A 175,938-nucleotide genomic window follows, 5' to 3' on the forward strand; every position below is an offset into this window, starting at 1 on the left:
CAAAGTGGATGAATGTGTTTGTGCCAGTGATCTGGATCAACTTCAGGAAGTGTATCTTGGCTTGCTGAAAAACCTGCTCACCTAAACGCCTCACCGAAGCTTTTCGCAATCACTTCCCGCTCGGATACATTGGTCAGTGGTGAATGGGGCTAATAAAACCTCATTCACCACTGACCGGTATTCTTCGACCGCGCATCACAAGGTTTTAAGAATTTTCTGGCTGTAACATAGCAGTCACATTCCCCACCTATATTAGCCAGCATCGAGATTGAGACAGGAAAAGAACGATGTCTGAGCAAGAGGCCAAACCGCCAAATGCCAAAGTGATTCCCTTCCCCCGTCGCAATTTCCACGGAGCCGCCATCATTGATGAAGATGGTACGGAAACGCCAATCACTGAGGCCATGGTTGATGAAGCGATTGATCGCCTTATTAATTATTTACCCAACTGGTTGCACCCGTTATCGGCGCCGGCAAATACTTGAACTTAATTAGGAATGTACGTCCTCTTTAAGTGCAGGCAGTACCAGTTTTAAACTCTCCTCATACTTATTGGGAAAATCCCAAGGCGACTAGACTGTGTTCTAGTCGCTGCTTTTCTTTTTCTGACGATAATTCCACGCCCTCCAACCGGAAGTGAAAAAATTCTCGACGTTTAGGATAGTGCTTGCGCAGGCGATCAAACTCTGAGGCAAATTCATTGGGATGATGCTCCATAGACCGGCGCAACCGCTGATCGTCCGAGCGAATGTCGTAACAATGAGGAATCAGTTGTTGTATGGCAGAGAAAGCTGTGGTTGCCTCTGAGCCTGAAACACCTTGCACGTGCTCACCCACACTTTGTTCCGCTTGTAAGGTTTTCCCCAAGCAATCCGCGAGACGCTTGGCGATCATCTGTGTACCCAGGACTTTTCCATCATAACTGTAGCCCGCAATATGAGGCGTCGCGATATCGACAAGAGGCAGCAATTCAGAATGAATGTGGGGTTCATCCTGCCACACGTCCAATACCGTCTTAAGGTCCGCTTGGTTTTTCAGGCGCCGGTACAACGCCCGGTTATCCAAGCAATCGCCGCGCCCGCAATTTAACAAGACCGTTCCCGGCCGCAGTTTGGCGATTTCCGGCTCCCCAATCATTTGATAGGTTGGCGCCAGGCCCTCGTGGCTTAAGGGCGCATGCATGGACACAATATCGCAGCTCAATACTTCATCCAGACTCGCTAATACCGGATAGCGATCTTGCTCAATCAATGGATCATAGCCAAGACAATCTATCCCCAATTGAGATGCTCGTCGATACAAAGCCGAGCCCACATTACCCATGCCGATAATTCCCAGGCGCTTCCCCTGCCAATCGCAGGCCAGATGAGCCAAGGCTGCAAACACGTATTCCACTACAGAGTTGGCGTTGCAGGCTGGCGCATTGGCATAGGCAATGCCGCGCGTGTCCAAATAATTGGTATCAATGTGATCCATGCCAATGGTGCAGCTTCCAACAAAGCGTACTGGGCTGTCTTTCAGTAAAGCCTCATTCACCTTGCTGACGGATCGCACAACAAGCGCATCCACATCGGCCACATCTTCGGCACAAATTTCCCGACCAGCTTTAAAACGCAATTCACCTTTTCCTGTCTCTGCCAGCCCGGCATTCGCAAACTCGGAAAAATAGTGTTCGGCCATCGGGATGTTTTCATCGAGCAAAATAATCACGCATCGTCTCCAAAGACTTTCCTCACTCGGCTGGCCAAGCGGGCAAAACCCTGATCGGCACAAAACTGTTCCAGTGCATCAACATCGGCTGATCGCCACTGCAACTCCTGCAACGAATCCACAAGCGGGATATCACACACAATCGTCGCCAGGGTTTTGGCCATCGCCACTTGTTCCAAATGCTCTTCCAGTTTATCCGCCAGGCCCTTTGCCCCACGAATCTTCATGTGCTGAAGTTCATCCAGCTTGGCATATACGCCTTTCACACTGCCATGGGTCTGCAACAAGGCCGCCGCCGTTTTAGCGCCAATACCGGGAACGCCAGGAATGTCATCAATGGAATCCCCCACCAAGGCCAGATAATCCGCCATCGCTTCAGGAGGTACTCCCCATTTCTCTTCGATATCCGAATCGTAGTGCGCAATATCCTTCGCAAAATCCCAGAGATAGTCCTGCTTTCTGCGTATCAACTGTCCCAGGTCTTTGTCACGGCTTAAGATTGCAATCGGTTGGGAACTGCGCCGGGCGATTCGGCTCAGGCTGCCAATCAAATCGTCCGCCTCATAACGCGTTGAACCGAAACAGGGAATGCCCATTAACTCCGCAACTTCCCGACAGGTCTCCAGTTGGTAAGCCAGTGCCTCATCAGGCAACGCACGGCTCGATTTATAATCCGGGTACAACTCTTCGCGAAACCCCTGCCCCAGACTTTCATCAAAACACAACCCCAGGCGTTTGGGGTCGTATTGTTCCTTAAGCTTTAACAAGAAGGTGGCAAAGCCATAGACCGCTTCGGTGGAGTATCCATTACGAGCCGTCCAGTTAGGGGGCAGAGAAAAGTAATACTGAAAAATGTAGATCGAGGCATCGATCAGACAGGTGGCCGCCAAAGGCTTCATCGTATATCTTCCTGGCAATAACGGGCGGCCTCACAGGCTTTGTGAGCACTGCTCCCATAAAAGTCAGCAAGCGCAGCGATCAAGGTTAAGCTGCGTTCGTTCAATCGACCGTTACAGTATTCTCGCAGCTCACTATAAATACGCTGGCAGAATTCCGTACTGGGCATCAAACCCGCCTCGGCATTGTCAGCACTGACGCGAAACGGGAAACCGGCGGCGCGCGCAAGAATACACTCCAGAGCCTGGGGTTTGGCCTCAACCTGCTCAAACGCCAGCTGTTGCTCCGGATTGCGCCCATCCGGCGCATACCAATAGCCATAATCTTCCTGTTGGCGACGCATCTCGCCGGCGACCAGCCAATGCGCTATTTCGTGCAAGCCACTGGCGTAATAATCTCGCGTAAAATAAATTCGGTGGTGGGTATTGTCCGGATCGGCGATTTGATACAACGGCTCGTCAGCACCGCCTATCAAGACAGTATTGTGGCTGTCCTGAAAGCAGCGATTAAACACCGCGATTAGATCCTCACAACGATGGGGGGTGTCAGCTAAGGATTCGAGACAACTCATTCAGCCACGCACTCCACTTGGCACAAACGTTGAAAATACGCCTCACTGAGAAACTCTTGCCCGGCTAACAAATGCTCCAGATACCAGCGAGCGGGCTTGAGATCTTCCTGAATCATGGCCTTGTTGGCGACATACACCCAGGCATTGATCGGCCCATCACTGCTGTGAACGGTAAAAATATCCCGACTGTACAAACGCGGAGCCCCTTCAAAAGGGTCCATTTTAACAATCTGGTGTTCATCCAGCAGGCGGTAGGCCACTCCTTCAACCACACTGCCCTGACGGAATCCGATATTGGCATAGGAGCGGTGAGGCGCATCGGCGGCACGTTTGTTAAAAAGCAGCTCAGCCTGCGCCAGGGTGGCGGGTACCGCCAAGTCGAACGCCAGGCCCCGTGTGCGCATGCGCTCGGGGTTCATATTGGAGCCATACGCAAAATAGTAACTGTTCAAAATACGCCCTGATGTATCAAAATAAAAACACTATATATAGTGAAGGTAGACCGTTTAAAAAATATTTTGTCAAAATGTTGTACTTATGCCAATCTAGCTATACTTTATATAGTAAGGATTTTAATGGCACACCGTACATTGACCCGTTTTAAACACCAATGGGAATTTTACGCGATTTTCAGTGCCATATAATAATAAGCCTGTTCCGAATTCGGAGTAGGCACCCAAAGCTGCCAAAACCCACAAGGGAGGTAGTCGCATGAAGACCACGGAAAACCGCTCTAAAACCAAGGGCAACGTCATCGATTTGTTCACGGGCCAGAATTACGCGCCTGAGGACAGCACCCGCTTTATTCGCCTTGCACCGGAACTGGATGGACTGGAGATGCTGTATAGCAACGACGCCAGCCCTGACAAGCTGTTCAGCTTAAAAGTCCTGTGTTGGGGCCTGAGGGCGAATGGCGATGTTGTTGGCCTGGTCCCCTGGCTCAATGACATTGTTGCCTGTATCGACATCAAAGACCCCCTCAACGGTCAATGGGAGGGTTACTACGATCCCGGCGTGGACGAGGTGTTTTACGATGCCCCGATTCACAAAATCGTCGAACTGGAGACCGCCGCCGAGTATTACGACTACGAGGCCGCCGAACTCAATGGCGAGTTCAGTATCCAGGAGATCCCAGACACCATAGGCACCCACGCCGTATTGGCAGACAAGACCTATGAAAACATCACGCTGACCGAGGTCATCAGCTGGCGTCTATACGGCGATGGCAAGATATCCGGCATGGTCGCCGACGAGTCCGAAGTGGTCAGCACACCGGTTCTGCCGGGTGACGAGTGTTTATATCAGGTGCAAAGCCGGGAAGAGTTTCGCTACTTCTTCCAGCACCAGATCGCCAATCGCATCAAGGCGGAAGACCCGGAAGCGTTGGCTGCGATATCCATTCTGGTCGAAGAACAATAACGACCAGTGACACAATACTTGCTCAGGCAAGCTCTCCGGCAGGCGCCCCGCCTGCCGTCCATCCCCTTTCCCTTTTCATTGTGTTCCGCTTAGCTCGCCCCTTTGCAGATCCAATAATGGTACTCATCGGCCTTTTCACCCTGACCGTCCATCTGCTTAATCAATTCATGCCCCAGAAAGGTACAGAATTTAGGAATATCACGCGTGGTTGAAGGATCGGTCGCAAGTACCTGTAATACCTGACCTTCCTGACACTCTCGCACCTGCTTATGGAGCATCATGACCGGCTCAGGGCATAGCAAGCCCCTTGCATCCAGTGTCGAGTCAACCCGTATTGATTCATTGTTCGTCGCCGTCATAGTGCTGATTCTGTACCTTCTTGTTGCTTCGTCATCCGATATACGGCAGCTATTTTAACAGCGAAAACAGCCTTGTGGACTACACTGTTATTGAGATTTGTCGCTGAGCTGTCAGCGAAGAGTGAGGATGTATTTTGTCTCTACTGAAAGATTTAACCATAAACCGCCCCGATATTTTCAGCCGTCACAGCCTGGAATTAAGCTTCAAATTGCTGCGCCATCGAGAACCATCACTGGCTCTTGAAGTGCAAAATATTATGGCCGGAAAGACCAACGATGCGCCTTCCGCTCGCACTCTGCCGCCTCATTTGAGCCGCAGCTGCGAGTTCTTTATGGTGGCCATCGATCCAGTGGTCGTCGGGCAGATTATTTCTTCACTGACCCTGATTGGGCGCAACATCATCGAACAGAATAATGTACGCCCCAGCCGCAAGGCCATCATCCTCTCTTTGCTGGAAGAATGGATGGGCCTGGTCGAGTGGCTGATCAATGAATCCGAACAACAATTACCGGCGGCCAACGCTACCCATTCCGCGTGAGATTGCGTACCATCTTGATTTTAAGCAGTCTGGACGCCCACCATGATCCATGTATTAATCGAGCGCCATATCGGCACTGACCTGGAATCCACCTACGAAGCTATGGCGCGAACCACCTTACAAGGTGCCTACCAAGCTCCAGGGTTTATTAACGGTGAAACCTTTTACGACATGAACAACCATCGCCACCATTATGTACTCAGTAAATGGCGAACTCTGAGTGACTGGCAGCGTTGGTTTCACAGTGATCAACGCCGCGACATGATGGGGCAATTGAGTCCGGTTCTGGATGGCCCGGAAAAAATCACACTGCTGGAAAACTAAACACCCAAACGAGAATTCCGAGAGACACAAGAAGCTACAGGTTCATGTCCCGCGCCTGTTGTGGCGTGAGAAGGTTGATTGACTCCGAAGGCTCATCGAAACACAGGAACAGCTCTCCGCTTTTTAACTGCCGACGTAGCTGCTCAAGTTTCCTTTCCAAACTGATTTCCTGTTCACCGTAATCGGTGCCCTCGCGCAGAGCGAAAGACTCTAATACCGCGTTTAGAGTCTCCGTCGCCAATTGCTGGTAAGGGATAATCACTTCGCAGCTTTAACAAACTTCAGCGTCATGCGATCACTCTCGCCGATGGCCAGATAATGATCGCGCTGCTCGTCACCCAAACGCAAACTCGGTGCTAATGTCCACACTCCCTTAGGGTGGTCCGCGCTGTCTTTCGGGTTAGCATTAATTTCACTGGCCGCCACCAATTTAAAACCGGCTTTTTCAGCAAACTCAATTACCTTTGACTCGGTGACATAACCCGACTTGATCATGGTTTCCATGTCCGTACCGGGTTTGGCTCGGTGTTCAACCACACCTAGAATGCCACCCGGTTTTAGCATGGCGTAAAACTCATTGAAGGCTTCTTGCGCAAAACCGGATTTCATCCAGTTGTGGACATTCCGGAACGTCAACACGCGATCGGCACTGCCTTTGATCGTGTTAACTTTATTGGGTGGGTAAAACGCGGTCAGCTTTGCGTTGCCATAAACCTCAGGGTTGGCCTGCATTTTTTCAGCGAATTTTTTCTGGTAACGGGTGTAAAAATCAACCCCGGCATTGGGATCGAAATGAGCCGCATAATACGTGCCTTTGTCCATCAGGTAAGGCGCCAGAATTTCAGCATACCAGCCACCACCTGGCCAAATTTCGACCACAGCCTGATCTTCATCCAGCTCAAAAAACTCGAGCGTTTGTACGGGGTTGCGATATTGATCGCGGGCTGAGTTTTTAGCGCTGCGGTGCTCGGCAGCCGCGGCTTTTTCAATACTGTGATCGGCATGGCTGATACCCTGGGCACTGAAAGCCACACTTAAGGCCAGCACTGCGGTGCTGATAATCGGTTTAGCTGCAAACATATTTCGGTTCCATACTTGACCTAAAAGACGGCTAAAGCCTACCCTATATCAGTAGATGTTTAAACGGATAAATGCTATGGATACCTGTTTAGTTTTAACCATTATCAGCGACGATCGTCCCGGTGTTGTTGAGCAAATTGCCGCCTGTGTCGATCAGCACAAAGGCAGCTGGCAAGAAAGTCGCATGGCCCACCTTGATGGCAAGTTTGCCGGCATTTTGCGAGTGAGTTGCGCTACCGAGGATGTTACGGCGCTAAGCCAGGCGTTACACGCGTTGGAGAGCTCAGGCATTCAAGTGTTACTCAGTGAAGGCCAACGTGATCAAAACGGATCCCAGCAGAGTCTGCACATCAGTGCGATTGGCCCGGATCGCCCGGGCATTGTTCTGGAACTCTCACGCGCCTTTGCCCAAGGTGGCTTTAATGTCGCCCAACTGGACACGGATTGCAGCAGCATGCCCTGGTCCGGCGACCCTCAGTTTGAAGCCAAATATCAACTGCAGGTTCAAGGCGCCTGCGATACCGATGAGCTGCAGGAACGTTTGGACGCCATTGCCGACGAGTTAGCTCTGGATATCAAAATCGAAGAGGCTTCTTGAGTCCAGAAATCCTATTGATGGGCGCGCAATTGGCTATCGAGCGAGTTCGCGCCAGTATACGATACGATCATGGCCACGATTGGCTCCGAATCGGAACTGTGCCCTGGGAAGCCGGATGTCGTTGTGCTCACCATCTTGATCCCAGTCAAACTGCAACCAGGGATACGCAGAAACATCGACATCCACGTCAATGGTGCCACGATGTCCCAGACCTGGCGCACTGAAGAATTGTCCGGCATCCCCATCAAGGAATTGAATTGAATCTGACCCCAGGGATTCAAAAAAACCTGTGCTGTTTCCCGTTCCCACATCAACCGTACGATTGCTATCGTCCGATAGATCTCCGGTTTGCACATATTGAATATCCCTGCGCGCCAACTGGCTGCAGGAATCAGCCTGATTACGTTGGAAGCTGTGCCCATGCCAGGATTCAATATGCAAATTGCTCAGTAAGTCCTGGGTCTCAGGGCCATGGGCATTCGGCAAGTTTATACGTGAAAAATAAAAGTCGCTGATCCCCAACAAAACATGATCCGGATCGCTGCCGTTGACCCCATCTAAATCGAGATTCAAACTGGATACCGCGATGCCAACATCATCCTCGTCCAGTAAGCTCAGCCCTATGGGCACATCTCGCCAAGGGCCATCGGGTTCCGAATTTCGCAACAACTGCAAAGACGCTCGATACCTGGCTTGCCCCTGATTGAACAGCAGAGTTTCAGCACTCGTAAACAAACGTCCGGACAAACCTGAAGCCTGAAAAACTCGATTCCCCTGAAGCTCACCGTCGAGCTTAACGAAGTCTTCATGGTACCCATCTGCAATCACACCTTCCGCATTGACCGCACTGACGGTCGCCGCTGCAAAAAAATCCTGTGCCATATGTGAAAAGCCTCCTGGTAAACAGGCTGGCTCTATATCGGCATCCGCCAGGGTGAAATGATCAGGTATGAATCGACCGACAAGTCCCGAACGTCCTTGAATTCGTTGGCCGATTGCTATGCCGGAACCCAGATAGGCATTGCCATCGATCCTCGCTTCGATTTCCATGATTCCCACATTCGAATATTGAAGTTGAGTTTCCGACCTTTGCCCATTGGTAAATTGACTCAACACCACATTACCTGTGAGTTCACTGTGGGACACGTTCTCAGGAAGGACCGGGCGAGCCGTGAGCCGAACAGATGCGGGCGTACCTTCCCGTGAAAAGCTCGGCAGCCGAGGGTTATCACTCAGATCCACTCGATTGGCAGCATCTGAGTCACTATGCCCATCGGCGACTCCGTCACCATCTTGGTCATCATCAGATTGCCATCCTACCGCCGCCGCATTCAGAGAAAAATCTTCACCCGCGCGCCGGAAAACGTCTCCATTGTGATCAAGCGCCGCCGTATTTCCTGGCAAATCCAGCCATATTCCAAAAGGCCGCGAGAGTAGCTCACCGCTGTCTCCTAAAATGCTGTCGGAAGAAAAACTACCGGAACTGTCTCTCAAGGAAATCGTAAATCGTCCCACATCACGAGTGAATATTTGAAATTGTGCAAGCCCGGATTCAAATGCCAAAGGAAGGGCTTCAAACGTTGCACTTGCAGTGAAGGTGTCATCATCGATCATCAGCAGCGGGGCGACGGCCATCGTATCTCCTGACGATGACGTCAGCCGAATATCGGCATGGTCTACCTCATATTGACTGGCCACACCACAGTCACCATGGGTACGGTCACGCCTGACCATACTGACCGAAACGGCGTGTGCCCGATAGGCGATCACGTCGCGCTCCGCAGCCGGAGGAAAATCAAGAACAAAGGCATTTTCCGCATAGCGGATTGATTGTGACACCGTATTGGTCGACGTATCTCGCTCTGCCACCCGCACCGTCAATGATTCCGCGTGTTCATTGCTTAATAATAAACGCACGCTCCCCTGATCAGACGCCTCAAAGCGATAACTCGCTACCCCACTGTCAGAATCTCCGACCTCCAAACGACCGTTGGGAACCACCATCGACCAATCACCGTGAGAAGTACTTGTTGAGATATCCACTACTCCCTCAAAATCACTGATCACACTTCCATCAGAATCCAGGGCCGAAATCACAACCTCATTCGGAACACAGACGCTGGCGTTGTCTTGCGCCGGTTCAATCGAAAAATGAGCCGCTCCGAGTGTCGCTGTGATCGACAAATTATCAACATAATAACGCCCGGCTTCATCAATGGTAAAAATCGACAATCGTCCGTTTGGACTTCGAAACTGTCCGGCGGGAATGTTCACCAGTGGCCGCAAAATATCACCCGCCCCTTCCGAACCTGCATGCAGTATATGCACGACGGACTCGTCCGAAGGGTTCACCCATGAAAGCGCGACGAAAGCGTCGTCTACCGGGGCCTGACTGAAACTGCTGGCCCCAATTCGCAACCAAAATTGAACGGCTAGATTGCGAGTTCCAGAAGGAATATTAAAATCCAAACTCATACTCGACGCTCGCGCAATTCGCACAGCTCGAACACTTTCCCTGCGATTGGGCCCTGTGCGAAACCGAATATTGCCTTCAAAGACCCATTCACTGCGCACCGCATCACGATCATCAAAGGTAGTGCTGTAAATGACTTCTGTTGTCGCCAACACCGGCACTGGAATAAACATAAGAAAAAACACAAGCGCACGGACAAGCCATCGCCTACCATCGGAGAGGCAAAAAGGAGCTTTCATATTTCTTCACCCTAAGTCTTACTTAGATGCCTAAGCAATTTTTGACCTGATATATTTTTTATGGAGACAGGTCTCTATATTCAGTAATAGGGAAGAAATAGCGATTTCGCCACTTTTTGTGGATGATTGGAAAGAAAATATTTTAGGGAGAACGCTTTTTAAAGCAGCTTGACCGAGACAGGCACGACACTTTACACCAATAACGATTACACCGTTTTCAATGAAGCACGTAATAAACCTTTGGTTTTATCGAGATTTTTCTCGCCAGTACACCAGCAAGTCATGGCCTCTTACTGTACCAAAACGCGCGACAGCATTGGGCAAGCTGACATCATCATCGGTGTTGTTTTGATTCCAATCGTAGGACAGCCAAGGCAAGCTTGAATAGTCCACTATCATTTCCACTTCACCACGCTGCCCAAGCCCCGGAGCAGAGAACACCAACCCTGCACTGCCTTGCTCAAAACGGATATGATTGCTTTGCAAATCGTTAAAGCTCGCCAATGTTGACGAGGCCGCGATGGGCGGACGAAGATTAGCATCCACGTCCAGGCTGCCGGTGCTGTTGAAACGCACATTCCTGCGTTCAATGATGCTGCAGCTGTCCGCCTCATTTCGAGCGAAACTGTGCCCCGCCCAAGATTGAATTTCAAAAGGTAGAGGCAGATTATTGCTTTCCGGGCCATGTCGGCTTTCGCTGAATAAACGCGAGAAGTAAAAATCGGAGCTGCCCAACACACTGTATTCAGAATGTCCGCTGCCCGCGAGATCGAGGTTCAGAGAGCTTCCTGAAATTTCAACACCATCACTATCCGACAATTTTAAACCAAGCTGCACTTCACGAAGCGGCGTTTCAGGGAGCGACGTTTTCATAATACGCAGCGACGCATGTAAACGTGCTTGCCCACGATTAAACAGCAGAGTTTCAGAAAGAGCCTCAACCCGGCCACTCAAGAGGCTTCCACTGACTGGCTTAGCATCGTAGTCCCGCTGCCCCAAGGAATCACTCAATTTGGCGAAATCACCATGGTAGGCATCCAAAGTTCGCCCGTCTACGCCCACCGCCGTAATGTCTGCACTCACATCAAAGGGTTGGTTCAGATGAGTTAAGCTGCTGGCCGTGCAAAAAGGGTCCAGATTGGTATTTTGAACCACGAAATGATCCGGTATAAAACGCCCAATGGGAGAAGAACGTCCAAGCAAACGGTTCGCGGCCGCCACACTCCCACCCAAATAACGGTTTTGCTCCAGTTCGAGATCCATCTCCATAATGCCTGCATTTGAGTAGGCGACCTCGGCCGTAGCGACTCCGTTAACGAACGACAAGACTCGTGTCTCGCCACTCAGGTCTTGATGATTAAGGCCGGATGGCAGGAGCGACCGAGAGGATAGCAACACACTGTTGCCCGGTGTTTCCGCGCCAAAACTGCTCACAATTGGATTATTACTGAGATCCGCATTGTTTAATGGGTCAGTGTCGTTATGACCGTCTGCAATACCATCATTGTTCACATCATCACTGGGTTGCCAGCCCACCGCGGTGACGGATACCTGAAAACGCTCACCGGCTTCTTTGAATACTGGGGCATTGGCTGACAAACTGTTTGAGCGGCCTGCTGCCGAACTGGCAAAGGCAAATGGCCTTACTGACAGCTCCGAGCTTTGGCCCGCAATTGTGGAATCACTGAAACCATTGCTGCGATCTTCAAACTCCAGACGGTATCGGCCAACGTCGCGAGGTGACAATTGCACATTGGCAACCCCCTGAACGAAGGTTATGGGAAGTTGAGTAAAGCTGTTGCTCAGTGTGGTGCTATTGGCTCCATACACCAGCTGCGGAGCGATTCCGCCGGGGTCACCCGTTAATGGGGCCTGTCGAACATACACACCACTGCGATTGTAATGTTGTGCCGCGCCGCATTCACCATTACTGTCGCGCTTCATCATGGTAATTCGTAAACCATGACTGCGGTACGCAATGATGTCATCATTCAAACTGTCGTTGTATTCCGTAACAAACGCGTTTTCAGAAAACGTTACACTGGTGCTGTTACTGCTCACGGTCCCAGCAGGGTCGCGCACATTGATGGTTAAAGTTTCGGCGTGTTCATTGCTTAAGCGCAATCGCAGCTGACCATTGTCGCTGGCCGCAAACCGGTAATTCGCTCGTCCAGTATCACTGCCAATTGCGCTGAAGCGGCTATTGGCTGCCGACATTGACCAATCGCCGTTTCCTGTACTCGTGCTGATTTCCACATCACCCTCAAAGTCCGTCAGGGTTTGATTCGCGGAATCCTTCGCCTCGATAAGCACCTCATGAGGCGCGCACACGCTGGCATTACTCGAGGTGTTACTGATCGTGAAATGATCGAGACGTTGACCCAGGGTTCCTGACACCACCACATTGTCGATATGGTAATAACCTCGGGTTCCTTGATTGTAAAACAGCAGGTAGTTTTGCTCAGCGATGCGTTCACGGGGAATGTCGATGGTCAGGGTTTGTATCGTGCCTCGCCCCGACGCGCCACGATGCAGCTCGACGATGTACCAACTGCTGTAAGCATCACCGACACCATCCCAATAGAGATGAAAGCTGGACTGCCCCCTGGGTGGGCTGCTGAAGCTGTTATGACCTATTCGCAGCCAGAAGGTAACCTGAACACTGTCCGTATTACTGGGGACGTCGAGTATGGTGTACACATAAGTGGTGGGGCCAATCCCAACTGAAAAGCCCGACTCAGCGGCTTGCCCGCTGTAGTAGTACGCATTCCCGCCACTGGCATCCCAATGGAAGTTGGTATAACTCTGGCTATTGAAATTGTCACTGAAAATAACTTGCGCGCGACTCTGTCCAGTGAACAAAAGAACACCGATAAACACACATACAAGCGACAATCGCGACAGCAAAACATTCATTCCCGTACCGCAAAGCATTAGCCACTACCCGAACCATAAAGAGTAGACCATAGTTGCTATATCGGCTGTTTACTCGACAACTAAAGACTCAAAACCGGACGATCGGCCGTCGATACTGAGAGCGAGGCAAGCATGGTTTGCAGAGGCTAACCAACGGCGGCGACGTGTTCGCACACGATTAAGGCTCCCCGGGAATGTAAGCACTCACAGAAACCGTACGAGACGCATCCAGAGGCGCTGTCCCGCAACTCCCCTGGCTTTCAATGGTGTAATAGCTGGCATCATTCAGCGCGCCGCTCTGCACGCTGCAGCTTATGGCGGCTTGGCACGCTTCCAATCCATTGACACTGAAGTTGATCGTCACAGAGGCGAGTTCAGTGCAGGCACTGTCTCCATCACTACGATTCAAATCCGGTCGTAACAATAGATGACTTAATCCGTAGTTGGCGCCGCTTTCGGCGGCATAAAACGCACGTTGACTGAAGACTTCCTGTAACGCGACAAACGGCACAGTGGACACTGAACGACTTAAACCCACCGCCAAAGCCGCAATGGCAATCACCAGAAACAGGGCCAAGGGCAACATAAAACCCTGGCTTCTATGCGGAGCGATGACCGACAGATTTTGTGCTCGGAACGTTAATGTATGAGGCATCGGTTTAGGGAACATTGCGAATGTAAATCCTGTCGTTGCTGGGAAACTGAGCTTCACCCTGGCCAAACACCAAGTCCACATTCAGCTGAGCGCCATTATTCTGGGCGCCTGACTGCACCGCGAAACCGCCTGAACGGATATCGTGATCCACCAGAACTCCCGCGCTGCTGGGAACAAAACCGCTGGCCGAAATTGAGGAGGATGAATATTCGTAAAGTGCCCCCTGATACACACAAAAAGCTTTACTGCCACTGACAAAATACACCCGCCGGCTACTGGCAGACTGAGCAAAAACCGTCGACGAAGCAAGATTGATGGCACCCCCGCCTTGACCAGGGCCCAAAGGAGAAGCCAGTGCCGCCATAGCTGAACCGCTGAACACATCCGCGGAATTCACTCCGCCGGCAACCACGAAATTTGCCGAACCACGATCGATACTATAAGCCAACAGATCCAACGCAGAAGTTCCCGCAGCACCATTCGCACTGGTGGCGGTTTCATCTTCCAACAGACCGCCACCGACTACCGGAATAAATTCAACACACTGTCCGCTCGCTGTTGATCGCACGCTGCTGGGCAGCGCATTTTCAAGTTCCCGCGCCATCAAATTTACGGCTAAACGGCTTCGACTGAACAACTCGATGCGTTCTTGTATGGCTTTCTGCGATTGTAAAAACTGTAAGAAATAGGAACTGCCCAGACTGCCAATCACCGCCACGATTACCACAACCGCAATCAATTCTACCAAGGTGAACCCTGATGGACGCTTGCTGTGAACCGAGCGATTCATCAGTAGTTACCTTTGTAACTGCTGAGAACAACTTCGCTGTTACCCACCGTCGCCCGCACTTCGATGCGACGTAGCTGAGCGCCCGGAGAGGCCAGCCCGCTAACGGACAAACCTCCGCTACCCTCTGTAACACTCACACTGATCGAGCAGGCTTGAAAACTGGTATCCGTCTCTCCATCGAAATCACCAATATCATCTTTCACTGAAGAGCCCACAATTGCACCACAGGGCTGCGCGTCATCCTGGCCACTGCCACATGCAGGCAAACCACCAACCGGTGTACTTGACGAGAAACGCAATAAGGCGATGGTTTCTAACTTGGCTTTTGCGCACTGCAATGCGCGATGCTGTTCAATCGGATCGATACTGTCACGGTTAAACTGAGTAAAACTGAGAGAAAAGGCACCTGCCACAATCGCCAGCAATACGATGAACACAATCAGTTCAACCAGGGTGAATCCCCTTTGCACGGGCGTCTTCATCGCGCCGCACCATTCGCTGAAATACTGACCGTCACACTCACATCAGCGGTACTGATGGAAATGCTACTGGCAGGACTTCTGCCCATCTTATCGAACGACACCGTAGCATCAGTAATTTGAATGCCTTGCCCGAGCGTATACGGATAACTCACACCCCCCAAGGTAATGCTGCTGCCATCATCACGTAGATCAATGCTGTCATCGGCTGCATTGGCAACGAACTGAATACGTCGACTGCTGGACGCCTTAGCCATCGCCAAATGCCGGGCGCTGCGTAAGGCAAGCAAGACCTGATCACGGCTTGCCTGCACACGCTGAAGATCGCCACTGTTTCCGACACCGATTACGGTAATCGAAATAATGCCGAGTATGACAATAATGGAAACCAGCTCAACGAGCGTGAATCCCTGCGCCCTGGCCATGATTGAATAACAATCAGTTAGTCACAACATACGCAGTGAAATTGGCGTTGATGTCCGCGGCGGTGAAACTGCCATCGCCATTGGAATCATACGCAACAACGCAAGTTGCCGACGTGCCTTCGGCGGTAGAGATGGCGGTATCGGTTACTTGATATTTGGTATTCGGCAATGCGCCACCTTCCAGCAAGCCCACCACATCCGCACAACTGTTGACATCGGTTACTGTTGCGGTGCTCAATCCCGCGTCCTTCGCCAAATTGTTAGCGTGATTGAGCGCGGCGGCACTGCTCAATGCACCTGCAACGCCCTGCAATGCAGACTGCTCAGCGGAATCGGAAAGATCCACAAAGCGCGGCAAAGCGGTCGCCGACAGAATTCCCAAAATAACAATAACTGCCACCAGCTCAATCAAGGTAAAACCGGCTTGAGCTTTTGCACTGTGTATTGCGTTCATCTTCATAACATCCTCCAAGCCCGAAGGCTTTCCTATCAAAAGTTCACTTAACGTGTTTGAATCGACAACATATCCCACATAGGCAGGAAAATTCCGAGCGCCAGCACCATCACGAACGCGGCCATTACCACAATCATGATGGGTTCGATTTTCGCGCTGAGTCGTTTGAGATCGTAATCGACCTCTTCCTCATAAAATAAAGCCACTTCATCCAGCAGTTCCTCAACGCGACCGCTTTCCTCCCCGACGGCAATCATCTGTAAAACCAGGGGAGTAAAAATGCCGACACCACCATGGGCTTGAAGCAGGCTGTCACCGCGTTCAACAGAACGTCGAATCTGCAGAACCTGTTCACTGAGATACAGGTTGTCCATGGCAGCGGCGACCAGACCAAGGGATTGATTGATGGGCACACCAGAGCGCAGCATCAGCGCCAACCCCCGGGCGTAACGTGCCATCGATGCCTGTTTGATAATGGAACCGATGATAGGCAATCGCAGTTTCAACCTGCCCCACTGCCGTTGCCCTACGTCGGTTTTCAGGTGTTGCCGAAGCAATAAAATAGCGCCCACAATAACCGCGAGCATATGCGGCCAGTAATGCACAAAAACATCGGACATCCCGATCAAAAGCTTAGTTGACCAAGGCAGCTGCGCATTGAATTTCTGATACATTTGAGCGAAAGCCGGAATCACTTTGATATTCACGACGGCGATCGCAATACTCAGTGCAATAACAACAAAGCTTGGGTAGCGAAGCGCAGCGGAAACCCGTTTTCGATTGTCGATGTCTTGTTGAATATATTCGGCAATCTGTTTGAAGGTTTGCTCCAATTGGCCACTGTTTTCACCCGCATCCACCATCGACACAAACATATTGTCGAAGACGCTGGGATGGCGCCGGAGCGCATTGGCCAAGCTGGAGCCGGATTCCAACTGTTCAACGATGGACAACAATATTTTTTCGAGCGCTCGCTGCTTGGTTGTCGAAGCCAGCCCTCGAATCGCCTTAATCAGCGGAATACCAGAACGGCTGATGGTGTACATCTGCCGAGCGAACATGATCAATTCCTGCTTTTCAACGCGTTCCAAACCCAGGGCTTCATTAAGACTATCAATAAAGCTCTGCTTTTCTTCCTCAGGGTGAATCTCCAGAGGAATAATACCGCGCTCAGCCAAGCGACTCGCGACCGACTCCGCATTAGCCGCCTCGTAACTCCCGGTGAGCTTTTGCCCATCCGATGAACGACCGATATAAGAGAAACTGGCCATGGCTTAGGTCTCCGCCGTGAACTGGTTTTCATCATCGAGCATCGCACAGATGCGCATGACTTCTTCCAGCGACGTTAAGCCCTGCAAGGCATAAGCCAGAGCACTGCGCCCAAGGGGAATAAAGTTTTTCTGTTCAATGGCGGCCTGGTTGAAACCATCCACATCACGTGCGCGCAGAGCTTTGGCCATCGATTCGTTCACATCGAGTATTTCAAAAATACCGATTCGTCCGCGATACCCAGTGTGATTGCAGCTGGCGCAGCCTTGGCCTTGCTTCATTCGGCTGGTGTCCTGCTGCTTGGCGCCCAGCAAACTTTCGATGTACCTCAGCTCGGCTGCATTGGGTTCATAGGATGAGGAACACGCACGACACACTCGACGAATCAAGCGTTGGGCGATAATGGTTTTCAAAGAAGCGGCGACCAGATAAGGGTCAACACCCATGTCCACCAGTCGCAACGCGGAACTCAGCGCATCATTGGTGTGTAAGGTGGACAAAACCAAGTGACCGGTCATAGCGGCCCGCATGGCGATCTCTGCCGAATCCGCATCTCGAATCTCACCGACCAACAAGATATCCGGATCTTGACGCAAGGTCGCGCGAAGTACGGTGGAAAAGTCCAAACCGATTTTTTCATTAATTTGCACTTGATTAACCCGGGGCAAACGATATTCAACCGGATCTTCAACCGTAATGATTTTTTTATCGGCGCTGTTCAGTTCATTCACCGCGCCATAGAGGGTTGTGGTTTTACCTGAACCCGTTGGCCCAGTAACCAAAATCAAACCATGGGGGCGGTGGATAGCGCTGCGAAAGCGCTCAGTATGCACTTTGGTCATACCAACTTTATCCAAAGGCAAAATACCTTCGGTCTGATCCAAAATACGAAGCACCACCGATTCACCATACTGAACCGGCATCGTGGACAAGCGCACATCCACTTTGTGATCACGAATAACCAAATGAAACCGGCCATCTTGGGGTAAGCGCTTCTCTGAGATATCCAAACTGGCCATCAACTTCAAACGCACCACCAAAGCACCGGCGATGCTGCTTTCGTTTACAATCTGTTCGTACAGAACGCCGTCAATACGACGACGAATCCGCAATACCGTTTCATCCGGTTCGATGTGAATATCAGAAGCTTTATTTTGCACCGCTTCTTCAAACAACTTTTCAAGCAGACGAACAACCGGAGCATCGCTTTCTTCTACTTCGCCCAATAAACCTGTCACCGAAACCGCATTTTCTGCGAGTTCATCTTCCAGCTCACCTGCCAGGTTGGCAATTTCATCGGTTTGCTGATAGGCCTTATCGAGTACATCCATGATTTGCCCCTCTCGGGCAATCACGGAACTGACGGGACCGCCGAAATGCTTGCGCACCTCATCCAAACCAAAAATATCACTGGGGTCTGCCATGGCAACTTGCATGGCGCCATTTTTTTCACCCAGACACAAAATACGATATCGACGCGCGAGGGTTTCGGGCAGTTTTTGCACATCGGCAACAGCGAGCTGTAGCTTGTCCAAATCCTGGTACGGGATCCCCAGCTGTTCCGAGAGAATACGCAGAAGCTGATCTTCCTGAACCAACTCCATTTCTACCAAGGTGCGGCCCAGCTTACGTCCCGTTTTCTTTTGCTCAGCCAAAGCGCTCATCAGTTGTTCTTCGGAAATGGCACCCTGCTCGATTAGAATGTCACCGATTCGAATTTTAGGGGCTTGCACGCTCATATAGCACTCGCCCCTTCACGACTGGCCAAGGCTTCGGCCTTCGATGCTTGACTCAACGCTTTAATTCTAAGATTGATGTATTTTAATGCCGCACGATGCTCCGCATTGAATTGGCGAGCTCTCCAATAACTGTTAACGGCTTTACTATTGCCCATAGCGTCCTGTGCACTGGCCAAGCCTAACCAATACGCCCCATTGTCGTTGTCGATTAACAGTAACCGCTTATAAATTTTCTCAGCCTCAGAAAAATTTTCCATTCGTTGTGCCAAGGTCGCCAAGGTCTGGTGGTACTCAGGCATTTCATCAATGGGCGGAACGCCGTTCCGAAGTGCTATCAAAGCCTCATTCAACTCGCCTTTTGCCTGCAGCAGCTGAGCTTTTGCCAACCGTTTTCGATTGGGTTTTTGAATTTTATTGACCAGGACTTCACCATCCTGCCAGCGTCGCTCCTTTAACAAAATATGCAGCAGTGCTTTGTTCACTGTCCATTCCTGACGGTGGGCCGATAACAACAGCTGCAATTGTGCAATGGCCTGTTCTGTTTTTCCCCGAACGTAAAGTGCCCTCGCCTTAGCGATTTGCTGAGACAATTTGGCGGCATTATTGAATTGGATATTGAACTGACCGCTCTCAGGTTCAGCACGACGTATTGAAAGTGCTGATTCCTCAAAAGCCGCCGCTTCTCGATCTACAGAGGCTGACGAAGACGCCGGTGGAGAAACCGGCAATGGGGTAGAAGAAACCACAGTATTCCTCTGGGGGCCTATCTTCCCCAGCACCTTCGGGCGGGGTAGGATTTTACCCTCGGCCAACGCCAAACTGGGATACTCCACTTGATTGCTTGCAGGCAGAACGAGCTGCGGATCGCCACTGATCTGATAATGTTGATTATGCGTATGAACTTGATCGAGCAGCTCATCTTGTTCCGTTTGCATTGCCGCTGTTGCCGGCAAAGCCTGGATTCCATTGATCAAGGCCTGTTCAGACTCAAAAGAGGAAGCTGATGCTGACATCTTTAACACCTCGGAGCGAAACTCCTGAGGCTCTTCATTGATATAGGTTTTGATATTTTTGGATATCTGATAGCTGCCCACACACAATAACGCGAAGAGAGCACCCACCCAAAGGTATTTGAGTAGTGTTCCAATTGACACGGCTGACACTGTGTTTCCAGGGGGGTTAGCAAAGTACTGTTTCGCCGTTTCCTGCTCGGCATTCGCTCTCAGCTGATTTAAGTCCACAAGCCCACTCCTCCTGGAATAATCAAGGCGGCTGCCACACAGGCGGCTACCGCCCAACGCGGAAACAAAGGACTTTCTTCGGGCATAACAGCTTTGCTGTCCGCTACCGCCGACATAACTGACTTTTTTGTAACCTGGGGTTCACCTTCAGAAAACGCACACATTAACGCTTTGTCCGCCAGAATATTCAGCACTCTGGGATTCCCTTTACTGTAACGGCACAGCAACTCTTTTGACTTCGGCGTCAGCAGCTTTTCATGACCACCCGCAAATTGAATGCGCGTAGCCAGGTAACTCATCGAGTCTGCCGAATCCATTGGCCGGAGTTCAGCCTGATACGCGATACGCTGATTCAGTTGACGCATGTCGTTGCGGGCCAGGACATCATCCAATTCGGGCTGTCCCAGCAAAATGATTTGGATAAGTTTTCGCTTCCCGGTTTCCAAGTTGCTGATCAAACGTAATGCTTCGAGAGTATCTCTTGGCATTGCTTGAGCTTCATCGATAATCAAAACCACTTTTTTGTTTTTCCTGGCAAGCGTCACCAGTTGCTTTTGGATATGCAGCAAAATTCGATAGCTGGGCACATTGTGATTCAACTCGATGCCCAGCTCATGGGCCAATAACAATTTGAACTCACAAGGATTCACAAAGGAGTTATTGATGTGTGCCACATGGTAGTTGTCACCCAACATCGCCATCAGCTTGCGGCACAAGGTTGTCTTCCCTGTACCGACTTCACCGCTGATCTTGATGAAGCCTTCCCCTTGCTGCAAAGCAATGGCCAAAGTATTCAGAGCCTTTTGCTGGGCATCACCCAGATAAAACATGTCAGCGTCTGGGGTCAGATTGAATGGTTTCTGTTTTAACTGAAAATGATTCAAGTACATGACTCACACCCTATAGAGATCGAACTTCGTCACTTAACGCCTGCACACTCAACTGACTACGCTGGATTTCTTCGGCCCAGGTTTTGTCGTCTACCACGATGGGTTTCATGAGTATGACCAGCTCGGCTTTTACCCGATTGTAGTTTTTGGTCTTGAATAAGGTGTCAACGATCGGTACGTCCCCCAGTACGGGGCGCTTACCACGGCTGTCAACGAGATCTTCTTTCATCAAACCGCCCAGTACGACAACTTGTCCGTGTTTGGCCCGGACAATACTGTCGGATTCACGAACTTCACGCAGAGCCAACGGCAGGCTGAATTGCTGATCACCCACCGTGATATTTTTGGTCTGATCCGTGACGCTGCTGACAACAGGGTGAACATGCAGGATCACATCACCGTCCTCTGCAATTTGAGGAGTGACGTCGAGGGCAATACCGCTGAAGAATGATGACAATTCCAGATTGGGTGTATTGATCGTAGACGCTGCATTTGAGGTGGTGGAATTACTCACACCGGTGACAAAAAATTCGTCGGAACCCACACGGATAACGGCCTTCTGATTGTTCACCGTGGAAACTCTGGGGCTGGAAAGAACTTGAACAGAGCCCTGGGTTTGCAATAAATCCAGTAACTTTGAAATATCACTGATGCCCACAACCGAAGAAAATACCTCTCCAACACCTTCACTGTATTCTTCGATAGAGAAGTTGCTGCCAATCGTGCTGACATTATTCGCCAGCAGCAATTGCCCATTAATCGCATTCCAGTTAATTCCCGCGCTGTAACTGTCATTCAACTGTACTTCAAGTATTTTGGTTTCAAGAATGACCTGACGCTTAACACTCAACTGCGACCGCTCCAGGAATTCTCTGACCAACGCCAATTCCGTGGGCAGTGCCTTAACCACCACCATGCCGCCTTGTGGATTCACCATCACCGAGCGACCACTGTCTTCCCCTCCAGGCCCCACAGAACCGGCACCAACAATCGAACGAATAGAATGTTCCAATGATTGCCAGAAATCGTTATGGGTTTTGGTTTTCACCCGCGCGCCAGAGACTTCCTCTTGACCGGAGTTATTGTTGCCGCCGTTATTGACGGTATTATTTTGAGACTGTGATTTAATTTTTGAGACAATGACACTGGTGTCAGAAACACCACGACGATCGACGTCCAAATAATCAACCGTGAAGACCTGGGTTTGTAGGCTTGCTGGAAAAATAGTGTAAATACTCTGATTTTTTCGATACTCATAGCCGTAGATATCCCGCACAACGTCCAACACTTCGCTGACACTGACATTGTTCAGGTTAAGAGAAATTCGACCGCTGACTTTCGGGTGAACCACAATATTGGTCCCAGTGCCAGAGACCAGGCTGGAAAAGAACGCTTTTGCGTCAGCACCTTCTACCGAGAGATCGAAACGTTCTTCCTCTTCGGTGGTGGCATTCTGATCTTTCAACATCAGCCGCTCTGTGAGTTCCGCAGCGAGTTCAGCATCGTAACTCTTGGCTTCGTCAAACGCCTTCTGCAGGTGGTCTTCTACAGCGAGCTGCTCAGGCACCTTGGCGCAGGCGTTGAGTAATATACTGCTCGCCGCCAATAACCAGAGTTTTTTGTTAAGCCTATTCATCCTGATTCCTCACATGCCGGATTAATGCGGTTTGATCTTGGTATTGGCCGATAACTTTCTGGCTTTCAATACCACTTCACGATCCCCCGCCCGCAACGTAACGCCATCGCTGTTCAATTCAATCAGCTCATAAATTCCGAGCTTTTCCCCCAAACGCAGCAAATGACCATTGATCTGAGCCAGTTGTCGGTTGGGCGAAATTAACAACGATTGCAACACCAGAGCCTCCTGCTGATGCTGACGAATGTCACCCCCAATCGGATGACTCGGATTCTTATTGATTGCTGGCAACTCTTCGGCAAACACCGAGTTCGAGAACGCCGCTACACTCACTAAAACTGCCAATTTCCTGATCATTCTGTGCACCTCAGTTATCAACGCTCAGCGCCGCAATACTGGCGTCTGTTCTTAGGGGTGCCACATTTCGCTCTGGCGCCAGGGTATACAAATTCAAACTCATGGATGCTCTTGGATACGCCGTCAACTGGTATTCCAAAGAAGACCAAAAGATCGGCCATTCACTTTGCTCCAACTTGGCCAGAAAAGTGGCAAGCGAAAGATAGTCACCTTCCAACTCTAAACGCAGACGATGCTTGTCCAGAACGCGACTGCGCTTCTCTTTGCCTTGGCCCTGCTCAGCTTCTTCACTTTCTTTCGGCAGTTCACGTAAACTGGCCAGACGAATGTCCTGCGCGTTTTCGGCCAGTCCTCGCAATAAATCCATAAATTGTCGGCGACTCAACACTTGTTGACGCAATGGCCCTAACTCTCGCTCAAGGCGATTGTTTTTTTCCTGCAGGTGGCGAATCAACACCTCCTGCTCCTGATTGCTGCGCGACAACTCACTGCTTGCGAATATGGCCAGTTCCGCTTCGGTTTCGATTTGAGCCTGACGCAGCATTTGCAGATCTGCTTTTGCCTTTTTACTTTTGGCGTCCAACCAGGCACCGAGTGTGGCTTCGATCAGCAAGTAGCTCAGTGCCAACACGGCGGCGACAATAAGCAGGCGTTCGCGCTTATTTCGGCTTTCAAATGACTTTTTCAATGACGCCAGCGAGCTTTGATGGGTGCCCGTCATTACTCACCCCCCTCAACCAAACTGCCCATTGCGAAAAGCACCTGATTGTTTTCATGGTTCATTTGCAGTTCGGTGAATACGGTGTGCTGCAAAGCGACATCGCCCTGAAGACTGCGTAGGTATTCAGGTATGTACTCGGCTTTTTTCGCCTGACCGGCCAAGCTGAGCTGGCGCTCTTTGCCTTCCAGCAAAATACGTTCAATGCTCACACCAGGTATGGATTTGTTTGCAATTGCAGCCAGCGTTCGGTAAAAGCCACGGCGTTCTTCACCAACGTTGTGCAAATACAATTGCTGGCTTTCGCGCAATAACGCCAAACGTTCTTTTTCCTGTTGCAGACGCTGTTCAAGCCGCTGTTTTTCTCCGGCGGGAATGCTGGCTTTCAGTGTTGTCAGATTGTTGTCCAGCTCCTGCTGGCTTAAGCGGGCAAGTGATTGTTCGTGATATTGCCGCTGTAAAGTGCCCCACTGCCACAGATAAAGCAGCGTCATTACCGCGAACAGCAGTAACAAATAAAGCTGCATATGCCCCCAATCCAAGGGATCTTTCTTGGGACGAAGACGCGCGGGATATAAATTAATCAGCTGCAGTTGATCACTCATCATGCCGCTCCTTTTTCATGGAGGGCTTGCGGTAATTGCAAAGCACCGCTGGCCAACAAGCCTCGAAGCGCTCCGCCCGTCGCCAGTAAGGCACTGAACTCGCCTTCGGCCTCGTCCTGATAGGCGAGCCAGGGCGCTTCAAGACGCAGTAATTCAATCGGTGTATTCAAAGCTTGTTTGAATGTCTCATCCAATTTGGATTCGTGCAGATGCTTTCCGGCAATTCGAATTTTGGCCGGGGGTAATTGACCAAGCTGTCGCTCGTAGTAGTCCAGAGTTCGCTGCAGTTCCAACAGCAGCTGATCACTGGGGAGGGGGTCGTCAATCCCAGCCTGATAGGCGAGGTCAAATTTTCGCGACATAGCCAGCTGCCCCTGGGAGAACATCAACAACTCTCCGCGCCCCGCATGCAGAATGGCCAAGGCTTCACCACGGGGGTGTGCGCCGCTCATTCGCATTACACTGCCCAAGGCCAATTCGGATATATCCACGCTCTCGAGACGCAGGCCAACTTCCTTCAGTTCCGCGGCAATATCCAGTACCTGCTGCTGGGGGGTAGCCACGACATTGATCATTGCTTTCCCGGCTTTGGCACTGGATTGGGGTACTTGAAACACATCGACCACAGCGTCCTGTACCGGATAAGGCAACAAATCCTTGATCTGCCAGCCCATGGCCTGGACCAACTCCTCACCCTTCAGGCCTGGTGATTCCATCGGAAACAATTGGTAATCTTCGTCAGCAAGAACATAGTGGCAGGGCAAACCTTTCAGCCCCATGGATTTCACCATCAGCTGCAAAGACTTGCGATCATCATTGAGGGAACCACTGCTGACCAGCCAACGATAGGAATCGAGCTTCCATCCTTGCTGCTCACACAGGCTCACTTTCGCAATCGCCCAACCTTCAGCATGTTTTACCAAACCTACGGCTGAGGCGCGATTTTGATTTGCGCGCTTCCACCATGTAGCCATACGTTGTCCCAAATATTCCTAGTTATTAGGATGTACATTCATTGCTTATAACATCGGACTTTTGGAGATGATCTTTAGCCGGTATACCTAAATATTAGGTGAGAGATTGCAATTTCGCCGGAATAAAGGGGTAGAATGTCGCCTTGATTAACCTATAGCGTCTGAATATGTTTGAAATCGTACTCTTTGAACCCGAGATTCCGCCGAATACCGGGAACATTATTCGGCTGGCGGCCAACACAGGTTGCCAGATCCACTTAATTGAGCCACTGGGTTTTGCAATCGATGACAAGCGATTGCGGCGCGCCGGGCTGGATTACGGGGAATACAAGGACATGAAAGTCCACTCGAATTGGGAGGCTTTTCTAGAAAGCTCTTGTCCTCAGAGACTGTTTGCGATGACCACCAAAGCCAACAAGGCCCCCAGTGAATGTCAGTTTGCCGAAGGTGATTTTTTTATTTTCGGACCGGAAACTCGAGGGCTTCCGGACGAAATTCGTTACCATGACGCCATCACAGAGCGTCTACGTCTGCCCATGTGCGCGGGCAGTCGCAGCATGAACCTTTCCAATGCCGCGTCAGTACTCGTATACGAAGCCTGGCGTCAATTGGAATTCGCAGGTGCTGTCAGCTGGAACGGTGAACAAGGATCAACATGAGTATTGAAATCGCATTATTTTATGGCAGCTCAACCTGCTATACCGAAATTGCTGCCGAAAAAATTCAAAAGGAATTAGAAGACAAGCACCAAGCCACCGTGAACCTGTTTAATATTGCCGATGAGGACATAGGCCAGGCACAGCACTACGACTTGTTATTGTTTGGCATTCCCACCTGGGACTACGGCGAGTTACAAGAAGACTGGGAAGACAGCTGGGATGCAATAGACGACATTCACTTTGCTGGAAAAAAAGTCGCGATTTTCGGGCTGGGCGATCAAGTGGGTTATCCCGAATGGTTTTTGGATGCCATGGGCTATCTGCACGACAAGGTTGCAGCACTCGGCGCCAAAATGTGCGGCTACTGGCCAAACCAGGGCTATCAGTTTGAAGCGTCTACCGCCTTGAATGACGATAAAACTTTGTTCAATGGTTTGGCGCTGGATGAAGAAAACGAATTCGACTTGAGCGAAGAACGCATTGCCAAGTGGTGCCAGCAAATCATGAGAGAATTTCAAGCGGCATGAATCAGGAACCTTCTTCCGAATCTGAACAACAGGTGGCGGATATCCAATGGACGGAAGATCAGCTGCCTATTTGTCAGCGATTCGATGATGTCTATTTTTCAAGTGACGATGGTCTGGAAGAAACCCTATATAATTTCATCCGCCCCAATCGACTTGCCGAGCGCTTTAGCGCTCTGGACGAACGTGCGATATTTCGAGTGGCGGAAACTGGCTTTGGAACCGGCTTGAGTTTTCTCGCGTGCTGGAAAACCTGGAAAGAGAGTAACACTGACGCTTATCTTGAATTTTACAGCGTTGAAAAATTCCCACTCAATCGCGATCAACTGCAAAAAGCACTGGCACCCTGGGCGGAAGTATCCGAACTGGCCAAGGCATTATGGGAGCAATACCCCAGTCTTCCAGCAGCCGGCTGGCACTGTCTTGAATTTGGCCACTGCCGATTGCATTTATATATCGGTGACGTACTTGATGGCCTCATGGCATTGAGACGCACAGCTTATCCTCGATTCCTTGAGCACAACCGCCAAATCGACGCCTGGTTTTTAGACGGATTTGCGCCGGTTAAAAATCCCGATATGTGGCGTGAAGACGTTCTACACTGTGTCGCCCAACTGACAAAACAGCACGCTACATTAGCGACCTTTACCGCAGCTTCATTTGTGCGTCGAAACCTACAGGCATTAGGTTTTGAGATACAAAAAGCTTCAGGCTATGGCCTTAAACGTGAGCGAATGGAAGGTCGATTTATCGGATTACCCCAGGAAGAAAAAAGCTGGCCAAGCTCGGTCTTTAACAGTAGCGATGGGGCACCTTGGGACTTCCATATTCCTTCCACTCAGGCACAACACTCGGTTGGTATTATCGGTGGTGGTATCGCCGCCAGCTGTCTGGCGCGCACACTGGCCGAATCGGGTTTTCACGTTACCCTATTGGAACGCCATAAGGCATTGGCACAGGAAGGCTCTGGGAACCCGCAGGGGGTCCTGTACGCAAAACTGTCGCACCGCCCAGAGACACTCAGCCAATTCAACCTCCACAGTTTACTTTACGCCCAGCGTTTCTACCGAACATTACTGGCGAATAATACGGAGGCAACAAAAACTAACGATATCCAATTCGACGCGGAACTGTGCGGTGTTGTACAACTGGCGCACAGCGAAAAACAGTCTGCCCAGCAAGGCCAACTGCTTGAGTATTTGGCACAGTTCGGCCCCACTGAACCGTTTGTTCAGCGATTGTCGGCTGAAGCGCTCACTCAACGCTGCGGCGTTGAGATAGATAAACCCGGTTTGTATTTTCCGGATGCGGGTTGGTTGAATCCCGCCAGCGCCTGCGAAGTGCTTTGTCGTCACAGCAATATCGATGTTCGCTATGAACAGGATGTAGATCGCCTCGAGCGAGACGGCCATCAATGGCAATGCCTGGATAGCGCAGGAAGATTGCTGCACTGCAGCGATATTTTGGTGATCGCCAACGCCAATGAGGCCAGACGCTTTGAACAAAGTGCCGAACTTCCCTTAAAACCCGTAAGAGGTCAGGTCAGTTACCTCGATGCAAACAACGCCAGTAAACAACTGCAAGCCGTGATTTGTGGTCAAGGTTATATTGCCCCCGCCAGAGACGGTCAACATTGTCTCGGTGCCAGCTTTACTCTTCACGACTCTTCGCTGGAACTCAAGATTGATGAACAGCAATCCAATTTTCAGCATCTTGAGAGCGACTGTCCCAGCCTGCATAGCGCATTGAACGCCGGAGCGGAACAAGACCTGCGCGGACGTGTAGCCTTGCGCTGCACCAGCCCCGACTATATGCCGTTGCTGGGGCCTGTCCCCGACATTCCCGCAATGCAGGAACGTTTCAGCCTGCTCGCGCGCAATGCCAAAGCGACGATTCCTCTTCCCGGTTGTTATCACGATGGCCTGTATATCAGTGTCGCCTATGGTTCTCGTGGTCTTTGCTACGCGCCGCTGGCCGCAGCTGAGCTGTTGAGTCAAATCCAGCAGGGCCCAAGCCCCCTTGGGGCCTGCCTGCGTAAAGCCCTGAACCCGGCTCGTTTCACTATCCGTGATATGATTCGGCGTAAAAGTCACAAAGCGATGGTCAAAGCCTGAGTTATTAACAGAGATTTTCATTTTGCGAATGCCCAATACCGCCTCTCGAATCCTGCTCAGCTTCATTGCCGTGCTGCTCTGCTGCAGCTCGCCTCTATTTGCCGACACGAACTTGCCAAGTCCCACCACTCTGAGCTACGACATACTCAAAGAAGAAACGCACGATAGCCGAAGCTTTACCCAGGGCTGGGAAATTGCCGAGGGTTTTATTTATGAAAGCAGCGGCGGTTATGGGCGATCTTTTATTCGTAAAAGCAGCTACCCTGAACACACCACTCAACTGGAAAAGCGCCTCCCCCCCAACTGGTTTGCTGAGGGCCTCACTGTCATCGATGATCGTCTTTATTTGCTCAGTTGGCGTCAACAAAAAGGATTGTTACTCGACACCAAGGAACTCAAACCTCTGGCGCAGTTTCACTATGCGGGCGAAGGTTGGGGTATCTGTCATATGGACGACAAAATCTATATGAGCAATGGCAGTGGCAATTTACAAATATTCAACACTCGTTTTCAAAAACAAGGCGAGCTGACTTTACCTGCGAACAACCAGGGACGCCCCTGGAACAGGCTCAACGAACTTGAGTGTGCCAAAGGATTGATTTGGGCTAACATCTGGCAGGAAAAGCGAGTGATTGCAATTGATCCACACAGCGCTGACGTTAAATATCAGCTGGACCTGAGTGCACTGGGCTCAGCAATGAGCAGTTCCGATGCCGTGCTCAATGGCATTGCCTTCGATGATCAGGCGGACGCTTTCTGGTTTACCGGGAAGCTTTGGCCGACACGTTATCTGCTGCGCCTGAATCTGCCTCGGGAAACGACTCCGTCAGCTCAAACAGCTGATCAATGACTTGGTTTCGACCGCCGCGCTTTGCTTCGTACATCACTTCGTCGGCGGCGGCCAGCAGGCCATGGCCCACCAATTGCAGGTCACACCGCCCTTCCTGAGTCGGGCACCAAGTAGCCAAGCCGATCGATACGGTCGGCTGGACTTTTTGCGCACCGCAGACATCAATCGCCATTTTTTCCACAGCCGAACGTATGCGCTCAGCCAGACTGACCGCATTGCTTTGCGGACAACGTGGCGCCAGAACAACAAATTCCTCACCACCATAGCGGGCCAGGAAGTCGGTTTTACGCAGCTGTAGAGAAACTTCATAGGCGAGATGTTTAAGCACCAGGTCTCCCGCCTGGTGGCCGTATTGGTCGTTGATCTGTTTAAAGTGATCCACATCCACAAACATACAGCTGAGAGGTTCCTGATTACGCTGAGCTCGCTCCAACTCTCGCTCCAACTCGCCTTCGAAGCTGCGGCGGTTATTCACCTGGGTGAGCATATCCACCTTGCCCTGGCGACTCAGATGCTCGCGACCGATGCAGTTTTCCAAACAGACCGACACAATGGACGCCAGGCGAGACAAAAAATCCGTGGCCATGTCTGGCTGAAACCGCTCATTGGAATCACTGGCAAAATGCAGGCTACCCACCAACTTGTCCTGTCGGAGCAAAGGCATACACGCGGTAGACACCACTTGCCCCGCGCCAGGGAAAATGCGCCCGGCGGTCAACACGTCCATTTCACCCAGACTGACCTCGGGGGTTTGTGGATACAGAGTATTCAGAAAGTCAGCGCCATTGCGCATTTGCAAAGAGGAACCGTAATCATTTAAGTCCAGCAGTTCCATCAGCTCGCGTACCGAATAATCGGAATCGATAATCACCACACTGACGGCCGACAACGAGAAATGACGCTGGGCTTCGATTAACAACAGGTTGAGAAGATCGCGCAGGCACTGACAGCCCAACAGCTTAAATTCAAAAGCATGAAAGTGCTGTTGAATGCTGTGGTTTTGTTCAATGCGTCGCAATAACAATTTTACGGTGCTCTGCAGACGCTTGTTTTCCTGCTCTATATCCATAGCCGCTACCGAGAGTAAACCGGGGTCGCCATATGCCCCGGTAGGCAAGCTCTTGACCCTGAGCGGGTCACCCGCATTGTGCTTATCGACAGTACAGAACAATTCTTCAAACAAATCCTCCGAGCCGAAGGACAAACCGATCAAAGGTCGATTTACCGCGAGCCCCCACACATTAGGCGCCAGAAATAAAGTTAGCCATTACTAACTCAAAGAGCTGAATTCGCGTCAATCTGAGTGATGAAAATCTAGCCAGCTTGCCGTACAATGCGCGCCCGAATTAACCCATACAGATATAAGGCTTTATGAATACCCCGTTTACCCCAGAGCTTCTCTCTCCGGCTGGCACGCTGAAATCCATGCGCTATGCCTTTGCCTATGGCGCCGACGCTGTTTACGCAGGCCAACCACGCTATAGCCTGCGAGTTCGCAACAATGAATTCAACAAGCTGGATAATCTCGCAGCGGCGGTTGAAGAAGCTCACGGTATGGGCAAACAGTTTTATCTGGCCTCTAACCTGTCCCCACATAATGACAAGGTACGCTCGTACATTCGGGATCTCGAGCCGGTTATTGATATGGGCCCTGATGCCCTGATCATGTCCGATCCCGGCCTGATCATGATGGTGAAAGATCGTTGGCCTGAACAGGAAGTACACCTGTCGGTCCAAGCCAATGCTGTGAACTGGGCATCCGTTAAATTCTGGGAACGCCAGGGCATCAGTCGAGTGATTCTCTCCCGTGAATTATCCCTGGACGAAATTGAAGAAATTCGCCAGCAATGCCCAGACATGGAATTGGAGGTGTTTGTTCACGGCGCACTGTGTATCGCCTATTCCGGTCGCTGCCTGTTGTCGGGTTACATGACCCATCGCGATTCCAATCAGGGCGCCTGCACCAACTCTTGCCGCTGGGAGTACAACGCTCACAACGCAAAAGAAAATGAAACCGGTGATTTAATCGCGGTTGATCAGCCGCAAGGGATTCGCAGCAGTGACGATCCTGTGAACACCGACGAGTTAGCAGCGGTCTACACTCCCGAAAATTATGACCCAAGTGGGGTCAATGAAGTGGAGCCCGTCTTACTGCAGGAAAAAAATCGCCCCGGTGAACTCATGCCCGCTTATGAAGACGAGCATGGGACCTATATTATGAATTCCAAAGACTTGCGCGCAGTTCAACACGTGGAGCGATTGGTGAATATGGGCATCCATTCCCTTAAGATCGAAGGCCGAACCAAAAGCCATTACTACGTGGCGCGAACTGCACAGGTTTATCGCCGCGCCATTGACAATGCCGTGGCTGGCAAGCCCTTCGATTTCAACTTGATGGCCGAACTGGAACATCTTGCCAATCGTGGTTACACCGAAGGTTTCTATCGTCGCCATGTTCCCAGTGAATACCAGAATTACGAAAAAGGGGTGTCCAGCAATCCGAATCAGCAGTTCGTTGCTGAGGTTCACGGCAGTGACGGCAACCGTTTGCACCTGGAAGTGAAAAACCGATTCAGTGTTGGGGACAAACTGGAGTTGATCAGTCCCCAGGGCAATCACAGTTTTACCTTAGAGCACATGCTGGACAAACACGGCCACGATGCGAACATCGCGCCGGGTTCAGGCCACCAGGTTTCCGTCGATTTGCCCGAGCACATTCAACTGCGGGACGGTGATGCCGATTACACCTTGCTGATGCGCTACACCGCTTAAGCGTTCCCTGGCAGATCAGTCACGCCAACGGAAGCAAGAGTACATTGAGCGCTTGGGATTCCGGTACGTCCGGAAAAAAGGTCAAGCGCTCAAGCAGTAATGGAGCATCTGCCAGCTCTTCCCCACTGTTCGGCAACCAGTTTTCGTATAAATACTCTATCGCTCGCGATAAGCTTTCATCACTGCCCTGATGATTGAGTTTTGCGTATCGCCCAGCCGGGACATTTACCTGGCTTAGCGGCAAACACTCATCATTCAGCATTGTCTCGCTTGACGTCCATGGTCGATTGCCCGGCCACTCACAGGCCAAATCGAAGCGAAAATCCGTCCCCGCTTCGCGAGGATCCTCGTACAGACGATTAAAGGTCCGCGACATGCTCGGGGCTAAACTTCGGGATTTTCGCCAGGCAATAAATTGCCCGATGCTGACGCCCAGATCAGCCACTGGCCCTTGATGGTGATAAACCGCCAAGGCCAATTCATCGAGTTCGACAATCTCTGTGGAATAATGCTTGTTCATGGTTTGTTGCTCCCTGATCACTTCCAGTGTTTGTAGCTTTTGCGTGAGAGCCACCCAGTGCGCCCCGGCTCGAAAATCCCGAGGGCTTTGCTCTGAATAGCGTTTAAAGGCCCGAGTAAATGCCTCGGCACTGTCATAACCGGCTTGCAGGGCGATGTCCAAAATGCTGAACTCTGAACGAAAAGCCAGGCAATATGCCGCGCGCTTAATACGCAACAATCGAACACATTCCCCAAAGCTTACTCCCCAGAACGCTTTAAACTGACGTTGAAAATGAAACTCAGAAATGTGCAACTGCCGGCTAATGGATCGGATGTCTACATCACCATCTAAGTGCTCTTCAACCAGATGCAAAGCTTCCGCCATGCGTTGATAACTGCGAGTCTTCAGTGTCTTATCCATTTTCCTGAGCCATGACAAATAAAAACAATAGCGCGTATCATAGAGAGCCTGAACGATTGCTACTTGATCAAAACTGCGCAATACCGTAATCAGAAAACACTCATCAACCCCGAACACAAGGCCGATCGAATGCATCAAAGAGATTGTCGCAACATTGTTATTTTAACTGGCGCAGGCGTCTCTGCCGAATCGGGTCTCGACACCTTCCGCGACAACGGCGGTTTATGGGAGCAGCATCGAGTGGAAGACGTGGCGACACCTGAAGCTTTTGAGCGCGATCCACATTTAGTGCAGCGCTTTTACAATCTGCGCCGCAAAGCCCTGCTCGAAAACGCCGAACCGAATGAGGCACACATTGCGCTAGCCGAGTTTGAACGGCATTACCGAAAAGCAGGATACGGCGAGTTCACATTGATCACCCAAAATGTAGACGATTTACATGAGCGTGCCGGCAGTCAGCAATTGCTGCACATGCACGGCGAACTTCTCAAAATTCGCTGCCAGCAGAGCTCGAAAGTGTACACTTGCCGGGACGATGTCGCAGTGGATCAGCCTTGCCCTTGCTGTGAACGCCCAGGGCAACTGCGCCCGGATATTGTATGGTTTGGGGAAATGCCCATGTTTATGGATGACATTGAGCAGGCCCTGTCACGTTGCGATGTGTTTGTCGCCATAGGTACATCCGGCCAGGTGTACCCCGCAGCTGGCTTTGTTCAAATGGCCAGTGCATATGGCGCACATACGGTTGAACTCAATCTCGAAGCCTCGGGCGGCCACTTCCACGAGGGGCATTACGGCCCGGCCACTGAAGTGGTGCCTCAGTTTCTTAACACTTTGCGGTCAGATTCATAGACAGAAGGACGCCACTTGAACATGAACGTCAAGGTGCCACAAAGCAAACTGATAAGCTTTGGCTTGGTGATTAAAAGCCAACTCGTTCTGGCACTGCTGGGCTTTGTACTGGCCGGCGGGATTCGCGGCAACTGGCAAATCACTGACCTGCATTTTGCCTTGTATGGTGCCCTCCTGGCGGCGGGCAGTTTTGCGTTGCTTTACGTGGCTTATAACGTGTTTCCTCGAATGGTCCAAAGCTTGAACACGGACCTCGAGACATACGGCTCGATGATCGGCCATTTCAGCTATCCGCAGCTCGCTCTGATTGGCGTCCTCGCGGGACTCTCAGAAGAATGGTTGTTCCGAGCATTTTTGCAAGATTTTGTTCTCGGTTTTTCCGGTAACAGCCCCCTGGGCTCCGCATCCGCCATCATTGTAGCCTCATTGGGATTTGCCGCGCTGCATGGCCTGTCCAGGCGGTACTTCCTGTTTACCTTTGCCATGGGGCTGGCGCTTGGCTATGCCTACCAGTACAGCGGTAGCCTGTTGATGGTAATCCTCTGGCACAGCCTTTACGACGTCATCGCCCTGTGCTGGTTAAAGCGTAAACGTTGGCGTTTGTAGGCACAATACCGCGAAAGCCTCTCTTTTTTAGCGTTTTTACAGCCCCATTTAGGCACCTATCAAGACCTCTTTATGGTTGAACATACCTAACCTTTAAATAGATAAACAGTGATTTACCGACGCATTAAACTTGCCTATGCTGGCAAGGTTTACTGATGATTTTCCCTGACAGCATACAAAGAACGCTGCAGGATTTTAGAGTGAGGAATCCTATGAGTACCATCAATACCGAGCACTATTGGCTACCTTTTACCCCTAACCGGGCCTTTAAAAAGAACCCCAAGATCTACACCAAAGCCCAGGGCATGACCATGACTCTGGCGGATGGCCGAGAGATTCTCGACGCCACTGCGGGTTTGTGGTGTACCAATGCTGGCCACAGTCGCCCGGAAATTGCCGAAGCCGTTCACCAACAGCTTCTGGAAATGGATTATGCCAACCCCTTTGGTTTCGCCCACGAAAAAGCCTTTGAGCTTGCCACCCGTCTGGCCGAAGAAGTCGCTCCAGCCGGTGTAAACCGTGTCTTTTTCACCAACTCCGGTTCTGAATCCGTCGACACGGCTTTGAAAATTGCCCGAGCCTATTGGCGCAAACGTGGTCAAGGTGGAAAAACCCGTTTTATCGCCCGCCAAAAAGCCTATCACGGCGTAAACATGGGCGGCGTTTCAGTTGCGGGGCTGACACCAAACCGAGCTGTTTTCGGCCAAGGCTTGGAAGTCTCTCACCTGAGCCACACCCGTCTCGAGGAGAATGCCTTCAGTCGCGGCCAGGGCGAACATGGTGCCGACAAGCTTGCCTACGAGCTCGAACAACAGATTGCCATGTACGATGCCAGCAACATTGCGGCCGTTATTATTGAGCCAATGGCCGGTGCCGGTGGCGTCATTATTCCACCCAAAGGCTATTTGGAAAAAGTCCGCCAAATCTGTAACGACAACGATATTTTGTTGATCTTTGATGAGGTGATTACCGCTTATGGGCGCCTCGGTGACGGCACCGCCGCCAGAGTTACTGGGGTTACTCCGGACATCATCACTACCGCCAAGGGTTTAACCAATGGCGCTGTGCCTATGGGTGCGGTTCTGGTAAGCCAGGATGTGCATGATGCCTTTATGCAGGGACCTGAGAACGCACCTGAATTTTTCCATGGGTATACCTATTCTGCCCACCCGGTGGCCTGTGCCGCAGCACTGGCCACTTTGGATATCTACAAAAACGAAAACCTGTATCAACGCGCGTCCGACATGGCGAAACCTTGGGAAGATGGCATTCACCGCTTGGACGACAGCGAGTTCACGACCGATGTGCGGAACTGGGGTTTGGTTGGCGCAATTGACTTCAAGAGTGGTCCAGCGGCGAATGGCATTGAGGGTTTGACTCGCGCTCAAAGTATTGCCGCCAAGGCGCTGGAAAAAGGCATTACCGTTCGTGCCGCGGGTGACACTATTATGATGTCGCCCCCACTGATTATCGAACAATCACACATTGATACTATTTTTGATGCGCTGCAAGAGGCTATTCAAGAAATTCAATAAGCCCATAAAAAAATGCGCCAATAACGTTTAACGTTATTGGCGCATTCATTTCTGTATCACGGCAATTATTCAGGGTCGTTTGCGTTATTTTTTCGCGAGACCGGATTTCTCTTTATTCAAACTACTCATAATGCCTTCAAGCAAACCCTCGGGAGCAATTTCCTCGCGATAGACTCGTACCGAGTCAGGTGCGCTGACGCCAACCGCTACCTGGCGACCTGAAATTGACACAATTTCTATACAAATCTCATCGCCTATGATCAATTTTTGACCGGCCTTTCGTGTCAAAGTAAGCATGATTATATTCCACTGATTGCTACGGTTATTACCCAGCCAAATGGCTCATCCTTGAGGCTTCTTTTAGCTACCCTCTTCCGACTTTTCGAGTACAAATTGCAGCAGGTAATCGCCCTTTCTTACAACTCCATGCTGTGCACAACTTTGGGGTTCAGTGCTGACCTTGGGGCAAATTGCTCATTGCGCAGTCGACTTTACAGCGCCGGAAGGTTAACTCTGTCACAAAAAGCGACCTTTTTGACTCATGCAGAAGCATGGAAAGGCTTGAATGGTGAAGAAATCCCGAAAATTCACACAGAGGTTTGAGTAATAGTCAACCGTCGGGAAGGGCATAGTATGGCGGATTTGTTGATCAAGTCATCGAAATGAAACATTGATCTGGCAAAAATCCTTCTTGTATAGGCAGAATGAGTTCCACACGAGGAAATTATATGTCAGAATCCGTGCATCAAAGTAGTCGTTGTGCCACTGAGGTCCTCTCTGATCGCAGCAGCCAAAACCACAATAATAAGGTGCGAGTACACAAAATGATGGAAGCGATCTGCATATAATCCATTCGCCTGTCGTTTTCACCAAGAATCCAGCCAATTCAGGTTGGTAAATGCCTCAATGACTGAGGCCCTGGATCCGCAGTAGCGGAGCAACACGAAGAAAGAGAGAGATATGTCCAGTCCAGTTGAAGGAACCGTTAAGTGGTTCAACGATGAAAAAGGCTTCGGCTTTATTGAGCAAGAAAGCGGGAAAGATGTGTTCGTTCATTACAGTGCCATTGAAGGTACAGGGCGTCGCACCTTGCAAGACGGCCAGCGCGTGAGCATGGTTGTTACCCAGGGCGAAAAAGGCCCGCAAGCAGAAAACGTTGTTCCGCTTTAATTCAGCTGGATACACATCGTTTAAAAACGATTGGCGCCCTGTCTATGACATGGCGCCTTTGTTTATATAGCCAACCGGACGACTAACGGCTGAAGACAACCGTCTTATTGCCATTCGCCAGTATTCTTTGTTGAGCAAACCAACGCACCGCTCGACCCAATACCCTTGACTCTATATCTCGGCCAATCTCAACCAATTCTTCCGGCTCATTAATGTGGCTGACCCTTTCAACATCTTGTTCGATAATTGGACCTTCATCCAAATCCTCTGTGACAAAATGCGCAGTCGCACCAATCAGTTTGACACCACGTGCATACGCTTGGTGGTATGGCTTAGCGCCTTTAAAACCCGGTAAAAATGAGTGGTGAATGTTAATTGCGCGCCCTTGTAATGCGTCCGTCATATTAGGCGACAGTATTTGCATATAACGCGCCAGCACCAACAAATCCACACTCTGCTCGTCGATCAAATCTAAAATGTGAGCTTCCTGTTCAGCCTTATTTTCAGCACTCACCGGCATGTAGTGATACGGGACATCGTACCACTCCACTAACTCACGCATATCTTCATGATTGGAAACGACGGCAACAATATCCACGGGCAAACTGCCGCGCTTCCAGCTATTGAGCAGATTATTCAAACAATGCCCCCACTTGGACACGGCGATAACAATGCGCGCACGACGATGCACATCGCACAAGGACCACTGCATATCATAACGTTCGGCAACGGCTTTGAAGGCAGACTTAATGTCGCCCAGAGGTTTGGCACCCTCACTGGCTTCAAACACTGTGCGCATGAAAAAGCGTTTGCTGTGAACATCTTCAAATTGCGAAGATTCACGAATATTAAAGCCCTGCAGAGCGAAAAGGTTGGCAACAGCCGCCACAATGCCAGGCTTGTCATTGCAGCTTAAGGTTAATACGATCTCTGATACGTGATTGGATTGTTGAGTCATTGTTACATTCTTAATTTACCAGCAGCGGCAATACTGTCTCATTTTCTAAAGTACAGGGCCGCTTTGATTTGCTATAGTGCTAGGGCGCCCGAGATACTTGTCCGGACGCCGCAAACAATCGGATTCTTACAACAAGAAGAGTACCCATTACCTCAGCGGAATACCCATGAAGCGTACCAGTGAGGAGTATCTATGACTTGTCTCATGCCAAGCAAAACAGGCCGTTTATATCACTTGCTCTTATGCAGCCTACTGTGCTCGGTCGCTAGCCTAGCATATTCTGACACTGAATTTGCCGATGAACCGGCAATTAAAGACAAGCCAAGCTCGGCCGAAGGTGAACCGGTACAAAAACCCTTGCCCACTGGAGCCGAATTACCCCTGCCGGCTGAAGCCAAACTCGAGTTGGACAAACTCGAACAGCGCCTGATAAAACTGCAGGAAGAATCCGGAAACTTTTCAGTCGCCAGCAGCGAAGTACTGCTGGAAATGGCCAAGGTGTACCAGAGCGCTCGGCAATATGAAGAAGCCGGAAAGCGGCTTCGCCAAGCCATGCAGGTTCAGAGAGTCAACCATGGGCTTTACAGCGAACACCAAATGCCTGCGGCAAAACTGTTGGTGGAAAATCTGGTGGCCGCAGGCCAATGGAAGGAAGCACGAGAGAAGCAGGAATTTCGACACTGGCTCGCCAACCGTTACCTCACCAAAAAACCCGATGAACATTTACGCATGCTGCTGAATCTCGCCCAATGGCAACTGCACGCCTATGTGTTTACTGGGCGCATCGATGACGCCCATGTCGTAGCAGCACAGCGTCTCTACCAAGAATATTTCAGAGTTTACAAACAGAGTTCGACGCATCGCCACGATCAGGAAGATCTTGCCAAGGTATTGCAGGGTTTTATCGCCAGTAATTATTTTTTGCTTAAAAATAGAGAAAAGGAAGGCAGCAGTGGTTTTTCCGTTGTCGCTGGAAATAACGATCCATTACAGCAGCAGCAACAGGAACTGGAAGCATTGCGCAGCAGCGTTTTTGTCAGCGGAAAAAAAATCCTGAAGAGCATGTTGTCTGAATCCAGCGGGAATAAAGAAAAAATCAAACAATTGACGCTCAGCGGCGATTGGTTTTTATTGTTCGGGAAATCAAATACGGCCCGCAAGTTGTACCACGAAGCACAAGCACTGGCGAACGAGGAAGCAATGGGAGTCCTGTTTCAAACGCCAGTGGTGATTCCAGAACTTCCTCGATGGCAGGAAACCTTCACCCCGGATCATGAACGTGCGCATATTGTTGCCACCTTCGACATCGGCCGGGATGGCAGCGCACGAAATATTCGAGTAGAAGAAAGCCACACAAAACTCAGGGGCAAAGTGAAGCGGCAACTGCGCAAGACCCATTTCCGACCGGCGCTCAGTGAAGAAGGCCACTTTGTAACCAGCCGTGATGTTCAGCAAAGCTTTAGCTTTCCATAATAGTATAGGCATTACGGGTTCATTTATTGCCTCACATTAGGAGGTAAGCCGGGGAACTTGCCAAGTCATACTGACTCAAATTCCCATGGTCTAATTGCTGCCAGACGAGTTCGATTATGAAATTAACAATACCGAGAACCTTTCCTCGCAGAGCTGGGTCCGCCCTGTTGGCGATCACCTTGAGCCTGTCGTTGGCGGCCTGTAAAACCCAATCCACCAGCAGTCAGAGCCCCAGTGGCATACCGGCCAGTAAACCACCATCGAGCAGCTCACCCTCTACGCCACCCCCCAGCGGCAGCTCAGGCTCACAAAGCCCAAGTTCGAGCCAGAGCTCCAGCAAAGGAGCTCCCCAAAACTCCAGTCAAAACTCTGGCGGCGATGCCGGTGAACCCTCCTCTGAGAAAGACCGCGGTGGCAGCCCTGGCGCTCCCCCACCTGGGGGTCAGCAACCCACTGGAGGTGCAAGCGATGCCGCTGGCGAACCTGGCAGTGAAAATGAAGGTGAATCCATCGACGTGCTCGACAGTCCCTACTACGATCAATATGACCCGGCCAGCGATACCGGTGCCGACGTGGCTGAAGAAGGCACCTCACCTGCGGGGCGATCCCAGCAGGATGACGTCAGTTTTGAGGAAGCCCAAGGCGGTGGTGGTGCTTCTGGACAATCCAGCGCCGAGCGTCAGGCCAGTCTGGAAGCTGAGTTGGAAGGCTCATTCGGGCGCTACGACGGCATGATTTTGCGTGAGCGGGACAAAGTTCTTGCCGAGGGTGCCGACCGGGGTGCCGAAGACCAATTGGAACAGGAAGCTCCGGGCTTTGATGGCGAGGGAGGTTCTGGAGGTGGCGGTGGCAATCCTTACGGTGACCCCAACACTCAGGCCGGAGGTCAACCATCCACCGATGGTAATGGCCAGGCGCCGAATGAGTCCCCTGAACAAGGTGGCGCCCCAGGTGCACCGTCAGGGAATAATTTGCCAACAGTGCCCGATGATATTCCCGATGGCAGCGATGACGATATCGTTGCCCGCCAGATTCGCGAAGCCGCCATGGCCGAGAAAGATCCCAAGCTGCGCGAAAAACTGTGGGAAGAATACCGTAAATACAAACAACGATAAGTCCAACACGGGATACGAATATGCTGTCGTCAAGCAAGCCACGGACTCTGGTGATACTCCTGCTGTCTAGCCTGTTCCTGAGCGCCTGTGCGTCTCACACGGTGAAAACAACCCGTTATGTACAACTGCAACAGGAAACCGCTGAAATTCCGGAAGATCAGTTGCTGGATGTCGGTGTCGAATTGCTCGACCCCAACTTAGAACAAATCGAAGAAGATGACAGCCTGGTGTTTGCCGAGGTTCGAAAAGCAGAGTCTCACTATATGGCCGGGCATATTCGCGACGCCCTACAAGCCAGCTCGGCTTGGGGTGCCGTACGTTTGATTCCAACCCAAGGCACTTTGGTCGACGTCCAATTAAGTGGTCGCATTCTGCACTCCGATGGCGAAACTCTCTCCATGGCCATCAGTGTACAAGACATCACTGGGCGAAAATGGTACGACAAAGACTACAAAGCGGTGGCAAGCCGCTATGCCTATCGCCGCGAAACGGCCAGCAAAGCCGACCCATTTCAAACTATTTATCACCAGATCGCCAATGATCTATTGCAGTATCGCAAGCAGCTCGACCCTGACTATCTCCGCCGGGCTCGACTGATTGGCGAACTGCGATTTGCAGAAAGCTTTGCGCCACAATCTTTTGCCGGTCAACTGCAGCAGGACAAAAAAGGCATTTACCATATTGAACGATTACCCGCCGAAAATGACCCAATGCTGGAGCGCGTTCGCACCATACGTGAACGCGACCATTTATACATCGATACCCTGCAGGACTTTTACGGCAGCTTTATTCAGCAGATCGACGGGCCCTATCGCGATTGGCGCAAGCAAACCTATTCGGAAGTGATCAACTTGCGAGAAGTGAAAGAATCGGCCCGCAATCAAACCATTGCTGGTATCGTTTCCGTATTGGCTGGTATCGCCGCCGCAACCAGCAATAATCGAGCAGTACGTACCGCAGGTGGTGTGGCTATCGGCGGCGGCGGTTATTTGATTAAGGAAGGCTTTGGCAAGCGCGCAGAAGCCGACATGCACAGCGAAACCATTCGCGAGCTGGGCGACTCACTCGAAGCGGCCATTCAACCCCAGGTAATTGAACTAGAAGACCGCACCATCACTCTAAGCGGCTCGGTTCAACAGCAGTACGAACAATGGCGTCAGATCCTGAGGGAACTCTACAACGTGGAAAATGGCGAGCTGGCCATGTAAAGTCAGGACATTTTCACCGGTCGGAATTCGACACAAACAACTCACCGACCCTCAGTCTGGTCTTCAATAGAACATTAAGAAATTCATGCAAAAACAAGACACGCCACAATTTGCCAGCTTGCAAAAGGAACGGGGTCAAGGCCTCTTTGCGAAAAGACGTTTTATCATCCTAACCCTGTCTATTCTCGCCGTGATTCTCCTTGTGGTCGTCTTTTGGTTACCGACCAACATCGACAAGCAGGACGTTGTTAGCAACGAACATCTCACAGAAGCACCCGAACCCCAAAAACAGATTCTCAAGCAATCTCCCTGGCAAGACGCCCAACTCGGCAAGCAACGTCGAGCCGCGCAGGACATTCTCGCCAAACTGCTAAAAAACCAGGAAAGCCTGGAAGCCCAAGGCATCGAAAAATGGGGAGAAGAGCGCTATCAAAATTCCGTTGAACTCGCGAAAGCAGGCGACCAATACTACCGCCAACAGGAATTCGAGCTGGCGATGAGCCAGTATGAAAAAGCGCTGCAGGAAATGGAGCTGTTGCTGGATCAGGTCGACCAGGTTTTCGCCCAACACATGGAATCCGCACAACTCGCACTGGATGCACAAAATATCGACCAGGCCAAAAACGATGCCTTGATCGCCAGCCAGCTGGAAACAAGTTTGGCCAGCAATAAAACCGATGCCGAAAATCTCTTGCGACGCATTGATGTGGCTGACGATGTCTATGATTTGATTCGCAAGGGTCGACGCTTCGAACGCCAGCAAGATTGGCCCAATGCGCAAACGCTGTATCAACAAGCCCAGCAACTCGACCCAGACAACAAAACCAGCCAGGAAGCCGTGCAGCGCATTGCCAACTCAATTCTGGAACAAAACTACACCCAGGCGATGAGCCAGGGTTACCAGGCACTTGAGCGCCAAGATCACGCCGGCGCCGAACGTTGGTTCAAAAAAGCCAGACAAATCAAACAAGGTGACGGTTCGGCAGCCTCTGCGCTCAGTGAAGCTAAAACCGCTCGCCTGCAAGCAAGCATCAAACGCAAATTGGCATCAGCCAGCAAAGCCGCAAAAACAGAAAACTGGCAAGAAGCTGTTGATCTCTACAAACAGGTCCAAAAACTCGCACCCGCCGAAGTCTCGGCGAAGATCGGTTTGATTGAAGCCCAGACCAGACTGCAACTCGATCAGCAACTCGCTGCATTTTTGCAAAAACCTGACACTTTGCAGGATACGGCGGTACAAGGGCGAGCCCAAAAAGCACTGAACGACGCGGCCAGTTTAAACAGCTCCGATGAACGTCTGAATGAACAACTTGCTGAACTCAAGGTGGCTTTGATCAAAGCGAAAACGCCCGTCGCAGTAACGTTTCGTTCGGATGGACAAACTGAAGTTCGATTGCTGCGTCATGAGCATCTGGGTCTGTTTTCTCAAATTCAACGAGATCTGCCACCCGGACGTTACACTTTGCTTGGGCAGCGAAAAGGGTATCGGGACGTGCGAGTGAACTTTGAAGTTCAGCTCAACAAAGACAACCCACCAATTGACGTGGTTTGTCAGGAAATCATTTAACTTATTCTGGATTGATGGCCGATGCCTGAGTACCGGTGTTGACACTCTGCTTGCAGACTCAACCCCAAAAACGTTTGCGCATCACGCGACAACACAGTATTTGTGCTAGGAAACTGACTTGAACGATAACAAGCCGACGCAAAACTCCGCCAGGGAGCTCTTCAAACCCATTCAACATCAACCGCGCTTTAGTCGTGGTCGAAAAGTACTGATTGCCGTTTTTCTCATCCTCAGTGCATTGCTCGGCTGGTTTTTGAGTTCCGCCAGTGCCCTGCTACTGCGCCCCGAACCCGCTTACGCGAGCACCAAGATTGCGCACTGGTTAAAACTCCCGTTCGGCAAGGATGTTTTGATGTTACCGGGACGGTATCAAGTCGAGGCCGAGGCTCCTGGATATTATCCTTACCGCGAAGAATTTGATCTCGGTGAGGACAATCTGGAACTTAACATTGTCATGACCAAACTGCCTGGCGATCTGCAATTGCACCTCAGCGACGCTTGGCAGAAGCAAGTACTCAATGAATCCGTTAGTGCCATTCTTAAAAACGACACAGAAAGACAAGAGGCGGTTTTTGAAAACGGTTATTGGTTTTTTGATGAAGTGCCCGCCGGCAACTACGTGCTTCACATCGAACACCCCCTGTACATCGCCCAGGAACAGAGCGTTGAAATCAGAGGCATGCAGGAAACCCAGGAACTCACCATCGAGTTGGAAGCCAACTATGGCCTCCTGCGGGTTGAACACCAAAATGACGGCTCACAGCTTCGACTCAATGACGAACACCTGAGTGCCATCCCCCAGACAATGCCTTTGGCCGTCGGTGATTACGATGTCTGTTTGGAACTGGAAGGCTTCAAAAGTCAATGTGAGTGGGCAGAACTGACCGCACAACAGGAAATCATTCTGCAGTTCGCCCCGCTCTCCCCGGCCGACGCCAGCCTGGCACTGAGCTCTAGCCCAAGCGGAGCCAATGTCATGGTGAATGGCCAGTTTCGCGGCCGAACGCCCTTGAACCTCGCACTGGCACCGGGAGAGGTGCAGCAAATTAAATTGTTCAAGGATGGTTACCAGCGCTTCAGCCAAAACGTCACCCTGCAGGAACAAGAAACCCAAAATCTGCACGCGCAACTCAACGCCCAATTGGGCCAACTGAGCTTTCGTTTGCAACCTCGTAACACCAACGTCTTTGCCGGCAACAAGCGTTTAACGTTGGATAAACAGGGCCGAGTTCAGCTTCCCAGCCATCCGGTGACTCTGCGCTTTGAGGCCCCAGGATTTGCCAGCCAAAGCCGTAACGTCACACCAAGTCAAAGTCGCCCCCTGAAATTGGACATCAAGCTCCTGACATTGGAAGAACAGAAATTTGCCAATCTGAAAAACGAATATCGCAGTAAGAACGGTCAACTGCTCAAGCTCTTTAAACCCAAAGCTCAGTTTACAATGGGGGCATCGCGTCGGGAGCAGGGGCGGCGAGCCAATGAAATTCAACGACAGATCAAACTCGACAAGGCGTTCTATTTGGCTACCCACGAGATCAGCAATAAGCAATTTCGTGAGTTCAAGCAGGATCACAACTCCAATCACAGCAAGGGCGTCAGTTTGAATAACGATCGCTACCCGGTCGCCAATATCAGTTGGCAGGACGCAGCCCTTTACTGCAATTGGTTGTCGAAGAAGGAAAAGTTAAAGAATTTTTATAAAGTCGATCAGGGCAAAGTGATAGGGTTTAACCCAGAAGCGGAAGGCTATCGTCTGCCAACCGAGGCTGAGTGGGCATGGGCCGCGCGCTATGAAGACGGTAAGATGAAAAAATACGCCTGGGGAGACCGCCTCCAACACTCGGCGAGCAAAGCCAATTACAACGGCAATTACGCAGATCGCGCAGGCGCCGCCCAAGTTGGCAACATCATCAATAATTATGATGACGGCTACGCTGCCAGTGCCCCAAGTGGCAAGTTCCGCCCCAACCCTAAAGGTCTGTACGATATGGGGGGTAATATGGCGGAGTGGGTCAATGATGTGTACGGCATCAAAACCGGCCTGAGTCAGCAGATTGAACACAACCCGATGGGCGAGCAAAACGGCAACTACCGGGTTATTCGAGGGCCAAGCTGGGCCAGTGGCACCATGAGTGATCTGCGCCTGGCATTCCGTGATTATGGCGATAAGGGCAAACGCCACGTTGGTTTTCGTATTGCCCGCAGCGCACTTTAAACCATGACTGGAGCCTAATAATGTTAACGGTCAACAAATCACTACGCCGGGGGCTCATCGTAAGCTTCTTGAGTCTTCTGTTTACCATGGGCGTAGCTTATGCCCAGCAAGAGTCACCCAAAGCCGACGAGAAAGACGATAAAGCCAACGCCGCGGAACAAAAAACACGCGACGCAGCCAAAGCTCAAAGCAAAGGCAAGGCCAGTACCAAGAAGAACAATGAACGCTTTGTTCCCACCGAAGAAATTTCGGAAGACTTACCGGTGGCCTTCCCGGTCGACATATAAACTGGAACCGTTCCAACAAAAACACAGCCTGCTGTTTTGCTGGAGCCACACAACTACAGGACATTCACTATGCGCAGAAACGGTTCTGAATTTTTATTTCAACTTTTCGCCCTGATTATTGCCAGCATTATTGTGCATGCGATATTTGTTACCGTTATTCGCCCCAATGCCGATGCGATTTTGCAAGCTCAAGCAGCCATGCAGGCCAGCGGCCAAACCGTGGTCGTAGAACGCTCAATCTATGTGGTCTTGCGTGATTACGAGCAGGAAGCCTGTTTTATTCTGATGTTTTGGGCCTTATCAATCATGGCACTCAAAGCTTGGCAAGGCCGTAAAGAGCGACAGTTTCTGCAATTGGATTTGCTGGGCATCAGTGAGAACGCCGCCATTCGTGTTGAAGATTGCGACCGCTTAATTGATCCCTTGCAACGGCTACCCAATGAACAACAACGTTTCTTGTTGCCAAGAGCCTTGCTGCAAGCACTCAGGCGATTCGGCTCGAGCCACACCATGGGGGACGCTGCTACGGCGGTCAAAGAAGCCTGTCAAACGGAATCTGACCGTCTGGATGCCGAGCTGGCCATGGTGCGATACATTGCCTGGGCCATCCCTTCCATTGGTTTTATCGGTACCGTACGCGGTATTGGTGAAGCGTTGAGTCAAGCCCATAAAGCGGTTGAAGGCGATATCGTCGGGGTGACGGTGAGCCTGGGCGTTGCATTCAACTCGACGTTTATTGCACTGGTGATCAGCATCATCATTATGTTTTTCACCCATCAATTGCAATTGATGCAGGAGCGCCTGGTTCTCGATACCCAGGACTATTGCGATACCCACCTGTTGCGTAATTTGCAGCTGGGCCAACGTGCGCCGTCGCAATCCTAAACAGAAACTATTGTAGCCATGGCTCGTAAGCGTAAGTTCACCACCTTCAGCTTATCCTTTTTGGATATCATGTCCTGCGGCTTTGGCGCCGTCGCCTTGATCTTTTTGATCATCAAACATGACATTGATCGCCAGCAATTGGAGAATCCCACTGAGCTGAGTGCCGAAGTGAATATGCTCAATGAAGATATTCAAGCGGCCAAAGATTTGCGTGTGCGCGCTCGCAACATCCTTTCGGATATCGACCAACAATTACTACAGGCCCAAGGCCTCGCCCGACAAATCAATGAAGATATTCGAGCGACCCGCACTCGCCTGGCCGATCTCGGTACTGCCGATGAAAACACTCTGGATCAACTCAAAAAAGAAATCCAAAGCCTCCAGCAACGCAAACAAGAGCTCGAAGAAGAAAATGAGAAAGGCAATGATTTGCGGGAAATCACTGGCCAGGGCAATCGCCAGTATTTAACAGGTTTGAAGCTGGGTGGCCAACGCATTGTTATTTTGCTCGACGCCTCAGCCAGCATGCTGGACGAGACCTTAGTCAACATCATACGACGTCGTAACATGAGTCCAGAACAACAGCGCGCCGCCGCAAAATGGCAAAGAGCGGTCGCCACCGTAGAATGGCTGGTGGCCAAGTTTCCGGTCAACAGTCAGTACCAGATCTACACGTTCAACACCGACGTGAACGCCCTGCTGCCCAACACAAAAAATCAGTGGCTGGCCGTCAGCAATCGTCGGCAACTGCAAGAAGCACTGGATTCTCTCGGCAACGTCACCCCCAGCAAAGGCACCAGTTTAATCAAAGCCTTCAGCAGTCTGGGGGAGTTTCCTCAACTTCCTGACAATGTCTTTCTGATTACCGACGGTCTGCCCACCCAAGGAAAAAGCGCACCACGAAGCAAAACCATCGATGGCAATGGCCGGATGCGTCTCTACAATCAGGCCGTTGGCGCCCTGCCCCGCGGCATTCCAATTAACGTCATTCTGGCTCCTATGGAAGGTGATACCCTGGCGGCGGCAGCTTACTGGCAGCTCGCCCAACGCAGCAAGGGCTCGTTTATGAGCCCCTCGAAGGACTGGCCATGAGTAGCTCCAGACGACGTAATCGGCAAGGTGAAGACTTTAATGTTTCGTTTCTGGACGTTATATGCTGTGGCTTTGGCGCCATCGTTCTTCTGTTGATGATCACAAAAACCTCGTTACCCGGCGCACTGGAAATCAGCGAAGTGCAGCAACAGGGACAACTGAAGAGACTGCAAGAGGAACTGTTTGAAATCCGCGGTGAAACCCGTGTATTAAATCGTGAACTGAATGCCAAAACAGAACAACTGGACGAAGAAACCTTGCGCCTGGCCATTTTAAAATCCCGGCGGCAAAAGCTGGAAAGCGAGTTAGTTGAACTGGCTAAGGCATCCGCTGCAGACGATAAAATTCGCGCTCGCCTGGAATTGGCCCGACAGGATCTCAATGAAGAAATGGAACGTCTACTGGGACGCGACCATCAATCCAAAAACAGTTTAGTCGGCGGTATCCCCGTCGACAGTGAATACATTATTTTCATCATCGACACCTCAGGCAGTATGTATAACTACGCGTGGCCTCGCGTAATGGATGAGCTGATTGCCACCTTGAATGTGTATCCCGAGGTAAAAGGCATTCAGGTCATGAACGATATGGGCAACTATATGTTCAGCAGTTATCGGGGGCAGTGGATTCCCGATTCCCCTTCGCGCCGTAAAGCCATCATTAAACGACTGCGCAGTTGGAATCCGTTCAGTAACTCCAGCCCGGTGGAGGGCATTCAGAACGCCATTCGTCGCTATTATGCCCAAGACAAAAAAATCAGCCTGTATGTTTTTGGCGATGATTTTTCCGGAGGTTCAATTCGTCGGGTACTGAAAACCGTTGAACGACTGAACGCGGGTGACAGTAAAGGCGAACGACGTGTGCGTATTCACGCGGTAGGCTTCCCGGTCCTGTTCAGCCTGGCCCCCGGCGAACAAGCCAGTGCCTATCGCTTCGCCGCTCTGATGCGCGCGCTCAGCTATGAAAATGGCGGCACCTTTGTGGGCCTCAACGACTACCGATAGGGCTTGTAACAAAATCGAAACAAGATTCAAAATAACAAGAACAAAGCCGGACAAGAAAAATGAATTGTGCTATTAATAGGGGAAAGGAAGGGTATCTCTATCTGGTGGAGCAGAGTGATTCATGAAGTCCAATAGTGCCGTACCCATACTGTGCCTTCTTAGCCTTGCGCTAACGGCCTGTAACAGCCAATTGACCGTCAAGGGGCAGTTCCCTAGCCCCCTGTCTAGTCCTATGCCTCTGCATGCTGCAGCTCATTACAGCCCGGAGTTGCTAGCGCACAACTATACGGAAAGCAGTGACGATCGTGACAAGTGGAGCATTCAAACCGGCTCCGCGCAGCAGGCCTTCTTTGACACCCTGTTACCCGCCCTCTTTCAGCAATGGGCAGGACAAAGCCCGGACCCCGAATCGGAATCCTTCCAGCTTCCCGGTGTCGATATTGTTATCAAACCGAATCTAAGTGATTTTCAATACAGCCTGCCAAGAGAATCCCGCAGCAAAATTTTTGAAGTTTGGATGAAATACAATATGCAGCTGTATCAAGGTGACGGCCAGCTGCTTGCCGATTGGTTTGTTACTGCCTATGGCAAAACTCCTTCCGGATTCATGCAATCCGACGAGGATGCCATGAACGAAGCCATTGTGGTCGCTCTGCGCGATCTGGGCGCCAATCTCACCCTGAATTTTGCGCGCGTTCCCGAATTACGGGATTGGATGGAAAGACGCAATGGTCAAGATGGCCACTCCGCTCCACAAGCCGCGGAGGAAGACCGACTCAAAACAAAGGAGGCAAATCATGAAGACTCCTGAATACCTGATCGCTCTCTTGTCGCTAGCGTCTTTGGGCGCCTGCACTTCCGTTACGATAGATGAATACCAGAATGCCAGCACCGAACTCGGCAGTAATGATCGCATCGTCGTTCTGGGCAGGCGTCATTCCGCAGAGTACGAAACCGAACCAGATTTGATCAGTTGCGTTGCCAAAACGATCTCCTCGAATAGCAGCGGCGTGTCGGTTATTCCGGAAAAACAATTCGTTGATGAACTCTATCCTTGGTTTGAACCCCGCATGGCTCCCATGCAACCTAAACGCCTGGCTGCATTAATTAAAGAGCCCAAACTCAAACAAAAAATCGATGAATTTAATCTTCGCTATCTGGTGTGGATTGATGGCAATACCCAGACCACCAATTCTGCCGGCTCCGTCGGTTGTGCCATTGGCCCCGGTGGTGGTGGGTGCTTTGGTTTTGGCAGTTGGGACGAGAAGTCCGACTACGAGGCATCGGTTTGGGACTATCAAAAACAGAGTTTGGTTGCCAAAGTTAGCGCCGATGCCAAAGGGACCAGTTACATGCCAGCACTCGTCGTACCGATTCCTTTGTTGGCTCGTGTCCAAAGCAACGCCTGCAAAGGTTTGGGTTCACAACTGCGAGATATTTTTGTGTCAGATCCATCCGGCGGCGCACAGGAGTAAAACCGATGCCTAACACCACTTACCAAACCCTCGGTCTTGCCCTGACCATTAGCTGTGGACTCATGCTCCTTTCATCCTGCTCGGTTAACCCGGCCACAGGCTCAGCCGATGTCGTGTTCAGTTCGGAAGCCGGTGAAATTAAAAAAGGCCGCGAGGCACACGAAAAAATTCTCGAATCTACGCCTCTGTATCAAGACGAAAAACTCAATGCCTATGTCAAGCGCATCGGCCAGAAAGTCGCTGCTGTCAGTGATCGTCCGGATCTTGACTACCAGTTCTTTATTGTCGACAGCCCCCAGGTAAACGCCTTTGCATTGCCCGGGGGGTATATTTACATCAACCGTGGACTGATCGCCTTTTTGGAAAACGAAGCGCAACTTGCAGCGATTCTCGGCCACGAAATCGCCCATGTCACAGCGCGCCACGCGGTACGGCAGGAAAGCGCTAAGGCGGGCGCGAAAACCCTGTCTATTGTATCGGCCATTCTCACGGGCAGCGCCGAAGTCGGGGAAGCTACCGGCCTTTATGCAACCGCCGCCGTCAGTGGGTATGGTCGGGATATGGAACTCGAAGCCGATGGTTTTGGGGCCAAATACCTCCGCGCCGCCGGTTACCCGCCCAAGGCCATGTTTGAAGTCATTGGCATTCTGAAAGACCACGAGGTCTACCAAAAGCGACAGGCTCGAGCTTCGGGACGTAAAGCGGTGTCTTATCACGGAGTTTTCTCAACGCACCCGCGCAGCGACAAACGATTACAGAAACTGATCAATACGGCGGATGCCAATGACGGAGAACGCCACACCAAAGCATTCCGCACAGCCATCAACGGTATGGTCTTCGGAAACAATGCCGAAGCGACCGCAGGCAGTACTCCTCACACCGGTGGAGAACAGGAAGGCAACAAACAGGAACAGCGTTATCGTCACAACAGCCTGGGCTTTAGCTTTGCCTATCCCGATGGCTGGTCAGTGCAGCAACAAAGCAGGCAAATCGACGTTAAAGACGCCAATGGCGTAAGCCAAGTCAGCATCGGCCTGCAACGCAATAAAGGGCAGGACATCGAACCCTGGCTGCGTCAGCACTTCAACGTCAAGTTACTGCGTCAATCCGAACCCCTGTATTTAAAAGGCCTGTCTGGCCATAGTGGCATTATCGATGAGAGTTCAAAAGGACAACAGCGCATCGCTGCCATTGGACGGGGCAATCTGGTCTACACTCTCAGCAGCCGCTGGCACGCCCCCAAACTGAGCCCAGAGCAAGACAAAGCGGTTATGGACATCATCACCAGCTTTCGCCCAGAACGCCGCCAGAGAGCCAGTCAACCTAATAAAACACTGCATTTTGTTAAGGCCAACAGTCGAACCCGCTTTGACGACCTGGCTCGTCAAGCTCGCCTGGGGCGCAACGGTGCTGACCTCCTGAGGATTATCAATGGCTACTACCCCGCCGGCGAACCTCGCCCGGGTGAGGTTATAAAAATTATTCAGTAACGGCATACCACGCGCCGTAAACACTGCCTGTGGAAAAGGGCGCAAATTGTAAAACTTTTGCGCCTCATCACGCTGGCATCAAACAAGCGTTTGAATTTATACTGGACGCCACACTCCCCAAGGCCAGACTAACGTGCGAGACTCGCCCTGACCTGGGACCAACAAGCCTTGCGAACACAATAAAATGGAGCACCCCATGCAAAGCACGATGATGAATATGCCCCTGAACATTACCTCGGTGATGAACTTTGCGGATAAGGTTTATCCCAATGTTGAGGTCGTGTCAGTAACGGCAGATAACCCCCGCCACCGCTACACCTACAAAGACGCTTTTGCACGGGTGCGAAAGCTGGCCAATGCCCTGGCCAAACTCGGCGCCAAAGAAGGCGATGTGATTGGCACTCTGGCCTGGAACGATTACCGTCACCTGGAGCTGTACTACGCCATTTCCTGCTCAGGCATGGTGTGTCATACCGTTAACCCTCGTTTGTTTGATGAACAGATCGACTACATCATCAACCACGCCGAGGACCAGTGGGTCTTTATCGATGTCGCCTTTGTCGGGACTATGGAACGCCTTCAAGATCAGCTGCCCCAAGTCAAGGGCTACGTCATCCTGACCGACGACGCTCATATGCCGGAAACCAGCCTTAACAATGTTCACTGCTACGAAACATTGCTGGACGGCGAATCAGAGCAGTTCGATTGGCCCGAACTTGATGAAAACTCAGCGTCTGCAATTTGCTATACCTCAGGCACAACCGGCAATCCCAAAGGGGTGGTTTACAGCCATCGCTCTACCATTCTGCATTGCTACGCCAGCTCACTGCCCGACGCCTTTGGCTTATCACGCAATGACATCACCATGCCCATCGTGCCAATGTTCCATGTGAACGGCTGGGGTCTGGTTTATTCCGCGCCAATGAGCGGCGTAAAACTTGTTATGCCAGGCCCCAAAATGGGTGACGGTGAAACACTCTGCGAGCTGATCAATTCTGAGAAAATCACTTGTTCAGCAGGCGTCCCCACAGTTTGGCTGGCGCTGCTGCAGTATCTGGAAAAGAGCGGCAAAACTGTTGATACCCTGAATCGTGTCACCGTCGGCGGTTCAGCCTGTCCACTGTCCATTTTTGATGCCTTCCGCGACCACTACAATGTCACCGTACAACACGCTTGGGGCATGACCGAAATGAGTCCATTGGGTACGTACAATCGCGTGGCCGATGATGCCCATGACACCATGAGCAAAGAGGAGTTTGATACCCATCGCCTGCGTCAGGGGCGTCCAATCTGTGGCGTTGATCTGCGTATCGTCGATGCAGATGGTAAGGAACTGCCCTGGGATGGAGAATCCTCAGGTGCCGTACAGGTACGTGGCCCGTTTATTACCGAGCGCTATCACAAGCTGGATACCGGCGGTGCGGAAGACGGTTGGTTTGAAACCGGCGATGTGGCCTTCATGGATCAGGATTCCTTAATGCAAATCACCGACCGTACCAAGGACGTCATCAAGTCGGGGGGTGAATGGATCTCCTCAATTGAATTGGAAAACTGTGCCGTCGACCACCCGAAAATCGCGGAAGCTGCGGTCATTGGTGTTTCTCACCCCAAGTGGACCGAGCGTCCTTTGCTGATCGCGATTGTGAAAGAAGGCGAAGAGATCAGCAAGGAAGAAATGCTGGATTGGTTCGAAGGCAAGGTCGCCAAGTGGTGGATTCCAGCCGATTGTGTATTTGTCGATGACTTGCCTCACACCGCAACCGGCAAGCTTAGCAAAAAAGATTTGCGCGACGACTACCAGGACTTCCAATGGAGTGATCTCTAAACACCCAAACCCCACGATAAAAACGGGCCCACGTGGCCCGTTTTTTATTGCGGCTCTATGTGCATGTCAAAGAGAAATGTGCACACAGATTGAAAAAAATATCAGTTCGTTTACATTGGCTAAAAGCTGAACAGATGCGAGGCAGGCCTTTGGCCCAGACGGAGATACAGTGGCATAAGTTTCGAGTGATCGGAGTGATTGAGCAAGGCCAGAGCCTGCCCAATGCCAGACACATACGGCAGAGCGACTCACGTTGGTACGCTCTGTATTCTCTCGACCTCGAACCCAACATTCAGCTAAAAGTACCCGCCCAGCTGATCGAAACCAGCGCGCGTCGCGAAGGCGCCATAGTCGAAGCCGCCTACGATAAAGGTCAACTACGCGGACGCTTTATGTTGCCGGTGGGAAATTAAGCCCAATTCCCGGCAACGTCGACCTGATTCGGTTCCATAAACCAGGGATAGTAGTCTCGCGGGTCATCAAAGCCATTCACAAATCGTTGCGCAAGCACACTATCCTCGCCACACGCGGCCAGAACTTGAACCATTTTTTCCGTCGGCGGTAACAGCAAGGCGTTGGTCCACGACACCACCCACTGGGCGTAGCTCCAATATTTGTCGAAGGTTTTCAACATCCACTGTTCATCAAAGGCTTGCTCACCTTGGGCGAGTATACTGGCGAGATGAATGGCAGCGCATTTGCTGGCATTGTTGGAACCCTGCCCGGTGATTGGATCGTTCAGACACACCGTATCCGCAATGCCATAGGCGATACCCCCGGAAGGCAAACGGCCTATCGGGTGTCGAATGGTTGGCGGAAAACGTCCAGCAAGAATACCGTTATCGTCTGTCAGTTCGATGTCTCTGATGCGATCCATATCCTGGGGTACAAATTCCGCAATGATTGCTTTACTGACCTGCAGATGTTGATCCGGGGAATCCACTCCCTGCCAACAATCCATAGGCCCTCCAGGCACGCCCTCAAAGACCATAATGTCGCAGGGCCCGGAGGTGCTTAGAGCGGGGAAAGAAAAGTACTCGCCGACACCGGGAATTAAATTGAAGTCCACCGCCGAAAAGTCTTCACGAGGCTTCATGCCTTTCACATAGGTCAAACCCAGTGCTCGCATTGGCTTGTCGAAACTCGAACGAAGGGCATCGCGTTCGAACATTTTTCCAATATCGCCTTTGCCGGACGCGACCAACAGCAGATCGCATTCTTTTGATAAGCGGTCGAGATCAGACACATCAACATCTTGAATGAGCAAGTCGCCACCTTGCTCCACAAAGGCGTTCATCCAAACGGGCATCTTAACGCGCTGATCCACAGATTGCGCCGGCTTATCCAGACGATGCTGCCAGGCGATCGGAGTATCTTTGATTTTGAAACCGATGCCTTCAACCCAAGGGCAATCCTCATCAAAGTAGTTTAAGTGCAAATCCCGTTCGTTCTGCAACGCCATATCAAACATACATTGACTGGATAAAATCCGCCCCTGAGCAACTTCTTCAGCGGTTTTATTGGTAACTAGCTTAACTTCGTAACCTTTTTGCAAAAGACCTATTCCCAACTGCAAACCGCTTTGCCCGGCGCCAATGATCGTTATTTTTCTCATCACTATTTCCTCGCTTATTCAACGCTGAGCAATATTCAAAAGCCCAGTGGCCATTCATGTTTTTATTTAACGTGGCCCAAGTTCGGAAAACTATGCGCCCCGCGCAGGGCTTGTACATACCGCGCATAAATCCCGAAGCCAGAGCAAATAGCGGTTCTGGATTCCTTCATCGACAGGTATGTTAGAAGCTTCAAAATAACCACAGCGAGTGAGGAAATGTTCTATGCACAGCAGTGATTACATCATCATTGGCAGCGGCATGAATTCATTAGTCTGCGCCGCATTGTTGGCCAAAGCCGGGCATGCAGTCACCGTCCTTGAGCGCAATGAGCATCTGGGCGGCTGTATCAAAACGGAAGAGATCAGCTTACCCGGTTTCAAACACGAGGTTTTTTCCGCTGTTCACCCTTTGGTCGTTTCCTCCCCAGCCTATGCAGAACTTGCAGACGATCTCCACCGCCTGGGACTCGAGTATTGCAACAATGACAGCCCTACGGGTGTGGTGCTTCCCGATGGAAGCAGTTTGGTCTTGCAACGAAATCGCGCGAAGAATATCGCCGCCATGAACGCTTTGTGTCCGGGTGATGGCGATCGTTACCAGGCGGCAATGCAAGCACTGGAAGAAAAATCTGAACTGGTTTTCGGCCTCCTCGGCTCCTCGCTATGGAGTTTTTCGACACTCAGGCTACTGTTAAAATACAGTTGGAAATTGGGCTTGCAAGGCATGCTTAATTTCATCGCGGATGCCATGGCCAATACCCGCAGTTGGCTCGAAAGGGATTTTAACTCGCCATTGTCACGAGCCATGTTAGCGCCCTGGGTTTTGCACGCTGGCCTTGGGCCGGAGTCGTCGTTTTCAGGTTTAATGAATCAGGTCATGGCATTCAGTATTGAGCAAACCGGCAACCCAATTGTGAAAGGTGGAAATCAGGGCATCGTCGAGGCCTACAAAGCGTTGATTGAGGAACACGGTGGCCAGCTCATCTGCCAGCAGGAAGTCTGTCACATTGAATTGAAAAATGCTCGAGCTAACAGTGTGCGGTGTAAGAATGGCGACCGGTTCTGGGCTGAAAAAGGCGTCATCGCTAACGTTACACCAACGGCGCTTTATCAACAATTACTGCCTGAAAGTTGCCTCCCCCGCGAAGTGATTGAACAGGCCGCCGCGTATCGATATGGGCGCGGTATGATGATGATCCATATTGCTATGGATGCACCCGCCCAATGGCAGGACCCTGCCATGCAAGACGTGGTTATGCTGCACGTCACACCGGGATTGGATGCGGTGTCCAAAGCCATTACCGAAGCCGATTGTGGTCTGCTGCCCGATACCGCCACCATCGTGGTTTGCCAACCTGTCGCTCTGGACCCAAGCCGCGCTCCTGATGGTAAGTGGATATTGTGGATTCAATTACAGGAAATCCCTCAAACCATTAAAGGCGATGTACGCAAGTGTATCCCCTGCCCTGACGACGGCCGCTGGAACGACACGGTTCGCGAAGCCTACGCTGATCGTATTATCGAACAACTCAGTGCCAACATATTGAACCTGAAATCCGCCCTGCTTGAACGTGTCGTGTATTCCCCGAAAGACCTGGAACGAGCCAATATTAACCTGCTGCACGGTGATGCCTATTCCGGCGTCTGCCATCTGGATCAGTTTTTGTTCTGGCGCCCATTGAAAGCCTTAAAAAACCATCAAACACCCGTGAGTAATGTGTATCACATTGGCGCATCAACACACCCGGGGCCGGGGCTGGGAGGTGGATCGGGTTATCTGCTGGCCAAGTCCCTGATAGGCTGAATAGGGAATTGGCCACACATTGACATACCCGGGCCTTTAAGCCAACAAACAAGAAAAGGGGCACATTTGCCCCTTTTCTTGTTCTAGATTGCTCGTCTCGTTTCAGGAACGATGCGCGCCGCTTTTAGATTGAACGAACGTCACCGCTACCATTATCTCGAACCGATACTTTCGGTGAACCCTTATAGCGAATGTCGCCACTGCCAGACACGCCAGCGCTCAACTCTTCGGAAACATTCAGCACAATATCACCCGAACCATTTACACGAGCTTGAGCACGCTTGGCCTCAATGTTCAGGGCGTCAATGTCACCACTGCCGTTCACCTTGATACGCAGCTCCTTCGCGCTGCCATCTGCCACGATATCACCACTGCCATTCACCTCCAGTTCCAGATCACCCACATCAATTTCATCCAAACTGATGTCACCAGAACCGTAAACACGGGCAGCAAAACCTGACATGGGCTCATCACCGCGGACATCAATATCGCCAGAGCCGTACACTTTGACAGCTTCCAGATCGGGCACCTCAATATCGATTTTGGTTCCAATACGAGTGCTGTAACTCTTGTCACTGCCAATCACCAGGGTATCGCCCTTTATGGTGAAACTCACATTGTTCAATAAATTGTCGTCTGTCGTCAGGGTAATTTGTTGTGATTTTCCAAGGCGAACGACAACATCCGCCGAGGAATTCAAACGTAATTTATCGAAGCTACCAATATCAATACTCTGGGTCGATTTGTTTCCAGAACCTTTAATACGGCCAGATTCGTAGGACCAACCTTCACCTTCCAGATCCAAATGAACATGGCAGGCTGACAGGGAAACAGCGGCCAAGGCGATTGCGGCAAGTTTTGTATAACGACGTAGTTTCATAAGCTTGTCTCTAGCTCTTCTAGTGATTTTCTATTACTGGCTTAGACGAGCCCAACAAACAAAAGGGTTACACTGACAGAAATAAATATTTACCTTACATGTAATTCAAAGATATAAAAGCACAGCAGCTAATAACCTTTAGTAACAACGGGAGAAAAAGGCTATTCAAAAAACGCAGCGATTATTCAAAAAACTCCAGATTCCACGATTTCAGCGTCAGGAGATCTGGCCAGCGCCGGGTCGGATGGGTATATTGCGAGAAAGGCAAAAAGCCTTAGACAATAATAAGACGGCCGCCGAGATGATCATTCTACCGAAACACCAGCTGTTCCATTCCAACAACCTCGATTATGTGCGAGCCGAAGTGGCTAAGGTTTACTGTGATCACAAGCTTGGCATGGCCCGAGGCAGCCAACTAAACGCTCGCCACCATCATGCCAAAATGAACAAAATCTCACTTAACTATATGCGCTATGGCAATGAAGTAGAGATTGAGCCCGGCGAGCTGGATCGCTTTTTTCTGATCCAGCTTCCCTTAAGTGGGTGGGCCGAAATCAACTCGGGCAAACAAAGCGTAATCTCCACCGAACACTGTGCGTCGATCCCTTCCCCCAACAAACACTTGTCTATGCGTTGGAGTGACGGTTGCGAACAATTGATGGTGCAGATTTCCCGTCAGGCCATCGAGCAACAACTCTCCGCCATGATCGCCCGCCCTTTGAACCAGCCACTAGAGTTTGATTTGCTGATGAAAGGCGAGCAACCTAAAGTTCGTGCCTGGTGGCGCCTGATCGACTATATGCTGACCGAGTTTGAATCCAGCTGCCCCATCAGCAACAGCCCGGCAGCTGAACACATGGAAAAGCTGATCATTACGCAACTGCTCCATGCCCAGCAACATAATTACAGTGATGCCCTGCAAGCAAAAGGGCCATCAATCGCGCCCGTCCACGTAAAGAAAGCCGAAGACTATATACGCAATCATATTACTCAGGCGATTACCATCGACGACCTGGTCCGGGAAACTGGTGTCAGCCCGCGCTCTTTGCACGAAGGCTTCCGGAAATTTCGGGGTCAGAGTCCGCTCAGTTATCTGCGAGCCTTACGCCTTGAACATGCCCGTAAGGATTTGCTGGCCGCCAATGGCGACAGCGTAACATCCATTGCTACCCGTTGGGGCTTTACTCAACTCGGGCGTTTCTCGGTGACTTACAAAGAAGTATATGGCGAATCGCCATCTGAAACCTTCAAGAAAGCAATTTACTGAACTCAATATTCACTCATAAAAAAACCCACACAAGGTGGGTTTGACAACGGTAGGTCACAATAAGCACAAGACTTAACTGGACTTGGATTCTTCCACCGCATGCATCATGGCTGTCATACAGGACTCTGTCGCTTCTGGTCCCAGTGCCGAATACCCGCCATCTACCGGCAATTCCGCACCGGTGATAAAAGAAGCGTGATCGGAACATAGAAATAACACCGCGTCGGCCACTTCTTCCGCTTCCACGACACGCCCCAGGGGTTGGTAATTCGCGCACACCTGATCCGCAATATCGCGATTATTTTCGGTCAAACCCGCTACGGGCACACTCCAGGTAATACCCGCCATTACGGTATTAACTCGAATGTTGTCCTTGGCCATATCCAACGCCATATTGCGGGTTAACTGATGAATGGCAGCTTTGGAAACGGGATAAGTCCAACGCTCAGCTTGAGCAATATTGGAAGAGATACTGCCGAAATTCACGACGGCGGCTCCCTCACTCTTGCATAAATGAGGGTAGGCTTCCCGAACCAAAATAGCATGACCGGTAATATTCGTCTCGAAGGTGTCACGCCATTGCTGGCGACTGGAATTGATTCCTTCATCCGCATAGAGCGCCGCTACATTGATGACAAAATCCAATTGACCAAAGGTTTCCAATGTCGCTTCGACCAAGCGTTTGATATCTTCATCCTGTTGTAAATCGGTCGCGGTAAACGCCGCCAGTTCACCCAATTCAGAGGCCAGAGATTCCCCGACATTAACACTGCGTGCCGCAATCATGACCCTTACGCCCGCTTCGACCAAAGCACGACTCACCGCTTCACCAATACTGGCAGCTCCGCCAGTTACTATCGCAACTTTACCTTGTAATCCACGCATGGTTTTCCTCGCTGTTCTGATTAAAAATTTGTTATCTTGAAAGCAATTCGTTTACGCCGTCCAGGCAATTAATTTGTTCAGTGAAGCTTTCAATTGATGGGCTTCTTCAGCGGTGAACACACCCAAAGCATCCGCTTCATTGGTTTTAGCGGCTTTCAACATGGGTTCTAACCGTTGCTCACCCGCCTCACTTAAATGAATTCGAGTTTCCTGGTTTTTATATTCTCTCTTTAACAACCCCAATGTTTCTAAATGTCGCAGATGCTCATTCACTTCATCTTCTGGCAAGATCGCGTGCTGAACCAGTTCCGTCAATGTGCATCCAGACGCGCCCCCTAGAGAAGCCAAGACCCGAAATTCATGCTCGTCTAACCCCTGTTCCCGTAGAACCGATTTCAGTTTTTTCATAATGTGCTCGAAACTCTTACCCACTAAGTAATGCAGATAATCGTCGACAAAGGCGGGGCTCTGGCTGGCGCTTTCACAAGCGTCCTGATTACAAGGGTGGAAGCTCGACACCACATAGCGTCCGGAGTGGAACATCAAACCTTTTCGGCCACTGGTATCGAAATCCAACACCTCACCAACAATGATCAGATGATCTCCCCCCTCATAAACATGACAGGTACGACACTGAAAACGTGCGGCGCAGCCTTTTAATAAGGGGGCGCCACCCATACCGGATTCAAAATCAATACCCGCAAATTTATCGTCCTGTTGGCGGGCAAAATGATTCGACAGGGAAACCTGGTCCGCCGCCAGGACATTGACCGCAAAGTATTCAGCGTTTTCATAAACCGGCAAACTGCGAGCGCGCTTATCGATACTCCACAACACCAGCGGTGGGTCCAGAGACACCGAATTAAAGCTGCTGGCCGTCGTTCCAACATAACGATTTTTTGATTCATCCAAATCACTTTTCGCCGTAATAACGGTCACTCCTGTGGCAAAACTGCCAAGAGCCTGACGAAACGCCATGGGATCTATCGTAAAAGTTTTCTGTGCGGTACTGGGCATAGTTTTGATCTCTTTGTCATTGCACCAATTCGGTCTGACGGCATCTCGGCCAGACATCTCGTCGACCCTATGCCTCAATGCTAGAGGGAGCAGACATTCCTTCGATATGCGAAAAAGGACTCGGTTATGCAGTGCAAGCGGATTCTTGATTCGATCGGTAGAGAGACAAACAGCGGCTGGAAGCGAGGAAATCGCCTAGCACTTTTTGCATACCCGCTGCAAAAAGCGAATAGTTAATTACATGTGAAGTATTCAAACTCAGGCTCAAGAAAATAAACAATAATGAAATGCCCGAGGATAAAATTATGAGCCCACGGCCAAACACGCTCACCAGCGCCATTCAACATGCGTTTTCGAAAACTTTACCTGCAACATCAACCGCCCTCACGATCAGTCTGCTTAGTGGCGGTACTCTATTGAGCACAGCAATGTCCTCATTCGCACAGGACGGAAAAAACTGGCAAATAGAAGAAGTGACCGTTACCGCACGTAAGCGAGAAGAAAGCCTTCAAGACACACCAATCGCCGTAACTGCCTTTAGCGGGGAAGGTATGGAAAAACGCGGAATGACTCAGCTGAATGGTATCGCCGCTTACAGCCCGAACATGAGTTTCCAGAGTAACCCGAGCTTTGGCGGGGCATCGAATGCAGCATCTATTTACATTCGTGGCGTCGGGCAAAAAGAATTTCTGCCAACCACCGAACCCGGCGTGGGCCTTTACGTGGATGGCGTGTATATTGCGCGCAGTGTCGGAGCCATTCTGGATCTGGTCGATATTGCCCAGGTAGAAGTCTTGCGCGGCCCGCAGGGCACGCTGTTTGGCCGCAACACCATCGGAGGCGCGATCAGTATTCGCAGCCAGAAACCGTCGGAAGAACTGTCCGGAAAACTCAGCGCGACCGTCGGCACAGACAGTAAGCGTGTGATCAAAGCGAGCGTTGATATCCCCTTGAGTGACAATATACTGAGCCGCCTTTCCTTCGCCGACATGCAACAGGATGGTTATGTCCAACGCCGCGACGGCCTGGATCTCGGTGATGACAACACCCAGACCGGGCGACTGAACCTGCTGTGGACACCCAGTGATCACAGCGAAGTGAACTTTTCCCTGGAGTTCTCAAAGGACCGGGAAAACGGTCCGGCCATGAGTTTGATCGGTATTAATCTCGGCAATCCCATCGATCCGGAAACACCCCCCATGGCGGTGATTCATAATGTGGGCGCCAACGCCGCGGCGGGCGCAACGAACGGCGCTCCCTGTGCCACACCCGATATGCCGATTAATCTGACGGTACCGGCTTGTTATGATCTGCGCTATCAGGTGGGCACGGATACCAATCTCGGCACCGCGCCGGCTTTTTCCAACAGCGACTTTATGGCCAGCAATTTAAATGTTGGCCTGGATATCAACGATCAACTGACGTTCAAGTCAATCACCGCATGGCGTGATCTCGATGCCAGTTTTGCCCGCGATGGCGATCATTCCCCTCACAGGGTTTCCCAGTTTCACGACACCTTGGAACAACGCCAGTTCACACAGGAATTTCAGCTGCTTGGAAATCATTTCGATGACTCGCTAAACTGGATCTTCGGATTGTATTATTTCAAAGAGGATGGCAATAACGTTAATACCCTGGACTTTGTCATGGCCAACTTTACCAGCGGCGGCCGCTTTGAAAACACGTCCAAAGCGGCGTTTGGTCAAGCTACCTGGAACGCCAATGACTGGTTCAGTCTAACCATGGGTTTGCGCTATACCGAAGAAGATAAGTCCTTTTCACCCGATCAGGTGATTTTGAATAATTATTTTGCGGGCTCCGGGCATCCATTGCTGGACGCGCCCTTTATGCAGGTTGGCACCCGAGTATTACCGCTAGCAACGGACAGCCAGTCAATATCGGAACTCACCCCCATGATTAACGCCAGCTTCCATATCAATGAGGAGCTGATGATCTACAGCAGTTATTCTGAAGGGTTTAAATCCGGAGGCTTCACCCAACGTGTTTTCCCACCTCAGGTAGCAGGTTTCACCGCCCCCGCCGGTGCCAGTGATCAGGATTTGATTCCTGACTTTGCCCCTGAGTTTGTAGAAGTGTACGAAATCGGCGCCAAGTACTCCGGGCTCGATGGCCGTCTGCGCTTGAATGGCGCCGTTTTTCACACCAATTACGACGATCTACAGGTCCAGGTTTTCACCAGTGTCGCTCCGGTAACCAAAAACGCTGCTTCCGCAAAAATTACCGGTTGGGAATTGGAGCTGCAATGGTTGCCCGCCGAGAGCTGGTTAATCGAAGCGAGCTATGGTTACCTCAACGCCCGCTACGATGACATTGCCTTTGATGAAACGTTTATTCGCGCTGATAACGAGTTCGAACGTGTTCCAGAAAAAACGGCCAGCCTGGCGGTCAACCACGATTGGGATCTGGGCGACGCAGGTACGCTAAGCGCTCGGATCGATTGGTCATATCGATCAAAAGAATACATGGATTCCTTTAACACCGAGCTGATTGCCCAACCCAGCTATGATTTGATCAATGCCAATGTAAACTGGAGCAGTGCAGATGAGCAATGGGACCTTATGCTCGCATTGAAAAACCTCAGTGACGAGCGGTATTTGATGACTGGAATCATCGGCGATGCTTTTCAAACTTACGAAGGCATTTATAACCGTGGTCGGGAGTTCAGTCTGACAGCCCAGTATCATTTTTAACTGTGCAAACACAAAGAAGCCCAGTAAATACTGGGCTTCTTTGTGTCAAACCATTCGAAACATCTATAAACGCAGATCACTCACTTCCTGCGGTAAAACATATTTCAAATCATAAATCAGTCCATCGCCTGTGCATAACTCACGAATTTTCTCGCCACCCATTTCTGAAAATTGCTCATGGGCCACAGCCAATACCACGGCGCTGTAATGACCATTCTTCAAATGTTCAATGGGGCGCAAACCGTATTCGGCTTCCACCTCATCGTGATCCACCCAAGGGTCGTAAACATCCACATTAAAATGAAAATCTTCCAGGCCTTTAACAACATCATAAACCCGAGAGTTACGCACATCCGGGCAATTCTCCTTAAAAGTAAAGCCCATCACCAGGACATTGCTCTGGGCCACTGCAGCGCCTTTGCGTAGCATTTCTTTTACCAGTGTGTCGGCTACATAGCCGCCCATGCCGTCGTTAATACGTCGACTGGCAATAATAATATCGGGGATATAACCCGCTGCTTGCGCTTTGTGAGACAGATAGTACGGGTCAATGCCAATACAATGCCCGCCGACCAAGCCTGGGCGAAAAGGCAAAAAGTTCCACTTGCTGCCAGCCGCTAGCAGTACTTCCTCGGTATCAATATCCAAGGCGTTGAAAATCAATGCCAGCTCGTTCACTAAAGCAATGTTCACATCGCGCTGGGTGTTCTCGATCACCTTGGCGGCCTCAGCCACCTTGATGGAGCTGGCTTGATAAGTGCCAGCGAGAATAATTTTTCCGTACATGGCATCAATCAATTCGGCCACTTCGGGTGTCGAGCCGGAGGTAATCTTGCGGATATTGGGCAGTCGGTTCACCTTATCGCCAGGATTGATTCGCTCAGGGCTGTAAGCGGCGAAAAAATCTTGATTGAAACTCAAACCCGAATCTCGCTCCAGCACTGGCACACACACTTCTTCTGTTGCACCTGGGTAAACGGTGGATTCGTAAACCACGACATCGCCTTTCGACAAGACCTTTGCAACGGTTTCGCTGGCTTTACGCAAAGGGTTTAAGTCGGGGTTTTTATGACCATCAATAGGCGTCGGCACGGTGACAATATAAATATTGCAATCCGCCATGGCGTTCACATCGGTACTGAAACTCAGTTGGCCAGCGGCAGCCATTTCCTCATCAGACACTTCCAATGTGGCATCATGACCGCCATTGAGTTGCTCTACCCGTTGGGCATTGATATCGAAGCCCATAGTATTAAAGTGCTTCGAGAGTTCTACGGCCAGAGGCAGACCCACGTAGCCCAGTCCGATAACAGCAATATTTAATTGCTCAAGTTGCATAATTTACGTCCACTTATACATAGCGATTGCAACGCATGATGGCGCGTTGTCCGACTATTATCTTAGCTTTTCCAGAGCTTGCCAAACCTGTTCCGGGCTTACCTTGGCCATGCACTGTTCAGCGGGTAGTTCATTAAAGCAGGCCATTGGCGCTTGCAACGCGACAACTTTGTCACCGATCGGACGAACCTTATTGGCATCGGTCGGGCCACAAATCACCGCCATGGGAACATCCGCTGCGGCAGCCAGGTGAGCAGTACCCGTGTCATTGGAAACCATAAAAGCGGCCTCTCGAGCGATAACCGGAATCTGCAGCAGCTCGGTTTGACCGCATAAATTCACGACACCATCGCCAATACGCTCAGCCAACTCAGAGCAGAGTTCCACTTCATCTGGCCCTCCGAGGATGACGCAGTGCTGATAGCCTTTTTCCGCAAACAATTTTGCCATAGCGGCATAATTTTCACTGCCCCAACGTTTAAGCGCACCACTGAGGCTGCTGCCCGGCACTAAAATGACAAAGCGTCCTGATTCCAGGCGATGGTGCGCCAACAGGGCTTGGGTGCTTTGTTCCGTGTCGGAGTCCCAGTGAATCATCGGTTTGTTCATCAAACACTCGATACCAAGACCTTTTGCCGCGGCGCGAGTGATATCAATAGCATGAGACCCCTTGGCATACTGAGGCGGGCTCAAACGATAAGGAAACGCCGGTTTGGTTGCAATACTGAGTTTCGGTGCCGCGCACACCAAACGGGCAAAACTCAACAGTAGGCGGCTGCGATCATTGCATTGCAGATCAATAATCAGATCGTATTGTTCCTGGCGTAACATTTTTATCCAGGCAACCGCTGAAGACACCCGCGGTGCCTTGCGAATTTTCATGACCTGGAGTTTGCTGAACCTTGGGTCATGCTTAAACAATTTATGCCAGGGCGGTTCAACATTGAGATGTATCTCCGCGTTTTGAAAGTGGCGGCAAATATCTTCCATCACCGCCGAACAGACGACCAGATCGCCCATGCTGCCCCATCTCACGATGAGTATTTTTTTGATTTTTTGAGCGTCTTCGCTAGCCGCAAACACCTTAGGCTCCATTTATCTTTGCTTGGTCTGCATACGCATCTGGCTGTTGCTCGCGCCGCGTGTTCGCATCGGGGTAAGCTCGGGAGATCATCCTCAGGAGCATGACGGCGACGACAATTGCGGCGATCATCCATGCCTGCCATAAACCATAACTGAAAGAATACGCACAAAGCCCTATAAGAAACACACTGAAATAGGACAGGCTCAAACTCTCTCTTTTTCCTAGGCTGGCCAGGAGAGACTGGATAAAGAAGCCCGCGAGGAGCACACCAATCAAACCCAGTTCCAACCACAATTGCAGAGCAAAGTTATGCGGATGTGAGATTTGACTCTCCTGCATAAATTTGCCCTTTGAATCAAAGTCTTTAATTTCTCGTGCGGCGTCTAAACCATGCCCCAGAATGGGTTTATTCATAGAATAACGGGCCACAAAATCATAAATTTCCAAACGTTGAGCTCCGTGGGCACCCGTGGCACCGAAGAGGCTGCTCTGATCAATATCCTTAGCCACATATTGATAAGCCGGTGGCGCCGCAAAGGGCGCTGCCAACATGCCGATCACAATACAAATCCCGCAAAAACGCAGAAACAGTGGCCCTAACACGCGCAGCAACAACGTACTCACCGCAATAACCACTACGGCCACCTTGGCGGTTTCCGAGGCGCTTTGCTGGATAAGCAGCAACAGGCTCAAGATGAAAATCGCTTGCAAGGCCTTAGCGTTCACCCCATCGAACACTGCACGAATGATCAACAAACTTGGAACCGCCATCAACATCAATACGCTGACCGAGCGATTGACCAGATAAGCGCCAATGCTGTCATGGCTGTCCAGATTGAGGGCGTATAACGGATACCCTAAGAAGGATTCAACAATATTGAAGAGGATTCCCAGAAAAACCGCGAGTGGTACCCAGGGCAAAAAGGCGCGTGAAACGGAAACATCAAAGCGAGTTACCAGCATCAAGCTGATAACGGAGAGCACAAAGATGATCAGCAACCCAACGGTGCGTTTTACCGCAGCCTCGGGAAAATGGGTAAAAACATTGCTCAATCCCATGTACAGCAGGAATAGCACAACCGAGAAGCCCAACAATCGAAAACGCCCGCCGAACAGGCGTGAGACGTCCTTCCAACCGCCATCCTTAAAATAGATCCACAAGCCGGTCAGGCCAAATACAGCCGGCACGGCACCAATGGTTTTGGGCATATAGGCACTTAGCAGCAATACCAGCAACCAAAGGCCGGGCAATAATTTACTGCTCAGTGTGTGTTGTTGTACCAGAGCGGCTTTCAACTCTGGTTCTTTCAATGAATTCACCCGTACCCTACTTTCGTTCAATTCTTCTATTGTTCATCTTATCGCGAATGCCACCGCTTTCGCTCACATCTTAGCCTGGGCTGTGATCGATTCTAAAAAAGCAACCGTTTCCCGGGTCATATAAGCGACGTTCAACTGGCGCCTGGCCCGCTCAAAGAGTGCACTCAGATCGTCTTCATAGGCCTCGGGAGCGTTTAGAAAATGGGCCACTTTTTCCGCCAGTCCCCGGGCATCGCCCAGCGGAACCCTAAGGCTCGCTGGCAACATTTCCTTCGCAGCTGCCACCTCAGTGGAAAGAACAGGAACTCCGGCGCACAAAGCCTCAACCATCGAATAGGGGAAGCCCTCACGATCAGAGCTGATGACCATAAAGTCCGCACCAGGCAATAGCATCGCAGCGTCTTTCACAAAGCCACAAAAATGGACATTACCGCTCTCAATCAATGGAGCCGCTTGCGCCTTCAGCGATGCCATCAAGGGGCCATCACCCAAAATCAACAAATCGGCCGGTATTCCTTCCCAGGCTTGCAGCAGCAAATCAACCCGCTTAACGTCAACCAAACGCACCAGCGCGACAGCAATCGGCCGTTCACCACTGGCGCCACTCAGGGTCAACAGCGTATCGCGAGCGCTGTCTCGGCTGAGTTGCGCATCCAGCGCGACGCCATTGTACACGCAATGGGTGTTGGTATTGTTGACAACCGAACAGGCCCCTTGACTGACGCCGATGACGCCATCTAAGGATGAGAACATCGCCGATTTGGATTTTTGATTGTGAATGGTGCCCACACAAGGCCGCGTCAAAAACCCCTTAATACGCGCCACCAGGCTGGCCGCTTTGTTCGCCTGAGCATGAACGACATCGGGATTGATGTCGGAAATCAACCGATACAACTGCCACAAGAGCACAGGATTATTGCGACTGCGCCCCATATTCAAACTGTGTACCTGAACTGCAGGTTCAAAACGGTCGGCGAAGTAAGGATCAACGATCACATGCACGTCGTGCCCGAGGCTGGCCATGGTATTGCACAAATCCAACATGTGCTTCTCGAGGCCGCCTTCACCGGTACTCGCCAGTATTTCACAAATTCTCATAGTTAACTCTGCGCTGTGCTCGCCAGTTCTTGGTAAATCGTCAGGGTTTGGGCCAGCATTTTACTCTTCAGGTAGCAATCGTTCTTTTTCGGTTTTTCCGGCTGATGCAGCAAAGCGTCGACTTTGCTGAGTAAAACGCTCTCGTCGAAACAGGGTACCCTCCCCATAGGGAAAAGGCTTTGCAACTGCTCTCCGACACCGCCATGGTCAAAGCCGACTACCGGCACCCCCATACTCAGGGCCTCGGTGGTCGTACGACCAAAGGATTCAGGTTTACTCGATAAAGACAACACCATAGCCGATTGGCTGTAGATGTTTTTCATATCACCACGGCCGCCTGTAAAGGTCAGCTGATCCTGCAGTCCCATTGCTTTGACCTGCTCAACCAATTCCTTCGCATACCCCTGGCGCTTCGGGTCCTCAGAACCCACCACAATGCCATGCACATCATCGAAACGCTGCGACAGGGCCGCCATCAAGTTTAAAAAGTAACGATGCCCTTTCAAGCGTGTCAGCCGTCCGGGCAAGCAAATCAGGCGCTTGCCGGCAAACTGAGGAAACTCGTTCCGCCACTGGCTCAACCATTGCTCATCAGGACAGTAATCCCAGGGGTATTCCTCATCGCTGACACCACGATTCACAAGCCTCACCCGAGACATATCCGTACGTGGATAGTTCTTGGCAATATACTCTTCCACCGTTTTTGACACGGCGATCACTCGCTCACCTCGACACATGATTTCGCTGTATGCCGATACGGAATGCAAACCGTGCATAGTCGTCATAAATCGCGGCCGCTCATTCTCAGGCATCCCCCTCCAGGCCAGATACACAATCCAGGCCGGCATACGTGAGCGTACATGGACAACATCGGCCCGCTGCTCACGCAGCCAACGCCTCAAGGCCCAGATATGCCGGAAGCTCAAGGGGGATTTTTTACCGAGATCCCAACGTATGTGTGTTGAGCCATCAGCTTCCAGAGACTCGACCATTGGGCCTCCGGCGGAAACCACCAACGACTCGTGTCCAGCCTGAACCAACGCCTTAGCGACCTCCAAAGTGCCGATTTCAACACCCCCACCACGCAGGCTTGGTAAAAATTGAATGACTTTCAATGTCACCGGGAAGCCACCTGATCAAAAATGGCGTATTGGTCGAGCAATATTCTGGCGACTTGATCCGCTTGGTTAAAAGGCTCTCTCTCGGCATCCGTGTTCCCCTGCGATTCAGCACTGGAAGCCGAACGGCTCCCCGCAGAAAGTTCACGTACTCTGCCCGCCTCAATCAATGTGCGCAGGCCTTTTGCCACTCGGCTGGTGGGCGGGCATTCAGCCAGAGAAAAAATCGACACCTGCGCTTCCGCAGTCAGGGCTTCATATACCATGGAAACGCTGTCCGGACTCACCCAACACTCTTTCGCCGAGGGAAGCTGTGTCGCCAACCACCCAGCGTCAACGTCATCAGGCTTGAGTAATGTGACGGGTAAATTCAATGCATCCAATCGCTCATAAAAAGATTCCGGAGTGCGGCGTGAACTGATCAACAACCACTCTCTTTCGGCATCTTTGGCGCTCTGTTTGGCCAAGGCCTCTCCAATTTGCTGAAGAACCTGCTCGTCATTCCAATGGAAATGTTTGGACGGCCCACCAATCAACATCATGTTCAGGGTTTTGTTTTCTCCCCGGTAAACCACCGGATTCAGGGCACCTTCGGTCACAATCACCTTGTCAGTTACGGCCAGCTCGTCGTGAGCAGGAGCAATACAGACATCGAAACACCGAAGTGGAAAGCTGGGCTTCATCAACACCAGGGACTTGGCTTGATAGTGTTTCTTGGCAACGATCAAACTGCTGTGGCACGCGTGGCCGGCTGCCAATAGAACATCACAGTGCTCAGGCCAATGGCGGGGTGCGTTCGAGAAACCCAACCACAGCATCAGCGCCTGAACATGACTCAAAGGCTCAACAATATCGTGGTGAATTTGGGCATCTTGAAACTGTGGTAAATCAGCAATAGCCCTTCGCAAGGCATAGACCAAGCCCAAGCTTTGGTTTAAATGCCCCGGTTTTCCATCGCTGAAGATCAGTAGCTTGATGTCCACTATTTATTTGGTGCCTATAGAGTCTGCCCCAAGGCTCCAAAGAGCACACAAGCTGGGAATACAACAGGTTTTGACAAAACCGCAAGAGTACCAAATTCAAGCCCAACTGACTAATTGCACTGTGTAACAGTTTGTTGAATTTCCAAACAGATATCCCCCAGCAAAACCGTAAGAGCAGTCGATTTTGCCTATAGAAAAACTTATACTGCGGCTTTTGTTAAGCTTTGCGCCTATATGACAGACAATAAGAAGCTCGAGCTGCTGGCCATTGGGGATTGCAACACCGCCGGAGCCATCGAATACGGCACCCACTTTAACGCCCCCAAGCAGCTCTGCGAGAAGCTACAACGCCAGGATATTCCCTGCCAATTGCACAACTACGGCACTACCATGAGTACCTGCCGCGAAGGCCTGTGCATGTCCGATGACCACAAGCAAGCGGCCGATTGGATGTTGCTCAATTTTGGTTTGGTCGACGCCTGGATGACCAGTATTCCCCAGGTGTACATCAGCTATTATCCGGACAACCGACTCAAAAAATTCGCTCGAAAATTACTGAAGTCCCTCAAGAAGCGTTTGCGTGGCGCAGCGCAAAAAGGCTGGGTGACGTCCGGCTTTGTCATTGAGCCTGATGAATACAAATCGAGCATGCGAGCCATTATCGATCAACAACGCCAGCAAAACCCGAATCTGAAAGTGCTGCTGTGGGGAAGTGCCCCTACCGACGATGAGGAGCGCAATGGCTGGCTGGCTCGCTACGATGGCTATCTGAGGGAGTTGGCGGGCGATGGCGATTTCTTTCTCGACACCGCCAACTTGATTAAAACGGCCATCGCTGATGGAGCGGAACGCGATGAACTCTACGATGACAGCGTGCACCTTTCAGCCCAAGGCGCCAGCTTGGTAGCCAATGCGATGCTGGATATCATTGTGAACAGCGAGCGCAGCAACTGATTCAATGCCTCGCGACCATAAAAAAAGCCCGCAATTGCGGGCTTTTTTTATGGTCGACCTTATATCAAGCGTGCTTGAATTCGTCGGTTCGATCCGTTGCATGACGCTTGGGCTTGGCCTTGCGTTGCAGTTCCAGCTGCTGTTCACGCGCCTTACCCTGCACTGAGTAGGCCTGGGCTTGACCGCTGAGATATTGCTTCTCCCACCCCTGGTCGACTTCGACACCGTAGCGGGCGGCTTCGTGACGCGTGAAGTATGGATTCCACAGATGAGGGCGGCCAATCGCCACAAGGTCCGCGCGTCGCGTATGCAAAATGGTGTTCACCTGACCACCATCGGTAATATTGCCCACCGCCATGGTGGCCAAGCCCGTCACATTGCGAATGGCTTCAGAGAATTGCACTTGGAACATACGACCATATGTGGGCTTCTGATCGGCAACCGTCTGGCCCGCCGACACATCGATCAAGTCACAACCAACCGCACTGAACGCTTTCGCAATAGCAACCGTATCTTCTTCCGTGATACCACCCTCAACCCAATCACATGCCGAGATACGCACAGACATCGGCTTATTGGCCGGCCATACATCGCGAATGGCCGAGAACACTTCCAGCGGGAAACGCATACGGTTTTCAACGCTGCCGCCGTATTCATCACGGCGCTGATTGGTCAGCGGTGACAGGAAAGAAGCCAACAGATAACCGTGGGCACAGTGTAATTCCAGCATATCAAAACCCGCACGATCGGCGCGGGCGGCTGCCTGAACAAAATCAGTCACAATGCGATCCATTCCTGCGCGATCCAGCTCGGCAGGCACCTGGGAAACACCATCAAAATAAGGCAGTGAAGAAGCCGACACCAAAGGCCAATTCGCGTCGTTGTCAGCGATCGGCATATCCATTTTTTCCCAACCCAATTGAGTGGAGCCTTTGCGGCCAGCATGCCCGAGCTGCATACAAATTTTGGTGTCGGTATTGCCGTGTACAAAATCCACAATGCGTTTCCACTGAGCCTCATGCTCATCGGTCCACATCCCCGGACACCCTTCCGTAATGCGTGCATCGGACGATGGACAGGTCATTTCGGTGTACATCAATCCCATGCCACCGGTTGCACGACTGCTGTAGTGGATATAGTGCCACTCAGTGAGATTGCCGTCTTTATCGGCAGAGTACTGAGCCATTGGCGACATAACGACGCGATTACGCAGCTCCAATTCACGTAACTTGTACGGCGTAAACATCGGTGTTGGGCGACTATCACGTACATCGACACCGGTTTCTTCGTAGTAGCGCTGATACCATTCCGTATCGGCGGCGTTCACAAAACGTTCGTCACGTAAAATCAAATTGTCATAGGTCACCGACTTGGCGCGACACATCACCACCATGGCAAACTGCATCGGGTCCATGTCCCAGGAACGATCCATATGTTCGAACCAGGCCAGAGAAACGTCCGCATTGTGCTGGACAATCTGTGCCGGTGTACGACGTAATTCGTCGTAACGTTTAAAACAGGCCTCGACACCTTCTTGATGTTTTTCCATTACTGCATCGTGCAGACCAATCGCACACTCCATGGCTAACTTGGTCCCGGAACCGATGGAATAATGCGCCGACGCTTTAGCATCGCCCAAAATGGTAATGTTCTTGTGGTACCAGTTATTACAGAAAATGCGTGGGAACTGGCGCCACCAACTGCGGTTAAGAATCAAGCCATGACCTTCCAGTTCTTCAGCGAAAATCGCTTCCAACTTGGCTCGGCTGTCTTCTTCATTCTGCTCTTCAAACTCGAACCCGTTCCAACACTCATCAGACATTTCGAAAATCCAGGTCGACATGCCAGGTTCGTATTGATAGGTATGCGCACAAATTAATCCGTGCTCGGTCTCTTTGAAGAAGTAGGTGAAATCTTTCAGCGGACGGGCGGACCCCATCCACACAAAACGGTTGGATTTAATTTCCGTTGTTGGGTTAAAGCCTTCTTTAAAGTATTCGCGGGTTGCCGAGGCAATCCCATCCGAGGCCAGAATCAAATCGGAATCAGCAAAGCGGGTTTCGTATTCAGAAGGGTCGATTCGGGCTTCAAAGTGCATTTTGATGCCCAATTCCTGACAACGGCCTTGCAAGAGATTCAGCAAGCTGACACGAGAGGTGCCGCAGAAGCCATTACCGGAGCAACGGATCTTTTCACCTTTATAGCTGATTACGATATCGTCCCAATAGGCAAAGTCATCACGAATGCGCTCATAGGACTCAGGATCGCGAGACAGGAATTCATCCAGAGTATCGTCTGAGAACACCACACCGAAACCAAAGGTGTCGTCACATTTATTCTGCTCGTAAATCTCAATATCCCAATCTGGCTGCGCTTTCTTGGTAAGCAGCGCAAAGTACATTCCGCCAGGTCCACCGCCGATCACTGTAATTTTCATGGCCATAACCCCTTCTTTTGCAAGCATTGATCTGATGTTGAGGCCCTGCGCTGAGCCGTTGTTGGCGCCCATCCCAAGACCTAATATCACTGAATATGGATGCAATATATATTACACGTAATATATAAACAAGTCATATTTTGCCCTGGAGAATAATTACCCTTAAAATACTGCCCCAGGCGCCTACAAAAACAACAGCAATGGCGAAACAGGAAGTACGACTTGATGTCCAGTGATAAATACCTACGCGTATGGCTTCAGCTAGCCAAAAGCTCCAAATCCATCGAGCAAGAGATGGAAACCCGCTTTCACCAACGTTTTAAACAGAGCATGTCTCGATTTGATGTGTTGTCTCAGCTCTACCGTTACTCTCCGGAAGGCCTGCCCATGGGCAAGGTCGCCGAGCAACTTCTCGCCAGCCGCGGAAACATCACCCGGCTGGTGGATAGGATGGTCAATGAGCACCTAATTGAGCGCAGCGCCAGCCCGTTGGATCGCCGCGTCATTCAGATTCGAATTACAGACAAAGGCCTGCAGTTGTTTGAAGACATGGCCCAGGCCCACGCAGATTGGAGCCATGAATTGCTGGGAGACCTGACGCCGTTGGAAATCGATCAGCTATTGCATCTATTGAAACGAGCCAACAGCGCCTTTAAAGTCGCTACCGAACCCGAGTAAACCCGCAGGACAGGCCAGCAACTGTGCGCTTTTGGACCGAACCCGATAACAGCCCCTTACTTCACAACAGTCGCCATTTGCGCTGGGGGCTTTTCTTCGCCCTGCTCGCAATCGCCTTGTTTTTTAATTTAAGCCCCAGCCCCGGAACAGGCTTCAGTCTGATTTGGGATAAAGCTTTGCATTTTATTTGCTGGGGAAGTGTTGCCGGGGCCTTTGGCCTCGCCACCTACCCTAAGCCACCCCGAACCCGAGGCTTTGCCACACTGCTGCTGATTGCCAGCGCAGCGGAAACCGGGCAGCTGTGGGTGCCCGGCCGAATCTTTGACTGGGGAGACACCTTGGCTAACAGTTTGGGACTGATAGCCGCCTTTCTGTTCTGGCACGCGCTGTTCGCATTACGCGGTCGACAGACCTCGGGCCTCCAAGGGCCCTAATCGCTCACCTCGTCCTCCGTACGTTCTTTCCCTCTGCCTTCTTTCACGCTTGCTAGCAAAGCCTGCACTTTTGACTATCCTCAATGTAAGCCGAGATAAAGAGACAAAAGCAAAATAAGAGGTGTTGGGTGTTTGAAGACGACCGCAAATGGCAGCAGGGTGACATGCTGTCCCATGAGGATATAGCCGGACAACTGCAACAACGCGCGCGCAAAGGCCAAGCCATGCGTGACTTCAAATTGAAGTCCAGCCAATTGGAGAACATCAATTTAGTCAATCATAACGCCAAGCAGGGTTATCGCTTGATTGACAGTGATTTGTACCGCGCAAATCTGCGCGGTGCCCATTGTTTTATGCTCGATCTCAGTGGCAGTTCTCTGATGAAAGCCGACTTCACCGGTGCGAATCTGCATTGTGCCAACCTGAGCAATTGCAATCTTTTGGGCACAAAATTTCACGACGCCAAACTCGAACATGTGCGCTGGGGCGATAGAGTTATCCAGGAATGCAAAGCCGACGAAAGTGGCAGCCGGGAAGAGCAGCTAGACTTGTACGAGCAAGCCGAAGAAATTTATCGCCACCTGAGAAAAGTGTTTGAGAACCAGGGGTTGTTTGAAAACGCAGGTTATTTTTTTGAACGTGAAATGGTGGTACGCCGCAAACAAATGCCGAAATATTCTTCGCGACGTTTGATTTCAAAAATTGTTGATCTGTTTTGCGGTTATGGCGAACAACCCATTCGAGTCGTAGCGTTCAGCAGTTTAACCATTTTAGGGTTTGCGACATTGTATTTCTTTTCGGGCATTAGTTTCGCTGGCGAACATGTCGCCTTTGATACCTCTGCTGGCCTGAAATATAACCTCCTGGCTTACCTCGAAAGCATTTATTTCAGCATCGTTACGTTCACCACACTTGGCTATGGCGACATCACCCCCACCGGTTTATCACGAGTATTCGCGTCTATAGAAGCGTTGATGGGCAGTTTTACCCTGGCATTATTTGTGGTCGTTTTTGTGAAGAAAATGACGCGTTAATAGAAACAGATTCAAAACTGAAAGCCGCCGATTGTTTCTTCAACGGCTATGTTAAACTCCAATAAAAAACCAAACGCTGAACACAAAAAAAGCGCGACCCCATAAAGGTTGCGCTTTTCTCTTGCCCAAGGCTTAGCAGCGATTAACGCGGCTGCATACGAATACCGCCATCCAAGCGAATGGTTTCTGCATTCAAATAAGCATTTTGCGCGATGGTGACAACCAGATCCCCAAACTCTGATGGCAAACCCAAGCGCTTGGGAAACTGCACATTCGCGATCAGTGAATCTTTCACATTGTCCGGCAGAGACGCCAACAGAGGTGTGCCCATGATACCCGGCGCAATCGTGTTCACACGAACACCAACACTCGCAAGATCACGCGCCATTGGCAAAGTCATGCCCACAATACCGCCTTTACTCGCTGAGTACGCAGCCTGCCCCATCTGACCATCAAAAGCCGCTACGGATGCAGTGTTCACAATCACCCCACGCTCCAAAGCTTCACCCATCGGTTCATTCTTGGCCATTTGTTCCGCAGCCAAACGCGCCACATTGAAAGAACCAATCAGATTTACATTGATCACTTTGTTGAAATCACCGAGATTCAGTGCCTGACCTTCACGGTTCAACACCTTGCCCGCGGTTGCAATACCGGCGCAGTTAACCAGAATGTGGATAGCACCAAATGCGTTCATGGCATCGGCAATGCCTGCGGCAACAGACGCTTCATCACTGACGTTCACCACACTGAAACAGGCACGATCACTTCCCAGATCGGCCACCGCCTGTTGGCCAGCCTCTTCATTCATATCGAAAATAGCAACCTTGACGCCAGCAGCAACCAATTGATCGCAAGTTGCACGCCCCAAACCCGAGGCTCCACCCGTGACAATGGCGACTTTATTATTGAGTTCCATAACTACTCCACATTGATAAGTGCAAATTAATTTCCGCCCGGAAACCGGCCGAAGATTACAAAATAGGTCAGCTGTTATACCACAATCCGCGCGCTCAACTCCTGCCCGTTTCTTACAATTGGCTTGATCAACCTGTCTGGCGCCTAAATCACCCACCTCTCTTAACGAATACGCTCGTCTAAATTGTCAGAATATTTTCGTCCATTTAGTGACAGATCCGAATATCTGACTAGACTTAGGACATTAACCTACAAGTTAGAGAGAAATTAGGATGTCAGATACTTTTGCCCTGGATGAATTTGATCGCAAGATTCTGCGCGCCCTGCAGGAGAATGCCGATTATTCTATGGCTGAGTTGGGAGAAGCTGTGGGCCTGTCTCACACTCCCTGCTGGCGGCGTATCAAGCGCTTGGAGAAAGAAGGGATCATTCAAGGACGCGTCACATTGCTGAATCCCGACTCACTTTCACTTGGCGTCTCAGTCCACGCCTATATCACCATGACCAAACACGATGAAGCTTCCCTCACCGCATTTGAAGATGCCGTGCAGGAGATGCCCGAAGTGGTTGAATGTTATTCAACCAGTGGCGAAAAAGATTATCTTTTGAAGGTTGTGGTCGGTAGCGTGGATCACTATGAAACGGTACTAAAAACCCGGCTGGTACACCTTCCCTACGTCGCCTCAGTCAATTCCACCTTTGCCTTGAAACAGGTGAAATTCACCACTCAGCTGCCAATCTGAGCGGGCGTACCGGTATTTTCGCCCGCCCATAAAAAAACCCGCCTCAAGGGCGGGTAAGTATTCAATATAGGAGGAGAGCAATGTAACTTGCTGTCTTCTTAGTCTCTACAGCCCTTAATTAGTTCCAGATCTTCTGTGGTTTAACCAAACTTCACTCATATCTACCTGCCAAAGGTGCCATTAAAACCTCAGCTTGGTCACTTTTACCCCTATTAACTTACCTACTAGTAGGTTAATTTACACAACACTTAATCGACGAACCGATTCTATGACTCCCGATATCAGCCAAGCCAAGCAGGTGCGCAAAAAGAACCGCAAACAGGAAATCGTCCAGATCAGTCTGGAATTGCTGCAAACCCAAGGCTATGAAAACTTCAGTTACCAGGATATCTCCAGTGCTTTGGGCATCACCAAAGCGAGTATTCACTACCACTTCCCAAAGAAGGAAGATCTCGGCCAGGCCCTTTGCGAGGCCATAAAACATTGGCACGAGGACCTGTATCAGCGTTCACGCAACAGCGAACACAGCGCCACAGAAAAACTGCATATCTTTGTAGAGGCCTTGTTGAACTATGCCGAAGGCCCACACAAGGTCTGCCCGCTGAGTTCCTTGCAGGCCGATGTCGCCAAGCTTCCCGGCACCCTGCTGCCCGCCTTGCAGGACCTGGATCGGCATGAACTGGATTTCATCAGCGAAGTGCTGGAAGAAGGCCGCCAAAATGGTGAATTTCATTTTCCGGGCGACGCCCAAGCCCAGGCCAGTATTTTTGTATTAAGCCTAAAGGGGGCATTGCAATACTCCCGCATTCACGGTGGAGAGTGGATCTCTCCCGTCTTACACCAACTTGATCTGCTGCTGCAGCCCAGTGGCACCTAAACATCGCTAACGCAAGAGAACCTTATGAGTAATTCTGAAACCCTGTTCCGTCCGGCCAAACTTGGCCAACTTGAGCTGCCAAACCGAATCGTGATGGCCCCCATGACGCGCACAGCCTCACCAGGTAATGTGCCAAACGATATGGTCGTTGAATACTACCGTCGTCGCGCCGCTGGCGGGACGGGCTTAATCATCACCGAAGGCACCTGCATCAATCACAAAGCGGCCAATGGTTATGAAAATGTCCCCTTCTTCTATGGCGAAGAAGCACTGGCTGGCTGGAAAAAAGTCGTGGATGCCGTACACGCTGAAGGCGGTAAAATTGCTCCTCAGTTGTGGCATGTTGGTGCTATCCGTCGTCAGGGTACCGAACCCGATAAAGACGTACCCGGCTACAGCCCTAGTGGTATGGTTAAGGCAGGCAAAGTCACCGGTCACGCCATGACCAAAGAAGATATCGCCGATGTGGTTGCCGCCTTTGCACAGGGCGCCAAAGATGCCAAGGCCATCGGTATGGACGCCATTGAAATTCACGGCGCTCACGGTTATCTGGTGGATCAGTTCTTCTGGGAAGGCAGCAACCAGCGTGACGACGAATACGGTGGCAGCCTGGAAAACCGCTCACGCTTTGCCATTGAAATTATCAAAGCCTGTCGCGAAGCGGTGGGGCCGGATTTCCCAATTATCCTGCGCTGGTCCCAGTGGAAACAACAGGACTACCCTGCTCGTCTGGTTAACACGCCGGAAGAACTGGAAACCTTCATCAAGCCACTGTCGGAGGCCGGCGTGGATATTTTCCATTGTTCCACTCGCCGCTTCTGGGAACCAGAGTTTGAAGGCAGCGATCTGAACCTGGCGGGCTGGGTGAAGAAAATCAGTGGCAAGCCTACCATTACGGTCGGCAGTGTCAGTTTGAATGCCGACTTCCTGCCGGTCGATGGCACCGCCGTGTTCCGCGAAGCGGAGCCAGCCAGCCTGGACAATTTGATCCAACGTATGGAAGCTGATGAGTTCGATCTGGTCGCCGTTGGCCGCGCCCTGATTGCCAACCCCGACTGGCCCAAAATGGTTCAGGAAGGTCGCATGAGTGAGATGGCTGCCTACGAAAAAGACATGTTGTTTAAGCTGGTCTGACCCTCAAGAGGCCGGTATCACTCCGGCCTCTTCTCCCCCCTTCACGATAGATCGCTCGATTTCCTCTCTCAATTCAGTGTGGAGGTTTAGTTCCGAATCCCGCTAGTCAATCCGATGGCAAACAGTACAATACAGAAAACGCCAATGGATCATGCCATGACCGCCAACTTCAACAATGAGCAATTTCACCAGGCCCGCCTAAGCCGGGATCCGCGCTTTGATGGCTTATTCTATGTAGCGGTGAAAACCACGGGCATCTACTGTCGACCTATTTGCCCGGCACCTGCCGCCAAAGAGAAAAACGTCGACTACTATGAACACGCTTGGCAGGCACAGGCCAATGGCTTTCGCCCCTGCTTTCGCTGCCGCCCGGATGCCAGTCCAGGCTCAGCCGCCTGGCGAGGTACGCACAGCAGCGTCAGCCGTGCCATGTCCTTAATCGATGATGGCGTACTTGATGAACAGGCCATGCCTCAGTTAGCGGAGCGCTTGGGCATGAGCGATCGCTATTTGCGTAAACTGTTCCAGCAACATATCGGTTTATCGCCCCAGCATTACGCACAACTAAAGCGTTGCGACTTTGCCAAGCAGTTGGTGCAAAACAGTCAGCTGAGCATTACCGATATCGCCCTCGCCAGCGGCTTCGGCAGCGTACGACAATTCAACGAACAATTTAAAAAGTACGCTGGGCAAACACCGTCCTCATTGCGAAAACAAGCGAAGCAAAAACACGCTGAAAACCTCATTGAACTGCCGCTCTACTACCGTCCACCTTACAACTGGGAACAATTTCATCGCTTTCTGAGCAAACGTTATTTGAACAAATTGGAATGGCTTGACGATCAAAGTTATGGGCGAAGCTTCCATTGGCAGGGTGGCGAGCACAGCAGCCACGGAAAATTTACCGTCTACCACCAACCTGAAAAAAACGGCTTTCTGTTAAAACTCGAAATTGATCAACTCGCCGATCTGCGCGCGGTAATCGCCAATATACGACGCCTGCTGGATTTGGATGCCAACAGCCAACTGATTGAACAGCAACTCCAAAAAGCCTGCCCACAACTCACGCTGTGTGAAGGTTTGAGACTACCGGGTACCTGGGACGCTTATGAAGCCGGTATTCGCGCCATTCTCGGACAACAGATTTCCGTGCAAGCCGCCAAACAACACATGGAAAACCTATTGGCACATTACGGTGAATACAAAAATGAACAGCTGTATTTTCCAAAGCCAAAAACCCTGGCCGCAAGCGATTTTGATGTCTTTAAGATGCCCGGCGCTCGTAAGCAATGTCTGAAAAACTTTGCCCACTACTATAGCCAGCATTTACCATCGCATTTTAATACGGAAGAATGGCTGGCACTGAAAGGCATTGGTCCCTGGACCGTGAATTACGCCGCGATGCGCGGTCAGAGCCAACCCGATATTCTACTGGATGGTGACCTGGGCGTTAAAAAAGGGCTGTCCCAACACGGAATTCATATTGACTGCGATGCCGCTAAACCCTGGCGCAGTTATCTAACATTACAACTTTGGGAGCAACTGCAATGAGTACAAGCCGCTACCCCTTCCTAGAATTTATTGACACACCCGTAGGCTGCTTGCAAATTTGCGCCGATGACGATGGCGTTTGCGCACTGCTTTATGCACCTGAACACGGTGCGCAAGAAAAAAGCAATGCCCACACTCAGCAGGCCAAACAACAATTGGACGAGTACTTTCAAGGCAAACGCCAGAGCTTCCATTTGACCATCAGTGTTAAAGGTACCGAATTTCAGCAATCCGTCTGGCAGCAACTCAAAGCCATTCCGTTTGGGGAATGTCGAAGTTACGCCGATATCGCCAACTTACTGGATAAACCCAAAGCAGTCCGAGCCGTAGGCGCCGCCAACGGCCGTAACCCACTTCCCATTATTGTGCCCTGCCATCGCGTGATCGGCAGCAACGGCGCTCTGACGGGCTTTGCTGGGGGGCTCGATATGAAAGAATGGTTGCTTCGCCACGAAGGCTACTTAATGATTTAGTCGCCTATTGGCCCGCCACCGGCCATTTTTATCAAGAAACGTTAACATCTGCCCCTGAATCTAGGACAATGACGTCTAAAGTAGTAAGACAAACTAATGAGGGAAAGCAATGTTACGTTTAGTGTTGAATATTCTATGGTTACTGTTGGGTGGCGGTATTGTCGCCGGCCTGGTATGGATGTTTATCAGCCTGCTCTGCTTTATTTCCATCGTCGGCATCCCCTGGGGCCGAGCCTGTTTTAACATTGCTCTGTTCAGTTTCTGGCCGTTTGGCAGTGACGCCATCGACCGCGAAGAATTAAATGGACGCGAAGACATAGGCACCAGTCCGTTCGGCACCCTGGGTAATATTATCTGGTTCTTCCTGGCGGGCATCTGGTTGGCCATTGCTCATGTGTGTGTCGCTGTCTGCTATGCACTGACCATTATCGGTATCCCATTCGCCATCCAGCACATTAAGTTTGCCGGCATCTCTTTAGCCCCGATTGGAAAGTCAGTCGTTAGCTATGAAGTGGCTGCGGCCGCGAAAGCCAAGAACGCCGCAGCGAAAGTGGATGCATTACGGTCGTAGTCATTCTTCAACTCTGCCGATCAAACAAACGCTCCTTTTGGGGCGTTTGTTGTTTTCAGAGGACTGAAACAGGTAATCGACACACTCCGCCAAGAATGTAAAAGTGCACTGATCACTGTTCCGGTTGACAGAGCAATACAGTGCCGACGGTTCATTCGAAACTGTACCTGTCACCTTATTTCTCACTGACATAGTATTCTTCAAGACACATCAAACGTTCGAACAACAGGGGGAGAAGACCGTGCCAACATCCATTCGCGATCAAATGTTTCAGGAGATGAAAAACAAGCGCATATTTGAGCAAGCACGTCAGTACGCTTACGAATATTCAGACACCATCCGAAACCGAGAAGTTTATCCAACAGAAGATGCCTTGAATCGCCTTGAAAAACTGAATAGCGAATTGCCGGAAACACCAACAGACGCGGAATTACTGCTCGAAGATCTTCACCATATTGGTTCGCCTAACACGGTAGCGCAAATCGGCGGGCGTTACTTTGGTCTGGTCAACGGCGGCGTAGTGCCCGCGGCATTGGCCGCACGATGGCTATCGGATTTCTGGGATCAAAACACCCCCCTGTACGTGACGTCGCCTATTGTTTCTCACCTTGAGCAGATCACCGAACAATGGCTAAGACAGTTGCTTGGCTTACCTGACAATATTGTAGCGGGCTTTGTAAGTGGCAGTTCAATGGCGATTTTATGTGGTCTTGCCGCAGGAAGATACCGACTGTTCAAGAACTTGAACTGGGATATCAATACACAGGGATTTTACGGTGCCCCGGAAATTCGCATTGTTGCCGGACGTCATGCGCACGGTACCGTCGTTAAAGCGGCGGCTCTACTCGGTTTTGGTATCGACAATATCCAATGGGTAGATTGTGATGAACAAGGCCGAATAAAAACCGAGGAAATACCAGTCCTTGATGATCGCACCCTATTGATTCTTCAGGCTGGAAATGTCAATTCAGGTGCGTTTGACGATTTTTCGACGATTTGCAAAAAAGCCAAAGACGCAGGCAGTTGGGTACACATTGATGGCGCCTTCGGCTTGTGGGCCGCCGCAACCGAGAAGCTGAATCATCTCACTCAGGGTATGGAAGATGCGAACTCCTTCTCTGTCGATGGCCATAAAACTCTGAATACGCCCTACGATAATGGCGTCATTCTATGCGGTGATCAGGAAGCATTAGTGAAAGCCTTGCAAGCGTCCGGAGCTTACATTCTCTACAACGAAAAACGTGACGGTATGATGTATACCCCTGAAATGTCACGTCGTGCTCGTGTCGTTGAACTCTGGGCTACCCTGAAATACCTGGGTAAATCAGGTGTTGATGAACTGGTTTACGGATTACATCAACGAGCGACACAATTTGCAGAGGAACTTAAAGCCGAAGGTTTTACCGTACTCAATGACGTTGTTTTCAACCAGATACTCGTAGGATTCGATGACGAAACCCTTACCGCCCAAGTCATTGAAAACATACAAGCATCCCGAGAATGCTGGGTGGGTGGAGGATCGTGGCATGGGAAACCGGTTATTCGCATCAGTGTTTGTTCATGGGCAACAACCAAAGAAGATATCTCGCGCTGTGTCGACGCATTTGTTTCTGCAAGGGATCTCTCCATGGAACCACAAATGAGCATGCCTGTCTTATCGGAATAACCCTCGACAACGAGCACATAGGGAACTTTACAAATTGACTCAGGCCGGTATGGATTCCTGGCAGGCCTTGGCTTCAGCAACAACGGAAGCCAGTAAATTTTTAGGCCTAGATTACGGGTTCACCAAAGGTTCAAAGGCCAGCTTTGTGGTACTGGATGCATCACCTATCGACAACATTTTAAACACACAGAAAATCCATCAAGTCATTCACCAAGGACGTGTAGTTGACCGAGAGAAATTATTGAAAGCGTCTTTCAAATGATCGTCACTTGAAGATTATTTGGCGGGGTAGGCATTGCCACCTACCTTATCGACTCAAACTCAAGATCTCGGCGAGGGTCATTTTGTCGTCTCCTCCCATATAACTCATTTGAGCCAGAAACAGCTCCGCCGTTGCCAAGGCGTCGGTCAAGGCGTTGTGGGCTTTATAGGTAGGCAAGTGATAGCGCTCTCGACACTGATTCAGGCGCAGTGAATTCGCGAGTGGCTGCCCTTGGCGATGGCGACGCTGGTATTCGATACGCATGGTATCGGCCGCGAGCAGTTTGCGGTAACAAGTGTGGTGTTTGGCCAGAAAGGCGAGATCCAGGCTGGCGTGGTGAAGCAGCAACACCCGGCCCTGCCGAGCCTCATGCAGTTCAGCCAGAGCATCGCCCATGGTGTGGCCGCCATCTGTATCACAATCTCGAATGCCATGAATGATGGCACTGTCACCGACACCGGAATGCTCGCTGATCAAACAATGGCGGCCTTCGCCAGGACAAATAAAGCCCTCGATAATGGGCACGTACCCAATACTGAGAATATCGCCGTTCTGAGGATCTAAAGAGGTCAATTCGAGATCCAGAGCCAGGAACTCAAGTGCTCTGAAATCTTTGTTCAAAGCCTCCACAAACCAGCGGTCCTGCCCTCTTCCCAAAGAAAGTCGGTTCAACCATTGAAACATTACATCATGCCCCGAGTGAACTTCAGTTTGAGACCCGATTGACTTCGACTCACGACATCAAATGCATCTTTTAACTGATGGCGAGACAAGCTGGAGACATCCTCCGGACTGAGGTGATTATCGGGTTTTTCACCCGCAGCCATTCTCCGCCCCTGATGTTCCAAACGCAAGTGCGAGATAAATTCATAAGCGTCACAAAGGTCTCGCGCATCCTTGAGCGCCAGCATGTTACCCTGCGATATTTGCTGCAGCCTTTTCAAGGTGTTGACTTCTTTGCAGCCCGTGGCCAATGCGTAAATTCGAGCGATATCCGTAACCGGCATCACACCACGCAGTTTCATGTCGAAGGTGTTTTTATGTTCACCGTCGCGGGTTAACACAAACTTTTTGAAGAAACTCAGTGGCGGCGTTAACTGCAGAGCGTTATGAGTCAAACTGGCAAGGAAAATGCTGTTCCCCTGGCAACGCGCCAGCACAGAGTCCTGCAGTTCCGTAAATAAGTTTTCTTCTCCATAGATCATTCGCATATCGAAAAAAATACTCGAATGCATTAATGCTTTCGGTGAGGGCTGGTCGATCCAGCGAAAGAAACAAGCCTGCCATTTCTCCAAAGGCTGACGCCAGCGATCCGTGGTGGCCATAATATCGCCGGGGCAATACACATAACCACACTCGTTCAAACCATCACAAACGTAACTGGCCAGCGCTTTAAAGTAAGCGTCGTGTTCAGGTTTCACGCTATTGGACAAAAGCAGACCATTATCTTGATCTGATTTCGCGGATTGTTCCTGTCGTCCTTGGGAACCAAATGCTAACCAGGCGAATGGGACCGGCGGTTCCCCCAACTGTTCTATTGCCTGATGTATCAGTTGCCGGGTAATCGCATCCGTGACGGTGGTGACAACTCGCCCCACCTCCTCTGCGCGCGCATCCCGTGCAATCATATTGCGCAGCAATGTGGGAATGTCCTTGGCAATCTGCACCAGGCCGGCACGATCCTTAACGCGACTGGCTTCACCAATCAAATAGACCGGCTCTGAGCGCTGGTGTTTAATCACATCAGTGGCTGTCAGGATACCTTTGATTTGCCCCTTCCCAGACACGTCGTGATCCACCACAGGGAGATGATGAATATTGTGGGTCGACATGATCATTAGGGCTTCAAACAACATCGCATCGTGGGCCACAGTAATCGGATTCGTTGTCATCACCTCAGCGACCAGCACATCAAAACTCAATCCCTCCGCTACCACACGAGAACGTAAATCCCTGTCCGTCAACACACCACACAGGCCCGCGTCGGCCACCACCAACAAACTGGACACCCGCTCTTCGGTCATTTTCTGTGCCGCCTCTTGCACAGAGGCCTCAGTATGAATGGTGATAGGCGCGCGACTGATGACATCAGCCACGGTTTCGGTCAGCTGGGAATTGCGCTCTTTAAAACGCACCGCCTGGCGCAGGCGTTTGGCATGAGCCTGGTTAAAGAAGCGATCAAATATGCGATTTTCTCGCCGTAAACTTTGGAAGGTCGCATCATCAATTTGATACAGCAATCCATCTTCCAAAACAACACAATGATTCGTTACCTTATGCCCAGTCAGCAACGATGGAAAACCAAAATAGCCACCCGCGTCTACCTGGTCCACCAGCTCATTATTTTCATCGCGAATCTCGAAAGCGCCGCTGCGTACAATGAATAACTGAGGGCTTTCTTCTTGAAATAAATTCGGCGCAGTGCCTTGACGGTGATAAGCAATTTTTACCGCTTTTGCGGCGCGTTGCAGCAGCGCCTCTTCCAAATGATCGAAGGGTACGCATTCCAGTAGAAATTGCGCCATTTCCTGCACTTCAATTGAGCTGTCTTCACTCATATCGACTCCTTGCCCTGAAACAAAAAAAGCAACTTACTCTAGTCGGTTTGGGGGAAGAGTAAGTTGCCAAAGTGCGGTTGGGAACCGTACATTCGCATAATAAATTGTGACCGACAGTCAATTTACTGTATTGCGATACCTCAAATAAGCATAAAAATTACGCAGAAAATAAGCAGCCGAGGCGTACCCCGACTGCCTTACAACATTAATGGTCGTGAGCAACGCCTGCGCCTTTCGGGAATCGAATGCTTTCAACCAGCTCTTGCACTTCTAACGGAGTCGATGGCGTCATACGACTCACCACAATCGAGACCACAAAGTTCAGCATCATGCCCAGAGTACCAATACCTTCTGGCGATACACCGAACCACCAGTGCTCTGCGTTGTTCGCCGAGGGATCCACAAACTTGAAGTACACAATGTAAGCCGTAGTAAACAGTACACCCGTTACCATACCGGCAATAGCGCCTTCCTTATTCATCGATTTGGTGAAGATACCCAAAATGATCGCCGGGAAGAAGGACGCTGCGGCCAATCCGAAGGCGAAGGCCACTACCTGGGCCACGAAACCAGGCGGATAGATTCCGAGTAGACCCGATAGGACAATGGCTGTGGCGGCCGCAATCCGGGCAAACATTAACTCCTTCTTATCACTGATATCGGGTGCCAAATCCCGTTTTAACAAGTCATGGGATATCGATGTCGATATCACCAACAGCAAACCCGCCGATGTCGACAACGCAGCAGCAATACCACCAGCAGCAACCAACGCAATCACCCACGCTGGCAGGTCGGCAATCTCAGGGTTCGCCAATACGATGATGTCTCGATCGACTTTCATCTCATTACGCTCATCACCTGAGTAGAACATCTTGCCGTCATTGTTTTTGTCCTCCCAGCTGATCAGACCAGTACGTTCCCAGTTCTTGATCCAGCTTGGTGCTTTCGCGTATTCGGTACCCGTCGCCTCTGGACCGTTAATGGTATTCACCATATTCACTCGAGCGAATGTCGCTACCGCTGGCGCTGTGGTGTATAGGAACGCAATAAACAGAAGAGCCCAGCCCGCAGACTTACGCGCATCACGAACCTTCGGAACGGTGAAAAAGCGCACGATAACATGAGGTAAACCGGCCGTACCCACCATCAAGGCCGCCGTGATAAAGAAGACATCAATCGTGGACTTCGATCCGCTGGTGTATTCAGTAAATCCGAGTTCCCGAGACAAACCATCCAGTTTATCCAGAATAAACATCTCGGTACCGGCTTCCTTCCCACCAAAACCTAACTGTGGAATTGGGTTACCCGTCATTAACATGGAGATGAACACAGCAGGCACGGTGTAGGCAAAAATCAATACGCAGTACTGGGCAACCTGAGTGTAAGTAATACCCTTCATACCACCGAGGACTGCGTAGAAGAACACCACAATACCACCGAGAATCACACCGGTAGTCACTTCCACCTCCAGGAAGCGAGAGAACACCACACCCACACCGCGCATTTGACCGGCAATATAGGTGAAGGACACAAAGATCGCACACAACACCGCAACGCGGCGCGCCATCTGAGAGTAATAGCGATCACCGATAAAGTCCGGCACGGTGAACTTACCAAATTTACGCAGATACGGCGCCAAACACAGTGCGAGAAGCACATAGCCACCGGTCCAGCCCATCAGATAAACCGAGCCATCATAACCGATGAAAGAAATGATACCGGCCATCGAAATAAACGAGGCTGCGCTCATCCAGTCCGCGGCCGTTGCCATACCGTTGGCCACCGGATGTACACCACCACCGGCGACATAGAACTCTTTGGTTGAACCCGCTCGGGCCCAAATCGCAATACCGATGTACAGTGCGAAGCTGGCACCGACAATGATCATGGTTAACACTTGAATACTCATAGTCTTAGTCCTCTCTCACGCCGTATTTAGCATCGAGCTTGTTCATCAACCAGACGTAGATAAAGATCAAGCACACGAACACATAAATGGAGCCTTGCTGGGCAAACCAGAAGCCGAGCTTAAAGCCGCCCACACGAATCGCGTTGAGCTGCTCGACAAACAGAATTCCGCACCCGAACGAGACTACGAACCACACTGATAGCAAAATCAGCATGAGCCGGATGTTTTCCGACCAATAGGCTTTCGCCATATCACCACTTTCAAAAGCCATAACGCTTCCCCCTTTATTGCCCGCTCGGGCATTTATTGTTTACCGGTTTTGATCTGACCCTGGCAATGTAACAAAGCCCGGGTCAAATCGGATCTAGACATTGGTCTATTGAAATCCGCTGCTTAAAACGCGTACTTAACAGACAGCAGTAGGCGCTTCAAAGAACCCTTATCATCCGCCAACACATTGCCTGTATTTTCAAGTTCTTTGGTCGCATAAATATACTCGCCACCCAGCGTCAGGCGCTTAACCGGAGAGTACAGTAAATTGGCATGAATACTGGTGTAATCCGAAGCCGTGGTAGGCGCCAAGTAACTTGGATTGTCTGCACTGGCTGCCGACAAGGTCAGGTTTGAGCGCCACTGATTATTCCAGTGATGCTTCCAGTTAATGAAGCCACCCCAGGCGTCAATCAATTCAATATCGCCGTCCTCACGAATGGCACCTGCCCGGAAGCCATTCAAGGCCATGTAACGGCCGAGCGCATCGCCGTAATTCACCATAAAACGCAGTTCATCACGAGTCATGGTGTATTTACCCGATAAGCTCACCGCAAAACCCTGGTCGTCTGCACTGGCCGAACCGTTGTCGTATTTCAGTTCACGAGTCATGGCAGCAAGGGAGTAACTGAATTTGCCAGCCTTACCGTTGTAACGCGCAATCAAATCAGGAATGCTGTTGTCGTCATAGGGGTTTTCACTGGCCCCATATAAAGTGGTGGCGGGGTTTTCCGCTGCGAGCATAAAGCTACCACTGTCAAGCTTTCGGGTATAACGTAACTGTGGCTGGCGCTCAAAGATGGTGCCGACCGGTCCAACAAAATCCAGGGACTCTGGCAAAGTGCCTACGTTAAAGAAGGTTGACCAGGTTTGGCCAGCCAGAATCGCGTTTTTACCATCAATATTCCAATCGATGAAGGCGTGGCGCAAACGTTCTGCCGATGAGTTGGAAATGCGTTCATCACCCTGGCCGCTGGCAATAGCATCAAACTCCATAAAGGTACGAACATGCCCGGTATCGGTTTTTGTCTTAGTGGTGATATTAAAACGTGAGGTTTTCGCGTGAGCGTGAAACTTTACGTCACCACCTTCACCACCTACAGGAATCACGGAAGGCACCAAAAAGTCTTCGCCGATTCCCGCCAACGCCGAAGCACCATCGGAATAGTCTGAAAAATTCATATCCAATTTAATGAAACCGCCGATATTGACATCGGTATTGCCGACACGGAAGTTCATCGGGTCGCCACCAAAGGTCTTGCCTTTCGACCCTTTCACTGGAGCAGGTACATTGGCCACCTTGGAATCCAGGTTTTGTACCGCCACCTTGTTTTTTTTCATTTGCTGCATCAGCATTTTGACTTGCAATTGCAGTTCAGCGACTTGTTGTTCCAGATCGGCATTGCTCGCCGCCTGTGTGGATTGGGTGCTTAGGCTGATTGCTGCGACGCTGGCCAACATGAGTGGCCAGGATTTTTTTCGTTCATTATTTTTTTTAAACATCGAACAGGTCTCCTCAGAATGACTTCTAGCAAGTGAAGCTGATGTCATTGTCAGAGCCAGAGTGCAGTTCGAGTATTGTCCTTTAGTCTAAATTGCAGCGATCTTCGACTAATGTCGATAAAAACCTAGTGAACGCCTTAGACTAAAGTCGGCACAGCATTGTCGACATACACTCAAAAACGACCAATCTCGACCTATGTCTAATGGTGAATAGCAAGCGCTTTGAAGGAAAATCGGAGAATCCAATAAGTAGAATACGTACACGTCTTTTTACGAGACATCAGTGAGATAATAACTATGAGCCGTGAACGAATCGCCGTCGGGGAAACATACCGCGAGCAAGCCCTGATCAATAATGAGCGTTATCTGGACATGTATCAGCGCTCTATCGAATCACCCGACTCTTTTTGGTCTGAACAGGCCCAGCGTCTGCAATGGCGAAAGTCCTTCAGCAAAGTCAAAGATGTCTCCTTCGCAAAAGACGATTTGCACATTCGTTGGTTTGAAGATGGTGAACTGAACGCCTGTGAAAACTGCCTGGACAGGCACTTGCCCGAACGCGCCGATCAGTTGGCCCTGATCTGGGAGCCGGATGAGGAAGGTGCTGAAACGGTTCAATATACCTACGCCCAACTGCACGAAGAGGTTTGCAAGCTCGCCAATGGCTTGCAAGCCATGGGCGTTAAAAAAGGCGATGTCGTTACTCTCTATCTGCCCATGGTGCCATTAATTACCATGGCCATGCTCGCGTGTGCACGTATTGGTGCGGTTCACTCTGTAGTGTTTGCGGGCTTTTCTCCTGAAGCCATTGCAGGTCGTATTGATGATGGCCGCTCTCGCATTGTGATCACCGCTGATGAAGGCAAACGTGGTGGTAAATCTGTCCCGTTGAAACACAACGTCGATCGCGCGTTGGACCACTGCCAACACAGTGACGTAGAAAACATTATAGTGCTCCGTCACACGGGTGGCGCGATTGACTGGCACGAAGAACGCGATGTCGACCTGTCCGAATTACTCAAAGCGCAGTCTTCCGATTGCCCCGCGCAGACAATGAACGCGGAAGATCCATTGTTTATTCTTTATACCTCCGGCTCGACGGGTAAACCCAAAGGGGTGTTACACACCACAGGTGGTTACCTTACCTATGTGTCGCTGAGTCACGAAACGGTATTTGACTATAAAGTAGGTGATATCTACTGGTGCATGGCCGACATCGGTTGGATTACCGGCCACAGCTATGCGGTATACGGCCCTTTGTGTAACGCTGCCACCATAGTGATGTACGAAGGGGTGCCCAACTTTCCTGATTGCGGGCGCATGGCTCGTTTGATTGAAAAACACCAGATCAATATCGTCTACACCGCGCCAACCGCTATTCGTGCATTGATGGCCGATGGCGACGCAGCTGTCGAAGGCACAGATCTCAGCTGTATTCGTATTCTGGCGACCGCGGGCGAGCCGATTAACCCTGAAGCTTGGCGCTGGTTTCACGATAAGTTTGGCAACAACAGCGCGCCCATTCTGGATACTTGGTGGCAAACCGAAACCGGCGGCATGATGATCACCCCGATGCCTGGCGCCACCGATTTGAAACCAGGTTCAGCCACGCGCCCTTTCTTTGGTGTTCAGCCTGCACTGATGGATAACGACGGCAATGAGATTCACGGTGCCGGAGAAGGCAGCTTGGTCATCAAGGACAGCTGGCCATCGCAAATGCGCACTATATACGGCGACCACCAACGTTTTATAGATACCTATTTCAGCACCTTTGACAACTGTTACTTCAGCAGTGACGGTGCCAAACGTGATGAGGACGGGTACTACTGGATCACTGGTCGAATGGACGATGTCTTAAACGTTGCCGGTCATCGCATGGGGACAGCGGAAATTGAAAGTGCTCTGGTTGCTCATAAGGCGGTAGCGGAAGCTGCAGTAGTGGGTATCCCCCACGACATTAAAGGCCAAGGGATTTATGTTTACGCCACGCTGGCCGCCGACGTGGAAGCCACCGAAGACCTGCGCAAAGCGTTACGCAACTGGGTACGTCAGGAGATTGGCCCAATTGCGACACCTGAAGCCATTCAATGGGCGCCCGGATTACCCAAAACACGCTCTGGAAAAATTATGCGAAGGGTGCTGCGGAAAATCGCCTGTGAAGAATACGATCAGTTGGGGGACACTTCAACACTCGCCGACCCTCATGTAGTGGACGACTTGATTGCCGAACATAAAGCCCTAGCATAGGGCTTTATCACGTATTGTCAAACACAGACCGTTGACAATCGATTAAATGAATTGAAGAGAGGCTGTCAACATGAAGGCTCTCTCGAAACACTCGAAACACTCGAAACACCATAAAATAATAATGAATTGGCCGGGCATCCACCGTCCTTCAAAAAGCAGACGCACCTAGCAACTTAAGGTATCCTAATTAAAGAAGATGGCAATCGGTTTATTTGTCCAATTCGCTTAATTTAAAACGATAAAGACCTAACAACGAAAACCTAGAAACGAATAACAACAAAAACAATTTTAAACTACAGTCGGTTTATCACGACAAGTGATAAAAGTGAGGGGAACAAACATGCCAAAATTTATCGTGGCAGACGATCACCCGTTGTTTCGTGGGGCTCTTGTACAGGCTTTGGAACAACATTTTAAGATGGCCGATATCGTCCAGGCGGAAGATGTCGAGTCTTTGCAAAAACAGGTACAGGAAAACAATGACGCCGATCTATTGCTGCTCGATTTGCATATGCCCGGCGCCAGCGGTTTTAGCGGATTGATTTTCATCAACGGGCAGTATCCCCACATTCCGGTTATGGTGGTGTCCGCCAATGAACAAGCCAGCATTATTCATCAGGCCATTGACTACGGTGCCGCCGGTTTTCTGCCGAAATCATCTCCCCCAGAAATGATTGGCTCTGCCATTGAGCAGGTCCTGCAAGGCGACATTTGGCTGCCCGCGAATCTCCCACCGGCTGACCAGGTGGATAACGATGACAAAGCAGCCATTGCCGAAGTCGTGGCGAGCTTTACGCCGCAACAGTTTCGAGTGGCGAATATGCTGGCCGATGGTTTACTCAATAAGCAAATCGCGTATGAAATGGATGTCACCGAAGCCACGGTCAAGGCTCACCTGACGGCCATCTTTCGAAAGCTCGGGGTGCATTCTCGCACCCAGGCCGTGCTTGCCATGAACCAGCTCAACTTAAGCCCACCACAGTTGGACAGCTGCCCCCCAGCACACAGTGAGACCGGGCCATAGAGGCCCGGTAGAGGTCATCTTCGCCACCCCGAACCCGTAACGCGGCTGACTCAATCACAACTTTCCGTATCGCCACAATCGCCTCATTTCGCCGAAACGACACCTGTATCTACCAAGGAATAAAGTGACAATTCCGCCACAACAATCACACCAGAAAACCCGGGCAACATAATCCTCAATCTCAGACTATATTGAATAAGCGATGATCATTTCGTTTATTTAAGATTTTCGATAATTCGCCGATAAATGGTCAATTGATACGCAGAAACAGCCCTTGAATAGTAGGCTTTAATCACCAAGGTTAATTTTATGGATTTTGCACCTTCTGATCTCTCGCTCCTCCTGGTCGAGCCATCCGCCACTCAACAGAAGATTATTCGCTCCCAGTTAGAGACCGAAGACGTTACCAATGTCAGCATTGCGTCTTCCGTGACAGAGGCCTATGACATGCTGCAGGGTCAACACCCTGACTTGATTGCCAGCGCCATGTATTTCAGTGATGGTACCGGTTTGGATCTGTTGAAATCCATCCGGGCGGACAGTGCCTTTGGGGACACGCCTTTCATGCTGGTATCCAGCGAATGGCGTAAAGAACAGTTGGAGGAGTTCAAACAATCCGGCGTTGTCGCTATTCTGCCGAAACCCTTCAGCCGGGAGCATCTCGGCAAAGCGCTGAACGCGACTGTCGATTTAATCAACTGCGAAGAGCTGGAGCTCGAACTCTTTGACGTCACTGAGCTGCGTGTACTCGTCGTGGATGACAGCGCACTGGCTCGTAAATACATTGCCAAGGTCTTGGGGACGCTGGGCGTTCAACGCATCAGTTATGCGGCCGACGGCCGTGAGGCCATTGATGTGCTGCATGAGAGTATGTTTGATCTGGTTGTGACGGATTACAACATGCCCAATGTAAACGGCCGCGAATTGACCGAGTACATCCGAACCCAAAGTGATCAATCCCATATCCCGGTTTTGATGGTTTCTTCAGAAGCGAATGAAACCCATCTCCAACAGATTGAAGATTCTGGCGTGAACGCTCTGTGTGACAAACCGTTTGAACCGGAAACAGTGCGTCATTTGCTGTACCAACTGTTGGAACACTAAGCAGAGGCCCGCTTACATGGCCGTATTGCCATGCAGTTTTTTACGGCATAGACGTCGTATTAAACTGCGCAATGCCGCAGGCTTCACCGGCTTGGACAGATAATAAAACCCTCGGCTTGTCGCCGCATCTTTAAGCGTTTCTGAATTGTCGGCACTGATGACGATGCCGGCGAGCTCTTCCCGCTCGCCATCGTCCAGCTCTGCCAGACGATCGATCAATTGAATGCCGGTCTCTTCATTATCCAGATGATAATCCGCGATAATAAAATCCGGCTGCTCCTGCAGATAAATGGTTTCAGCCTGTTTGATATCCACAGCGCCCCAGACAGTACAGCCCCAGGTTTCCAACAAACCTCGCATCCCTTGCAGAATTGACGCTTCATTATCTACACACAGAATTCTCGCCTGGCTGAGATCCGCTCCGGCCTGAGCATTCATATTCACCGGCGCTTTTTTGGTTTGGGCTTGCACCTGCGGCACCCGAATAGAAAACACAGTTCCCTTCCCGGTTTCCGAGGTCAACAGGATGGGGTGCGCCAAAATATCTGCGCTGCGTTTGGATATGGCCAGGCCCAAACCCAAGCCTTTATCGGCCTTTTTGCGACTGCCGCCAAGGCGAACAAATTCCTCAAAGATACGGCGTTGCTCATGGCGTTCGATTCCTGGCCCGGTATCCCAAACTTGAATTTCAATGCCCTCTGAACGACGGCGACAGCCGAGCATAACCGTTCCACTTTCCGTGTAACGCAAAGCATTGCTTAAAAAGTTTTGCAGGATTCGTCGCAATAAATGAGCATCACTGGACACCCAAGCCGAGCAACTTTGATAGTGAAAAGCCAAGCCTGCACGCCCCGCTTCCACCGCGAATTCTGCGGCCAACGGTTGCAATAAATCGTCCAAAGCAAACGCTTCTTTTTTTGCCGTCAGCTCACCCGCATCCAGTTTAGAAATTTCGCGCAATGCACCAATCAGATCTTCTGCCGAGGCCAACGCCGAATCGATATTCGCAATATCTTCGGCCACCTCGTGCCAGCGTCTTAGTTGCAGTTTCTCCTGAACACTGGCGGCAAATAAGCGCGCTGCATTAATGGGTTGCAACAGATCGTGACTGGTATGTGCAAGGAAACGGGTCTTGTCGTTGTGTTGCTCCCATAAGCGCTGCTCAGCATCGGCCCGGCGCTTGTTTTCTGCGGCCAGCTCCTCGTTACTGATGGATAATTCCTGAGTACGCTGCGCAACCCGCTGTTCCAAACTGGCCGTGGTTTCTTCAAGCGCATGTACAACCGCTTTGAAATCACTGATGTCCGTATAGGTTGTCACAAACCCGCCATTGGGCATGGGGGTACCGCGAACATCCACCACAACACCATTAGGCAACTGTCGCTCGAACCGATGTGCACTGCCATGTCGCAATAAATCTAAACGTCGGGCAATGTCTTGCTCGCGATTGCTCGAATCACTGCCGTACATTCCTCGTTCGGCATTAATACGATACAAGTTTTCAACTGGGCAACCGATGTATAACGTTCGCTCCGGATAATCAAACAATTTGGCGTAATGCTCATTCCAGGCAACCAATCGCAAATCGGCATCGACAACACTGATGCCCTGGCTGACCGTTTCAACGGTGGTTTGAAGCAGATCCTGGTTAAAGCGCAATTGTTGCGATGCGTTATCCACCAGCTCAGCAAAGTCCTGCAGCTTCAATGGACGATCCCGACTCAGGAGTTTCATGGATCGCTGAGCGGTAGCGGCCCCAAGAATACTCGCCATCACACCTTCCACTTCCTGAAGCACAAACTGCGGAGCAAAATCATCCACCATCAGGCGCTGACCGCTTCGGTGTTCAAACAAGCGCCAATACTCCTGCATACGTTCGCGCCCAACCAAAGGTTCCAACAAGCTCTGCACTTGCCCCATATGAACCTCGGTTAGGGCCAGCGATTCCCCAACACTTTCCTCATTTAACTTATCGATAAACAAACGAGCTTGCTGGGCGTCCTTGTGGCTCAGCTTGCTGAATCTGGACACCAACAGCATGGACAGGACATTGATTCCCAAACTCCAAAACACACCATGTGCCAAGGGGTCCCACTGTTCCGTTCCGAATAGATGTTGTGGCCGCAGCCACTGCATGGCCCAGGGCCCTTGTTGAACGATACTGTGCTCCGGTGCTAACGCAGGCAATACCAGGCAATACAACCAAAGGCTGTAGCCCGCCACCAAACCAATCAACACCCCCAAGCGATGCGCCTTTCGCCAATACAAACCGGCAATCAGCGCTGGCGCAAACTGAGCGGCCGCCGCAAAAGACAATAGGCCGATGGGTGCCAGGCCTTCCATTGAAGAGATCGACTTGTGCACCAACCAGCTCAAGATAAGCAATGCAAAAATACTGAGACGCCGAATCAAACGCAGATGATTACTCAATGACGCCACCGATAAGGAGCGGTCTCGATTGATGCGCAGCCACAGCGGCGCAACCAACTCATTGGAAATCATCACGGCCAATGTCACCGCCGCCACAATCACCATACCCGTTGCGGCGGAGAATCCACCGATAAACGCCAAAATCGATACGGCGGTATAACCCTGACTACTGGGCAAACTCAACACCAGTGTGTCACCCGCCGCCTCAGCACCCAGTAAATGCCCGGCCAGCACAATGGGCACCACCAGCAATGCAAACAAACCCACATATACCGGTGCAATAAAACGCGCTTTGCGCAGATCTCGAGGTTCTTGATATTCCACTACTGCCATATGGAATTGTCGGGGTAAACACACAATGGCAATCGCCGCTAACAGTGTCTGAGTTATAAAACTGGCCATGCCTGGACGACTGCCCATTCCAGAACTCTGAATGAGTTGAGGCCAGCTGCGGTCTTCCATATGAACCCATAAGATACTCACCGCCGCCATGGCCACCACCACAAATGCCACGAGCTTTACGATCGATTCGAGGGCAACGGCGGCCATCACGCCTCGGTTACGCTCTCGACCTTCCAAGTGCCGTGTGCCAAACAGAACCGCGAACAGGCCCATCAACAGAGCCGTAATCAGAGCCGTGTCGATATTCAGCTGAGCACTGGGGCCATCGCTGCCCAAGACCTCCCAAGCCATGGAGACAGCTCGCAGTTGAAGAGCGATATAAGGCAAGGAACCCACAATCGCCAAAATCGCCACCAGCGCCGAGAGCCATTGAGATTTGCCATAACGAGAGCCAATAAAATCGGCAATGGATGTCACCTTATGGTACTCCCCGACCCGCAGGAGCTTTTTCAGAAAGCGATACCCCAATAGGAAAACCAGAATAGGCCCCAGGTAAATAGGCAGGTGGCTCCACATACTCTCCATGGACTGTCCCACTGCGCCATAGAACGTCCAGGAACTGCAATACACACCCAACGCCAGAGCGAACAACATCGGACGATAGCGGTTATACCATTGTTGAGATTGATCAGCCCACCAAGCCACAAGAAACAACAGGCCAACGTAAATCAGGGCTATCAGAAGAAGAAACGGCTGGTCAATCATTTGGCATCCGCAGCATAGGCATATTGACTTAAAAACGGTTTAGCATGTTACACACACAATGATAGAGCCATTAGACATTGGTCGCAGCCGGCTAGCCGCGTTAATTGCCGTTTAAATTGACAATTTGCCTGCCGATTCGGCAATAGAATCACTTTTCATCCACAGACTGAGTTACCCACATCTTCTGTGGATAAGTTTGTTAAAAGTTGGGTGAAAACCACAGCTAGTCATGGTCCTTCGGAGCTGGCAGCATTTTGTATATTTTTTATACAGCCCGTTATAAATTATAAAAATCAACGACTTACATTATTTTAACAGTGTAAAACCGTAACACCTGTATTTTGGAGGGGTTATTCAACGGTTTTTTTGACACTTGTGGATTAAAAACGGGAGACTTCAGTAGGCAATCACTTACCGGCGAGGCTGCTTAAGTCGGTGACGGCCGTCATCTGAAACCTTTTGCAGGGCGATATTGACCGCCAAGAAGCCCTACATTTCGGCCTATCGAGACTCAACAATGGAAGGAGCGAGTCGACGCTCCTCAGGAGGCTAAAAACTTAATGCACAGCCGGGCAAAGGTCTCGGGCTTCTGGACATGAAGCCAGTGAGTGCAACCCTGCATCACCTTCAGCTGCACCTTTGGAAAACGTGAGACGACGGCTTCCGTGTGGGCCTCCAGAACGTAATCGGAAAGCTCTCCTTTGATGAAGAGACAAGGGCCCGAATAGCTCAGTGCACTGGGTGCTGCCACAAATTCATCGTAAGCGTCATAAAGCCCTTCAAGATTCATACGCCACTGATAGTGCCCTGACTCATCCTTGTAGAGACTCTTCAACAGAAACTGGCGCACCCCGGCTTCATCGATCTTGTCCTGCAGAAAATGTTCAGCGTCGCGGCGCCCCTTGAGTTGGTCCAGAGGTAAAGCACGCAGGGCGGCAAATATGCCATCGTGCCGGCGCGGGTATTGCACTGGTGCAATATCCGCCACGATCAGGCGGCTTACTCGCTCAGGCCAGTTCATCGCCAGCTCCATGGCAACTTTCCCACCCAGTGAATGCCCTAATAGCGCACATTGCTGAATACCCAAATGATCCAGAAGGTCCAGCAACTGAGTGGCCATTGCTTTCAAGCTCATCGAATGCTTGTCCCGCCAAGGTGAACGGCCATGGTTGGGTAGATCCACCGAGACAAGACGATAATCCGGCTCCAAGGCACGCGCGATCGCACCCAGGTTTTCCAGGGAACCAAACAGGCCGTGAATAAGCACCACCGTTTCCCGTGGTGCCTGTGTGTCGTCACCATCAATGCGGTAATTCAAGCGTTCAGACATCGTTATTCCGCTGGCGCCGGTTTGCCGGGCATACTTGGGAAATGGGCAATCTTATCCCCAGGAGCAACATCGGTTACTTTACCGGTACCCTGCTGCTCCACTTCATCGATACGGATTACCGCCTGCATCGGGATAAAGGAACGTTTCACCGAGGCAAACTCGTTTTTCAGTTTTTCTTCACCGGGGTCGACCAGCAGCTGGCTACGCTCACCAAAGACGAATTCTTCAACTTCGATAAAACCGTACATCTCACTCTGATAGATCGCCTTGGCATACACTTCATATACCTGGCTCTGATTGTAAAAAATAACTTTGTAAAAGGACTGCTCGGCCATAACTTTCTCAAAAAAAGGTCTCAGCTAATGAGACATAAAAAACAGGGATATTGCCAATTGGCTATGGCCCATTAAATGGGGGCAAAAGTCCAGAAAACAAGCGCCCTGACAGGCAAATTAGGTACTGGGCATTCCCCCTCTCTGCCGCTATAATGCTCCGCCCGCAGATTAGCGCGTTTTTTAAGCAATTGAGAGAAATATGTCAGCCACCGAGTCCAACAAATCCATGAGCCCAGACACCTCTGAGAACAGTGTTAAAAAGCTGTTTATCCAGACCCATGGCTGCCAGATGAATGAATATGACTCGGCTCGTATGCGCGACTTGCTGGGCGACAGTCATCAGATGGAAACCACCGATGACCCTGCCGAAGCGGACGTCTTGTTGGTAAACACTTGCTCAATTCGTGAAAAAGCCCAGGACAAGCTCTATCATCAACTGGGCCGCTGGAAGCAGTACAAAGAAAAGAACCCGGATTTAATCATTGGTGTTGGCGGCTGCGTGGCCAGTCAGGAAGGCGATGCGATCGCCAAACGCGCCCCCTACGTGGATTTGATTTTCGGCCCGCAGACCCTGCACCGTTTACCGGAAATGATGGAGACCCACAAAGCCGACAATGGTGCGGTTGTGGTCGACATCAGCTTTCCTGAAATTGAAAAGTTCGACAACCTGCCTACGCCCGAGGCCGATGGCGTCAGCGCGTTTGTATCGATTATGGAAGGCTGCTCCAAATACTGCACCTTCTGTGTGGTGCCTTACACTCGCGGCGAAGAAGTCAGCCGCCCAGTCAACGATGTAATGGCCGAAGTCGCCGCGTTGGCAGCCCAAGGGGTGCGTGAAATCAATTTGCTTGGTCAGAACGTCAACGCCTACCGCGGCGACAACGGAGCCGGTGAAATTGTCGACCTGGCTGAGCTGATTACCTATGTTGCCGCAGTAGACGGCATTGACCGCATTCGTTTTACCACGTCTCATCCGGTTGAGTTTTCCGATAGCCTGATTGACGTCTACGGTGAAGTACCTGAACTCGTCAGCCATCTGCACCTGCCGGTACAAAGTGGCTCCGATCGTATTCTGATGGCAATGAAACGTGGCCACACCTGCCTGGAATACAAATCCAAGCTGCGCCGTTTGAAAGCCATTCGCCCGGACATCTGTTTTTCATCCGACTTTATTATTGGCTTCCCCGGTGAAACAGAAACCGATTTTGAAGCCACAATGAAGCTGATTGGCGACATGAATTTCGATATGTCTTTCTCCTTCATTTACAGCGCTCGCCCAGGAACGCCGGCTGCCGATTTACCCGATGACACCGATGAGTCCCTTAAAAAACAGCGCCTGAAAATTTTGCAGGAGCGTATCAATCAGCAGTCCATGGACATCAGTCGCAAAATGGTCGGTAACGTCGAACGAGTTTTGGTGAGTGGTTACTCCAAGAAAGACCCAGGCCAACTGGCTGGTCGCACCGAAAATAACCGTGTGGTGAACTTCCGCTGTGAACAAGCCGAACTGATTGGGAAATTTGCCGACATTCTGATTGAAGAGGCCCTGCCCAACTCATTGCGCGGAACATTGATCAGCAGTGAGTTGGACGAGCAATAATATTCCCTTAATAGTCACATTTCTTGCATAAGACTCGTCTATAGTAAGAAGAGAGCCGCTCGACAGACAACGGGCGGCTAATAAACCAGCGCAATAAAAGCGCATTTTTTAGGACATAAGCGATATTTCGCCTGATGGTATTTTGCAGTAAGCTGAGCCCATCGAAACGACTGAGAGACAAGAACCACTTTTGACTAACACAGATTTAACGAGCACGAAGCCCGACCGCAAAGACAAAACTGCTGTCCCACCACGTGCTGCGCCCTCCAAAGCAAAGTCCAGTGCCAACCACCGTATTACACTGGAGCCTGCCGATAGCCGCCGATTGGCCAGCCTGAACGGCCAATTCGATCGTCACCTGCGACAAATTGAAGAACGCCTTGGCATCGAAATTCGAAATCGCGGCAATCAATTCAGTTTTATTGGTCAACGCGGAAAAACCCTTGCCGCAGCTAAAATTCTGCAGCAGCTCTATGCCATTACTGAAAAAGAAGAACTGACTCCGGACGAAATTCATCTTGCCTTGCAAGACAACAGTGTAGAAGAACATATGTCAGATGCCCCCGTGGCCGAACAAACGGCCAATCACAGCAAAGTTGAAACACCGCTTACCCTGATTCGCACGAAAAAGTGCACCGTAAAACCTCGCGGTAAAAATCAGCAAAAATATGTCCGCGCCGTGCAGACAAACGACATTAATTTTGGCATTGGTCCAGCCGGTACCGGCAAGACCTACCTCGCCGTTGCCTGTGCTGTTGAAGCGTTATTAAAAGACGAGATCGAACGCATTCTTCTCGTACGCCCGGCGGTTGAGGCAGGTGAAAAACTGGGCTTCCTGCCCGGTGATTTGTCTCAAAAGGTTGATCCTTACCTGCGTCCACTGTATGACGCTTTGTATGAAATGCTGGGTTTTGAAACTGTCGACAAACTGATTGAGCGCAATGTCATTGAGGTTGCACCACTGGCGTATATGCGTGGTCGTACACTGAACAACGCCTTTGTCATTCTCGATGAAAGTCAGAACACCACTCGCGAGCAAATGAAAATGTTTTTGACTCGCATCGGTTTCGGTTCAACCGCCGTGATTAACGGCGACCCAAGCCAAATCGATTTACCTCGTGGCATTGCATCAGGTCTGCGTCATGCGATTGAAGTGCTTGAGGGTGTGAATGGCATCAGCTTCACCTTCTTCAACTCCAAGGACGTTGTTCGTCATCCGCTGGTACAGCGCATAGTTGAAGCCTATGACGATTTCGATGAACAGCAGGAGAAGACTCGCGGTGAGTGAGCTGCACATCGATCTTGAGGATGTTTCTGGACGAAACGACACCCCCAGTGAGGCTGAGTTTCAACGCTGGATAGGTGCAGCGCTCCAACAATACCGAGATCAAGCCGAACTGAGCATTCGCATTGTCGATGAATCCGAAAGTCAGAATCTGAACCATCAATATCGCGGCAAGGACAAACCCACCAATGTGCTGTCCTTCCCTGCGGATTTGCCACCCGAGCTGGAACTGCCCTTACTCGGTGACTTGGTCATCTGTGCGTCCGTGGTTGAGCGCGAAGCCCAAGAACAAAACAAAGCCCTTGAGGCCCACTGGGCCCATATGGCAATACATGGCTGTCTGCACCTGATTGGTTACGACCATATTGAGGACCAGGACGCTGAGGAAATGGAAGCTCTGGAAAGCCAGCTGATGACAGCATTAGGCTATTCGGAACCCTATCCAGACGACGTAGACTAATTGATTAAACGGCCGGCGGTATTTAAGACCCCGGTTGTCGAGAGACCACGGACTAATAGCACAGCAAAAAGCATGGTTTTCCAGTAAAAGCCAGTGCTAGAATAGTCGCCCCAAAAAATAGAGGAGCCATATTCGCCATGAGCGAAGACCCGTCGAGTAGCCAGCCAAATGGCCAGGAGAAATCCTGGTTGGATCGCTTTTTTAGCAACTTTTCCAGCGAACCCAACTCCCGTGAGGAGCTGCTGGCCATCATCAAAGAAGCCGCCGAACGCGAACTTCTCGATGAAGAAGCCCTGAGTATTATTGAAGGCGCCCTGGATGTAGCCGATCAACAAGTTCGTGAGGTGCTGATTCCGCGCCCGCAAATGGTCGTACTGAACATCGAGGACAGCCCCTCGGAATTACTGCCCAAAGTCATCGAATCCGGACACTCCCGCTTTCCCGTTATTGGCGAATCCATTGATGACATCAAAGGCATCCTTCTTGCCAAAGACCTTCTGCCCCTGATTTTGGGGGGAACCGAAGACTTCGATCTATCCAAAATTATTCGTCCAGCCGTTGTTATACCGGAAAGTAAGCGCCTCAATGTGCTGTTGCGCGAGTTCCGTGAAAACCGCTACCACATGGCTATGGTCATTGACGAGTACGGTGGTATAGCCGGTCTGGTCACCATTGAAGACTTGCTGGAAGAAATTGTCGGTGAAATCGAAGATGAGACCGATGAAGAGGAAGAAGAAGCCTCCATCCGCCAGGTTTCAGACAGTGATTACATCGTCAAAGCCTTGACGCCTATTGAAGATTTTAATGAGCAATTTAATTCCGGCTTCAGCGAAGACGACTTCGACACCATCGGCGGCATTGTTATGCAGGCCTTTGGGCACTTGCCAAGCCGCAATGAACAGATTGAGATTCAAGGCTTTCAGTTTAAAGTGCTCTACTCCGACAGCCGTAAAATCCACCTCCTGCGCCTGACGGTGCCCGGAAAAGACAACTGAGTCGGGGGCAACACTCAGAGTGAATGATCTCGATCCCGGCATGTTGCTGGAGTTGGTACGGCAGCAAATGCCCTATGGCAAGTATCAGGGGCGCATCCTGGCCGATCTGCCGGAGCCCTATCTGGTTTGGATGAACGGACAGGGCTTCCCTGAAGGCAAGCTGGGGCGCCAGCTGGCCTTGCTGTACCAAATTAAACTCAATGGCCTTGAGTATTTGTTGGAGCCACTGCGCAAAGGCAATATTCCCCACATCCATTAACCCTCTCCCTGTCTGGGCTTCACGCTTTCCGCACACTTGGCACAAACTGTGCTTTGTTAATGCCGAGTCTTCATTTTCCGTCAACTGATCGACACAGAGTTGTGCACCATGGAAAGTTTAAATTACTGGCCTATGCTGGAAACCTCTATCAATATTGCCCTGGGCGCCATTATCGCAGGTGTCAGCACCTGGGTCGTGATGCGTCAAAAAGATGTGTATCAGGATAAGCTGGAGAGCGGCGACCGACGAGTCGATATGCTGGAAGCGATTTCCTCCGATGTGGGGCAAGTGAATCACATCTTTGCGAAGTATTCTGCCTTAGTGATTGAATCCTATCGATTTGGCGAGCAATGGCCATCGGGTCGCCGTGAGGAACTGTCCCAGGTCAATGCCGAGCTGGTAAAGGAATTCAAAAAATTGGCCGATGCCGAAACTCGCCTGTTGATGCTGGGTGAAAAACTGATGGAACGTAGCCTGAGGTTGTACGGCGCCAGAATCGCGCACTTTCGAAAAGAGGTCTTCGTTGGTCGTCAGGACATCAAGGAAAACGACATCGTCAGTCTGAAACAGGAAGTCGCGACTCAAAGAGAGAAGTTTTACGACCTGCTAAGCAAACGCTACGATCGCCTGCTTGCCGCGTAAATAAAAAGAGCTGAGTCTCACAACACAGCTCTTCTCAACGTTTTCTGTTAGGTCGCCGCGTGGCTTTCACGGCGGCCTGAACGAATTAATTGAAGCGTGAAAAATCCGGATCACGCTTTTCGAAAAATGCGGTCACGGCTTCCACGAACTCCTGACCTTGCAGTCCCTGACCGAACAGTACCATTTCTTCGTCCATCACATCACTGCCTTCCTGTCGGCGAGGCCCACGCAATAATTGCTTGGTGCTACGAATGGCGGCCGGTGGCTGCTTGGCCAACTTATCGGCCTTTTCGCGCACCAGTGACAACAAATCGCTCGCGGGAACCACGTCATTAACCAAGCCACATTCTTTTGCAGTTTGGGCATCAAAGGGCTCACCGAACAGTAACAACTCAGATGCTTTTACATGGCCACAAATTCGCGGCAGCAGATAGCTGGACGCGTATTCCGGACACAAACCCAATTTCACAAAAGGCATTTGCAAACGTGCTGAATCGGCCGCATAAACCAAATCACAGTGCAGCAGCATCGTGGTGCCAATCCCCACGGCATCCCCATCCACCGCAGCCAGGACCGGCTTGGGACAGTTGTAGAGATTCCGCATGAAGGTCGCCACCGGGCTATCGTTTCCCTGTGGCGGGTTTTTCATAAAATCTTCCAGATCGTTGCCACTGGTGAAGCAATCGGCTTCGCCACGTAATACGATATTGCGAATTTCGTCATTTTCAGCAGCATCATTGATCGCATCCGCCATGGCAGTGTACATAGCCATTGTCAGCGCATTCTTGCGCTTGGGGCGATCCATAATGATGTGAAGGCTGCGTCCTTCCAGCTGGATGTTAATATCGTCTGTCATCATCGGCTCCGTCTTTAATTAGTATTCGCACAAATTATACGACCTAGCTTGACCAGAGAAATTGACGAAAAAGCGCAAAGCCGTCGACCTCAGGCTTTAATTCGACACTTTATACCAGTGTAAAAGTCACTCAAATTAGTAACATACATTACTAATAGTCGCCCCAAAAACCGGATCACTCTATGCAACATCACCAACTCGGAATGGATATTGAGCAAGATGGCGAGCAGGAGCTCTGTTGGTTAATCAATGATTTAACCCGCATCATGACCAATGAATTTAACCGCCGGCTGCGCTTGCAAGGCTTTGAGCTGAGCCGCTCCCAATCCCGCATTCTCATCCGCTTGGCCCGCCAGGATGGGCAAAGCCAAACCGAACTCGCCGAAAATCTTGGCATGGAAAAGGCCCCTCTGGGCATCATTATCGACAAAATGGAGTCGTCCGGTTTAATCGAACGCCGCCCTGATCCTAAAGATGGACGTCGACGCCTGGTGTACAGCACTGCAAAAGCATTGGAACTGCTGCCCGACATCGACAAGCTGACCGTTGAACTCGCCCAACAAGCACTCGAAGGACTGAGCAAAGTTCGACGCATGCAACTGTCACAAAATTTAAATCATATGAAGCTGAATATGCTTCGAGACCGTTAAGGTTTTTAAAAGCAGAGGTTTTTATGAGCGATAGCAAAACCCTGGCCAAGGCCAAGCGTCCATTGATGATGGCAGGCCTTCTACTGGCTGTTGTTTTAGTGGCAAGCTGGCTTTATAAACGCAGTTACACGATTTATCTGGACGATGCCCACATCGCCAGTAATATCGTTTCCCTTTCCAGCCGCGTACCCGGATGGATTGTCGACATGCCCGCAAGTGGTGGGCAAACCGTTTCAAAAGACACACTGTTGATACAAATGGACTCCCGACAGACGGAGCTGTCCTTAAAAACCATTGAATTAAAAATTGCCAATCAGCAGTTAGCCATTGAACGCGCCCGAGCACAGTTGCAGCTGGTCGGAAGTAATGTGGACAATCAGTTCGCCGCCAGTGTCGCAGCGGTTGAGCGCAGTCAAGCCACGCTGAAAAAAGCCGCTTCTGTGGTCACGGCGGCTGAATCCAATTTTGAGCGCTCCAAACGCATGTGGCAGAAAAAACTCATCAGCGCACAGGTGTGGGAAGATGCTCAACTGGAGCATTCAAAATCCCGCCACGCCTACGATGAAGCCGAAGCCCAGCTGCACCAATTGGAATCCGCCATGTCACAGGCCAAAGCCGCGCTGCAGGAACGGGAAATTCAAACCAAGACCCTCGGCATTCTCGTTCGAGAGCTTGAACTGTTACACGTTGAGAAAAATGATACCGAAATTGCTTTGAGCGATCGAAAAATTTACAGCCCACTCAAAACCGCCGTGATTGATAAAACCTTTGTTCATGCTGGCGAGTTTATGCCAGCGGGTCGCCGCTTATTAATGCTGCACGATCCCAATGACATTTGGATCAAAGCCAACATCAAAGAAACCCAAGTGCGTCATGTCAGCGTGGGCGATAAAGCGACCGTATCCGTTGATGCGTACCCCAGCAGACAGTTCACCGCAGTTGTTGAGCGGATCGACCACGCCACCAGCAGTCAGTTTGCCTTGCTTCCCAACCCCAATCCAAGTGGGAACTTCACCAAGGTCACCCAACGTCTGAGCTTGCGCCTCGCTATTGAGCAAGAAGATGGCTTGCTCAAACCAGGCATGATGGTCGAAGTCGAAATTGATACCCGTGACCAGTAATCACAGCCACAGCTTCGACGCACTGTTTGCCCATTACGGCGAAAATTACCGCTGGTTCGCGGTTGTGACGATTGGCATTGGTGCTATTACGACCGCCATGAGCAGCACCAGCGTCAATGTAGCCATCCCTCCTATAATGGGTGCCTTCGGCATCACCCAAAGCACGGCACAATGGATCTCCTCTGGGTATCTCGCCGCGTCGACCATCACAATGTTAATCACCGCCTGGCTGATTGAGTCCTGGGGTATTCGCCGAACCGTGTTAGGGGCTTTAGCGCTCTTCTCAGCCAGTTCAGTGCTTGGTGCCATAAGCAGCAACATCGAATTGCTGATTACTTCTCGCATCATTCAAGGCGCAGCCAGCGGTATTTTCATGCCCTTGGCCACCTACGTTATGAGCCGAGTGTTCCCACCGGAAAAACAGGGCACCGCCATGGGCTTATTCGGCATCATCGTCGTTATGGCCCCGGCCCTGGGACCGTATCTGGGGGGCTTGCTTGTTGATGCGTTCAATTGGCGCATGGCCTTTTTACTGCCCCTACCGATGGCCGTAGCTGGGGCCCTCCTCACCCTACAATTTATGCCTGAGCGGGAACACAGTGGACCGAGAGCCCAACTCGACCTATTTGCATTGGCCACCTTAAGTGCGGGCATTTTTATTTTGTTGCTGGCCCTAAGCAAAGGGCAAAGTAAGGGCTGGACATCAGATTACTCACTGATCTGCTACGCGCTTTTTGCCATCTTCAGCTATGCATTTATTCGCCGTCAAAAACAGGCCAGCAAGCCTCTACTTGACCTCAGCCTCTTCAGCTACCGGGGTTTCGTGCCAGCCGCCATTGTCGCCGCCGTGTTCGGGGCCGGTTTATACAGCAGCTTCTATCTCGCTCCCCTGTTCCTGCAAAACATTCAAGGACTGAGCGCTACCGAGGCAGGCTTGGTATTGTTGCCCGGCGGAATAATGTTGGGAATCTCATTACCCATCGCCGGGCGCCTGGCCGATAAAATATCCCCCCGTTTTTTGATCGCGGCCGGTATCTTTTTGTTCGCTTATTCCTGCTGGTTGACGGCCGCTGCAGACTTCCGTACCCCATTTATTATTTTCACCTGGTGGGTGATTGTCGGGCGTATTGGTATGGGGTTTATTATGCCTCCACTTACGGTGGCGTCTTTCAAACATCTGCCGATAGAGAAACTGAGCCAGGGTTCCGGCGCCAGCAATTTCATTCGTCAGTTTGGGGGCGCGCTAGGCGTGAATCTGTGTGCGATTTATCTGGAACGCCGTAGCAGTTTTCATATGGCGCATATCCTGACGGAGCAAAATGAAGGCAATCAACAATCGGTGTTCGCGGTTCAACAGATCATGCCCTACCTGCAACAATTGGGTATCGACTACCTTCAGCAAATTGAACTTGCCACTGGAATGATGGGCAAAGAGTTTTATCGCCAAGCGGCCACTCTGGCCTTTCAGGACACCTTCGCGCTCAGCGCCCTACTCTTTACCCTGCTTATTGTGCCGGTGTTCTTTTTAGCCCAGAAACCTCGCTAACGGTATCGGCTAAAATTCAATACCATCCAAGTTGTGAGGGCCCATGCTGCTGAGTTGCCGCTCACCGCACAACGCCATGGTGGTATCCATTTCTGCGCGTAGAATGTCCAGGGTCTTAGTTACGCCCTCTTTCCCCATAGCTCCTAGACCATACAAAAAAGGACGCCCAATGTAGGTGCCCTTCGCACCCAGACACATCGCCTTGAGGGCATCCTGGCCGCTGCGTATTCCGCCATCGAATTGAACTTCAATATCGTCGCCGACCGCCTCAACAATTTCCGGTAACACTCGAATAGAGGAACGTGCGCCATCCAACTGACGACCTCCGTGATTGGATACCACCAGAGCATCGCCGCCAACATCGACGCAACGCTTGGCATCATCGGTGTCGAGCACGCCTTTTAGAATCAGTGGCCCACCCCAACGCTCTTTAATCCAGGCAATATCATCCCAGGACAAATCCGGATCAAATTGGCCGGCAACCCACTCTGATAACGAATTATTGTCTGCCACACCGTTGACATGTCCTTGAATATTGCCAAAGCCTTTATGTTGACTTTTGGCCATGCCCAGACACCAGCGCGGCCTGGAGATCAGCTGAAGAATTTGTTTGGGTCCGAAACTGCCCAAACCATTGCGGATGTCATTGTGGCGCTGACCCAAAATTTGCAAATCCAAAGTTAACATCAGCGCCGAGCAACCGACAGCCTTTGCTCGATCGATCAGCTCCCCAACGAAGCCACGATCCCTCATGACGTACAGCTGAAACCAAAAAGGCGTGCGAGTTGCTGCCGCCACCGCCTCAAGAGAACAAATGCTCATTGTCGATAGCGTAAAGGGCACACCGAAATCTTCTGCCGCCTGGGCCGCGAGGATTTCCCCATCAGCATGCTGCATACCACAGAGTCCCGTGGGGGCTAAGGCAATGGGCATACTGACATCCTGGCCTACCATACTCCCAGCAAGACTCCGATCGCTCATGTTCACCGCCACTCGTTGGCGCAGATACACTTTATTGAAATCGGCTTCATTGGCTCGATAGGTCGACTCAGTCCAAGAACCTGAATCGGCGTACTCAAAAAACATTTTGGGTACTCGGCGGCGAGCCAATTCCTTAAGATCATTGATTTCAACAACAGTGGTCATAACGAGCCTCAAACGTATTTTATGAATATTATTGGCACTATAGATCATAGCCTAGCGGCCCAATGACGAAAATACTGTCACATAGATGACAGCATTCGCCTGTTCTCGGCAGTTTTAACCGATACTTTGACTTCCCTGCCGGTGCGCCCGGCAAATTTGAGTTGAGAACTATGGTGAATCCTCATTTTGTCGCTACAATGTGGCGCAAACAATAAATCGAGACTCACTTATGTTGCGAACACAAAAAGGCTTTAGTGTCGGCAAATTTCTGTTCAGTATTCTTACTATTCTGGCGTTGGTCGCATTGTTCTTCCGTACTGAGATTCAACGTATACATCATGGCCTGACTCTGTTTGACGAAGCCAACATTGTGGAGAACATGCGCAACTCCAATGAGCATTATTTGTCTCGCGATGTCAGCGCTGGAAACCATGTTTGGCCTTTGGAAAAAGGCGACACCTTGATCCTGCCTGAAAATTTCGACTACCACGGCGAACGCCTCAATAGCGAAGAGTATCTCCACTACACTCACACAGGCAGTTTATTGGTACTGCAGCACGGCAAGATTCGTTTGGAAACCTACTACCGCGATGAAACCGAGACCGATCGCCACATTTCCTTCTCTGTCGCCAAGTCCTTTATTTCAGCCTTGTTCGGTATGGCCGTTTCTGAAGGTAAAATCGATATTGAAAAAAAGGCCGACGACTATGTTCCTTCACTGAAAGGCAGCGGCTATGAAGGGGTACGCATTAAAGATGTTTTGCAGATGTCTTCCGGCGTGAAGTTCAATGAAGATTACGCCGACCTGAATTCTGACATCAATCGGTTTGGTCGCATTCTGGCTTTAGGTGGAAGCTTCGACGATTTTGCTGCCAGCCTGGAAAACGAAGTAAGCCCCGGCACGCGTCGTTTATACGTAAGTATCGATACTCAGGTCCTGGGCATGATTTTACGTGAAGCTACCGGCCAAAGCATCAGCGATTACATGCAAGAGAAGCTGTGGCAACCTATGGGAGCTGAATCCGATGCCTACTGGGTTACCGACAGTTACGATATGGAGATGGTACTGGGTGGACTGAACGCGGTCTTGAGAGACTACGGACGCTTCGGTCAACTCGCCCTGCAAAACGGTCAGCGTGGCGGCACACAAATTATTCCGGCCCAATGGATGCAAGACTCACTCAAGACCGACGCCCCTCACCTGAAGGCCAAAGAAGACGAGCGTTCAATGGACAACTGGGGCTACGGCTATCAGTGGTGGTTACCGCCAGCAACTCCCGAACACCCCGGTGTCTTTATGGCCGTAGGCATTTACGACCAATACATATACATCGATCCAGCGCGTGAGCTGGTCATCGTCAAACTGTCGGGCAATCCGCATTACACCGATGACGAATACGATTCTGTTCCCAAAACCCTGGCACTCTTCCGAGCGATTGCTAAAGCCAGCGACGCGGGATGAAAAGCTCAATAAATACGGAAAAAGCACAAACAAAAAAGCCAGCATGAATGCTGGCTTTTTTGTTTCATCAAGCGTGATTAACGGCGGCGCCCATTGGAACGAGGGCGCTGCTGCCCTTGATTGGACTGACGTTTTCTGGCGGGCAACGGAGGATGCGCCTCCAGTAAATTTTCCGGCGGGACTTCACACTTCAACTTGTCACCCAGTAGCGTCTCGATGGGTTCAAGACGCAACGCATCATCTTCACAGGCCAAACTGATCGAGGTTCCAGAACGACCCGCGCGACCGGTGCGGCCGATTCGATGAACATAATCTTCCGGCTCTTCCGGCAGGGTATAGTTCACCACATGACTGATGCCATCAATATGGATACCACGGCCAGCAACATCGGTGGCGACCAACACATTCAGCTGACCACTCTTGAAACCTTCCAGGGTTTTTACACGTTTATTCTGGGGTACATCGCCTGACAAAATGCCGACTTTGAAACCATGTACTTCCAACTTTTCATGCAGACGTCGGCATTGATCCCGTCGATTCGCGAACACAATCAAACTTTCAACATCGTCCTGTTTCAGTACGTTGTACAGCAGGGTGTACTTCTCTTCCGTTGCCAACATATACACTTTTTGGGTCACGGTATCCGTCGCAACAGACTCGGGTTCGATCTCAATCATGACCGGATCGATCGTCCACTGTTCCGCAAGATTCAGGACATCCTGGGTAAAGGTTGCGGAGAACAACAGAGTTTGACGGTGAGTTTTCTTGGGCGTTTGACGAATAATACGGCGCACCTGAGGAATAAAGCCCATATCCAGCATGCGATCCGCTTCATCAATCACCATGATTTCGAGCTGATCCAAGTGAACATCACGATTGCCACAGAAATCCAGCAGTCGACCTGGGGTCGCCACCAGAATATCAACATAAGAATCTTCCAGCTTGCGCTGCTGCTTTCCATAATCCATACCGCCAACCAGCGTATGGACTTGCAAATCGGTATGCTTAACCAAGGCCTTAGCATCGTCAGCAATCTGGATCACCAACTCCCGAGTGGGTGCAATCACCAGAGCTCGTGCTTCACCGGCATAACGCTCACCCTCAAGCGGGTTACGCAGGATGTCATCGATAATGGTCAAAAGAAATGCTGCTGTTTTTCCGGTACCGGTCTGGGCCTTACCAACAACATCGTGGCCATCCAGGCTGTGTGGCAAAGATTGAGCCTGGATTGGAGAGCAATACTGGAAACCCAGATCAGCAATGCCGTGCATCAAGTCATTGTGCAGGTTTAAGTCATGAAAACGGGTTTTGCCTTCTGCAGGCTCCACCTGAAACTGGCTGATATCCCAAGGGGCTGCGGGCTTCTTAGGTTTGGGCTTACGACGACGGTTGCGTGGTTTTTTAGCCTCGCCTCCCTTGTCAGCTGGGGCTTTAGCCGCCTTATTTGGGGCTTGTTCCTGCTTAGGAGCCTTGGTTTTTTCTGCCTCAGGGGCAGCGGATTTACGCTTAAACAACCTGCCGATCAAAATACAGCCCTATTGTGGATAAAATAATCGGCGGAGTATAACACGACTGTCATTGAATTGTTCCCTTTAGAATCCGCTCCCCAATTCGGGCAGGACAGCGACGGGAAAACAACATTGCCGGAGTGGAAACCCGGGGGCCTGAACAGCCCCCGATGAAGGTATTAAGCGTTGGCTGCTGGGAAAGCCTTGCCCATATAGTAGTCGGCGCTCACATAGCGACCACCACCGGTGAAGAACAGACTCAGCAGCATAATGAAGTAGGTCGCCGCAAACTCGATACCGTTGTTCAGTATCACGAAACCGCCCTTCCCTGTGAGCCAGCCATAGTTGCCATGCTCCTGGAGAATTCCCTTTGCGGCCCCCAGACGAGTGGCAACTTCAGCACTGTTTTCCAGGCTTTCTTTCGCGCCAGGGAATCCTACCATGTCCAATACGTAGGCAATGCTGGTTTCCTGACTGCTGGACGCAATAGCAAACCAACCATTGTCCCAATGGGCGGTAACCGCCGCGACAATCATGGTGAACATCAAAGGAATTGCCACTAACCGAGTGGCCAAGCCAAACAGTAAGGCAAAGCCGCCCAGAAATTCAGTGTATGCCGCCAGATAGGCCATCAGCTCAGGCGCCGGCAGTCCCAACCCCCAATCCGGGTTGGCAAACCAAGAAATAATATCTTCGATGTGATTAATCTTGTGCAAACCGGCCGTGATAAAAATTGGCGCCAAATAAAGACGCAATAGCAGCGCCGGCAAACCGTCAGCATGTTGAAAAGCATTCACCGTGCGGTAATACAGCGCACTCAAACTCGAAATGGCAGACATGGTTTATTCTCCTAATAACGTCGGTCCAGCAAACTGGGGCCTCGGGATGTTAAATCTTCCGTTCAGTGGCTGCACACAGCATTCCACTCACAATATAGCTCTGCAAATTGCCTTGCAGAAAACCGGGTATGTCTTCTTCGGGCATAAAATCCAGTAGATGCTCGCAAGCATGGCTGAGATTTTCGCCGCTCGCCAATGCCTGCAACAAACTGAGTTCGCTGCCCTGCAATGAACGAAACTGGGTAAGGCGTTCAGGATTACGCCATATCGCCCAAATACTTTTTTGTTCCACAGGTGCGGGCGGCACCTGTTCCTGTTTGATACTCTGCCAGATTGGCACCGTATTGTAGTCACTGGCAAAAATATGCAATGAGGGGTGCCAACTCATTTCGCAAGCGGGCCACGCCTCCGGCGCTAAACACTGTAAAAAATCGGCGGGCAGCGTGTCATTTTCTTCAGCGTCGAAACTGAACATCAAAGCTCGCTCAAACGCCGCCAACTCAGCCAATTGAGGATAATCCGCATAATGCTCCGCTAAAAACTCCGGCAGAGTATCAGCAAAATAACGCAGAGATTTATGCCGCGAAGGGTTCACCTCAATAAAGCTCTTACACAGGGCTGCAAAAGCATCGTCGCCCATATAGCCCGCCAGGATATCGTGATCTACCGCCAGAGTTTCCTGTAGGCGCAAACGATAACCGTTGCTGTAAATCTGTAATCGCTGATCGCCATTAATCTGCTCATTGCTGGTGACGTGCCCAGCAATCTCATTGTCGCCGCGAAGCAGGTAGGCCATCATCTGTTCTTGCCGCTGCTGTAAATCAGCCATGGGCGACACCTGACGATTCACCGGCAGACAAAACCCGGGCGCTGATCGCACGCGCCTGATCCAGTTCTGCAATCAATTCACCCAGAGCCGGAATATCATCATCTCGCTCAATCATGGTGCTGACCGGGCCAAAACGCTCGATCGCTTTGGCATACAGCTGCCAAACAGAATCCACCACCGGATGGTCATGGGTATCAATAATATAGTCACCATAATCGCTGTGTCCGGCCAAGTGCATTTGGCGCACACGTTTGGGATTAATACCCTTCAGATAATCTTCGGCATCAAAATGATGATTTCGGGCGCTGACATAGATATTGTTGATATCCAGTAACATCAAACAATCAGCTTCTTCGACAACCGCCGAATAAAATTCCCATTCCGTCATAGCCGATTCGCTATAACTGATATAACTGGAAACATTTTCGATCAGCATTTGCTGACCAAGAAAATCCTGTGCCTGTCGAATATTGCCGACAATATGCTTCAGGGCTTCTTCGGTATAGGGCATTGGCAACAGATCATGGCTGTTGATGCCACCGAGTTGAGACCAGCACAAATGATCTGAAATCCAGGCTGGTTTTACGTCATTCACAAGTTTTTTCAAACGACGTAAATAATTCATATCCAGTGGATCAGTCGATCCCACAGACATGGAAACGCCATGCATTACAATGGGGTACTGTTCTCGAATCTCATGCAGGTAATACAACGGTTTCCCGCCACCGACCATAAAATTTTCTGAGATCACTTCAAACCAATCGACATTGGCCTGGCCTTGTAGCACTTCCTCAAAATGATCCGTGCGCAAACCTAAACCGAAACCAAGATAATGATCGTTTTGTGTATCCACTTGTCTTCCTACCCTTCAGCTTACCCCAAGCTGTCATGCCCCACTCAGGAAGAATGGGGCACCAAATCGTCGCTTACTTACCGACGGTTCCACCAATATCTTTACAAGATTTGGCTGGAGCTTCGATAAAACCAGTACCTTTACAGCTGGCGTGACCAGCACAGGCATTTTCTTTGGTCTTACAAGCATTATGGCCCTTACAGATGTTCACGCCGTAGCAATGAATCAGATCAGCGCGAGCAATTTCACCTACCCACTCACGACTGGCTTTACCACCAGCATCTTCACAAGATTTGGTCGGCATGGCGACAAAACCTTGAGCTTTACACGAACCGTGACCGGCACAGGCATTGCTGGCTGTTTTACAATCGTTGTGACCCTTACAAACGTTCACACCATAACAGTGGATCAGGTCGGTTTTTTCAGCAGATGCTGTGCTTGGCTGAGCTGTTGTCTGAGTGTGACCACAGGCCGCTAAACCTGCAGCCGCTACTGCTAAACCGGCGCCGCGCAATAAGCGTTGATGTTGACTCATGAGCTTTCTTCCTCTGGGTTGTGTCTATCTAACGTTGTCATAAAGGTTCGCCGTCACCGGCCACAGGGCTTTTATGATGAAGACGAGCATAGTGTAAGAGGCAAAACTAACGAAATTATCACGGAGGGATAATCATATAATGGCGGGAATATTCGACGCACCTAAGGCTAGAACCCCCTCTGGCACACCAAGCCGCCTCCCCCAAAGAAAACTAAAACTTGCGTAGCATAGTGCAAGTATTAAAAACCAACTAAGTACTAGGTCCTGATTAACATCGAGTTCATCTAATCAAAAACATAAGGACAACCGCCATAATTATTCATGGCCTCACCCCAACGCCAAACATCATTGGCACGGCGCCAACGGCTGTGAAAAAACTCCATCAAACACGGCCCCTGCTCCAGCTCTACCATAAAAGTATCACCCTCGTTTACCTGGCCGTACTCTGGATAATGAACTGAACGTTCCCAACTCAGCCCACCCCGAGAGGCAAGATAACGCTCCCAGAAGGCCTCAACATTTTCCTGCTGATCCCAAACCAGCCGCTCGCCAGCATCCTGGGCACTCAGCTGAGGGGCCATAACACTCGACAACAACACAAAAGCAAATACTGAGAATTGAGAAAGGGGGTTCATTGGCTACTCCTTTGTGAAGTGATATCACGCGCACTTCGTTCAAGTTGTAGTCAATATAGTACAGAAGGGGAGGATGGGGTAGTTTGAAATTCGAGTGAATTTCCTAAAGAGACCAAGACAAACTGTCACAGAATGCGTTTGCCAACTGAAACATCGGCAAAAGCATTCAGCCAATCAATCTTCTGGCAAGATCCGATATTCAGCCGATCTTGCGTGGGCTTCCAGTGATTCTCCACGAGCCAGCGGTGAGGCCACTTTACCCAGCGCTGAGGCACCTTCAGCAGAACACATTATCAAGGAGCTGCGCTTTTGAAAATCGTAAACACCCAGTGGAGACGAGAATCGAGCGGTGCCGGAGGTGGGCAAAACATGGTTTGGACCAGCACAGTAATCGCCCAACGCTTCGGCTGTGTAACGTCCCATAAAAATAGCGCCAGCATGGCGAATATCTGGCAGCATGGCTTCGGGATCGGATACGGAAAGCTCCAAATGCTCAGGCGCTATACGGTTAATAATTTCAACTGCTTGTTTACGATCAGCCACTTGAATCAGGGCGCCACGCCCTTCCAGGGACGCTCGAGCAATCGCTTCGCGCGCCAAATCCGGCAACAGACGATCAATACTTTCCTGCACACGATTCAGAAAATCCGAGTCTTCGGAAATCAGAATCGATTGAGCCTGTTCATCGTGCTCTGCTTGAGAAAACAGATCCATCGCAATCCAATCAGGATCTGTACCACCGTCACAATAAACCAATATTTCAGAAGGGCCGGCAATCATGTCGATTGCAACCTGGCCGAAGACGGCACGTTTGGCCGTGGCGACAAAAATATTACCGGGGCCAGTAATTTTATCGACCTTGGCCAGACTTTCGGTGCCGTATGCCAGAGCGGCGACGGCCTGCGCACCACCAATGCAAATGACCTCATCAACACCGGCGATCGCTGCAGCCGCCAACACCATCTCATTCACTTCACCCCCCGGGGTGGGCGTAGTCATAATCAATTCAGGCACGCCCGCAACTTTGGCAGGAATCGCATTCATTAAAACAGATGATGGGTAGCTGGCCTTGCCCCCCGGCACATATAGTCCCACACGATCCAGGGGCGTAATTTGCTGACCTAACACGGTGCCGTCAGCTTCGCGGTACTGCCAGGAATCCTGACGCTGATGCTCGTGATAGCTTCGAATACGTTCGGCAGCGATTTCAAGAGCCTGACGCTGTTCAGCATCGATCACACTCAATGCAGCGTGTAAACGCGCTTTCGGCACTCGTAACTCGGCGAAACTTCCAGCGCTCAGACGATCAAACTTTTCGGTGAAACGCAGTACCGCTTGATCACCGTCTGTTTTTACCGCCGTGAGAATGTCATCCACCGCTTGGTTCACAGCGGGATCAGAAACAGAATCCCAAGCCAGCAGTGTATCCAGGGCGCGATCAAAGTCAGCGCTATTCGCATCTAGTCTTGCTATGGCACAGCTCATGATGGTGTCTTTTATTTGCAGATTTTTAGGTCATTGAAACCATCTGGTCCCGTTGAAATTCGTCGAGACCAGAAAGTCGGAATAGAAAAGCCGCGCTACAGAACGTCGGCAATAGCATCCAGAATATGTTCAATTTTTTGATGCTTCATCTTCATAGAAGCTTTGTTCACGATGATGCGTGAACTGATGTCGGCAATATGGTCCCGCGCTTCCAGGCCGTTCGCGACCAAAGTATTTCCGGTATCAACGATATCGACAATTTCATCGGCCAGGTCCATTAAAGGAGCCAGCTCCATTCCGCCATAAAGTTTAATGATGTCCACCTGTCTGCCCTGCTCGGCATAATAACGTTTTGCAACGTTGACGTATTTGGTGGCAACTTTGATGCGGCCTTGTTTGGGTGGCACGCCCTTGATACCAGCGGTCATCAAACGACAGCGTGCAATACCAAGATCCAGGGGTTCATAAAGATTGTCGCTGCCAGACTCCATCAACGTGTCCTTACCGGCAACACCAAGATCAGCTGAACCGAATTGAACATAGGTAGGAACGTCAACGCCACGCAACACCAGCAAACGAACATCGTTCTGGTTGGTGGCAAATTGCAGTTTGCGACTGCTGGCGATATCTTCCGCCGGCTCAATGCCGGCACTGGCCAGCAGAGGCAGGGTTTCTTTGAGGATGCGACCTTTGGTCAGGGCTATGGTTAACATAATTTTTTTCTTTGCTTGCTATGGTTGCCCTGGCCGGTTATCCAGCCAGGGTCAGTCAGGTACACGCCTGATATTGGCGCCCAACTGTTGCAGTTTTTCTTCAATGCACTCGTAACCGCGATCGATGTGATAAATGCGATCGATCAGGGTTTCACCACTTGCCACCAGGCCCGCAATCACCAGACTGGCAGAGGCGCGCAGATCAGTGGCCATCACGGGAGCACCTTTCAAACGCTCTACGCCGGTAACAATTGCCGTATTGCCTTCGAGTGTAATACTGGCGCCCATACGATTCAGCTCATGAACTTGAATCAGGCGGTTTTCAAAAATTGTCTCAACAACCGTGCCCGTTCCCTCCGCTACAGCATTCATCGCTGTAAACTGGGCCTGCATATCCGTCGGGAAAGCGGGGTATGGGGCGGTGCGTAAATTCACCGCCTTCGGACGATTACCTTTCATATCCAGGCTGATCCAGTCGTCGCCTGAACTTAGATGGGCACCGGCCTCTTCTAATTTAAGCAACACGGATTCCAGGATATCGGCACGGGTATCGCGTAATTTCACACGACCACGACTGGCCGCAGCAGCCACCAAAAAAGTGCCGGTTTCGATACGGTCAGGCATCACATGGAAGGTACAGCCGTTCAGGCGCTCTTTACCATGAACAACCAATGTATCGGTACCGACACCTTCAATATCAGCGCCCATCGCGATCAAGCAATTGGCCAGATCCACGACTTCTGGTTCACGAGCGGCGTTTTCCAGTACCGTTTTACCATCCGCCAAAACCGCAGCCATCAGTAGGTTTTCAGTACCACCCACCGTCACAGTGTCCATAAAGATATGGGCACCTTTCAAACGGCCATTGCTGCGGGCACGAATATAGCCATCGCTTACTTCAATTACAGCACCCATGGCTTCCAGGCCACGCAAGTGAATATCCACGGGACGGCTACCAATGGCACAACCGCCAGGAAAAGACACATTGGCCACACCATGGCGAGCCAAAATCGGGCCCAGCACCAAGATAGAAGCACGCATGGTCTTCACAAGATCATAAGGTGCGGTGTAATCCGTGATTGAGTTCGGATCGACCTCGACACACATCTTCTCATCGATGGTGACCCCCACCCCCATGCAGCGCAACAGTGCCAGCATAGTGGTAATGTCATTCAAATGAGGAAGATTGCAAATATGCATTGGGCCGTCGGCCAGCAAAGTGGCGGCCAGAATCGGCAGGCCGGCATTCTTTGCTCCGCTGATACGGATGTCACCATCCAGCGGCTCGCTGCTATTAACGATTAATTTATCCATAGTGTGTCCAAACTCTCAGGCCCATTAGCAGGAACCTGCAAAACATCTTAGGACTCAACCCAATGGGCCAAGGCTTATATTTCCGAAGGGGCACGGGCATCGATACGATCGATCGCGTGGATCGTACCACTGGTGATAGCATCAAATAAGATGGCATTGACCTTTTGCTGTCGCTTTACCTTGCTGAGTCCTTCAAAGTCTGGACTCACAATAGCGAGGGCGATGTGACTGCCCTGAACTTCCACGGCAGCTTGGCAGTCTGATAGCTGAGATTCGATCAGCGCTTTGATTTCTTCGGCTTGCATAGCGGGCCCCTGTAAAAACCCGCTAGTGTAATGAATGCGCGGCTATATTTCACCTGTTTTTGGGGATTGACCCAAGGCCCTTATGCCTCCGAGTCGCTACCCCAAGTAGCAATTACCGTATCCAGATCCTGATTGTGACGCTTCATCGCATCATCGAACTGACCGGCAAAGGTTTTGCCCATATTCACGCCATCCAAAACCACATTAATCAGCTTCCACTGTTTGGTTTTGCGAGACTGGGCCATGGTGTAAGCGATACGGGTTTTCCCCTTATCAGTGACCGCATCCTGCAATACGGAGACACGACGCTTACCACTGATGTCTTCGGTTGGGTCGATCACGGTGATACTGAACTCACCCAGCCCTACCATGCCTTTCGCATAGGTGCTGATCAGCTCTGTTTTGAATTTCTTAAGGAATGCGGCCTTTTGCTCTTTCGAGGCCGTTTTACGATGGCTGCCCATGACTCCAGCGGCAATACGCTTAAAGCTGACTACAGGCTCAAGGATATCAGCAACCCCTGCATTCAGAGCCTCCTCACCATCCAACTTACCCGCGCGATAGTCCGCCAACAGTGTCTCTACTTGCTGGCTCACATCGCGAACCAAATCATGGGCTTGACTCTCGGCCGCCTGAACGGAAAAACTACTACAGATTGCCAATACACCAATCCAAACTACTTGCAGAGCACGTATCATTTTATTTTGCCTTTGCTGTTTCTGGGTTTTGCCCACAAAACCACCTATGCTAATAGCCTGTCGGGACCGTGGGCGGCGTTATTATAACCATAATATCGCTGCCAATATGACTATTGGCTAAACTCTTGGTTCCCACTTTCTGGCAGGCGCCGTCTAAAATTATGCCGCCAGGACACATACAAAGGCTTTTTATGGGCAATTATTCGCCTGCCAACCGTTCCGACTTGAAGCCGACACGGCAGCGCTATACCATCCGCCCCCGTTCTGCCGACCCTGTTCTATAGAGGATACACACACCGATGCCCGATTTATTGCTTGCCTGGATTGCCGTGATTGGAGGACTTGCCGTGCTGGTATGGAGTGCCGATCGATTTGTTGCAGGCAGTGCAGCTGCCGCGAGCAATCTGGGGGTATCCAAACTCATTATCGGCTTGACCATCGTATCCTTCGGCACCTCAGCGCCCGAAATTCTAGTCGCCATTAATGCCGCACTGAATGACATCGGTGATATGGCGATTGGCAATGCCGTGGGGTCCAATCTCGCCAATATCGGCTTGGTTCTGGGGGTGACCGCATTGGTTGCTCCCTTGCCCACACAAAAACACCTCATCACCAACGAAATGTTGTTTTTATTGGCCATCACCGCCGTCGCCGGTCTGGTCTTGTGGGATTTGCACATTGCAACCTGGGAAGCGGCCCTGATGTTGATCTCAATCATCCCTCTGATTTACATCATGTCACAGCGCCAGCAACGGGAAATGAGCCCGAAAGAAAAAGCCGAAGAAGAAGAGGAAATTCCGGATCTCAGCAATAAAGCCGCGGCAATTTGGTTTGCGGTCGGACTGGTTCTATTGATTGCCAGCTCGAGAGTCCTGGTATGGGGTGCCGAGCAAATTGCTCTGGATTTCGGGGTCAGCCCACTGATTATTGGCCTGACCCTGCTCGCCGTTGGCACCAGTCTCCCTGAACTGGCCGCGTCTATTGTGAGCGCACTGAAGGGGCACCACGACATTGCTATTGGCAACATCATCGGCTCCAACATGTTCAATATCCTGGCGGTAATGTCGACCCCGGCGTTGATCGCTAATATCGAGATCAGCCCGGAACTGCTGAGCCGCGACTATCTCTCCATGGCCCTGATCACCGTCTTGCTTGCCCTCGCCATTGCCTGGAGCCTGCGCACCGCAACAGAGACAAACCGCATTGGGCGCAGCATGGGCGCAATCTTTTTAAGCCTCTACGGCGCCTATTACTACTGGCTGTTTGCCTCTGGCGCTCTGTAAAACAGCGCAAATTTAACCTTCTTAACAGGAACTGCCGCCGTCACTCAGGTTCAAAGAGCTGCTGCGACGGCGGGTTGTCGTTATAATAGCGGTTTTGTTTCAGCGAAATCTTAGGTATGGGAATGAGTGACACCTTAATCGAAGCGGGAAAACGCACCATTGAGCTGGAAGCCCAAGCGGTTACCGCTCTCGCGGAGCGCATAGACGGCGAGTTTGCCAAAGCCTGCGAGATGATTCTCAATTGCCAACACCGAGTGATTGTGACCGGCATGGGAAAATCCGGCCATATCGGTGGCAAGATAGCGGCCACTCTGGCCAGCACAGGCACACCGGCCTTTTTTGTTCACCCAGGCGAAGCCAGCCACGGCGACCTGGGCATGATCACCAAAGATGACGTGGTCATCGCAATTTCCAATTCTGGCTCATCCGCCGAAGTGATCACCTTATTGCCGCTGCTCAAGCGTATGGGCAACCCGTTGATCAGCATGACCGGACAGAATCAATCGCCCCTGGCAAAAGCCGCTCACGCCCACCTGGACATCAGTATCGAGCAAGAGGCTTGCCCTCTGAATCTTGCACCGACCTGCAGCACCACAGCCACCTTAGCCATGGGGGATGCACTGGCGGTAGCGCTGCTCGAAGCGCGCGGTTTTACCGCAAAAGATTTCGCGTTCTCCCACCCAGGAGGCGCACTCGGGCGAAAACTGCTGCTGAAGGTTGAAGACATTATGCACAGTGGTAAAGAACTGCCCCGCGTCGAAAAATCCGCCTTAATCAGCCAAGCCTTGATGGAAATGACCGCCAAAGGTTTCGGTATGACCACCGTCATGGACGGCCAGGAATTACTGGGCGTCTTCACCGATGGCGATCTGCGCCGCAGCTTGGACCAAGGCATCGACTTTAATACCGCCACAATGATCGACGTCATGACAGCCAAACCCTTGACGATCAACCAGAATCGACTCGCGGCCGAGGCACTCGGATTGATGGATGAAAAGAAAATTACGGCTCTGGTCGTTGAAGACGAGCAGCAACAGCCGGTTGGTCTGCTGCATATGCACGATCTTCTGAAAGCCGGATTAGTGTAAACACAACACGCATCACCTGACGCAAGCCTAAGGATTGAGACACATGCCACAAACCCTACCCGCTAACGATGCCGCCAAAGCCATTAAGCTGCTCATGCTCGATGTCGATGGCGTATTGAGCGATGGACGACTGTACTTTGGCAACGACGGCAGCGAATTCAAATCTTTCAGCACCCTGGATGGCCAGGGCATTAAAATGCTCCAGGCATCAGGCGTTAAGGTTGGCATTATCACCGGGCGGAGCAGTCAGTTGGTCCAGAACCGCGCGAGCAACCTGGGCATTCAGATCCTGAAACAGGGCCGCGAAGACAAACTCACCGCCTTAAATGAATTACTTGCCGAACATAAGCTGGATGTCGATTTTGCCGACATTGCCTATATGGGCGATGACTATCCGGACCTTCCCCTGATTCGACGTGTCGGTCTGGGCATGGCCCCCGCCAACGCTCATCCGGTCGTTGCAGAACACGCCATCTGGCAAAGTGAACGACGCGGCGGAGAAGGCGCCGTACGCGAAGCCTGTGATTTCATTATGCAATGCCAGGGCAGCTTTGATGCCGCGCTGGCACCGTATCTTTGAGCAAGGGTGTATAGATGCCCAAGCATTGGATATCGCTGCTGCTGCTCATTGCCCTGACAGTACTCTTCCTGGTGATCTGGGAGTCTCCTCCTGCGCTGCTGAGCGGTGCGAAAAAAGACAGCAAGGCCGAGTTCCCTGCAGCCTATATGATTGACAGCCACAGCCAGCATTTTGATGAATCCGGTCATTTGGATTACGAGATCAAAGCGGCGAAAGTGGTGCATTACCAAGTCACCCCTGGCCGCCAGCAAGATAACGATCACGCGGATATCACCTCCCCGGAAATCACCCTGCATGCACCAGGACGACAACCCTGGTATATTCGCGCCAAAACCGGGCGAAGCAACTCAGATGGCAGCAAAATCATCTTAACGAAAGATGTTGAAGGCTGGCAGGAAAATGACGACGGTCAACGCAATGAACTTAATACCGATGAACTCGTCATACATACCAAGCGAGATTACGTAGAAACAGACAAAGCTGTTATTATCACGAGCGGCGGTCACACTATCAAAGCCATTGGCCTGGAGGCCAATCTCAACAAAGAAACATTACGCCTGAAACAGCGCGTAAGAGGTGTACATGAATTTTAACCGTAAGCTCAATCGACTGCTGCTGGCACTGCTTCTTGGCTTCGCTCCCAGCATGAGCGCCTGGGCCCTACCGGAAGATGCCCGCCAGCCCATTTATGTAGATGCGGACCAAGCCGAAATAGATAAAAACAAAGGCATTACTATTTATGAGGGTAATGTCATTATCAATCAAGGCAGCATGAAAATCCTCGCGGATAAAGTTACCATTTTCAATCTTGAGAAAAAAGTCAGCCGCATTGTCGCCAAGGGCAAAAAAGGCCAGGCTCAATATCAACAGAAACCTGATGCCGAAAAAGATCTGGTCATCGCCAAAGCCGATACCATTGAGTACCTGGTTGGAAAAGAAACCCTGCATTTACTCGATAACGCCTACCTATTGCAGGATGGTGCAACCATGAAAGGTCACCGTATTGATTACGATGTGCGTGCCTCCATGGCAACTGCTACCGGCCAAGGAAACAAAGGCAACAACAAACCCAATAGCCGCATTCAAGTGGTTATCCCGGCCAAACAACTTAATCGCGAAGAACAATAAGCCCATATATGCCTGTACTGTCAGCGGCCAATTTGGCCAAAAGCTATAAGGGGCGAGCTGTCGTCCGCGATGTGTCATTGAGTGTCGAAAGCGGCCAAATTGTCGGTCTGCTGGGCCCAAATGGCGCTGGCAAAACCACCTGTTTTTATATGATTGCCGGTCTGGTTAATGCCGACAAAGGTAAAGTCTGTATCGACCAGCGCGACCTCACCATGCTGCCGATTGATCAACGGGCCAAAGCCGGCATTGGTTACCTGCCTCAAGAAGCGTCGGTGTTTCGCAAACTGACCGTCAGCGAAAACATCTGGGCAATTCTGGAAACCCGCAAGGACCTGAACCGCGAGCAACAGTTACAAAAACTGGAAGGCCTCTTGCAAGAATTCAATATCACACACATTCACGATAGCCTTGGCATGGCCCTATCCGGTGGTGAACGTCGACGAGTGGAAATTGCCCGTGCCCTGGCCACCGAACCCGACTTCATATTGCTGGATGAACCTTTTGCTGGCGTTGACCCAATTTCTGTAAGTGACATCAAAAGCATCATCACCCACCTTAAGAGTCGTGGCATTGGCGTACTGATCACCGATCACAATGTACGTGAAACCTTGGACATTTGTGAAACCGCTTACATCGTGAATCAAGGTGGAATCATCGCCTCAGGCAGCCCCAGTGAAGTGCTGAATAATGCCAAGGTGCGTAAAGTCTACCTCGGCGAAACCTTCACCCTGTAACGCAAGCGGGACCGAAGATTGAATTGGCGCAACGTCTACCAACGTTGCGCGCCTCCTCAAACTCACTTCCCACCTGAACGTTTATTTTTCGATCAAGAAAAATACTGCGCCAAAAAGCCCTTGAAAATTTACCCTCATAAACTACACTCAAGAGAACAAAGCCGCAGTATGCCAGCCAAAATTCTCTTTTAGCTGCCAGCATCCACACCGCTCTTCTGCTGTTTATTTCGAGTTATCAAAACTCCTTCTTAAGCCTCTTATCCTTATAATCAAAAACGCCTAAAACGGCATAATTTTTGCTTGTAAAAAGTTTCAAGGTTCGATAGCCTGAATGCATTCGCCTTATCGGTCTTTATCGCCGCAACAACGGCGCCGGGCCACAATGCTCTCTTGGGCTAAGGACTCTAGAAGTTTCAATGAAGCAGTCGCTCCAACTTAAGCTCGGCCAGCAGCTCACCATGACACCGCAGCTGCAGCAAGCCATACGCCTGTTACAGCTCTCGACACTCGACCTACAGCAAGAGATCCAGGAAGCCCTGGAATCCAATCCCATGCTGGAAATTAACGAGAATGAAGCGGACGGCAGCAGCGAAGAGCAAACAAGCAGTGACAACGGCGAGAACCATACAGCCGAAAAGACCGAACACACCGAGCCCGAGGGCTTAAGCCAAGGCCCGGAAGATTTAAGTGCCGGTAACGCCGAAGACAGCACATCCCAGGAAACTGACAGCGAAGGCGAATGGAATGAATCCATTCCTCAGGACCTACCCGTCGATACCGACTGGGACGCGGTCTATCAAAGCAGCGGTCCTGCCAGTTCCGCCCCGGCCCCTGACGATGAAAATGATTTCGAATCCCGCCGTAGCGTTGGTGAAAGCCTGCAAGATCATTTGCTCTGGCAATTAAACCTGACACCAATGGAGGACCGCGACCGCATTATTGCGATGGCGATTATTGATGCCGTGCAACCCAATGGCTTACTCGATAGCAGTGCTGATGACATTTTTCAGGGCTTGGGTGATCAACTGAATGAAGATGACAGCGAGCTGGAAATTGACGAAGTCCTCGCGGTTTTGCATCGTGTACAACAGTTTGATCCACCTGGCGTTGCCGGTGAAAACCTGGCCGATTGCCTGCTGATTCAACTGCGCCAATTGCCCGCCGACCTGCCCTACCTTGAAGCGGCCAAAACAGTGGTCAGCGAACACATTGCCCTGCTGGGCAATCGCGATTATAAAACCATCATGAAAAAAGCAAAGCTGAAAGAGGCCGAGCTTAAACATGTCATTGAAATCATTCAGTCACTCAACCCCAGTCCTGGCGACAGCATCAGTGCCAGCACAGCCGAATACGTTGTACCCGACGTTTTTGTGAGCAAGCAGGAAGGGCGCTGGATGGTACAACTGAATCCCGAAATCGCACCCAAGATTCGCATCAATGACAGTTACGCCGCGCTGATTAAGCGCGCCGACAGCAGCAGCGAAAACACATTCCTGCGAGACAATCTGCAGGAAGCACGTTGGTTTCTAAAAAGCTTGCAAAGCCGCAATGAAACTTTATTAAAAGTTGCCAGCTGTATTGTTGAAAAACAACAAGGTTTTCTCGACTACGGCCCAGAGGCCATGAAGCCAATGATTCTGCATGACATTGCCGATGAAGTAGACATGCACGAATCCACAATTTCCCGAGTGACCACGCAGAAATTCATGCACACTCCTCAGGGAATTTTTGAATTGAAATATTTTTTCTCCAGCCATGTTGCGACAAGTTCTGGCGGAGAATGTTCCTCAACCGCGATTCGAGCGATCATTAAAAAACTGGTTGCTGCAGAAAATCCGAAAAAGCCTTTGAGTGATAATAAAATCACCCAACTGCTGGAAGAACAAGGCATTAAAGTCGCACGAAGAACCATTGCAAAATATCGTGAGTCATTAAATATTCCGCCATCCAATGAACGCAAACGTTTGGTGTAAAAATTTTTATGATTCGCATCAAGTTAAGGGATAATCTGCAAGACCTTTGTTGTCTAACTTGTTAGACTCAAGAAAAAGATCTTGTGATTATGTTTTAACGTCGGCTAAACCGACATCCACGCAACGACACGAGGATCTGCCTATGCAAATCAATATCAGCGGCCACCATGTAGATGTAACTGAGGCCATGCATGATTATGTCAATAACAAGCTGGAGAAATTAAGCAGGCACCATGACCGAATAACCAGCACCAATGTTATCCTCTCTGTCGACAAATTGATCCAGAAAGCCGAAGCCACTATTCACGTGAGCGGTAAAGACCTTTTTGCCGATGCCTCTTCCGAAGACATGTACACCGCTATTGATCAGCTCTCCGACAAGCTTGATCGACAACTGATCAAGCATAAGGAAAAGATTCGCGCCCATCGCTAAGCGACCGCATTTACACCCCTCCATCCGGAGGGGTGTCTAAAAAATCTTAAAAACTTAACACAGCCACCCGTCGAATCGGCTATAGTTGCAGAAAAGTAGCTGCGAAAAAGCAGCCCGCAACCATTAGCAATAAGGATTTGTATGCGCCTGCTCATTATCAGTGGACGTTCCGGCTCGGGTAAAAGTACCGCACTTCATGTGCTTGAAGATGTGGGTTTTACCTGTATCGATAATTTACCCGCAAGCCTGCTACCGACATTGATACGCCAGGTACGCAGTCATGGCGACAAAAGCGACAGCGCCTACGCTGTGAGTATTGACGCCCGCAATGACCATGCTGACCTGAAAGAATTTCCTGACTTTGTCCTCGCCTTGCGTCATCAAGGTCTGGACTGCCAGCTGCTGTATTTTGATGCCGACGAAGGCACCCTGCTTAAGCGGTTTAGCGAAACCCGTCGCAAGCACCCACTGAGTAACGACCAAACCGATTTGCGTGCAGCAATAGACCAGGAAAGTGAATTACTGTCCCCCATTGCCTCTATTGCCGACCTGACCATCGACTCCAGCCATCTGTCATTGCACCAACTTCGGGATATGGTGAAGCAACGGGTCGCCGGTCGAGAAGCCCCCGGTATGGCGGTTCTGTTCCAATCCTTCGGTTTCAAACATGGACCGGCCACCGATTGCGATCTGGTTTTCGATGTTCGCTGCCTGCCCAATCCTCACTGGAACAACAGTCTTCGTCCGCTTACCGGTCAGGACCCTGCCGTTGAGGAATTTCTGTCCAGCCATCAAGATGTGCACGACATGCTGGACGACCTGGAAAGCTACTTGCAACGCTGGTTGCCTCGTTTTGCGGACGACAATCGCAGCTATATGACCATTGGTATTGGCTGTACCGGCGGCCAGCATCGCTCTGTCTATATTACCGAACAGCTGTATCAGCGCTTTGAGCCTCGCTTTGACAATGTGCAACTGCGCCATCGGGAACTGCGCAAAGACTAATCCCACCCTCAATCACAACCCGGGCAGCCTGGCCACTGAATGTAGGCGATTATAAAGCCATGCTAAGTGCTTGATGCCCCGTTGGTTTTTCTGGGTTAAAATGCAGTTCAAATACACTGGCACACAGCTGATTCGGCCTGCTTTAGGCCCCAGTGACGGCGGAGCGCGACATGCAGGCGAATTCAGACGAACTCCATATCCAAACCCAGGCCCAGCTCGGCGAGCTCTATGAGGCCCTGGACAGTGGTACCTTTAAGCAGGTCAGGCGTATGCTTAATGGCCTGTCGCCTGTTGAAATTGCCCACCTGCTAGAATCTTCTCCTCCCCCCTCACGCCGCGCCCTATGGCGCCTGATCGACAAAGAGAAAGAGGGTGACGTTCTTCAGGAACTGCCTGACGACATTCAGGCCCAGTTTTTACGCCGTATGGACGCCAAAGAAGTTGCTCATATCACCGAGGGTATGGACACCGATGACATCGCGGACATTCTGCAGCAACTGCCGGACCGAGTGATCAAAGAAGTCCTCAATGCCATGGGCGAGCAAGATCGCCAACGGGTTGAAACCGTGCTGTCCTATGATGAGGACACCGCTGGCGGAATGATGGACACCGACACCATTACGGTACGCCCACGCTTTACCCTCGACGTGGTGTTACGCTATTTGCGCCGACACGACGAACTGCCCGCCTCGACGGACAATTTGATTGTCGTCAACCGCAAAGATGAGTTTTTGGGCTTGCTCCCTCTCTCGAAACTGCTCACCACTGACCCCAGCATTACGGTTCGGGAAGTGATGAACACCGACGCTGAAGCCATCGACGCCCAGCTCTCCGATACCGAGGTGGCCAATCTGTTTGAACGCCATGACTGGGTATCTGCCCCCGTCGTAGACGAAAGCGGCAAAGTGGTGGGCCGTATCACGATTGATGATGTCGTTGACGTTATCCGGGAAGACGCGGATCACTCCTTAATGAGCATGGCCGGCCTGGACGAAGAAGAAGACACCTTTGCACCGGTCATGCGTACAACACCACGACGCGCAATCTGGCTGGGCGTAAACCTGATCACTGCCATTATCGCCTCGGCCGTCATCAGCATTTTTCAGGACACCATCGACAAGGTCGTTGCCCTGGCGGTTCTTATGCCCATTGTGGCCAGCATGGGTGGCGTGGCCGGCAGCCAGACCCTGACGGTAGTGATTCGCGGTATGGCCTTAAGCCAAGTAGGCCGTCATAATCTGGGCTACCTACTGTCGAAAGAAGCCACCGTCGGGTTAATCAATGGCTTTATCTGGGCACTGGTGATGGGCGGTATTGCCGCTTACTGGTTTCAAGATATCAATTTAGCCATTATTATCGCGGCCGCCATGGTCATTAACCTCCTGACCGCTGCGACGATGGGCGCTTTACTGCCCGTTTTGATACGCGCGATGAAAATTGATCCGGCCCTGGCGGGCAGCGTAGCACTGACGACGGTCACCGATGTGGTGGGCTTTTTCGCCTTCCTGGGTTTGGCCACCTATTTTTATGCTTAAGCGCTTAGAGAGCACAACAGCCCATAAGCCGACACACTGCAATAAACCGATACTGAAAACACAATGAGCAAAGAAGATTTCGACAGTTACTCTGATGAAGAAGATATTGAATTCGTCAGCCGCAGCCAAATAAAACGGGAAACCCACGAACTGCAGGAAATGGGAGAATTCCTGGTGGATATGAGCAAAAATCAGTTAGCGAATATCCCCTTGACACCCGAGCTGAGCGAAGCCATCGTCCTGGCCAGGCGTCTGAAAAGTCGTGAAGCCCGACGCCGTCAGATTCAATACATCGGCAAGCTGATGCGCAATACCGATATGGCGCCCATCAACCAAGCGATTGAAAAGATTCGTACTCAGGGCCAGCGCCATCAAGTCCTACGCCAACAGTCCATTGAATGGGCTGAACGAATTTGCCAGGAAGGCCCTTCCGTGATTGAAGATTTTCTCGCTCAGTTCTATCACGGTGACCGCCAACAATTGCGCCAACTGCAAAGAGCGAGCGCAAAAGAAGCCTCCGCGAACGCAAAACTGGAAGACGGTAAAAAGCCCACTAAGGTGCAAATCGGCAAGCTCCAACAGTGCCTGCTCGAGGCGATGGAGTTGCAATAATGTCCCTCGCTGAATGCCTGACCGCCATCGATGAAATCAATGCGAAAGACCCCAAACAGGAAATGGATGCACACGGCCAGATGCAACCCGCCTGCCTGCTGTATGGACAACGCATGAGCCACACGCTGGCGGGCTTCCAGAGCAATGCCAGCGAAGTCTTACAAATTGCGGTTCGCGCGCAGCATATTCAACGCTGGCATATTCCCCGCAAGGATTACCCCATGGACCGCCCCGGCTATTTGCGCTGGCGCCGGGAACTGGGAGCCCACCACGCCGAACTGTGTGGCAAGATTATGGCGAGCTACCACTACAGCGACGACGATATCGAAAAAGCCAAAAGCATTTTACGCAAACAAAAACTCAAACAGGACGCTGACACTCAAACCCTGGAAGATGTCGCCTGTCTGGTCTTTTTACTCTATTATTTTGCTGATTTCGCGACCTCTCATAGCGAAGAAAAAATCATCAGTATTGTGCAAAAGACCTGGCGAAAAATGTCAGAGAAAGCGCAGGCCGCCGCACTGGAATTGCCACTGGGTGAACAAGAGTTCGCACTGGTTCAAAAAGCGCTGGCCTAGTGGCGGGAATGCGATACACTCAGGCACGATCAAACATTACAAAATAAGATAAATGAAAAGGACTGACCGTGAGCAGCATGTATCCCGCATTAAAACACCTTCACATGACTCTAGCCCTGATCAGTATTTGTGGCTTTATGCTACGCGCCTACTGGTCCCTAAGCGGCTCCGATATGTTGCAAAAACGCTGGGTAAAAATCAGCCCTCATATCGTGGATACTTTTTTACTGCTTAGCGCGATCGGCCTGGTCGTGGTTCTGCAGCTGTCCCCCCACAATCAACCCTGGCTGCTCAGCAAAGTCATTATGCTGTTTCTCTACATAGGCTTCGGTGTGGTCGCCCTGAAACAACACTTCCCGATTTTCCTCCGGGCCACAGCGGCGATTTGCGCCGTATTGATATTCCTTCTGATTGCCAGCACCGCCTTTAGCAAATTGTCCCCACTTCAGGCTGCAGGCTTCTTCTAACGCTGGAAAGCTTCTCGTTTCCAGAGTGGCATGCTGGCCGAAAAGGCCGCCAATAAAGCCCTCCTTTCGGCTCTGGCACCGCTCTGGATTTTCCTCCATAATGTCGCGCTTTTTCCGGCGCTAAACGCCCCCCTGCTTTTCTGTTGAGGTCTGTATGTGGTTTAAAAACTGTCTATTTTATCGTCTGAGTGAAGACCTCAAGTGGGATGAAGAAAACCTCGCCAGCCAGCTCGACAAGCAGAAATTCAGCCCATGCGGCAAGCGTGAACCCAGTAAGTATGGCTGGGTCTCTCCACTCGGGCAGGAACATGAGCAGTTGCAACACTGGAGCAATGGCTGCTTTATGATCTGCGCACGCAAAGAGGAAAAAATCCTTCCTGCCGCCGTCATCAAAGACAAGCTGCAGGAAAAAGTTCAGCTTATCGAGGCCCGAGAAGACCGCAAGGTCTATCGCAAAGAACAACAGAGCTTAAAAGAAGACATTATCCACGATTGCCTGCCCCAGGCTTTTACCCGTTCACAGCGTACCTTTGCCTTTATCGACACTCGCCATCATTGGCTGTACATCGATGCCAGTAGCCACAGCAAAGCAGAGGCCCTGATCAATCTGCTGCGCGAAACCCTCGGCAGCTTGCCCTTGATGTTGCCCCAGGTACAAGAATCTCCCGCCGTTATCATGAGCCAGTGGTTGCGTGCAGAAGATGTTCCTACCGATATTGTTCTGGGCAATGAATGCGAGTTGAGGGAGTTCGGCGAAGAAGGCAGCATTATTCGCTGTAAAAATCAGGACCTGCTCAGCGAAGAAATCAGCCAACATCTGGATGCCGGAAAGCAGGTGGTCAAGCTGGCCCTGAACTGGCAAGACAGTGTGCAAATGATGCTCGGAGATGATCTCAGCCTGAAACGTCTGAAGTTTTCGGACAAGCTGATCACCGAAGGTGAAGAAGCTGGGGACGCCGACCCGATTGCTCGTTTTGATGCCGACTTTTCGCTTTTAAGCGCGGAATTTGCCCGCCTGACCCCAAGCCTTCTGGATTGGTTTGGCGGGCGCCGAGCCGATCCAATTTAAGTGAACCAGTTCTAATTTTGAACCGCTTTTTCTAATAAAAAGGCATTAAATGTGACGCAGATCACCTTTTATCGGCCAGACGAAAGTAGTAGTTCACAAGTTCTTGACTGTCACCTCAAAAATCTTTAAAACCAGTTGTTCACGGGAGTACTTGGGGGATTGCACTGCATAAACCCCCAGGCGTGGCGCGGATATTGCCATGCGACCATAATTAGAAAGAAAATAATAAAAAGGCCAACACAATGTTGAAGGCTTACACCTCGCGCCTCACAAGCGCACTTATGATGCTTCTTTTATGCCTGGGGAGTTCACCCAGCTATGCCTGCGATGAAAGTTGTAAGCGCGCACAGGCAGAAGAGCGACTCAATGTACGTTACCCCTCTTATCTCAATAAACGATATTGCCGGGATGTCAGCAGCCAGTTCTTAACAACGGCCGCCAAGTCACTGCGTCGTTATCGGGATAATCAGTTATCCGATTTGCATCGTGGCGGAATGTACAACACTCGAAAATTTCTGGTTCAGCGCAAAGAATGGCTGCAGGAATGTGATGATTACTTACAACAGGTAAGTCGTTATCGCGTATTCCGCAATGCCGGTACCACCAAAGACATTTTCACAGCGATGGATAATGTCAGCAGCATATTAGCTGCACTGGTTAATGGCGCCACTTACGTTAGCGATGAAGGCTACGACTCACTGACCGCAGTCAGTGAGCGCTTTGATCGTCTGCTGACCCTGATGGAAAACCACAAAACCCAGATGCAGCTGGCTGGCCAGCTGAACATCGATTAGTTTATTGGGGTTTTCGCTTTAGAGACAGGGTTGGCTTGCGAGTGCGGTTGGGATCGCTGGCGTATTTTTCCGCTGCTTTCTTAGCCGCTACCGCTGCCGAACTTGGTTTACTTTGTTTGGCCGCCTTTGCAATGGCATCGAGGCCATGGCGAAGCAAGCGAGCTTGCTCTAGTGCATCAAGATCTCTCGGAACGGTACCCGGACAGACCTCAGAAGGACTGCTGGGATTACCCTCGACCCGAATGCTCCAACCGCAGGCATGGCTAGCCGAGAGACCGTCTTCTCCGACGACCCACTGGTCATAGTTCATATTGTCACCCTAATTAATTTGCCGCGGGTTTATACCCGTCTTTGCATATAATCGCGGGCATTGTAACCTGTTTCCTCATACCGCTCTAGCAAGCAAGTGCAAACTATTTGTCAGTTTTGACTAAATATTTACGAAAGGCATTAAGGTAACTGTGCTTCCAGTTTAGGTAGTTGTCGGGCGAAACTATCACCCGCCGCCCAATAGATAGGGATCTCAGACAAGGAGTACTGTTGAAGGGTGTTGAGTCGACCCTGCCCTACAGCCGTAGCGAAGGGGCGAGCGTAATTCAAAAGGTAGCGCCCGGCCTTGGCTTCAAGCATGTGCAGCGCTTCCTGATGACTGTCTGCGAACAGAATATTGACTCGGTTTTCGGGAATGTTCAGATAGTCACGCAGGTAACCATAACTGTATCCCTTAACGAGAATCACGTCTTTATTGCGCAAGTCAGAACGAGCGCGAATCGGTTTCGCGTCAATAAAATAGGCGTGCAGTCGTAAATAGCTCAGAGGTCGAGAGCCAAAATTGACACTCTGTTTCGGCACTGGAAATGCGCCAATAAGATGGACCAGCCCCAGATCAGCTCGACCACTCAATTGAGCCAATTCTTGCAGGCTGACTCGACGAAAATGATGGGCTTGATTGATCTTCTTTAACGCCGCCGCCGTTTTGTGAATCAAAAGGCCATCCGCTTCCTGCTGATCATTCAGAAAGGTAAACGGGGGCATATCCACATAAATAACTTCCAGCGATTTGGCCGACTCGGAGGCAAGACCCAACGTGGAGAATCCCCAACAACACAGCGTGATTAGAAACCGGAAGACGTTGCCCGACATTGCCCTATCTCTATTATTCTTTGCAGGCATCATAGCACAGCCCCGGAAAGAGAAAGGAAGACGGTACAAAAAAGCAAAAAATTGTGTCGCTGCGAACAAACAGTTGAAGCAATGAAGATCTGCGGACGTGAAAAAGCCCGGGCCAAACGGCCCGGGTAGCACAGAAGGATGGAGAGCTACATTTTGTACTGCACACTTAAGGTTACGGTGCGAGGATCACCGTAATAACCGATGACTGAGGACTCGAGCCCCAAATTGCCAAAGTTATAACCACCTACACGGTATTCTTCATCACCCAGGTTTTTTCCATACAAACCGACCGTCCAATGATCATCCGGGGAATACCAAACCACACTGGCATCCCATAAGGTATAGGAATCCTCATCAACCAAGGACGCCACCTGAGGGAAGATGCGAGTTTCACCACGATAGGACAAGCCGCTTGTGGCAACCAGGCTGCCTTTGTCACCCATCTCATGGGCGTAACTCAGGCTCAATGAACTGGTCAAATCTGGCGTATTCGCGAACTCCCAGCTATCCGCCACGTTCACACCACCAGAAATCACCTCATCAAATTCGGCGTCGAGATAACCCAAAGTGAACTGTGCGGTCAAACCTTCGCTCAATTGGGCCAAGGCTTCAATTTCACCCCCCTTAATGGTCGCCGCCCCCGCATTCAATACAGCGGAAACAAAGTTAGAACCACCATCAGCCGATTGCTGCACAGTCACTTGAACATCTTTGTAGTCACTGTAGAACAAGGCCGCGTTCAAGCGCAGTCGCTTGTCCCACAATTCTGTTTTGGTGCCGACTTCCCAAGTGGAAACCGTTTCCGGGTTATACCCTTCTGTTGTCGATGGCAGCTTGCTTGCATCACCGCGCATATCAAAACCACCGGACTTAAAGCCCTCAGCGTAACTGGCATAAACCATCACTTCTTCATTAATGCGATAATCCATGCTTACCCGTGGAGAAAACTCACTCCAACTGTCGTCGTTGGTGTAATCCGTTGCGGGTGGCAGCAAATCAAAAATGGTGTTGCCCCCCAACTGACTGGAACGTCCATCAACGCCCTGAGTTTGCTTAAATACCGTGGCTTCTTTCTCATCACGGGTATAACGTGCACCCAGGGTCAAGGACAACTGTTCACTGATGTCGTAGCTCGCATGCACATACGCCGCCAGACTTTCCGTATCCACATTACCCGCCGTCAACGCGTTGAAATTTCCAGGAATACCAAAGGCACCATCGAACGCACCCAACAACACATCAAAGGCACCCGCGGCATTCCCCTTGTAGTAATACAAACCACCGATCACCGTGGTATTTTCACCGCTATAAGTCAGCTGGAATTCCTGAGTCGTCTGATCATCATCGTATACCGCCGGAACATGCAGCGATGGTAACGAGGTGTTGTCAAAATCGATATTGGTGAAGGTTTCCCCTTCTCGATATGAACTCACCGACTTAAAGGTGTACTGATCATTCAGCTCCCACTCAACCGTCAAGGATGCACCGGAACTTTTCACTTCATTGTTCGTGTCCATATCCGCATTGGTATCGAACACATCAGACGGCGTAATCTCGCTTGGCAAACGCAAACTCGGCGTCAGACGATGGCCGCCTTTTGCGTTGGAGTCGTCGTCGGTTTTATCCGCAGCAAAGCGAATAAAAACGTTCTCGCTTGGGGTGTATTCCAAACTCACTCGCGCAGCAAGCAAATCCTTGTTGTAGTTGTCTTCCCCAGATTGCAGGAAAGTACCAAAGCCATCTCTCTGCAGGCGAGCAATGCTCACGCCCATCGCCAATTGATCTTGAATCAGTGGCAATTGGCCAGAAACCGTCAGATCACGCTGACCGTAACTGCCCACCGACGCTTTCGCTGAAAACTCGGGTTCGCCGGTCAGCTTTTTGGTCACGTACTTAACCGCACCACCAATGGTGTTCTTACCATATAGGGTGCCCTGTGGACCTCGCAGGACCTCAACACGCTCAACATCAAATACGTCCAACACACCAGACTGAGGGCGAGCAAAGTAAACATCGTCCACATAAAGACCCACACCCGGCTCGAATCCCCAAAGTGGGTCAGCCTGGCCGATGCCGCGGACATAAGCGGTTAAAGTACTGTTCGTACCACGACTAACCTGCAGCGTGGTGTTCGGTGCTGAGCGCTGCAAATCCACAATAGTAGCGGTGCCTGCTTGCTCCATGGCATCGGCACTGAAGGCGGTCACGGCGACGGGGACATCTTGCAGAGACTGCTCACGGCGCTGTGCTGTGACCGTCACCTCTTCAAGCGCAATGGATTCCTGGGCGAATAACTGGGGGCTGATACCCGTGCTGAGTCCCATGACAATAATGGCTTGGGGCAGGCACTTAAGGGCGAATGAACGCTGTTTCATCGTCTCGTTCCTGTTCTCTTATGATTTTATCTTTTTGTAAATCGGTTTTCTGGCTACTGCTTTGCCACTTAGGCTCAAACCCGAGTCAGCTATTTCAGTTACCTTTTCTTATTGACGATCACTGTACTGTATCTTTTTTCTTATGGCCTCTAGACCAAGGTATGATCACCCTAGTTTGCGCATCCTACCAAGGTATAGTGGTTACGAAATACATCTCCATCAACAATGGAAGCCCTGTTTATTTCCTCCGCCGTCTTCGCAACAGACGATTGCGAACCGCACTAAGGATCAAAGATGTTAAGTATTATTGGATTGGCCGGCGCACTGATACTGTTAATCGTATTAACGATTCGCGGCATGAATTTATTGATCGCCGCACCCCTGTGCGCGCTGCTGGTTGCCTTGAGTAGTGGCCTGCAAATGTTTCCACCAATGGGCGACAAAGGCGCAAGCAGTTTTGTGACCAGTTACATGGGTGGTTTCAGTGGATTTGTCGCGGCCTGGTTTTTTATGTTTCTGCTGGGTTCACTGTTCGGAAAACTCATGGAAGACAGCGGCAGTGCGGACAGCATCGCACTGTGGATCACCAGTCACATCGGCCAGCATAACGCGGCACTCGCAGTGGTACTGGCCTGTGCGATTTTAACCTACGGTGGTGTGTCCGTGTTCGTGGTGGCCTTCGCGGCGTATCCCATGGCGGTCAGTCTTTTCAAACGTGCCGATCTGCCTCGACGTTTTATCCCAGCGGTTATGGCATTTGGTTCCGTCACCTTCACCATGACCTCGGCAGGCTCTCCCGAAATTCAAAACTGGATCCCCATCGAGCATCTTGGCACCTCCCCTTACGCCGCTTGGGAAGTCAGTGCTGTTGTTGCTGTCACGATGGCCGCGCTGGGCTTTTTGTGGCTACAGTTTATGCTGAAACGGGCCTTAGCCAATGGCGAACGTTTTATTGAACGCGAAGGGGATAAAGACATTGGCGATCAGCAATTGCCATCTCCCTGGCTCTCCATGCTCCCCATCGCCGCAGTATTGGGTGTGACCTTTTTTACCCATGAACTCTACGGAAAATATGCCTTGATTGTGGCGCTGCTCGCGGGTTGTGTAGCCGCCTTGCTGCTCAATACTCAACGTCTGGGAAATTTATCTCTGGCCATTGGCGTCGCAACAACGGGAGCCCTGTTGGCGATTGGCAATACCGCCGCCGTTGTGGGTTTTGGCTCGGTCGCAAAAGCCTCGCCCGCCTTCGCCATGGCGGTAGATGCCATTACCGGCATCCCCGGCGATGCGTTGATCGGAGCGGCAATCGCAGTAACCACCATTGCTGCTCTGACGGGTTCCGCCTCAGGCGGCCAGTCCATCGCGCTGCCGATTCTTGCTCCCCATTATATTGAAGCCGGCGTAAACCCCGAGGCTTTGCATCGCGTGATCGCCATTTCTTCTGGCGCACTCGACTCCCTGCCCCACAACGGTTATGTCGTCACCACCATTCGAGCCATCTGCGGCGAAACCCATAAAGACGCCTACTGGCCCATGGGTGCCCTGACGGTTGTTGTGCCATTGATCGGCACTGTTCTGGCTATTCTCTTATTGATTTAGTGAGCAATATTTATGAGCGTTAACGCACTTCCAAAAACGACGGTAAGAGATTCCAGCCGCGGCAAAACTCTGGCATCAAGCGTCCTGCTTGGCACGCTGGGCTTGAGCAGCATCGCTTGCTCCGAAGGAACTCCGATTGAAGCAAGGTTGTTGGATTTTAAACACAGCGACATTCAACACAGCTATCTGGATGGTCAGAAAGACGATCTGTTAAGCGCCGGCCTAGGGCTTGCCGGACTGCAAGCAAGCACACAACCTTCAGCCGAAAATCCAGGCAAACTAACAGAGATGGACCTGCGCCGAGCCGCCATCTATAACAATTACCGAGCCATCGTCAGCACTCATAAAGACGCCGGTTACGCAAAACTTTACGGCCCGGAGAACAGCCAAAAAAACATTCCCGGCCATGAGTATCGATCCAGCGTCCACTATCCAAATGGAGAAGTTGCTACCAATATCGTGGTGCAGGTGCCCGATCACTTTCAAGCTGAACGCCCCTGTATCATCGCTGCACCCAGTTCAGGGTCGCGTGGGGTATGGGGTGCGATTGGCACCGCTGGTGATTGGGGGCTGAGACATGGCTGTGCCGTCGCCTACACCGATAAAGGTACCGGCACGGGCTTTCAGTTCCTGGATAACGGCGCACACTACAGCGGTGCCGGCATGCTGCTTGCCGCTGCGCCCGACCAATCGTCTCAATTCGACGGCAAGGATCTGCGTATTGCGAGCAGACATGCTCACAGCGGAAATCACATTGAAAAGGACTGGGGGCGCTACACCCTTCAGGCCGTAAAAATGGCGTTCTACCTTCTGAACCAGCATCACCGGGAAAACGGGCAAAGCCATTTCACGCGAGACAACACCACCGTTATCGCCAGCAGTATTTCCAATGGCGGCAACAGTGTTGTCCAAGCGGCAGAATTGGATAGAGAACACTGGATCGACGGCGTTGTCGCGTCGGAACCCACCTTGAATTTACCGACAGACTTTGAATACCAAGTCGAACACCCCAATGATGCCTACACAGGTGTCGGCCGTGACATTCTCTATTTGGGCATTCAGCACGCACTCTATCAACCTTGTGCAATACTCGCCAGCAAGCCCGAAGCCGCATCGATATTCTCCAGCGCGATTGCCGCCGCAACTCCAGCCTTAAAGCAACGTTGTAAAAACCTCAAAGCAGCCGCACTGTTAAGTGGCGAAGATCCGGGACTGGCGAAAGAAGCAGAGCGCAAACTGCAAGAACTGGGCATGAAAACGCCAAGCTATTCCTTGCAGGCCTTTGCGGTGGCCAATCACCTGTGGCCATCGATTGCTATTAACTACGCCAATGCCTATGGCCAGAACAGCGCTCAGGATTCTCTGTGTGAGTTCAGCTTTGTTTACCAGGAAAAAGGCCAGGCCAAGACCATGCCTACTCGTGCCAGACAAGCCTTGTACGGTCTCAGTGGTGGCATTCCAAACACGGCGGGGATCAACTTGGCATACCAAGGGCAGGTTCTGAATATGTTTGATCCCGCCGATCCCAGCTTTGCTGGCTTTCAGTGTCTGGCGAAGTATTACCGCAGCAAAACCGTTCAAGACAATATTAATGCCCTGTCGCTCAACGGCGATGTGCACGGCAAGCCGACTCTAATTCTCCACGGCAACCACGACAGCTTGGTGGGTCCAAACCACAACTCACGCGGGTATATGGCACTGCGCGCCGATCGTTTTCCCAAACGGGACAATGTCCGCTACATTGAAATTAATCACGGCCAGCATTTCGATGCCCTCCTGAGTTGGCCGGAGTTTCGTCAGCAGCTGGTGCCGATGCACTACTATTATGAGCGGGCGATGGACGCTATGTGGCAACATTTGCACCACGCCAAGCCCCTGCCAGCCTCTCAATTCATTAACAGCCAGGCGGCGCAACCATTAACGGCTCAGCAACTGCCGGCCTGGTCTGCGCAAGCCAATATTGAGATCCAAGCTAAACGCCTGCGATTTTAATTTTCGGCCCGGAGTGGTCCCTGGCCTCTCCGGGCTGCCTATTGCAATTTCCCCTTGCGGGAAGGCGCATTTAATCCTAGGGTAAGACGTTTTATCAATCGTGAATCACCATGCCCAGCCCCCTGGATATCTCGGTTTTATCTATCGCTTATCTGCTCTGTCTGTTTGCAGTGGCCTATATTGGTGATCGCGCATCCAAGGCCTGGCTGAAAAAAGCCAAACCCTGGATCATTGGCCTGTCCTTAACCATCTATTGCACCGCCTGGAGTTTCTACGGCACAACCAGCCAGGCCATTTATAACGGCTGGTGGTTTCCACCGACGTTCATCGGCGCCATTCTTACTCTTCTGGTAGGCGCACCATTGGTGCGAAAAATCATTCGCGTCAGCAAAGAAGAAAACAGTACATCCATCGCTGATTTTCTGGGAAGCCGCTATGGCAACAGCCAGGCCCTCTCTGTCAGCATTACAATTATTTCAGTGGTCGCCCTGCTCCCTTATATTTCCTTGCAGTTAAAAGCCATCGCAGGCAGCTTCCATACCATCAGTGGTGAGCAACTCGCCGCTGAACCCGGCCCGCTCCAAGATACGGCACTGTATACCGCAATCGCACTTGCCCTGTTTACCATTCTGTTTGGCACCCGACGTATTGATCGCAATGAGCACCACGATGGCCTGATGCTCGCCATCGCCTTTGAATCCATTTTAAAACTGCTGGTGTTTTTGCTGTTGGCGTTCGCCGTTTGTTTCAGCTATTTCGACACGCCCTGGCAACTGTGGGAAGAAGTCAATCGAGATGGCTATGTTCAGCATATCGTGACCAGCCGCGAGCAGGACCAAGGTTTTATCGCTGCTCTGGTGCTCGGCGCCGCAGCCATACTTTGTCTGCCTCGGCAATTCCACGCCCTCATCGTAGAAAGCCGAGACGAAAACGATTTGAAGCCCGCCGCTCGAATTCTATTTGTTTATCTGATTGTGTTCGGTCTGGCCATTCTGCCGTTGGCCTATGGCGGTCTTTTATTGTTACAGGGCCAGGGGCTGAGTCCCGAAAAATTCGCCCTCTTGTTACCCCTGCAAAATGGTGATGTGGGACTGGCCACTCTGGTTTACCTTGGCGGCTTGTCGGCAGGCAGTTCCATGGTGATTGTCGCCTGTGTGGCCGTATCGACCATGATCAGCAATGAACTGATCATGCCAGCACTGTACCGCAGTCGCTGGCTCGCACAGCAGGACGATCTCAGCAAAGCCCTGCGCCTGTTTCGACGCCTGGCCATCACCTGTTTGCTGGCCTTGTCCTATATCTACTATCGTTGGCTCGGTTCCAGTGAAGCACTGGGTTCCATTGGTTTGCTGTCGATGGCTCTGGTTGCCCAATTTGCACCGGCACTCATTGCCGCCTTGTTTTGGCAAACACGCAGCGCTCGAGGCGCGCTGGGCGGCTTGATTCTGGGCTTTATCATATGGGCTTATACTCTGCTTCTGCCTGCGCTCGCCCTGGCCGGCTGGCTCGATCAAGGCTTTATCGAGCAGGGTCCTTTCGGCCTGAACGTTTTACGCCCACAACAGTTATTTGCAATCGAGAGCCTGTCTCCAATCAGTAACGGTGTGTTGTGGAGTTTACTCTTCAACTGCCTGGCCTTTGTGGGCATCAGTGCCTGGGACCGACGCCGGGAAACCAGTTTGCCCCAGCGCCTGATTCACCCCCAGCAATTGCAACGCCTCGCCAGCAGTTTTATTGGTGCACAGCAGGCGCAACTGGCAATGGATCAATTCTATGGTCAACATGGAGATCGCAATGCACAGAAACAGGCCTGGGCTGATGACAAAGCTATCGATTTCGTTGAGAACTTACTGGCCGGTGTGATTGGCAGCGTGAGCGCCAGCCATATTATTCGTTACGCGGCACAGATCAACCGACCCAAACTGCATTCGGATCTTGAACTGCTTCAGGAAACCTCCCAAATCTTTCAGTTCAGCCGCAGCACCCTGCAGTCCAGCATCGACAGTATCAGTCAGGGCATCAGTGTGGTCGACAGTAATCAGCAACTGGTCGCTTGGAATCAGCGTTATCTGGAACTGTTTGAGTATCCCGATCATTTAATTCACGTCGGGCGCCCCGTGGCGGATCTCGTGCGTTTTAATGCGGAGCGCGGGCAATGCGGTCCGGGTGAAGTGGAATCCCATATTCGCAAGCGAATGGATTATCTGGCCGCTCGCCAACCGTATGTATTTGAACGCCTGCGAGCCGACAACACCGTGCTGGAAATTAGAGGCAACCCATTGCCCGATGGGGGGTATGTTACTACCTACACCGATATCACAGATTATCGCCGTGCCCTGCTGGAACTGACCGAGCATAAAAACCTGCTTGAACAAAAAGTGGATGAACGCACTCGTGAATTGCAGCATATGAACAGTCTGTTGGCTGAAGCCGATAAAAACAAAACGCGCTTTCTCGCCGAGGCCGGCCACGACCTCGCCCAGCCCTTAAATGCCGCACGTCTGTTTACCGAAGCCTTGCAACAAAAGCTTGGGGGACAAGAGCCCATTTTGGAGAACATCAATTCTGCCATTCAATCAAGCGAATACCTGATCGGCCAATTGCTCGACATTGCCAAGCTCGACAGCGGAGCCATTCAAGCCCAGACGACAACACTGTCCGCTCACGAGGTCATGCAAAGCGCCCGTGACAGCTTTCAACTCAGTGCCGAGCAAAAAGGTCTGAGCTTCCATTTTTGTCCCAGCTCCGTGCGCATCCACAGCGACCCTGAATTGCTGTTAAGAATTCTGCAGAACCTGATTTCTAATGCGGTGCTCTACACGGCTTCCGGGCGCGTTCTTTTCGGCGCGCGCCGTAAGCCGCACCATTTACAATTTGAAGTCTGGGATACGGGCATAGGCATTCCAAAGGAAAGTCGAGATGACATCTTTAATGAGTTTACTCGTCTCAATGCCATCAATGAAGAAGGCTCTGGCCTTGGTCTCGCTACCGTTCAACGCTTGTGCCATTTGCTGGACCACCCTCTCAGCTTTGAATCCACCGTCGGCCAAGGCAGCGTATTCCGGGTCAGCGTGCCCATTGCCCACAAGCTCGACATTCAGGAGCAGCCAGACAATGAAGTCGAACTCCAAGAGTTGGACATGCGAAAAAGCACACCCAACATGGAATTCGGGCGCCACCAAATTTATCTGATTGAAAACGAACGTGACAGCGCGAACGCAATGGAGCTGCTGTTTGAACAATGGGGCCTTCAGCTTGAGCATATTCAACAGGCGGAAGACTGGCAGGCAAAAGCCCCAGCCGATTTGGTCATTGCCGATTTTCATCTTGACCAAGGTGAAACTGGTATCGATTGGCTCGCCAGAATGAAAACTCATTGGCAACAAGATGTGAAAGCCATCGTCATTTCAGCGGACCGCACCGATACCGTAAAACAACAGGCTCTCGCAGAAGGTTTTTACTTCTTGAAGAAGCCCATTAAGCCCGCCGCGCTCAGAGCCCTACTCGATCGTTTGTTGAATTAAAAACGGGCCTCATCACTGAAACGCCTTGTCCTGAGGCAAGGAATAATGACATGAAGTTTTATAAGGAGGGTAAAGAGACAATAGCAACGGCTTCAACCATACGGTTTTTAATCATCCAACAACTGCTGATTTAAATCTTCAACCGTTTCACTCAAACTGTTCGCCACAATAATCACTTCGGTGCGTTTGCGCACACCCAGCTTTTTGAAAATCGCTGTAACATGGGATTTAACGGTCGGCTCTGATATTCCCAAATGATAGGCAATCTGTTTATTCAGCAGCCCCTGGGCAATCATGACAAACACTCGAAACTGGTGAGGGGTCAAACTGGCAACACGCTCGGCGAGGTCATCGCCACTTTGACTGCCCGTCCCTTCCGGCAGATCACCAAACCAATGCTGCCCGGCCAACAACGCTTGCATGGCTTCCAGTAAGGTTTGGGTTTCACAGGACTTGGAGATAAACCCCGCCGCCCCGTAACTTGCCGCTTTGCTGCGCACATCCACACTATCATTCCCAGAAACCATCACCACTGGAATCTCGGGATAACAACCGCGCAAATTGATCAGCCCTGAAAAACCCTGTGCTCCAGGCATGTGTAAATCGAGAATGATCAAATCGATATCTTCTTCAGACTCCAGCAAGTGGTGAACTTCCGCCACTGATTGAGCTTCAAACAATTGCGTGTCTTCGCCCTGAAAAGCCTGTGGAAGTGTTTGCACCAACGCCGCTCGATACAGGGGGTGGTCGTCCGCAATTATCAATTTGATCATGGATGTATTATCTGCCCGCTCTCTTAGGTACTGGGCGAAAGTGCCCGCGGCTCACTGCGCCGTCCAGGCCCCATCTACGGGTAAAGCAGTGCCGGTCATTGTAGCGGCATCCTCAGAACACAAAAAGACCGCCAATGCTCCCAGCATGGCCGTTTGGGTCATATCTCTCAATGCCTGTTTTTGACCGACCAACTCGGATCGAGCTTTTTCATATGAGATGGACTGCTGATCGGCGATGCTTTGAATCTGAGGTTTTACCAGATCCGTTTCCACCCAACCAGGACAAATGGCGTTCACGGTAATGCCCGCATCCGCGTTTTCCAGAGCCGCCACCTTCGTTAAACCGACCACACCATGCTTTGCCGCACAGTAAGCGGACTTCTGGGCAGACGCCACCAAGCCATGAACCGAAGCGATATTAATAATGCGCCCCCACCCCTTTTCACGCATCATGGGAATCGCGGCTTGCATGGCGAAAAACGCACTGCTCAAATTAATGGCGATAATGTCGTGCCATTTCTGCTCAGGAAAGTTTTCCAGCCGCTCGGTAAATTGAATGCCCGCATTGTTCACCAGAACGTCCACCGCACCGAGTTGATCACTGCATTGGCTAATCAAGGCACCCACTTCAGCCGGCTCACGCAAATCAGCGTTACTGAATGCGCTGCGTACCTGATATTGCTCGGCAAAATCATGAGCAAAAACCTCTCCTTCCGCGCGATCCAATAAACCATGCAGCATGACATCAAACCCGGCTGCGGCTAGCTGACGGGCAATACCCAAGCCAATACCACTGCTGCTCCCGGTCACCAGCGCGACCTTCTTGTCCGTCCCCATACTCACCTCATCATTCAAATAAGGCCGTACTGTATCAAGGCCGGCAGGGCTTTCCCCTAAGACCTTAGTCGGACGCTGGTGATTTGAGCAATGGGCTTACTCGTCGATAGCCCAATGATTTGAGCAGAAACGGGGCATCAAAATAGCGCTCACTGGTAAAAGCAATTTGGTGGCGGCCACGACTTCGCATACTGCCCGCCGCTTTCACACCCAATGGGGCAAACAAAAAACGTTCGGGGCGTTTTGATTCAGGAATCAAACCCGAGGCATTGAACAGACCCGCAAGTTCGGAATACAGCCTCTTGTGCAGTGGCGTCAAAGTCGCGCCGTGACGACGCCAGGGGGAGTCTCGGTGGGGTAAAAGTGCTTCAACACGATGTTGATTCGATGAGATCAACACAATGGGTGCCTTATTGCCAGGCCAGAAACGGGAATGGTAACTCGGCTCACCCGCGGCTTTAACCGACTGATGTAACTTCGGCGAAGGGTACAACTGATACCAGCAACCGCAATGATGCATAGCATCATGGGCCAATAAATGACCTCGTCGATCCAGATAACTGCGAAAATGGATGCCATCAAGCTGGCCGGCCAAAATATCCAGAGGCCCATCGGCTCGGCGCTCGCTGAACCAAATCAGATAATTCAATTGCACCAGTATTTCGCCACCCAAGCGCGCAAAGCTGACATAACGGTAAATGCTGGGCTCATGTTTGAAATGCACTTCAGCTTCCCGGCGTTCCACACGCATTGGGCGATCATTATGTGCTCGCTCCTCAATGGCCCAAATGGGCTGCCATAGGTCTAACAGCTGTTTTTCTTCCTGAGGGCTCAATTGTGGAATACCCAAGTGATCCACACTCAGCTGATCAAAAGTGAGCGGTTCCATCGCGATAGCCTGAGCACCATACCATTGGCGATCCGCCAACATACCCAAATCCAACGGATGTGCGACCGCTCGATACTGTTTTTCAATATCGTGTTGTGCGCTCAGTTCTTGTAAAACGCCGCGATTCACAAAAGGCTTCATGACATGGGCGATCAATGGCCAGGGGCGGTACAGATTCTGCTGCCAACCAGTAAAGAGTTGATCTCGCAGTTGAAACACCTCATGGCTCAACAACGCGTCGAGACAAGCGGCGCTGATCGACACAGTGGCATCTTGAGCGCGAAGCTTGACCACACGATGCACCCAATCCCGCCATTGCGGGTATTCACGCAAGTCGTGACGAAAACTCAATAAAAAACGATTGGCGGCCAACTGCGAAAACACGGGATGACTGATCAGCTCCGGAGACGGTTGGACCCGCTCGGAACGGCAGGACGCCAAAAGGGGAAACAACGGGGATACATGCGATGGAGAGTTCTGGTTTTCCAGCGTACTGCAGGACGCAAGCAACAAACCCAGTAATAAAACCTGCAATCGTTTGGAAAACGACGTTAGACGTTTTATACCGGGCATGATCACAGCCTGCTCACAACCCGCTACTTAGACGCGGATTTACTGGCGGCCCTCTGCGCCGCTTTCAACTCTTGTTTGCGCGCACGATTTTCAGCCTGGAGCGTTTTTACGTCCCCACCGATATGATCCTGACCATGGGCTTTGGCCAGCTGAATCTGTTGTTGTCGCATACGAAAACGATCGCGCTGCTCCTCACTCAATTCATCGTGGCAACGAGGGCAACTCACCCCTTCTTCAAACTTGGGAGACTGTTTGGCTTCCTGATCAATCGGGTGACGACAGCCATGGCACAATTCATACTCACCAGGTTGCAGCTGGTGATCTACCGTCACTCGACCGTCGAACACAAAGCACTCGCCTTCCCACATGCTGTCCTTTTCATCCACTTCTTCCAGATACTTCAAGATACCGCCTTCCAGGTGATAGACCTCATCGAAGCCCTGCTCTTTCAGATAGGCTGTGGATTTTTCACAACGAATGCCGCCAGTGCAAAACATCGCTACTTTTTTGTGCTTGGCGGGGTCCAACTCCTGGGCGACGTATTCCGGGAATTCCCTGAAACTGGTCGTGTTTGGATCCAGCGCACCTTTGAAGGTACCCAATTCCACTTCGTAATCGTTTCGGGTATCGACCAAGACCACATCCGGGTCAGAAATCAGCGCATTCCAATCCTGTGGTTTAACGTAGCTACCAACCACTTTCAAAGGGTCCACCTCGGGAACCCCCATGGTCACGATTTCTTTTTTCAGCTTCACCTTGCTGCGGTTAAACGGTTGTTCCTTACAAAAGGACTCTTTATAGCTGAAATTTTCCAGGGCTGGGATGCGATTAAGGTAAGCTTTAAGCCCCTCAATACCATCGCGTTCAGCGGCCACGGTACCGTTGATCCCTTCCGCTGCAATCAACAACGAGCCCTTTACTTGATGTTCTGCCATTGCATCCTGAATACCGGCACGCCACTCGGTAAAATCTGCGAATGGGGTAAATTTATACAGCGCCATTACAACGAAGCGCTCTTCTTGCAAAACCATTCCTATGCCCCTTTCTTGTCGTGCAAACTGCCACCCAGACAATTGGGGGACTCCGGAACTGATTGACCTGGCCATTCTTCAGGGCTGAAGGTATGCAATGCCAAAGCGTGAACCGGGCCGGCCATTTCATCCGCCAAGAGGCCATAAATTTTCTGATGACGAGGCACCTGGCGCAAACCCTTGAAGGCTTCGCTGACCAGAATCACCTTGAAATGAGACTCCGAACCTGCCGGCACATTGTGCATATGACTCTCATTGTGCACTTCAAGATGGCTTGGGGATAACGCTTGCAACTTATCAATAATGGCCGTCTGAATCGGGCCTTCGTTTCTCTGCTCTGACATGTCTGTCCTACTGCGGTTTCTGGGGTCAGGGGGGTTCAATGGTTTGCTCATTAGTGCCCTGGTCAATTCTGGCCTAGGGCTAGACCCTGGCATCAACAAGGCGCATTATAGCGAACTTTTAAATGCGACAGGCAGTCCAGACAGCTCGACCTAATCTGGAATAAGAAGAATAACCACAACAGAAACATGGAAAATGGCGCCCAGGTCTTTTTGTACTATACTTGGGCGGTAAATATAGGTTTGATGCGTATGAGTAAGATTTTTGTCGACCGGCGTAAAGGAGCAGACCGACGCCTGGAACATGACCGTTGTAAAGATCTTCCCCTGGACTTGTTTCACCGCAAGCGTCGTAAGTCCAGTGACCGAAGAGCCCCTGGGCGGACCTTGAGCGAAGACTACTTCGCCTTTATGGAAGCCAATACCGCTCCTCAGGAACCCTGCCGCGCGGCCACCCGTGAGTTCCCCGCCAGTTTAAGCACAATCAGCAGTGAGGACGATAAGGCTTTGCTGAACTGAGCGACCTTTCGCCCGGCGCCTTATGGCACCCCACCCCAATCGAAATCGACGACTCCTCGCCGACACTGAGTCGGCGAAAATCAACTCTCCTGTCGGTTGCCAAGCAAACCCGTCGCCAATCCAGTACCAAACAGAGTAATCGCCGACGCCAGCAGCATGGTGAGGGAAACGTCTTCATCCAGCAGCGTCGCTCCCCACAGCATGCCAAATACCGGCACAATAAACGTCACCGTCGTCGCCCGTGCTGGCCCAACCGTGTGAATCAGGCGGAAGAACATCAAATAGGCCAAAGCCGAACAAATAATCGCCAGGGCAACGGCCGCTAACCAGCTCAACAGGCTGATCGGGGTCTCCGGCCAGTACACAATGGCCAGGGGCAGCAACAAAACACTGGCACCCAGCATAGACCCCGTCGACAAGACCATACTGTCGATGCCCGTCAGATAGCGTTTGGTAAAGATCGCGGATATCGCATAAAACAGCGTCGCCAGTATGCCCGCCCCGATTGCCAGAGCGACCTGCCAAGTGTCTTCCTGACTGACATACAACTTATTCCAGGCCAATAAGGTCACCCCGGCGATGCCAATCAACATGCCCAATGCTTTGAGCCAGGACATTCCCTCTCGGAGCCATAAGAATCCAACCACCGCCGTCGCGATCGGGGTCACCGCATTCAGAATCGAGGCAAAGCCTGAACTTAGAGTCAGTAGGGAATAGGCGATTAAACAGAACGGAATCGCCGAGTTACCCCAGCCATTCACAAAACTCGGTACCCACACGCGCTTCAGCTCGGCGCCCTTACCCTGCCACAACAAGATGGGCAACAGAAACAGGGCTGCCAACCCGACGCGTAGAAAAATCAGTGGTGCCACCCCGAGCTCGGGCACGGCATAACGCATAAACAAAAAGGACCCACCCCAGATCGCGGCCAATAACACCAGCATGACACTGTCTTTAAACGACACAACATTCCCCTCAGTCTCAAACCCCCGGCGGGTTTGTAGCTGCGACATTAAAACAGAAGCCCGAGGTTGCCACTAGCGCTTTTCGGAACCGCCACCAGAACGGAAGCCGTCTGTTATCTTTGACCTATTCAACGATGCGTTTTATTATCAGGTTCCATAATAGAACCTGTAAGCGCAAAACCTCAATACCCCAATGGAACGACCGTAAAACAATTCCTTTTACCCTCTTACTGTCAGGAACCCGGCCATGAGCAAAACCATAGAATTTTACTTTGACTTTGGCAGCCCAACCGCCTTTCTCGCCCACAAACGCCTGCAGCAACTCAAAGCGCAATACCACTGCACCATCGATTACAAAGCCATGTTGCTGGGCGGTATCTTCAAAGCCACCGGGAACACCTCACCCGTTGCCATTCCCACCAAGGGTGAATATATGCTGCTCCATGACTTACCGCGTTTCAGCAAACGCTATCAGGTGGAGCTCAGCTTTAACCCTCATTTTCCCATCAACACCCTCTATCTGATGCGTGCCGCTCTCGCAGCCCAGAAGCTCGGATGTTTCGAACGCTATGTCGATTGTGTTTATCAAGCCCTCTGGCAGGAAGAAAAAAACATGGGGGATATGGACATCGTCGCCGCAACGTTAAACGATGCTGGTCTGGATGCCCAGGCCTTGATCGAATTGAGTCAAGGCAGTGACATCAAAGCTGAGCTCATCAGCAACACCGAAGCGGCGGCCGAGCGAAAAATATTTGGCGCACCGACAATGTTTCTGGATGGTGAAATGTTCTTTGGTCAGGATCGCCTGGATTTTGTAGAGGAGCGTTTGCAAGCGGCAAGCTGAGTCGAAACAAGGGGCGTTTACGTCATAGCCAAACGCCCTTTTCGGCAGGTTCGATCTGCATATCAATATGAAGGCCGGCATCAATCGTTTTGATAAAACCGCTGTAACTCGAAGGTTTGATACAAAGACTATTGATATAAATACAATAGCGGGTCTATCGCTTTATTGTCTTTGTGTAATTCAAAATGCAAATGAGGACCGGTCCCCAGATAAGGGCTGGCAATCTTAGCAATGACTTGCCCAGGTTGAACCTGCTCATTCACCTCGACCTGTACCTCGCCAATTTGGAAGTACCGGCTGACCAAGCCCTGACCATGATCAATCACCACATAATTGGGTTTGTTCACACTATCACTCTTGATACGTAACACTTTACCCGCGGCAACGGCATACACTTCCGTTCCCAAGGCTGCCGGCAAATCGATGCCTTTGTGAAACTTTTTCTTGCCCGTCAGCGGATGCTTTCGCATACCAAAATTCGATGAAATCCACGACGGGTCCATAGGAGGACTGAACGTGAGCGCTTCCGTTTTGTCGAGCTGCCCAGATTTCGCCAGTGTATCCATTGGCAGAACCAGCCCCATCATCAAGGCCATCAGTAATAATGCCGCGACCTTCTGCCAAGGAAGCGGAGTAACACGATTACTCATCATTGCTTCTATCCTTATTTTCATTAGCAGGTATTGCCCACCCACCCCCGGCGCAACCGATTCGAACCGATGCAAGGTGGATTGTTCAATATAATTCAGCAATGCTCTGGCGTATTGCCTCGGCGGTATCTTGTTGCTTTGCACGACGGCAATATCCGTCAAACGCTCGCGTTGCTGGGAAATCTGCGCCTGGGCATAACAGATCGCCGGGTGGAAAAAGAAGGCACAGCGAATCAGATTCAAGCCATAGAGCAATAAATCATCGCAAGCTTTCACGTGAGCCACCTCGTGATAAATAATTGCACGTTGATCTTCACGACTCAGCTTGCACCAGAGCTTGCCGGGTAAACAAATAATCGGCTGGATCGTACCGAGGGTATAAGCGGAATGGGAGTTTGAACTGATCACCAGCTGGATGCGACGCCGACAAGAGAACGCCGCACGGGCTTCTTGCAACATAGAGTGGCACTCACCGAACTTAAGACTCTTAGCCTGCCTGGCAAGCTTGCGCAGATGCCTTCTCGCCTTCAAAAACCTCAACAGACACCACAGAAAACCGCACAACCACAGAGCGAACAAAGTGTACTCGATTGCACTTAAATCTGAATCAACCGAAAACTCAGCGTGGCTATAAACGCCTGCAGCGCCCTCGGCCACGCGTTCTATCCCCGGTGCCGGCATCACATCTGCGATGGGCAGAGTACTCAACCACTCAGCCAAACTGTATTCAAACGCCAGGTCAGTTGGCGCAATCAAACGCAGGGGAATCAATAACCAGATCGCCATCAATAGGCCGGGATAAGCGCGACGAAGTCCATAGGCAAACACTAGAACCGCCGGAAACAATATTCCCGCCCAGATGGATTGTTGATAGAGAACATTCAAAACAGAAGCCATCAACTCAGTCATTGTCATTGTCCGAATGCGTATCCAACAAGCTTTTCAGTTGTTTGATTTCCTGCTTGCTCAAGGCTTCACTTTTGGCAAACATGGAAACAACCGACTGGCCATCCAGCTCCAAAACCCGTTCAGCAAAATAACGTACCATATTCGCCAGCCCTTCAGGTTTGGACAACAGAGCCCGGTATTGAATGCCGTCCTCGGTATCACAACGTGCCAACAAACCACGCTTTACCATTCGGTCCATATGGGTCTTGGTGGTGGTATAGGCCCACTCAGTAGATTCATTAAGCTGGTCATGGACGAGACGAACCGTACTGTCACCCGTACGCCATAACACCCGCAGAATCTCATATTCTGCTTTGCTCAAATCCGGAAGCTTTTTCACTTGATACAGTGCCTGATCAATCTATAGGTCATAGGAAACACCTCAGCCACTGCGAGATGCTACATTGTAGTAGCGAAACAGTAGCACAGCTATTACAATGTAGCAACGCCCAGCAAAAGCCGAGCGCAATAGAGTCACATATCACGGCATGAAGTATTCTTTCAGGGCATAGGCGGCAGTGCTGGAGAAACGGTAAGGCTTGCTTAATTCACATAACGCTTTTCAAAATCTTCCACAGGTAAGGCCTTGTCGAAGAAGAAGCCTTGGAGTTGATCCGCCCCCAATTCGCTCAACACTTTGGCTGTGGCTTCGTCTTCGACACCTTCCGCAACCACGCGCATACCAAAATTTCGAGCCAGGCCAATCACCGCCTTAACAATAGCGAGGTCTTTATCAGAATCCAGCATGGTCATCACAAAGCCTTTATCAATTTTTAATTCATGGGCAGGCAGAGAGCGAAATTGCGCCAGGGAGGAATAGCCCGTTCCAAAATCATCAATGGAAATACGCACCCCCATTTGGTGCAATTTATTCAGGCGAAGCATCAACTGCTCGTAATCGCTGATCATCAGGTTTTCCGTGATTTCCAGAGTCAGTCGCTCAGGTGCCACACTGTAGATGGCAAGTGCGTCTTCCAGCACTGTGATGATTTCATCATCCAATAAAAGACTGGGCGGAACATTCACCGAAATGCCCAAGGCTTCCGGCCATTTACTCAAGCGCGCAATGGCTGATTTCAGTACCCACCAAGTCATCGGCCGAATCACACCATGACGTTCCGCCACATCGATAAATTGACCGGGCATCATGACTTTTTTATTCGGGCAATGCCAACGCATAAGCGCTTCAGCGCCAATCGCCGTTCGGTAGCCCGTGTGTATTTTAACCTGGTAGTACAAACGAAACTCACCGCGTTCCAAAGCCTGCTCCAGCTCATCGACCAGACGCGATTCGTCATCGATCCCAACCTGAAATTCCTGTTGAAAAATCTGCATGGGCAGCGCGGCCTTGCGCGCCTGACGAAGTGCAATGCGGCAATGCAACAATGTCTTTTCCGATGTTGATTGATCGCCTTTATGCAGACAAAAACCGGCGTGATAACCGATCGGTGATGATATCCCCATCAGTTCGCAGGGCTGGGAAAACAAACGCTCCAATTTCGCAGCCGCCAATTGCAACTGAGCATCATCAGCCACACCGGATAGAGACACCAGAAAACGACCGTCTTTCAGAATTTTACTTTGATCAATTGGGCGCACCCACGACGTCATACGTCGGTGAAACTCATCCAGCAGAAGCAAGGCGGACGCCGGGCCATGCAGCGCTGCCAGTCCATCATAATCGGCAATTTCAATAATGCCGATGTAGTGAGCAGTACCCACGCCAGGTTTTTCCAGGTTTTCTTTATGAACGTCCTGGTTCATATGAAATACTCTTCGCTGTTCACATCATAACTACCGGGCCGCAACCCTTGCACAATCCAACTGATGTTACCGATGTCATCACTGGACAAATCAATCAGCCGCAGTGCGTCCAGTTTGCGTTTGAATTTATCGAGGACAATCACGACCTCAGGTTTCAGGCGGCGAATATCGTTCTGCTTCACGACAATCCCAACTTCACCCGTATTCAGTTCAACCAGCGAACCCGTTGGAAACAAACCAATCGCCTGAACGAATTGCTCGACTAATGCATCTTGAAATAACACCCCCTTGCTTTGAATCAATTCCTGAATCGCATCATAGGAAGACACGCCCGGCGCATAAGGGCGTGGAGTAATCATGGCGTCGTAGGCATCCACCAAGCCGGCAATCCGGGCAAATAAGGGAATATCGTTGCCTTTCAGACCGTCGGGATACCCACTGCCGTCCATGCGTTCATGGTGGCTTCGAATCATGCTGAGAATTTCAAGATCGGCGTTGCCATTGTCATCGACCATCTGCATACCGAGATGGGTGTGCAGCTCAACCATCTGTCGCTGGTAGTCACTCAGCCCTCCAATTTGCTTGAAGATTTCATCGGGCAAGCGCGTCATACCCACGTCACACATCGCACAGCCCACGACCAGTTTTTCTAACTCATCAAGCGGAAGACCAATATGGCGCCCCAAAATAGCGGCCCAAACGGCCATGGATATGCCATGTTGGTAGCGATAGTCCGACGATGCCTTCAGTCGCACCAACACGGCCATAGCTTCTTTATTATTGAAAACGCCATCGATCAGTGGCTGAACCGATTCTCGCACAATACGAATATCGGTTTGCACACCATTGTTGAGGGCATTAAATACCTTGTCGAGGGATTCACTGGCCGAGAGGAAAGAGGTTTTTGCTTGTTCGAACTCGGCTTTGATACTGAGGCGGTCTTTTAGGGTCTCTTCCTGCTGGGGGCGTTTGGGGAGAAAGAGATTAGAACCAGCATAGTCTGCATCGATATAGACATAGTCCACATAGCGACCAATATAGTCCACCTCTTCGGCATTCTGAACGACGAAGCCTTGCAAGGCAAAGGGGGTATCCAACCAGGGACGATCCAACTCAGCGACAAACATGCCCGGGCGCAGGTTTTCGGCTTGTACTTTCAGCAGTCGCATTCACTACCCCAACATCAAACACGCAATCTATAGCTCATGGGTTTGCTATCGGCCATGGCGATGAAAGATTGAGCACGACACTATGCACACAATGAGCGTCAGCTTTCCCCAAAAATACCGAAGAAGTGCACAATTTGCGTAAAGTCGGTTTTATTAAGCAAGTAGAGCGATATACTGAGCCAAAACCGTCACCCCGAGATAATAAGAACCCTAAGGACTCATCAATGTTTCAGCGATCAAAACGCACTATCGCCCACCCCTCGTTTCGTTTGAACCTAAATACCGCACTGATCCCCGCATCCATTCTAGGCATCGCTTGCTTAAGCGCTTGCAGCCCATCGTCGGAAACCGATACCGTCCAGCAAGCCGCAACCAAAGCGCCAGCGGCGGTCGAACAGCATGATTACTCAGCGGATGTGCATCTGGACAAATACGGCGTGCCCCACATAGTGGCCAAGGATTACAGCAGCCTGGGTTATGCAACCGGCTATATGCAGGCACGCGAAAACCTATGCACCTTGGCGGAACAAATTCGCAATGTCCGTGGAGAAAGCGCTCGCTATCTTGGTGCCGGGCCGAAGCATAAATACCTGCTCTCAGACATCGCCTATCGCTCATTCAATCTGGTGCATCGAGCTGAGCAACTTTATCCTCAGCTCGATCCGGCTATGCAGGATTTATTGCAGGGGTATACCGATGGTTTTAATCAGAACCTCGTCGAACGTAACAGCCCCGAGGACTACCCTTCGCCCTGCCGAGGCGCCGACTGGGTGAACCCGGTTAAGGTGTCTGAGCTGTTGGCCTACCACATGGATCTCGCCATGCTGTCCAGCAGCCGCGCTTTTATTGGCGCCATTGCCAGCGCCAAACCGCCGGCCGAAAAAGTAGCCTTCTCCCCCCCAGTTCTCGATGCGGAACATGTGCTCACCGCCAAAGGTATTGGCAGCAACGGCTGGGCACTGGGCAAAGACAAAGTGGCTGGTGCCAATAGCCTGTTGATGGCCAACCCACATTTTCCTTACGACGGCGAACTGCGCTTTTATCAACAGCACCTGACCATCCCTGGCGAACTGAACGTCGCGGGCGTTGGCATGATCGGCCTGCCCGGCATCAGTATTGGTTTTAACGAGCACCTGGGCTGGACTCACACCGTATCCCAATCCAAACGATTCACGCTTTATCAATTGGAATTAGATCCGAACAACCCAATGCGCTATCGCTACGGTGATGATTACCGAGACATCGTCAGCCACACTGTGACCATTGAGGTTAAACAGCCCGATGGGCAGCTAAAGCCACAAGATCATAAAGTCTATGGCAGCCACTTTGGTCCTATTGTTAACCTCGCCTCACTGTCACCCAATCTGGGTTGGAATGCCAAGTCTGCCATCAGCCTACGTGACGCCAACCTCGACAACATTGGTATGCTGAGCCACTGGGTGGCTATGGCCAAAGCGGAATCTCCGGAAGCGTTCATGCAAGCCTTTGAAGATCACCGTTCTATTCCCTGGGTCAATACCATGATGGCCGCCAAAGATGGGCGCGTGCTGTACATTGATGGAACCCAGACACCCAAACTCAGCGAACAGGCGGAAGCCTATTGGCGTAAAGCCTCACAAAGCCCGAAACTCGCAGGTATCTGGCGCGATGGTGCCGGTACAATTCTGCTGCCTGGCAACGACCCCACTTACGAATGGCAAGCCACCGACGGCGCCCGCCAAAGTGGCCTGATCCCAATCAGCGAAGCACCGAAAGCGTTGCGTTCAGACTATGTGTTTAACGCCAATTCCAGTCACTGGCTGAGCCATCTTGAAGAACCCCTGGAAGGTTACAGCATTGTCTACGGCCCTGAAAAAAGCCATCGTAGCCCTCGCACACGTTTCAATGCCCTGCTGATCAGTAATCGCAGTGCTGGCCAGCCCGCCGGCGAAGACAATCGTTTCGACATCGACGAGCTGAAAGCTGTGTTTACCGGCAATGAATCCCTGTTTGGGCAGCAGCTCCTAGCCGATCTTGTGGCACGCTGCCAGGCCAACCCACAACAAAATCTGGATGGCCAAGACTACGATTTAACCGCCGCCTGTAACGCATTGGCGAATTGGGATGGCCGTTATCTGCTGGAGAGTCGTGGCGCACACATTATGCGTGAGTTCCTGGCTGAATTCCGCGTACCGGCACATCGTGACTTGAGCGATAAGCTCTTCGCCAATGCCTTCGATCCAACTAAACCCGCCATGACGCCTGGCGCACTCGCTCCAGCGGGAGACGGCGAAGACCCAATCCTTCTTGCCCTGGCCCGAGCGGCAAAGCGACTGGAAGACAATAACGTTGCTCTGGACGCAAAACTGGGTGATATCCAACACATCGCCAAAGCCAAGGGTTTAGCGCCGATTCCGGTGACTGGAGCGTATTCCTGGGAAGGTATTTTCAACTATTCTCAGGCCCGCACTCGCAATCGCGGACATTCTGAATTGGCCCTGGCAGATGTAGGCACACCAGCCAGCAAGCAGCCCTTCAGTCCACTGCGCAAGCGTCAAACACGTCATGGTAGCGAGGCGGTTTATCCGGTGAACTACGGTTCCTGTTTTGTTATGGCCCTGCAGTTCACCGAGCAAGGACCGGAAGGCGAAATGTTCTTGAGCTATGGCCAAGCCCACGATCCAGAATCACCGCACTTTGTGGACCAAAGCCACATGTTCAGCCAGCAACAATGGCGTCCAATTGAACTGCTGGGGGAAAATCTGCCGAGTGTTGAATTTAAACTGCGAGCCAATAAACCATAAACTCTCACAGTTCACAGCACACAAAAAACGCGGCAACAATGGCCGCGTTTTTTGTTTTCAAGCACTGACTATTTACGAAAGATTGGGCTTCAGATAAGGCTCCAGTATCCGTTTGGGGTGTTTGCCATCCACCATACCCATAAACGGTCCGAAGATTGAATACCCCAACATGCGCTTGATGTCTTCAGAGCACTGCGCCGCACGCTCCAGTGGCACCGACAAACTGAAATTTTCCTGGGGGCGGATAAAACCTTCACAATATTGCGCCGTAGCCGCAAGACGAGGCTGATCAGATACATTGGCACCACCACCATGCCATAAGGTTCCCAGAAAAAAGACCGCCGAACCGGCCTTCATTTCACAGCTGACCTGACGTTTGAGATCGTCCTCACCCGGTTGTTTGTCTCCCCAGTGATGAGACCCGGGAATAATGGTCGTCCCGCCGTTCTCCTCCCTAAAATCATCAATCGCCCAAACGGTCGCCGCACTGACAAACTTTCTGGGGCGGGGTATTTGCACATAACCATCATCGGCATGTAGGGGTTGCTGCTGTTCACCAGGAAGAATATTAATGACTTGTAACTGCGACAAAAGATAACTGGGCATTAACACCGCATCGAGCAGGGCCAAAATCATCGGGTGCTCGACCATCGGATTCAAAGCAAAGGTTTTCGCCATCACAGAATAAATTCTCTGGGTCAGTTCACCCTCGAAAAAATTTCGCCCCCGGTGGCCCAGCAAGGGTTCCACGGCAGAGCGAATCAGATCGATCTGCTCCTGACTCAATAAATCAGGAATGACCACATAACCCTCCTCAAGCACTTGCTTCAAATATTGCTGAAGTAAGTCCGGATCGACGCGCTCACCGGCATTGGAATGGGTTTTCTTATATTTATTGGCGGTTTCAAGGGCGTGATAGGCATCGAGACTGCGATCGTCACTCATGACTGGCTCCAAATAGGTAACTGGCTATGAGGCTAATATAGAGTGGCGCTGCACGAGCTTGAAGATCAGATCGCCGCAGTTATTTGTCTTTTTTTTGCAAGCCAACCACATGACGCCGCCAGTACTGCTTTGGAGAACAGGCAAACCATTGCTTAAAAGCTCGGCTGAATGACGCCATTTCTACATAACCCAACGTCTCAGCCAGTTGCTCAATGCTCTGCATAGGCCGATCTGCACTGTGCAAATAGTGCAGCGCTTTATCTTTTCGCACTCGGGACAGAATGTCAGAGTAGCTACTGTGCTGCTCCTTCAAACGACGCCCCAATGTATGACGCGAAAGATGAAGCCGCTCGGCAACATCAGCGGCAGAAAATCGACCGCCTGCAAGATGCTTGGCGATATCCCCATAGACCTTTTTTTCAAGATCGCCTTCACTGCGCCACAATAAAGAATGCACATGGTTGTTGGCCGCATACTGCTCCGCGCTGATCGCCGGAGCAATGGCTGTCGAACCTACATCAGAATGAAATTGAATATATGCGCGGCGATGACCATAGCTCGGCCAGGCCCCAAACAAATAGGCGAACTCTTTGTCAAAAGGCATCGCCTCACAACTGAAAGCGAGGCGCACAAGTGGCAATTGTTCCTGACATAGCCAGGACAATAACTTCAGCACTCTCATCAAAGCGGCAATTTGCAAATGAACCGCAGAATGATGTTGGTTGATCACTACCTTTTGTTGACTGTCCCACTCGCTCAAGTCGAACAGCTCTGCATCACCATCGACAAACAAACTGTAAAAGCGATTCAGATTACCCAGCGCCGTGCCCAGATCCGGACTGGGATACAACAAATGGAGAAGCGCAACATGACTGCCCAGAGGAACGGCTTTATCGAGTAAGCCCAACCACTCGTCTTCCAGGGCGTCGCACAATCGCTCAGTGAACTGACTGTATTGCGCAACCGTGACCTTACGGCTGTTCAGTAATTCACGATAGGGTTCAACCAGAGCCGGTGGGAATGTATCCCTCTCCATCAAAGGCTCAGCCAAGTGCCGCACAAAGCCTGTCGGTATCGTGGGAATGTGGAGATAACTTGCTTGTTCCTGGCTCATGTGTTGGTTTGCTCTAGCCTTCCAAAGCTGTCACGGTGTGTGTTGTTTGGCCAGTCGGTGCATTAAAATTGCTGCTTTATGGATGTTCTTTTTAAAGCTGTCCATGTCGGCGACTTCATCACGGGTGTGACCACCCGAGCCCATGAGTCCCAAGCCATCCAGAGCCATATCCACATAATCGGCCGCAAACGAGATGTCCGCAGCTCCGGCTTTACGAGGATTAACCGGTGTTACAGGGCCATAATTTAATTCTTCACTGACCTGACTGTACTGCGCCAACAGCTTTCGATTCGCCTCAGTCGGCGGCATGGGGGGATAACCCTCGGCGAAGCTCAGCTTTGCCGATGTATGTTTAAGATTACTTTGCACAATTTCGTTCATGGTGGCCTGCGCTCTAGCCAACTCTTCCGGGCTCAAGGTACGCAGATCACCCTTCACTATCGCCGTTTGTGCCACGATGTTACTTTTACCTGCCATAGCCTCAGCATTATTAACATCCAGCTCGAGGGACTTATTGCCCGCTACCAATAAACCTGGATTTACTGTAGCCGCACCCAGACCATCAATTTTCTGACGGAACTCATTTAAAATTCTGGCCACTTCGTAGGCCGCACCATAACCCACGGCATCAGTAAATACCTGAGAGGAATGCGCCGGACGCCCACTGACCTCCAAACGCCACCCCATAGAACCCCGTCGGGCAATGACCGCCGTTTTAATGTTACTGTCGCCGTCTTCAAAACCGAGAGCAATATCCGCCCATTTGGCACCTTCAACAATGGCTTTTTTGGAGAGCGATAGGGGTTTGCCGCTGCTTTCTTCATCGCCGGTAAACAGGACACGAACCTGCATATCATCCAACACACCTTCAGCCTTCAGCGCCCGCAGCGCCGCCACCACAATGGTGTTGCCGCCTTTCATATCCGTGATACCCGGCCCAGCAACCTTGCCATTGCCCAAGTCACGGTACGCCTGAAATTGATCATCCTTGGTAAATACCGTATCCAGATGACCGATCATTAAAATTTTCGGGCCACGCGTTCCATAACTGGCCTGCAAATGCCCGGCGCGATTAAAGGCTTTCCCGGGAATCCACTCGGTGTGGAAACCCAACGCATCAAACTGTTGTTGATATAAGCGCCCGACTTGCTCAACACCGGCAAAGTTCATTGTTCCGCTGTTGATATTGACCGCAGTTTTAAGCTCGTCCAGGGCCAAAGGCAATTGAGTATCGACGTGCTGGACTATGCTCTTCTCCAGAGCACTCAGCTCTGCATGAACTGCACCGGCTTGCAGAGCAGCCGTGAACACCAATCCAATCGTGACCATGTTTTTCCATTTGAAGGGACTCATAAATGCCTCTTTGTTGCGCGTTCATTGTTCGACTCATGTTCTACTCGATGTTTATCTGTCATTTCGCCACGAAAGGCAAAAGAAAACCGCGACAGATAATCAAGTGCTAGGACATTGATTCTAATTTAAGCGCGTCCATCAGGCTACCAGTCCCCTCCGAATCAACCTCTCACGATCATAAATAGCGCAGCCATCGAATATCCCGGCGCCGGCTCTTCAATTTGGCGAACCAGGCAGACGGATAATACAATGGCACAACCAACGCGAGACTCCATAGCCAAACCGTGGACAGCTGATCTACGCCATAGTACGCGCCCTTTGTTTTGCCAAATAGCATCAGCGCACACAAATAGAGAATTTTGAGTGCGTAGAGGTGAAAAATATAGAAAAACATCGGCGCACCTCCCAAGACGGCCAACCGATCGATGGCCCAATTGCCCTTCTGAGTTTTTTCAAAGTAAGCCAGTAATATAAAACTCACCCCCAATGTTGACAGAAGAAACAACAAGGAAGGTGGATACTTGCTGAGATTGACAAAGGACATCAATGTTCGGATGGTTTCGTCATAGAGTTGCCAAGGCTGGTCACCATAAACATTCAGAACACGAATCACCACAAACGCCAGCAACATGGCCAGCCCGCACTTCATCAGATTTTTCTGGCGCTCGCTGGCATTGGCAAGTTTGCCAAACCAGGGGCCAACGATATAGCCCAGGCTGATCACGCCTATCCAAGCCAGAACCGGGTAAGTCGTTTTTGCCTGTATTCCAAAACCAATATCAAAAATTTCCCGATCATGCAGCATTGCCCATGGGATGTATAAACCGCTATCCGTTGCGAATGACACGCCGTCAAGTAAGTTATGACCGCCAATAATCAAAATCGCCAACGTGGCTAAAGCGAGGCGAGGCAGATGAATCAAGGCCGCCAATGCAACCATACTAACGCCGATAGCCCAGATCACTTGGAGGAAAAGTTTTTCAGGAGGAAACTGCCCCGTCCACGCAAAACCGATCACCGTAACCTCCAACACCATCAAGAAAAGTCCGCGCTTGAGTAGAAACATGGATGTTTCATGTCGACAATGGGATTGACCATAGAGATACGCGGAAAGACCCGTTAAAAACACAAACGCAGGAGCACAAATCGTGCTGAGTAAGCGGGTGAAAAACAATCCGATATCCACACAACCTGCATCCATGGGATCCCCCACCTGCATGTGCAGATAAATCGTCTCTCGGACGTGATCTACAAGCATGAATAACATCACCAACCCCCGGAGAGCATCGATGGACATCAGGCGTTGCTGTGTGGGTATTTTCTGGTTGTCGTTAGTCACGTTTTTCCTCTTTCAGTGAGAACACTTTCTAAATTCGTTGGTGTGTCAGGGAAGTACCGACCATCAAAACGCTCAGCATGCAGGTAAAACACATTTCTCGACGACGTCAGCTCAATCACATCAGTAGGGTCAACTTGAGCAGGCTCGGTAAATGTTAGACAAGCTCCCAAACTAATGATACGTTATAACATAACATTGTTGAATTTGAGTAGCTTTTTAGACGTACTCGCCATCACAAAAAACCGCATGTCAATTTAGGAGCTTAAAGTGAACAACCCTTCTCGACAGAAGACTCTGCTTTACGTCGCAATCCTTTCCAATAGCTTATTTCTGGCTCATCACAGCAACGCTCAGAGTGGGGAGTCGGCCCGCCAGGAAATCGAAAATGTGCTTGTGGTAGGCACTCGTCAGGCCTACCGGGGAGAATTCACGAGCCTAGAAATTCCACAATCAGAGCTAAGCATTGATGCCAAAACCCTGCGCGACGCAGGCGCCTTGGATCTTAATCAGGCCCTGGACCTTTCCAGCTCTGTCGCCCGTCAAAATAACTTTGGCGGTCTTTGGAACAGTTTTGCCCTACGCGGATTTGTTGGCGATGAAAATCTGCCCAGCAATTATCTCGTCAACGGATTCAACGCTGGACGGGGATTTGGTGGCGCCCGCGATTTGTCCGGAATTGAGTCTGTCGAAGTACTCAAAGGCCCTCGCGCGGCTCTGTTTGGACGAGGTGAACCTGGTGGTACCATTAACCTGGTCACCAAACGCCCTACCTTTGAAACCAAAGGTGAGCTGCGATTATCCGCCGGTAGTCACAGTACCTACCGCAGTGATATCGATTGGACATCCCCCCTTTCTGACAACTTCGCCGTACGGATTGTCGGCTTCTACGAAGACGCCGAGAGCTTCAGAGACACCATTGACACGCAAAAGCAGGGCCTAAGCCCCTCGTTTATCTATCGTTTCGGCGAACAGAGCCAACTGGTCTACGAACTGGAATACAGTCATCAGGAAATTCCTTTTGATCGCGGTGTCATCGCCATTGATGGTCAATTAGGTTTAATTCCTGAAAACCGTTTCCTCGGCGAGCCCGGTGATGGCCCAATGGAAACCGACGTGCTGGGACATCAACTGGAGTTTCAACATGACTTTAATGGTAATTGGAGCACACTGGTTGGTTTCAACTACCGAGATACTTCTCTCGAAGGTTTCGCAACTGAAAACGGATTTTCGGCCCCAGATGCAAACGGCAATTTCGGACGATTTCGCCGATACCGCGACTATGATGCAACGTACCAAGTGCTCCGGGCTGAACTCACTGGCAGCTTCACAACCGGTGAACTTGAGCATCGGATCATCATAGGTGTTGACGCCGATGAATTTGAAAACGATCAGTTTTTCCTGCGCATTCGAAACCGACAATCCAATCAGGAAATCAATGTCTTTAACCCGGTGTATGGCGCCTACGCTCTCCCCCAGCCCTTGCCTAACACCGACCGAGTGGAGACCCAAGAATCACTGGGCGTCTACATTCAAGACCAGATCAGCTTGAATGATAATCTGGACATCCGTTTGGGCATACGCTTCGACGATTACGATCAGGAACTTCACAACCGGCGATCAAACCGCACCTCTAACTATTCTGAAACTCAGCTGAGCCCTCAGTTTGGTGTGGTGTATAAAGCCACCGATTCCCTGTCTCTGTACGCGGCCTATGGCGAAAATTTCCGCCCGCTTTCAGGGGCAACCGATGACAACCACCTTGAGCCTAACCAATCCAAATCCACCGAAGTGGGTATCAACTTCACCCTTAACGAGGGTCTACTGGAAGGAACCCTTGCGATCTTTGATGTTGAACAATCGAATATCTCAACGGTGGATGCCGATTTTAATGCAACGGCAATTGGTGAAGCTGGCAGCCAGGGTGTCGAGCTCGACTTACACGGCAATGTGACCGACTCCCTGAGCCTGTGGCTGTCGTACGCCTATATCGACGCAGAAACTGAGAATGCGTTTAATGATCCCAACTTTGGCACAGAGGTACCGGCCGGTTCCGATCTGCTCAATATCCCTGAACAGCAGTTGAGCCTGCGACTGGTTCAACGAACCGAACTCGCAGGTAAGCCACTGAGTTTGATCAGCGGTCTGCTTTATGTTGATGAACGCAACGGATTTTTCAGCAGACAAGATTTTAAATTGCCGAGTTACACCACAGTGCAAATCGCTGCAAATTATGAACTGTCCAACGCGATTGAATTACGCGCTGAAATCAACAACTTGTTGGACGAAGAATACTATACCAACTCCTTCGCAGACGTTTGGGTTCAACCTGGCACTCCACGCACCGTTCGAGTTTCCGCAGCATTCCGGTTTTAATACGATGAAATTACAAGCAAACTCACTACATATTGAACGTTCAGGAAAACAAGTCCTGAACGGTATTACTTTTTCAGTGGATGCCGGACAGGTGTACGCATTATTAGGTGGCAACGGAGCGGGGAAATCAACTACCCTACTTAGCTTTTTGGGATTTCTAACACCCCAAAGCGGCCAGGCCCAGATCAATGGAAAAAATGTCAGCGAGGATATCCGTTCTGCACGCAAGGCCATCGCTTACTTGCCGGAATCAGCATCACTGTACGAGCATCTCAACCCACGAGAAAACATTGACTACTTTTTACAATTGGCCCGCAACCCTGCAAGCCAAGCACAAATCGACACAGCACTTGATCAGGTTGGGCTGGCACCCGAAGCCCGGCATCGGGTTCTCCGTGGCTACTCGAAAGGCATGCGGCAGAAAGTCGCTATTGCCTTAGCCATATTGCGCGATACCGATATCCTTCTGCTCGACGAGCCGACCTCAGGCCTTGACCCTAATGCGATCGACGAGCTTCACCAAGTTGTTCGCAAACTTGCCGATGGTGGAAAATCCATTTTGATGGTCACCCATGATGTTTATGGCGCCTGCCATGTGGCCGACAAAATCGGATTGCTCCACAACGGCACGTTAGTGGGTGAGTTCTCTGCGGAAGGCAATGAAAGTATCGATACTGAAATCGTACACCGAGCATTTTCATCAAATACCCGCTTATCGTCACAGCAGTCAGCGTGAACTCTATGAATCAGTTATTACTCATCGCTGCCAGTGAGTGGCGATATTGGCTTCAGTCAAGACTTGCCCTCGGTGGGGCACTCATCTTTTTGTTACTTTTTGTGGTTACCAGCCTGCTTTCTGCGCTGCGCATGGAAGCCGAAAACCACTCACGTGGTCATCAGCAAACCGAGGCCGAAAACACTTTTTTATCTCAACCCGATCGTCACCCACACAGGATGGTACATTACGGACACTACCTTTTTCGCACACCAGCCCCCCTCGCCACATTCGATCCAGGCCTTGATACCGTCACCGGCCAGTCGATTTTTCTTGAGGGTCATCGACAAAACACCGTGATGTTTGCCGAGTCGGCTGCCAGCGCTGATTTCGGCGGATTGTCCTGGTTAAGTCCGGCATTGGTTTATCAACTCTTTGCGCCACTCATTATTATCCTACTGGGTTACGGCTCGATTGCCCGCGAACGAGAGGCTGCAGTACTGGCTCCGTTGCTGGCGATAGGGATCAGTGGGCGAAAACTGATCGCAGGCAAGGCCCTGGCATTGCAGTCCTTTGTTTTACTTCTGCTTTGTCCACTTGTTTCCAGCTGTGCACTGGCTATGGGAGAAGGTGAAAGCCCAGTCGCACTATTGCTGTTATTCGGTCTCTACTTTGTTTATTTGACTTTATGGCTCGGCCTAACGCTGCTCGCATCCACACTCTTGACAAAGCGCTCAACCGTCTTGCTGACCATGATAGGCCTTTGGCTCGGCTTTACTCTGGTACTCCCCTCTATTGCCGTTAACAGTTCAAGTAGCGCCAACGTGGCTGCCGGTAAGATCGAAAGCGATCTCACCATGTTGGCAGACCTTCGCAAACTCGGTGATGGCCACAATGCCAACGACCCAGCATTTAAGAAATTGAGATCGGATTTACTCAAAAAGTACGGTGTAGAGCGCATTGAAGATCTGCCAGTGAATTACCGTGGCATAGTAGCCTTGAGTGCCGAAAAGAAACTGACCAACGTTCTCAATGACTATGCCGATGCACGCATGGCCGCCGAGTTACAACAGGAACATCAGCTGGAAAACTACGGTTGGTTTACCCCGGCATTGGCCATTGCCCTCGCCTCTCGCTCAATCGCAGGAACTGACTTGGCACACTATCATCATTTCCAAAGAGAAGCCGAGAACGTACGCTTTTCGTTTGTTCAAGGGCTAAATCGGGCGCATGCTGAATCGCTGTCTTATCTGGATGATATTAATCGAAGTAAAGATGAGGAATCCTGGCAACGAGCACGCGTAGACGCCTCTCACTGGCAAGTCCTGGAAAAGTATCAATTTCAGACCACCGATATTTCAAAGCGCGTCGCCAGTGCATCAACATCCATTCAAAAATTAATCATCTGGATGTTAATCACCTTTGTAATACTCTTATGGCGTAGCGGGAAAATAAGTCTATGAGCATCGTCAATTCGCTGGTACGCGAGATAAAGTTTACCGTGCGTGATCGCACCATTTGGTTTTGGATGGCCATCGTGTTTGGCCTATCAGCAATATCGCTTGGCTTTGGCATTGCAGAAGTGGAACGTCAAAATGCCAGCATCCAGCGCCTTATAAAGATCGATCAGCAAGACCGTGTTGCACAACTGGAGAAACAAAAAAGCTGGGGAAGCGCAGCCTACTACAGCTTCCACCTGAGCTATGATGCACCCTCAGACTTCGCCTTTGCTGCGATGGGACTGAGAGACTCACAACCCTGGAAACACCGAGTGAGAATGCTCGCTCTTGAAGGGCAGATCTATGAACGTGATGTGGCCAATCCCAGCTTTGCACTGATTGGCCGCTTTGATTTCGCATTCTTCACGGCGTTTATCATACCGCTCATTCTCATTATTCTGCTATACGATCTACGCAGCGGTGAGAGAATTGCCGGTCGATATAAGCTGTTGGAAGCCACGGTTGGCCAAGCGCGAAACTTCTGGTTACTGCGCGCGGGTTTACGCGGTGCTGCATTATTTGTTTGCATCATCGTACCGCTTGTTGTAGCGGGATTCATCGTCGGCACTCAGGCCAGCACACTACTATTCGCTTGCCTATATGTGTTTGTGTATGTCGCTTTCTGGACTCTCCTCTGCTCTGCTTTCTCAGCGTGGAACAAGACTGGTTCAGTCATTCTCATGTCTCTCGTGACGGTGTGGGTATGCACAGCAGTAATACTGCCAGCCGGTGCTCGACTTACGATAGACAAAGCGGTCGAACTGCCCTCTGGTTCAGACATTTTAATGTTACAACGTGAAGCCGTGAACGACGCCTGGGATTTGCCCAGGGAAGCGACAATGAATGCTTTTTTTGAACAATACCCAGAATGGCGTGATTACAAACCCGTAGAGAGTTCTTTCGAATGGCAATGGTATTATGCCTTTCAACAAGTGGGAGACCAGCAAGCTGATCCGGTATCCAATGCTTATAGAAATGGACGGTTGAGACGTGATCAACTCGCTACTTGGGCCGCACTTCTTGCACCGCCTTCTTTGCTTGAACGGTCATTGCAATCCCTGGCTCATACGGATTTACAAGCTAGCATCCATTATGAAGACCGTGTTCGAGCCTATCACGCAGAGCTTAAGGGTTTCTATTACCCCAAGCTCTTTCAAAACCAAGTGTTCGATCAATCTCAGCTTAGAGATTTGCCACAGTACAAAGTGACTCAATGACTCAACACACCACTCTTGATTGATTGGGTAGCGTGAACCAAGCAAACCCTGTTTGCGACATGCCAGCCCGGTACACCCGGGCCATCCTCAGGACAATCTAACCCTTTGTTACGGTGCCGCCGGAAATTCACTGAACTGCGGCAGTGAATCTGAAATGTTATACCAGTCAGCTTTTGACGACACGTGCATATGTGCCTGTGGTAACAGCTTGGGGGAACGATTTAATGCTCCGTACCTCACGTGCACCATGCCGATAGCGGGTTTTTCTCCGTACAGGGTCGAACCACAGTGCTCACAAAAGCAAGAGACCGTTTCCGTGCTTCGACAAAACGTTTTCACATACTCTTCACCTTGAGTAATCGTAAAGTGTTCTCTGGGAATTCCACCTATTGCCGTCCCTGAAGCACCGGATGATTTTCTACACATGGAGCAATGGCAGTAACCGGCGTAAATAAATTCATCCTTAACACTGAACTCCACACTTCCGCAGAGGCAACTTCCACTAATGGCTGTCATATGTGTACCCTCAAATTCTTCGCAATAGATCTAAAAAGCTATCGGCATCTGTAGAATCGATATTCTTTAAAAGTGTCTCTGATTTGGCATCAAGCGTGGTTGACGCTTCCTTGAACAACTCCTCGCCTGCAGGCGTTATTTTTACCAAACTGACACGAGCGTCCCGCTCATTCGCCTCTTTTGTAACCAGGCCTATTTTCTCCATCGGCATTAGCATCCGGGTGATACCTGAAGCCGTACGCGCCAGGGCCTCAGCAATATCAATGCGCCGAAGCGCACGATTCGGCGCCTGCATCAGATTAAGCAAAACCATATATTCCGTTAAACCAATGCCATGAATGGCACCTAAACTATTATCCAATTGTTTGGAGATGATGGCGGTATTCACCCAGAGGCTCTTGGTAATCGCCCCATATTTCGATTCTGATTCCATAATCACACACTTCACATATACTTGAATAGTGAAGTATATGTGAAGTTTTTATCTTGTCAATGCATTTTTTGAATTCATGTATATGCATTTCATCCCCCTACCTGAATGGTCTGAGGAAACACCTATCTCGCTGGTCTGCCCACCCATTCGTCATCAACTTGGGCGTGTTCGTGCGTTAATGAACTGGCTTGCTGATCGTTTTGAAACCAATTATCAACAGATGTTGAAATTCGGGCCGACAATGGATAACTAGGGATCAAGGCTCATCAATATACGCATACGTTGGCGTGTATACATTCCCTAAGAAGAGCGATCTATATTCATTCAATGAGTCTCTTCACTGCGTACCCTGCAATCTTTTTCAACTCTTGTTTGGAAGTACCTGCTCTCGCTCTGAGCGCGAGAGTTTGAAGCGTTGCTTGCAGCAGGCTTGCCGTAAGCTCAGGTTGCACGTCTTTAGATATTTCACCTTCCTTCTGCGCTCTCCTTAATCGCTGAGTAAAGGCATTATCAAGCCTGCTGATCAACCCTCGTAAATCTTCTCCCACCTCTGGATGGGATAAGGCTTCACTGGGTGCGGTACAAATCATTAAGCATCCCATTGCGGGATGGGTTCCGCAATAGACCTCCAAGGCTTGATCAAAAAACGCTTCAAGCCCCTTGTGGAGCGAAGGTATCGCTTCCAGCGCCGTCTCCAACCCATGGTCCAACTGCCCACAAAACTTGTCCAAGGCCTTTCGGTAAATTTCATCTTTGTTGCCAAAGGCATTGTAGATACTAGGCCGATTCATATTCATTGCTTGTGCAAGATCATCGAGCGAAGTCGCAGACAGCCCTTTCTCCCAAAACAACAGCATGGCCCCTTTAAGAGCAGCCTCTTCATCAAATTTTCTTGGTCGACCTCTGGGCATTTTGTACCTTTTCGCAAAATATTAGTTGATCTCAATTTATTTTATGCGATAAGGTACAAAAAATACAGAGGAGAGTAGCGCAATGAAAGTTGAAAACCCCAAAAGCCCAATCATCAAGAAACTAGAAGGCATTCACCTATTCCACTATGACGCCGCGCCATGCGCACAGCGAGTCCGTTTTGCTCTGCATGAAAAGGGATTAGTGAGGGGTCGAGAAGTAAAATTTAATGCCATTGACGCTGCGTCATGCCGCGGCGAAGACCACACTTGGGTCAGCAGGAAAGTGTCGCTGGCCAAAAAAGAGCACTTGTCAGAAACCTACGCACAGATTCAACCGAATCTCGTCGTACCTGCACTCGTACATGACGGCGAACTTCATATTGAATCCATGGACATTGTCGCGTACCTCGATGAGGCATTTGGTGGCTCTCCCCTAGTGCCAAAACATGACCCGGATTTGATGGCTGATGCACAGGCACTCACAAACCTCGGCAAGGAACTGCACAGATCAATACGGTTTGTGACCTTTCGATGGGGGCTTCGTGGGCTCGCCCGTTTGTCAAACAAGGAAGAGCGACAACTGAAAGCCTTGTTAAAAAACGCTGAAGACGGTGAACAGTTGATCAGCTTCTACGAAGGTTACGATAACCACTCAATACCCGAAAGTGTCTATCTCGAACACTTAGACAAACTCACTTCAGCCTTTCGCCAACAGGAACAACGACTACAGGATGGCAGGGTATTTCTGACCGGAAACACCCTCACCATGGCAGACATTATTTGGGCAATGAAAACGGTTCGCCTGATGGAATGCGGTTATCCTTTTGGCGCACTGTTTCCTGCTTATACAGCCTGGTACGAACGCCTATCAGAACGACCATCTTTTCGTGAAGGCGTAATGGGAAAACACACATTGATGAGTTCAGCGTTTCGAGTTAAAGCACAGATCGAACAATTCTTTGGTATCGGATTAAAAAGTGAGGTACTTAAGCGTGTCACCTGAAGAGATTTCGAGTTTATTTATTGAAATGATTTCTTTTGCCCAACCATGTACCTTACCTAATCCAACAAGGGGGTTCCGTTACCCGTGGTGTTGACGACTCTGACCCGATGATTGTCAACCAAGCCGCTATCAGAACCTTCAACACATACGATGGATAGACTTTTCAAATTGCCGCTCCATAAAGAGAAAGTATCCTTGAAACCCGCAATGTGCGGCGTTTTTGTTTATACTGCGCTCAATATAATCCTTCCTGATATCCTCAACTCAAGGGGAATGAAGGAAGCATGAGTTGTCGTGGTGCTACCTGGGTTTTGGTTGCACCGAGTCGTGAAAAACCAGTTAAGAACGGATCAAAATCAGTTGTCGGAAACTCCTTACAAATCAACCGAAAGCACAGATGTAACAAGGGCTACAATCAATCGCAGATTCACCCTTGCTCCGATGATGGATTGGAGAAAGGGTAAACTTTTTTAGAATATTCAGCCACTTACGAAAGGCCAATCTAATTTGAAAGCACTTTGGGTGCACTAACAATCGAAACCATAGCTCCTTCAAAAATTCACCATTGAATTTGACCAGGCCACACACATCGTAGGACTATTCAAAATCTCCCCCTTCTTTTATGAATAAATTATGATGATTTAGGTGCAAGTTTTTCCGCCTAAATACTTTTCTTGGTTTACGTAAAGTATTTTAAAGCAGACAGTTCCCTATCTTTTACTATGGCTACAGTAATTGTTGTTACTAAATAAAAAATAAAGAAGTTCAGCTATCGTTAGCTTTTGCCTACCGGTTTACTAGGGGATATTTCATGCATGGATTGCAACGCTACTTTATTTGCTTATCTTTTCCCTTGTATCTATTGACTGCTTCTCACAAACGCCTCTGACAATAGACGATATATTTACAGCCAATAACCGCTATAGAGTTAATTTTGGCGTTAATTACTTTAACGACTCTGACTTTCAGCCCCTAACCAATTTCAGAAGTAACATTGATATTATTGATAAAAATTTTGGGCTATCCTATGGTTATACTAAAAATATAGAATCATCAATAAACCTTTTCCACTCTTATATCCAGGAACGCTTATCTCAATTTGGAAATAGGGCTACTAATGATGCTCGCGGCACTAAACGGGCTAATTTCGGTGCAAGTCATAAAATCTCAGCCGATAACAATACACCAGCTCTAATTGGATTGTTTAGAGTAGGGTACTTGTCTAACCCAACATGGGATAAGGTTGCCTTTTCAGGGACATTGGGGCTAGTAACTTATCGTAGTTACGACCCTATTTTATTGTCAGTGTCTGTATTGGCTCAAGACACCCAAGAATTCCAAGTCAATGGAGATAACATAAAACAGGGTATGCGAGTAAGCATAAACTCTGCAATTTCATTCGCCATCAACTCACACATTACCTTAACTAGCGGGTTGAAAATGCAATGGCAACAAGGTCAAAAATTAATAGTCGTCGAATTGCTATAAATACAACAAAGACAAACCTAGAAGTTGGACTGGGTTACCACTGGAATGAAGATTTATCGATTAGCTTAAATACAAATGTAAATTTATCTGAAGACAGTGGTTCCAACGTTAGTATCAATATACGTTATAAGTTTGATGGCCCTCTATAGTTCGTAGGGTAAATAACGAGCTAGATTAAACTGTAAATAAAAGGATACTTATATGTTTAAAAAGTTGATTCTGGTTAGCGCTATATGCACAACAAGCCCGATTACATTCGCATCAACAACACAAGGTGTTAGTGGAGATGATTTGGTTTATGCGTTTGGTGATGCGGATGCGTCTGCTGTAAGAATGCTATCTGATAATGAAATGCAGGAAGTGAAAGGAGACCTGGTATTTCTTCCCCCCGCATTAGCAGCGGTCATTAAAGGAGCTGCCATTTCAGCTGGGGCGGGTGCAGCAGGTGGTATAATTGTGTACACAGGGGATCCTGGTAGTGATTTCAATTTAAGCGATGCCACCCTTGCCGCCTTAAAAGGAGCATTGATTGGAGCATTACCTGGTGGAGCTCTAGCAAAAGGGGTGCATATTATTTTTAGAGTAACAGGTACTGGGGTTTGGGCTGGTTTAATGGCCGCAGATGCTCATGGGGTAGTTACAGT

The 175,938-nt window shown here is 50.7% G+C and carries 165 protein-coding genes (1 of these 165 cut by a window edge); 85 read left to right on the forward strand and 80 right to left on the reverse strand.

Features of this window, described 5'->3' with window-relative positions:
* On the forward strand, positions 1–85 hold the end of the coding sequence (dapE, locus tag ABWW03_RS14070) for a succinyl-diaminopimelate desuccinylase (protein WP_353409153.1). It extends 1,049 nt beyond the left edge of the window; 85 of the gene's 1,134 nt are visible here — the last part of the coding sequence; its start codon lies off the left edge, out of view; it ends in the stop codon at positions 83–85.
* A 202-nt stretch (positions 86–287) separates the two neighbouring features.
* Positions 288–485 (forward strand): PA1571 family protein, encoded by a 198-nt coding sequence (locus tag ABWW03_RS14075; RefSeq protein WP_353409155.1) that lies wholly within the window; start codon positions 288–290, stop codon positions 483–485.
* Between the two features lie 64 nt (positions 486–549).
* Here ABWW03_RS14075 and ABWW03_RS14080 read toward each other — a convergent pair whose 3' ends face one another.
* From ABWW03_RS14080 to ABWW03_RS14095, 4 genes are read right to left on the reverse strand one after another with little or no spacing between them, the layout of a single operon-like run.
* Positions 550–1,710, reverse strand: coding sequence for a 4-phosphoerythronate dehydrogenase (locus tag ABWW03_RS14080; RefSeq protein WP_353409157.1), 1,161 nt, complete (start codon positions 1,708–1,710; stop codon positions 550–552).
* Positions 1,707–2,609, reverse strand: a complete 903-nt coding sequence (locus tag ABWW03_RS14085) for a 5'-3' exonuclease (RefSeq protein WP_353409159.1) — start codon at positions 2,607–2,609, stop codon at positions 1,707–1,709. The genes ABWW03_RS14080 and ABWW03_RS14085 overlap by 4 nt, the downstream gene beginning before the upstream one ends.
* Positions 2,606–3,178, reverse strand: coding sequence for an elongation factor P hydroxylase (locus ABWW03_RS14090; protein WP_353409161.1), 573 nt, complete (start codon positions 3,176–3,178; stop codon positions 2,606–2,608). The genes ABWW03_RS14085 and ABWW03_RS14090 overlap by 4 nt, the downstream gene beginning before the upstream one ends.
* Positions 3,175–3,630 (reverse strand): gamma-glutamylcyclotransferase family protein, encoded by a 456-nt coding sequence (locus ABWW03_RS14095; RefSeq protein ID WP_353409163.1) that lies wholly within the window; start codon positions 3,628–3,630, stop codon positions 3,175–3,177. Before ABWW03_RS14095 ends, ABWW03_RS14090 begins: the two co-directional genes overlap by 4 nt.
* A 259-nt stretch (positions 3,631–3,889) precedes the next feature.
* On the opposite strand from ABWW03_RS14095, the gene ABWW03_RS14100 reads away from it, so the two are divergent.
* Entirely contained in the window at positions 3,890–4,597 is a 708-nt protein-coding gene (locus ABWW03_RS14100) for a hypothetical protein (protein WP_353409165.1), read from the forward strand.
* Between the two features lie 89 nt (positions 4,598–4,686).
* On the opposite strand, the gene tusA is transcribed toward ABWW03_RS14100, so the two are convergent.
* Positions 4,687–4,956 (reverse strand): sulfurtransferase TusA, encoded by a 270-nt coding sequence (tusA, locus tag ABWW03_RS14105; protein WP_353409167.1) that lies wholly within the window; start codon positions 4,954–4,956, stop codon positions 4,687–4,689.
* A 134-nt stretch (positions 4,957–5,090) separates the two neighbouring features.
* Between tusA and ABWW03_RS14110 the strand changes: the two genes are divergently transcribed.
* Both ABWW03_RS14110 and ABWW03_RS14115 read left to right on the forward strand, forming a co-directional pair.
* On the forward strand, positions 5,091–5,495 hold the full coding sequence (locus tag ABWW03_RS14110; protein ID WP_353409169.1) for a hypothetical protein: 405 nt from the start codon (positions 5,091–5,093) through the stop codon (positions 5,493–5,495).
* A 42-nt stretch (positions 5,496–5,537) separates the two neighbouring features.
* Positions 5,538–5,819: an antibiotic biosynthesis monooxygenase family protein gene (locus ABWW03_RS14115; protein WP_353409171.1), complete on the forward strand. Its 282-nt coding sequence runs from the start codon at positions 5,538–5,540 to the stop codon at positions 5,817–5,819.
* 34 nt (positions 5,820–5,853) lie between these two features.
* Here ABWW03_RS14115 and ABWW03_RS14120 read toward each other — a convergent pair whose 3' ends face one another.
* A complete protein-coding gene (locus tag ABWW03_RS14120) occupies positions 5,854–6,081 on the reverse strand; it encodes a YheU family protein (RefSeq protein WP_353409173.1) in 228 nt (75 codons plus the stop codon).
* Entirely contained in the window at positions 6,078–6,899 is an 822-nt protein-coding gene (locus ABWW03_RS14125; RefSeq protein ID WP_353409175.1) for a class I SAM-dependent methyltransferase, read from the reverse strand. The genes ABWW03_RS14120 and ABWW03_RS14125 overlap by 4 nt, the downstream gene beginning before the upstream one ends.
* Before the next feature lie 76 nt (positions 6,900–6,975).
* On the opposite strand from ABWW03_RS14125, the gene ABWW03_RS14130 reads away from it, so the two are divergent.
* Complete coding sequence (locus ABWW03_RS14130; protein WP_353409177.1) at positions 6,976–7,497, forward strand: glycine cleavage system protein R; 522 nt, start codon at positions 6,976–6,978, stop codon at positions 7,495–7,497.
* A 33-nt stretch (positions 7,498–7,530) separates the two neighbouring features.
* On the opposite strand, the gene ABWW03_RS14135 is transcribed toward ABWW03_RS14130, so the two are convergent.
* The 16 genes from ABWW03_RS14135 to pilM form a co-directional block, all read right to left on the reverse strand.
* Positions 7,531–10,143 (reverse strand): DUF6701 domain-containing protein, encoded by a 2,613-nt coding sequence (locus ABWW03_RS14135; protein ID WP_353409179.1) that lies wholly within the window; start codon positions 10,141–10,143, stop codon positions 7,531–7,533.
* A 312-nt stretch (positions 10,144–10,455) separates the two neighbouring features.
* The gene (locus tag ABWW03_RS14140) at positions 10,456–13,125 is read right to left on the reverse strand and encodes a DUF6701 domain-containing protein (protein WP_353409181.1); all 2,670 of its coding nucleotides are present in this window, start codon (positions 13,123–13,125) and stop codon (positions 10,456–10,458) included.
* Positions 13,126–13,303: 178 nt separating this feature from the next.
* Entirely contained in the window at positions 13,304–13,795 is a 492-nt protein-coding gene (locus ABWW03_RS14145; protein WP_353409183.1) for a pilus assembly PilX family protein, read from the reverse strand.
* Entirely contained in the window at positions 13,785–14,570 is a 786-nt protein-coding gene (locus ABWW03_RS14150) for a PulJ/GspJ family protein (RefSeq protein ID WP_353409185.1), read from the reverse strand. Before ABWW03_RS14150 ends, ABWW03_RS14145 begins: the two co-directional genes overlap by 11 nt.
* Positions 14,570–15,052 carry a type II secretion system protein gene (locus ABWW03_RS14155; RefSeq protein WP_353409187.1) on the reverse strand — a complete coding sequence of 161 codons (483 nt, stop codon included), beginning with the start codon at positions 15,050–15,052 and terminating at the stop codon, positions 14,570–14,572. Before ABWW03_RS14155 ends, ABWW03_RS14150 begins: the two co-directional genes overlap by 1 nt.
* Positions 15,049–15,474, reverse strand: coding sequence for a hypothetical protein (locus ABWW03_RS14160; RefSeq protein WP_353409189.1), 426 nt, complete (start codon positions 15,472–15,474; stop codon positions 15,049–15,051). The genes ABWW03_RS14155 and ABWW03_RS14160 overlap by 4 nt, the downstream gene beginning before the upstream one ends.
* A 13-nt stretch (positions 15,475–15,487) precedes the next feature.
* A complete protein-coding gene (locus tag ABWW03_RS14165; RefSeq protein WP_353409191.1) occupies positions 15,488–15,934 on the reverse strand; it encodes a type II secretion system protein in 447 nt (148 codons plus the stop codon).
* A gap of 41 nt (positions 15,935–15,975) precedes the next feature.
* Complete coding sequence (locus ABWW03_RS14170; protein WP_353409193.1) at positions 15,976–17,199, reverse strand: type II secretion system F family protein; 1,224 nt, start codon at positions 17,197–17,199, stop codon at positions 15,976–15,978.
* A 3-nt stretch (positions 17,200–17,202) separates the two neighbouring features.
* Positions 17,203–18,936, reverse strand: a complete 1,734-nt coding sequence (locus ABWW03_RS14175) for a GspE/PulE family protein (protein ID WP_353409195.1) — start codon at positions 18,934–18,936, stop codon at positions 17,203–17,205.
* Entirely contained in the window at positions 18,933–20,177 is a 1,245-nt protein-coding gene (locus tag ABWW03_RS14180; protein ID WP_353409197.1) for a tetratricopeptide repeat protein, read from the reverse strand. The genes ABWW03_RS14175 and ABWW03_RS14180 overlap by 4 nt, the downstream gene beginning before the upstream one ends.
* A complete protein-coding gene (locus ABWW03_RS14185) occupies positions 20,168–21,067 on the reverse strand; it encodes an ExeA family protein (RefSeq protein ID WP_353409199.1) in 900 nt (299 codons plus the stop codon). The genes ABWW03_RS14180 and ABWW03_RS14185 overlap by 10 nt, the downstream gene beginning before the upstream one ends.
* Positions 21,068–21,077: 10 nt before the next feature.
* Positions 21,078–22,703, reverse strand: a complete 1,626-nt coding sequence (mshL, locus tag ABWW03_RS14190; RefSeq protein WP_353409201.1) for a pilus (MSHA type) biogenesis protein MshL — start codon at positions 22,701–22,703, stop codon at positions 21,078–21,080.
* Positions 22,704–22,724: 21 nt separating this feature from the next.
* A complete protein-coding gene (locus ABWW03_RS14195; protein ID WP_353409204.1) occupies positions 22,725–23,060 on the reverse strand; it encodes a hypothetical protein in 336 nt (111 codons plus the stop codon).
* A 10-nt stretch (positions 23,061–23,070) separates the two neighbouring features.
* A complete protein-coding gene (locus ABWW03_RS14200) occupies positions 23,071–23,781 on the reverse strand; it encodes a hypothetical protein (protein WP_353409206.1) in 711 nt (236 codons plus the stop codon).
* On the reverse strand, positions 23,781–24,383 hold the full coding sequence (locus ABWW03_RS14205) for a hypothetical protein (RefSeq protein WP_353409209.1): 603 nt from the start codon (positions 24,381–24,383) through the stop codon (positions 23,781–23,783). The genes ABWW03_RS14200 and ABWW03_RS14205 overlap by 1 nt, the downstream gene beginning before the upstream one ends.
* The gene (pilM, locus tag ABWW03_RS14210) at positions 24,383–25,357 is read right to left on the reverse strand and encodes a type IV pilus biogenesis protein PilM (protein ID WP_353409211.1); all 975 of its coding nucleotides are present in this window, start codon (positions 25,355–25,357) and stop codon (positions 24,383–24,385) included. The genes ABWW03_RS14205 and pilM overlap by 1 nt, the downstream gene beginning before the upstream one ends.
* 167 nt (positions 25,358–25,524) lie before the next feature.
* Between pilM and trmL the strand changes: the two genes are divergently transcribed.
* Genes trmL through ABWW03_RS14230 form a run of 4 tightly spaced genes read left to right on the forward strand, consistent with a single transcriptional unit; the run spans position 25,525 to position 29,504 of the window.
* Positions 25,525–26,016: a tRNA (uridine(34)/cytosine(34)/5-carboxymethylaminomethyluridine(34)-2'-O)-methyltransferase TrmL gene (trmL, locus tag ABWW03_RS14215; RefSeq protein WP_353409213.1), complete on the forward strand. Its 492-nt coding sequence runs from the start codon at positions 25,525–25,527 to the stop codon at positions 26,014–26,016.
* Positions 26,013–26,543, forward strand: coding sequence for a flavodoxin FldB (fldB, locus tag ABWW03_RS14220; protein WP_353409215.1), 531 nt, complete (start codon positions 26,013–26,015; stop codon positions 26,541–26,543). Before trmL ends, fldB begins: the two co-directional genes overlap by 4 nt.
* A complete protein-coding gene (mnmC, locus tag ABWW03_RS14225) occupies positions 26,540–28,654 on the forward strand; it encodes a bifunctional tRNA (5-methylaminomethyl-2-thiouridine)(34)-methyltransferase MnmD/FAD-dependent 5-carboxymethylaminomethyl-2-thiouridine(34) oxidoreductase MnmC (RefSeq protein ID WP_353409217.1) in 2,115 nt (704 codons plus the stop codon). The genes fldB and mnmC overlap by 4 nt, the downstream gene beginning before the upstream one ends.
* A gap of 28 nt (positions 28,655–28,682) precedes the next feature.
* Positions 28,683–29,504 (forward strand): glutaminyl-peptide cyclotransferase, encoded by an 822-nt coding sequence (locus tag ABWW03_RS14230; RefSeq protein WP_353409219.1) that lies wholly within the window; start codon positions 28,683–28,685, stop codon positions 29,502–29,504.
* Here the strand turns inward: ABWW03_RS14230 and ABWW03_RS14235 are convergent.
* On the reverse strand, positions 29,416–30,744 hold the full coding sequence (locus ABWW03_RS14235) for a DUF484 family protein (RefSeq protein WP_353409221.1): 1,329 nt from the start codon (positions 30,742–30,744) through the stop codon (positions 29,416–29,418). The two genes, ABWW03_RS14230 and ABWW03_RS14235, sit on opposite strands and share 89 nt — an antisense overlap.
* A gap of 131 nt (positions 30,745–30,875) precedes the next feature.
* Between ABWW03_RS14235 and yegQ the strand changes: the two genes are divergently transcribed.
* Positions 30,876–32,276, forward strand: coding sequence for a tRNA 5-hydroxyuridine modification protein YegQ (yegQ, locus tag ABWW03_RS14240; RefSeq protein WP_353409223.1), 1,401 nt, complete (start codon positions 30,876–30,878; stop codon positions 32,274–32,276).
* Positions 32,277–32,295: 19 nt separating this feature from the next.
* Here yegQ and ABWW03_RS14245 read toward each other — a convergent pair whose 3' ends face one another.
* Positions 32,296–33,198, reverse strand: coding sequence for an AraC family transcriptional regulator (locus ABWW03_RS14245; protein ID WP_353409225.1), 903 nt, complete (start codon positions 33,196–33,198; stop codon positions 32,296–32,298).
* Positions 33,199–33,261: 63 nt separating this feature from the next.
* Between ABWW03_RS14245 and cobB the strand changes: the two genes are divergently transcribed.
* From cobB to ABWW03_RS14260, 3 genes are all read left to right on the forward strand, one after another.
* Positions 33,262–34,050, forward strand: coding sequence for a Sir2 family NAD+-dependent deacetylase (gene cobB / locus ABWW03_RS14250; protein ID WP_353409227.1), 789 nt, complete (start codon positions 33,262–33,264; stop codon positions 34,048–34,050).
* A gap of 21 nt (positions 34,051–34,071) precedes the next feature.
* On the forward strand, positions 34,072–34,656 hold the full coding sequence (locus ABWW03_RS14255; protein WP_353409229.1) for a CPBP family intramembrane glutamic endopeptidase: 585 nt from the start codon (positions 34,072–34,074) through the stop codon (positions 34,654–34,656).
* A 212-nt stretch (positions 34,657–34,868) separates the two neighbouring features.
* Entirely contained in the window at positions 34,869–36,191 is a 1,323-nt protein-coding gene (locus ABWW03_RS14260) for an aminotransferase class III-fold pyridoxal phosphate-dependent enzyme (RefSeq protein ID WP_353409232.1), read from the forward strand.
* A gap of 84 nt (positions 36,192–36,275) precedes the next feature.
* On the opposite strand, the gene ABWW03_RS14265 is transcribed toward ABWW03_RS14260, so the two are convergent.
* Positions 36,276–36,488, reverse strand: coding sequence for a carbon storage regulator (locus ABWW03_RS14265; RefSeq protein WP_353409235.1), 213 nt, complete (start codon positions 36,486–36,488; stop codon positions 36,276–36,278).
* 663 nt (positions 36,489–37,151) lie between these two features.
* On the opposite strand from ABWW03_RS14265, the gene ABWW03_RS14270 reads away from it, so the two are divergent.
* Positions 37,152–37,361 carry a cold-shock protein gene (locus ABWW03_RS14270; RefSeq protein WP_353409237.1) on the forward strand — a complete coding sequence of 70 codons (210 nt, stop codon included), beginning with the start codon at positions 37,152–37,154 and terminating at the stop codon, positions 37,359–37,361.
* An 82-nt stretch (positions 37,362–37,443) separates the two neighbouring features.
* Here ABWW03_RS14270 and purU read toward each other — a convergent pair whose 3' ends face one another.
* A complete protein-coding gene (gene purU / locus ABWW03_RS14275; RefSeq protein ID WP_353409240.1) occupies positions 37,444–38,319 on the reverse strand; it encodes a formyltetrahydrofolate deformylase in 876 nt (291 codons plus the stop codon).
* Positions 38,320–38,511: 192 nt separating this feature from the next.
* Here purU and ABWW03_RS14280 point away from each other — a divergent pair, with 192 nt between their 5' ends.
* From ABWW03_RS14280 to ABWW03_RS14345, 14 genes are all read left to right on the forward strand, one after another.
* Positions 38,512–39,792 (forward strand): tetratricopeptide repeat protein, encoded by a 1,281-nt coding sequence (locus tag ABWW03_RS14280; RefSeq protein ID WP_353409243.1) that lies wholly within the window; start codon positions 38,512–38,514, stop codon positions 39,790–39,792.
* A 116-nt stretch (positions 39,793–39,908) separates the two neighbouring features.
* On the forward strand, positions 39,909–40,907 hold the full coding sequence (locus tag ABWW03_RS14285; RefSeq protein WP_353409245.1) for a hypothetical protein: 999 nt from the start codon (positions 39,909–39,911) through the stop codon (positions 40,905–40,907).
* Between the two features lie 20 nt (positions 40,908–40,927).
* Entirely contained in the window at positions 40,928–42,115 is a 1,188-nt protein-coding gene (locus tag ABWW03_RS14290) for a hypothetical protein (RefSeq protein WP_353409247.1), read from the forward strand.
* A gap of 85 nt (positions 42,116–42,200) precedes the next feature.
* Positions 42,201–43,682, forward strand: coding sequence for a hypothetical protein (locus ABWW03_RS14295; protein WP_353409249.1), 1,482 nt, complete (start codon positions 42,201–42,203; stop codon positions 43,680–43,682).
* A 118-nt stretch (positions 43,683–43,800) separates the two neighbouring features.
* Complete coding sequence (locus ABWW03_RS14300; protein ID WP_353409251.1) at positions 43,801–45,897, forward strand: SUMF1/EgtB/PvdO family nonheme iron enzyme; 2,097 nt, start codon at positions 43,801–43,803, stop codon at positions 45,895–45,897.
* Between the two features lie 20 nt (positions 45,898–45,917).
* Positions 45,918–46,184 carry a hypothetical protein gene (locus ABWW03_RS14305; RefSeq protein WP_353409253.1) on the forward strand — a complete coding sequence of 89 codons (267 nt, stop codon included), beginning with the start codon at positions 45,918–45,920 and terminating at the stop codon, positions 46,182–46,184.
* Positions 46,185–46,253: 69 nt separating this feature from the next.
* On the forward strand, positions 46,254–47,069 hold the full coding sequence (locus ABWW03_RS14310; protein ID WP_353409255.1) for a MotA/TolQ/ExbB proton channel family protein: 816 nt from the start codon (positions 46,254–46,256) through the stop codon (positions 47,067–47,069).
* Positions 47,070–47,087: 18 nt separating this feature from the next.
* Positions 47,088–48,161 (forward strand): VWA domain-containing protein, encoded by a 1,074-nt coding sequence (locus tag ABWW03_RS14315; RefSeq protein ID WP_353409257.1) that lies wholly within the window; start codon positions 47,088–47,090, stop codon positions 48,159–48,161.
* Positions 48,158–49,165 (forward strand): vWA domain-containing protein, encoded by a 1,008-nt coding sequence (locus tag ABWW03_RS14320; protein WP_353409259.1) that lies wholly within the window; start codon positions 48,158–48,160, stop codon positions 49,163–49,165. Before ABWW03_RS14315 ends, ABWW03_RS14320 begins: the two co-directional genes overlap by 4 nt.
* 121 nt (positions 49,166–49,286) lie before the next feature.
* Positions 49,287–49,976, forward strand: coding sequence for a hypothetical protein (locus ABWW03_RS14325; RefSeq protein WP_353409261.1), 690 nt, complete (start codon positions 49,287–49,289; stop codon positions 49,974–49,976).
* On the forward strand, positions 49,963–50,640 hold the full coding sequence (locus ABWW03_RS14330; RefSeq protein WP_353409263.1) for a hypothetical protein: 678 nt from the start codon (positions 49,963–49,965) through the stop codon (positions 50,638–50,640). Before ABWW03_RS14325 ends, ABWW03_RS14330 begins: the two co-directional genes overlap by 14 nt.
* A gap of 5 nt (positions 50,641–50,645) precedes the next feature.
* Positions 50,646–52,130: a M48 family metalloprotease gene (locus ABWW03_RS14335; protein ID WP_353409265.1), complete on the forward strand. Its 1,485-nt coding sequence runs from the start codon at positions 50,646–50,648 to the stop codon at positions 52,128–52,130.
* Positions 52,131–52,326: 196 nt separating this feature from the next.
* Entirely contained in the window at positions 52,327–53,955 is a 1,629-nt protein-coding gene (locus ABWW03_RS14340) for a long-chain-fatty-acid--CoA ligase (protein WP_353409267.1), read from the forward strand.
* Between the two features lie 149 nt (positions 53,956–54,104).
* Complete coding sequence (locus ABWW03_RS14345) at positions 54,105–54,368, forward strand: hypothetical protein (RefSeq protein ID WP_353409269.1); 264 nt, start codon at positions 54,105–54,107, stop codon at positions 54,366–54,368.
* On the opposite strand, the gene ABWW03_RS14350 is transcribed toward ABWW03_RS14345, so the two are convergent.
* Positions 54,365–55,570, reverse strand: a complete 1,206-nt coding sequence (locus tag ABWW03_RS14350) for a styrene monooxygenase/indole monooxygenase family protein (protein WP_353409271.1) — start codon at positions 55,568–55,570, stop codon at positions 54,365–54,367. The two genes, ABWW03_RS14345 and ABWW03_RS14350, sit on opposite strands and share 4 nt — an antisense overlap.
* Before the next feature lie 223 nt (positions 55,571–55,793).
* Between ABWW03_RS14350 and ABWW03_RS14355 the strand changes: the two genes are divergently transcribed.
* A complete protein-coding gene (locus tag ABWW03_RS14355; RefSeq protein ID WP_353409273.1) occupies positions 55,794–57,374 on the forward strand; it encodes a phytoene desaturase family protein in 1,581 nt (526 codons plus the stop codon).
* Positions 57,375–57,498: 124 nt separating this feature from the next.
* Here the strand turns inward: ABWW03_RS14355 and ABWW03_RS14360 are convergent, their stop codons facing one another.
* Positions 57,499–58,254: a head GIN domain-containing protein gene (locus tag ABWW03_RS14360; protein ID WP_353409275.1), complete on the reverse strand. Its 756-nt coding sequence runs from the start codon at positions 58,252–58,254 to the stop codon at positions 57,499–57,501.
* A 301-nt stretch (positions 58,255–58,555) separates the two neighbouring features.
* Between ABWW03_RS14360 and ABWW03_RS14365 the strand changes: the two genes are divergently transcribed.
* Entirely contained in the window at positions 58,556–59,521 is a 966-nt protein-coding gene (locus ABWW03_RS14365) for an AraC family transcriptional regulator (protein WP_353409277.1), read from the forward strand.
* A 72-nt stretch (positions 59,522–59,593) separates the two neighbouring features.
* Here ABWW03_RS14365 and ABWW03_RS14370 read toward each other — a convergent pair whose 3' ends face one another.
* Both ABWW03_RS14370 and ABWW03_RS14375 read right to left on the reverse strand, forming a co-directional pair.
* Complete coding sequence (locus ABWW03_RS14370; protein WP_353409279.1) at positions 59,594–60,406, reverse strand: SDR family oxidoreductase; 813 nt, start codon at positions 60,404–60,406, stop codon at positions 59,594–59,596.
* Positions 60,407–60,457: 51 nt separating this feature from the next.
* Positions 60,458–61,423 (reverse strand): flavin reductase, encoded by a 966-nt coding sequence (locus ABWW03_RS14375; RefSeq protein ID WP_353409281.1) that lies wholly within the window; start codon positions 61,421–61,423, stop codon positions 60,458–60,460.
* 305 nt (positions 61,424–61,728) lie between these two features.
* Here ABWW03_RS14375 and ABWW03_RS14380 point away from each other — a divergent pair, with 305 nt between their 5' ends.
* Positions 61,729–64,134, forward strand: coding sequence for a TonB-dependent receptor (locus ABWW03_RS14380; protein ID WP_353409283.1), 2,406 nt, complete (start codon positions 61,729–61,731; stop codon positions 64,132–64,134).
* Between the two features lie 63 nt (positions 64,135–64,197).
* On the opposite strand, the gene tviB is transcribed toward ABWW03_RS14380, so the two are convergent.
* The 6 genes from tviB to ABWW03_RS14410 all read right to left on the reverse strand — a co-directional run bounded on the left by tviB (position 64,198) and on the right by ABWW03_RS14410 (position 71,075).
* On the reverse strand, positions 64,198–65,472 hold the full coding sequence (gene tviB, locus ABWW03_RS14385) for a Vi polysaccharide biosynthesis UDP-N-acetylglucosamine C-6 dehydrogenase TviB (RefSeq protein ID WP_353409286.1): 1,275 nt from the start codon (positions 65,470–65,472) through the stop codon (positions 64,198–64,200).
* 57 nt (positions 65,473–65,529) lie between these two features.
* Complete coding sequence (locus tag ABWW03_RS14390) at positions 65,530–66,555, reverse strand: glycosyltransferase family 9 protein (RefSeq protein ID WP_353409288.1); 1,026 nt, start codon at positions 66,553–66,555, stop codon at positions 65,530–65,532.
* Between the two features lies 1 nt (position 66,556).
* Positions 66,557–67,867 carry an O-antigen ligase family protein gene (locus tag ABWW03_RS14395; protein WP_353409290.1) on the reverse strand — a complete coding sequence of 437 codons (1,311 nt, stop codon included), beginning with the start codon at positions 67,865–67,867 and terminating at the stop codon, positions 66,557–66,559.
* A 72-nt stretch (positions 67,868–67,939) separates the two neighbouring features.
* The gene (locus ABWW03_RS14400) at positions 67,940–68,974 is read right to left on the reverse strand and encodes a glycosyltransferase (protein ID WP_353409292.1); all 1,035 of its coding nucleotides are present in this window, start codon (positions 68,972–68,974) and stop codon (positions 67,940–67,942) included.
* Positions 68,975–68,976: 2 nt separating this feature from the next.
* Complete coding sequence (locus ABWW03_RS14405; protein WP_353409294.1) at positions 68,977–70,095, reverse strand: glycosyltransferase family 4 protein; 1,119 nt, start codon at positions 70,093–70,095, stop codon at positions 68,977–68,979.
* Positions 70,092–71,075, reverse strand: coding sequence for a mitochondrial fission ELM1 family protein (locus tag ABWW03_RS14410; RefSeq protein ID WP_353409296.1), 984 nt, complete (start codon positions 71,073–71,075; stop codon positions 70,092–70,094). The genes ABWW03_RS14405 and ABWW03_RS14410 overlap by 4 nt, the downstream gene beginning before the upstream one ends.
* Before the next feature lie 234 nt (positions 71,076–71,309).
* Here ABWW03_RS14410 and ABWW03_RS14415 point away from each other — a divergent pair, with 234 nt between their 5' ends.
* Positions 71,310–72,029 (forward strand): SGNH/GDSL hydrolase family protein, encoded by a 720-nt coding sequence (locus ABWW03_RS14415; RefSeq protein WP_353409298.1) that lies wholly within the window; start codon positions 71,310–71,312, stop codon positions 72,027–72,029.
* Between the two features lie 64 nt (positions 72,030–72,093).
* Here the strand turns inward: ABWW03_RS14415 and ABWW03_RS14420 are convergent, their stop codons facing one another.
* Positions 72,094–74,466: a bifunctional salicylyl-CoA 5-hydroxylase/oxidoreductase gene (locus tag ABWW03_RS14420; RefSeq protein ID WP_353409300.1), complete on the reverse strand. Its 2,373-nt coding sequence runs from the start codon at positions 74,464–74,466 to the stop codon at positions 72,094–72,096.
* A gap of 225 nt (positions 74,467–74,691) precedes the next feature.
* Here ABWW03_RS14420 and ABWW03_RS14425 point away from each other — a divergent pair, with 225 nt between their 5' ends.
* From ABWW03_RS14425 to ABWW03_RS14435, 3 genes are all read left to right on the forward strand, one after another.
* Positions 74,692–75,144 (forward strand): MarR family winged helix-turn-helix transcriptional regulator, encoded by a 453-nt coding sequence (locus ABWW03_RS14425; RefSeq protein WP_353409302.1) that lies wholly within the window; start codon positions 74,692–74,694, stop codon positions 75,142–75,144.
* 23 nt (positions 75,145–75,167) lie between these two features.
* Positions 75,168–75,578, forward strand: a complete 411-nt coding sequence (locus ABWW03_RS14430) for a VanZ family protein (RefSeq protein WP_353409304.1) — start codon at positions 75,168–75,170, stop codon at positions 75,576–75,578.
* A gap of 128 nt (positions 75,579–75,706) precedes the next feature.
* Complete coding sequence (locus tag ABWW03_RS14435) at positions 75,707–76,612, forward strand: ion channel (RefSeq protein ID WP_353409306.1); 906 nt, start codon at positions 75,707–75,709, stop codon at positions 76,610–76,612.
* A gap of 142 nt (positions 76,613–76,754) precedes the next feature.
* Here the strand turns inward: ABWW03_RS14435 and ABWW03_RS14440 are convergent, their stop codons facing one another.
* Positions 76,755–77,531, reverse strand: coding sequence for an SDR family NAD(P)-dependent oxidoreductase (locus tag ABWW03_RS14440; RefSeq protein WP_353409308.1), 777 nt, complete (start codon positions 77,529–77,531; stop codon positions 76,755–76,757).
* 271 nt (positions 77,532–77,802) lie between these two features.
* On the opposite strand from ABWW03_RS14440, the gene ABWW03_RS14445 reads away from it, so the two are divergent.
* From ABWW03_RS14445 to ABWW03_RS14480, 8 genes are all read left to right on the forward strand, one after another.
* Positions 77,803–78,273 (forward strand): Lrp/AsnC family transcriptional regulator, encoded by a 471-nt coding sequence (locus tag ABWW03_RS14445; RefSeq protein ID WP_353409310.1) that lies wholly within the window; start codon positions 77,803–77,805, stop codon positions 78,271–78,273.
* A gap of 268 nt (positions 78,274–78,541) precedes the next feature.
* A complete protein-coding gene (locus ABWW03_RS14450) occupies positions 78,542–79,150 on the forward strand; it encodes a TetR/AcrR family transcriptional regulator (protein WP_353409312.1) in 609 nt (202 codons plus the stop codon).
* A gap of 24 nt (positions 79,151–79,174) precedes the next feature.
* Complete coding sequence (locus tag ABWW03_RS14455) at positions 79,175–80,284, forward strand: NADH:flavin oxidoreductase (RefSeq protein ID WP_353409314.1); 1,110 nt, start codon at positions 79,175–79,177, stop codon at positions 80,282–80,284.
* A 144-nt stretch (positions 80,285–80,428) separates the two neighbouring features.
* Entirely contained in the window at positions 80,429–81,835 is a 1,407-nt protein-coding gene (locus ABWW03_RS14460; protein ID WP_353409316.1) for a DNA-3-methyladenine glycosylase 2 family protein, read from the forward strand.
* Complete coding sequence (locus tag ABWW03_RS14465) at positions 81,832–82,308, forward strand: methylated-DNA--[protein]-cysteine S-methyltransferase (RefSeq protein WP_353409318.1); 477 nt, start codon at positions 81,832–81,834, stop codon at positions 82,306–82,308. Before ABWW03_RS14460 ends, ABWW03_RS14465 begins: the two co-directional genes overlap by 4 nt.
* 109 nt (positions 82,309–82,417) lie before the next feature.
* Positions 82,418–82,879: a YccF domain-containing protein gene (locus ABWW03_RS14470; RefSeq protein WP_353409321.1), complete on the forward strand. Its 462-nt coding sequence runs from the start codon at positions 82,418–82,420 to the stop codon at positions 82,877–82,879.
* Positions 82,880–83,120: 241 nt separating this feature from the next.
* Positions 83,121–84,545 (forward strand): pyridoxal phosphate-dependent decarboxylase family protein, encoded by a 1,425-nt coding sequence (locus ABWW03_RS14475; RefSeq protein WP_353409324.1) that lies wholly within the window; start codon positions 83,121–83,123, stop codon positions 84,543–84,545.
* Positions 84,529–84,807, forward strand: a complete 279-nt coding sequence (locus ABWW03_RS14480; protein ID WP_353409490.1) for an amidohydrolase family protein — start codon at positions 84,529–84,531, stop codon at positions 84,805–84,807. Before ABWW03_RS14475 ends, ABWW03_RS14480 begins: the two co-directional genes overlap by 17 nt.
* 45 nt (positions 84,808–84,852) lie before the next feature.
* Here the strand turns inward: ABWW03_RS14480 and ABWW03_RS14485 are convergent, their stop codons facing one another.
* From ABWW03_RS14485 to ABWW03_RS14505, 5 genes are all read right to left on the reverse strand, one after another.
* Complete coding sequence (locus ABWW03_RS14485; protein WP_353409326.1) at positions 84,853–85,491, reverse strand: exonuclease domain-containing protein; 639 nt, start codon at positions 85,489–85,491, stop codon at positions 84,853–84,855.
* Complete coding sequence (locus ABWW03_RS14490) at positions 85,491–87,365, reverse strand: DUF294 nucleotidyltransferase-like domain-containing protein (RefSeq protein ID WP_353409328.1); 1,875 nt, start codon at positions 87,363–87,365, stop codon at positions 85,491–85,493. The genes ABWW03_RS14485 and ABWW03_RS14490 overlap by 1 nt, the downstream gene beginning before the upstream one ends.
* A gap of 205 nt (positions 87,366–87,570) precedes the next feature.
* Positions 87,571–89,274: a sodium:solute symporter family protein gene (locus ABWW03_RS14495; protein ID WP_353409331.1), complete on the reverse strand. Its 1,704-nt coding sequence runs from the start codon at positions 89,272–89,274 to the stop codon at positions 87,571–87,573.
* Positions 89,275–89,278: 4 nt separating this feature from the next.
* On the reverse strand, positions 89,279–89,545 hold the full coding sequence (locus ABWW03_RS14500) for a DUF4212 domain-containing protein (protein ID WP_353409334.1): 267 nt from the start codon (positions 89,543–89,545) through the stop codon (positions 89,279–89,281).
* 122 nt (positions 89,546–89,667) lie between these two features.
* Positions 89,668–91,047 carry a DcaP family trimeric outer membrane transporter gene (locus ABWW03_RS14505; protein WP_353409337.1) on the reverse strand — a complete coding sequence of 460 codons (1,380 nt, stop codon included), beginning with the start codon at positions 91,045–91,047 and terminating at the stop codon, positions 89,668–89,670.
* A 297-nt stretch (positions 91,048–91,344) separates the two neighbouring features.
* Between ABWW03_RS14505 and acs the strand changes: the two genes are divergently transcribed.
* From acs to ABWW03_RS14520, 3 genes are all read left to right on the forward strand, one after another.
* On the forward strand, positions 91,345–93,294 hold the full coding sequence (gene acs, locus ABWW03_RS14510; protein ID WP_353409339.1) for an acetate--CoA ligase: 1,950 nt from the start codon (positions 91,345–91,347) through the stop codon (positions 93,292–93,294).
* A gap of 340 nt (positions 93,295–93,634) precedes the next feature.
* On the forward strand, positions 93,635–94,318 hold the full coding sequence (locus tag ABWW03_RS14515) for a response regulator transcription factor (RefSeq protein WP_353409341.1): 684 nt from the start codon (positions 93,635–93,637) through the stop codon (positions 94,316–94,318).
* Between the two features lie 309 nt (positions 94,319–94,627).
* Positions 94,628–95,422 carry a response regulator gene (locus tag ABWW03_RS14520; RefSeq protein ID WP_353409343.1) on the forward strand — a complete coding sequence of 265 codons (795 nt, stop codon included), beginning with the start codon at positions 94,628–94,630 and terminating at the stop codon, positions 95,420–95,422.
* Positions 95,423–95,434: 12 nt separating this feature from the next.
* On the opposite strand, the gene ABWW03_RS14525 is transcribed toward ABWW03_RS14520, so the two are convergent.
* From ABWW03_RS14525 to ABWW03_RS14535, 3 genes are all read right to left on the reverse strand, one after another.
* Entirely contained in the window at positions 95,435–98,959 is a 3,525-nt protein-coding gene (locus ABWW03_RS14525) for a PAS domain-containing hybrid sensor histidine kinase/response regulator (protein WP_353409345.1), read from the reverse strand.
* 541 nt (positions 98,960–99,500) lie between these two features.
* Positions 99,501–100,289, reverse strand: a complete 789-nt coding sequence (locus ABWW03_RS14530) for an alpha/beta fold hydrolase (RefSeq protein ID WP_353409347.1) — start codon at positions 100,287–100,289, stop codon at positions 99,501–99,503.
* Positions 100,290–100,291: 2 nt separating this feature from the next.
* A complete protein-coding gene (locus ABWW03_RS14535; protein ID WP_353409349.1) occupies positions 100,292–100,624 on the reverse strand; it encodes a DUF1820 family protein in 333 nt (110 codons plus the stop codon).
* 199 nt (positions 100,625–100,823) lie between these two features.
* Between ABWW03_RS14535 and miaB the strand changes: the two genes are divergently transcribed.
* From miaB to ABWW03_RS14565, 6 genes are all read left to right on the forward strand, one after another.
* Positions 100,824–102,224, forward strand: a complete 1,401-nt coding sequence (gene miaB / locus ABWW03_RS14540) for a tRNA (N6-isopentenyl adenosine(37)-C2)-methylthiotransferase MiaB (protein WP_353409351.1) — start codon at positions 100,824–100,826, stop codon at positions 102,222–102,224.
* Positions 102,225–102,519: 295 nt separating this feature from the next.
* A complete protein-coding gene (locus tag ABWW03_RS14545) occupies positions 102,520–103,512 on the forward strand; it encodes a PhoH family protein (RefSeq protein WP_353409492.1) in 993 nt (330 codons plus the stop codon).
* On the forward strand, positions 103,505–103,969 hold the full coding sequence (gene ybeY / locus ABWW03_RS14550) for an rRNA maturation RNase YbeY (RefSeq protein WP_353409353.1): 465 nt from the start codon (positions 103,505–103,507) through the stop codon (positions 103,967–103,969). Before ABWW03_RS14545 ends, ybeY begins: the two co-directional genes overlap by 8 nt.
* Positions 103,970–104,106: 137 nt before the next feature.
* Positions 104,107–104,964 (forward strand): HlyC/CorC family transporter, encoded by an 858-nt coding sequence (locus ABWW03_RS14555; RefSeq protein WP_353409355.1) that lies wholly within the window; start codon positions 104,107–104,109, stop codon positions 104,962–104,964.
* Between the two features lie 40 nt (positions 104,965–105,004).
* Positions 105,005–105,223: a DUF3820 family protein gene (locus ABWW03_RS14560; RefSeq protein WP_353409494.1), complete on the forward strand. Its 219-nt coding sequence runs from the start codon at positions 105,005–105,007 to the stop codon at positions 105,221–105,223.
* A 108-nt stretch (positions 105,224–105,331) separates the two neighbouring features.
* Positions 105,332–105,865 (forward strand): energy transducer TonB, encoded by a 534-nt coding sequence (locus ABWW03_RS14565; RefSeq protein ID WP_353409357.1) that lies wholly within the window; start codon positions 105,332–105,334, stop codon positions 105,863–105,865.
* Positions 105,866–105,950: 85 nt separating this feature from the next.
* On the opposite strand, the gene ABWW03_RS14570 is transcribed toward ABWW03_RS14565, so the two are convergent.
* A complete protein-coding gene (locus tag ABWW03_RS14570) occupies positions 105,951–106,721 on the reverse strand; it encodes an enoyl-CoA hydratase (protein WP_353409359.1) in 771 nt (256 codons plus the stop codon).
* Between the two features lie 182 nt (positions 106,722–106,903).
* On the opposite strand from ABWW03_RS14570, the gene ABWW03_RS14575 reads away from it, so the two are divergent.
* From ABWW03_RS14575 to ABWW03_RS14585, 3 genes are read left to right on the forward strand one after another with little or no spacing between them, the layout of a single operon-like run.
* On the forward strand, positions 106,904–107,371 hold the full coding sequence (locus ABWW03_RS14575) for a MarR family winged helix-turn-helix transcriptional regulator (RefSeq protein WP_353409361.1): 468 nt from the start codon (positions 106,904–106,906) through the stop codon (positions 107,369–107,371).
* A gap of 23 nt (positions 107,372–107,394) precedes the next feature.
* Positions 107,395–108,492, forward strand: coding sequence for an HlyD family secretion protein (locus ABWW03_RS14580; RefSeq protein ID WP_353409363.1), 1,098 nt, complete (start codon positions 107,395–107,397; stop codon positions 108,490–108,492).
* On the forward strand, positions 108,482–110,038 hold the full coding sequence (locus tag ABWW03_RS14585; RefSeq protein WP_353409365.1) for a DHA2 family efflux MFS transporter permease subunit: 1,557 nt from the start codon (positions 108,482–108,484) through the stop codon (positions 110,036–110,038). The genes ABWW03_RS14580 and ABWW03_RS14585 overlap by 11 nt, the downstream gene beginning before the upstream one ends.
* Before the next feature lie 9 nt (positions 110,039–110,047).
* Here ABWW03_RS14585 and ABWW03_RS14590 read toward each other — a convergent pair whose 3' ends face one another.
* Entirely contained in the window at positions 110,048–111,184 is a 1,137-nt protein-coding gene (locus ABWW03_RS14590) for an alpha-hydroxy acid oxidase (protein ID WP_353409367.1), read from the reverse strand.
* A 229-nt stretch (positions 111,185–111,413) separates the two neighbouring features.
* Here ABWW03_RS14590 and ABWW03_RS14595 point away from each other — a divergent pair, with 229 nt between their 5' ends.
* Entirely contained in the window at positions 111,414–112,646 is a 1,233-nt protein-coding gene (locus ABWW03_RS14595) for a serine hydrolase domain-containing protein (RefSeq protein ID WP_353409369.1), read from the forward strand.
* Between the two features lie 77 nt (positions 112,647–112,723).
* Here ABWW03_RS14595 and rhlB read toward each other — a convergent pair whose 3' ends face one another.
* The 11 genes from rhlB to ABWW03_RS14650 all read right to left on the reverse strand — a co-directional run bounded on the left by rhlB (position 112,724) and on the right by ABWW03_RS14650 (position 122,360).
* Positions 112,724–114,172: an ATP-dependent RNA helicase RhlB gene (gene rhlB / locus ABWW03_RS14600; RefSeq protein ID WP_353409371.1), complete on the reverse strand. Its 1,449-nt coding sequence runs from the start codon at positions 114,170–114,172 to the stop codon at positions 112,724–112,726.
* A gap of 161 nt (positions 114,173–114,333) precedes the next feature.
* Entirely contained in the window at positions 114,334–114,993 is a 660-nt protein-coding gene (locus tag ABWW03_RS14605; protein ID WP_353409373.1) for an HvfX family Cu-binding RiPP maturation protein, read from the reverse strand.
* A 49-nt stretch (positions 114,994–115,042) separates the two neighbouring features.
* The gene (locus tag ABWW03_RS14610) at positions 115,043–115,822 is read right to left on the reverse strand and encodes an HvfC/BufC N-terminal domain-containing protein (protein ID WP_353409375.1); all 780 of its coding nucleotides are present in this window, start codon (positions 115,820–115,822) and stop codon (positions 115,043–115,045) included.
* Positions 115,815–116,675, reverse strand: coding sequence for an MNIO family bufferin maturase (gene bufB, locus ABWW03_RS14615; RefSeq protein WP_353409377.1), 861 nt, complete (start codon positions 116,673–116,675; stop codon positions 115,815–115,817). The genes ABWW03_RS14610 and bufB overlap by 8 nt, the downstream gene beginning before the upstream one ends.
* A gap of 73 nt (positions 116,676–116,748) precedes the next feature.
* Positions 116,749–117,210 carry a BufA2 family periplasmic bufferin-type metallophore gene (bufA2, locus tag ABWW03_RS14620; RefSeq protein WP_353409379.1) on the reverse strand — a complete coding sequence of 154 codons (462 nt, stop codon included), beginning with the start codon at positions 117,208–117,210 and terminating at the stop codon, positions 116,749–116,751.
* Positions 117,211–117,494: 284 nt separating this feature from the next.
* The gene (locus ABWW03_RS14625) at positions 117,495–117,845 is read right to left on the reverse strand and encodes a hypothetical protein (protein ID WP_353409381.1); all 351 of its coding nucleotides are present in this window, start codon (positions 117,843–117,845) and stop codon (positions 117,495–117,497) included.
* 174 nt (positions 117,846–118,019) lie between these two features.
* Positions 118,020–119,330: a histidinol dehydrogenase gene (gene hisD, locus ABWW03_RS14630; protein WP_353409383.1), complete on the reverse strand. Its 1,311-nt coding sequence runs from the start codon at positions 119,328–119,330 to the stop codon at positions 118,020–118,022.
* A 95-nt stretch (positions 119,331–119,425) separates the two neighbouring features.
* On the reverse strand, positions 119,426–120,043 hold the full coding sequence (gene hisG, locus ABWW03_RS14635; protein WP_353409385.1) for an ATP phosphoribosyltransferase: 618 nt from the start codon (positions 120,041–120,043) through the stop codon (positions 119,426–119,428).
* Between the two features lie 51 nt (positions 120,044–120,094).
* A complete protein-coding gene (murA, locus tag ABWW03_RS14640; RefSeq protein WP_353409387.1) occupies positions 120,095–121,357 on the reverse strand; it encodes a UDP-N-acetylglucosamine 1-carboxyvinyltransferase in 1,263 nt (420 codons plus the stop codon).
* Positions 121,358–121,431: 74 nt separating this feature from the next.
* Complete coding sequence (locus ABWW03_RS14645; RefSeq protein ID WP_353409389.1) at positions 121,432–121,662, reverse strand: BolA family protein; 231 nt, start codon at positions 121,660–121,662, stop codon at positions 121,432–121,434.
* Positions 121,663–121,742: 80 nt separating this feature from the next.
* On the reverse strand, positions 121,743–122,360 hold the full coding sequence (locus tag ABWW03_RS14650) for an MlaC/ttg2D family ABC transporter substrate-binding protein (protein WP_353409391.1): 618 nt from the start codon (positions 122,358–122,360) through the stop codon (positions 121,743–121,745).
* Between the two features lie 299 nt (positions 122,361–122,659).
* Between ABWW03_RS14650 and ABWW03_RS14655 the strand changes: the two genes are divergently transcribed.
* The 15 genes from ABWW03_RS14655 to ABWW03_RS14725 all read left to right on the forward strand — a co-directional run bounded on the left by ABWW03_RS14655 (position 122,660) and on the right by ABWW03_RS14725 (position 135,639).
* Positions 122,660–123,643, forward strand: a complete 984-nt coding sequence (locus ABWW03_RS14655; protein WP_353409393.1) for a calcium/sodium antiporter — start codon at positions 122,660–122,662, stop codon at positions 123,641–123,643.
* Positions 123,644–123,765: 122 nt separating this feature from the next.
* Positions 123,766–124,731: a KpsF/GutQ family sugar-phosphate isomerase gene (locus ABWW03_RS14660; protein ID WP_353409395.1), complete on the forward strand. Its 966-nt coding sequence runs from the start codon at positions 123,766–123,768 to the stop codon at positions 124,729–124,731.
* A 43-nt stretch (positions 124,732–124,774) separates the two neighbouring features.
* On the forward strand, positions 124,775–125,311 hold the full coding sequence (locus tag ABWW03_RS14665) for a KdsC family phosphatase (RefSeq protein WP_353409397.1): 537 nt from the start codon (positions 124,775–124,777) through the stop codon (positions 125,309–125,311).
* A 14-nt stretch (positions 125,312–125,325) separates the two neighbouring features.
* Positions 125,326–125,904 carry an LPS export ABC transporter periplasmic protein LptC gene (lptC, locus tag ABWW03_RS14670; protein WP_353409399.1) on the forward strand — a complete coding sequence of 193 codons (579 nt, stop codon included), beginning with the start codon at positions 125,326–125,328 and terminating at the stop codon, positions 125,902–125,904.
* Positions 125,894–126,439 (forward strand): lipopolysaccharide transport periplasmic protein LptA, encoded by a 546-nt coding sequence (gene lptA / locus ABWW03_RS14675; protein WP_353409401.1) that lies wholly within the window; start codon positions 125,894–125,896, stop codon positions 126,437–126,439. Before lptC ends, lptA begins: the two co-directional genes overlap by 11 nt.
* Before the next feature lie 8 nt (positions 126,440–126,447).
* Positions 126,448–127,173, forward strand: a complete 726-nt coding sequence (lptB, locus tag ABWW03_RS14680; RefSeq protein WP_353409403.1) for an LPS export ABC transporter ATP-binding protein — start codon at positions 126,448–126,450, stop codon at positions 127,171–127,173.
* A 416-nt stretch (positions 127,174–127,589) separates the two neighbouring features.
* The gene (locus ABWW03_RS14685; protein ID WP_353409405.1) at positions 127,590–129,146 is read left to right on the forward strand and encodes an RNA polymerase factor sigma-54; all 1,557 of its coding nucleotides are present in this window, start codon (positions 127,590–127,592) and stop codon (positions 129,144–129,146) included.
* A gap of 142 nt (positions 129,147–129,288) precedes the next feature.
* Positions 129,289–129,579, forward strand: coding sequence for a ribosome hibernation-promoting factor, HPF/YfiA family (hpf, locus tag ABWW03_RS14690; RefSeq protein WP_166845834.1), 291 nt, complete (start codon positions 129,289–129,291; stop codon positions 129,577–129,579).
* 141 nt (positions 129,580–129,720) lie between these two features.
* Complete coding sequence (gene rapZ, locus ABWW03_RS14695) at positions 129,721–130,584, forward strand: RNase adapter RapZ (RefSeq protein WP_353409407.1); 864 nt, start codon at positions 129,721–129,723, stop codon at positions 130,582–130,584.
* Positions 130,585–130,754: 170 nt separating this feature from the next.
* The gene (gene mgtE / locus ABWW03_RS14700; RefSeq protein ID WP_353409409.1) at positions 130,755–132,119 is read left to right on the forward strand and encodes a magnesium transporter; all 1,365 of its coding nucleotides are present in this window, start codon (positions 130,755–130,757) and stop codon (positions 132,117–132,119) included.
* A 63-nt stretch (positions 132,120–132,182) separates the two neighbouring features.
* The gene (yjgA, locus tag ABWW03_RS14705) at positions 132,183–132,731 is read left to right on the forward strand and encodes a ribosome biogenesis factor YjgA (RefSeq protein WP_353409411.1); all 549 of its coding nucleotides are present in this window, start codon (positions 132,183–132,185) and stop codon (positions 132,729–132,731) included.
* Positions 132,731–133,309, forward strand: a complete 579-nt coding sequence (locus ABWW03_RS14710; protein WP_353409413.1) for a DUF4202 domain-containing protein — start codon at positions 132,731–132,733, stop codon at positions 133,307–133,309. The genes yjgA and ABWW03_RS14710 overlap by 1 nt, the downstream gene beginning before the upstream one ends.
* Positions 133,310–133,386: 77 nt before the next feature.
* Positions 133,387–133,776: a SirB2 family protein gene (locus ABWW03_RS14715; RefSeq protein WP_353409496.1), complete on the forward strand. Its 390-nt coding sequence runs from the start codon at positions 133,387–133,389 to the stop codon at positions 133,774–133,776.
* Positions 133,777–133,930: 154 nt separating this feature from the next.
* Positions 133,931–134,845: a recombination-associated protein RdgC gene (rdgC, locus tag ABWW03_RS14720; protein WP_353409415.1), complete on the forward strand. Its 915-nt coding sequence runs from the start codon at positions 133,931–133,933 to the stop codon at positions 134,843–134,845.
* Positions 134,846–135,126: 281 nt separating this feature from the next.
* Positions 135,127–135,639: a hypothetical protein gene (locus ABWW03_RS14725; RefSeq protein ID WP_353409417.1), complete on the forward strand. Its 513-nt coding sequence runs from the start codon at positions 135,127–135,129 to the stop codon at positions 135,637–135,639.
* A 1-nt stretch (position 135,640) separates the two neighbouring features.
* Here the strand turns inward: ABWW03_RS14725 and ABWW03_RS14730 are convergent, their stop codons facing one another.
* The 3 genes from ABWW03_RS14730 to ABWW03_RS14740 all read right to left on the reverse strand — a co-directional run bounded on the left by ABWW03_RS14730 (position 135,641) and on the right by ABWW03_RS14740 (position 139,187).
* Positions 135,641–135,949, reverse strand: coding sequence for a hypothetical protein (locus tag ABWW03_RS14730; protein ID WP_353409419.1), 309 nt, complete (start codon positions 135,947–135,949; stop codon positions 135,641–135,643).
* Between the two features lie 140 nt (positions 135,950–136,089).
* On the reverse strand, positions 136,090–136,782 hold the full coding sequence (locus tag ABWW03_RS14735; protein ID WP_353409421.1) for a hypothetical protein: 693 nt from the start codon (positions 136,780–136,782) through the stop codon (positions 136,090–136,092).
* 176 nt (positions 136,783–136,958) lie between these two features.
* Entirely contained in the window at positions 136,959–139,187 is a 2,229-nt protein-coding gene (locus tag ABWW03_RS14740) for a TonB-dependent receptor (RefSeq protein ID WP_353409423.1), read from the reverse strand.
* A gap of 294 nt (positions 139,188–139,481) precedes the next feature.
* On the opposite strand from ABWW03_RS14740, the gene ABWW03_RS14745 reads away from it, so the two are divergent.
* The 3 genes from ABWW03_RS14745 (at position 139,482) to ABWW03_RS14755 (ending at position 146,302) form a co-directional block, all read left to right on the forward strand.
* The gene (locus ABWW03_RS14745) at positions 139,482–140,786 is read left to right on the forward strand and encodes a GntP family permease (protein ID WP_353409425.1); all 1,305 of its coding nucleotides are present in this window, start codon (positions 139,482–139,484) and stop codon (positions 140,784–140,786) included.
* Positions 140,787–140,798: 12 nt separating this feature from the next.
* Positions 140,799–142,778, forward strand: coding sequence for a 3-hydroxybutyrate oligomer hydrolase family protein (locus ABWW03_RS14750; RefSeq protein WP_353409427.1), 1,980 nt, complete (start codon positions 140,799–140,801; stop codon positions 142,776–142,778).
* Positions 142,779–142,888: 110 nt separating this feature from the next.
* Positions 142,889–146,302, forward strand: a complete 3,414-nt coding sequence (locus ABWW03_RS14755; protein ID WP_353409429.1) for a PAS-domain containing protein — start codon at positions 142,889–142,891, stop codon at positions 146,300–146,302.
* A 107-nt stretch (positions 146,303–146,409) separates the two neighbouring features.
* Here the strand turns inward: ABWW03_RS14755 and ABWW03_RS14760 are convergent, their stop codons facing one another.
* From ABWW03_RS14760 to ABWW03_RS14780, 5 genes are all read right to left on the reverse strand, one after another.
* The gene (locus ABWW03_RS14760) at positions 146,410–147,075 is read right to left on the reverse strand and encodes a response regulator transcription factor (RefSeq protein ID WP_353409431.1); all 666 of its coding nucleotides are present in this window, start codon (positions 147,073–147,075) and stop codon (positions 146,410–146,412) included.
* Positions 147,076–147,126: 51 nt separating this feature from the next.
* Entirely contained in the window at positions 147,127–147,912 is a 786-nt protein-coding gene (locus ABWW03_RS14765) for a 3-hydroxybutyrate dehydrogenase (protein ID WP_353409433.1), read from the reverse strand.
* A gap of 64 nt (positions 147,913–147,976) precedes the next feature.
* Positions 147,977–149,374: a hypothetical protein gene (locus ABWW03_RS14770; protein WP_353409435.1), complete on the reverse strand. Its 1,398-nt coding sequence runs from the start codon at positions 149,372–149,374 to the stop codon at positions 147,977–147,979.
* A 23-nt stretch (positions 149,375–149,397) separates the two neighbouring features.
* Positions 149,398–150,405, reverse strand: coding sequence for a rhodanese-related sulfurtransferase (locus ABWW03_RS14775; RefSeq protein ID WP_353409437.1), 1,008 nt, complete (start codon positions 150,403–150,405; stop codon positions 149,398–149,400).
* Between the two features lie 2 nt (positions 150,406–150,407).
* Positions 150,408–150,749: a BolA family protein gene (locus ABWW03_RS14780; RefSeq protein ID WP_353409439.1), complete on the reverse strand. Its 342-nt coding sequence runs from the start codon at positions 150,747–150,749 to the stop codon at positions 150,408–150,410.
* Positions 150,750–150,998: 249 nt separating this feature from the next.
* Between ABWW03_RS14780 and ABWW03_RS14785 the strand changes: the two genes are divergently transcribed.
* A complete protein-coding gene (locus ABWW03_RS14785; protein WP_353409441.1) occupies positions 150,999–151,265 on the forward strand; it encodes a hypothetical protein in 267 nt (88 codons plus the stop codon).
* A gap of 80 nt (positions 151,266–151,345) precedes the next feature.
* Here ABWW03_RS14785 and ABWW03_RS14790 read toward each other — a convergent pair whose 3' ends face one another.
* Positions 151,346–152,230: a DMT family transporter gene (locus ABWW03_RS14790; RefSeq protein ID WP_353409443.1), complete on the reverse strand. Its 885-nt coding sequence runs from the start codon at positions 152,228–152,230 to the stop codon at positions 151,346–151,348.
* A 247-nt stretch (positions 152,231–152,477) separates the two neighbouring features.
* On the opposite strand from ABWW03_RS14790, the gene ABWW03_RS14795 reads away from it, so the two are divergent.
* Positions 152,478–153,074 carry a 2-hydroxychromene-2-carboxylate isomerase gene (locus ABWW03_RS14795; protein WP_353409445.1) on the forward strand — a complete coding sequence of 199 codons (597 nt, stop codon included), beginning with the start codon at positions 152,478–152,480 and terminating at the stop codon, positions 153,072–153,074.
* Positions 153,075–153,202: 128 nt separating this feature from the next.
* Here ABWW03_RS14795 and ABWW03_RS14800 read toward each other — a convergent pair whose 3' ends face one another.
* From ABWW03_RS14800 to ABWW03_RS14815, 4 genes are all read right to left on the reverse strand, one after another.
* Positions 153,203–154,633: a M23/M56 family metallopeptidase gene (locus ABWW03_RS14800; RefSeq protein WP_353409447.1), complete on the reverse strand. Its 1,431-nt coding sequence runs from the start codon at positions 154,631–154,633 to the stop codon at positions 153,203–153,205.
* Positions 154,626–154,994 carry a BlaI/MecI/CopY family transcriptional regulator gene (locus ABWW03_RS14805; protein ID WP_353409449.1) on the reverse strand — a complete coding sequence of 123 codons (369 nt, stop codon included), beginning with the start codon at positions 154,992–154,994 and terminating at the stop codon, positions 154,626–154,628. Before ABWW03_RS14805 ends, ABWW03_RS14800 begins: the two co-directional genes overlap by 8 nt.
* Positions 154,995–155,215: 221 nt before the next feature.
* A complete protein-coding gene (locus ABWW03_RS14810) occupies positions 155,216–156,436 on the reverse strand; it encodes a putative bifunctional diguanylate cyclase/phosphodiesterase (protein WP_353409451.1) in 1,221 nt (406 codons plus the stop codon).
* Positions 156,433–157,605, reverse strand: coding sequence for an HD-GYP domain-containing protein (locus tag ABWW03_RS14815; protein ID WP_353409453.1), 1,173 nt, complete (start codon positions 157,603–157,605; stop codon positions 156,433–156,435). The genes ABWW03_RS14810 and ABWW03_RS14815 overlap by 4 nt, the downstream gene beginning before the upstream one ends.
* A gap of 224 nt (positions 157,606–157,829) precedes the next feature.
* On the opposite strand from ABWW03_RS14815, the gene ABWW03_RS14820 reads away from it, so the two are divergent.
* Entirely contained in the window at positions 157,830–160,388 is a 2,559-nt protein-coding gene (locus ABWW03_RS14820) for a penicillin acylase family protein (RefSeq protein ID WP_353409455.1), read from the forward strand.
* 72 nt (positions 160,389–160,460) lie between these two features.
* Here the strand turns inward: ABWW03_RS14820 and ABWW03_RS14825 are convergent, their stop codons facing one another.
* From ABWW03_RS14825 to ABWW03_RS14840, 4 genes are all read right to left on the reverse strand, one after another.
* Positions 160,461–161,333: a phytanoyl-CoA dioxygenase family protein gene (locus tag ABWW03_RS14825; protein ID WP_353409457.1), complete on the reverse strand. Its 873-nt coding sequence runs from the start codon at positions 161,331–161,333 to the stop codon at positions 160,461–160,463.
* Between the two features lie 79 nt (positions 161,334–161,412).
* Positions 161,413–162,447, reverse strand: coding sequence for an AraC family transcriptional regulator (locus ABWW03_RS14830; RefSeq protein ID WP_353409459.1), 1,035 nt, complete (start codon positions 162,445–162,447; stop codon positions 161,413–161,415).
* Between the two features lie 30 nt (positions 162,448–162,477).
* Positions 162,478–163,800 carry a M20/M25/M40 family metallo-hydrolase gene (locus ABWW03_RS14835; RefSeq protein ID WP_353409461.1) on the reverse strand — a complete coding sequence of 441 codons (1,323 nt, stop codon included), beginning with the start codon at positions 163,798–163,800 and terminating at the stop codon, positions 162,478–162,480.
* 175 nt (positions 163,801–163,975) lie between these two features.
* On the reverse strand, positions 163,976–165,097 hold the full coding sequence (locus tag ABWW03_RS14840; protein WP_353409463.1) for a DUF1624 domain-containing protein: 1,122 nt from the start codon (positions 165,095–165,097) through the stop codon (positions 163,976–163,978).
* Positions 165,098–165,406: 309 nt separating this feature from the next.
* On the opposite strand from ABWW03_RS14840, the gene ABWW03_RS14845 reads away from it, so the two are divergent.
* From ABWW03_RS14845 to ABWW03_RS14860, 4 genes are read left to right on the forward strand one after another with little or no spacing between them, the layout of a single operon-like run.
* Complete coding sequence (locus tag ABWW03_RS14845; protein ID WP_353409465.1) at positions 165,407–167,512, forward strand: TonB-dependent siderophore receptor; 2,106 nt, start codon at positions 165,407–165,409, stop codon at positions 167,510–167,512.
* Positions 167,513–167,516: 4 nt separating this feature from the next.
* Positions 167,517–168,248 carry an ABC transporter ATP-binding protein gene (locus ABWW03_RS14850; RefSeq protein WP_353409467.1) on the forward strand — a complete coding sequence of 244 codons (732 nt, stop codon included), beginning with the start codon at positions 167,517–167,519 and terminating at the stop codon, positions 168,246–168,248.
* Between the two features lie 5 nt (positions 168,249–168,253).
* Positions 168,254–169,690: an ABC transporter permease gene (locus tag ABWW03_RS14855; protein ID WP_353409470.1), complete on the forward strand. Its 1,437-nt coding sequence runs from the start codon at positions 168,254–168,256 to the stop codon at positions 169,688–169,690.
* Complete coding sequence (locus tag ABWW03_RS14860; RefSeq protein WP_353409472.1) at positions 169,687–170,943, forward strand: DUF3526 domain-containing protein; 1,257 nt, start codon at positions 169,687–169,689, stop codon at positions 170,941–170,943. Before ABWW03_RS14855 ends, ABWW03_RS14860 begins: the two co-directional genes overlap by 4 nt.
* Positions 170,944–171,051: 108 nt before the next feature.
* Here the strand turns inward: ABWW03_RS14860 and ABWW03_RS14865 are convergent, their stop codons facing one another.
* The 3 genes from ABWW03_RS14865 to ABWW03_RS14875 form a co-directional block, all read right to left on the reverse strand.
* Positions 171,052–171,459, reverse strand: coding sequence for a GFA family protein (locus ABWW03_RS14865; protein ID WP_353409474.1), 408 nt, complete (start codon positions 171,457–171,459; stop codon positions 171,052–171,054).
* 10 nt (positions 171,460–171,469) lie between these two features.
* A complete protein-coding gene (locus tag ABWW03_RS14870) occupies positions 171,470–171,892 on the reverse strand; it encodes a MarR family winged helix-turn-helix transcriptional regulator (RefSeq protein WP_353409476.1) in 423 nt (140 codons plus the stop codon).
* Positions 171,893–172,212: 320 nt separating this feature from the next.
* Complete coding sequence (locus ABWW03_RS14875; RefSeq protein ID WP_353409478.1) at positions 172,213–172,803, reverse strand: TetR/AcrR family transcriptional regulator; 591 nt, start codon at positions 172,801–172,803, stop codon at positions 172,213–172,215.
* 82 nt (positions 172,804–172,885) lie between these two features.
* Between ABWW03_RS14875 and ABWW03_RS14880 the strand changes: the two genes are divergently transcribed.
* From ABWW03_RS14880 to ABWW03_RS14890, 3 genes are all read left to right on the forward strand, one after another.
* Positions 172,886–173,806: a glutathione S-transferase family protein gene (locus tag ABWW03_RS14880; RefSeq protein WP_353409480.1), complete on the forward strand. Its 921-nt coding sequence runs from the start codon at positions 172,886–172,888 to the stop codon at positions 173,804–173,806.
* A gap of 837 nt (positions 173,807–174,643) precedes the next feature.
* Positions 174,644–175,294, forward strand: a complete 651-nt coding sequence (locus ABWW03_RS14885) for a hypothetical protein (protein ID WP_353409482.1) — start codon at positions 174,644–174,646, stop codon at positions 175,292–175,294.
* A gap of 201 nt (positions 175,295–175,495) precedes the next feature.
* On the forward strand, positions 175,496–175,938 hold a 443-nt coding region (locus ABWW03_RS14890), incomplete at its 3' end, for a hypothetical protein (RefSeq protein WP_353409484.1).

Origin of the sequence: Pseudoteredinibacter isoporae (assembly GCF_040372805.1) — a bacterium.
Lineage (GTDB): Bacteria > Pseudomonadota > Gammaproteobacteria > Pseudomonadales > Cellvibrionaceae > Pseudoteredinibacter > Pseudoteredinibacter isoporae_A.

Bases quoted from the DNA above. Each gene is read 5' to 3' on its own strand.
- ABWW03_RS14140 (WP_353409181.1), bottom strand. From the start codon at position 13,125: ATGAATGTTTTGCTGTCGCGATTGTCGCTTGTATGTGTGTTTATCGGT.
- ABWW03_RS14355 (WP_353409273.1), top strand. From the start codon at position 55,794: ATGCACAGCAGTGATTACATCATCATTGGCAGCGGCATGAATTCATTA.
- tviB (WP_353409286.1), bottom strand. From the start codon at position 65,472: ATGCAACTTGAGCAATTAAATATTGCTGTTATCGGACTGGGCTACGTG.
- ABWW03_RS14840 (WP_353409463.1), bottom strand. From the start codon at position 165,097: ATGTCCATCGATGCTCTCCGGGGGTTGGTGATGTTATTCATGCTTGTA.
- lptC (WP_353409399.1), top strand. From the start codon at position 125,326: ATGCCCAAGCATTGGATATCGCTGCTGCTGCTCATTGCCCTGACAGTA.
- ABWW03_RS14415 (WP_353409298.1), top strand. From the start codon at position 71,310: ATGACAGACAATAAGAAGCTCGAGCTGCTGGCCATTGGGGATTGCAAC.
- ABWW03_RS14830 (WP_353409459.1), bottom strand. From the start codon at position 162,447: ATGAGCCAGGAACAAGCAAGTTATCTCCACATTCCCACGATACCGACA.
- ABWW03_RS14835 (WP_353409461.1), bottom strand. From the start codon at position 163,800: ATGAGTCCCTTCAAATGGAAAAACATGGTCACGATTGGATTGGTGTTC.
- ABWW03_RS14075 (WP_353409155.1), top strand. From the start codon at position 288: ATGTCTGAGCAAGAGGCCAAACCGCCAAATGCCAAAGTGATTCCCTTC.
- ABWW03_RS14820 (WP_353409455.1), top strand. From the start codon at position 157,830: ATGTTTCAGCGATCAAAACGCACTATCGCCCACCCCTCGTTTCGTTTG.
- ABWW03_RS14610 (WP_353409375.1), bottom strand. From the start codon at position 115,822: ATGGCTGATTTACAGCAGCGGCAAGAACAGATGATGGCCTACCTGCTT.
- ABWW03_RS14320 (WP_353409259.1), top strand. From the start codon at position 48,158: ATGAGTAGCTCCAGACGACGTAATCGGCAAGGTGAAGACTTTAATGTT.
- ABWW03_RS14665 (WP_353409397.1), top strand. From the start codon at position 124,775: ATGCCACAAACCCTACCCGCTAACGATGCCGCCAAAGCCATTAAGCTG.
- mnmC (WP_353409217.1), top strand. From the start codon at position 26,540: ATGAATCAGGAACCTTCTTCCGAATCTGAACAACAGGTGGCGGATATC.
- ABWW03_RS14740 (WP_353409423.1), bottom strand. From the start codon at position 139,187: ATGAAACAGCGTTCATTCGCCCTTAAGTGCCTGCCCCAAGCCATTATT.
- ABWW03_RS14260 (WP_353409232.1), top strand. From the start codon at position 34,869: ATGAGTACCATCAATACCGAGCACTATTGGCTACCTTTTACCCCTAAC.
- ABWW03_RS14785 (WP_353409441.1), top strand. From the start codon at position 150,999: ATGAGTAAGATTTTTGTCGACCGGCGTAAAGGAGCAGACCGACGCCTG.
- ABWW03_RS14135 (WP_353409179.1), bottom strand. From the start codon at position 10,143: ATGTTTATTCCAGTGCCGGTGTTGGCGACAACAGAAGTCATTTACAGC.
- ABWW03_RS14500 (WP_353409334.1), bottom strand. From the start codon at position 89,545: ATGGCTTTTGAAAGTGGTGATATGGCGAAAGCCTATTGGTCGGAAAAC.
- yjgA (WP_353409411.1), top strand. From the start codon at position 132,183: ATGAGCAAAGAAGATTTCGACAGTTACTCTGATGAAGAAGATATTGAA.
- trmL (WP_353409213.1), top strand. From the start codon at position 25,525: ATGTTTGAAATCGTACTCTTTGAACCCGAGATTCCGCCGAATACCGGG.
- ABWW03_RS14860 (WP_353409472.1), top strand. From the start codon at position 169,687: ATGAGCATCGTCAATTCGCTGGTACGCGAGATAAAGTTTACCGTGCGT.
- ABWW03_RS14150 (WP_353409185.1), bottom strand. From the start codon at position 14,570: ATGAATCGCTCGGTTCACAGCAAGCGTCCATCAGGGTTCACCTTGGTA.
- lptB (WP_353409403.1), top strand. From the start codon at position 126,448: ATGCCTGTACTGTCAGCGGCCAATTTGGCCAAAAGCTATAAGGGGCGA.
- ABWW03_RS14330 (WP_353409263.1), top strand. From the start codon at position 49,963: ATGAAGACTCCTGAATACCTGATCGCTCTCTTGTCGCTAGCGTCTTTG.
- ABWW03_RS14335 (WP_353409265.1), top strand. From the start codon at position 50,646: ATGCCTAACACCACTTACCAAACCCTCGGTCTTGCCCTGACCATTAGC.
- ABWW03_RS14710 (WP_353409413.1), top strand. From the start codon at position 132,731: ATGTCCCTCGCTGAATGCCTGACCGCCATCGATGAAATCAATGCGAAA.
- ABWW03_RS14555 (WP_353409355.1), top strand. From the start codon at position 104,107: ATGAGCGAAGACCCGTCGAGTAGCCAGCCAAATGGCCAGGAGAAATCC.
- ABWW03_RS14175 (WP_353409195.1), bottom strand. From the start codon at position 18,936: ATGAGCGTGCAAGCCCCTAAAATTCGAATCGGTGACATTCTAATCGAG.
- ABWW03_RS14745 (WP_353409425.1), top strand. From the start codon at position 139,482: ATGTTAAGTATTATTGGATTGGCCGGCGCACTGATACTGTTAATCGTA.
- ABWW03_RS14425 (WP_353409302.1), top strand. From the start codon at position 74,692: ATGTCCAGTGATAAATACCTACGCGTATGGCTTCAGCTAGCCAAAAGC.
- ABWW03_RS14160 (WP_353409189.1), bottom strand. From the start codon at position 15,474: ATGGCCAGGGCGCAGGGATTCACGCTCGTTGAGCTGGTTTCCATTATT.
- ABWW03_RS14485 (WP_353409326.1), bottom strand. From the start codon at position 85,491: ATGTTTCAATGGTTGAACCGACTTTCTTTGGGAAGAGGGCAGGACCGC.
- ABWW03_RS14570 (WP_353409359.1), bottom strand. From the start codon at position 106,721: ATGACAGACGATATTAACATCCAGCTGGAAGGACGCAGCCTTCACATC.
- lptA (WP_353409401.1), top strand. From the start codon at position 125,894: ATGAATTTTAACCGTAAGCTCAATCGACTGCTGCTGGCACTGCTTCTT.
- ABWW03_RS14735 (WP_353409421.1), bottom strand. From the start codon at position 136,782: ATGTCGGGCAACGTCTTCCGGTTTCTAATCACGCTGTGTTGTTGGGGA.
- ABWW03_RS14590 (WP_353409367.1), bottom strand. From the start codon at position 111,184: ATGACCACTGTTGTTGAAATCAATGATCTTAAGGAATTGGCTCGCCGC.
- ABWW03_RS14280 (WP_353409243.1), top strand. From the start codon at position 38,512: ATGACTTGTCTCATGCCAAGCAAAACAGGCCGTTTATATCACTTGCTC.
- ABWW03_RS14645 (WP_353409389.1), bottom strand. From the start codon at position 121,662: ATGCAAGCCGAAGAAATCAAAGCGCTGATCGAATCTCAGCTATCAGAC.
- ABWW03_RS14370 (WP_353409279.1), bottom strand. From the start codon at position 60,406: ATGCGTGGATTACAAGGTAAAGTTGCGATAGTAACTGGCGGAGCTGCC.
- ABWW03_RS14155 (WP_353409187.1), bottom strand. From the start codon at position 15,052: ATGAAGACGCCCGTGCAAAGGGGATTCACCCTGGTTGAACTGATTGTG.
- ABWW03_RS14865 (WP_353409474.1), bottom strand. From the start codon at position 171,459: ATGACAGCCATTAGTGGAAGTTGCCTCTGCGGAAGTGTGGAGTTCAGT.
- ABWW03_RS14125 (WP_353409175.1), bottom strand. From the start codon at position 6,899: ATGTTTGCAGCTAAACCGATTATCAGCACCGCAGTGCTGGCCTTAAGT.
- ABWW03_RS14660 (WP_353409395.1), top strand. From the start codon at position 123,766: ATGAGTGACACCTTAATCGAAGCGGGAAAACGCACCATTGAGCTGGAA.
- hpf (WP_166845834.1), top strand. From the start codon at position 129,289: ATGCAAATCAATATCAGCGGCCACCATGTAGATGTAACTGAGGCCATG.
- ABWW03_RS14530 (WP_353409347.1), bottom strand. From the start codon at position 100,289: ATGTCTGAACGCTTGAATTACCGCATTGATGGTGACGACACACAGGCA.
- ABWW03_RS14775 (WP_353409437.1), bottom strand. From the start codon at position 150,405: ATGGTTTTGCAAGAAGAGCGCTTCGTTGTAATGGCGCTGTATAAATTT.
- ABWW03_RS14525 (WP_353409345.1), bottom strand. From the start codon at position 98,959: ATGATTGACCAGCCGTTTCTTCTTCTGATAGCCCTGATTTACGTTGGC.
- ABWW03_RS14800 (WP_353409447.1), bottom strand. From the start codon at position 154,633: ATGACTGAGTTGATGGCTTCTGTTTTGAATGTTCTCTATCAACAATCC.
- ABWW03_RS14760 (WP_353409431.1), bottom strand. From the start codon at position 147,075: ATGATCAAATTGATAATTGCGGACGACCACCCCCTGTATCGAGCGGCG.
- acs (WP_353409339.1), top strand. From the start codon at position 91,345: ATGAGCCGTGAACGAATCGCCGTCGGGGAAACATACCGCGAGCAAGCC.
- ABWW03_RS14490 (WP_353409328.1), bottom strand. From the start codon at position 87,365: ATGAGTGAAGACAGCTCAATTGAAGTGCAGGAAATGGCGCAATTTCTA.
- ABWW03_RS14520 (WP_353409343.1), top strand. From the start codon at position 94,628: ATGGATTTTGCACCTTCTGATCTCTCGCTCCTCCTGGTCGAGCCATCC.
- tusA (WP_353409167.1), bottom strand. From the start codon at position 4,956: ATGACGGCGACGAACAATGAATCAATACGGGTTGACTCGACACTGGAT.
- fldB (WP_353409215.1), top strand. From the start codon at position 26,013: ATGAGTATTGAAATCGCATTATTTTATGGCAGCTCAACCTGCTATACC.
- bufA2 (WP_353409379.1), bottom strand. From the start codon at position 117,210: ATGAGTCAACATCAACGCTTATTGCGCGGCGCCGGTTTAGCAGTAGCG.
- ABWW03_RS14825 (WP_353409457.1), bottom strand. From the start codon at position 161,333: ATGAGTGACGATCGCAGTCTCGATGCCTATCACGCCCTTGAAACCGCC.
- ABWW03_RS14755 (WP_353409429.1), top strand. From the start codon at position 142,889: ATGCCCAGCCCCCTGGATATCTCGGTTTTATCTATCGCTTATCTGCTC.
- ABWW03_RS14580 (WP_353409363.1), top strand. From the start codon at position 107,395: ATGAGCGATAGCAAAACCCTGGCCAAGGCCAAGCGTCCATTGATGATG.
- ABWW03_RS14450 (WP_353409312.1), top strand. From the start codon at position 78,542: ATGACTCCCGATATCAGCCAAGCCAAGCAGGTGCGCAAAAAGAACCGC.
- ABWW03_RS14380 (WP_353409283.1), top strand. From the start codon at position 61,729: ATGAGCCCACGGCCAAACACGCTCACCAGCGCCATTCAACATGCGTTT.
- ABWW03_RS14770 (WP_353409435.1), bottom strand. From the start codon at position 149,374: ATGCCCGGTATAAAACGTCTAACGTCGTTTTCCAAACGATTGCAGGTT.
- ABWW03_RS14815 (WP_353409453.1), bottom strand. From the start codon at position 157,605: ATGCGACTGCTGAAAGTACAAGCCGAAAACCTGCGCCCGGGCATGTTT.
- ABWW03_RS14295 (WP_353409249.1), top strand. From the start codon at position 42,201: ATGCAAAAACAAGACACGCCACAATTTGCCAGCTTGCAAAAGGAACGG.
- ABWW03_RS14495 (WP_353409331.1), bottom strand. From the start codon at position 89,274: ATGAGTATTCAAGTGTTAACCATGATCATTGTCGGTGCCAGCTTCGCA.
- ABWW03_RS14265 (WP_353409235.1), bottom strand. From the start codon at position 36,488: ATGCTTACTTTGACACGAAAGGCCGGTCAAAAATTGATCATAGGCGAT.
- ABWW03_RS14875 (WP_353409478.1), bottom strand. From the start codon at position 172,803: ATGCCCAGAGGTCGACCAAGAAAATTTGATGAAGAGGCTGCTCTTAAA.
- ABWW03_RS14270 (WP_353409237.1), top strand. From the start codon at position 37,152: ATGTCCAGTCCAGTTGAAGGAACCGTTAAGTGGTTCAACGATGAAAAA.
- ABWW03_RS14115 (WP_353409171.1), top strand. From the start codon at position 5,538: ATGATCCATGTATTAATCGAGCGCCATATCGGCACTGACCTGGAATCC.
- ABWW03_RS14880 (WP_353409480.1), top strand. From the start codon at position 172,886: ATGAAAGTTGAAAACCCCAAAAGCCCAATCATCAAGAAACTAGAAGGC.
- ABWW03_RS14725 (WP_353409417.1), top strand. From the start codon at position 135,127: ATGATGCTTCTTTTATGCCTGGGGAGTTCACCCAGCTATGCCTGCGAT.
- ABWW03_RS14470 (WP_353409321.1), top strand. From the start codon at position 82,418: ATGTTACGTTTAGTGTTGAATATTCTATGGTTACTGTTGGGTGGCGGT.
- ABWW03_RS14340 (WP_353409267.1), top strand. From the start codon at position 52,327: ATGCAAAGCACGATGATGAATATGCCCCTGAACATTACCTCGGTGATG.
- ABWW03_RS14655 (WP_353409393.1), top strand. From the start codon at position 122,660: ATGCCCGATTTATTGCTTGCCTGGATTGCCGTGATTGGAGGACTTGCC.
- hisG (WP_353409385.1), bottom strand. From the start codon at position 120,043: ATGTTAACCATAGCCCTGACCAAAGGTCGCATCCTCAAAGAAACCCTG.
- ABWW03_RS14460 (WP_353409316.1), top strand. From the start codon at position 80,429: ATGGATCATGCCATGACCGCCAACTTCAACAATGAGCAATTTCACCAG.
- ABWW03_RS14870 (WP_353409476.1), bottom strand. From the start codon at position 171,892: ATGGAATCAGAATCGAAATATGGGGCGATTACCAAGAGCCTCTGGGTG.
- ABWW03_RS14315 (WP_353409257.1), top strand. From the start codon at position 47,088: ATGGCTCGTAAGCGTAAGTTCACCACCTTCAGCTTATCCTTTTTGGAT.
- ABWW03_RS14810 (WP_353409451.1), bottom strand. From the start codon at position 156,436: ATGAACCAGGACGTTCATAAAGAAAACCTGGAAAAACCTGGCGTGGGT.
- hisD (WP_353409383.1), bottom strand. From the start codon at position 119,330: ATGAGCTGTGCCATAGCAAGACTAGATGCGAATAGCGCTGACTTTGAT.
- ABWW03_RS14205 (WP_353409209.1), bottom strand. From the start codon at position 24,383: ATGAGTGATCAACTGCAGCTGATTAATTTATATCCCGCGCGTCTTCGT.
- ABWW03_RS14100 (WP_353409165.1), top strand. From the start codon at position 3,890: ATGAAGACCACGGAAAACCGCTCTAAAACCAAGGGCAACGTCATCGAT.
- ABWW03_RS14085 (WP_353409159.1), bottom strand. From the start codon at position 2,609: ATGAAGCCTTTGGCGGCCACCTGTCTGATCGATGCCTCGATCTACATT.
- purU (WP_353409240.1), bottom strand. From the start codon at position 38,319: ATGACTCAACAATCCAATCACGTATCAGAGATCGTATTAACCTTAAGC.
- ABWW03_RS14285 (WP_353409245.1), top strand. From the start codon at position 39,909: ATGAAATTAACAATACCGAGAACCTTTCCTCGCAGAGCTGGGTCCGCC.
- ABWW03_RS14750 (WP_353409427.1), top strand. From the start codon at position 140,799: ATGAGCGTTAACGCACTTCCAAAAACGACGGTAAGAGATTCCAGCCGC.
- ABWW03_RS14575 (WP_353409361.1), top strand. From the start codon at position 106,904: ATGCAACATCACCAACTCGGAATGGATATTGAGCAAGATGGCGAGCAG.
- ABWW03_RS14185 (WP_353409199.1), bottom strand. From the start codon at position 21,067: ATGTACTTGAATCATTTTCAGTTAAAACAGAAACCATTCAATCTGACC.
- ABWW03_RS14325 (WP_353409261.1), top strand. From the start codon at position 49,287: ATGAAGTCCAATAGTGCCGTACCCATACTGTGCCTTCTTAGCCTTGCG.
- ABWW03_RS14255 (WP_353409229.1), top strand. From the start codon at position 34,072: ATGAACGTCAAGGTGCCACAAAGCAAACTGATAAGCTTTGGCTTGGTG.
- ABWW03_RS14560 (WP_353409494.1), top strand. From the start codon at position 105,005: ATGTTGCTGGAGTTGGTACGGCAGCAAATGCCCTATGGCAAGTATCAG.
- ABWW03_RS14090 (WP_353409161.1), bottom strand. From the start codon at position 3,178: ATGAGTTGTCTCGAATCCTTAGCTGACACCCCCCATCGTTGTGAGGAT.
- rdgC (WP_353409415.1), top strand. From the start codon at position 133,931: ATGTGGTTTAAAAACTGTCTATTTTATCGTCTGAGTGAAGACCTCAAG.
- ABWW03_RS14505 (WP_353409337.1), bottom strand. From the start codon at position 91,047: ATGTTTAAAAAAAATAATGAACGAAAAAAATCCTGGCCACTCATGTTG.
- ABWW03_RS14455 (WP_353409314.1), top strand. From the start codon at position 79,175: ATGAGTAATTCTGAAACCCTGTTCCGTCCGGCCAAACTTGGCCAACTT.
- ABWW03_RS14715 (WP_353409496.1), top strand. From the start codon at position 133,387: ATGTATCCCGCATTAAAACACCTTCACATGACTCTAGCCCTGATCAGT.
- ABWW03_RS14310 (WP_353409255.1), top strand. From the start codon at position 46,254: ATGCGCAGAAACGGTTCTGAATTTTTATTTCAACTTTTCGCCCTGATT.
- ABWW03_RS14765 (WP_353409433.1), bottom strand. From the start codon at position 147,912: ATGGGGACGGACAAGAAGGTCGCGCTGGTGACCGGGAGCAGCAGTGGT.
- ABWW03_RS14365 (WP_353409277.1), top strand. From the start codon at position 58,556: ATGATCATTCTACCGAAACACCAGCTGTTCCATTCCAACAACCTCGAT.
- ABWW03_RS14780 (WP_353409439.1), bottom strand. From the start codon at position 150,749: ATGTCAGAGCAGAGAAACGAAGGCCCGATTCAGACGGCCATTATTGAT.
- pilM (WP_353409211.1), bottom strand. From the start codon at position 25,357: ATGGCTACATGGTGGAAGCGCGCAAATCAAAATCGCGCCTCAGCCGTA.
- ABWW03_RS14795 (WP_353409445.1), top strand. From the start codon at position 152,478: ATGAGCAAAACCATAGAATTTTACTTTGACTTTGGCAGCCCAACCGCC.
- yegQ (WP_353409223.1), top strand. From the start codon at position 30,876: ATGAATACCCCGTTTACCCCAGAGCTTCTCTCTCCGGCTGGCACGCTG.
- ABWW03_RS14595 (WP_353409369.1), top strand. From the start codon at position 111,414: ATGTTGCGAACACAAAAAGGCTTTAGTGTCGGCAAATTTCTGTTCAGT.
- ABWW03_RS14730 (WP_353409419.1), bottom strand. From the start codon at position 135,949: ATGAACTATGACCAGTGGGTCGTCGGAGAAGACGGTCTCTCGGCTAGC.
- ABWW03_RS14170 (WP_353409193.1), bottom strand. From the start codon at position 17,199: ATGGCCAGTTTCTCTTATATCGGTCGTTCATCGGATGGGCAAAAGCTC.
- ABWW03_RS14200 (WP_353409206.1), bottom strand. From the start codon at position 23,781: ATGACGGGCACCCATCAAAGCTCGCTGGCGTCATTGAAAAAGTCATTT.
- mshL (WP_353409201.1), bottom strand. From the start codon at position 22,703: ATGAATAGGCTTAACAAAAAACTCTGGTTATTGGCGGCGAGCAGTATA.
- ABWW03_RS14230 (WP_353409219.1), top strand. From the start codon at position 28,683: ATGCCCAATACCGCCTCTCGAATCCTGCTCAGCTTCATTGCCGTGCTG.
- ABWW03_RS14445 (WP_353409310.1), top strand. From the start codon at position 77,803: ATGTCAGATACTTTTGCCCTGGATGAATTTGATCGCAAGATTCTGCGC.
- ABWW03_RS14360 (WP_353409275.1), bottom strand. From the start codon at position 58,254: ATGAAACTACGTCGTTATACAAAACTTGCCGCAATCGCCTTGGCCGCT.
- ABWW03_RS14440 (WP_353409308.1), bottom strand. From the start codon at position 77,531: ATGGAACTCAATAATAAAGTCGCCATTGTCACGGGTGGAGCCTCGGGT.
- ABWW03_RS14565 (WP_353409357.1), top strand. From the start codon at position 105,332: ATGGAAAGTTTAAATTACTGGCCTATGCTGGAAACCTCTATCAATATT.
- murA (WP_353409387.1), bottom strand. From the start codon at position 121,357: ATGGATAAATTAATCGTTAATAGCAGCGAGCCGCTGGATGGTGACATC.
- ABWW03_RS14625 (WP_353409381.1), bottom strand. From the start codon at position 117,845: ATGAACCCCCTTTCTCAATTCTCAGTATTTGCTTTTGTGTTGTTGTCG.
- ABWW03_RS14515 (WP_353409341.1), top strand. From the start codon at position 93,635: ATGCCAAAATTTATCGTGGCAGACGATCACCCGTTGTTTCGTGGGGCT.
- ABWW03_RS14245 (WP_353409225.1), bottom strand. From the start codon at position 33,198: ATGGATAAGACACTGAAGACTCGCAGTTATCAACGCATGGCGGAAGCT.
- ABWW03_RS14465 (WP_353409318.1), top strand. From the start codon at position 81,832: ATGAGTACAAGCCGCTACCCCTTCCTAGAATTTATTGACACACCCGTA.
- ABWW03_RS14400 (WP_353409292.1), bottom strand. From the start codon at position 68,974: ATGAGAATTTGTGAAATACTGGCGAGTACCGGTGAAGGCGGCCTCGAG.
- ABWW03_RS14850 (WP_353409467.1), top strand. From the start codon at position 167,517: ATGAAATTACAAGCAAACTCACTACATATTGAACGTTCAGGAAAACAA.
- ABWW03_RS14305 (WP_353409253.1), top strand. From the start codon at position 45,918: ATGTTAACGGTCAACAAATCACTACGCCGGGGGCTCATCGTAAGCTTC.
- ABWW03_RS14130 (WP_353409177.1), top strand. From the start codon at position 6,976: ATGGATACCTGTTTAGTTTTAACCATTATCAGCGACGATCGTCCCGGT.
- ABWW03_RS14350 (WP_353409271.1), bottom strand. From the start codon at position 55,570: ATGAGAAAAATAACGATCATTGGCGCCGGGCAAAGCGGTTTGCAGTTG.
- ABWW03_RS14535 (WP_353409349.1), bottom strand. From the start codon at position 100,624: ATGGCCGAGCAGTCCTTTTACAAAGTTATTTTTTACAATCAGAGCCAG.
- mgtE (WP_353409409.1), top strand. From the start codon at position 130,755: ATGCAGGCGAATTCAGACGAACTCCATATCCAAACCCAGGCCCAGCTC.
- ABWW03_RS14685 (WP_353409405.1), top strand. From the start codon at position 127,590: ATGAAGCAGTCGCTCCAACTTAAGCTCGGCCAGCAGCTCACCATGACA.
- miaB (WP_353409351.1), top strand. From the start codon at position 100,824: ATGTCAGCCACCGAGTCCAACAAATCCATGAGCCCAGACACCTCTGAG.
- ABWW03_RS14165 (WP_353409191.1), bottom strand. From the start codon at position 15,934: ATGAAGATGAACGCAATACACAGTGCAAAAGCTCAAGCCGGTTTTACC.
- ABWW03_RS14145 (WP_353409183.1), bottom strand. From the start codon at position 13,795: ATGTTCCCTAAACCGATGCCTCATACATTAACGTTCCGAGCACAAAAT.
- ABWW03_RS14855 (WP_353409470.1), top strand. From the start codon at position 168,254: ATGAATCAGTTATTACTCATCGCTGCCAGTGAGTGGCGATATTGGCTT.
- ABWW03_RS14375 (WP_353409281.1), bottom strand. From the start codon at position 61,423: ATGCCCAGTACCGCACAGAAAACTTTTACGATAGATCCCATGGCGTTT.
- rapZ (WP_353409407.1), top strand. From the start codon at position 129,721: ATGCGCCTGCTCATTATCAGTGGACGTTCCGGCTCGGGTAAAAGTACC.
- ABWW03_RS14290 (WP_353409247.1), top strand. From the start codon at position 40,928: ATGCTGTCGTCAAGCAAGCCACGGACTCTGGTGATACTCCTGCTGTCT.
- ABWW03_RS14420 (WP_353409300.1), bottom strand. From the start codon at position 74,466: ATGAAAATTACAGTGATCGGCGGTGGACCTGGCGGAATGTACTTTGCG.
- ABWW03_RS14605 (WP_353409373.1), bottom strand. From the start codon at position 114,993: ATGTCTGCCATTTCGAGTTTGAGTGCGCTGTATTACCGCACGGTGAAT.
- ABWW03_RS14195 (WP_353409204.1), bottom strand. From the start codon at position 23,060: ATGATCAGGAAATTGGCAGTTTTAGTGAGTGTAGCGGCGTTCTCGAAC.
- ABWW03_RS14650 (WP_353409391.1), bottom strand. From the start codon at position 122,360: ATGATACGTGCTCTGCAAGTAGTTTGGATTGGTGTATTGGCAATCTGT.